The following is a 230,686-nucleotide window of genomic DNA, read 5'->3' as shown; positions in this document are numbered from 1 at the left end:
ATGTGGCCGGGCCGGCGTGCGGCGATGTCGCGGAACAGATGCGTGATCACGCCCTGCGGCAGGTTATAGGCCTCGATCTGGTTCGCGATCGCGAGCTGCTGCAATTTCGGCGCAAGGCCCCAATGTCCGCCGATCACGCGCCGGACCAGGCCTTCATGTGCGAAATGATTGAGGCCGCGCTGCTTGCCGTCGCCTTGTCCGGCCGCATAGACCAGCGTCAGATTGCGCGGCTTGCCCTGCGTGTAGGGCGCATCGCCTTCATTGGAGAGATAGAGCTCCTCCACCGCGACCGCGATTTCCTCGGCAAAGCCGATGCCGACGAAGCCGCCGGTTGCCACCGTATCGCCGTCGCGGATCAGCATGACCGCCTCACTCGCCGAGACGATCTTGCCCTTCTCCGAATTGCGCAAATAAGGCAGGGCTGGATGGTGGCTCACGGCGTTCCTCCCGCTCCCTGGACCGTATGCCTTGTTGTGCTTGATCTTATCGCGAAGAGCTGCCCCGGAATAGGTTGCTCCTCGCGATGAAAGACGGCAAAGCGGAGAGCAAGGTCCGCGCCAAATCCCGCAACTTCGCGCAAAACGGCTAAAATCTGTGGCAATCTCCGCAATCACACCGGGAAGAGCAGTCAGGCGTGGTGTCCGGAATCCGAGACTCCGGACAGTCCCGTGTCTCGAAACTCAGACGGGCGCTGATCCCGAGGCGAGGCCGAACTTGGCGAGCTTCTTGTAGAAGGTCGCGCGCGAGATCCGCAGCATCCTGGCGGCCTCGGTGATCTGGCCGTTGCTGGCGGCGAGGGCCTGTTCGAGCGTGTGCTTCTCGAACTCGGCCTCGGCTTCGGCATAGGGCACCACCATGCCGGCGGGGCGCTCGGGCGGTGCAAGCCTGACCTCGGTGCCGATGGGGAGGATGCGGGCGACATCCTCGCCGGTCAGCCGCCCGGAATCGCTGAGGATCAGCGCGCGCTCGAGGATGTTGCGGAGCTCGCGGACATTGCCCGGCCAATCATAGCGGGCGAGCGCGGCGAGCGCGCTCGGCGTGATCTTCGCCTTGACGTAGTCGCCCGACGCGCTGATGTCGTCGAGCAGCCGGGCGCAGATGTCAGGGAGATCGTCAAGGCATTGACGCAGCGGCGGCAGGTCGACCGAGAGCACGTTGAGACGGTAGTAGAGATCGGCGCGAAACGCGCCGTCGCTGACGCGCTTGCGCAGGTCCACATTGGTCGCGGCGATGACGCGGACATCGACCCTGGTGATCTTGTCCGAGCCGAGTGGCTCGATCTCGCGCTCCTGGAGCACGCGCAGGAGTTTCGCCTGGAGCTGCAGCGGCATCTCGCCGATCTCGTCGAGGAACAGCGTGCCGCCGTTGGCAATGCGGAATTTGCCTTCCCGTCCCCTGCGGTCGGCGCCGGTATAGGCGCCCGGCGCGGTGCCGAAGAACTCCGATTCGATCAGCGTGTCCGGGATCGCTGCGACGTTGACGCTGACGAACGGCTTCTCCGCGCGCGAAGAGGCGTTGTGGATGGCCTGCGCCAGCATCTCCTTGCCCGTTCCGGTCTCGCCAGTGAGTAGCACCGTGACGCTCTGCCGCGCGGCACGGCTTGCGAGCTCCTTGGCCCGCGCGATTCCCGGCGTCGTGCCGACGAAATCGGCGAAGGTGAAACGCGCCGCGCGGGCGTTGGACAATTGCCGCCGCGCCAGCCGCAGATCGCTCTCGAGCTGGGCAACGCGGGCGAGCAGGGGCTTCAGGCTTTCGAGATGATCATAGAGCACGAGATCCGATCGCACCGATCACCGTCCCGTTCTCGTCCTCGATCGGCATGCGGGTGACGACGAGCTGCTCGCCGCCGAGCTCCATGATGTCGAGCAGGATCGGCTCGCCGGTCTCGGCCACCTTCCGCATCAGGCTGTTCGGGATGACCTCCTCGATCGACCGGCCGATCGCCTCGGTCGCATGGTTGAGACCGAGCGCGGCAAGATATTTCTCGTTGACGTAGACCACGCGCCCGCCACGGTCGATCGCGATCGCGCCCTCGCAGAGCTTTTCCAGCCGCTCGAACAGCGTCTCCATCGCGCGCGCACGGAGATAGGCGGGATCGCTGATGGCGGGCATGGCGTACCTCGCGGGAAGTCTGGCTGTTTATTAGCAAAAGGCCAGCAATTTCAAAGGGGGATTTGATTGGAGGACTCAGGCCGTCCCCGTCACTGTCATGCCCCAGCTTGACCGGGGCATCCAGTACGGCGCGGCCAATCGACTCAACCACAATCGTCTCGGCGTACTGGGTTGCCCGGTCAAGCCGGGCGACGGCAGCGAAATTTGTTGCGCGGCCCTCGGCCTACCTTCGATATCCGCTCGCCCGCGAATAGCTCTGACGATTCTGTTGCATCGGCCGGCTGGCGACGCTGATCCGCGCTTCGCTGGAGACGGGCGTTGCCAGCTTCAGCTCCTCCAGGAAGATCGGTCGCGAGAAGTAATAGCCCTGCGCGTAGCGGATCTTGGTTGCGGCCTGCAGATAAGCCAGCTCCTCGTAGGATTCGAGGCCTTCGGCGATCACCGTCATGCCGAGCGCTTCGCTCAAGGATTCGATCGCGCGCAGGATGCCCTGGCTGCGCGGGCGCTTATGGATGTCGGTGATGAAGGAGCGGTCGATCTTGATCTCGTCGGCGGTGATGTCGGCCAGCGCCGAGAGCGAGGAATAGCCGGTGCCGAAATCGTCGATGGAGATGCCGACACCGAGCTTGCGGAACATCGGCAGGATCTCGGCCTGGAAGTGATTCTTGGCGACGAAGGCGTCTTCCGTCACCTCGATCATGAAGCGATGGGGAAAGCCGGTGTCGTCCAGCGCCTGCGCAAAGCTGCGCATGAACTCGGGATTGCCGGCCTGCTTGGCGGCGACGTTGATGCTGATGGTCGCTTCCGCGCCGAACGTGTCGTTGATCAGGTCGATCGATTTGACGATCTCGGCGAGCACGAGATGGGTCAGCTCGTCGATCAGGCCGAGCTCGCCGGCGAGGTTGATGAACGAACCCGGCGCCTGGATCACGCCTTCGTCGTCGCGCAGGCGTACCAATGCCTCGATGCCCTTCACGGCCTGTGTGCGGATGTCGACCTTGGACTGGAAGGCGCAGCAGAAGCGCTTTTCCAGGATGGCGAGCCGCAGCGACTGCTCGACCTTCATCCGCGCCTGCGCCTCGCGCTCCATGCTGGCGTCGAAGAAGGCGGCCAGTCCCTTACCGTTGTTCTTGATGCGGTACATCGCGATATCGGCGTTCTGCCGCAGCGTCTCGAAGCTGCGTCCATGGTCGGGATAGAGGCTGATGCCGACCGAGGTCGAGGCGAAGACTTCGGAATGGTCGATGAAGAACGGCGCGGTCAGCCGCTCCAGCGTCGATTGCATGAATTCGGCGACTTCCTCCTGGCTCTGGATCGGGGAGAGCAGCAGCAGGAATTCGTCGCCGGAGATGCGCGACAGCATGTCGGAATCGCGCAGGTCGCGCCCGAGCCGCTTCGACAGCTCGACCAGCAGCGCGTCGCCCACGGCGTGGCCGTAATAGTCATTGATGTGCTTGAAATTGTCGACGTCGAGAAAGGCCAGCGCAAAGCGTTCACTGCTGCGATCGCGCGCAAGCAGGCTGTTGGCGCGATGCTCGATCACGCGCCGCGAGGGCAGGCCGGTCAGTTCGTCGAAATAGGCCGAGCGGAACAGCTGGTCCTCGAAATTCTTTTGCTCGGTGATGTCGGAGGACGCCGAGATCAGGAGCTCGCGTCCGGCGAGGCGAACGGGACGATGGGTCGTGAGCAGCACCTGGCGCGCCGCGCCGTCGTGCAGCGCTTCCTCGGTAACGACCGGCTGGCCGGCGCTCAGCGCCTTCCGGCAGGCTTCGCGGCGCGGGGCCAGATCGGGTGAGGGACGGCTGCCGTCCATGCCGAGCTGGGCGGCGGCGGCATCGTTAACCAGCAGAAGCTCGCCATGCGCGTCCTGCACGGTGAGGCCGGCCGGCAGCATTCTAACGATTTCCTTGAGAAAACCGAGCTCGGCTTCAGTCGCGCCGGAATATCTATTGTCGTTCATAGAAGTCATGAATCTTGTTGTTTCAGCGCGCCTTTGCAATGGGCGCGATCTAGCGCGGTTGCCTCTTAAGTTTGGTTAAGGGGTCGGGAGAAATACGGGGGTGTTTTGCGACGATGCGACGCGCGCTGACGATCGTCATTAACAGAGGGTCAACGCGTAAAGTGAAACTGCGGGCGGAGTGCGCGATTCTCTTTCGCTTGGTTGCGCGGTCGGCTTTGTTTGAATCGATCCGAACCCCGAGGGCACCTCCTCCCCGTCGGGGAGAGGTGATCCGGTCGACCGCGTCTTGCTGTCTGCTAGCCGCTCTTGGGAATGCGGCATTGCATGATGCAATGCAGCCCGGACTTGAGATAGGAGATCTCGGTCCTGCCATCGAAGGCCGACAGTGCCGATTTCAGCAGCTTGGTGCCGAAGCCGGGCTCGGACACCTTCTCCACGCTCGGCCCCTCGGTTTCGTCCCAGGTAATGGTCAGGCGGTCGTCGTTGATGGTCCAGGACACCTGCAAGAGACCGCGCGGTGCGGAGAATGCGCCGTACTTGCCTGCATTGGTGGCGAGCTCGTGAAACATCAATGACAGCGTGACCGCAAGCTTCGGCGGCAGGAACAATCGATCGCCATTGAGGGTGAAGCGAACGTGGCCGTAGGGCCCGAGCTCCGAGATCAGGAGGTCGCGGATATCGCAGCCGGCCTTGTCGATCCGCGAGATCAAATCGTCGGTTGCAGCCAGCGACCGCAGCCGGGGATCGACCCGGGCCCAGACCTGCGGCTGGTCGTGCAGCACCTGGTGCAGCACGGCATGCACTGTGGACAGCTTGTTCTTCAGCCGGTGCTGCAGCTCATCGACCAGCAGCTTGCGATAATCTTCTTCCTCGATCAGGCGTCTGGAGATCCGGCGCTGCTCCGCCAGCATGGTGCGATAGTGCTCGACACCCCAGATGGTTACCGCGCAGACGGCCCAGTAAAGCGCCAGCAGCGCAAATCGCGCGCGATCGGCAATAGCATCGCCGAAATTCAGGACGACGCCGAGCACGCCGCCGACCAGCGCCGTCACAATGCCGATCCGGAATCCGCCCAGGGCAGCCGCAAAGAACACGGCCGGGAAGTACGGCGTGAAGTAGATGTCGGGGCGAATCTGAGCGAGACCCCAGCGGACGAGGGTCGCGCCCAACAGGCAGATCACCGCAAACGAGATGCTCAGACCCAGCGAGGGCGGCGCCGCGCCCTGCCAGCCCTTGCGGAACTCGTCAATCAGCTTCCACATGCGCAGCCCAGTGGCGATAGGCGTTCGAAACTCGAGCGGCCCGTGAGGATGTTACGCATGCCGCCCGCACAAGCATAGCTTGCCTTGTCGGAAGCGGGCAGGAATAGTGACCGCTGCGGCGATGGCAGCGGCCGACATTCGCCATTTGGCATCAAATCGCTCGAAAAAAGGAACATTCCATGGGCAGGCTGGACGGCAAGGTTGCGGTGATTACGGGTGCGACGAGCGGGATCGGATTGCGCACTGCGGAAGTCTTCGTTGCCGAAGGTGCCAAAATTGTGATCGCGGGTCGGCGCGTACCGGAAGGCGAGGCGCTGGCGAAGCAGCTCGGGGCCGATTGCATCTTCCGCCAGACCGACGTCACGGTCGAAGCGCAGATGCAGGCGCTGATCGCGCTCGCGGTCGACAAATTCGGCAGGATCGATTGCCTGTTCAACAATGCCGGCGGGCCGGCGCAGACCGGTGGCATCGAGGGCCTCGAGGTCGAGCGGTTCGATGCGGCCATGGCGACGCTGGTGCGCAGCGTCATGCTCGGCATGAAGCACGCCGCGCCCTACATGAAGAAGCAGGGGACAGGCAGCATCATCAACAATGGCAGCATTGCCGGTCGCCTCGCCGGCTTCTCGTCGTCGATGGTCTATAGCGCGGCCAAGGCGGCGGTGATCCATCTCACCAAATGCGTGGCGATGGAGCTCGGCGAATCCAACGTCCGCGTCAATTCAATCTCGCCCGGCGCGATCGCAACCGGCATCTTCGGCAAGGCGCTGGGGCTCGCGACCGATGCAGCGGAGAAGACGCCGGCAGTGATGCGCGAAGTCTACAAGACCGCGCAGCCGATCCCGCGCGCCGGCCTTCCCGATGACATCGCCCATGCCGCGGTGTTCCTGGCCAGCGACGAATCCAGCTTCGTCAACGGCCACGACCTCGTTGTCGACGGCGCCATGACCGGCGGCCGCAACTGGAGCCAGCAGCAACAGGGCTATGTGGCGCTGCGCAAGGCGTTCGATCAGGGGACATAGCGGCTCCGGGGACGGATTCGTAGGGTGGGCAAAGCGAAGCGTGCCCACCATTCTTTGGTTGCGACAAAGTGGTGGGCACGGCGCTTGGCGCCTTTGCCCACCCTACGATAGCTCGATAGTTCTCGCGCCCCGGACGCAGCGCAGCGCTCCTTTAGCGGTGCGCTGCAGAGCCGGCGCCGATCTCCCCATCGACTCGATCGCGGCATTCTGGGTCCCGGCTCGCGCTTCGCGCGTCCGGGACACGAGAGGCTAAATCGCCCTCACCCGCACCCGCAAGCCGTCCTGCGGCTTCGGGATCGGCCACATCTGCCAGTCCGGCTTGTAGCCTGGCTCCAGCGACACCTCGATGTTCTCCAGGAAGTGCCGCGCGAAACATTTCGCCTGCATATAAGCGAAGTGCAGGCCGAGGCACATATGCGCGCCGCCGCCGAACGGCACGAAGGCGAAGCGGTGGCGGTTGCGCTGGGCTTCCTCGGTGAAGCGCAGCGGATCGAAGCGATCCGGCTCCGGCCAGATCTCCTTCATGTGATGGGTGTAGAGCGGATTGACGCCGACGGCGGTGCCGGCGGGAATCGCGAAGCCCTTGAAAGTGAAATCGCGCATCGCGCGGCGCGGCATTGAGGGCACCGGCGGCTTGATCCGCAGCGCCTCCTTGAAGGCCATCTCGGTCAGCGGCATCTTTTCGAGATCGTCGAAGCTGCTCGGTGTCCCCGGGGCAAGCCCGAGCGCAAGCACCTCCGCGCGCAGCCTGTCCTGCCAGTCCGGATTGGCGGCGAGTTCGCCGATGAAGGACGTCAGCGACGAGGTCAGCGTGTCGTGCGCCGCCATCATCAGGAAGCTCATATGGTCGATGATGTCCTGCTCGGACAGCAGCGCGCCGTCCTCATGGGTGGCGCGGCAGAGCTGCGAGAACAGATCGTCGCCGTCGTGATTGCCGCGGCGTAGCGGGATCTGCTCGCGGAAATAGGCGACGATGCGCTTGCGTCCCTTCACTCCTCGCGCCATCTGGGTGCCGGGCAGGGGGCGGCGGACCGGCGAGACGGAGGCGGCGACCATGTCGACGAAGGCGCGATTGATCTCGTCGACCTCAGGTCCGATATCGACGCCGAGGAAGGACGCGGCCGCAAGATCGAGCGTGAGCTGCTTCATCGCCGGATAAAGCTGCATCTCGCCCGGCTTTGCCTTCCATTGCGCGACGCGGGCGGAAATGCCGCGGTCGAGGTCACTGAGATAGGACTTCATCGGTCCGGACTTGAACGCGACCGACAGCGCCTTGCGATGCAGCCGGTGCTCGTCGAAATCGAGCAGCATCAGCCCACGCGGAAACAGCAGGCCCAGAACCTTGTTCCAGCCATGCGTCGAGGAGAACAGCTTTTGCTGATCGAACAGCACGAGCTCGTTGGCCTCGGGCCCGAGCAGCACGACATTGGTCTCGCCGAAAAAGTGGGTGCGGTAGACCAGGCCGTATCTGGCGCCGTTCGCCTCGATATGGCCCTTGGGATCGGCCAGTACTTGAAAGGTCTTGCCAAGGATCGGCCAGCCTTCGTCGCCGGGGATGTGGGTCAGCTCATTGCGCCTGGGCGGAGTGAACGGAAGCGCAGGGGCGGCCCCATTCTGCATCGACATGACGGATTGCTCAGGTTGGCTGACTCCGCGAACATAGCACGATCCGGCCGCGATGAGCTGCGGTCGTCTTGAGCACAAAATCGTCACACATCCATCGTTGTCCCGGCCGAGGCCGAGACAACGACGGTTTCGCGGCCTACCGCTTCGCCGCTTCCCTCTGCAGATCCGGCGCATTGACGGCGGGGATGGCGACGCGGCCGGGGCCGGTCAACTTCAGCGCCTCGGCGGCCTTCTCGTTCTCCATGATCTTGGCCATCACGGCCTGTCCTGCGCGCTCGAAGATCGCGCGGTTCTCGATCACGAATTTTTGCGACTTGCGAAGACCGTCGATATAGCCGTTGATTTCAGGCACGACATAGCGCGCCACCATGTCCCAGCTGCGGCGCGTGGCTTCCGGATTGGCCCAGTCGTGCACGAAGCCGATGATGGCGCCGACGCCGCCGGAGACCTGCATCACGTTCTTGATGGTTTTGACGAGATCGTCGGGCGTGCCGATCGTGGACGCGGCACCCTCGACGAAGGCGGTCTTGTCAACGGCCTCGTCGGGCGAGGAGAACGCGGTGAGGCCCGGCCGCTGTAGGGTGCCGACATTATATTCGTTGTGCCAGCGCATCAGGCCGGCGCCGGCCTCGCGGCGGGCTTGTTCACGCGTTTCGGCGATGTGCCAGGTCAGGAGCACGCGCCAGTCGGCGCGGCTCACCGTGGTGCCATGCTTCTTGGCGGCATCTTCGGCGAACTGCCATTGCTGCTGCAGCGACATCAGACCCTGCGTCGTCATCGATCCCAGCGAGATGATGCCGATGCCGTATTTGCCCGCGAGCGTCATGCCGGAGGGCGAGATCTGCGAGGCCACCACGAACGGCATCTCCTCCTGCAAGGGCAGGAGCTGCAGCGCGGCGTCGTTCATCGTGAACCAGTCGGTCTTGGCGGTGACGCGCTCGCCGCTGAAGAGGCGGCGGATGATGCCGATCGCCTCGTCCTGGCGGTCGCGCTGGGTCATCGGATCGATGCCGAGCGTGTGCGCATCGGAGGCCAGCGCGCCCGGACCGGAGCCGAAGATAGCGCGGCCGCCGGTCATGTGGTCGAGCTGCACCATGCGCTGGGCGACGTTGAAGGGATGGTGATAGGGCAGCGACACCACGCCGGTGCCGAGCTTGATCCGCTTGGTGCGCTCGCCGGCGGCGGCCAGGAACATCTCGGGCGATGCGATCATCTCCCAGCCGGACGAATGATGCTCGCCGCACCAGAACTCGTCATAGCCGAGCGCATCCAGCTGCTCGACCAGATCGAGGTCGCGCCGGAACTGCAGCATCGGATGCTCGCCGATCGGGTGATGCGGGGCAAGGAAGGCTCCGAATTTCAGGCGCGCCATGGCGTTCTCTCCGGCTTTCATTTTCTGTTTGTTGAGGCGGCGAGGCTACGTGCTCGCGGAAGCGAACGCAATCGCACGGTGTCCCGCATGGCGGAATGCAGGCATGCGTCGAGTCTTCTCCTTCTCCCCGCAAGCGGGAAGAGGCGGAGAGAAACGCGCGAAGCCTAGCTGCGAGGTAATCGCGGTGCCACTCGCGATCTGAAATCATCGGGCAACGATAGTCCAAAGTCGTGCCCCAATGCATCAGATCGTCACAAAACAAATCGATTCCTCACGCCGCTGGTGGGTGCTGGCCATCGTCGTGGCCGCCCAGTTCATGTTCGGCGTCGACACCTTCGTGGTCAATGTCGCGATTCCCACCATCGCTGTTGAGCTGAAAGCCTCGCCGGCGCAGATCGAATCCAACATCGCGATCTACCTGATCGCCTATGCGACGCTGGTCGTTCGCCGCTCGCACTTGCACTTACGATGATCGTGTTCGGCTACGGTCAGGGATTGGTGATGGCGCCGCTCTCCGGCGCGGTGCTCTCGACGGTGAAGCCCGCCGCCGCAGGCTCCGCATCCGGCATATACGGTAAGTCGGCGCAGATCGGAAATGCGGCCGGAGTGGCCGCAATCGGCGCGGTGTTCTTCGCGATCGAATCATTGCAATCACCGCGCGCAGGAATCCTCGCCTCGCTCGTGCTGTTTGTGACAGTCATCATGATCTGCGCCGCATTTCAGGCATGGATGCGCCGTGTATCGGCACGAAGTTGAGGCGCAGCGGTTAATACGTGCGGATTCCAGCGGATTTCCCGCGATTTTCGCCGGGATTGACAGCGCACGGTCTTTTTATTTTGCAACGCAGCAACTATCTGGTTGAGCTGGACGTTGAATGTCGCCCACCAGGAAGTTGCCGTGTCGTTAGCCCGAAATGTCGATCTGCTGAGACGTCTGCCCAGGCTGGACGGTCTGCGCTTTGCCGAGCTCGGCCGCAGCGCGGATTCATCCAGCCCGCTGCAAGAGGTCACGGGCTTCGGTGACAATCCGGGAGCCTTGCGCATGTTCGCCTTCGTGCCGGCGCAGCTCCAGAAGCCGCGCGCGCTCGTCGTCGTGTTGCATGGCTGCGGCCAGACCGCGGCCGGTTACGATCTCGGCGCGGGATGGTCGACCCTGGCGCGGCATTACGGCTTTGCGCTGTTGATGCCCGAGCAGCAGCGCATCAACAACGCCAACACCTGCTTCAACTGGTTCAATCCGGAGGACACGGTGCGCGGCAGCGGCGAAGCGCATTCGATCCGCGAGATGATCGCGCATATGGCGGACGCGCACCGTATCGATTCCAGGCGTATCTTCATCACCGGCCTGTCGGCCGGCGGCGGCATGACATCGGTGATGCTCGCGACCTATCCGGAGGTCTTCGCGGCCGGCGCGATCATCGCCGGATTGCCCTATGGCATCGCCTCGAATCTGCGCGAGGCGCTCGACGGCATGTTTCATTCTCCAGCGCGTCCTGCGCGCGAGCTCGGCGATCTCGTACGCAGCGCCTCCGATCATCGCGGGCCCTGGCCGAAAATCTCGGTGTGGCACGGCAGCGCCGACCGCACCGTCAATCCCGGCAATGCCAACGAGATTGTCAAGCAGTGGCTCGATTTGCACGATCTGCCCGAAGTGCCGATGGCGGAGACCAATGTCGATGGCTATCCGCGTCAGGCCTGGTGGAACAAGGACGGCGAGACGCTGGTCGAGTCCTACGCCATCACCGACATGGCGCATGGCACGCCGCTTGGGCTGGCCGACAACGACCAGCGCTACGGCATCGAAGGCGCATTCCTGATCGAGGCCGGCATCTCCTCGTCCTATCACATCGCAAAGTTCTTCGGCCTGACCGGCTGGATCGCAGAGGCGAAGAAGAAGGCGGAGGCAAAGCCGGCTCTGACGCCCGCGCCACATCTCGCCCGCTCGATCCGCTCTGCGGTCGCGGAGCAACCGGCCGAGCCGAAGCGTGAAAAGTCTCACGGCTTCGATCTCGGTCAAATGATCACGCGCGCGCTGACCGCCGCGGGGCTGATGAAATAGCTCGCCGCTGTCGTCCCGGACAAGCGCGCCCGAAGCGCGCGCCGATCCGGGACCCATACTCCCAGAACTGAGTGAGGCGCGAAGGCGCAACTCCGAGTTCTCGTAACCACGCCTCCCTGTGGCTCTGGGTCCCGAATCTGCGCTTACGCTTGTCCGGGACGGCAGTCGAGTTTGGGGCGACGCCGTCGCTTCATCACGACGCCGTCTGATCGATCACCTCGATCGGCGTCACCGTCACTTCGCCACCCGCGACCTTCCGCGTCATCTCCTGATAAGCCCTGAAGAAGTCGCGCGATTGCAGAGCTTTCTGCGCGGCATCGTCGCTGGCGCTGGCGAGGTGGAAATAGCTGCCGTCGTCGCGCGCCTTCAGGACGCGATAGCCGATCCGTCCTTTCAGCTCCGGATCGCCGTCGATCGCCTTGATGAAGCGGGCGATCTCCCGGTGCCATTCCTCCGTCGTGCCGTTCTTGAAGTGGTATCTGATCATGAAGTGCTTCATGTGACGCTCCTTCCTTCGTCTTGTGCGTCATCATCTGCGCCTTGCGCGCGATCCCGCAAGTATGGACAAAATTGATAGTATGGACTTTTTCGCCGCGGCTCCTATTCTTCCGCGCGCTGGCTGCGCATGGAGGAGACGACATGGCGAAGGCAAGAGCGATCCCAGCGCGCGCCTGTCCGGTTGCGGCGTTTCAGAAGATGATCAGCGGCAAGTACAAGCTGCGCATCATCTGGGATCTCAAGGACGGCCCGCGCCGCTATGGCGAGATCAGAAGCGGTCTGCTGCGCGGCATTGAGGGCAGCGCCGAGATCACCCCGCGCGTGCTCAGCCGCGAATTGAAGGCGCTGACGATGAGCGGCCTGATTGACCGCAAGGATTTCGGCGAGGTGCCGCCGAAGGTCGAGTATCGCCTCACGCGCAAGGGCAAGAGTTTCGTGCCCGTCGTCGCCGCCATTCGCGAATGGGGCGAACGTCACCTCGGCGAGCCCGTGCTCACCGAGGCCGCGGAGTAGTCCTACATCTCGCCGGTGATGAACGGATTGGTCATCCGCTCCTGGCCGATGCTCGAGCCGGCGCCGTGGCCGCAGATGAAGCCGACATCGTCGCCGAGCGGCAGGAGCTTGGTCTTGATCGAATTGATCAGCGTGGCGTGACTGCCGCCGGGCAGGTCGGTGCGGCCAACTGAGCCCGCGAACAAGACGTCGCCGACATGGGCGAAACGCAAGTCCTTGTTGAAGAACACCACGCTGCCGGGCGAATGGCCGGGACAGTGCAGGATGTCGAACTGCAGGCTGCCAATCGACACGCTGTCGCCCTCGTCGAGCCAGCGGTCAGGCGTGAAATCGCGTCCTCCGGTCATGCCGAAGCGCGCGCCGCTTGCGACGACATTGTCGAGCAGGAACTTGTCCGCGACATGCGGACCCTCGATCGGCACCTTCAGCGCATCGCGCAGCTCGGCCGCCCCGCCGACATGATCGATATGGCCGTGGGTCAGCCAGATCTTCTCCACTGTGACGCCGGTCTGCTTGATCGCGTCCAGGATCTTCGGCACGTCGCCGCCGGGATCGATCACCACGGCCTTCTTGGAAGGCTCGTCCCAGATGATGGTGCAGTTCTGCTCGAACAGCGTCACGGGAACGATGATCGCGCCCGCCTTGGCTTTGGTGTCGTTTTGCTCGCTCATAACCTCACAATGCCGATTTTTGCGGGGCCGCCAAGCAAAAGATTCTGACCGCGTCTCGGGAACACCCGTCACACGGCCGTCCCAATTGGCCTGCCAATTTGAACCGGGGCGTTGCTGTCGCGTTCTCCCGCGCAAGGCGCAGATTTGGGTGGTCTTCCGGCATGGCTCACGGCAACGAGAATTGGTGGCGCGACGGCATCTTTTATCAGATCTATCCGCGCTCGTTTCAGGACTCCGACGGCGACGGCGACGGCGATCTCGCCGGCATCCTGCGGCGGCTGCCTTATGTGAAATCGCTCGGTGTCGACGCAATCTGGCTGTCGCCCATCTTTCCCTCGCCGATGGCGGATTTCGGCTACGACATCTCCGATTATGTCGGCATCGAGCCGCTGTTCGGCACGATGACGGATTTCGATGCGCTGCTCGCGGCCGCCCACGACAATGGCCTGAAGCTGATCCTCGACCTCGTGCCGAACCACACCTCGGACCAGCATCCCTGGTTCATCGAGAGCCGCGCCTCGCGCGACAATCCCAGGCGCGACTGGTACATCTGGCGCGATCCGGCATCCGGCGGCGGCGTGCCGAACAACTGGCTCTCCGAGTTCGGCGGCAGCGCGTGGCAGTTCGACGAGACGACGGGCCAATATTACTACCACGCCTTCCTCGCCCAGCAGCCGGATCTCAACTGGCGCAATCCGGACGTCCGCGCCGCGATCTATGACGTGATGCGATTCTGGCTGGACAAGGGCGTCGACGGCTTTCGCGTCGACGTGATCTGGCACCTGATCAAGGACGCCGAATTCCGCGACAACCCGCCCAATCCGCATTATGTCGAGGGCCGGCCGCCGAACGAAACGATCCTGACGCAATACTCGACCGACCAGCCGGAGGTGCATGACGTGATCGCCGAGATGCGGCGCGTCACCGATTCCTATAGCGCGCGCGTCTTGATCGGCGAGATCTATCTGCCGCTGCACCGCCTGATGGCCTATTACGGCAACGATCTCACCGGCGCGCAGATGCCGTTCAATTTCGCGCTGCTCTCGACCTTCTGGAGCGCGCGCTCGATCGAGAAGATCATCGAGGATTACGAGAAGTCGCTGCCGCGCGGTGCCTGGCCGAACTGGGTGCTCGGCAATCATGATCGCCCGCGCGTGGCGAGCCGGGTCGGGCGAGAGCAGGCCCGCGTCGCGGCCATGCTGCTGCTGACGCTGCGCGGCACGCCGACTCTTTATTACGGCGACGAAATCGGCATGCACCAGCTCGCGATCGCGCCGGAGGACGTGCGCGATCCCTTCGAGAAGAACGTGCCCGGCATCGGTGTCGGCCGCGACGGCTGCCGCACGCCGATGCAATGGGATTCGTCGAACTTCGCCGGCTTCTCGGAGGTGCGGCCGTGGCTGCCGCTACCGGAGGACCATATCCACGAGAATGTCGTAAATCTCGAAACCGATTCGCGCTCGATCCTCAGCCTTTACAAGCGCCTGATCGCGTTGCGAAGGGATTGCCCGCCGCTGGTCGCCGGCGACTATCATCCGATTGCGGCGCAAGGCGACTTGCTGATCTATCGCCGCGCGGCCGGAGACAGGTCGGTGATAACAGTGCTCAATCTCGGCCCCGACCCGATCGCGGTGACCACCAGCGCGATCCGCTTGGGCAGCGAGGTTTTGCTGTCAACGTTCCTGGATCGCGAGGGGGAGCGGCTGGAGGGCGTGCTGGATCTGCGCGGAAATGAGGGGGTGGTGGTGGCGCCACCCGCCTAACCCCTGCGCTCGCAACGACGATCGTTGAAACGGCGGAGCAAACTACGGCATCTCGACGTCACCCCGGATGCTTCTTCCCCCGCACCGTAGCGTCGTCGATATCGCTCCGCTTCAACAGATAATCCAGCCCGCCGACGCGGTACCAGCGATACCCGTACGGCTCGAGCACGACGCGATGCTGGCCGCGCTTGTCGGCGTGGCTGTGGTCCTCGGCCAGCAAATTGATCAGGTGGGCGCCGGTCCCACCGGGCAGTCTGGCTGAAAACGCGATCTCGCGCGGCTTTTCGTCGAGATTGTGCACGAACAGCACCGAATTGTTGCGCCAATCATAGCGCATGATGAACACCGCGGGATCGCGCACAGGAATGACCGCAAAATCGCCCCAGCCGACTTCGGGCACCTCCTTGCGCATGCGGACGATGCGTTCGGTCCAGTTCAGCATGGAATTCGGATCGCGCCGCTGTTTCGCGACGTTGACGTGCGGGTAGCCGTACGGCCCCTTGTCGATCACGGGGTAGGCGGGCCTGTCGCTCTTGGTGAAGCCGCCATGCGGCTCGGTCGACCATTGCATCGGCGTGCGCGCGCAATTGCGTTCGGGCAGCGAGAGGTCGTCGCCCATCGCGATCTCGTCGCCATAGCGGATCACCGGAGTCCCCGGCAGCGTGCACATCAGGCTGTAGGCGAGCTCGAGCCGCCTGCGGTCGCCGCCCAGCATCGGCGCGAGGCGCCGGCGGATGCCGCGGTCGTAGAGCTGCATGTCCTTGTCGGGTCCGAAGCATTTGAACACGACCTCGCGCTGCGCCTTGGTCAATCGTCCGAGATCGAGCTCGTCGTGATTGCGCAGGAACAGGCCCCATTGCGCCGTCCCCGGCCGCGGTTTTGTTGCTTTCAGCGCCTTGGTCAGAGGGCGTGAGTCGGCTGAGGCCAGCGCGTAGAACAGATGCTGGTTGACCTGGAAGTTGAACATCATGTGCATGCGGTCGGCATCGCGGCCGAAATATTCCATGTCGGTTTTCGGCAGCACATTGGCCTCCGCAAGGATGATGGCGTCGCCCTGTCGCCATTGCAGGAATTCGCGGAACGCGCGCAGCATGTCGTACTGCTCGACCGGCTTCCTCACCTTCGCGCCCTTGGTCGCGATCACGAAGGGCACCGCATCCATGCGGAAGCCGGAAACGCCGAGCTGGATCCAGAAGCCCATGATCTTGAGGATCTCCGCCTGCACGTGCGGGTTCGACGTGTTGAGGTCCGGCTGGAAATCGTAGAAACGGTGGAAGTACCATGCACCGGCCTCCTTATCGCGCGTCCAGGTCGATTTCTGCACGCCCGGAAACACCATGCCCTCGTTGGCATTGGCCGGCTTCTTGTCGGACCACACATACCAGTCACGATAGGGCGAGTTCTTGTCGCGCCGCGCCTCCTTGAACCAATGGTGCTGGTCCGATGTGTGATTGACGACGAGGTCGATGATGACGCGGATGCCGCGCTGCTTGCAGCCATGGGCGAACTCGACGAAGTCGCCCAGTGTGCCGTAACGGGCATCAACGCTGTAATAATCGGCGATGTCGTAGCCGTCGTCGCGGCCCGGCGAGGTCTGGAACGGCATCAGCCAGATCGTGGTGATGCCGAGGCCGTGCAGATAATCGAGCCGGCGCAGCAGGCCCTTGAAGTCGCCGACGCCATCGCCATTGGCATCCATGTAGGAGCCGACGGAGAGGCAGTAGATCACGCCGTTCTTGTACCAGAGATCGTCGATCATGCGCGAGCGGCCTCGGTGGCCCCGCCGAGGTGCGGCGGCTGCGTGATAAGTGCGTGGGGGAGGGGAGGTTCCGCGCTCTCGCCTCACACTTGCTGTCGTCCCGGATCGGCGCTGACGCTTGTCCGGGACGACACCGAATGTGCGGCGGCATCTCGGCTCCATCGGCCCAGTGTCCGCCCCAAAAGGAATCGGCTATCCTCCCGCAATGGACAACACAGCTCGCAACATCGCCCTCGTGCCGCCGCCGGATCGCCGTCAGTCGGAGCCCGCGCTCGCCATCGCGCGCGGCACGGCGCGGCTCTTACGCTCGCTCGGCTTTTCCTGCATCAGCGAATTGCCGCTGCCGTCGGGCCGGCGCGCCGATCTCGTGGCGCTGAACGAGCGGGGCGAAATCTGGATCGTCGAGATCAAATCGTCGGTGGAGGATCTGCGCGCCGACCAGAAATGGCACGAATACCGCGCTCATTGCGACCGGCTGTTCTTCGCCTTCACGCAGGATCTGCCGTGCGAGATCTTTCCTGATGACACCGGCCTGATCATCGCCGACGCCTATGGCGCGCACCTGCATTGCGACGCGCCCGAGCACAAGCTGGCTGCCGCCACGCGCAAGCAGATGACGGTGCGTTTCGCAATGGCGGCGGCCTTGAGGATCAACCGCCTGGTCGATCCGCAAGGTCACGCGGATTTTTGGGAGTAGGGTGGTCTCGTGTCCCGGACGCGCTGCAGCGTGAAACGCTGCTGCGCAGAGCCGGGACCCAGAAGGCCGTTGGTTCAAGCCGAGGCATGGGCCCCGGCTCTGCAGCGCATCACTGCGTGCTGCGCCGCGTCCGGGGCACGTGCTGCCGTAGTTGGGCAAAGCGAAAAGCGTGCCCACCATTAAAGGCGAACAAGGTCGAAGCAGAAACGGTGGGCACGGCGCTGCGCGCCTTTGCCCACCCTACGAGATCATTACCGCGGCGCGCGCTTCGCCAAGATCCGCTGCAGCGTGCGCCGGTGCATGTTCAGCCGGCGCGCCGTTTCCGAGACGTTGCGGTTGCACATCTCGTAGATGCGCTGGATGTGCTCCCAGCGGACGCGGTCGGCCGACATCGGGTTGGTCGGCAGCTCGGATTTCTCCGCGCTGGTCGAGAGCAGTGCCGCGACGACATCGTCGGCGTCCGCGGGCTTGGAGAGATAATCGATCGCGCCCATCTTCACCGCGGTGACGGCGGTGGCGATGTTGCCATAGCCGGTCAGCACGATCGCGCGGGCATCCGGGCGCTTCTTCTTCAGCGCCGAGACCACGTCGAGACCGTTGCCGTCACCGAGTCGCAAGTCCACGACCGCGAAGGCCGGCGCCGACTTGCCGATCTGCGCAAGTCCGTCCGAGACGGTGTCGCATGATGTCACGGCAAAGCCCCGTGTCTCCATGGCGCGCGACAGCCGCTCCAGAAACGGCTTGTCGTCCTCCACGATGAGCAGCGAGCGGTCGGTCTGTTCGTTCAGTTCGGCAATGGCGTTCAAGGTTGTGTCCTCTCTCCAGCACATCGACATATGGCGTCGCAATCGCGCGGTGCCAAGGCGGCAAATCGTCGGTTCGCCCGATTGTGCGACGCAAGGTCGCGGCTATCCTATTGTTTCTTCGAGCGTCTCGATAGCCTCAAAACGCTGTCTCGGCCATGTGATTTGAACCACGGCGCCGTGTTCCGGAAAGATCCGGTTGGTAAACGAGGCCTTGGCGCCGGTGCGCTCCAGCAAGGTGCGCGCGATGAACACGCCGAGGCCGAGGCCACGCCGTTCGCCGCCGCCGTCGTCCTGGGTGCGCCGCCGCGATAGATAGGGCTCGCCGATCCGGTTGAGGATATCGGGCGGAATGCCGGGACCATCGTCGGAGATCACGAGTTCGATGTGGTCCTTGTTCCACCAGGCGTTCACTTCGACGGTGGTTCGGGCGAAATCGACCGCGTTCTCGACGATGTTGCCGATGCCGTAGAGGATCGCCGGATTGCGCGAGCCGACCGGCTCGGCCGCCGCGGCCACCGCGATCCGCACCTTGATCTCGACGCCGAAATCGCGGTGCGGGGCCACCACCTCCTCGATCAGCTCCGACAGCTTCATGCGGTCGAACGGCGCGCCGGTGGAGGAGAGCTGGGTGATCTTGCTCAAGATGTCGCGGCAGCGCTGGGTCTGCTCGCGCAGCGTCTTCAGGTCCGCGGCAAAGCTCGGGTCCTTCACTGTCTTTTCCAGCTCGCGCGAGATCAGGAAGATGGTTGCGAGCGGCGTGCCGAGCTCGTGCGCGGCCGCAGCAGCAAGGCCATCGAGCTGGGTCAGATGCTGCTCGCGCGTCAGCACCAGCTCGGTCGCGGCCAGCGCGTCGGCAAGCTTGCGCGCTTCCTCAGTCACCTGGAAGGAATAGAGGCTGGTGACGCCGATCGCGAGCGCGATCGAGAGCCAGACGCCGACGAGATAGATCGGCGGCAGCACCAAGGGATCGTCGGAATCCCACGGTAGTGGAAAATGGAAGAAGAACAGCACCGACGCGCAGGCAACCGCGAGCACGCCGAGGCCGAAGGTGAAACGGGCCGGCAGCGCCGTCGCCGAGATCAACACGGGTGCGAGGAACAGGAACGAGAACGGGTTCTGCAGTCCGCCGGTGAAGAACAACAGACCTGCCAGCTCGACGATGTTCAGCGCGAGGAGGCCGGCCGCCTGCAGCGGCTCCAGCCGCTGCATCGGATTGGCCGCGGTCTGGAGCACCAGATTGAGCGCCGCCGAGAGGGCGATGATGCTGACACAGGGGACGATCTCGACGTTGAACTCCAGCCCCTGGGCCACGATGAAGATCGCGGCGAGCTGTCCCAGCACCGCGAGCCAACGCAGCCGCAGGATCGTGTCCAGCCTTATATGCCGCTGCGCGTGGCGGAAGTCGGAATCGGCAATTTCGATCATATCGGCCAATGTGGCGGTGCCTTCCAAGGTCACAAACGCGCGGCTCACGGAACCTGCCAGGAATTACAAGCCTTGCGCTCTTCGCTGCAATAGCAGAAGAACGGCCAGCATGACCGAGAATGACAAGGCTTCAAGTCGGCCGACTGTCGCGGATCGCAATTCGTCCGCAGCAATCGCGGTCGATCACCTCGTCAAGGTCTATAAGCAGACCCGCGCCGTCGACGACATCTCCTTTTCGCTGCCGCGCGGCAGCATCACCGGGCTCCTCGGCGGCAACGGCGCCGGCAAGACCACGACCATCGCGATGATCATGGGTCTGGTGCTGCCGACCTCCGGGCGCATCCAGGTGCTCGGTCACAGGATGCCCGAGGACAGCGCGTCCGTGCTGGGGCGGATGAATTTCGAGAGCCCTTACGTCGACATGCCGATGCGACTCACGGTGCGGCAGAATCTCACCGTGTTCGGCAAGCTCTATGCAGTGAAGAATCTCGCTGACCGTATCGCTGAGCTCGCCGAGGATCTCGACCTCGGCGATTTCATCGACCGCGCCAACGGCAAGCTCTCCGCCGGGCAGAAGACCCGCGTTGCTTTGGCGAAAGCGCTGATCAACCAGCCCGAGCTGCTGCTCCTGGACGAGCCGACCGCCTCGCTCGATCCTGATACCGCCGACTGGGTGCGTGCGCATCTGGAGCGGTATCGCCGGGACAACAGTGCCACCATCCTCCTGGCCTCGCACAACATGCTCGAGGTCGAGCGGCTCTGCGACCGCGTCATCATCATGAAACGCGGCCGCATCGAGGACGACGACGCGCCGGAGGCGATCATGGCCCGCTACAACCGCACCACGCTGGAGGAGGTGTTTCTGGACGTCGCGCGCGGCCGGGCGAACGGCGCAAAGGAGGCGGCGCGGTGAATGGGCTTGTGTGTGTCGCCTGTAGCCCGGATGGAGCGAAGCGTAATCCGGGATTCTCGCATCTGGCTCGACTGGCCCCCGATTACGCTGCGCTCCATCCGGGCCACCGACTGCGCCCGGGCTACGGGAGGGCGCCGTGACTGAGCTCTCCTTCCACGGCGGCATCTCCGTCCACCGCATCGGCGCGATGATCCTGCGCTATTGGTACCTGCTCATGTCGTCCTGGCCGCGGCTGCTCGAGCTGTTGTACTGGCCGGCGCTGCAGGTCATCACCTGGGGCTTCCTCCAGCTCTACATCGCCGAAAATGCCAATTTCTTCGCGCGCGCTGGCGGCACGCTGATCGGCGCCGTCATCCTCTGGGACATCCTGTTCCGCGGTCAGCTCGGCTTCTCCATCTCGTTCCTGGAGGAGATGTGGGCGCGCAACATCGGCAATCTCATGATGAGTCCGCTGAAGCCGATCGAGTTTCTGCTGTCGCTGATGATCATGAGCCTGATCCGGCTTGCGATCGGCATCATCCCGATGACCCTGCTCGCGCTGGTCCTGTTTCACTTCAACGTCTATGCCCTCGGCCTGCCGCTGATCGCCTTCTTCTGCAATCTGATCTTCACGAGCTGGTCGGTCGGCATCTTCGTCTCGGGCCTGGTGCTGCGCAACGGCCTCGGCGCCGAGAGCATCGTCTGGACCTTGATGTTCGCGATCCTGCCGCTGGCCTGCGTCTATTATCCCGTCAGTGTGCTGCCTACCTGGCTGCAATACGTTGCTTGGGCGTTGCCGCCGACCTACGCCTTCGAGGGAATGCGCGCGCTCCTGATCGAGCACGCCTTTAGGACCGATCTGATGCTGGAGGCGTTGGCCATCAACGTGGTGCTGCTGGTTGCATCTTTTGGGGCATTCCTTGCCCTATTGCGCAGCGCCAGGAAGCACGGCTCGCTGCTCTCGAGCGGCGAATAACGTCACTTTCCCGTGGATTCAGGCTGATTTACCCGTTTCGGCTGCATAGATGTACGGAACCATGCATTGACGCAATATTACGCATCCGGCAGTATGTTGCGATGCGAAGAGGAATATAGCGATGCCTATTGGTGAGTTCGGCGGCGCGCCGCCCCTGGCTGCAGAAGGCAGTCCGGTCCTGACGACGCCGATGTACTGGATGTACGAGATGGCTCACGCCTCTCTCAATCCGGCACGAGCGGTCACCGACGCAGCCAAGCTGCTGTTTCAGAATCCCCTCAATCCCTGGGCTCGCACCGAGGTCGGCAAGTCGGTCGCCGCGGCCTGCGAATTGTTCGAGCGCACCACGCGCCGCTACGGCAAGCCGGAATGGGGTATCAACGACACCGAGGTCAACGGCATCCGCGTCCCCGTCGAAATCCGCTCGGTCTGGGAAAAGCCGTTCTGCAAGCTGCTCTACTTCGATCGCAAGTTCACCCGCCCGCTGCGCAGCCCTCAGCCGCGCGTGCTGATCGTGGCCCCGATGTCGGGCCACTATGCGACGCTCCTGCGCGGCACGGTCGAGGCCTTCCTGCCGGCGCATGAGGTCTACATCACCGACTGGGCCGATGCCCGCATGGTCCCCTTGAGCGAAGGCCGCTTCGATCTCGATGACTACATCGACTATGTCATCGAGATGCTGCACGTTCTCGGCGGCAACACCCATGTGATGGCGGTGTGCCAGCCCTCCGTGCCCGTCGTCGCGGCCGTCTCGATCATGGAAGCACGGCGCGATCCGTTCGTGCCGACCTCGATGACGCTGATGGGCGGCCCGATTGATACCCGCCGCAATCCGACTGCGGTGAACAACCTCGCCCAGGAGCGCGGTATCGACTGGTTCCGCAATCACGTCATCACCAAGGTGCCGTTCCCGCATCCGGGCATGATGCGCGACGTCTATCCGGGATTCCTGCAGCTCAACGGCTTCATCAGCATGAATCTCGACCGCCACATGAATGCCCATAAGCAGCTGTTCGCCAATCTGGTGAAGGGGGACGGCGACCTCGTCGACAAGCATCGCGACTTCTATGACGAATATCTCGCGGTGATGGATCTCCCGGCCGAGTATTACCTGCAGACCGTCGACACCGTGTTCGTGAAGCACTCGCTGCCGAAGGGCGAGATGACCCATCGCGGAACCCTCGTCGATCCCTCCAAGGTCAAGCGCGTCGCGTTGATGACGGTCGAAGGCGAGAACGACGACATCTCCGGTCTCGGTCAGACCGAAGCTACGCACACATTGTGCAGCGCGATTCCCGATCATCGCCGCGTTCATTACGTCCAGAAGGGCGTCGGACATTACGGCGTGTTCAACGGATCGCGTTTCAAGTCGGAGATCGTGCCGCGGATTCACGATTTCATGGTTTCGGCTGCGAATCCGAGCTCGTTACAGGCTCTTGCGGCCGAATAACCCGCGATTTCGGCTTTCCCGTCGAAATCTCAGCCGCTGCCGGAGCCTCCAACGGGGGCAAGTTCCCTCCAGATTCGCGGTATTTAGGTAGCCTTATAGGAGTGAGTCGGTACTCACCCCTTGGGGGTGTCGCATGCGTTCAGCGGGGGCGAAAATTGATGGTTCCAACCCCAGTCTGTAGGGTCTCCCGGACGCCTGACCGCTGTATATTGGGCAAATGATTTGTTTTTGCGCCGAGCGCTTTCCCTGGCGGCGGTTATGGCAGAATCCGGGCGCTCTCCTGCCCCCCGGACTGACAGACATGGCCACACGCGCACTCCTCTATCGTCGGCCCCACGAACCGAAGACCCTCGTCATCACCCACGGATCGCAATTTTTTGCCATCCGATTGCGCCGGCACCGCCGCGCGCGCCGCTACACGCTCAGAATCCATCCGAGCGATCGCGAAGCCATCCTCACCATGCCGCCGCGCGGCACGCTCGCCGAAGCCAAGGATTTCGCGCAGCGTCACGGTGCGTGGATCGCCGCGCGCCTCGGGCGCTTGCCGAAGGCCGCGCCTTTCCAGCCGGGCACGGTCATACCGCTGCGGGGCACGCCCCATCGCATCGTTCATCGCGCCGGCCAGCGCGGCACGGTGTGGACCGAGATGCGCGACAGCGGTGAGCGCATTCTCTGCGTCGCCGGCGGCCTCGAATATGTCGACCGTCGTGTCAGCGACTTCCTCAAGCGCGAGGCGCGCCGCGACTTGCAGTGCTCCGCGGAAGCCTATGCCGCCGAGCTCGGTGTCAGGGTCAAGCGGCTCTCGATCCGCGACCAGTCCAGCCGCTGGGGCTCCTGCACCTCCGCCGGCTCGCTGTCGTTCTCCTGGCGCCTGATCCTCGCGCCACCCTTCGTGCTCGACTATCTCGCCGCCCACGAGGTCGCCCATCTCGTCGAGATGAACCACTCCGCCCGCTTCTGGCGGGTTTGCGGCAAGGTCTGTCCCTCGATGGAGCGCGCCAAGAAGTGGCTCGACACCTACGGCAATGATCTGCACCGGTACGGGGTCGAGGATTGATCCTCGTTGCGGCTTAGCCTTCCCAGTACTCGCTGTTGTCGCCCGGTCTGACCGGGCGACCCAGTATTCCAGAGACGGTTGTTATTGAGCCGAGAAGCCGCCGCGTACTGGATTGCCCGCCTCCGCGGGGAATGACAGGGGAGGGTGGGGAGACATCATCGCGCCTCGCTCGATTCTCGCCACACTTCGCGACGATTGCGCCGCGTGCCTGATTTACCCCGCCGCATCAAACGCTTCGAGCGGTCCACCGTGCATTGCGCCGGCAATCACCTTCTACTGTGCATGGGGTTGTTTTCGCAGTTTTTGTTTTGACGCCCCGTGGCTCCCAGGCCGAAGCTATCGATTCCCGCCGAACAGCCGATCCATCAGCCAGCCATCGAGCCCGGCCGCCGCCTCGGGGCGCACATTGGCGCGCGTGGGAGGCGGCGGGCGATAGCCGCCAGCGTTCGCGGGTGGCGGTGCCGCCGGCGTGGGCGGCGACACCTGCGAGGCCGCCTGCGCGAGGTTCGACAGGCCCCAGCCGCCTGGTGAGCTCGGCAGGCTCGCGACCGGCACGCCCTCGTGCGCCGTCTTCATGAAGCGCGTCCAGACTTCGACGGGCAGGCCGCCGCCGGTCGCCTTCTTGGTCGGCGAGTTGTCGTCATTGCCGAGCCAGACGCCGGTGACGAGGTTGGCGGTGTAGCCGATGAACCAGGCGTCGCGGTAATCCTGGCTGGTGCCGGTCTTGCCGGCCGCCGGCCAGCCGGGGATCTCGGCCTTCTTGGCGGTGCCTGATATCAGCGTCTCCCGCATCATCGTGTTCATCATGCCGACATAGCGGGGGTCGATGACCTGGTTGCGCTCGTCCGCCTGGCGCATGTAGAGCAGCTTGCCGCTGAGCGTCCTGATCCGGGTCACGACATGCGGCGTCACCGCGAAACCGCCATTGGCGAACGGCGCGTAGGCGCCGACCAGCTCGACGACTGAAACTTCGGAAGTGCCCAGCGCGATCGAGGCATTGGGCTCGAGCTTGGAGGAGATGCCGAGCCGGTGCGCGGTGCGCACCACGTTCTTCGGACCGACCTCGAGGCCGAGGCGGATGGCGACCGTGTTGAGCGACATCGCCAGCGCCTGCGTCAGCGTCACCGCGCCAAAATATTCATGGGTGTAGTTCTCTGGCCGCCAGCCCTTGACCTCGATCGGGGCGTCCTGGCGGACGGTATCAGGCGTCAGCCCTTGCTCGAGCGCGGTGAGGTACACGAACGGCTTGAACGAGGAGCCTGGCTGGCGCTTCGCGGTGACCGCGCGGTTGTACTGGCTCTCGGAATAGTTCCGCCCGCCGACCATGGCGCGCACCGCGCCGTCAGGCGTCATCGCCACCAGTGCGCCCTGGCTGACATTGAACTTCACGCTCTTGGCGGCGAGCTCGTCGATGATGGCGGCTTCCGCCACACTCTGCAGCTTCGGATCGATCGTGGTCTCGACCTTGATGCTCTCGTCGATCTGGCCGACCAGGTCGTCCAGCACCTCGCCGATCCAGTCGGCGACGTAATTGATCGTGCCGGCGCCGACCGGCTTCACATTGTAGGAGGGATGGCCGATCGAGGCCTGCGCCTGCGCCTCGGTGATGAACTTCGCATCCGCCATCGCCGCGAGCACGACTTGCGCGCGCGCTTCGGCGCCTTCGGGGTTGCGGTTTGGCGCAAGGCGGGAAGGCGACTTGACGAGGCCGGCGAGCATCGCGGCCTCGGCGATGGTGACGTTCCTGGCCGACTTGCCGAAATATTTTTGCGCGGCGGCTTCGACGCCGTAGGCGCCGGAGCCGAAATAGACGCGGTTGAGATAGAGTTCCAGAATTTCGTCCTTGGAATGCTTGCGCTCCAGCCAGATCGCGAGCTCCGCCTCCTGCAGCTTGCGCTGCATGGTGCGCTCCTGGGTCAGGAACAGGTTTTTCGCAAGCTGCTGCGTCAGCGTCGAGCCGCCCTGCGAGACGCCGCGATGGAGCACGTTTGTGATCAGGGCACGCAGGATGCCGACGGGGTCGATGCCGAAATGCGAATAGAAGCGACGGTCCTCGATGGCGATGAACGCCTTCGGCAGATACGGCGGCAAGTCCTTCAGCGCGACATTGGCGCCGGCCATCTCGCCGCGTTGCGCCAGCATGCTGCCGTCCATCCCGACGATCTGGATCGTCGGCGGGCGCTTGGGAATTTCCAGCGACTGGATCGGCGGCAGATGCGCGCCGACATAGATCACGACGCCGATTATGGCGATGACGGCCCATAGGCTCAGCACTGCGCCCCAATAGACCAGGCGGCCTAGGCTGAAGCCTCCGCGTGACTTTGCGCGCCGCTTGGCGCCGCTACGGCTGGCTGGCGCCTTGCGCTCGCGGGGCGGCTCGTCGCCGGCATCCTCGCTCTTGCGCTTGGCTGATGATTTCGCAGATTTCTTCGGCTTGTCGTCGCCGCCGGGAATACGGTCCGCCGGGGTGAGGCGCAGATCGGCGAGCGCCGCGGGCAAGCCGAACAGCGGCTCTTTCCGCGCACCCTTCTTCTTTCCCCACGCCATACGCAATACGCCCGGTCAGCTCGCCCCGCCGCACGCTAGCGGTCGCTGTTTAAGGCCGGGTTACCCCGGCGTTAACGCGCAATTAGGAGGTGCGGCATTCGCTCGCCGCGGTTCCCGTTCCGGGGCCGCAGGGCTAGGATCGCGGGCGTCAAGAAAGAGGGAAACTCGCATGGGCCACATCGATCCGACCAAGGAGATCTTCGCGCAATTCCGGGAGAACGATCGCCCGGGCCCGATCCACATGCTCAATCTGGTGCGCTTGCGGAAGGAGGCGGCCTATCCTGACGGGCGCAAGGCCAGCGGCGCGGAAGCCTACGCGGCCTATGGCCGCGAGAGCGGTCCGGTGTTCGAACGTCTCGGCGGCCGCATCGTCTGGCAGGGCAAGTTCGAGCTGATGCTGATCGGCCCGCAGGAGGAGCGCTGGGACCATTGCTTCATCGCCGAATATCCAAGCGTTGCCGCCTTCGTCGAGATGATCCGCGATCCCGTCTATCGCGAGGCGGTGAAGCATCGCCAGGCGGCCGTGGAGGATTCGCGGTTGATCCGGCACGCGGTGTTGCCGGTGGGGAAGAATTTTGGGGAGATACCGACGTAGACGCCAGTTCGTAGGGTGGGCAAAGCGCCGGGATGGGCGAACGCGCATCCCGGGGCGTGCCCACCATTTCTACCGTGATCGCAGAGAAAACGGTGGGCACGGCGCTTGCGCGCCTTTGCCCGCCCTACGAAGCGGTCCTCACTTCTAACCCGCCGGGCCCGCATCCTCCAGGATCGGGCCGAACAGCTCCCAGCGCTCGCCGTTGAACCTCATCATCTGAAGCTGCTTGTTGACGCGGTAGTCGGTCGGCGAGGTGTTGGCCTTGATGCCGGGCAGGGCGGTATCGCCGGCCACGTCCTTCAGCGAGGCGGCCTGCTTCATGACGTTCTCGCGCGTCAGGTTGTCACCGCACTGCTGCAGCACATGGGCGAGCAGCTGGGCGGTGCCGTAACCATAGACGTTGAAGTTCGAATCCTTGTCTCCGTCCGGATAGTACTTCGCCATGAAGTCGAAATATTTCTTCATGCCGGGATCATTCTTCCAGGTCGGATCGAGCGGGTCCTTGCCGTAGTTGACGCTGATCACGCCCTTGGCGGCATCGAGCCCCGCCGGCTTCATCACCGCACCGACCGAGGTGGCGTTGATGTCGACGATCTGCACCGGATGCCAGCCGAGCTCGGCGATCTTCTTGATCGCCTGCGCCGCTTGCTTCGGCGTGGTCGCGCTGAAGAACAGGTCGGCGCCGGCATCCTTGATCTTGAGGATCTGCGAATCGACGGTCGGATCGGAAACTTCGTAGGACGCTTCGGTCACGACCATCTTGGCGGCCTTGTCGCCGAGGCCGGCCTTAAGGCCGTTCAGATAGTCCTTGCCGAGGTCGTCATTCTGATAGAGCACGCCGATCTTGGCGTTTGGGTGCTCTTTCAGAATGTACTGGCCGTAGATGCGGCCCTCGACGAAATAGTTCGGGTTGTAACCCATGGTCCACGGGAAGTTCTTCGGGTCGGTGAACTTCGACGCGCCGGTGGCCGCGAACAGCTGCGGGACCTTCTTGGCGTTGAGATATTTCTGCACGGCGGCGTTTGAGGGCGTGCCGATGATCTGGAAGGTCAAGAGCACCTCGTCGCTCTCGACCAGCTTGCGGACCTGCTCCACCGCTTTCGGCGGCGAATAGGCGTCGTCATATTGGATCAGGTTGATCTTGCGGCCGTTGATGCCGCCCTGGTCGTTGATCATCTTGAAATAGGCGGCCTGCGTCTTGCCGATCGTCGCATAGGCCGATGCCGGTCCCGAGAACGGCACGGTCTGGCCGACCTTGATCTCGGTGTCGCTGGCGCCCGGATCATATTTTTTCTGGGCATTGGCCGCGGAGACCGACAGCGCCAGGGTCAGCGCCGTTACCGTGGCCAGATGCAGCATGGCATTCCTCATTCGCAATTTCCTCGGTTTGTTATTGCAGATGGTCTGGCGGGCGCACTGCGCGTCCGATGCCATCGCTGAGCGCGAGTGTGGCGGAGGCGTTGCTGCGACGCAAGGTCGGCGTTCGCAGGCTCGATCGATTGGCCTTGTAGGGTGGGCAAAGCGTCTGCCGTAGCTCGAAGAGCGAAGGCGGAGGCGTGCCCACCATCATTTCATGGCAACCGAGACGTGGTGGGCACGGCGCTGGTGCGCCTTTGCCACCCTACGAGAGCGGGCCTAACCCGACGGGCCCGTGTCCTCGATGATCGGCCCGAACAGCTCCCAGCGTTCGCCGTTGAACCTCATCATCTGCATCTGCTTGTTGACGCGGAAGTCGTTCGGCCCGGTGTTGATCTTGATGCCGGGCAGCGCAAAGCTCGGCGTGAAGTCCTTGATGTTGGCGACCTGCCTCATGACGTTCTCACGCGTCAGGTTGTCGCCGCATTGCTTGAGCACCTGCACCAGCAGCTCCGCCACCGAATAGGCGTAGGTATTGACCGTGTTGAGCTTGTCGCCCTCAGGGAAATACTTGTCCATGAAGGCGAAGAAGGCCTTCACGCCGGGATCGTCCTTCCACTGGGGATCGCTGGGCTCCTTGCCATATTGGGTCGAGATGATGCCCTTGGAGATGTCGAGCCCGGCCGGCTTCAGCGTGGCCGAGATCGGGCTCGCATTGATGTCGAGTATGTGCACCGGCGTCCAGCCGAGGTCGGCGAGCTTCTTGATCGCCTGTGCCGCAAACTTCGGCGTCGAGGCATCGAAGAACACGTCGACGCCCATCGATTTCAGCTTCACGACCTGCGAATCCACCGTCGGATCGGTGACCTCGTAGGAGACTTCGCCGACGATCATGCTGGCAGCCTTGTCGCCAAGACCGCTCTTGAGGCCCGCGAGATAGTCGCGGCCCATGTCATCGTTCTGGTAGAGCACGCCGATCTTGGCGTTGGGATGCTCCTTGAGAATGTATTTGGCGTAGATACGCCCCTCGGACACGTAGTTCGGATTATAAGCGATGGTCCAGGGATAGTTCTGCGGATCGTTGAAGCGCGCCGCGCCGGTGGAAGCCAGAAGCTGCGGCACCTTTTTGCCGTTGAGATATTTCTGCACGGCCGCGTTCGCCGCAGTGCCGATCAGCTGGAACGTGAACAGCACCTCATCGCCTTCGACCAGCTTGCGCACCTGCTCCACCGTCTTCGGCGGCGAATAGGCGTCGTCATACTGGATGAGGTTGATCTTGCGGCCGTTGATGCCGCCCTGATCATTGATCATCTTGAAGTAAGCGGCCTGGGTCTTGCCGATATTGGCATAGACGGAATAGGGCCCGGAGAACGGCACGGTCTGGCCGATCTTGATCTCGGTGTCGCTTGCGCCGGTGTCGTATTTCTTCTGGGCAAGGGCTTGGCTGGCGGAGAATGCGAAGGCGAGCGCTGCCGTGGCACCAATGAAGGCTCTGCGATTGGTCATCTTGGGTTGTTCCTCCTGACGGAATTTTCGACCGATGGTCTTTTTCCGTTGTTGCAACGGTCGCCATCGCTGCCTCAGATTGTGGAGGAAGGGCAGTCGCCGCGCAAGGATCGCGGCGCTGCGCCGTAGCGTCTCAGGCCAGCGTCCTAGGTCAGGAACAATGCCGCCACCGCGAGCGCCGCCGGCAGCGCCTGCACGATCAGAATCCGCGTGCTGACGGTCGCCGCGCCATAGGCGCCGGCCACGATCACGCAGAGCAGGAAGAACACCTTGATCTGGAACGCGAAGGCCGGGTTACCATGGAGCAGACCCCAGACCAGGCCGGCAGCGAGGAAGCCGTTATAGAGGCCCTGGTTGGCAGCCAGCACCTTCGTGATCGCGGCCTTGTCAGGCGTGTTGCGAAACACTTTCAGTCCCAGCGGCTTGTCCCAGAGGAACATCTCCAGGACCAGGAAGAAGACGTGCAGCGCCGCGACCAGCGCCACCAGGGCATTGGCGATCAGGATCAAGGTGAGCTCCCCCAAAGCATCAGCTTTCGGGTGGACGTTAGCACGGCCGCCATGGCAAGTGCGATGGAAGTGTTTCGATGCATGGTGTCGCAATGGCCGGTCGATCAACCAAACCATCTGCAAGCTTCGGTCTCGACCGCTTGACGACGCCAATCGGGATCGCGCTGCTCGTCACCGATTCTGATGGTGTCTTGCGCGCGCTCGACTGGGAGGATTACGAGCACCGCATGCGCGGGCTGTTGCGCCTGCATTACGGCGCGGTGGATCTGAGTGAACACGCTGCGCCCGCGGGTATGCGGACGGCGTTGTCTGGATATTTCGAAGGCGAACTCGGTCAGCTCTCGAACATCGCGTGGCGCACCGCCGGCACGCCGTTCCAGCAAAAGGTCTGGACCGCGCTCGCGCAAATCCCCGCTGGTGCAACGCTGAGCTACGGTGCACTCGCCGCAAAGATCGGCACGCCCAAAGCGATTCGTGCCGTCGGCCATGCCAACGGCTCCAACCCGATCAGCGTGGTGCTGCCCTGCCATCGCCTGATCGGTGCAGATGGCTCGCTGGTGAAGTACGGCGGCGGGCTGGAGCGCAAGCGCTGGCTGCTGCGGCATGAGGGTGTGGAGGTGTAGGTCTCTCCGCTCACGCCGCCGGCTGCACCGCCTTGTCGCCGGCCATCACATGGGTCAGCGCGCTCTTGATCGCGGCCTGCCGCGTCGGCGCGTTGATCTGCGCGCCGAGCAGGTCCGTGACGTAGAACACGTCGCGGGCGCGCTCGCCGAAGGTCGCGACATGCGCTGAGGCGATGTTGAGATTGAGCTTGGAGATCGCGGTGGTCAGCTCGTAGAGCAGGCCGGGCCGGTCGAGGCCGGAGACCTCGATCACGGTGTAGCGGTCGGACCATTGGTTGTTGATGGTCACTTCCGGCTCGATCACGAAGGGCTTCGCCTTGCTGCGCACGGTGCGCCGCGCCACGGCTTCGGGCAGGCGCAGCTTGCCTTCGAGCACGTCCTCGATCATCTCGCCGATACGCGTGGCGCGCCGTCCCTCGTCCTCGTCGCGGTCGTATTCCCTGGAAATCGAGATCGTGTCGAGCGCGCGGCCGTCGGTCGTGGTGTAGATCTGGGCGTCCACGATGTTGGCGCCGGCCGAAGCGCAGGCGCCCGCGATGATCGACAGCAGCCAGGGATGGTCGGCCGCGAAGATCGTGAGCTCGGTGACGCCGCGCACCTCGTCGAAGCCGACATTGATCGCCAGTTTGTGGCCGGCCTGCTCGCTGGAGCGGACGAAGCGGGCGTGGCGGATCTTGCGCGGCAGCTCGACCTTGAGCCAGTAGGCCGGATAGTGCCGGCCGATATAGGCATCGAGCTCGTCGGCCGGCCATTCGGCGAAGGCCATGCGGAATTCGGCGTAGGCGGCGGCGAGGCGCTTTCCGCGATCGACCTCCGAGAAGCCGCCGGTGAGCACCGGCTCGGTTTCATAATAGAGCGAGCGCAGCAGCTGCGCCTTCCAGCCGTTCCACACCCCGGGACCGACGCCGCGGATGTCGGCGGTGGTCAGGATGGTCAGCAGCTTCATCTGCTCGACCGACTGCACCACGGCGGCGAAATTCTCGATCGTCTTGCGGTCGGAGAGGTCGCGCGACTGCGCGACCGTGGACATCGTCAGATGCTCTTCGATCAGCCATGCCACGAGCTCAGTATCGGCTTGGCTGAAGCCGAGCCGCGGGCAGAGCCGCCGCGCAACCTTGGCGCCTGCGATGGAGTGATCCTCCGGCCGGCCTTTGGCGACGTCGTGCAGCAGCGTTGCGATGTAGATCACGGGCCGATGCTCGGGCCGGGTCTTGCGCATGAGGTCGCTGGCGAGCGCGAACTCCTCGATGCCGCCGCGCTCGATGTCTTGCAGGAAGCCGATGCAGCGGATCAGGTGCTCGTCGACGGTATAGTGATGATACATGTTGAACTGCATCATCGAGACGATCTTGCCGAAGGCGCGGATGAAATGACCGAGCACGCCGGTCTCGTTCATCCGCCGCAGCACGATCTCCGCATTGTCGGAGGTCAGGATCTCCATGAATAGCCGGTTGGCCTCGGAATTTTCGCGCAAGCCCGCGTTGATCAGGCCGAGCGAGCGCGTCACGTCGCGCATCGCATCCGGGTGGAAGGCGAGGTTATTCTTCTGCGCGAGGCGGAAGATGCGGATCAGATTGACCGGGTCGTGCTTGAAGACGTCGGGCGCGGCGACGTTGATGCGGTTGTTGTCGACGATGAAATCGTCGCTGTCAGGGACACGCCGCTTCACCGCAGTCGGCCGCAACCGCGCCATCATCCGGCTCAGCACCGGCGCGGGCTTGGCCTGCTGGTCCTCGAGCTTGGCGCACAGGATGGCGGTGAGATTGCCGACTTCCTTGGCGACCAGGAAGTAGTGCTTCATGAAGCGTTCGACGTCCTGCATGCCGGGATGCGAGGTGTAGCCGAGCCGCACCGCGATCTCGCGCTGGAGGTCGAAGGAGAGGCGCTCTTCGGCGCGGTTGCAATAGAAATGCAGATTGCAGCGTACCGACCAGAGGAAATCGGCGCAGCGGCGGAAGCTGCGATATTCCTGCGCGTCGAACACGCCGCGCCCGACCAGCTCGTGGGTATCGCGCACGCGATAGACGTATTTGGCGATCCAGAACAGCGTGTGCAGGTCGCGCAAGGCCCCCTTGCCGTCCTTGACGTTGGGCTCGACCAGATAGCGCGACTGGCCGCCGCGGCGGTGCCGCTCCTCGCGCTCGGCGAGCTTTGCGGTGACGAATTCCGATGCGGTGCCCTGCACCACTTCCTTGTCGAAGCGCTCGACTAGCTCACCGTAGAGCGGCTTGTCGCCGGTGAGAAAGCGCGTCTCCAGGATCGCAGTGCGGATCGTCATGTCGCCGCGCGCCTGCCGGATCGATTCGTCGACCGAGCGGGTGGCGTGACCGACCTTCAGCCCCATGTCCCAGAGGCAGTAGAGAATGGCTTCGGCGACCTGCTCGCCCCAGGCGGTCTGCTTGTAGGGCAGGATGAACAGGAGATCGATGTCCGATTCCGGCGCCATCAGGCCGCGGCCATAGCCGCCGGTCGCCACCACCGCCATGCGCTCGGCGCCGCTCGGGATCGGCGAGCGGTAGAGATGGCGCGTCGCGGCCGAATACAGGATGCGGATGATCTCGTCCTGCACGTGGCACAGCCGTTCGGCGCAGCGGCGACCGTGACGGTCCTTCAGGAGGATCGCCTGGGCCGCGGCGCGCGCCGCGATCAGCTCGGCCTTGAGCAATTGCGCCATCGCCGTGCGGAACGCGTCCTCGCGGCCCTCATGCTTTTCGGCGAGCGCATCGACCGCGGCGGTGATCCGCGCGGTGTCGAAGCGGTCATCCGTCTCTGGCTTCTTTTCAATCGCGACGCTGTCCATGTCTCACCGGATATAAGAGGCGAGGGGCGCTGTCATCCGCCATTCTCTGGCAATAGGCGTTCCATGCTGGAAAGCGGCGGGTTTGCGCAAATCTGTTCTCGGGCCGCGCGCTTGCAAGGGGCGGATTTTCTCGTTGACCTCTAGGTATAACTCATTGAAAAACAATGGAGTTTTTCAGGAGGCTGAGCATGGCTGGGATTGCACGACGTATTCTTCTGGCGGGAGCTGTGGCGCTCGCATTGACCCCCGCGGCCAAGGCGGCGGACCCGCTCAAGGAAATCCGCATCGATTGGGCGACCTACAATCCGGTGTCGCTGGTCCTGAAGCAGAAGGGCCTCCTGGAGAAAGAGTTCGCCAAGGACGGTATCACGGTCACCTGGGTGCAGTCGGCCGGCTCCAACAAGGCGCTCGAATTCCTCAACGCCAGCTCGATCGACTTCGGCTCGACCGCGGGCTCGGCGGCGCTGGTCGCCCGCATCAACGGCAACCCGATTAAGTCGATCTATGTCTATTCGCGCCCTGAATGGACCGCGCTGGTGACGGGCAAGGACTCCAAGATCGCTGGTGTGGCTGACCTGAAGGGCAAGCGCGTCGCGGTGACGCGCGGCACCGATCCGCACATCTTCCTGGTGCGCGCGCTGCTTGGTGCCGGCCTGACCGAAAAAGACATCACCCCGGTGCTGCTCCAGCATGCCGACGGCAAGACCGCGCTGATCCGTGGCGACGTTGACGCCTGGGCCGGGCTCGATCCCATGATGGCGCAAGCCGAGGTCGAGGAAGGCGCAAAACTGTTCTATCGCAAGGCCGACGCGAACACCTGGGGCATCCTCAATGTGCGCGAGCAGTTCTTGAAGGACTATCCCGACATTGCTCGCCGCGTCCTCGCGGTTTACGAGGAGGCGCGCAAATACTCGCTGGCGAATTACGACGAGCTGAAGAAGACCTTCATCGCGGTCACGAAACTGCCCGAGGCTGTCGTCGACAAGCAGCTCAAGGAGCGCACCGAGCTCACCCACAGCCGCATTGGCGCGCCGCAACGCGAATCGATTCTAGCCGCCGGCCTTGCCCTGCAACAGGCCGGTGTCGTCGATGCCAAGATCGACGTGAAGGCGACGCTGGACGCCCTGATTGACGACCAGGTCCCGCTGCCGACGAATTGATCTTCTTACCCTCCAGGGGAGGGTACGAGGCGCCCTTGCAATCGCGCACCAGACGCGCTTCCTACCGGCCATGATCTCCGACGCGCCAGTCCTGCAACAAACTTCGGAACTAGCCGAGAGCACCGCCGCGCCCTCGCGACTGTCGCGCTATGCGCGGCCGGTGCTGGGACTGCTGCTGCCGCTGACGCTCGCGCTGGGTTGGGAGCTCGTGGTGTGGCTCGGCTGGTCCAACGGGCGCCTGGTGCCGCCGCCGTCGCGCATCTTCACCACGATCACTGACCTTGCCCATTCCGGCGAGCTGATCCGCCACATCACAGCGACGCTGGGGCGCGTCTCGCTCGGCTTCGCCTTCGGCGTGGTTGCGGGCACGCTGTTGGGAGCAATCTCCGGCTATTGGTCGCTGGCGCGCCGGCTGCTCGATCCGACCGTGCAGGCCTTGCGCGCGATCCCCTCGCTCGCCTGGGTGCCGCTGTTCATCCTCTGGCTCGGCATCTTCGAGACCTCGAAGGTCGCGCTGATCGCAGTCGGTGTGTTCTTCCCGGTCTATCTCGGCGTGATGGGCGCGATCCTCTCGGTCGATCGCAAGATCGTCGAGGTCGGACGCGTCTTTCGCCTCTCCGGGTTCGCCATGATCCGCCGCATCCTGTTGCCCGCGGTGCTGCCGGCCTATGTCGTGTCGCTGCGCGTCGGTCTTGGCTTGGGCTGGATGTTCGTGGTCGCAGCCGAATTGATCGGCGCCTCCGAAGGCCTCGGCTATCTCCTGCTCGACGGCCAGCAGCTCGGCAAGCCAGCGCAGATCCTGGCCGCCATCGTGATCTTCGCCATCCTCGGCAAGCTCACGGATTGGCTGATCGAGATTGCGGCCGCACCGTTCCTGCGCTGGCAGGACGCCTTCGGTCGCGCGAAGGGAGCTTGAGGCCATGCTGGCGCTCGACCGGGTCAGCAAGACCTATCCCAACGGCGTCGAGGCACTGGCGCGCTTCTCGGCCCAGATCAGGCAGGGCGAGATCATCGCCGTCATCGGCGGCTCCGGCTGCGGCAAATCAACATTGCTGCGCGCCATCGCCGGCCTCGATCATGCCAGCTCGGGCACGGTGACGCTCGACGCTGAGGCGATCAGCTCGCCGCATGCCAAGATCGGCATCATCTTCCAGGAGCCGCGGCTGCTGCCCTGGCTCAGCGTCGCCGACAATATCGGCTTTGGCCTCGCCGACCTGCCCGCGACCGAGCGGCGCGAGAAGGTGGCGCGCGCGCTCGCGCGCGTCGGGCTGGCTGACAAGGCGCAGGCCTGGCCGCGCGAGCTCTCCGGCGGCCAGGCGCAGCGGGTTGCGATCGCACGCGCGCTGGTGCCGCAGCCGGAGGTGCTGCTGCTCGACGAGCCGTTCTCCGCACTCGATGCTTTCACCCGCAGGGATCTCCAGGATCATTTGCTCGACCTCTGGGCCGACACGCGGCCGACGCTCATCCTCGTCACCCATGACGTCGACGAGGCCGTGGTGCTGGCTGACCGTGTGCTGGTGATGCGGCCGCGGCCGGGACGGCTGTTCGATCAGATCGAGATCAATCTCGGCCGGCCGCGCGACCGCAATTCGCCCCTGTTCGGGAATTTCAAGCGCAGTGTGCTGACGTCACTCGACCGTTCGCTCGACCGCACGGTGCCCGACCGTGACGCAACCCAGGGTCCCGGCCAGGCCATGTGGTGGTGACAATCTCGCCCCGAGCCGGTACATCGGCAGGCATGATGTCCCGGGAGAGAACAAAATGGACGCTGCCCAACTGCGCCAGATGCAAGCCCCGATCAAGGAGCGCTACAAGACCGATCCCAAGGCCGCGCTGATCACGCTGAAGGCCAAGGGCTCCACCGATAGCGAAGGCATCGCCTGCAAGGTCGAGACCGGCCGCGCCATCGCCATGGCTGGCCTGCACCCCGCCACCGGCGGCTCCGGCCTAGAACTCTGCTCGGGCGACATGCTGCTGGAGGCGCTGGTCGCCTGCGCCGGCGTCACGCTGAAGTCGGTCGCGACCGCGATCGAGGTGCCCTTGAAGACCGGTAACGTCTATGCCGAGGGCGACCTCGATTTCCGCGGCACGCTCGGCGTCGACAAGGAGACGCCGGTCGGCTTTGCCGAGATCCGCCTGCGCTTCGAGGTCGATACCGACGCGCCGCAGGACAAGCTCGATTTGCTGCTGAAACTCGCCGAGCGCTATTGCGTGGTCTATCAGACCATCAAGAACGGCCCGAAGGTCTTGGTGTCAATGCAGCGGATTTAGCTGCCCACCTCTCCCACAGGTGGCGCCGAAGGCGCGGGTGAGGGGCTGCATTCTCTCGTGGGACCTGAAGCCCTCACCCGATTTGCTGCGCAAATCGACCTCTCCCTCCGGGAGAGGTGAACGACCCCGCGGATAATTCGCTTCAACAAAAATCATCCCGCGCGAGATGTCCCTCGACCTGCACCTCATCGTCTTTCTTCTCCTGCGCATGGCAATCGCCGCGGCGTTCGTCGTGACGGCGTCGATCATCACGGAGCGCTCGGGGCCGGTGATCGGCGCGCTGATCGCGACCCTGCCGGTCTCGGCCGGTCCGTCCTACGTCTTCCTTGCACTCGACCATGACGCCGCCTTCATCGCGCAGGGTGCGCTGTCTAGCCTGCCGGTCAACGCAGCGACGATCTTCATGGGGCTCACCTATGTCGTGCTGGCGCAGCGGAACAGCTTTGCCGTGAGTGTTGGAAGCGCGGTCGCTGTATGGATCGTGCTGGCCTCGATCATTCGCCTGTTCGACTGGCCGCTCACTGCGGGGCTCGCCGCCAATCTGATCGCGTTCGGCATCTGCATTCCGCTGCTCGCGCGCTATCGCCACGTGAAGATGCCACTGGTGACGCGCCGCTGGTACGATGTGCCGATGCGCGCTGCGCTGGTCGCGACCCTCGTCGCCATCGTCGTCTCGACCTCGGGCTGGGTCGGCCCCCGCATCAGCGGCATCATTGCGCTGTATCCGGTGGTGTTCTCCAGCATCATGCTGATCCTGCATCCGCGGATCGGCGGTCCACCGACCGCCGCCGTGCTCGCCAACTCCGCCTGGGGCCTGCTCGGCTTCGGCATGGCGGTTGCGGTGCTGCATGTCGGCGCAGCCAGGTTCGGCTCCGCGATCGGCCTCAGCATGGGGCTTGCCACCTGCATCGTGTGGAATCTGACGCTGTGGTGGAATGGGCGAAGGAAGCGGCTGGCTACAGTTTCGTAGGGTAGGCAAAGGCGCGCGCTTCGCGCGCCGTGCCCACCATCTATCCGCGAATTTGTCGTTGCACGGTGGGCACGCTTCCGCCTTCGCTCTTCGAGCTACGGCGGACAAGTCGCTTTGTCCACCCTACGGCACCGTCACTGCTTCGGCAGCTTGGCCTTCAGCGCATAGAGCGCATCGAGTGCCTCGCGCGGCGACATCTCGTCCGGGTGCAGCGCCTTCACGGCTTCCATCAGCAGTTCGGCCTCACTCGGCGGCGCGGCCTCGGTGGCGGCGCGCGAGGGGACGGCGAACAGCGGCAGATCGTCCACCAAGGCTCGCGCGGTCTGGCCGCGGTCCTGCGCCTCCAGCTTGGAGAGCACGGACTTCGCGCGCGCGATCACCGCCGGCGGCAGGCCGGCGAGCTTCGCCACCTGGATGCCGTAAGAGCGGTCGGCCGAGCCCGGCAGCACCTCGTGCAGGAACACCACATTGCCCTGCCACTCCTTCACGCGCACCGTCGCATTGAACATGCGCGGCAGCTTGGCTGAGAGCGCGGTCAGCTCGTGGTAATGCGTCGCGAACAGCGTGCGGCAGCGGTTGCTCTCGTGCAGATGCTCGATCGCGGCCCAGGCGATCGAGAGGCCGTCGAAGGTCGCGGTGCCGCGCCCGATCTCGTCGAGGATGACGAGCGAGCGTTCGCCGGCCTGGTTCAGGATCGCCGCGGTCTCGACCATCTCCACCATAAACGTGGAGCGGCCGCGGGCGAGATCGTCGGCGGCGCCGACGCGCGAGAACAGGCGGTCGACGATACCGATCCGCGCGCGCGTCGCCGGCACGAAGCTGCCGATCTGCGCCATCAAGGCGATCAGAGCGTTCTGGCGCAGGAAGGTCGATTTACCCGCCATGTTGGGACCGGTGAGCAGCCAGAGCTGGCCGGATTTTTGTGCGGGCGCCGGCGACAGGTCGCAGGCATTGGCGATGAACGGCTCGCCATTGCGCTTGAGCGCCTGCTCGACCACGGGATGGCGGCCGGCCTCGATCGCGAAGGCAAGCGACGAGTCCACCTCAGGTCGCACATAATTCTCGTCGACGGCGAGCTTGGCCAGCGACGTTGCGACGTCCAGCAGTGCGAAACCCTGCGCCGCCGCGCGCAGATCGTCGCTGATCTCGAGCGCCCTGGCGGAGAGCTTCTCGAAGATTTCGAGCTCGAGGTTGAGCGCACGGTCGCCGGCATTGGCGATCTTGGCTTCGATCTCGCCGAGTTCTGAGGTGGTGAAGCGCACCTGCCCCGCCAGCGTCTGGCGATGAATGAAGGTGGCGTTCAGCGGCGCCGACATCAGCTTGTCGCCGTGCTGGGCGGTGACCTCGACGAAATAGCCGAGCACGTTGTTGTGGCGGATCTTGAGACCCTTCACGCCGGTGTCGTCGGCGTAGCGCGCCTGCATCGAGGCGACCACGAGGCGCGAGGCATCGCGCAGGTTTCGCGCTTCGTCGAGCGCGGGCTCGTAACTCTGGCGGACGAAGCCGCCGTCGCGTTTGATCAGCGGCAGCTGCTCGTCGAGCGCGCGGGCGAGTTCGGCTGCGAGTGCGCGCGATGGTCGTCGCAGCGCCGCCATCACCGCCGCGACCTCCTGCGGCGGCTGATCCAGTTCGGCGAGCCGTGTCAGCACTTGGTCGGCGGCCAAGATGCCGTCGCGGATGCCGGCGAGATCGCGCGGCCCGCCCCGGCCGACCGAGAGCCGGGCCAAAGCGCGCGACATGTCGGGCGCGCCACGCAAAATGCTGCGGATGTCTTCGCGCGCCGCGGAATCGGCAACGAAGGCGCTGACCGCGTCGAGCCGGCGCGCGATTGCCGGCGCATCGGTCAGAGGTGCCGCCAGGCGCTGCGCGAGCAGGCGCGAGCCCGCCGAGGTTACCGTGCAGTCGATTGCGTCGAGCAGCGAGCCGCGGCGTTCGCCGGCCAGCGTCCGCGTCAGTTCGAGATTGGCGCGCGTCGCTGGATCGATCGCCATGGTCGCGCCCGAGGCCTCGCGCGCGGGCGGCGACAGCGGCGGATGCTTGCCGACCTGGGTGCGGTCGACATAGGTGACGGCGGCGGCTGCGGCGGTGGCCTCCAAGCGCGTGAGCTGGGAGAGCCCGTCCATGGTCGCGACCGCAAAATAGTCGCACAGCCGCTTTTCGGCGGTGGCGCCGTCGAAAACGTCGCGGGTCAGCGGCGTCACCGCCGGCAGCTCGCGCAGGGTCGGCCCGAGCTCGTTGTCGTTGTAAAGCGCGTCAGTGACGATCGCCTCGTTCGGATTGATGCGCGCCAGCGTCGCGGCGAGCTCTCCGCCTGAAATCTCGGTCACCATGAATTCGGCGGTCGAGATGTCGATCCAGGCGAGGCCGAAGCGGTCGCCGCCGGCTGAGGAGCGGGCCCGTGCGATCGCCAGCAGGTAATTATTGGCGCGCGCATCCAGCAGCGTGTCCTCGGTCAGCGTGCCCGGCGTGACCAGCCGCACCACGCCGCGGCGCACCACGCTCTTGTTGCCGCGCGCTTTCGCTGCGGCGGGATCCTCGGTCTGCTCGCACACCGCGACGCGGTGGCCGGCGCTGATGAGACGATGCAGATAATCCTCGGAGCGCTCCACCGGGACGCCACACATTGGGATGTCAGCGCCCTGGTGCTTGCCGCGCTTGGTCAGGACGATGCCAAGCGTCCTGGAGGCGATCTCGGCGTCGTCGAAGAACAGCTCGTAAAAGTCGCCCATCCGGTAGAACAGCAGCAGGCCCTGATGCGCCGCCTTGATCTCGAGATATTGTTCCATCATCGGCGTCACGCGCGCGGCGGCTTCCGCCTGGGGTGCTGGCGTGGGCTCGGGTTCTGGGGCGGAGATGGGCTGTTGCATCGTCATGGGCGGCGCAACCTACAAAATTTCGCCTCACGCTCCTATTGCTTTGGCCGGGCAGGGGAGGTTTTCCACGTTGTCCGCACCGCGGCATGCGTTGCAGACCGCAGGCCCCTGCAAATCGCACGCGAAACCGTCAATTGACCTGCCGCGGGCGCCCTCCTAAAACTCCGCCGACATTGAAGAATTTGGCCGGACCGCGGCAGTCAGGGAGAACAACGATGCGTGATGTCTTTATCTGCGATGCCGTCCGAACCCCGATCGGCCGCTTCGGCGGCTCGCTCGCCAAGGTGCGCGCCGACGATCTCGCCGCAGCCCCGATCAAGGCGCTGATGGCCAAGCATCCCAATCTCGATTGGGCGCAGGTGGATGAAGTCTTCTTCGGCTGCGCCAATCAGGCCGGCGAGGACAACCGCAACGTCGCGCGCATGGCGCTGCTGCTCGCAGGCCTGCCGGACTCGGTTCCCGGCCAGACGCTCAATCGCCTGTGCGCTTCCGGCCTCGACGCGGTCGGCGCCGCCGGCCGCGCCATCCGCTCCGGCGAGATCGAGCTTGCGATTGTCGGCGGCGTCGAATCCATGACCCGCGCGCCCTTCGTGATGGGCAAGGCGCAGGAAGCCTTCTCCCGCTCCGCCGAGATCTTCGACACCACCATCGGCTGGCGCTTCATCAATCCGCTCTTGAAGGCGCAGTATGGCGTCGATGCGATGCCGGAGACCGGCGAGAACGTCGCCGAGGAATTCCAGGTCTCGCGCGCCGACCAGGACGCCTTCGCCATCCGCTCGCAGCAGCGCGCCGGCGCGGCGATCGCCGCGGGTTATTTCGCGGAAGAAATCACCCCAATCACCATTCCGGGTGGCAAGGCGGGCCCGATCACCGTCGACAAGGACGAACATCCGCGTCCCGAGACCACGCTGGAAGGTCTCGCCAAGCTGAAGCCGATCGTTCGCAATCCTGGAACGGTCACCGCCGGCAACGCCTCCGGCGTCAATGACGGCGCCGCCGCCATGATCCTGGCTTCGGAGCTTGCTGTGAAGAAGCATGGCCTGACGCCGCGGGCGCGCATCCTCGGCCTGGCCTCAGCCGGCGTGCCGCCGCGCATCATGGGCATCGGTCCGGTGCCCGCGACCCGCAAGCTGATGGAGCGCCTCGGCAAGAAGATCAGCGATTTCGATCTGATCGAGCTCAACGAAGCCTTCGCCTCGCAGGGCATCGCCTGCCTGCGCCAGCTCGGCGTCAAGGACGACGCCGATTTCGTCAATCCGCATGGCGGCGCCATTGCGCTCGGCCATCCCCTTGGCATGAGCGGCGCGCGCCTCGCGCTCACCGCCGTGCACGGCATGGAGAAGCGCGGCGGCAAGCTCGCGCTCGCCACCATGTGCGTCGGTGTCGGACAGGGTGTCGCCGTTGCGATCGAGAAGCTGAATTGACGGAACGCTGCGCGTCCCGTCATCCCGAGGCCGCTCGTTAGAGCGGCATCCGGGATCTCGAGATTCCGGGTTCAGCCCTCTCGGGCTGCGCCGGAATGACGGGCGATCGGGAGGCAAGCATGATCATCGAGCGCGAGCAGGACGTCACGGCCGCAGCCTTGGCGGTGATGGAGCGGACATCCGATCCGCGGCTGCGCCAGATCATGGTCTCCCTGGTGAAGCATCTGCATGCCTTCGTGCGCGACGTTCGCCTGACTGAGAAGGAATTCCGCGACGCCACCGCGATCGTGGCCGAGCTTGGCAAGCTGACCACCGACACGCACAACGAAGTCGTGCTGATGGCGGGCTCGCTCGGCGTCTCCCCGCTGGTGTGCCTGCTCAACAATGGCGATCAGGGCAACACCGAAACCGATCAGTCGCTGCTCGGACCGTTCTGGCGGCTGAACTCGCCCCGGGTCGCGAATGGCGGCTCGATCGTTCGCTCGGAGACGCCGGGTGCGCCGCTGTTCGTCAATGGCCGCGTCGTCGACAGGGACGGCCGTCCCGTCGCCGGAGCCGAGGTCGATGTCTGGCACGCCTCGCCGGTCGGCCTCTACGAGAACCAGGACCCCGATCAGGCCGACATGAACCTGCGCGGCAAGTTCACGACCGACCAGGATGGACGCTTCGCCTTCCGCTCGGTGATGATGGTCGGCTATCCCATTCCGACTGATGGCGTGGTCGGCCGCCTGCTCGAAGCGCAGGGCCGGCACCCTTATCGACCCGCGCATCTGCACGCCCTGATCTTCAAGCCTGGCTTCAAGGTACTGATCTCGCAGGTCTACGACCCCGCCGATCCCCATATCGACAGCGACGTGCAATTCGGGGTGACGCAGGCGCTGATCGGCAAGTTCCAGCGCCACGACACGCCGCATCCGACCGCGCGTGACGTCGCGACGCCCTGGTACTCGCTCGACCACACCTACCGGCTTGAGACCGGCGAGGCTGTGCTGCCACGTCCGCCGATCAAATAGCGTGCCTGGCGGGCGCAGGAAGGCTGCCGAACCCGCTTCCCCAAATTAGTTATATCCTATAATGATTGGCGGAAGTGTTGACCGGCTGGACCTAAAATGGCCGGGGAGGAGTTCGCCCATGACATTCGTCTATCCCACGGACAGCAACAAGGCGCATCCGCTGCCGCTGTCGCCCGACTACAAGAGCTCGATCAAGCGCGCGCCGAACAAGCCCTTGATCCCGATGCGCCATACCTTGTCGGAGCTGACCGGCCCGGTCTACGGCCACGAGACCGTGCGCGAGGGCGACGACGATCTTACCACCCAACACAGTGGCGAGCCGATCGGCGAGCGCATCATCGTGCATGGCCACGTGCGAGATGAGGACGGCCGCGGCGTGCCGAACTCGTTGATCGAGATCTGGCAGGCCAATTCCTGCGGCCGTTATGTTCATGTCCGCGACCAGCATCCGGCGCCGCTCGATCCGAATTTCACCGGTGCGGGCCGCACCGTGAGCGATGCCGCCGGCTATTACCGCTTCGTCACCATCAAGCCCGGCGCCTATCCCTGGGGCAATCACCACAATGCGTGGCGGCCCGCGCATATCCATCTCTCGGTGTTCGGCTATTCCTTCGTCACGCGCCTCGTGACGCAGATGTATTTCCCGAACGATCCCTTGTTCCCGTTCGACCCGATCTTCAATTCGGTTCCGGACGAGAAGGCGCGGGCGCGGATGGTCTCGTCTTTCGATCTTGAGAACACAAAACCCGAATGGGCGCTGTGCTACCGCTTTGACATCGTGCTGCGCGGCAAGAACGCCACCCCCATGGAGAACCACTAAGTGCAACAGTCTGTGAAACCCAACGGGATCACCCCATCGCAGACGGTCGGTCCGTTCTTCAAATACGGCCTGACGCCGAACGGCGAGTACGCCTGGAACGACGCGTTCACCAACTCGACTCTGACCCCCGACGTCACAGGCGACCGCATCCGCATCGAGGGCCGCGTGTTCGACGGCGACGGCGTTGCCGTGCCGGATTGCATGCTGGAGATCTGGCAGGCGGATGCGCAAGGCCGCTTCTCCGACCCGCAGGACAAGCGTGCGCTGCCGAATGCGAGCTTCCGCGGCTTTGCCCGCTGCGGCACCGACAAGGACGGCAACTACGCCTTCGAGACCATCAAGCCGGGCTCCGTGCCGGATCCCGACGGCAAGCCGCAGGCGCCGCACATCCTGCTTGCGGTGTTCGGCCGCGGCATGCTGCGGCATCTCTACACCCGCATCTATTTCAGCGATGAGGCCGGCAACGCCGCCGATTCCGTGCTGGCGCTGGTTCCGGCCGACCGCCGCGCGACGCTGACCGCGGTGCGTGAGGCCGGCAAGCCGGTCTACCGGCTCGACCTGCGGCTCCAGGGTGAGGACGAGACGGTGTTCTTCGAGATGTAAAGAATGCGTGCCGGCTATATCCGCACCCGGCACGCTCTCCTCGTCCGGCGCAATTGAGCTGCTTACTGCGTTTGCGTCAGGCCGAAACGGCCTTCTTTGCGCTGCGTGTCAGTCTCACTGACTCAAATCCGTCGTCTCGCCATACCCGTAGTTCTCCGGATTTTGTGGGCGCGCAATTTCCGCGCGCAGCAATCCGGTGTTTACCGCAGTCGTTTAGGGTCTGTTGTATTCGACCTGCGTCACCGGATTGTTTCCATGAAAATTCGTCTTTCGCTTTCTTCGGCGATCATTGCATTCGGCATCGTCCTGGCCCTCGGTTTCACGGCCGTGGTCTCCACCAGCCTTTACGCCCTAAAGGAGCTCAAGGTTGGCGGCCCGCTCTATTCCGACATCAAACTCGGCAACGACCTCATCGCCGACATCCTGCCGCCGCCGGAATATGTCATTGAGGCCTACCTCGAGGCGACGCTGGCCATGCGCGAGCCGGACCAACTGGCGGCCCATGGTGAACGCCTGGTCCAGCTCCGCAAGGATTACGACGAGCGCAAGGCGTTCTGGGTCTCCTCCAGCCTCTCGGCCGACCTTAAGACTGCGCTGGTGTCGAAGTCCGATGCAGAGGTGCAGAAATTCTGGAAGGCGTCCGAACAGCTCCTGCCGGCCCTCAAGGCCAAGGACGCGGCTGCGTCCGAGCGCGCCTACGCGCAGCTCAAGGACGCTTACACTGCGCATCGCTCCGTCATCGATAGCATCGTCGAGAGCGCCAACAAGCAGAATGCCGCGATGGAGAAGCTGGCCGCGGACCGCGACAGCTCCATCCTCTATATTCTCCTCGGCGTCTCCGCCGCCGTCCTGGCTTTCATTGCCGCCGGCCTGCTCGGTGTTGCCCTCGGCGTCGTGCGGCCGATCGTGCGCATGACCGACACGATGCAGAAGCTCGCGACCGGCGATCTCGCTGCCGACATTCCCTTCGCGCACCGTCAGGACGAGGTCGGCTCGATGGCGGGTGCGCTTCTGGTGTTCAAGCAGGCGGCGGTCGAGAATTCCCGTCTGCGCGAGGAACAGTTGCGGCAGGAGCAGGAGGCAGCGTTTGCCAAGCGCTCCGCCCTGCACCAGATGGCCGAGACGGTCGAGCGCGAGACCGGCCGCTCGGTCGATACCGCGACCGCGGCGACGCAAGGCGTTGAGCAAGCCGCCTCCGGCCTGTCGGAGATCGCGAAGTCGCTCTCTGCGCAGTCGCAGGCGGTCGCGGCGGCCTCGACGCAGGCCCTCGGCAGCTCGCAGGCCGTCTCGGCCGCGGCCGAAGAATTGAGCGCCTCGATCCGCGAGATCGCAAGCCAGGTCGCGCGGACCAGCACCGTCACCAAATCGGCGGTCGCCGGCCGCGAGCAGGCGCGCTCGACCATTCAGGCGCTGGCCGGATCGGTGAAGAAGATCGCGGAGGTCTCCGACCTCATCGGCGGCATCGCGGGCCAGACCAACCTCCTCGCGCTCAACGCGACGATTGAGGCGGCGCGCGCCGGTGATGCCGGCCGCGGCTTCGCGGTGGTTGCTGCCGAAGTGAAATCTCTGTCCGATCAGACCGCTAAATCCACCGAGGAGATCGGGCGGCTCATTGCCGAGATCCAGACCTCGACGCAGGCCGCCGTCGATGCCGTCGAGACGATGGGAGGCCACATCGTCGAGATCGACGGCGTGGCGACCTCGGTCGCCGCCGCGATGGAAGAGCAGGATGCCGCGACGCGGGAGATCACGCGGTCGATTTCCGAATCGGCCTCTGCGGCGAAGGAGGTCTCGGCCAAGATCGGCGATGTCAGCCGCGATGCCGCCTCCGTCAACGAGCGCGCCGCGGACGTCAGGCAGGCGATCGCCGGGATGACGGCCAATCTCGAACAGTTGCGGTCGGTTGTCGTGCGGACCGTGCGCGACTCGACCGCGGCAGCCTGAGCCCGGCGGCAAATCAGCCGCTGGTGCCCGGGAGTGTGGTCGTGCAGTATGGCGCGGGACAGGGGCATCGTGGTTCATGACAACTCCACAATTGCCGGCGGTCGTTGAGCCCGCCCGACTGACGGCCGCGCTGCGCAGGGGCGGCGTGCTGGACGCCGGCGCGGTCCGCGAAGTGAAGGTGCTGCATCAGCTCCCGGCCATGGTGTCGCAGATCATCCGCCTTGGGCTGCGCTATGTGGGGGAATCCGCCGGGGCACCTCAGTCCGTCATCCTCAAGATGCCGCATCCGACCTACGCCAAGTCTTTGGCCAATTCCGGCCGGCACGAGGTGGCTTTCTACACCCGCCTTGCGCCGTGTATGCCGCCGCAGATCGTGCCGCGCTGCTTCGACGGACATTTCGACGAGGAGAGCCGTGGCTGGCATCTCCTGCTCGAGGACCTCACCGACAGCCATGAAGTCGCGGCCGATTGGCCGCTACCGCCCTCGCGCGATCAGGCGATGGCCATTGTCACGGCGCTGGCGCGGTGGCACGCCTCCTGGTGGGAACATCCGGAGCTCGGCGAAGCAATCGGCAGCTGGATGAGCACCGATGACACGTCCGGGCAGGTGGAGGCGTTCGCCGGTCACTATGACCGCTTCGCCGATCTGCTCGGCGACCGCCTCAGCGAGGAGCGGCGTATCCTCTACCGGCGCTTCATTGACAAGGCGGGGCAGCTGCTCCAGCGTTACCATTCGCACCGCCATGTGACGATTGCGCATGGTGATGCCCATACCTGGAATTTCCTGCTGCCGCGCGCCGGCGTTACTGACGCCGTGCGCATCTTCGATTTCGACCAGTGGCGCATCAACGTGCCCACCCACGATCTCGCCTATATGATGGCCACGCAATGGTATTCGGAGCGCCGGCAGGCGCTCGAGCGGGCGCTGCTCAACCACTACCACGAGATCCTGATCGCGCACGGTGTTCGCGGCTACACCCGCGGCGCGCTCGACCAGGATTATCGCTGGTCCGTGCTCTGGCACATCACCAAGCCGGTCTGGCAGTGGAGCATCAACCTGCCGACGGTGATCTGGTGGAACAATCTGGAGCGGGTGTTTGCGGCCGTGGATGACTTGGGCTGTGAGGAGTTGTTGGGATGATCTCTCGTGCCCCGGACGCAGCGCAGCACGTAGTGATGCGCTGCTGAGCCGGGGCCCAGACCGCCGACAGAATGGGTCCCGGTTCTGCGGCGCATCGCTTCGCGCTGCACCGCGCCCGGGATATGAGATCGCGCGAAGCCGCGACTACTCCATCACCGCATGCTCCGGCCCCGCCGCCTGCTTGCGCAGCGTGGCCTTGGTGGAGCCGATCAGCAAAGCGAGCGGGATGGTGCAGAGGATGAAAACCATCACCAGCTGGTAGTCGTGCGCGAAGGCGATGATCTGCGCCTGCACGCTGACCATCCGGTCCGCCAGGGCGCGGCCGGCGTCGGTGGACAGATTGATCAGGCCGCTGACGCTGGGCATCTGCAGCGCGTGGTTGAACGGGTTGACGTGCTCGGAGAGGATCGCATAGGTCCGCCGCGTGCCCTGCGTCAGCTCGGCGATGACGACGGAAATGCCGACCGAGCTTGCGACGTTGCGCATCAGGGTCAGCATAGCGGTGCCGTCGGTGCGCAGCTCGTTCGACAAGGTCAGGAACGCCACGGTCGAGAGCGGCACGAAGACGAGGCCGAAGCCAAAACCCTGGATGACGCTGACCGTGACGATCTCCGGCACCTGGGTCAGGTCGGTCCAGCCGGTCATCTGGTACAGCGAGCCTGCGGTCAGCGTCAGGCCGGTGATGATCAATGTGCGCGCCTCGAAATAGCGCATCATGCGGCCGACCAGCATCATGGCGAAGAAGGTGCCGAAACCGCGGCTCGCCAGCAGCAGGCCGGCGGTGATGATGGGATAGCCGATCACGTTCTGCATGTAGGGCGAGGCCAGCGCCATGGTCGAGAACAGCACGAGCCCCATCACGATCATGAACACGCAGCCGGTGACGAAGTTGCGATCCCGGAACAGCGCGAAGCGGATGAACGGCGTTGAGGTCGTGAAGGAGTGCGCGAGGAAGAAATAGAAGGCGACGGCCGAGACGATGAATTCCGCGACGATCTCGTTCGATTCGAGCCACCCCAATTGCTCGCCGCGGTCCAGCGCGAGCTGCAGCGCGCCGATCGCGATCGCCAGTGCGGCGAAGCCGAACCAGTCGAATTTGAGGCTAAGGTTCTTCTCGGTTTCGTCCATGAAGACGATCAGCCCGAGCACGGTGACGAGGCCGAACGGCAGGTTGACGAAGAACACCCAGTGCCAGGAATAGGTCTCGGTGAGCCAGGCCCCAAGAGATGGCCCCATGATCGGGCCCATCATCACGCCCATGCCCCAGATCGACATCGCCTTGGCGCGCTCCTGGAGCGTGTAATAGTCGAGCATGACCGACTGCGACAGCGGCACCAGGGCGGCGCCGAACACGCCTTGCAGCAGGCGGAACAGCACCATCTGGTTGATGTCCTGCGCCAGACCGCACAGCACCGATGCCATGGTGAAGCCGGCCGAGCAGATGATGAAGATGCGCTTGCGGCCGAAGCGGTTGGCGATCCAGCCCACCGGCGCCGTCATGATCGCCGCAGCGACGATGTAGGAGGTCAGCACCCAATTGATCTGGTCCTGCGAGGCCGACAGCGTGCCCTGCATGTAGGGCAGCGCGACGTTGGCGATGGTGGTGTCCAGCGCCTGCATGATGGTCGCGGTCATGGCGCAGATCGTCACCATGTTCCGGCGCAGGCCGGGGACCATCAGGTTGGCGTTGGGGCCGGACATCGTGGCAGATCCTTAGTCCTTGTCCTGGCCCGCTGTCGCCGACAGGCCGAACAGGCCGGCGAGCGAGCGCCGATGGCCGGTGTCGATGGTGGCATAGACGCTCATGCCGGCCTTCAGCTTCCGCACATATTTGTCGGTCTCGTCGAAATAGATGCGGATCGGCACGCGCTGCACCACCTTGACGAAATTGCCGGTGGCATTTTGCGGCGGCAGGATCGCGAATTGCGCGCCGGTGCCGGGCGAGAGCGAGCCGATCTTGCCCTTGAAGACGTGGTTCGGGAACGCGTCGACCTCGAGCGTGACGGGCTGGCCTTCGGTGACATAGGTGAGGTCACTCTCCTTCGGATTGGCGTCGACCCAGGGATGGGCGATGTCGATGATGGAGAACACCGGCGTGCCGGCAGCGACGAAACGGCCGAGCTGGATCTGCTCCACCTGCGTCGCCACGCCATCCATCGGCGCGCGGAGCACGGTGTGGTCGAGATTGCGCTGGGCATCTTCGAGCTTGGCTTTGGCCTGGACGTAAGGCGGGAATTGCTCCAGGGGCAGCTTGGGATCACCGAGCAATTGCGTCTTGGCGTTGGAGAGCTGCTGCTTGATGAACTGCGCCTGTGCGCCCGCGGTAACCAGCGCGTTGGATGCGTTGTCGAGGTCGAGCTGCGAGCCGTAATTGTTCTTCACCAGCGCCTGCTTGCGCTCGACGTCGCGCTGCTTCAGGTCGACGCCCTGCTGGGCGAGGTCGAGCATGTCGCCGAAGATCTTGATGTTGGCGACCAGGTTGTCATAGGTCGTGCGGGCCTGGGCGAGCTGCGCCTTGGCCTCGTCCACTGCGAGGCGGAACGGCACGGGATCGATCTCGAACAGCTCGTCGCCCTGCTTGACGGACTGACCTTCTTTTACGACGACCTTCAGGATCTTGCCGGAAATATCGGGCGTCACCAGCACCTTCTGCGCGCCGACATAGGCATCGTCAGTCCCGACATAGCGGCCGCCATGCAGATAGAAAGTAAGGCCGCCGATGGCGGCGATGAGAGGCAGCACGACCAGGAGCAGGAAACGGCGATAGCGGCGCAGGCCCGCCACCAAGCGGCGGCGCGGATCCGTGCCGGCCTTCTTGGTCGGCTTGCCGCTGTCAGCCTTCTGCTCGGGCTGGAATTTGAGGACCTGATCAGCCATAGCGCTGCTCCTTACGCGCTTGTTCCGCTCCAGAGGCCTGGATCGCGTTTCGCACGTTTTCCTTCATTGTTTCGAGTTGGACGAGAAGGCGGTGGGCGTCTGCCGGGTTGATGCCGTCGAGCGCGTTCGCGGTCAGCTCCGATTTCAGGCCGCTCATCCTGCCGAGCAGCTGCCGCCCGGCCTTCTTCAGGTAGAGACGTTTGACGCGGCGGTCCGAGGCGTCACTGCGGCGCTCGATCCAGTCGCTGTCGCAAAGCTTGTCGATCAGCCGCGTCAGCGTGATCGGCTGCATCTCGAGCAGCTCGGCGAGTTCCGATTGTTTCATCCCCTCGCTTCGCTCGACCTTCGCCAGCACCGCCCATTGCGCGCGGGTAATGCCGAAGCGCGAGGCTTCCTTGTCGGCATAGACGCGCAGCAGGCGGTAGAGTTCGTCAAGCGTGAACAGGAAATTCTGGTCGACCGACCCGCGGGTCATAAGCTTTATCTCCAATAAGCTTGAATATAATAAGCAAGCTTATGATTATTTCATGGCGGGTTAGCGAGACGCTGTCCCGCGGGATTAGCATGGCTGACAGCCGCCGGATCGGTCGCGCTTTGGGTTCCACCGCCGAAATGCTAGAAGGTAGGCCAGATGACCCTCGCGAAGCCGGCCTTTCCCGCGCCCGATCACGATCACGGCCGCTGCACTGCGGACGCGCTGGCGCATGCCGAGGAGATTTGCGAGCAGCGTGCGCAGAAATTCACGCCAATCCGCCGCCAGGTGCTGAGGGCGCTGCTCTCCAGCCACCGTCCGCTGGGCGCCTATGAGGTGATCGACGAACTCGCCAAGTCGATGCCGCGGCCGGCGCCGATCACAGTCTATCGTGCTCTCGATTTCCTGATGGCCAACGGCCTCGTGCACCGCATCGAGAGCCGCAACGCCTACCTGGCCTGTGCCGCCCATGACCATGACGCGACCTCGGCAGTGGCGTTCCTGATCTGCGAGCACTGTGGCCTCGTCGGCGAGATTCCGTCGGCATCCTTTGCGAAGGACCTCAACGCCGCAGCGCGCAATTCAGGCTTCGCACCAAAGCTGTCCGTGGTGGAGATCACGGGAATCTGCGTCCATTGTCAGAAAACGTCTTGAAGCAACAACGGCGCAAAGCCGGATATCAGGAAGAAATGTCCGCACCTCAAGCCATACCGTCCGCTGCACGCCCCCTCAGCGCCGGCGCCATCGCCCTGATGCTGATGCTGTGCCTGACCTGGGGGTTCAACCAGATCGCGGTGAAGCTGGTGCTGCCGGACATTCCGCCGATGCTCCAGGCCACCATCCGCTCGATGGGCGCGCTGCCGGTGCTGTTCATCATCGGCACCCTGCGTGGCGTCAATTTCTTCGAACGTGACGGCACGTGGAAGGCCGGCCTGATCGCCGGGCTGATGTTCGGCATCGAATTCGTGCTGATTTTCCAGGGGCTGCGTCTCACCTCTGCTTCGCGTGCGGTGGTGTTCCTCTATACGGCGCCGTTCTTCGTCGCGCTCGGCTCCTACCAGGTGCTTGGCGAGCGTCTTGGCGGCTCGCAATGGCTGGGCTTGGCCATCAGCTTTGCCGGCGTCGCCCTCGCCATCGGCGTGCCGCAGCCCAATGTCGATTCGCATGTTCTGCTCGGCGATCTCATGATCGTCGGCGGCGCCGCGCTGTGGGCGGCAACCACGCTGGTCGCCAAAGGCACACGGCTGCGCTTCGCTGCGCCCGAGAAGGCGCTGGGTTATCAGGTCGCCACCTCGATCCCGATTCTGGGGATGGCGGCCTGGCTGTTCGGCGAATCCATCACGCACATGCCGGCGCCGCTGTCGCTGGGCCTGATGGCGTTCCAGGCAATCTGGGTGGTGGGAACCACGTTCACGCTTTGGTTCGCGCTGGTGAAGGCCTATTCGGCCAGCAAATTGTCCGCTTTTACCTTCATCACCCCTTTGTTTGGCGTGGTGGGTAGCTATTTCATCATGCACGACACCCTGAGCCTGACATTCGGGGCCGCCGCGGTCCTTGTAATTGCTGGGCTTTTTCTGGTTAACCGTCCCAGCTCATCGGCTGCGGCGCCGCGCGATGCATTGCTGAACGTCACCAAAACCTGATATTTGGACCTCATGAACAAGCTCGAAAACCCTCTCGATTCCGACATCGCGGGCCCCGCGCCCCGGCACAAGACCACCCAGGTGAAGGTGGGCAACGTCGCCGTGGGCGGCGGCGCGCCGATCGTCGTGCAGTCGATGACCAACACCGACACCGCCGATGTCGACAGCACCATCGCCCAGGTCGCAGCGCTCGCGCGCGCCGGCTCCGAAATGGTCCGCATCACCGTGGACCGCGAGGAAGCCGCGGCCGCGGTTCCGCACATCCGTGACGGGCTCGCCAAGCGCGGCATCACGACGCCGCTGATCGGCGACTTCCATTATATCGGCCACAAGCTGCTCGCGGCCTATCCGGCCTGCGCCGAGGCGCTGGCCAAATACCGCATCAATCCCGGCAATGTCGGTTTCAAGGACAAGCGCGACACTCAGTTCGCCGACATCATCGAGATCGCGAACAAGAACAACAAGCCGGTGCGCATCGGCGCCAATTGGGGCTCGCTCGACCAGGAGCTTTTGACCAAGCTGATGGACGAGAACGCAGCATCACCCAATCCGCGCGACGTGCGCGCGGTGACGCGCGAGGCCATGGTGCAATCTGCGCTGCTCTCGGCCGCACGCGCCGAAGAGCTCGGCATGCCCAAGGACCGCATCATCCTCTCCGCCAAGGTCTCGGCGGTGCAGGATCTCATCGCGGTCTATCAGGATCTCGCCAGGCGTTCCGACTATGCCATCCATCTCGGCCTCACCGAGGCCGGCATGGGCTCGAAGGGCATCGTGGCGTCCTCGGCCGCACTCGGCATCCTGCTGCAGCAGGGCATCGGCGACACCATCCGCATCTCGCTGACGCCGGAGCCCGGCGGCGACCGTACCCGTGAGGTGCAGGTCGGCCAGGAGCTGCTGCAGACCATGGGCTTCCGCACTTTCGTGCCGCTGGTTGCGGCGTGCCCCGGCTGCGGCCGCACCACCTCGACCACGTTCCAGGAGCTGGCGCGCTCGATCCAGGATTTCATCCGTGACGAGATGCCGACCTGGAAGACCAAATATCCCGGCGTCGAGGAGCTCAACGTCGCGGTGATGGGCTGCATCGTCAACGGCCCCGGCGAATCCAAGCACGCCAATATCGGCATCTCGCTGCCCGGCACCGGCGAAGCGCCGGCCGCGCCTGTCTTCGTGGACGGCAAGAAGTTCCGCACGCTGCGCGGCCCGACCATCTCCGCCGATTTCAAGGCGCTGGTGATCGACTATATCGACCAGCGCTACGGCCAGGGCGCCAAGGTGCCGGCGCCCGCGGCGGAGTAGTTTTACTCCGCTCGCGCCCCATACTCCGCGTCGTCCCGGCGAAGGCCGGGACCCACAACCACACGACTTTGTGGTTGCGACGGGCTGTCACTCCGAGTCTTCGTCAAACCCAATCCTGCGGTTATGGATCCCGGATCTGCGCTTACGCTTGTCCGGGACGACAGCAGTTTGCGGTGCAGATTGCACATCCATCATCGCGCGCTACGATGTCTTCAATCAACAACGATCGGGAGACACGCCATGAGCTCACTCGCCGGCAAGCAGGGTCCACGCTATCGCCACACGGCGGAAGACGGCGCTCCTTACGAGACCATCGCGGTCGAGAAGCTCACCCCCATCATCGGCGCGGAAATCTCCGGCGTCGATATCGGCAGGCTCGTCGACGGTGACACCCGTTCCAACCGACAGATGGACGAGATCCACCGTGCCCTCGCCGAAAACCTGGTCATCTTCTTCCGCGACCAGCACATCACGCCCCAGCAGCACCTCGCCTTCGGCCGCAAGTTCGGCGAACTGCACTTCCATCCGGCCGCGCCGCACGAGGACGAAGATCCGGCGCTCATGAAGATCTACGCCGACAAGAACTCGCCGCGCGCCAATGGCGAGGGCTGGCACTCCGACGTGTCCTGCGATCTCGAGCCGCCGATGGGCTCGATCCTCTACATCAAGCAATGCCCGCCGCGCGGCGGCGACACGCTGTTCGCCAACATGTATGCGGCCTATGAGGCACTGTCGGACCGCATGAAAGCCTATCTCGACGGGCTCACCGCGCTGCACGATGGCGAGCCGATCTATCGCGGGCTCTACGCGAATTATGGCGTCGCCGACCGTCCCTCCTATCCGCATGCCGAGCATCCCGTGGTGCGCACGCATCCCGTCACCGGCAGGAAAGCGCTCTATGTCAACCGCGGCTTCACCCGCCACATCAACGGCATCCCACGCGACGAGAGCGATGCGATGCTCGCCTATCTCTATCAGCACGCCGAAAACCCACTGTTCCAGTGCCGCTTCCGCTGGACCGAGAATGCCATCGCCTTCTGGGACAACCGCTGTACCCAGCACCGCGCGATGTGGGACTACTGGCCGCATACGCGCTCGGGCACACGCGTGACGGTGAAGGGGGAGCGGCCGGTCTAGAGCGGAATGGCTTTAGGTTGAATCGATTGCGCGGGCTCGCTCACCTCTCCCGCAAGCGGGAGAGGGAGCCCACCTTCGTCTGCTGCTATCGAGCCTCATCTTATCACGCTGTAGGCGTCAGCTCCGCAGGTTATGCCACGTCAGTGGTCACAAGCAGAGCCTTGTCGCGCTGAGGATCGCTGGCACGGCGCTCGCGCAATCCGAGAAAACTTGCCGTTCTGTGAACCAGCTTACATTGCCTCGGCAGGCTAACGCCTAGGCTCACGCTCGGAAATGGAGAATTGCTCATCAGATCACAATCTTAGGTATTCGGGAGCGTCATATGGCCAAGGCGGGCAAGCAAAAGTCGACAACAGTTGGCAAACGCAAGTCGGCGAATTCCGGTCGAACCCGGCGGGCAAAGGCCGCCCGGCCCGAACAGATCTCAGTCTTCATCAGCTATGTCAGTGAAGACCGGGAGCTGGCCGCTAGCTTCGAGGCGGAGCTGCTGCAATTGTTTGCCGTCGCTGCGTCCCTTCCTCCGGTCAAGGTATTCCGCGACGTCGGGAGCATCGGGAAGGGGTCGGACTATCGCACCGTGATCACCAACGCATTGGACGAGGCTGACATTCTCCTCGTGATTCTGACGGACCGGCTCAAACCAAGCTTCGCGTTTCCAGGCTTCGAGGTCGGGTATTTTGCGAGGTCGCTTGAGGAGCGGCCCAAGATCTACGGCAACATCCCCCGAAGAATTCTTCCGATTTCAATCGGTGCGGCCAACCAGACCACGCTCGACTATCTGCAGGCGATCAAGATCGACGAGGATCACATATTCAAGGTGCCGGGCATGTCTGCCTATGCGCCCGGCGCGAGCACGGCCGAGTCATCGGCGAATCCCGTTTTCGCCTTGCTGGCGGATATTTCGGCGACGGCGGATGCCGTGCTCGGCAGGCACGGTGGCGCGAGTGGCGGAGTCAGCAAGCAGGATGAACTCTGGCGGCAGAAGCTCGTCTCGTCTGCTGCCAGACTCCACAGCTGCATCCAGATGTATCTGGAATCGCGCGTCTCCTCGGAAACCTATCCAGAGCGCAAGATCATCCTCCACAGTGATGCGCCTCCGGTGATCGGGCCGGATGGAGTCGAGCTGTCGAAATTCAAGATCGAGATGGTCGGAAATTCCTTTCAGGTCTTTGGTTTTCCGGAGGAAAAGAACCGCTTTTTCGGCTGGAATGCCTTCATCAACAGAATGCCGGTCGAGATGAGCGGGACATGGGCCGAAGGCATCAGGACGCTCGCGACCAATGCGCTCCAGGGCGGCGACGAGAACTATCTTGTCGTCGCGACGTCCAAGGGTGACCATGCGTACCGGCTCTTCGTGTCCCGGGTCGTGACCTATGTGAGCAAGAAGACCGAGATCCACATCTACATCGTCAAGATGATCGTCCGGCATTATGGCGATCCTCTCACGTCCCGCCTTCTGAGTGCCATCAACATCGGCCTCGAGTTCCGATTCCTCTTCCTGGAGAGGAGCAGCCAATACAGGCCGGCCAGGTTCGATTTCCCACTAGCGCCTGACACGTCCAAGGAGATGGATGCCTGGAAGTCAGCCGTGACCCAGTTGCTCAGCCACCTGAACATGATCCTGCGCGAAGCTCAGGATCAACACCTCATGGACGCGGATCTTCTCGACAAGATCTGGGGTGTTGGCGGCGGCCCACGTGTGCGTCAGATGATGACCGCATGGGAGAGCGCGCGAACCAAGCTTCTCTCAGCAGCCCAGAAATTGCTGGCGTCCAATGCATCGGACTTCCCAGACACGCAGGAGCCGTTCAGGATCGCACTGCGTGAACTCCACGCGACCACGGAGTCCATGAACCGGGAGTACACGTTGCGCGCTCTCCAGGCCATTGCGGAAGAAGTCGAAGAGCTTCCTCCGCAGACGCAATCTCCGCCGCGTGCCGCTTAAGGACGGGCGGGGCCGCGTGCGTTAGCTCGCTTTGCGACGAGGCGGCGCCACAGCGTTGACGCGTGGTCAGGACTGCGCCAATCTTCCCGAAAACAAAATCGGGAGGATCCACCATGCTCCGCGCCGACGACAACAAATTCCTCACCGAGTCCGGCCCCGGAACGGCAATGGGCGAACTGTTGCGCCGCTTCTGGATTCCCGTGCTGCTGTCTGAGGAGCTCCCCGAGCCTGACGGCGAGCCGAAGAAAATCATCGTGCTCGGCGAGGAACTGCTCGCCTTCCGTGACTCCCGCGGCGTCGGTCGCCCCGGTATCGCAGCAGCGGAGTAGCGCTTGGGGCGGTTGTGGAGCGTCATCGTCGGGCTGGTCGCATCGATCTTGCTGTCGCCGCTTGCGACTGTTGGCAGCAGCGAGGCCGCTGCCGCGCAAAAAACTGCGAGACCCAAGTCCAAGCAGCTGTCACTGGCCAAATGTGAGATGCGTAAATTTCGGATCGTCGTGGATGTCGGGCACACCCCGGACTCCTACGGCGCATTGAGCGCGCGTAATGATCCGGAGTTCGGCTTCAACTACCGCCTCGCCAGACTGATCACAGCGAAGCTCAAGTCTGAAGGCTTTGCCGAAACCCGCCTGCTTGTCACGGATGGCAAGGCTCGGCCGAGCCTGTTCAAGCGCGTCAGTTTCGCGAACGGAGGTCGCGCCGATCTGTTCCTGTCTGTTCATCATGATTCGGTGCCGGACAAGCTGCTCGAAACCTGGGAGTTCGACGGCGCAAAGAGCTATTTCAGCGACCGCTTTTCGGGTCACTCACTGTTCGTGTCGCAGCAGAATCCGCACTTCGCCACCAGCCTGATGCTGGCCCGGATGATCGGCAAGCAGCTGAAGGAGCAGGGCCTGCACTATGCCAGCCAATACACCCTGCCAGTGATGGGCCGCTATCGACACCAGCTGCTCGACAAGGATGTCGGCGTCTATCGCTATGACGGGCTCGTCGTGCTGTCGCGGACGAGGAGCGCCGCCGTGCTGCTCGAGGCCGGCTCGATCATCAATCGCGACGAGGAAATGGAGATGAACTCGCCGGAGCGGCAGGAGGTTGTCGCGGGAGCGGTGGCGGCCGCCATGAGGGAGTTCTGCGAGAGGCGGTAGGTTGCTCCGCCGGTTCAACAGCGTCATTGCGAGCGCAGCGAAGCAATCTAGAGTCTTTCCGCGGAGGCAGTCTGGATTGCTTCGCCGCGCAATGACAAAAGGCTACAGCGGCCCGCCCCGATACTCCCGGTTCGCCAGACTCGCCTCCTCCAGATCCAAATCGCGCTCGATCCGCCGCCGCGTCTCGTCGGTGATCTGGCCATCGCGCAGGAGGTTGTGGATGAATTTTCTTTCGGCGGCGATCAGGTCGCGGGTCAGCGCGGTGCCGGCGGCTGAAACGTCGTGGTGGTTGGGATCGAGCGAGTCCGGGAGCTGGCTGACGCGGATATCGTGTCGTGCGCGCAGCAGCCGCATCACTTCTTCGGACACTTCCTTTTGCGCGGTCAGCGCGTCGAGAGATTCCAGAGCGGCCTCGAGCGCCTGGCGCCGGGCGGCGATCTCGGCTTCGTGCGCGGCGGCATGCTCGTGGCGGCCGGCTTCGGCGACGCCGAGCCAGCGCACGACCGGCGGCAGCGTCAGGCCGACGCCGATCAGCGTGACGAAGATGACACCGAAGGCGACGAACAGGATCAGGTCGCGAGATGGAAAGGCCTCGCCATCAGGCAGCGTGAATGGCAGAGCCAGCGCGGCCGCCAGCGACACGGCGCCACGCACGCCGGTGAAGGCGAGCACGAACGGCCATTGCCATGGCGGCGACGGGTCGCGCGTCCGCAGCGATTTGGAGAGCATCCGCGGCAGATAGGTCGCGGGATAGAGCCAGGCGAAGCGCGCGATCACGACGATGACCAGGACCACCGCAGTCGCGATGAGAATGTCATCGAGCGGGAAGGCTTTTGACTTCTCGTAGAGCGCGCGCATCTGGAAGCCGGTGAGCAGGAACAGCATGCCCTCGATCAGGTAGATCACGAGATCCCAGAAGAAGATGCCTTGCAGGCGCGTCGCCGACGAGATCAGCAGCGGCCCATTCCAGCTCACATAGAGGCCGCAGGCGACGGTCGCGATCACGCCGGACCCGCCGACGTGCTCGGGCAGCCAGTAGGAGACGTAGGGTGTGATCAGCGACAGCGTCAGCTCGACCTGCGGATCCCCGGACCATTTGCGGAATCGTAAGGAGAGCCAGCCGACGCCGATACCGAAGGCGATCTCGCTGGCGACGATGAGGAGGAACTCGCCGGCCGCGAGCGGCAGCGAGAAATTCCCGACCATGATCGCCGCGAGCGCGAAGCGGTAGAGGATCAGTGCGGTGGCGTCATTGGCCAGTCCCTCGCCCTCAAGGATGACCAGGAGTCGGCGTGGCATGTTGAGCCGGCGCGCGATCGCGAGCGGCGCCACCACGTCGGGTGGCGCAACGATAGCTCCGAGCAGGAACCCGATGGCCCAGGGCAGGCCGATCATATAATGCGTGGCGGCCGCCACCATCGCCGTGGTGAATATCACCGCGCCGACCGCGAGCAGCACGATCGGACGCAGGTTGTTCTTGAACTCGCGCCAGCTCATGGCGACGCTCGCCGAGTAGATCAGCGGCGGCAGCACCATCAGGAGCACCAGCTCTGGTGGCAATTCCACCGCGGGCATGCCCGGCACGAAGGCGAGGCCGACGCCGGAGAGCATCAGCAGAATGGCAGGCGCGATGTTGAAGCGGCGCGCGGCAAGTGCGGTGCCTGCCAGCACGGCGAGCAAGATGAGAAAAGTCTGAAATTTCGCTTCCATGATGCTCTGACTTGACCTGGAAGCGGCCGCACCGTCAATGCGCGCGGCTTACGCCAGCCGGTCGGCCACCATCCTGCCGATTTGCGCAAACACGGCGGCGATCTTCGCCGGGTTCGGCGTGCCGCCTTGGACGTAGGCCGTGATCAGGACCGGCGTGTCGGGCTTCGGCCAGGCCACTGCGATGTCGCCAGCTGCGTCCTTGCCATTGTAGCCGGTCTTGTCGCCGATCTTCCAGCCTGCGGGTAGGCCGCCGCGCAGCCGGTTCGCGCCGGTCTTGCAGTTCACCATCCATTCGGTGAGCTGAACGCGGGATTGCGCCGACAAGGCTTCGCCCAGCACCAGCCGGCGCAGATTATTCGCCATCGCCGTTGGCGTCGTGGTGTCCTGGGGATTGCCGGGCGGAGAGCGGTTGAGCTCGGGCTCGTTGTGGTCGAGCCGCGAGGTGGTGTCGCCGAGCGAACGCCAGAATGCAGTCAACTCGGCGGGGCCGCCGATCCGCGCCAGCAGCAGATTGGCACAGGTGTTGTCGCTGAGCTCGACGATGGCCTTGCACATCTCGCCGACCGACATTTTGCCGGCCGGGAGGTTTTCCCTCGCCACCGGTGCATATTCCAGCAGATCCGCTTGGCTATAAGGGATCATGGCCGCGAGTTGCTCCTCGCCGCGGTCGACCCGCCCCAACACGCAGGCCACCAGCGAAGCCTTGAATGTCGAGCACATGACGAACCGCTCGTCGGCGCGCCAGGCGAGCTTTTTGCCGTTCGCCAGATTTTCCGCATAGAGCCCAACCCGCCCGCCGCTTTCACGTTCATAGGTTTCGAGCTCTGGCGGCGCCTCCGCGGCAAGCGCGGGAGAAGCGGCCATCCAGCAGAGTGAGGCGAGCAGGGAACGGCGGTCGAGAGGCATGGCGGACTTTCAGGTGAGTGAGTCGGTAAATGCAGCGGATGCTTCATCCGCACCGTCATTGCGAGCGCAGCGAAGCAATCCAGACTGTCTCCGCGGAGGGATTCTGGATTGCTTCGCTGCGCTCGCAATGACGAAGACTGGGCAGCGACTGCGCCCGATTTCGGGCAGCGGAAGGGTTGTTCCACTCACTCTCTCAGGTCGTACCGGTACGATTTCGACACGATCTGCCAGCCGTCGGCGAGCTTCATCGCCACCAGATAGTCTGTGAAGTAGCGCGGCGGCAGCTGGCAGCGCACCTTGACGAAGGCGGTGTTGTCGTCCGAACGGTCGATGGTGACGATGAAATCCTCGCGCGGCTTGCCTTCGGCCTTGGCCGAGGCGCGCTTGCGCACGCGGTCGAGCCAATCGGGGACCGTCAGAACCTGGAGCTCGCCCTTCTCGACCCAGCGCAGATCGGCGGAGGGATGGAAGATGGCGCCGAGCTTTTCGGCGTCGCCCTCATAGAGTCCGTCAAAGTAGGATTGCACGACGGCTTCGACACTTGAACGATTTGGGCTCATGGGTCATCCCTTTGAATGGTGGTTGGGCAAACTTAGTCGGACACATCAAAATACGCTATCGGTGTGTCAGCCATTTGCACGAAGGCGTCACCATGACTGCATCAGAAAATTCGAACGTCCGTATCTTGATCGGCGAATGCTATTGCCGCGCTGTGCGCTTTGAAGTGGCGGATGCGTTCTCCTATGCGATGAACTGCCATTGCTCGAACTGCCGTCGCACCACCGGCGCCGCGTTCAAGCCGTTCGCCGGCATTCCGCAGGACAAGCTCCGCGTTGTCCGGGGTGGGGACGATCGGATGATTTTCGGCGACGATACCACCCATGATGCCCATTGTGCCCGCTGCGGCTCACTGCTCTATTCCCGGGTACGGGAAGGACAATGGGTCCATGTCGCCATGGGAACCCTGGTCGATGCCCCCTCGATCCGGCCGAGTGCCCATATTTTTGTGGGCTCGAAGGCGCCCTGGCACGAGATTACGGACGATCTGCCGCAATATCGGGAGCACATCGGGGTTGCCTGACGGAACCCAGTCCGCGCGGCCATTCGGCGGCGAACCGCGACAGCGCTGGCGCGACAAACAGAAGGGGACGTTTGGTCTGTCGTCGCCGTCACCTTCGTGACCTCGATCACAAGCGCCGGCGGTGGATGTTGCTAAAGCGGTCCCAAAGGGCCGAACGGCCCGGAACCATCGGAAGTCGTGTCATGCGCAGTTTGCTCAGACTTTGTCCGCTTTTTGTTGCGCTCGGCCTGCTGTTCGGCGCCGGGCCCGCCTTTGCCGGAAAGCGCGTCGCGCTGGTGCTCGCCAATTCGGCCTATCAGCACGCGCCGTCGCTCGCCAATCCCGTCAATGACGGGGCGGTGATGGCGAAGACGCTGAAGGAGGCCGGCTTCGATGTCGTCGAGTCCCGGCGCGATCTGTCGGCACTGGACACGCGGCGCGTGCTGCGCGACTTCGCCGACGCGACCCGCGACGCCGATATCGCCGTGGTCTACTACGCCGGCCACGGCATCGAGGTCGAGGGCTCGAACTATCTGATCCCAGTGGATGCCAAGCTCGAGCGCGACACCGATGTCTACGACGAGGCGCTTTCGCTCGACCGCGTCCTGGTCGCGGTCGAACCTGCAAAGCAGCTTCGTCTGGTGATCCTGGATGCCTGCCGCGACAATCCGTTTGGCAAGACCATGAAACGCACGGTTGCCTCGCGCGGGATCGGCCGCGGTCTCGCCCAGGTCGAGCCGACCAGCCCCAACACGCTGATTGCCTATTCGGCCAAAGCCGGTTTCACCGCGCAGGACGGCGACGGTGCCAACAGCCCGTTCACGGTGGCACTGTCGAAGCATCTGACGACGCCGGGCCTCGACGTCCGCCGCGCCTTCGGCTTCGTGCGTGACGACGTGCTCAGGTCGACCGGCAACAAGCAGGAGCCGTTCGTCTACGGTTCGCTCGGCGGCGAGGACGTGCCGCTGGTGCCGGTCAAGGTGGCGGCTGCAGCCCCCGCGGCGCCTGTGACGAACCCGCAGGCCGACATGCGCCGCGACTATGAGCTCGCGCTCCAGGTCGGCAACAGGGCGGCCTGGGAAGCCTTCCTCGCCCAGCACCCTGACGGCTTCTATGCGAACCTCGCCAAGCTCCAGATCGACAAGATCCAGGCCGAGCAAGCCCATGCGGCGGCGATCGAGAAGGCAAAGCAGGCCGAGGCCGAACGTGATCGTCTTGCCGCGCTCGGCGCGCAGAAGGATGCGCAAGCCAAGGCCGCGGCCGATGCGAAGGCCGCCGAGCAGGCTCAGCTCGCCGCGCAGAAGGCCAAGGAGCAGGCGCAACAGCAGGCTGCCGCCGCGGAGCAGCAGCGCGTCAATCTCGCCGCCACGGCGCAGAGTGCTGCGCCGGCCAGCACGGCGGGCTCGCCCGGCACCAATGTCGCCTCGCTCACCCCCGCAACCGCGCCGGCCGATCTCAACCGCTCGGTGCAGACAGAGCTTGGCCGCGTCGGGTGTTTCTCCGGGCAGGCCGACGGCAATTGGAATACGTCCTCGCAGCGATCGCTGTCGCAGTTCAACCGCTATGCCGGCACCAAGCTCGACGTGAAGGTGGCGAGCACCGACGCACTCGATGCGGTCAAGTCAAAACCGTCGCGCGTCTGTCCGCTGGTCTGCGAGCACGGCTTCAAGGCCGATGGCGACAAATGCACGAAGATCGTCTGTCGCGAGGGCTATGTGGTCAACGACGACAATGAGTGCGAGAAGCAGCGTGCAGCCAAGCCGGCCAAACCTGCGACGGCCAAGCGCGACGACAGTGATGAGCGTCCCGCTCGGCAGCGTCGTCAGTCCGCAGGTGCGGCTGCCGGAGCTGCCGGCGGTTATGGTGCCGCTGCCGGCATCGCTGGTGCAGGCCGCGCCGCCGGTGGTGGGCAGGTCTTCTGCAATAGCGCGGGCTGCCGCCCGGTCAGCCGCGGTTGCCACCTGGAATATCGCGGCGGCGGCGGCCCCGGCAACGATGCGAATGCAGAAGTGTGCCGTTGAAGGCCGTGCATGATCGAGATCGTCCCGGACCGCCGGGACGACATCAGCTCGCAATCGCGCTCGCCGCGATGTTCACCGTCAGCGCCAACAGCGCCGTGTTGTAAATGAAGGACACGATGCCGTGCGCCGTGGCCGTGCGCCGGATCGTCTTGTCAGTGATGCCGACGTCGGAGACCTGCGCCGTCATGCCGATCACGAACGAGAAATAGACGAAATCCCAGTAGTCGGCGTGGTCTTCCTTGTCGCCGCTCGGAAACTGAAGGCCACCTGCCGTGCCGTGCCGATAATAATCATGCGCGTAATGCAGCGCGAAGATCGTGTGCACGGCCGCCCACGACAGCGCGATGGTGGTGATCGCGATCGTCAGCTCGAGGACGCCGCGATGCGGCGTGCCGAGCTCGGAGACGATCGCCGCGATGCTGGCGAAGGCGCCGGTCGCCGTCACCAGCAGGATCACGAAGCGGCCGTCGTCCTGCATCGCGGCGGCGCGTCGGATGTGCTGATGGTCATTGCACAGCATCATCGCATAGACCAGCACGAGATAGACAGTGATCAGTGCATCCCAGCCGAGCAGAAGCCGTGTCACCAGCCGGTATGACCCCGGCAGCAGCAAGCAGACCAGAATGCCGACCGCGAGCGCGGTGAAGGTCCGCGGCCGCGCATAGATGAGCCGCATCGGCCGCGACAACTTGCGGAAGCGGACGAGGACGGGATCTTCTTTTTGCATGCAGATCGTCCAGTGAGCGCGCTGAGCGGCATCGCAGGTGCGCTCCCTCCCCCGCTTGCGGGGGCGAGTTGGGAAGAGGGTGTCTCCACAACCGAGAACCCCGAGAGGAGAGAGCCCTCACCCGCGCTTTCGGTGCGACCTCTCCCGCAAGCGGGAGAGGTGAAAACCCGACGTCAGTTCTTCCGCTCGGCGACGAAGCGCGCGGCGGCTTGCAGCACGGCGGCGCGATCGCCGAAGATCGATACGGCGCTGTCGGCGCGCGCCAGCAGGTCGCGCACGCGCTGCTTGGCGCCTTCGATGCCGAGCTGGGTGACGAAGGTGGTCTTGCCGAGCGCGGCATCCTGGCCTGAGGGCTTGCCGAGCGCGGCCGCATCGCCTTCCACGTCGAGCAGATCGTCGGCGATCTGGAAGGCTTCGCCGAGCGCGCGGCCGTAATCGTCGAGCGCCTGATATTCTTTCTGCGAGGCTTGGCCGAGGATCGCACCGGCGATGCAGCCGTAGCGCAAGAGCGCGCCGGTCTTCATCTGCTGAATGCGGGCCACATCGATCGGCTCGTTGCCGCCAAAGCGGCCTTCGCCGGCGAGATCGAGGATCTGGCCGCCGACCATGCCGCCGATGCCGGCGCAGCGCGCCAGCGCGCGCGTCAGCAGCAGCCGCACATTGGCATCGCGATGGACCTCGTCGCGCGTGATGATGTCGAAGGCGAGCGTCAGAAGGCCGTCGCCGGCGAGGATCGCGGTGGCGTCATCGGTCTTCTTGTGCAGGGTGGGGCGGCCGCGACGGAGGTCCGAATTGTCCATCGCCGGCAGATCGTCATGGATCAGCGAATAGCAGTGGATGCATTCGAGTGCCGCGCCGGCGAGCAGGGCCGCCTCGCGCGGCACGCCGAACACGGCCGCGCTCTCGACCACCAGGAACGGCCGCAGGCGCTTGCCGCCATTGAGGCTCGAATAGCGCATTGCGTCCATCAGTCGCTTGGGCCGGGCGATCTCGTCGTGCAGGATGTCGTCCGACAGCAGGCGCCCGAGCAGGGCCTCGGTGTCATCAGCGGTCTTGTCCAGACGCTTGGCGAAATCGGACGGGGACGTGCCGGTCATCAAGAAGGGCTCCAGAACTAAAATTCGGCCGGACAATCCTTTATGCGCCCGCCCCAGTCAATCGTTTGGAAGGCCTAAAAAGTGCTGGAAAAGGCCCGGATTATCACAGACTTAATGGCGGGATCCGTGGCCGCTTCTCGTTTCGTGCCGGAAAGGTCCATTTGCGCATCGTCAAAATCCTGCTGGTAGCGATCGCGGTCGTGGTTCTCGCGCCCTATGTCATTGCGCCGTTTTACCGTACCGGCCACCCTGTTTCGACGCTGATGGCTTGGCGCAGCTTGCGGGGCGCGCCGATGCAGCGGGAGTGGATCGCTCTGGCTGATATGTCGCCGTATCTGCCGCGCGCGGTGGTGGCGGCCGAGGACGCCCATTTCTGCAAGCATCACGGCATCGATTGGGGTGCGCTGCGCGAGGCGATCGACGATGCGAGGGAGGACGGCACCGCCTTCCGGGGTGCCTCCACCATCACCCAGCAGGTGGCGAAAAACCTGTTCCTGTGGCAGGGACGCGATTTCATCCGCAAGGGGCTCGAATTCCCGCTGGCCCTGTGGATCGACCTCGTCCTACCCAAGCCGCGGATTCTCGAAATTTACCTCAACATCGCCGAGCTCGGCCCGCAGGGGCAGTTTGGGGTGGAGGCGGCCAGCGCTTATGCCTTCGGCAAATCGGCCGAAAACCTCTCCCCCCGGGAGGCCGCACTTCTGGCGTCGATCCTGCCGAATCCGGTCAAACGCAGCGCCCGGATTCCCGGCCCAGGCGTGAGGCGGCTGGCGGCTACCTATATGACGCGAGGGCAGGCGAGCTCGCTGGCGACCTGTTGGCGCGAAAATCGCTGATTTTGGGCCCGTTCCGGGCGTATTTTCCAGCCCAAGAGCCTAGCTTTACGGCCAGCCTTCCTCTATAAGCGCGGCCTTGATCGGCATTCAGCTCGCCTCGTATTGCGGGTGCTGAGCCGTCCCTTCGCGGACGATGCCCTGATGTCACCAATCCCTAGAGGATATTGAAATGGCCGTTCCGAGAAGAAAAACCTCGCCGTCGCGCCGTGGCATGCGCCGCTCGGCAGACGCCATCAAGAAGCCGACCTATGTGGAAGACAAGGACTCCGGTGAGCTCCGTCGTCCGCACCATCTCGACCTCAAGACCGGCATGTACAAGGGCCGCCAGGTCCTAAAGAAGAAAGAGTCCTGAAGCCAGGACCTTTCCTCAGGCGGGAGATTGGACCCGCCTGGTTTCGGCCAACCCATGAGATAGACGGTGACGGCGGCGGAGCAAATGCTTCGCCGCTGCATTGTTCTGTCCGGATATCTTGATCGAGAGGGCATCTCGCCGATGGTCGGTTTCCCGCTGCTCCTGATTCCGCTCGCGGTCTACAACATCATCGCCTTCCTGATGCCCAGCGTGTCCTTCTCGGACGTGCTGTTCAAGGTGCCGATGATCACGGGCGAGAGCTGGCCGGTCACGCTCGCCGATCTCCTGCTCGCGCTTGGCGTGGTGCTACTGCTGTTAGAGGTGGTCAAGGGCGCGCGACCGGGCTCGAAATTCCTGATGGATCATTTGCTGTCGCTGATCATCTTCGGCGCGGCCGCTGCCGAATTCGTGATGTGGCCCAAATTCGGCAACTCCACCTTTTTCCTGCTGGTGCTGCTGGCGATGGCCGACTTCCTCGGCGGCATTGCCCAGCGCACGCGCCGCCGCGTCACCTATGTCGCCGAGACCACGGTGCCGGCGCCACGCAAGGCCAAGCGCAAGCCCGAAGCACCGGATGATGCGGAGGTCGCCTCCAAGTTCGAGCCGGTGATTGCGCCGCAGCCGGCGCCGCCCGCCCCCTCGGCGCAATCCGTCGCCGAATCCGTGCTGATGGATCATCCTGCGCCAAAGCCGGTGCAGGGCGCCGCCTCGCCGGAAATTCCCTCGCCGCATCTTCAGCCGGGCAACGGCACGCCGTCCTCGCCGGATACACCGCCGCGTTGATCAAGCCACCTGCCGCGTCCGCGCGGCGACGCTTCCCAGTGGCTGCTTGCTGCCATAGGCCGTCCGCGCATCTTCGGAAGAGGCGCGGCGGAGCCGGCTGGTCTGGGGCAGATATTCGGCATTGGCGATGAGCTGAGTAACGAAGCTCGGATCGGGACGCGGCAGCGGCGCCTTGTGAACCCACTGCAACGTCGGCATCAGCGGCACCAGGGCCGTGCCTGTGCCGTCGTCCGCCGTGTCCAATCGATCGGTACTCAACATCGCAATCACCGTTGACCCGGCAAGCTTGTCGCGTTTCGGGACGCGGGTGCCGGTGCGAGTCCTGTACTCGCAAGGCCTATGCCGGCCGGGCCGGTTTGGTTCCCCGCGCCGAGGAAACGTGGTTTCCAAATTGTTTATCAACTTTGCCTAGGGTCGGGGGCGAATCTGGCTCTATTCTGGGCCGGCCCAGGACTTCTCCACTGTGCCAAAACGAGGCGATCTTGACCCCTGCATTGCCGCAAGCCTCCGACATCCTGGCCGCGCTCGGTCAGGCCGTGTTCGCCTGGGACATCGCCAGCGATGCCATCGTCTGGGGTGAGCAGGTCGCCAGCATCTTTCCCGGTATCCCCGCCGAGCGGCTCGCGACCGGCGCCGAATTCGCCAAGCTGATCGAGCCCGCGCAAACACTGCGGACCGCGGCGCTGGCGCAAACCTCCGCCGTGCATGGGGCCGATGGCACGCCCTATCGCGTCGAGTATGGCGTGCGCATGAGCGCCGGCGATCCCGTCATCTGGATCGAGGAGACCGGCCGCTGGTTCGCTGGTCCCGACGGCCGCCCCGTGCGCGCGATCGGCTCCGTCCGCATTAACAATGAACGTCACGCCCGCGACGAGGAGCTGACGAGGCTGGCCCGTCTCGACCCACTGACCGGCGAGCTCAACCGCTCGCATCTGATCGCGGCGCTCGCCGAGACGATTGAGGAGACCACTCGCTTCCGCTCGACCGCGGCCTTCATGCTGGTCGGCATCGATCATCTCGCCCGCGTCAACGATGCCTTTGGCTTCGACGTTGCCGATGCCGTGATCCTCGACATCGCCAAGCGCATTCGCTCGCGTTTGCGCGGCGGCGACGTGCTCGGGCGCTTCTCCGGCAACAAGTTCGGCCTGATCCTGAAGAACTGCACCGTCGACGACATGAATGTCGCCGCGGAGCGCTTCCTCGCCGGCATCCGCGACGAGGTGGTGCCGACGAAATCAGGCCCAGTCTCGGTCACCGCGTCGATCGGCGCGGTCAGCCTGCCGCGCTATGCCCGCAACACCGACGAGGCCGTCAACCGCGCCCATGAAACGCTGGATGCCGCCAAGCGCCGCCGCGTCGGTTCGTTCGCGGTGTGGCGTCCCGATGCCGCGCGCGACGCGCAGCGTCGCGTCAACATTCGCGTCACTGACGAGATCGTCACCGCGCTCAACGAACGCCGCATCAAGCTCGCCTATGAGCCCGTGGTCTCGGCTGCTTCGCGCGAACGCGCATTCCACGAATGTCTGGTGCGGATGGACCAGGGCGATGGCCAGGTGCTGCTCGCGCCCGACATCGTGCCGGTCGCCGAGCGGCTCGGCCTGATCCGCCTCGTCGATCACCGTGTGCTCGAGCTCGTGGTCGCCGAGCTTGCGGCTGCGCCCGACGTTTGTCTCAGCCTCAACATCTCGCCGGATACCACCATGGATCCGGATTGGTGGGCGGGGATCGAATCGCTGATGCAGGCGCATCCCGGTGTTGCCGAGCGGCTGATCGTCGAGATCACCGAGACGGTCGCGATCCAGGACATCGACGACGTTCGCGCTTTCGTCAGCCGCCTCAAGCATTTTGGCAGCCGCATTGCCATCGACGATTTCGGCGCCGGCTACACCTCGTTCCGCAACCTGCGCAAGCTCGGCGTGGATATCGTGAAGATCGACGGCGCCTTCGTGCAGAACATCACCCATTCCGCCGACGACCGCGCCTTCGTGCAGACCCTGATCGACCTCGCCCGGCGCCTCGACATCAAGACCGTCGCCGAATGGGTGCAGGACGAAGAGGCCGCAAGCATGCTGCGCGACTGGGGCTGCGACTACATCCAGGGCCGTTTGATCGGGCTCGCCTCGGCCGAGCGGCCGTGGGCGGCTTCAACGGATAGTGCGCTGCCCGCCGCAAGCTGAAGCCGTAGGGGACCAAAGCGAAGCGTGCCCACCATCGTGCTGTGTCGTTGGAAAGATGGTGGGCACGGCGCAAGCGCGCCTTTGCCCACCCTACGAGATCTCCTCACGCCCCCTCATCGAGCGCGACCAGCTCGCGCTTCTTGCGCAGTGACGGCAGCAGCGGAGCGATCAGCAGCACCAGGGCAAGCACAAGGCACGCGCCCGAGATCGGCCGCTGCACGAAAGTCCACAGATCGCCCTGCGACAGGATCAGCGATTTGCGCAGGTTGTTCTCCATCATCGGCCCCAGCACGAAGGCCAGCACCAGCGGTGCCGGCTCGTAGCCGAGCTTGCGCATGAAATAGCCGATGATCCCGAACGCGATCATTACGTAGACGTCGAAGACGTTGTTGCTCGAGCAGTAGACGCCCAGGATCGTGAACAGGATGATCAGGGGGAACAGGATGTTGTAGGGCAGCTTGAGCAGCTGCACCCACATGCCGATCATCGGCAGGTTCAGGATCAGCAGCATGACGTTGCCGATATACATGCTGGCGACGATGCCCCAGAACAGGCCGGGGTTTTGCGTGATCAGCAGCGGCCCCGGCTGCAGGCCGTGAATGACGAAGGCCCCCAGCAGCAGCGCCATCACCACGTTCGGCGGGATGCCGAGCGTCATCAGCGGGATGAAGGCGCCGCCCGCCGCGGCGTTGTTCGCCGACTCCGGCCCCGCGACGCCTTCGATTGCGCCGTGGCCGAAACGCTCGGGCGTCTTCGACAGCCGCTTCTCCAGCGCGTAGGATGCAAATGACGCCACCACTGCGCCGCCACCCGGCAGGATGCCGAGAAAAAAGCCGAGGATCGTGCCGCGGCCGACCGGGCCTGCGCTCACCTTCCAATCCTCTTTGTTGGGCAGGAGATGGGTGATCCTGGTGTTGATGATGTCTCGCTTGATGGCCTGCTCGGTGTTGAGAAGAACTTCGGCGACGCCGAACAGGCCCATCACGACGGGCACGAGGCCAATGCCGTCGATCAGCTCCATGCGGCCGAAGGTCAGCCGCGGCTGCGCGGTGATGCTGTCGAGGCCGATCAGTCCGAGCACGACGCCGATGCACGCCATCAGCAGCGCCTTCGGCATCGATCCCTGGGTCAGGAAGGTGAGCACCACGAGGCCGAGCACCATCAGGCTGAAATACTCGGCCGGGCCGAAGGCGATGGCGAGGCTGGCAAGCTTCGGGGCCACCAGCATCAAGGCGACCAGCGCAAAGGTGCCGGCGACGAACGAGCCGAAAGCGGAGATGCCGAGTGCCGGACCCGCGCGGCCCTGCTTCGCCATCTGGTGGCCGTCGATGCAGGTGACGACGGAAGCGGCCTCGCCGGGGATGTTGACCAGGATCGAGGTGGTCGAGCCGCCATACATCGAGCCGTAATAGATGCCGGCCATCATGATGATGCCGGATTCCGGCGTTCCCGACAGCGTCACGGGCAGCAGCAGCGACATCGCCGAAATCGGGCCGATGCCAGGCAGCACGCCGACCAGCGTGCCGATGAAGACGCCGATGAAGCAGTAGAGCAGGTTGATCGGCAGCAGTGCGACGCCGAATCCATGTGCCACATTGACAAGCGTATCCATGCGATCAACCGATCCCGAACAGGCCCGAGGGCAACTGGATCAACAGCAGCCGCTTGAGTACCCACCACATGCCTGATGGCACCAGCACGGCGATCGGAAGCGCCAGAGCCCAGCGCACCGGATCGATCAAGCGCAACAGCAGCAGCAGCAGCGGAATCGACGACAGCAGAAATCCCAGCGGCTCCAGCGCGAAGGAGAATGCGGTGAGGCAGGCGATGAGGAGAAGCGGCTTGCTCCAGCGCACATTCTCCCAGCGCGAGGCCAGCGTCGGCCCGCCCTCGGTGACTGCCGAGACGATGATGGCGCCTGCGAACACGCACATCAGGATGCCCGTGTAGAACAGCACGTAGCCGGAGCCGGGATCGTTGATGGTGCCGAGCTTGAGCCTCAAGCCCGACCAGATCACGAAGCCGCCGAGTGCGAGCCCGATCAGCCCGCCCCAGAGTTCGGAGTTGCTGAGGCGGAGCTTGACCTTGGTTGGATCGTTCATCGATTTTCTCTCGTGCCCCGGACGCGGCGCGGCACCATAAGTGCGTTCACGCACGTCTTCGACGTGCTATGGTGATGCGCTGCAGAGCCGGGGCCCATGAATGCAGAGGAAAAGGTGGGTCCCGGCTCTGCGCTGCATCGCTGAAGAAGCGCTGCACCGCGTCCGGGACACACTTGTGGCTTAGCGCTACTTCTTCGCAAGTCCGAGCGTCTCGATCACCTTGCGCTCGGACTCCGTGACTTCGACGACGAACTTCTTGTAGTCCTCGGTGTTCTTATAGTTCGGCACCATGTCGTATTTGGCGAGCGTTGCCACCACCGCGGGGTCCTCGACCGCCTTCTTGAAAGCATCGTGCAGCTTGGCGACGATCTTTGGATCCATGCCTTTCGGACCGGCGAGGCCGAACGGAGAGTCATAGACCATGGGATAGCCGAGCTCCTTCAGTGTCGGCACGTCGGGATAGTTCGGCGAGCGTGCGCCGGTCCAAACCATCAGGAGCCGCAGCTTGCCGGCGTCGACCAGCGGCCGCCATCCCGTGGAATCAGCCTGAAGCATGGTGTGCTGTCCCAGCACTGCGGCATTGGTCTCCGCGCCGCCCTTGAAAGGGACTTGCGTCAGCTTGATGCCGGACATCGCGGCGATCTGCTCCATGCCGATATGCAGCGAGGTGCCGGCGCCCGGCGTGGCGTAGGTCACCTTCCCCGGGTTCGCCTTTGCGAACTCCACCACGTCCTTCCAGCTCTTGAACTGCGACTCCGCGCTGGTCGTCACACCGAAGGTGTAGCCGGTGAGATGAACGATGTAGGTGAAATCCTTCGCCGGATCCCACGATACCTCCTGCATCAGCGGCAGGCGGAACACCGTGATCGGGATCTGCGAGATGGTATAGCCGTCCGGCTTCGCCGCCGCCGCCATCGTCGCGGGTCCGACCGTGCCGCCGCCGCCGGCTTTGTTGTCGATCACGATCGGCTGTCCCAGCACCTTCGAGGCGCTGTCGGCGATCGCGCGCATCGAGATATCGGTCGATCCGCCAGCCGGCCATGGCACGATCAACGTGATCGGTTTGGTTGGATAGTCCTGCGCACTGGCGGCAGTGGAGAGCAATGCGCCCATGACGGCGTGCACCGCGGCAAATGCAATCGTCTTCAGCCCGTAACCCGACATCGAAACGCCTCCCTCGCGGCGGCCTCTCTGGGACCGCCGTCGCTCGTTCTTGTGAGGCGATTGTTTCTGAAATTGAGGGAGAAGAAAAGCGCATTGCGCGGATCGCGCGCGGCGGTCGGTCGGGCAACGCCGGCAAAGCCGCTACATGCGACAATTCGTCATTTGGCCACGTGCCGAGGGACGGAATTTGACGCGCCTAAGCCGTCAGGCCACGCGCCGGACCATGTTCAGCGTCTCGATGGTGCGGCCCACCTCCGATGCGAGGCACGGCTTGCCGAAATAATAGCCTTGAACGGCGGTGCAGCCGCATTCGCGGACGAAATCGAGTTGCTCCTCGGTCTCCACCCCCTCGGCCGTGGTCTCGACGCCGAGCACGGAGCCGAGGCTTGCGATCGTTCTGACGATGGCAACGCTCTCCGGGCTTTCGCCGAGCGTGCCGACGAAGGAACGGTCGATCTTGATGCGATCGAACGGAAACTTGCGCAAGTAACTCAGCGACGAATAGCCGACCCCGAAATCGTCGAGGCTGACGCGCACCCCTAACGCGCGGAGCTGATGCAGGATGTTGATGGTCGCCTCGCTGTCGTCGAGCAGCGCAGTCTCCGTGACCTCGAGCTCGAGCCGCTGCGGCGTCAGGCCGGCTTCCGCAAGTGCGCTCGTGACCATCGCCACCAGCCCGCGGGAACGGAATTGCACCGGAGACAGGTTCACCGCGATGGTGACGCCGGGCCAGGCCGCGGCGGCCGCGCAGGCCGTGCGCAGCACCCATTCGCCGATCGGTACGATCAATCCGTTCTCCTCCGCAATCGGAATGAATTCGGCCGGAGAGACGAAGCCGCGCGAGGGATGCTTCCAGCGCAGCAATGCCTCGAAGCCGGTAAGCTCGGAGGAATCGAGCCGCATTTGCGGTTGGAACACCAGGTGGAATTCATGTCCTTCGAGCGCGCCGGCCAGATCCTGCTCCAGTGCGTGCCGGCTGCGCGCCTCTTCCTCCATCTCGGGCTCGAACAGCTGATAGGCTCCGCGCCCCTTGGCCTTGGCTTGGTACAGCGCGAGGTCGGCGCATTTCATCAGCTCGTCGGCATCGAGTCCGTGGTCGGGTGCGATCGCGATGCCGACGGAGACGCCGACATGGATCGACTGGCTTTCCAGCGGCGGGGGACGACCGATGATGTCGACCAGGCGGCGGGCGAGCTCCTCAGCCGATTGCGGCTGCGGCCCGCGCTGGAGCACGGCGAATTCGTCACCGCCGAGCCGCGCAACCGTGTCGTGCTCGCCGACATTCTCCTTCAGTCGGGCTGCGACCCAGCGCAGCAGGCGGTCGCCCGCGGCGTGGCCCAGACGATCGTTGACGGTCTTGAAATTGTCGAGGTCGAAGCAAAGCACGGCCATGGCGCCGCCGGCGATCGCAACCTGGTTCAATCCCTCGCCCATCTTCTCGCGGAACAGCGTGCGGTTGGGCAGGTCGGTGAGTGAATCGTGCCGCGCCATGTGCGCCACCCGGGCCTGGGCCTTGTGACGCTCGGTGACGTCCTCGTAGGTGACGACCCAGCCGCCATGCTCCATCCGCTTGTGATTGAGCTTGATGATGCGGCCGTCGCTCAAATGACGGTGCAGCGTGTGCTCGCCCTCGCGCAGCCTCTCGACATATTCGGCATAGAGCTTGGCGCCCGTCGTGCTCGGATGGTTGCCGAGCTCGCAGCTGTGCTCCATGATCTCCCGCATCGAGACGCCGGGCTTCACGATCTCCGGCGACAGTCCGTACATCTCGATATAACGGCGATTGCAGACGATGACGCGCAGGCTGGCATCGAGCATGCACAGACCCTGGCTCATGTTGTTCAGTGCGGCGTCGAAGCGGCGATACTGTTCGCTGAGCTGCTCGATCGCACGCTCGCGCTCGGTAATGTCCTCATAGGTGGCGACGAAGCCGCCCTCGGGGAGCGCGCAATAGCGTACCGAGATCACCGTGTCATTCGACATGCGCCGACGCATTGACGAGGAGTCGCGATTCGCGATCCTCGTGCTGGCGGCTTCGAGGAGTTGTTGCGGACTGTATTCGGAGGAGAACGCGCCGTTCGCCATCGAACGCTCGATCAGCTCGGCGAGATGGGTGCCGGGCCGGGTCTGCTCCGGCGACAGCTGGTAGATCTTGCGGTAGGTGGTGTTGCAGACGCGCAGGCGCATGTCGCTGTCGTAGAAGGCGAGCCCGTGCGCCATGTTCTCCAGCGCCGCATCGAGGATGACGTTCTGTTGCCTCAGCGTTTCCTCATACTGCAGCCGCTCCGTGACGTCCTCATGCACCGTCACCCAGCCGCCGTCGGGCAGGAAGCGGGAAACCGCCTGCACCATCCGCCCGTCATAACGCATCACCAGCAGGGTCTTCGCCTTCCTGCGGCGCACATCTTCCAGTCGGGTCTCGTGAAATTCGTCGCCCGACATGCCCGGCAGGTTGCCGCGCGACATCCAGTGCTCGATCACCGTGCCGTGCGGGACACCGGGCTTCACGATGTCAGGGTCGAGGTCGTAGAGCTTCAGGAACCGTTCGTTGCAGACGACGACACGGCCGTCGACGTCGTACATGATGAGGCCGTGCGACATGTTGGCGAGCGCGTGCTGGCTGCGCTCGGTCTGCACGCGCAATTCTGCCTCGAGCCGGGCGAGGCGGGTGACGTCGTCGCAGATCGTCATCCAACCGCCGCCTGGAAGCGGCTTCAACTCGAGCGACATGACGAGGCCGCTCGCCAGCCGCTGCTCGGTTTGGAACGGCTTTCCCCCCGCGATCTGCGCGATCCGCGCCGAATACAGCGCGTCGAGCTCGCTTTCCGGAAAGTTACCACGGCTTGCGCTGTGCGCGAGCACCTCACGGTAGCTCGTGCCGACCCGCACGATGTCGGCCGACATGCTGAAAAAGGAGAGGTAGCGCTGGTTGACCAGAACGATCCGGTTGTCGGCATCGTAGACGCAAACGCCTTGCTCCATGTGGTCGAGCGCAAGCTGGCTCAGCGCGACCAGGGCGTCCGGGCCCTGCTCGCTCCGTGCACCGGGCTCGTTGTTGCGGGTCGACATCATGGGGTCGGCGGGACCTCGGCAGGCAAAAGACTTAACGCAACCTATTTCAGCCGCCGAGGGTAGCGAAGAGCCCGGAAAATTCCCTTAAGCGCAGTAGTTTACGGAGGGTGACTGACGATAGAGAGCTGTGTGTAGTGAGGCCCAGTCCCAGGCACCGGCCTTTCACCGTGCCGGAGCGAGGCTCACCACGCTGCGCGCGGCGAGCACCTCGGGATGACGGTGCTGGACTGCTGGCTGCGGTTCTAATTACGGCCCATACAACACGAGTTCCGTGTCGGTGAGGTCGGCGAGCTGTGGCCGGTGCGGCCCCTTGAAATATTTGCGGCCGCGCCGCTCGGTGTACATGCCGACGAGGCCGGGAATCGGCTCATTGGAATCGACGGCCACCGAAATCTTGCCGAGCCGCAGCAGCAACTGGCCGATGCGGCCGGCGCATTCGGCATATTCGGCGGCACTCCGGCAATAGATCAGCTTCATGGCGGGCGGTGCGATGAAACCGCGGCGGATGCGCACCGGTTGCAGGATGAAGGGGAACGTTCCCTTCGGCGTGCGACAGACGAGGCTGAGGCAGTTGTAGCGCGCGTGCCGCGTCAGCAGCGCGGTCTCCTCATCGGAAAGCCCATCGATCGTCTTGGCGTGCTGCGGGATCACCTCGATCTTGCTCCAGCGCGGCGCGCGCGCCAGCGCAGGGACCGAGAAGAATATCCCGCGGCAATAGGCGCGAAAGCCCTGCGTCTCGATGATCGGCCAGGTCCATGGCGCCGGACTGATGTTGAAATAAGTGACGTCCCTGTGCCGCTGGGCGATCTTGGTCAGCAGCGGAGCGTAGTTGCGGTAGGCCGGCTCGACATACCAGCTCGACAAATTGCACCGGATAGCGGTCTCTTCGCCGACGTTCCGCGCGGTGTAGATCAAGAGCAGCACGCCGACCGGCGTGCCGTCGTCGTCGAGCATGTAGCCAAAGCGCGGATAACCGTCCGGCACGGGTCGGAAGGCCTGCCGGCGCAGGCCTTGAATCCAGTATTCGCGTGAACGGCCGACGAAGCCGCGCGTCAGCAAGTCCGCAATCTTGTCGACGTCGGACTCGGTGATTTCGCGGCATCGAACCTTGGTATGGATCACGCTCGTCTTGCCCGTGGAAATGGTCGGCCTCGTGAGTTGCGTTAGCGCCAGCCTTCGCCGTGGGCACCTGCCGCAACATGCGGCTGCAGGCCCAGGACGTCCCGTACCTTGGCAGGCCAGGCGGAAAGATCGGTGCCGTGGGTGTGGAACATGGCAACAGCCAGACGGTCCATGCCGAAGGCAACGCAGCCGGTATGGGCCGGCTCGCCATTGGCGTCCTGGATTCCCCAGGTCGTGCCGAAATGGTCGCGGTGATAGTTGAAGCTCATGCAGGCGGTCGGCTGTTCCTCCGAGCGCAGCGGAATGAGGAGCTCGAACTTGAGCTGCTGCTGCTTCTGACTCACCGCCTTCATCTGGCCGACCCTGCCGAAGAACGGATCGCTGGCATAGTCGACGCGGAAGGTCAGGCCGAGGTCGCGGGCGATCGCCCGCGCGCGCACCATCCAGCGCTCGCGGAAATCGGCGACGTCCTCGGGCGTGCCAATGCAGACATATTCGCGCATCCGGAACGATTGCAGCCGGTCAAGATGCTTCGACGGCTCGCGGCGGAAGCAGTCCGCAGCGACGTCGAAGCGCAGGCCGCCCTTGGGCAATTGGCCACGGCTCGCCGCGATCGGATAGACGGGATAGCAGGCGGCCGGAGACAGCACGAGGTCGGCAGGCGAGAGCGATGTGGTCCAGTCGCCGCCGGCATCGAACCGGCTCACCGCGGCGTTGATCTCGCGTTCGGTGCCGTGCAGGCCACAGACGCAGCCGAGCAGGTTCGGGAAGCTCTTGAGATAGCCGGATTTCTCCAGCTGGGCGCGGCTCATCACCGGCGGGAAGCGCATCACCTCGGTGCCGGTCTCGCGATGACTGGTGATCAGCGCAGCGAGCTTCTCGACGATGCCCTCGTAGAGCGCGGTGCGGGCGTAGACGCCGTCCGAGCCCATGCGGTGGAACAACTTGTCGGCGAGATGATCGAGCGGATCAACGATTTGCGGCGCGGTTTCCGGCGAATTGGGGAGGACGGCAATATTCATGGGTCGATGTCCTGCTATCTCGAAATTGTTCTTGTTGGTCTGGTCGGGAAGGCACGTCAGTCGTGAAGGCTCGACGGCACGCCGCTCATCAGCGTCGAGGTGGCGGCGTTGGCCAGAATGCGGTCGTTGTTGATCATGATCGGCGACGACAGCACATCGCGGAGGTGACGGCCCATGGTGAACTCGCCGTCGTTGCGGTAGCCGGAAAGGCCCGCGGTGCGCATCGCATGCATCACGGTCTCGACCGCGAACTCGGAAGCCTGCACCTTCAGCAGCGTGATCGAGGACTGGAAATCGAGCGAGCCGAGCGCCCGCTCGTCATGCTCGGCGCTGGCGAAGGCGTCGATGTTGGCGGCGATCAGCGCGCGCAGCTTGGCCAGCGACATCTTGGCGGCGGTGAAGTGCGCTGCGGCCGGGGGCATCTGGCCGCCGGAAGAGCGCGCCGCCTTGCGGATGAAGGCCTGCGCGCGGGTCACGGCCGCAGCGGCGATGCCGGCCCAGGCCGACGACCAGCACAGATGCGCGAACGGCGTCATGGTCTGGGCGTGGATCTTGTCGTAGGATTCCGGGAAAACGCGGTCGGCGGGGCAGTCGACCCTCAGCTCGAACCCGGTCGAGCAGGTGCCGCGCATGCCGAGCGTTTCCCAGCCGAGCGTCCGCTTCAGCGAATAGTCGTCCTTGGCGAGCGCCAGCAGCACCTGGTCGGAGGCGGCGGCATCGGTAGCGCGGCGGGCGATGGTGACGAGGCCGTCGGCTTCGGCACCATAGGAGATCACGGTGGCGTCGCGCACGAGCGAGACGGTGTCGCCGGCATGGTCGACCGCGGCGGCGCTGGCGCGGATGTTGCCGCCGTTCTGGCCCTCGGTGGTGGAGGAGGCGAGCAGCCACTGGTCGCGGGCGACCCGGCGCATCATGGTCTCCATCCAGGGAATGCCATGGCCGTGCCTGATGACGCAGGCGACCTTGGTCTGGTGCATCGCGTAGATCATCGCTGTGGAAGCGCAGGCGCGCCCGAGCGTGTAGCAGATGTCGGTGACGTCATAGATCGAGGCGCCGAAGCCGCCGAACTCGACCGGAACCATCACACCGAGCAGCTTTTGCTCGCGTGCGACGTCGAAAGCTTTGTGCGGGAAGCGGGCGTCGCGATCGACCCCGTCTGCGTCGGCTGCGGCCGCTGCGGCGGTCCGCGCGGCGCGCTCGATCAGGGAGGGACCCTGCTCGAGAAATCCGGTCTGCATTTCGTCGACAGTGAGGACTGCTTCACGCACGTTCATACTCGTCCGCCTCCGGTTTGCCGTTCGAGATCGCCGGCATCATTCGCGATGCCGCTTGCAGCGATCCTCCGGCCATCTTTGCTTGTGAGACGAGGCTACGGATTTAATTCAAATTCGTCGATGAAATAGAGGGTAAACAAAACCCAATTCCGAACGAACAGTTAAGGTCCGGTTGTTTGCATCACCCGATTTTCCAGCATCGCGTTAGGACTCTGGAAGAAGCCTGAATTTCGGACAATCTGAGTCATCGTTTACTAAGAAGCGCGAAGTATTGGTGTCGCCCATTGCAGGACCGGCAGGCCGTGCCCATCGTAGCCGGCAGTCCGATCCGCCCCCCGATAAACAGATGGAAATTTGCCGATGCAGGCCTTCGATACCGATTTGCGCAATCGCATCATCAAGCTGGTGAAGGGTATCCTCGAACAGAACTCGCTCACCGCAGACGTGACGCCACAGGCGAAGCTCGTCGATATCGGCCTGACCTCGATGGACATGGTCAATCTGATGCTCGGCGTCGAGGCCGAGTTCGACTTCACCATCCCGCAGGCCGAGATCACGCCGGAGAATTTCCAGTCGGTCGAGACGCTGGAGCGGATGGTCGCCACCCAGCTACAGCCGGCAACGGCGGCTTAAGTCGAGCGTACGGCGCCTTCCACGGTGTCGCCCGCGCTCCTCATACGACCGCCATCACCCCACCACCCCAGTTCCAAATCCGCCGCAAAACTGGCATAGCTTAACCATGTCACATTTGGCGGACAGGGTGGAGCAGGCATGACGCGGGCGGTATTGGGTATCATCGGGGGCTCGGGCATCTACGACCTGCCGGGTCTCGAGGGTGCTCGCGAAGAGGTGATCAAGAGCCCTTGGGGCGAGCCGTCCGCGCCCGTGCGGCGCGGCACAATGGCGGGCCTGCCGGTCGTGTTCCTGCCGCGGCACGATAAGGGCCACCGGCTGTCCCCCTCCGACATCAACTACCGTGCCAATATCGACGTGCTGAAGCGTGCCGGCGTCACCGACTTGATCTCGCTGTCGGCCTGCGGCTCCTTCAAAGAGGAACTTCCGCCGGGCACCTTCGTTCTCGTCGACCAGTTCGTCGACCGCACCCACAAGCGCGAGAGCTCGTTCTTCGGCCGCGGCTGCGTCGCGCATGTGTCGATGGCGCACCCGGTCTCGCCGCGGCTTCGCATCCATCTCGCGGCGGCGGCCGAGGCCGAGGGCATCGCGATCGCGCGCGGCGGCACCTATGTCTGCATGGAAGGGCCGCAATTCTCCACTTTCGCGGAAAGCATGACCTACAAGACGCTTGGCTATTCCGTGATCGGCATGACCAACATGCCCGAGGCGAAGCTCGCGCGTGAGGCGGAGATTTGTTACGCCACCGTCGCGATGGTGACGGATTTCGACTGCTGGCATCCCGATCATGACGCCGTCACCGTTCAGGATATCATCCGCGTGCTGAACTCGAACGCCGACAAGGCGAAGGCGCTGGTGGCGCGGCTGGCCAAGGATTTCCCGCGCGAGCACGAGCCGTGCCCGATCGGCTCGGACCGTGCGCTCGACTCTGCGCTGATCACGGCGCCCGAGGCGCGCGATCCGGAGCTTCTGAAGAAGCTCGATGCGGTGGCAGGACGCATCCTGCGCGGCTGAAGGGAAAGGCAGAATGCCATGAAGGTCGACGGCAAGCATTTCCGCAGCATCTGGCGCGAGCGTGACGGCTGGTCGGTCGGAGCGATCGATCAGCGCCGGCTGCCGCATGAATTCGTCATCGCGCGCCTGACCTCATGCGAAGACGCGGCCGTTGCGATCCGCGATATGCTGGTGCGCGGCGCGCCGCTGATCGGCGCGACCGCCGCCTATGGCATGGCGCTCGCGATGCGCGAGGACGCCTTCGACGCCGGCCTGAAGCGCGCCTACGAGACGCTCGTCGTGGCGCGGCCGACTGCGATCAATCTGAAATGGGCCCTGGACGAGATGCGTACGACGCTTGCGCCGATCGATCCCGTCGAACGGGCGGAAGCAGCCTATGCGCGCGCCGACGAGATCGTCGAGCAGGACGTCGAGATCAATCGCGGCATTGCCGGCAACGGTCTGAAGTTGATCGAGGCGATCGCGGCGAAGAAGCCGGGCGAAGTGGTCAACGTGCTGACCCATTGCAACGCCGGCTGGCTCGCCACCGTCGACTGGGGCACGGCGACCGCGCCGATCTACCTTGCACATGAGCGCGGCATCAAGGTCCATGTCTGGGTCGACGAGACCCGGCCGCGTAACCAGGGCGCCTCGCTCACAGCGTGGGAGCTCGGCCATCACGGCGTGCCGCACACGGTGATTGCCGACAATACCGGCGGACACCTGATGCAGCACGGCATGGTCGATCTGGCCATCGTCGGCACCGACCGCGTCGCCGCCAATGGCGACGTCTGCAACAAGATCGGTACGTACCTGAAGGCGCTCGCCGCGCATGACAACGGCGTGCCCTTCTACGTCGCGCTGCCGTCGCCGACGATCGATTTCGTCGTCCATGATGGAATCCGTGACATTCCGATCGAGCAGCGCAGTGGCGTTGAAGTCACCAACATGACCGGTCGTACGGCGGACGGGCGGCTCGAGACCGTGCGGATCGTGCCCGAGAACTCGCCGGTCGCGAACTACGCGTTCGACGTGACCCCGGCGCGGCTTGTCACGGGCCTGATTACCGAGCGCGGCGTGCTGAAGCCCGATCGAGAGTCGCTGGCGGCTGCGTTCCCGGAGCGAGTTGTTCGGCTGTAGCCTGGATGAAGCGAAGCGTAATCCGGGGCCGCTGATCCCGCATTGCGCTACGCTCCATGCGGGCTACGTGTTGCGTCCATCCGGCCTATCTCAGCTTCAGCCCCGTCGCCTTCTCGAGATCCGCGATCGCTTGCGCCCCACCCGTCACCTTGATCGTGGTCATGCCCATCTGACGCGCCGGCTTCAGATTGACGCCGAGATCGTCGAGATAGACGCAATTGTTCGGATCGACTTTCAGTGTCTCGACCATCATCCGGTAGATGCGAGGATCGGGCTTGCGCAAGCCGATTTTGGCGGACTCGATGACGTGATCGAACAACGCCATGACCTCGGCGACATAGAGCGTGCGCCCCGTGAGGCTGCCGATCGCATTGGCCGGAAGGTTGTTGGTGATGCAGCCGGTCTTGAACTGCGCCTTAATACGCTTCAGGGCCTCGACCATCTCCGGGCGCAAATCGCCCTGCAGCAGCGGCAGCACGTCACGGCCACGCACTTCCGCGCCAAGCGCAAGCGATTCCGCGGCGAACAATTCGTCGAAAGTGTCGATGTCCACCTCGGCCCGCTCGAACCTGGCCCAGGCGTTCTCCAGGTGATTGGCTGCGTTCGTGCGCCGGATGATGTCGGTGGGCAGGCCGCGTTCGGTCTCGAACCGCGTGAACGCCTCGAATGGTGAGCTCGTCAGCACGCCGCCAAAATCAAAGACCACAGCCTCGATCGCCAATGTCCTGCCCTCGTCAATTCCTTTCCAAGAGGGCTAGCATGCGTTATCGGCAAGAGCCAGTCCGAAGCTGTCCCCCCCACCGGTGCTGACGCCAATGCGTGTTCCCATGAAGAAGCTTGCCACGTTCATCGCAGCTGCGCTGCTGCTCGCCACACCCGCCCACGCCATCGTCGGCGGCGGCACGCCGCAAGCCGACGGCGTTGCGCGCGCCGTCGTCACCATCGTCGGCTCGCGCGGCAATTTCTGCACCGGCAGCTTGATCACGTCAAAAGTAGTGTTGACGGTGGCGCACTGCGTGCAGCCCGGAGCGGACTACAAGATCGTCGAGCGTGGCGCCGATGGTCAGCCGCAATTGCTGAACGTCCGTACCGTCGCGATCCATCCGAACTTCAACATTCAGGCAATACAGGCGCATCGCGCCACCGCCGACGTGGCACTGCTGCAACTGGAAATTCCACTGAAGGGAAAATCCACGGTGGCGGTCGGCATGCCCAATATTCCAATTCAGGTCGGCAGCCGCTTCGTCATCGCCGGTATCGGTGTCACCGTGCGCGGGGACGGCAAGAGCGGCGGCACGACGCGCGTTGCCGGCCTCGTTACGACCGGCCAGCCCGGCACGCTCCAGATTCGTCTGGTCGATCCCGTAACCAACGGTGTTCGCGATGGAATTGGCGCCTGCACCGGCGATTCCGGCGGCCCCGTGTTCGAGGACAAGCCGAGTGGTCCCGTGCTCGTCGGTCTCATCAGCTGGTCGACAGGGCCGAACGGCGCCGCCGGCTGCGGCGGATTGACCGGCGTCACGCCGCTGACGCTCTATCGCGACTGGATTTTGCAGACCGCGCGGAGCTGGGGTGCGGCGCTGTGATTTGACCGCGGCTTGATCTATGTCATTTTGAAGCGGGAGCGCGGCGGGTGATCATGCCCGTCGCGGAGGAAACGCGCCGTTCGGTCAAGAGCGGCCACAAAGACAAGCAAGGCATAGAAGCAACAATGAATGTCGCTGTTCGCAGTCACGCCACCACCAAGCAGGCCTCGGAACATTTCGATGTGCTGATCGTCGGCGCAGGCATCTCCGGCATCGGCAGCGCTTATCATATCGAAAAGCAGCTGCCGGGTACGAGCTACGTCATCCTCGAAACGCAGGCGACGTTCGGCGGCACCTGGAACACGCATCGCTATCCCGGCATCCGCTCGGACAGTGACCTCCACACCTTCGGCTACAGCTTCAAGCCCTGGGTCGGTCCGCCGATCGCGACCGCCGAGGAGATTCTCTCCTACATGAAAGAGGTGATCGACGACAACGATATCGCCCGCCACATCCGCTACAAGCACAAGATCAATTCCGCGAGCTGGTCGAGCGAGCAGAATCTCTGGACAATCGAGGCGACGACCACCGATACGGGCGAGGCAAAGACCTTTACCGCAAACTTCCTCTGGATGTGTCAGGGTTATTACCGCCATTCGGAGGGCTACACGCCGGAATGGAGGGGCATGGACCGCTTCAAGGGGCGCATCGTCCATCCGCAGACCTGGCCGGAGGATATCGATCTCGCGGGCAAGAAGGTGGTTGTGATCGGCTCGGGCGCGACGGCGGCGACGCTGGTGCCGAACATCGCGGACAGTTGCGCGCATGTCACCATGCTGCAGCGCTCACCGACCTATTTCCGCCTCGGCCGCAACGCCATCGAAATCGCGGAAGAGCTGCGCCGGCTTCAGGTTGACGAAACCTGGATCCATGAGATCGTGCGGCGGAAGATCCTGTTCGAACAGGATGCGTTCACAAAATTCTGTGTGTCCAAGCCCGAGCAGGTCAAGAAGGAGCTGATCGGCCAGATCAGCGCGGTCCTCGGTCCCGACTACGACGTCGAGACGCACTTCACGCCAAAGTACCGGCCGTGGCGGCAGCGCATCGCCTTCGTGCCGGATGCCGATCTGTTCAAGGGTATCGCCAGCGGCAAAGCCTCGGTCGTGACCGACGAGATCGAATGCTTCGTCGAGAACGGCATCCAGCTCAAATCCGGCAAGCTGCTGGAGGCCGATATTATCATCACCGCGACCGGCTTCAATCTTGCCGCGCTCGGCGACATCGCCTTCGAGGTCGACGGCAAGCCGCTCGCCTTCGGCGACACCGTCACCTATCGCGGCATGATGTTCACGGGCGTGCCGAACATGGTCTGGGTGTTCGGCTACTTCCGCGCCAGCTGGACGCTGCGCGTCGACCTCGTCGCCGATTTCGTCTGTCGGCTGCTCGGACACATGAAGGCCAAGGGCAAGAAGAAGGTCGAGGTGAGGCTGCGTCCCGAGGACCACAATATGCCGATCCTGCCCTGGATCGATCCGGAAAACTTCAACCCCGGCTACATGATGCGCAACATGAACCTCTTGCCCAAGCGCGGCGACAAGCCGGAATGGCAGCACAGCCAGGACTACTGGACCGAGAAGGACGAGATCCCGAAGACGGATCTGGATGACACCGCGTTTGTTTACGGGTGAGAGGCGCCATTTGTGGCGGTAGCGGGCGCCACATCCTCCCGGGGCGCGGAGCGAACGCGGGACCCATAACCACAGGGAGTGATATAGGGCTAGCAGGCAGCTCCGAGTCTTCGCAAAAGATCTTCCCGTGGCTATGGGTCCCGGATCTGCGCTCCGCTTCGCTGTGCTTGTCCGGGACGACACTATGGGATGGGGTAGCGGTCCGAGCTCTTGCCGTCGGCTACGAATTCCGTCTTGTCGCATTCGCCGCGATCGCTGCCGCTGCAGTGCGGTTCTCCACGCCGAGCTTGGAGTAGATCTGCTCCAGATGCTTGTCGACCGTGCGTGGACTCAATCCCAGAATCTGCGCGATGTCGCGGTTGGTCTTTCCCTTGCTGAGCCAGGCCAGAACCTCTCCCTCCCGCGTGGTGAGGCCGAGCTCGCTGGTGAATTCGGGGGGCAACGCGGTGCCGGATTCCCTGGAGAGCCGCAGCAGGAACTCGTTCGGCGCCGTCTCGCCCATGTAGAAGAGCCGAAGTTGCGGATTGTCAGGCAAGGAAGCTCCTTGAGACTTAGAGCTGCCTTTGGCTTTGGCCTGCTCCAGCCATTGCAGCAGCGATGGCGGCAGGATGAAATCGTCGGTCTGTGCGCCGTGATGATCGGTCAGCAGCTTCTGTGCCTGCGGTGTCGCCCAGAGCAAATTGCCCTGGCGATTGACGGCGAACAGGAAGCGGCCGGAGACGTCGAGTGCGGCACGCGCGCTCTGGGTCAGCCGGGCATTGCCGAGATGGACGCGGATGCGCGCCAGCATCTCCTCGATCACGATCGGCTTGGTCACGTAGTCAACGCCGCCGGCTTCCAGTCCACGCACGATGTGCTCGGTCTCGGCAAGACCCGTCATGAAGATCACGGGGACGTTGGCGAGACCCGCATCGCGCTTGAGCCGGCGGCAGGTCTCGAAACCGTCGATACCCGGCATGACGGCATCGAGCAGCACGATGTCGGGCGTGATCTGGTCGATGATGCGCATCGCCGCGGCGCCATCGAGCGCAACCATGACCGTCATGCCGGCGCCGTCGAGCGCATCGGTGAGCAGCCGCAGCGTCTCCGGGGAATCATCGACAACGAGCGCGACGTCGCGCTTCTTTGGTTCAATGCTCATAAGCATGCAACGTCTTCAATGTGGCCATGTACTGGTCGAGATCGAAGCGATCGACCAGCGATCGCATCTGCGCGACGAAGTCGGCATGTTCAGGATGCTCGCTGCCGATCTCATCCAGCTTCAACTGGATGCCCTTGACGTAGCCGATCTGGCCGAGCCCGATCAGCGCCTCGATATGCCGCAGCGGCGGCTTTGATCCGGTCTCGGGATGCCAGAACGGCACCGCGACCTCGTCCGAACCGTATTGCCATTCGATCTTGAGGAGCTGGCGGATCGTCTCCAGGAGCCGCGGGATGTCGATCGGCTTCATCAAGTAGCCGTCGTGGAAGGGTTGCGCCAGCGGCGCGCCGTGGGCCTCGATCGCGCTTGCCGACACCATCAGGATGCGCGCTTGATGATGTCCGTTCGCGCGCAGGGCCTCGGCGACAGCCCAGCCGTCCATGGCAGGCATCGAGATATCGAGCAGGAACAGATCGGGCCGGCAATGCTGCGCCAGCGCAAGGCAGCCTGCGCCGTCCGGCGCGCTGAGCAGGATGAAGCCGAGCGGCGTCAGCACCTCGCGCAGGAGGTCGCGATGCACGGGGTCATCGTCGGTGACGAGGATGGTCTTGCGCGCGCCGTGATAGCCGGAGACCGGCGCCTCCACCGGCGCGATGCGCTGGGGATTGGCGACTTCCGAGAGCAGGATCTTGACCTTGAACGTCGAGCCGGTGCCGACCGTGCTCGTGACCTTGATATCGCCGCCCATCACGCCGGCAAGGAGGCGGCTGATGGTCAAGCCGAGGCCGGTGCCGGTCTGCGGCTGGGCGACGCCGAGCGCGCCGCGCTCGAAGGGCGCGAAGATGCGTTCGAGATCGTCGCCCTGGATGCCCGGGCCGGTGTCGATCACCTCGAACTCGGCGACGGGGCTGCGATAGTGCACGACGAACTGCACGCTGCCGGTCTGGGTGAACTTGATGGCGTTGGAGAGCAAATTGATCAGCACCTGGCGCAGCCGCTTCTCGTCGGCATAAACGACGGCCGGCAGATGCGCCGGCCGCCTGAACACGAAGTCGATGCCCTTGGCGGCAGCCTGGAGGCGGAACATGCCGACGAGCTGGTCCAGGAATTCGCTTAAGCGCACCTCGTCGCGCGACAGATACAGCCGCCCCGCCTCGATCTTGGAGATGTCCAGGATGCCGTCGATCAGGCCGGACAGGTGATCGGCGCTGCGGCGGACGACGCGGACCTGGTCGCGCGGCTTGGCGCCAAGCGTCGTATCCTGCTCGAGCAGCTGGGCATAGCCGCTGATCGCATTGAGTGGCGAGCGCAGCTCGTGGCTCAGGCCCACCACGTAGCGGCTCTTGGCCAGATTGGCGGATTCGGCGACCTCCTTGGCGCGCTGGAGCTCGGCATCGGTGCGCTTGTGCGCGTCGATCTCCTGGATCAGCAGCGCGGTCTGCCGCCGCGTCTCGGCCTCGGCGGCGCGGCGGCTCTGCTGCGCCAACACGAACAGCCACGCGACCACGCCGATGATGATGCTGAGCGAGAAGAACACCTTCCAGAGTACGTTTGAGACCAGCATGTTCTCGCCATGCACGCTGGCCGAGGTCTGGAGATAGATCAGTCCGAGCACCAGCGCGACGAGGCCTGCGGAGACCACGAAGACGCCGATATAGTGGCCGAACTGCGAGTTGATCCGCGCATAGATCGGCTGCGGCAGAATTCTGCCGAGTGCGTGGGCGAACTGCACTTGCGCACGCCCGTGTGGCTTGCAGAGATCGTGGCAGCGGGCGTCGAGCGAGCAGCACAGCGAGCAGATCGGGCCGGCATAGGCGGGGCAGGAGGTGATGTCTTCTGGCTCGAAGCTGTGCTCGCAGATACAACACTGGATCGCCTCGATGTTGGCCCAGCTTCGCTTCGGCTTGCGCGCGATGTAGAATTTTCCGTCCGTCAGCCAGGCGATCACAGGCGCGGTGACGAAGGCGACCGTCAGCGCGACGAAGGCGGCGAGCGCTTTCATGGTCGGGCCAAATAGGCCGTAGAACGCCGCGATCGAGACGATGATCGCGAGCGTCATCGCGCCGACACCGACCGGATTGATATCGTAGAGATGCGCACGCTTGAACTCCATCTGCGGCGGACGCAGGCCTAGCGGCTTGTTGACCACGAGGTCGGACACCAGCGCGCCGACCCAGGCGATCGCGACGTTGGAGTAGAGCGCCAGCGTCTGCTCCAGCGCCTTGTAGACGCCGATCTCCATCAGAAGCAGCGCCACCATCACGTTGAACACCAGCCAGACCACGCGGCCGGGATGGCTATGGGTCAGGCGCGAGAAGAAATTCGACCAGGCGATCGAACCGGCATAGGCGTTGGTGACGTTGATCTTGATCTGTGACAGGACCACGAAGATACCGGTCAGGGCCAGCGCGAGGTCCGGCTCGGACAGCACGTAGCGAAAGGCCACGAGATACATATGCGCGGGCTCGGCGGCCTCCTCGGGCGGCACGCCATGGCTCAGCGCAAAGAACGCGAGGAACGAGCCGGCCAGGAGCTTCAGCGCGCCGAGCACGATCCAGCCCGGCCCCGCGCTCATCAGCGCAATCCACCACGATGCCTTGGAGGCGCGGCGGTCGCGCGGCAGAAACCTGAGGAAGTCGACCTGCTCGCCGATCTGCGCCACCAGCGAGAACACCACGGAGGATGCCACTCCGAACAGCAACAGGTCGAAATGCCCGTTGAGATCGCCGTGCTCACCGGAGAACTTGCGCCATTCCGTGAAGGAGTGCGGGTTGGCCCAGGCGATCGCGACGAAGGGCAGGATGTGCAGGATGACCCAGAGCGGCTGCGTCCAGAGCTGGAAGCGGCTGATCAGCGTGATGCCGTAAGTCACGAGCGGGATGATCGCCACCGCGCTGATGAGATAGCCGATCGGGCGCGGAATGCCCAAGCACATCTCCAGTGCGGTCGCCAGGATCACCGCCTCGACCGCGAAAAAGATGAAGGTGAAGGAGGCGTAGATCAGCGACGTCACGGTCGAGCCGATATAGCCGAAACCGGCGCCACGGGTGAGGAGGTCGATGTCGATGCCGCATTTGGCGGCATGATAGGCAATCGGCACGCCGCAGCAGAAGATGATGGCGGAGACGACGAGGATCGCGGCCGCGGCGTTGGTGACGCCGTAATTCAGCGTGATGGTGCCGCCGATCGCCTCGAGCACCAGGAAGGAGATCGCGCCGATTGCGGTGTTGGCGACGCGGGCGGCGGACCACCGCCGCGCGCTTTTGGCGGTGAAGCGCAGCGCATAGTCTTCCAGCGTCTGGTTGGCGACCCATTGGTTGTACTGGCGCCTGACGCGGTCTATTCGCTGCCGCCCTGCCACTTCACCCCACTCCCGATACGGACCCGGACGCCTCGCAAATTCCGTACCAAAAGCCTACGTCGGCATTTTGCGGTGCAGTATACGCGATCTTGCGTATGCTTGGGCTGCATAAATTCGAGCCATCCTCACGACACCAATCGCGTGTTCTCGAACAAAAGTGGGGTGCTCATGTCAGACGAAGCAAACAAGGGCCTGTTGTCGCCGCTGCGGCGCAAATTGTTGATGGGAATGGCGGCCGTGCCGGCCATCACGATGCTGCCGCGGGCGTCCTTTGCGCAGGCGCCGGCGACCTCGGCGGTCAACACCACGGGTCTTGCGGTCACCGACACCGAGGTGACGGTCGGCATCTTGCATTCGGCGACCGGCACCATGGCGATCTCCGAGACCGGCTCGATTCAGGCCGAAAAGCTCGCGATCGAACAGATCAACGCGGCAGGCGGCGTGCTCGGCCGCAAGATCAAGTTCATCCAGGAGGACGGCGCATCGGACTGGCCGACATTCGCCGAGAAGGCGAAGAAGCTCCTTGTCAACGATAAGGTTGCGGCGATCATGGGCTGCTGGACCTCGGCCTCCCGCAAGGCGGTGCTGCCGGTCGTCGAGCAGTATAATGGCATGCTCTACTACCCGACCTTCTACGAAGGCCTCGAGCAATCCAAGAACGTGATCTACACCGGCCAGGAAGCGACCCAGCAGATTTTGGCGGGCCTCAACTGGATCGCCAAGGAGAAGGGCGCCAAGTCCTTCTTCTTCATCGGCTCGGACTACATCTGGCCGCGCACCTCCAACAAGATCGCCCGCAAGCATGTCGAGAACGTGCTCAAAGGCAAGGTTGTCGGCGAGGAATACTATGCGCTCGGCTCGACCCAGTTCAACTCGGTCATCAACAAGATCAAGCTGACCAAGCCCGACGTGATCTTCACCGACGTCGTCGGCGGTTCCAACGTCGCCTTCTACAAGCAGCTCAAGGCAGCCGGTGTCGACCTCGCCAAGCAGCCGCTGCTCACGATCTCGGTGACCGAGGACGAGATCGATGGCATCGGCGGTGAGAACATCGCGGGCGCCTATGCCTGCATGAAGTACTTCCAGTCGCTCGACAATGCGAACAACAAGGCCTTCGTGTCGGCGTTCAAGAAGATGTGGGGCGAGAAGACGGTGATCGGAGACGTCACCCAGGCTGCCTATCTCGGCCCGTGGCTGTGGAAGCTGACCGTCGAGAAGGCCGGCTCCTTCGACGTCGACAAGATCGCTGCCGCGTCGCCGGGCGTCGAGTTCAAGGGAGCTCCTGAAGGCTACGTGCGCATCCACGAGAATCATCACCTCTGGTCGAAGACCCGGGTGGGGCGCGCCAAGCTCGATGGCCAGTTCGAGCTGATCTACGAGACCGCCGATCTCGTCGAGCCGGATCCGTTCCCCAAGGGCTATCAATAAGCGGCGACATCCGTCGCGCTTTTCCCAGACACCAAGCCGCTCCCTGGCGTGGATCGCAAGTCCATGCCTCAAGCCCCCGCGTCGCGAATCTGCTCGCGACGCGGGACCCTTTCCCGACGGAGGACATAGATGTTCGGCGACTATTCGATTGGCGACCTTGGCTCGATCTTCGTCATGCAGGGGTTTGCCGGACTGATCCTGTTCTCGGTCTATGTCCTGATGGCACTCGGGCTCGCGATCATCTTCGGCCAGATGGGCGTCATCAACATGGCCCACGGCGAGTTCATGATCCTCGGGGCCTACGTCACCTGGATGACGTCAAATCTCTTCCAGACCTACTTGCCGAGCCTGTTCAGCGGCTACTTCTTCCTCGCAATGATCCTCGCCTTCCTCGCCTCCGGTGCGTTGGGGATGGTGGTGGAATGGGTGCTGATACGGCATCTCTACAAGCGCCCGCTCGATACGCTGCTTGCGACCTGGGGCCTTAGCCTGATGCTGCAGCAGGCCTATCGCTCCGTGTTCGGCGCGCGCGAGGTCGGCGTCGAGCTGCCGCAATGGATGCTCGGCTCGCTCCGCGTCACCGACAGCATCGAGGTGCCGATCAACGGCGTCTTCGTGATGGGCCTCACTGTGCTGATCACCATCTCCGTCGCTTACGTTCTCTACATGTCGCGCTGGGGCCGCCAGGTGCGTGCGGTCGTGCAGAACCGCATCATGGCCGGCGCCGTCGGCATCAACACCGAGAAGGTCGATCGCTTCACCTTCGGGCTCGGCTGCGGCATCGCAGGTGTCGCCGGTAGCGCCTTCACCATGATCGGCTCGACCGGGCCGACATCAGGGCAGCTTTACATCGTGGACACCTTCCTCGTCGTCGTGTTCGGCGGCGCCGCCAGCCTGCTCGGCACCATCGCTTCCGCGTTCTCGATCTCGCAGACGCAATCGACGCTCGAATTCTTCATGTCGGGCTCGATGGCCAAGGTGCTCACGCTGCTCGCGGTCGTCGGCATCCTGATGCTGCGCCCGCAGGGTCTCTTCGCCCTCAAGGTCCGCAAATAGCGAGAAGCAGGCAAGTCATGATCATCAACTCACGCTTCTTCAATCGATCCGAGCTCATGGGCTGCATTGCCTTGGCCGCGGTGCTGTTCGTGATCCTGCCCCTGACGCTCGACGTGTTCCGCCTCAATCTGGTCGCGAAATACCTGACCTACGCCTTTGTCGCGATCGGCCTCGTGCTGTGCTGGGGATATGGCGGCATCCTAAGCCTGGGGCAGGGCGTGTTCTTCGGCCTCGGCGGCTATTGCATGGCGATGTTCCTCAAGCTCGAGGCATCGAGCGTCGAGAACACCAAGATCCAGTCGACGCCCGGCATTCCTGATTTCATGGACTGGAATCAAATCACGGCGCTGCCGTTCTTCTGGCAGCCGTTTCACAGCCTGACCTTCACCATCCTCGCCATCATCCTGGTCCCCGGCCTGTTCGCCCTGATCATCGGCACCGCGATGTTCAAGCGCCGCGTCGGCGGCACCTATTTCGCAATCATCACCCAGGCCGTCGCCGCGATCCTGACCATTCTGATCGTCGGGCAGCAGGGCTATACCGGTGGCATCAATGGCATGACCGATCTGCGCACGCTCAAGGGTTGGGACATCCGGCCCGACCACGCCAAGGTCATTTTGTACTTCGTCGAGGTGGTGCTGCTGTTCGCCTGCATCGGCATCGCGCAGTTCATCCGCCTGACCAAGCTCGGCCGCATCCTGGTTGCGATGCGCGAGCAGGAGGACCGCGTCCGCTTCTCCGGCTACAGCGTCGCCAACTTCAAGATCTTTGCCTTCTGCATGGCTGCGGTCTTCGCCGCAATCGGCGGCGCCATGTTCGCGCTCAATGTCGGTTTCATGTCGCCGTCCTTCGTCGGCATCGTGCCGTCGATCGAGATGGTGATCTACACCGCCGTCGGGGGGCGCATGTCGATCTTCGGCGCGATCTGGGGGGCAATCCTGGTGAATTTCGCCAAGACCAGCCTGTCGGAATCCTTCCCGCAGCTCTGGCTGTTCGGCCTCGGCGCGCTGTTCATCGCAGTCGTGCTCGCCTTCCCGAATGGTCTGTCCGGGCTCTGGGCCGATTACGTGCAGCCGCGCATCGATCGGCTGTTCGCCTCGGGCAAGGTGAAGGCGATCTGGAGCGAGAACTCGGTCGCCGACGGCGCGCCGGCAGAGTGAGGAGACCATTATGCTCATCGGTCATCACGATGCCGATGCCACGCCGGCAGTGAGGAGATAGATCATGCTCATCGGTCATCAACCCAAGGAATTCCTGCTTGCGGTCTCCGGACTGACCGTCTCATTCGACGGCTTCAAGGCAGTCAACGATCTCTCCTTTTATGTCGAGGAGAACGAGATTCGCGTCATCATCGGTCCGAACGGCGCGGGCAAGACCACGGTGCTTGACCTGATCTGCGGCAAGACCAAGGCGACGTCGGGTTCGATCCAGTTTCGTGGCAAGGAGCTCACGAAAATGAGGGAGAACGAGATCGTGCAGACCGGCGTCGGGCGCAAATTCCAGACGCCGTCGGTGTTCGAGGACCTCACCGTGTTCGAGAATCTCGAGATCTCGTTTCCGCGCGGTCGCACCGTGTTCGGCTCGCTGACCTTTCAGCGCGACCAGCTGGTGAAGGACCGGGTCGAGGAGGTCGCGGAGATGATCTTCCTGAAGGATAAGCTCAACACCTATGCCGACGAGCTCAGCCATGGCCAGAAGCAGTGGCTCGAGATCGGCATGCTGCTGATCCAGGACCCGGACCTGTTGATGCTGGACGAGCCCGTCGCCGGCATGAGCGTGTCCGAGCGCGCCAAGACCGCCGAGCTGCTCAACCGCATCATCAAGAACCGCTCGGTGCTGGTGATCGAGCACGACATGAAATTCGTCGAGGACATCGCGCACAAGGTCACCGTGCTTCACCAGGGGCAGATCCTCTCGGAGGGGACGATGGAGAAGGTGAAGAACGACCCCAAGGTCGTCGAAGTCTATCTGGGGCATTGATGAGATGGCTAAAGCTGTCGCCGCGGCGGAGGTCCACCTCTCTCACAGGGAGAGGTCGAATTGCGAAGCAATTCGGGTGAGGGGCTTCGCTCCTTCGTGGGATCTGATCTCCCTCACCCGGCGCTACGCGCCAACCTCTCCCCGTCGGGGAGAGGTGAAGAAGCACCGAGTCTAGGGAGCCAACGATGCTGGCAATTTCCGATCTCCACGTCGCTTACGGCCAGAGCGAGGTGCTGCACGGGCTCAACGTCAAGGTCGCGCCGAACGAGATCGTCGCGATCATGGGCCGCAACGGCATGGGCAAGACCACGCTGATGAAATCGCTGATGGGAATCCTGCCCGCGAAAAGCGGCTCGGTAACCATGGACGGCGCCGAGCTCGGCAGCCTCAAGAGCTACGAGCGCGTGGCCAAGGGCCTCGCCTATGTGCCGCAGGGCCGCATGATCTTCTCCACCATGACGGTGGAGGAGAACATCGAGACCGGCCTCGTCGTCTGCGGCGGCTCCCAGGTGCCAAGCGATATCTATGAATTGTTTCCAGTGCTGCTGGAGATGAAGGGCCGCCGCGGCGGCAATCTCTCGGGCGGCCAGCAGCAGCAGCTCGCGATCGCGCGCGCGCTTGCGACCAAGCCGAAGGTGCTGCTGCTGGACGAGCCGACCGAAGGCATCCAGCCGTCGATCATCAAGGAGATGGCGCGCACCCTGAAGCGCATCCGTGACGAGAAGGGCCTGTCCATCGTCGTGTCCGAGCAGGTCCTGAGCTTCGCGCTCGACATCGCCGACCGCGTGCTGGTGATCGAGAACGGCGAGATCGTGCGCGACGATCCGCGCGATGCCGTCGATGCCGCGCAGGTCTCGAAATATCTGTCCGTCTAACCAACCGTAGTAAAAGGGGAGCATCTCGATGCCAGAGACACTGATCAAGGTCGATCTCACCAAATCGGCCTATGAAAACGACATGGTGCACAATCGCTGGCACCCCGATATCCCGATCGTGGCCTGGGTCAATCCCGGCGACGACTTCATCATCGAGACGTATGACTGGACCGGCGGCTTCATCAAGAACAACGATTCCGCCGATGACGTGCGCGACATCGATCTGTCGATCGTGCACTTCCTCTCCGGCCCGATCGGCGTCAAGGGCGCCGAGCCCGGTGACCTCCTCGTCGTCGACCTGCTCGACGTCGGCCCGCTCAAGGAGAGCCTCTGGGGCTTCAACGGCTTCTTCTCCAAGCAGAATGGCGGCGGCTTCCTCACCGACCATTTCCCGCTGGCGCAGAAGTCGATCTGGGACATCAAGGGCCTCTACACCTCGTCGCGCCACGTGCCCGGCGTGAACTTCGCCGGCCTGATCCATCCCGGCCTGATCGGCTGTCTGCCCGATCCCAAGATGCTGGAGACCTGGAACAAGCGCGAGGCCGAGCTGATCTCGACCAACCCGACCCGCGTGCCCGGCCTGGCCAATCCGCCATTCGCGCCGACCGCTCATGGCGGCCGGGCCAAGGGCGACGTGAAAGCCAAGATCGGCGCGGAGGGCGCGCGCACCGTGCCGCCGCGCGAGCATGGCGGCAATTGCGACATCAAGGATCTCTCCCGCGGCTCGAAGATCTATTTCCCGGTCTATGTGCCGGGCGGCGGTCTCTCGATGGGCGATCTGCACTTCAGCCAGGGCGACGGCGAGATCACCTTCTGCGGCGCGATCGAGATGGCCGGCTGGCTGCATCTCAAGGTCGAAATCATCAAGGACGGCGTTGCGAAGTACGGCATCAAGAATCCGATCTTCAAGCCGTCGCCGATCACGCCGAACTACAAGGACTATCTGATCTTCGAAGGCATCTCGGTGGATGAAGCCGGCAAGCAGCATTATCTCGACGTCCACATCGCCTACCGCCAGGCCTGCCTCAACGCCATCGAATATCTGAAGAAGTTCGGCTATTCCGGCGCCCAGGCCTATTCGATTCTCGGCACCGCGCCGTGCCAGGGCCACATCTCCGGCGTGGTCGACGTGCCCAACGCCTGCGCCACGCTGTGGCTGCCGACGGAGATCTTCGACTTCGACGTGATGCCGTCGGCAGCGGGCCCCATCAAGCACATCACCGGCGATATCCAGATGCCGGTCTCGCCGGACAAGTAGCCAGTGCGCTCCCTCTCCCCGTTCTTACGGGGAGAGGGCTGGGGTGAGGGGTTGCCTCCGCACGAATGGTGCTAGCGGATTGTGTTGAACAGGCAAAAGCGTGGGGATGATGCGATGCCGGTCTATGAATATCTCTGTGAAGACTGCGGTCCCTTCAAGGACTTGCGCCCGATGGCGGAGTGCGATGATCCGCAAAGCTGTCCGCATTGCGAGACCATGGCGCCGCGGGTGATCCTGACCGCGCCGAATTTTTTCTGCATGCCGGCGGAGAAGCGTAAGGCGCATGCCGTCAACGAGCGCAGCACGCATGCGCCGCAGACGCTGGCGCAATACAAGGCCTCGCACGGCCCTGGCTGCGGCTGCTGCGCGTCGGGCAAGACCGTGAAAGACAAAGGGCCGGCGGACAGGAAGAAGCCGGCGCGGCTGATGACCAAGACCAGGAGCGGCGCCAAGGGCTTTCCGACGGCGCGGCCGTGGATGATCAGCCACTAACGCACGCGATGACCTCGAACGAAAAAGACAGGAGCGCTCAACATGCTTCACGGTGATATTTCCAGCAGCAACGACACGGTCGGCGTCGCGGTGGTCAATTACAAGATGCCCCGCCTGCACACCAAGGCCGAGGTGCTCGATAACGCCCGCAAGATCGCCGACATGATCGTCGGCATGAAGGCCGGCCTGCCCGGCATGGATCTCGTGATCTTCCCGGAATATTCCACGCAAGGCATCATGTACGATTCCAAGGAGATGTACGAGACCGCGTCCGTGGTGCCGGGCGAGGAAACCGCAATTTTCGCCGAGGCCTGCCGCAAGGCGAAAGTGTGGGGCGTGTTCTCGCTCACCGGCGAGCGCCACGAGGAGCATCCGCACAAGGCGCCCTACAACACCTTGATCCTGATGAACGACAAGGGCGAGATCGTGCAGAAGTACCGCAAGATCATGCCCTGGGTGCCGATCGAAGGCTGGTATCCCGGCAATTGCACCTATGTCTCCGAGGGTCCGAAAGGCCTCAAGGTCAGCCTGATCATCTGCGACGATGGCAATTATCCGGAGATCTGGCGCGACTGCGCCATGAAGGGCGCCGAGCTGATCGTGCGTTGCCAGGGCTATATGTACCCGGCCAAAGAACAGCAGGTCATGATCTCCAAGGCGATGGCGTGGGCCAACAATGTCTATGTCGCGGTCGCCAATGCCGCCGGCTTCGACGGCGTCTATTCCTATTTCGGCCACTCCGCGATCATCGGCTTCGACGGCCGTACGCTCGGCGAGTGCGGCGAGGAGGATTACGGCATTCAGTACGCGCAGCTGTCGAAACATCTGATCCGCGACGCGCGCCGCAACGGCCAGTCGCAAAACCATCTCTACAAGCTGGTCCACCGCGGCTACACCGGCATGATCAATTCCGGCGACAGCCCGCGCGGTATCGCCGCGTGCCCGTATGACTTCTACAAGAACTGGATCAGGGATCCCGAAGGCACGCGGGACATGGTCGAGGCGATGACCCGCTCGACGCCGGGGACCGACGAGTGCCCGATCGAAGGCATCCCGAACGAGGCCGCGGCCAGCAATTACTAGGCCGTCGCGGATGCCGCGGGGGGCGACACCGGCGCGGACCCGGTCATGCGCAGAATGAGAATACTGGCCCCGCAAACCGTGTCGCGGTTGCAACATAAGGCTCGGATTCTGCTTCGGTTGCACGCCAAACGGACGCATTCCGGCAGCCCCGTAGTTTTGCGGAGCTCCGTCATGGCCTAAGTTCTCGGCGAAATTGCTGCGAATGGGGGTGTGGCGTGAGCGAGGGGCTGTGGAGGCGGCAGGGTCGACTGCGCCGATCCGTCGCCGCATCGCTCGCCGGCGTATCGGCGGTCGTCGTCAGCCTCAGCCTTTGCACGACGCCGGCCAACGCGCTCTGCGCCCCCGATCCGGCCACCAGCGGCCAGACGGTTACCTGCAGCGGCACGGATGCGGATGGCTTTCAGGCCGGGGCCGGCGTCGACAGCCTCAATGTCAACGTGCTTTCCGGCGCGACCGTGAACGACAACGGGGCGGTCTCGATCGGCGTCAATAATTCCAGCACGGTCACCAACAACGGCGGTCTGTCGGCAGGCTCGGGCCTGACCGGTGTCGGCGCCGGAAATTTCAATACGGTGACCAATAACGGCACCATCACGGTGATCGACAACGGCTTCGGCATCCAGGCGGTCGATCGCAACGTCATCACCAATGCCGGCACGATCACCACCGGCGACAACGGCGCCGCAATCTCGATCGGCGATAGCAACAGCGTCACCAACAGCGGCGCGCTGTCGATCGGTGCGTCGGGCGCGGGCGTCTTCTCCGGCCAGAACAACACGATCACCAACACTGCGACGGGCACGATCACCGGGGTCGACGATTCGATCGGAATTTTCGTCTTTTCCGGCGCCACTGTGACCAACGCAGGTACGATCACGGTCGGGGATTCCTCGGGCTTCTCCGGCGGTATTTTGGCGATCAGCAACAACAACACGATCACCAATACAGCCACCGGCAGAATTACAGTCGGACAGAACGCCGCCGGCATCTTCATGCAAGGCAACGTTCAAACCGCCAGCAATTTCGGCTCCATCACGGCCGGCGACTCTGGCGTCGGCATTGCCGTGCTGGGCGACGATTCCAAGGTGACCAACGGTGGTACGATCACCGCGGGTGACAGCGGGGCCGCCGGCATCTCGGTCCAGGGCGACCGTGCCACGATCAGCCAGAGCGGCACGATCAATATCGGCGTGGGTGGCGCAGGCATCGCCTATTCGGGTTCGTCCGGCACGATCACCAACAGCGGGCGGATCACGGGCGCTGATTTCGCCGAAGGCATCGTGGCGTTCGGCGATTCCAACATCGTCACCAACAACGGCACGATTACCGTCGGCGCCGCCGGCCGCGGCATCGACGTGAGCTCGTTCAGCACGACCAATCAGGTCGTCAATACCGGTACCATCACCGTCGGGGCTGGCGGTGTTGGCATCACCATGAACGGCGGCGGAAGCGTTTTCAATTCTGGCACGATCAACGCCGCGACTGGCCTCGCCGCGATCGAGTTCTGCAGCTGCGGCCCGAACACGCTGACGCTCGGACCGGGCAGCATCATCAACGGCCAGGTGCTCGGCTCCGGCACCGACTCGTTCCAGCTCGGCGGCAGCGGCAAGGATACGTTCGACCTTGGCCTGATCGGCAGCGGCCTCCAGTATGACGGCTTTTCGACCTTCAGCAAGGTCGACAGCTCGACCTGGACCGTGACCGGCACCGGCAATCAGGACTGGAACGTGCTCGGCGGCACGCTCCTGCTCGCTGGCACCATCAACGGCATCGTGACCGTCGCGAGCGGCGGCACCTTCGGCGGCATCGGCACGGTCGGCATGACCACCGTCAACGGCGGTACGCTGGCGCCGGGCAATCCGACCGGCACGCTCACCGTGTCCGGCGACCTCACGTTCACGTCGGCGTCGCGCTACATGGTGCAGGTCTCGGGAGGCAGCAACGGCTTTGCGGTCGTGACGGGAGCGGCGACGCTCGGCGGCGCCACGGTCGTCGTGGTCCCGACCGGCTCGATCGCGAAGCACTACACGATCCTGACGGCCACAACGCTCCCCGACACGTTCAATCCAGTCGTCGCCGGGCTCTCGTCGAACCTGAAGCCGGTGCTGAGCTACGATCCGAACAACGTCTTCCTCGATCTTTCGCTGAGCTACGGCTCGGGCCTCAGCGTCAACCAGCAAAACGTCGCCAATGTCCTGACGCGCTATTTCGATCGCACCGGCAGTCTTCCCGTGGCGCTCGCCAACCTCTCGTCGGCCGGCCTCACGCAGGCCTCCGGTGAATCCGGCACGGGATCGCAACAGACGACCTTCAACGCGATGAACCTGTTCCTCGACCTGCTGACCGACGTGTTCGGTTCGGGACGCAGTGGTGTCCCCGGTGCGACACCGTTTGGCGATGAGGCAAGCGCGAATGCCTATGCTGCGGCCGGCAAGAGTGCGCGTGACAGAAGCGCGAGCGACGCCTTCGCCTCGATCTACCGCAAGGCGCCGGCTGAGACCTTCGAGCAGCGCTGGGATGTGTGGGCCGCCGGCTATGGTGGCTCGCAGACCACCGACGGCAACGCCGCCCTCGGCTCCAACACCACCAGCAGCAGCGTCTATGGCACGGCCGTCGGCTTCGACTATCGCTTCTCGCCGTCGACGATCGCCGGCTTTGCGCTTGCCGGCGGCGGCACCGGCTTCAACGTCAACGGGCTCGGCTGGGGCCGCTCCGACCTGTTCCAGGCCGGCGCCTTCGTGCGGCACACGGCGGGATCGGCCTATATCACCGCCGCGCTTGCCTATGGCTGGCAGGACGTCACGACAAACCGCATCGTCACCGCCGCAGGTGTCGATCAATTGCGGGCGCAGTTCAACGCCAACGCCGTCTCGGGCCGCATCGAAGGCGGCTATCGCCAGGCTATGCAGTGGATCAGCCTCACGCCTTATGCCGCGCTCCAGGCCACCATGTTCAGCCTGCCGAACTATTCTGAGTTCGCGCTGGTCGGCAACAACACCTTTGCGCTCAATTATGCCGCCAAAGACGTCACCCGCACCCGAACCGAGCTCGGCCTGCGTGCCGACAAGTCATTTGCGGCGGCCGGCGGCTGATGACCCTGCGCGGCCGCCTCGCCTGGGCACATGACTTCAATCCGGACCGCACTGTCGGCGCGGTGTTCCAGACGCTGCCGGGTTCGGCCTTTGTCGTGAACGGCGCCGCTCAGGCGCGCGATGCCGCGCTGACCACGGCGTCGCTGCAGATGAACTGGATGAACGGCTGGTCCGCATCTGCAACCTACGAAGGCGAGTTCTCGAACGTCACGCGTTCCTACGCCGGCAAGGGTATCGTGCGCTACGCGTGGTGAGGCGCTACCGCTTCTTCTGCTCGGGCTGGCGCGGCGGCCGCGATGGCAGGGGCGTGCCACTCATCTTGTTGGCGGCCTCGCTGACGTCGAGCAGCGAACGGCGGATGTCTTCGAGGTATGTCGCCGACTTCTTCTTCATGGTGTCGGCAAGCTCGTGCAGCCCCTTGATTCTCTCGAACAGCTCGTCGGCCTTGCCGTCGACGAAGTCTGGCACCACGCCTTCGATCTTCGCGACCGCCTTGTCGAATCCCGCAAAGGCGCTGTCGACCTTGGCCATCACCGAATCGATCTCCGCACCCTTGCTCCTGAGATCGGCGGTGGTGGTCTCGAACGTACGCAGGCCCTCCTTGATCGCGGGGGCGTTGTTCACAATGGTGCGGTCGACGCTGTGCAGGGTTTCGACGATGGATTCGGCGTCGCTGAGATCGGCGGTCAGTACGGGGATGCCGTCCGCATCCAGCGGCACCGGCGGCGCGGAGGGCGCGCCGCCGATCAGCGAGATCGCGGCAACGCCGGTGAGCCCCTGGAACTCGATGCCTGCCACGGTGTCCTTGCGGATCGGCGCGGTGTTGTCGAGCGCGACGAGCGCCACGATCCTGCGAGGATTATCCAGCTTGATCGACAGGATCTGGCCGGCGGGCACGCCGTCGAAATTGACCGGCCCACCGCGGCGCAGTCCGCTGGCGGAGCCGCCTTCGAACACCACGCGCAATTGGCTGCGGCTCTGGATCGTGCGCCATTTCTGCACGCCGAGCAGACCGCCGAACGCCACGGCGATCGCCGCCAGCGTCGCCGTTCCGATCACAAGATTGCTCGCGCGTGCCATGCAGGGGCGATTCTAGGGCCAAACCAGGGAAGTTGGAAGGAGCCCGCGATGGTACATCGGGCGGGTTAACGACTTGTCCGCCGAAGCGCGAAGAGCGAAGGCGGAAGCGTGATCCGCTAACGCCGCGCGCCTGGATGGACCGAATTGGCGGATCACGCTGCCGCTAACCCGCCCGGACCTCCTTCAATGTCCGGCCGCGCGTCTTGCCGCGGCGTTGTTGAGCACGATCAGCGCATCGACGGCCACGCCCGTCCTGGCGTTGATCAGGAACGGATTGATGTCGATCGAGGCGATCCGGTTGCCGGCATCCGCGATCAAATTGGACAGCCCGACCAGCGCCTTCACCGCCGACGCCTCGTGCAAAGCCGGCCTGCCGCGATAGCCGCGCATCTTGATCCCAGCCTTGGTGCGGCCGATCAGCAACCGCGCCTCGGCCTCATCCAGCGGCGCGCCGGCGAGCGCGACGTCCTTCATCAGCTCGATGTCGATGCCGCCGGTGCCGAACAGCACCACCGGGCCCATCTCGGCATCGAGCGAAGCGCCGACCACGAGCTCGAGCTCGGCCTTGACCTGCTGTGCGATCAGGATGCCATCGAGCTTCGGCTTGCCCTTCAGCTTCTTGACCCGCGCGGTGATGTCGGCGAACGCCTTCTTCACCTCGGCCGCGTTGTTGAGATTCAGCACCACACCGCCGATGTCGGACTTGTGCAGGATCTCTGCGCTGACGACCTTTGCCACGACTGGAAATCCGATCTGCGTGGCAATCTTCGCGGCTTCCGCCGCGGTCTGTGCGATCGCCTCCTTCGAGATTGGGATGCTATAAGCCTTGAGGAGCTTCTTCGAGGCGACTTCGTCGAGCGCGGCGCCGTTCGCTGATCTCAACGTCCTCTCCAGCACGGCGCGCGCGGCGGGTTTCGAGCTCGAGATGATATCGGGCACCTCCTTGCGCAGTTTCGCGTAATCGAGCAGCGACTTGATCGCGGTCACCGCGCGCTCCATGCCCTGCATGACAGCAAGATGCGGCAGCGATTTGCGTAGGCCCTTGGTGAATTCGGTGAAGCCGATCGACATCGCACTGATATAGATCACGGGCTTGCCGGCCCGGCTCGCCATCTCGTTGACGATGCGCAAGTTCCGCTCGCGCAGCTCGTGCGGCGCTTCCGGCAGCTCGGCATCGATGATGACGATGTCGATATCGGGATCGTCGATCATCAGCTTGATCGATTTCATGTAGACGGAGGGATCGACGACGGCGGCAAAGCCGGCGTCGAGCGGATTGCCGACGATCGAGCCGGGGCCGAGCATCTTCGCCAGCTCCGAACTGACATGCGAACTCAGCGGCGCGAAGTTCAAGCCTTCCTTGTAGAAAGCGTCGATCAGCATGCCGCGCTTGCCGCCGGAGAGCGTGACGGCGGCGAGCCGGTCGCCCCTGGGCACGGCAGAATGAACGAAACATTCGGTGGTCTCGATCAGCTCGTCAAGGCCGCTGACCCGGATGACGCCTTCGCGTGTGGCGATGGCGTCGAACGTCTCGATCGAGCCTGCGAGCGCGCCGGTGTGCGCCATTGCCGCGGCGCGGCCGCTTTCGGATGCGCCGAGCTTGAGTGCGATCACCGGCTTGCTGGCAGCGCGCGCCGCCTTGCAGGCATCGCGGAAGGCCTTGGTATTGCGCACGCCTTCGAGGTAGACGACGATCAACTTGATGCTCGGGTCCTCGGCGAAATAGCGCATGAGGTCGGGCGTCTCGAGCCCGGCCTCATTGCCTGTCGTCACCATGTAGCCGACTCCGACGCCGCGATCCTCCAGCGCCTGGCGGATCGCCATGACGATGGCGCCGGATTGCCCGGCGATCGCCACCGCGCCTTGTTCCATGGTGACGACGCGATCGTCGATATTGGTGAAGAGCTTTTCGCCGGCGCTCAAATTGCCGAGGCAGTTCGGGCCGGTGACGGCGAGGCGGGTCTCGCGGATCGCCGCCTGCAATTCGGCGGCGAGCTTCTGGCTTTCGTCATCCTGCAACTCGCTGAAGCCCGACGTGACGATGGTGGCCGAGCGCGCGCCGGCCGCGGCCGCGTCGCGGATCACCTGCACCGCGAAGCGCGCCGGCACCAGCACCAGAACGTGATCGGGCTTTTCCGGGAGGCTCGCGAAATCCTTGTAGCATGTAACGCCCCAGATGCTCTCGCGCTTGGCGTTGACTGGATAGAGCCCACCCTCGAAGCCGTATTTGACCAGATTGTTCCAGATGCGCTCGGCATAATTGCCGGGCTTGTCGGTCGCGCCCACCAGCACGATGTTGTGCGGGTGCAGCATGGCGTGGATGCCCTTGATGATGTCGCTGGCATCTGGCGGCGGAGACCAGACACGGGACGCGGACGCAGCAGACACACGGGCTTCCATGGCGTGACCTCACCTGTTGTTGTTCTTGGCGTGCGTCACTCTGTTCTATGGCGAGTCCTTCGGAGTGGCAACCATGCGGCTGGGTATGCCGTGTGGTGGAATGAAGTGCGCATCGGTGCGTGTCGCCAGTCGCGTAGGCGATCTAATTGTCGGCTCCGATCAATGTGGCATGCAGGATGTAGCGCTCGGGGCCGGAGGTGACGGCGTCGAATGGCCAGCAGGTCGCGAGAATGAGCTCGAACCCCCCTGCCATGGGATCGATGCCGGATGCATCAAAGCGAACCACGGCCGACGAATCCGCGCGATAACGAAAATGTCGACCGTCGCTGCGTGTGATATCGATGACGTCACCCATGGCAACATTCCGCAGGAAGCGGAAATGAGTGTCGCGATGTGCGGCATAGACAGCAGTCCCGCGTTCGCCCGCATCAGCCGTGTGCTGCACATGGCCGGGTCCGAAAGCAAGCGCCTGTCCGCTTGCGCCTTCCAGCACGATGGCGCTGGCGCCGATCCGCTTGACCTCGATCCGCGCCACCGGCCAGGTGTCGGCCCACGACCACGGCTTCACCGGCTGGCCTGTCGCAATGCTCCTGTCGAATGCCCGCTCCAGCAACACCTGCGACAGCCATGCCTTGGCGTGGATGTAAGCGCCGTCGCCGAACAGGATGAGGCCGATCAGTGCCAATGCCAGGGGAGAGATGAGGCGGCGCATTGTTTATGCTCGTCCAAAAAAAGGCGCGCGCGGCCGTTGTACGGGACGGGCAGCCGCGCGCGCTAACAGAGGAGTTCGGGGATGCTCCTCTCTCAAGCGGCGTCAGTGAGCAAGGGCCGACGCCGGTTGAACACGAACAGGGTCAGGGCGAGGACGATCAGGATGAAGCCCGCTATCATCTTCAGCTCGGCCAAGGTTGCAGTCTTGGGTAGGCGGATCGCATCGGGTGCGGCGGGCGTGGGCCGTCGTGCCGCCGGCTGATCGCGCGCATCGGCATGACGTTCGCGCAGCTGCGTCGGCGTCAGATGCGGCCGTTCGCCGAACACTTTCTCGAAATCCCAGCCGGCCGGAAGATTGATCGGCAGCTCGCTGAGCTTGAGCGGCGCGCCCTCGGGCCGGCTCGGCGTCTTGTCGACCGCAATGAGGCTGGTCAGTCGCGTGACGATCTGATGGTCGAGCGCCAACGCCAGGATCGCCTTGTCGGCTTCCTCTGGCGTCATCTCGCGCAGGGTGCGCGCCACCTCCGCATCGCCGATCTTGCGCCTAGCCCAGAGTTTTGACAGGCCCTTGCCTTCGGCGGCATTTTGCAGCGGCAGCGTCACTGACCACGGACGGTCGCCGACGTGGCCCTTGATCTCGAGCGAGCCTGCGAGCTTGTCGAGCTTGGCCGCCAGCACCAAGGGTTCGTCGCGATAGATGTCGGGGATGATCGCCGGGGCGACGTCGGCTTTGTTGTCGGAGAATTTTGCGCTGAGACCGGTCACGGCCGGATTTTCCAGCTTGGCGAACAGGCCGCGCATGCGCTCCTCCACCTGCTCGACGGAGCCGATATGAGTGAAGGCACCGCGGCCGAGCTCGGCGGCACGCGTCATCAGATAGGTGTTGGGCGCCGACCCGATGCCGACCATGAACACGCGAGAGCGGCCGCGCATCGTCGTGATCGCATCGAACAATTGCTGCTCGTTGCCGATCGCGCCATCGGTCAGGAATACGACCTGGCGAACCATATTGGTATCGCCGAGCCTGTCGGTCAGCGCTGCGCGCATCGCCGGCACCATCTCGGTGCCGCCGCGCGCTTGCAATGCGCCGACGAACGCGTTCGCTTCCCCGATATGCGCGGCATCCGCCGGCACGGAGGCGGGAAACAGCACGTCCATGGTGTCGTCGAAACGGATCACGTTGAAGCGGTCATTCGGCTGCAGGCGGCCGAGGGCATAGAGCAGGCTCGCCTTGGCCTGAACAATGGAGGTGCCGCCCATCGAGCCGGAATTGTCGATCACGAACACGACCTCGCGCGGCAGCGGCTTCTGCGTCCCCTGCTCGGCGCTGGGTGGGGTAACGAAGGCGAGCAGGTAATCGGCATCGCCGACATGCTCGCGGAACAGGCCGACCGACGGCGCCTTGTCAGCGGCCGGCTTCCAGGTCAGCTCGAAATCGCGGTCGGCAGGAACAGCGCCATCAGCAAGCGTGACGATACGTGTCGTGTTGTCCGGGCTCTCGATCTTGACGTTATGATAGTGGCTCTTGACCTCGCCGAGCGCAAAGCCGGCCTTCAGGCGCACGGTGATGCTGGTTGGATTGACCGGCGCATTCTTGGCGGGATCCAGCACAGGAGGCGAGATGCGGTCGCGATCCGGTACCGGGTCCGACGTCGCTGCGCCCCAGCCCGAGCCGTCCTTGCGGAAGTCCACGCTCTGCACGATCGGCGCCGGATTGTAGCGCGGGGCGACCACCAGCGGCAGGCGCAACGAGTACTCATTTCCGGATTGATGTACCGGCTCCTGATATTCGATCTGCACCAGCACGGTCTCGCCGGGGCCGATATTGGCGACCGAGTTGGTGAAGATGTTGGGCCGTTCCTGCTCGGTCAGCGCGGCCTTCTGGCCGGCGCGGCGCGCCTCCTCGTAGATCACGCGCGCCTGCTGCCGCTCCTTGATGTCGCCGACGATGACGCGGTCGCCGACCACCATCGTCAGCGTGTCGACGGCACCATTGGTCGCGAGCGGATAGACATAAGTGGCTTCGACCCAGTCCTTGGTTGGGTTGCGAAACACCTGGGTGACGCGCGCGCGCAGCGTCGGGCCCGATACCGTGATGTCGATGTCCGTGCCGAGGCGGATCGCCTCGGTGGTGGCGCCGTCCTCCTTCAGCAGTAGGCTGCCTGACCGTGCCTCGCCGGGCTGGAGCAGGCTGGCCCGTTCGGTTGTTGCCGACCAGCTCGTCCCGATGCTCACCAGCAGGGCCAGGAAGGCGACCAGCATCACTGCGATGCTTTGCGCGAGAAGGAACAGTCCGACCTTGATGAGCCGGCTCAACAGAGGGTGTTCGTCGCAGTCGACGGTGTCGTAGGTGTCCATTTGGATTGCTCCCGAAGCATGTTTGCTGGCCCTCAGCATCCGCCGGCGGGGCGACATTTCGCGAGCAGAATGATCGGCAATGTTCCGCCGCGGCCGGTCCCGACTTGCTTCCGCCGGGGCGGCCATGTGCGGTTTTGTGCTGGTTTGTCCGCCCTGCTAGGATGGCCGTGTTGGAGCAGGGCTAAGAATGCAGACGCAGGATAAACTCACCGACAAGCAGCTTTCGGACGAGCAGAGCCGTGAGATTGCCGAGACCATTCGCGAGGAGCTCGCCAGACGCCGGATCTCCCGGCAGGCTTTGGCCGAGCAGGCCAAGCTCAGCCTGTCGACGCTGGAGAAGGTGCTCGGCGGCCGGCGGCCGTTTACGCTGGCGACGACAGTCCGGCTCGAGCAGGCGCTCGGCGTCTCCTTGCGTAAAAGTGCCGTCGTGGTGACGCCTCCGGCGGCAAACGATGTCGCGCCCGACAGCCTCGGCTCCTATGCGCATCGCGCCGTCACCTGGCTCGAGGACGTCTACATCACCCTGCGGCCGTCGTTCGGCGACAAGGACGCGATCTTCGCCTATCGCACCGAGATCGTCTGGGAGCCGAAGGTCTCGTCGCTGGTCTTCCGCGAGGGCGATCGGACCGATACCGCCTATGAGCATACCGGCGAGGTCGCGGTACCCCATCAGTCCGGCTTCATCTACCTCGTCATCATCAAGCACGGCCAGCATCGCGTGATCACGGTGTCGCGCCCGACGGTTTCCGGCGAAATGTACGGCATCATCTCGACGCTCCGCGCCGGCCCCGGCTCGCAGCTGACGCCGATCGCTGCGCCGATTGCCTATGTACCGATCAGGAACATTGCGAAGCCATCTTTGGGACGGGTCGCGTCCAGCGACGCCAACTATGAGCTGTACCGAAAACACCTGCGCCGCACGGTGGAAGAGCCGTTCGCGCTGTTCCTGCCGGCATAATCTCGCTCGACCTCGTTCCCTCAAAAGATAGCGGCCTTTTCGGCCGCTATCTGCCGGGGGGCGTATTCAACCGGTCCGGACTAGCCTCCGATTTCGGCGCTGATGATGTCGCCGAATAGCTCCCATTGACCAGCCTTGAACCGGATCATCTTGAGCTGCTCGATCGGCGCGAAGTCGTTGGCGCTGGTATTGATCTTGATGCCCGGGATGAGCGTATCAGGCGTAAAGTCCTTCAGGCTGGCCGCCTGCTTCATCACGTTCTCCCGCGTCAGGTTGTCCCCGCACTGCTTCAAGGTCTGAACCAGGGTTTGCGCGGCGGCATAGCCGTAGACGAGGTTGGTGTCGGAGATGTTGGCGCCCGGCATGTACTTGTCGATGAAGGCAATGAATTTCTTCATGCCTTCATCATCCTTCCATTGCGGGTCTGATGCGTCCTTCAGATAGGTCGCCGACAGCACGCCTTCCGATGCGTCGAGCCCCGCGGGTTTCATCACCGCGCCGATCGAGATCGACACGTCGGTCATTACATGCATCGGCTTCCATTCGAGCTCGGCGATCTTCTTGATCGCCTGGGCCGCGAATTTCGGCGTCGAGATGTTGACGAACACGTTGGCGCCGGTGCCCTTGAGCTTGACGATGTGGGAATCGATCGACGGCTCGGTGGTCTCATAGCTCTCCTCCGCGACGATCAGCGAAGATGCCTTCTCGCCAAAAATCTCCTTGATGCCGGCGACGTAATCCTTACCGAAATCATCATTGGCATAGAAGATCGCGACCTTGGCGTCCGGCTTCGCCTGCAGGATGTATTTCGCGAAGATCCGCGCCTCGACCCGATAGCTCGGCTGAAAGCCCATGGTCCACGGAAAGTTCTTCGGGTCATTCCACTTGCTGGCGCCGGTGGCGAGGAAGAGCTGCGGCACCTTCTTGGCGTTGTGATATTTCTGCACGGCGGTCTGGGTCGGCGTGCCCAGCGCGTTGAACACCAGGAACACCTCGTCGCTCTCGATCAGCTTGCGGACCTGCTCCACGGTCTTCGGCGGCGAATAGCCGTCGTCATAGGAGATCCAGTTGATCTTGCGGCCGTTGATGCCGCCCTGGTCGTTGATCATCTTGAAATAGGCCTCCTCGGTCTTGCCGATGATGCCGTAGGCGGAAGCAGGGCCGGAATAAGCCTCGACATTGCCGATCTTGATCTCGGTGTCGCTGGCACCCGTGTCGTATTTCTTCTGCGCGGAGGCGCTCTGAACCGAGAGCAAGGTCAGGGCCGTTGCCGCGGCGAGTAGGGCGATTTTCTTGTTCTTCATGGAAATTCCTTGGCGTTTCTTTGTGGGGTGGGGCAGGCACTTCAAAAAAGAAAAGCGCCCGTGAGGGGCGCTTCGATCAGGCGTTGGCGACTTTCTTGTCGACTTCGGAAGCTACCGAGAACTTCTTGCGCAAGGTCGGCTTGTGGATCTTGCCGGTGGCGTTGCGCGGCAGCGCTTCGACGAAGCGGATCTGGCGCGGGCATTTGAAGCGCGCCAGATTGGCCGCGCAATGTGCGAGGACATCCGCCTCGGTCAGCCGCTGGCCCTGCTTGACCGCGACGATGGCAAGGCCGACCTCGCCCCATTGCGGATCGGGAATACCGATCACGGCGGCTTCCGCGATCGCGGTGAGCTGGTGCAGGACGTTCTCGACCTCGGCCGGATAGACGTTCTCGCCGCCGGAGATGTACATGTCCTTCCAGCGGTCGACGATGTAATAGAAGCCCTCCTCATCGATGCGGGTCGCATCGCCGGTGTGCAGCCAGCCGTCGGTGAAGGAGGTCTTGTTCGCTTCCGGCCTGTTCCAGTAGCCCGGGGTGATGTTGGGGCCCCGAACCCAGAGCTCACCGAGTTCGCCGACATCGGCATCGCTGCCGTCGGGCCGTACGATCCGCACCTCGGTGTGCAGCACCGGCTTGCCGGCGGAGCCGGCTTTCCGTGCCGCATCTTCGCGATCGAGCACCAGCACGGCCGGCGAGGTCTCGGTCATGCCGTAGCCCTGCTGCAGCGCGACGCCGCGCGCCTCCCAGACTTTCAGCAGCGGCACCGGCATCGGTGCGCCGCCGACACCGCCGACGATCAGCCGGCTGAGATCGGTGGTCGCGAAGGCCGGATGCTGCGCCATGAACTGGTAGATCGCAGGCACGCCGAAGAACACATTGATGCCCTGCGCGGGATCGTTGATCAGGCTGAGCGCGATGCCGGGATCGAACGCGCGCATGATCATCACGGTGCCGCCGGCGTGCAGCACGGGATTGGTGTAGCAGTTGAGCCCACCGGTGTGGAACAGCGGCAGCACGGTGAGCAGCACCGAGGCCGGCCCAATGCAGGCGGGGCCGCCGAGATTGACGCAATTCCAGAAGGTCATGCCATGGGTGATGGTCGCGCCCTTCGGATGTCCCGTCGTGCCCGAGGTGTACATGATGGTCGAGACGTCATCGAGCGTGACCTCTTCGGCGCGGTCGAGTGGTTTTGCTGCGGCAATCCCGGCTTCATAGGATCCGCCGGCGCCGAGCAGCAGGCTCGTCGCGATCCCGCAAAGCTTCGCCACGCTCAGTGCGGTCTCGGCCAGGTCGGCGTCGTGGATCATCACCTTCGGCGCGCAGTCGGCGGTGATGAATTGAAGCTCGGGAACGGTGAGGCGGGTGTTCAGCGGCACGAAGATGGCACCTAACCGGCCACAGGCGAACTGCACCTCCAGCGTATCGGTCGTGTTCAGCGCCAGCACTGCGACGCGATCGCCGCGCGAGACGCCGAGCGTGTGGCGCAGAAACGAGGCGAGGCGCGAGACGCGGGCATCCAGCTGCGAATAGGTGAAGCGGCGCTCGCTCGCGAGGTCGATGAGCGCGACCTTGTTTGGCGCGCGGCGTCCATGATGGGCGATCCAGTCGTAGTAACGAACGGCCAAAAATTCCTCCCTCGGGCGGTCTTGTGCGCTGTTGCCCGTGCACCATGCCCGGCGTGGCCCTGGGGCCAGCCGGAGTCTGTGCAGCAACGTTTTTTTGAGCCAGAGTTGGCCTGCGAGCGGCGAAAATCGTCTTGCGTTGAGTTGCTAGGTTGCTGCCTTGCCCGGCGCATCGGCTCCACTCAGCCACTGCGCGCAAGTGAGCCGCCAAGGTTCCGGCCATGGTTGGCGGGACGATTCCTTCCACTAGGCACCTGTGCGATGAAGAGCCCGTTCTATACCGCCGAGCATGATGCCTTCCGCGAAATGATGCGGCGCTTCGTCGAGAAGGAGATCACGCCGTTCGCCCATGAATGGGACGAGGCCGGCGAATTCCCGCGCGAGCTCTATCGCAAGGCGGCAGCAATCGGCCTGCTGGGGCTCGGATTTCCCGAGGAATTTGGCGGGATCACCGCCGACCAGTTCATGAAGATCGTAGCCAGCCAAGAGCTGGCGCAAGCCGGCGCCGGCGGTATCAGCGCCAGCTTGATGAGCCATACGATTGGCTCGCCGCCGATCGCGCGCGCGGCGCGGCCCGAGGTGAAGGCACGTGTGCTGCCGCAGGTGCTGTCAGGCGAGAAGATCTCCGCGCTTGCGATCACCGAGCCGGGCGGCGGCTCGGACGTTGCAAACCTCCGCACGCGGGCGCGCCGCGACGGCGATCACTACGTCGTGAGCGGCGAAAAGACGTTCATCACCTCCGGGATGCGCGCCGATTATCTGACCGTTGCCGTGCGTACAGGCGGCGAAGGCGCCGGCGGCGTCAGCCTGCTCCTGATCGAAGGCGACACGCCCGGCCTGTCGCGAACTAAGCTGAAGAAGATGGGCTGGTGGGCCTCCGATACCGCGACCTTGCATTTCGACGAATGCCGCGTACCGGCCGAGAACCTGATCGGCGAGGAGGGCCACGGCTTCAAGATCATCATGCGGAACTTCAACAGCGAGCGTATGGGCATGGCGGCGAGCTGCACCGCCTTCGCGCGCGTCTGCGTCGATGAGGCGATTGCCTATGCCAAGGAGCGCAACACGTTCGGCAAGCCGCTCGCGCAGCACCAGATCATCAGGCACAAGATCGTCGACATGGCGCAGAAGGTCGCGGCCTCGCAAGCGATGCTGGAGATGCTGGCCTGGCGGCTCGAGCAGGGCGAAAGCCCCGTCCCCGAAATCTGCATGATGAAGAACCAGGCGACGCAGACCATGGCATTCTGCGCCTCGGAAGCCGTGCAGATCTTTGGCGGCGCCGGCTTCATGCGCGGCATCAAGGCCGAACGCATCTACCGCGAAGTCAAGGTCAACGCCATCGGCGGCGGCACCGAGGAGATCATGAAGGATTTGGCGTCGCGGCAGATGGGGTTGTGATTAAGGCGTCGTTCCGGGGCGACGCGCGGTGTCGAACTAGGGTGCGCACTTGCGCACCTGAGAACCTCGATATTGTAGGACCTAATCTCTGGATTCCGGGTTCACGCTTCGCGCGCCCCGGAATGACAAAGGGGAAAGAATGCTATTCACTGCCGACCACGACGACATCCGCCGCTCCCTGCAGAAATTCATCGCCAACGAGATCAACCCCCATGTCGATGAATGGGAGAAGGCGGACATCTTCCCGGCGCATGAGCTGTTCAAGAAGATGGGCAGCCTCGGCTTCCTCGGTCTGAACAAGCCGGTCGAATTCGGCGGTTCCGGCCTCGATTACTCCTATGCCCTGATGATGGCGGAGGAACTCGGCGCCATCACCTGCGGCGGCGTGCCGATGGCGATCGGGGTGCAGACCGACATGGCGACGCCGGCGCTGGCGCGGTTCGGCTCGGACGAGGTACGGCGCGAGTTTCTGGCGCCGTCCATTGCGGGCGACTATGTCGCCTGCATCGGCGTCTCCGAGCCCGGCGCCGGCTCGGACGTGGCCTCGATCAAAACCAATGCGCGCTCCGACGGCGACGATTACGTCGTCAACGGCGGCAAGATGTGGATCACCAACGGCACCCAGGCCGACTGGATCTGCCTGCTCGCCAACACCAGCGACGGGCCGGTTCATCGCAACAAGTCGCTGATCTGCGTGCCCATGAAGAGCAAGGGCGTCACTGTCGCGCGAAAGCTCGACAAGATGGGCATGCGCTCGTCCGACACCGCGCAGATTTTCTTCGATAATGTCCGCGTGCCCAAGCGCAATCGGATCGGTGAGGAAGGCAAAGGCTTCACCTATCAGATGATCCAGTTCCAGGAGGAGCGGCTCTGGGGGGCGGCGGCCTGCCTGAAGGCGCACGAATACATCATCGACCAGACCATCGAGTACACGCGCAACCGCAAGGCATTCGGCAAGTCGATCCTCGACAATCAGGTCGTCCATTTCAAGCTTGCGGAGATGCAGACCGAGGTCGAGCTGCTGCGCGCGCTGATTTATCGCGCTGGCGAACAACTGGTCGCGGGCGAGGATGTGACCAGGCTCGCGACCATGGCCAAGCTGAAGGCCGGCCGGCTCGGCCGCGAGCTCACCGACGCCTGCTTGCAATATTGGGGCGGAATGGGCTTTACCAACGAGACGCCGGTCAGCCGCGCCTATCGCGACAGCCGCCTGACCTCGATCGGCGGTGGTGCCGACGAGGTCATGCTGATGGTCCTGTGCAAGATGATGGGCACGCTGCCCGGCAGCAAAGGAAGTGCTTGATGATCACACTCTACCACTGCGATGCCGCGCGCTCGTTCCGCCCGCTCTGGATGCTGGAGGAGATGGGGCTGCCCTATGAATTGAAGATGCTGCCGTTCCCGCCGCGGGTGTTCGCCAAGGATTATCTTGCGCTCAATCCGCTCGGGACCATCCCCTTCCTGATCGACGGCGAGACGCGGATGACCGAATCCTCCGGCATCTGCCATTATCTCGGCATCAAATACGGTCCGACGCCGCTGATGGTGGGACCGGAAGATCCCGCCTACGGCGCGTTCCTGAACTGGATGTATTTCAGCGACGCCACGTTAACCTTCCCGCAAACGCTGGTGCTGCGGTACACCCAACTCGAACCGGAGGAGCGCCGCAACCCGCAGGTCGCCACCGATTACGCAAAATGGTTCCTAGGAAGACTGCGCGCGGTCGAGGCAGCGACGGCCAATGCTGAAACCTTGTGCGCTGGCCGCTTCACTGCCGCTGACATTGTCATCGGTTACGCGCTCCGCCTCGCGAGCAACATTGGGCTCGCCAAGGATTTTGGGCCAAATGTCGCAGCTTATTGGGCCCGCCTGCAGCAGCGCGACGGTTTCAAACGGGCGGTTGCGGCGGAGCAAAAGGCTGGCAACGAGCAGAATGTTGCGCCAAGGGTGAGGGCGTAATTGAGGGTTGTCATTCCGGGAGCGATGCGAAGCATCGAGCTACCGGTGCGCCGTTGCGCACCTGAGAATCTCGAGGTTCCGGGTTCGGTCCTGCGGACCGCCCCGGAACGACGGCGCATGTTTTCATGACAGCGCTATCCTATCGTGACAGCGCCCAAATTTCCGCTAAGGTGACCTTCATCCGCAGCGGCCAGAGAGCCGCGCGAGGAGGACCCCGATGGAAGATAAAGGTCGCGAATCCGACCATCTGATGCTGATCACGCCGGAGCGGGTATTCTATGCCGGCCTGCTGGGCCGCCCCCGCAAGAGGACGCCTGGCTGCTGCCACGTTTATGTGGCGGTGAAGGGCAATCTGCACCTGACGATCGACGACGTCCTTGCCACCGGCGAGCTGTTCGTCACCCTGCCGAACCAGCGGCATTCCATTGCCAGCGATTACCGCACCGTGATCAGCGTGACGCTCGAGCCGGAAAGCATGCCGGATGGCGTGATAGAGGCCCTGGCCACGCGGCTGACTGGACCCGATCGGGCCGCCTATGCCCGCAAGATCCTCGCCGCCTACGCGTTGCTGCGCCAGCGCCGCTACGGCGACATCACCACCGCCGAATTCGACGAGATGTGCTTTGGCGAAGCACTGCCGCGCCGCGTGCTCGATCCGCGTGTGACGCGCGCGGTCGCCCGCATTGAGCGCTTCTCCGGCGAGCCGGTGACGGCCGACACCTGCGCAGCCGAAGCGGGCCTCTCCGCCTCGCGCTTCCTGCATCTGTTCAAGGAAGAGACCGGCATCTCGTTCCGCTCCTTCCGCGCCTGGAAGCGCGCGCGGCATCTGCTGCACTTCGCCAACCAGGACCTCAACCTCGCCCATCTCGCGCAGGACATCGGCTATCCCGATTCCACGCATTTCAGCCACTCGATCCGCCGCTTCTACGGCCTGAAGCCGCGCGCCATCTTCGTCGGCTCGCGCGACCTCGCGATCTACCGCAGCACGGAGACGGTGCGGATGGCGGAGGCGGGTTAGCTCCGCTCTCGTAAGGTGGGCAAAGCGAAAGCGTGCCCACCATAGTTCATGATCGCCGAAACAAGGTAGGCACGGCGCAAGAGCGCCTTTGCCCAGCCTACGAAGTCATTGCCATTTCCCAGCTTCTCCGCGCAAGAAGCCGGATCTCGCGCATCACATGATCGCAACCGTTGAATTATCAACGTGCGAGACATTTTTGGCATGAGCGACAAGGCCGTCATCACCTGCGCGCTGAACGGCGTGCTGACCGATCCCAGGCAGCACAACGTGCCTGTGACGCCCGAGCAGATGGCGCGCGAGGCCAAGGCTGCCTTCGATGCCGGCGCGTCCATCATGCACATCCATCTGCGCCAGCAGGCGCCGGGCAAGGGGCATCTGCCGTCCTGGGAGGTCGCGGTCAGCAAGGAGATCCAGCAGGCGATCCGCGAGGCCTGTCCCGGCATCATCATCAATCACACCTCGGGCGTATCGGGGCCGAACTATAGCGGCGCGCTGGACTGCATCCGCGAGACGAAGCCGGAGATCGCCGCCTGCAACGCCGGCTCGCTGAATTACCTGAAGGTCAAGGCCGACAATACCTGGGCGTGGCCGCCGATGATGTTCGACAATGCGGTTGAGAAGGTGAAGGACTATCTCGACGTCATGAACGCGGTCGGCACAATCCCCGAGTTCGAATGTTTCGACGTCGGCATTGTCCGCTGCGTCGGCATGTACACCCAGGTCGGCATGTACAAGGGCCCGCTCGAGTATAATTTCGTGATGGGCGTCGCCTCCGGCATGCCGGCTGATCCCGAGCTGCTGCCGATCCTGTTGAAGCTGAAACGCCCCGAGGCGCATTGGCAGGTCACCGCGATCGGCCGCGAAGAGATCTGGCCGCTGCATCAGCGCTGCGCCGAACTCGGTGGCCATTTGCGCACCGGTCTCGAAGACACCTTTTATCTCGCCGACGGCACGAAGGTGACCTCGAACGGCCAGCTGATCGAAGCCGTCGCCGCCTGCGCAAGGCGCGCCGGCCGCGAGATCGCAAGCCCGGCCGAGGCGCGGAAGATCTTTGGGACGAACAGGTAAGGTATCGCCTCACCCGTCATTGCGAGCGAAGCGAAGCAATCCAGAGTCTTTCCTTTGAGGCGATCTGGATTGCTTCGTCGCTTCGCTCCTCGCAATGACGAGCAGGATCAAGTCATGTCTGTCATCGAAAACACCATTTTCCCCGGCAGCGCCGCCTACCAGGCCAACCGCGACGGCATGCTTGCGCTGATCGACCGCATGCGCGCACTCGAAGAGCGCACACGGGCGGCATCTGCCGCGGCGAAAGACCGCTTCCACAAGCGCGGCCAGCTGCTGCCGCGCGAGCGCGTCGCGCTGGTGCTCGATCCCGGTGCGCCCTTCATCGAGCTGTCGACGCTCGCCGGCTACATGTTCGACGTGCCGGATCCGGACAAGAGCGTGCCCGGCGGCGGCGTCATCGCCGGCATCGGCTTCGTCTCGGGCATCCGCTGCATGGTCAGCGCCAGTGATTCCGGCATCGATGCCGGTGCGCTGCAGCCTTACGGCCTCGACAAGACGCTGCGGGTGCAGGAGCTCGCGCTGGAGAACAAGCTGCCTTATGTCCAGCTCGTCGAAAGCGCCGGCGCCAATTTGCTGCGCTACCGCGTCGAGGACTTTGTTCGCGGCGGCAACATCTTTCGCAATCTGGCGCGGCTGTCGGCGGCGGGACTGCCGGTCGTTACTGTCACGCACGGCTCCTCCACCGCGGGCGGCGCCTATCAGACCGGCCTGTCCGACTACATCGTCATGGTCCGCGGCCGCACCCGCGCCTTCCTCGCCGGGCCGCCGCTGCTGAAGGCTGCGACCGGCGAGATCGCGACCGAGGAGGAGCTCGGCGGCGCCGAGATGCATACGCAAATCTCCGGCCTCGGTGATTATCTCGCCGAGGACGACCGAGATGCCTTGCGCATCGCGCGGGAGATCATGGCGGCGATGCAATGGGAGCGGCCGGGCCGAGCGGCCCCAGAGTTCAAGCCGCCGCGCTACGATCAGGACGAGCTGCTCGGCATCATGCCGATGGACCACAAGCGTCCCGTCGACATGAAGCAGGTGATCGCCCGCATCGTCGACGATTCCGATTTCACCGAGATGGCGCCGAATTACGGCCCGGCCACCGTCTGCGGCCATGCTCGCATCGAGGGCCAGGCCATCGGCATCATCACCAACAACGGTCCGCTCGATCCCGCCGGCGCCAACAAGGCGACGCATTTCATTCAGGCCTGCTGCCAGACCCGCACGCCGATCCTCTATCTCAACAACACCACCGGCTACATGGTCGGAAAATCCTATGAAGAAGCCGGCATGATCAAGCATGGCTCTAAGATGATCCAGGCCGTGACCTCGGCGACGGTGCCACAGATCACCGTCTATTGCGGTGCCTCGTTCGGCGCCGGCAATTACGGCATGTGCGGCCGCGGCTTCCATCCGCGCTTCTGCTTCTCCTGGCCGAACGCGAAGACCGCCGTGATGGGCGGCGAGCAGGCGGCCGAGACCATGGCGATCGTGACCGAGGCCGCCGCAGCGCGGCGCGGTAGGCCGATCGAGAAGGACAAGTTACAGGCCATGAAGGCGCAAATCATCGGCGTGTTCGACGGCCAGATGGATGTGTTCTCAACCAGTGCCCGCGTGCTCGACGATGGCGTGATCGATCCGCGCGACACCCGCGCGGTCCTCTCCGAAGTGCTCGCGATCTGCCGCGAGGGCGATGCGCGCACACCGCAGCGCATGCAGTTTTCGGTGGCCCGCCCATGAGGAACGGATCAGTGCAGCATCGGCCGTTCTTCAAGGTTTTGGTCGCCAATCGCGGCGAGATCGCATTGCGCGTGATGCGAAGCGCGCGGCAGCTCGGCCTTGGCGTCGTCGCGGTCTATTCGGATGCCGATGGCGATGCGCTCCATGTGCGCCAAGCCGATCAGGCTGTGCGCATCGGCGAAGCCTTGCCGGCGCAATCCTATCTCAACATCTCCGCGATCATTGCCGCGGCGAAAGCAAGCGGCGCGGGCGCGGTTCATCCGGGCTACGGCTTCCTCGCCGAGAACGAAGATTTTGCACAGGCCTGCAAGGAAGCCGGCCTCGTCTTCATTGGCCCGTCGCCGCAAGCAATCGAGGCGATGGGCAACAAGGCCGGCGCCAAGGAGATCATGAAGAAGGCCGGCGTACCTATCGTCCCCGGCTATCAGGGCACTGAGCAGGGCGACGAAGTCATGCTCGCGGAAGCCAGAAAGATCGGCTTCCCTGTCATGATCAAGGCCGTCGCGGGCGGCGGCGGCCGCGGCATGCGGCTTGTCACTGATGCGGCCTCGTTTCCTGATGCGCTGCGCAGTGCGCGTTCCGAGGCGAAGGCGGCGTTCGGCGATCCCACCGTGATCCTCGAACGCGCCATCCAGAATCCCCGCCACATCGAGATCCAGGTGTTCGGCGACAGCCACGGCAATGCGATCCATCTCGGCGAGCGCGACTGCTCGGTGCAGCGGCGCCACCAGAAGCTGATCGAGGAGGCGCCGTCTCCCGCCGTCACGCCCGAGCTGCGCGCGAAGATGGGCGAGGTCGCAGTCGCCGCGGTGAAGGCGTTGCGCTACGAGGGCGCCGGCACGCTGGAATTCCTGCTTGATCAAAGCGGCGAATTCTACTTCATGGAGATGAATACGCGCCTGCAGGTCGAGCATCCCGTCACCGAGGCGATCACCGGGCTCGATCTCGTCGAGCTGCAGCTGCGCGTCGCGCGCGGCGAACCGTTGCCGCTGAAGCAGCAGGACATCAAGTTCTCCGGCCACGCCATCGAGGTGCGGCTTTGCTCGGAAGATGCCGCGCAGGGCTTCATGCCGCAATCGGGCCGCATGACGCGCTGGCAGGTGCCGGAAAGCATCCGCGTCGAGCACGCGTTGCAATCGGGCTCGGAGATCCCGCCGTTCTACGATTCCATGATCGCCAAGGTGATCAGCCGCGGCGCTACCCGCGAGGAGGCGAGGGGACGGCTGATCGTCGGCCTGGAGCAGCTCACCGCGTTTGGCGTGACCACCAACCAGGCGTTCCTGATGTCCTGCCTGCGTCATCCCAGCTTCGCCAAAGGCGAGGCGACGACGGCCTTCATCGGTGCGCATCGCGACGAGCTGCTGGCACCGCGCGCGAACGCGGCATTCGACGTGGCGCTGGCGGGCCTGCTGCTCTACGTCACCAACCCGCGCGCGCCGTCCTGGCGGGGCGGCCGGAGCCTCGCCGCCACCTTTCCGCTGCCGGCAAAAATCGAGATCGCCGGCCGGACATACGAACTCGAAGTCACGCGCGAGCGCGATGGCAGCTACAATGTCGTCGTCGACGATCGCGAGGACAGGTTCGAGATCGACCAGCTCGATGCCGACGCGATCCGCTTCCACCACGATGGCGTGATGGACGGCGCAAGATTCCTACGCGATGGCGATCGCCTGTACGTCCAGCATCGCGGCATCCCGTTCGCAGTCGCCGATCTCACCCTTGCCGCACCAAAGGCGGCCGCAAGCAATGGCGGCGACGGCAAGGTCCGCGCCGCCATGAACGGCCGCGTCGTCGCCGTGCTGGTCAAGCCCGGCGACCGCGTCACCGCCGGCCAGCCGGTGCTGACGCTGGAGGCGATGAAGATGGAGCACGTCCACAAGGCCGGCATCGACGGCGTGGTCAGCGCGATCGATGTCGCCGAAGGCGATCAGGTGACTATGGGCCGGATCGTGGCGGAGATCGGGCCGTAGTCGCGTGTGTCCCGGACGCGCGAAGCGCGAGCCGGGACCCATGCTTCGGCGCGTGAGGATGCTTTCCTAAATCCCCCGCTTTCGCGGGGACACAAGATCTACGCCGGCCGCCCGGTCCCGTCATTGAGCAAACACGCCACCTGATGCCCGTCACCTGCCTCCAGCAGTGCCGGCCGCTCCGTCTTGCATCGCTCCATCGCAAAGCGGCAGCGGGTGTGAAACGCGCAGCCTGAGGGCGGGTTGACCGGGCTCGGCACGTCGCCGTCGACCAGCGGCGCCAGCTTCTTCGCGAGCGGGTTTGCGATCGGCACCGAGGCAAGCAAGGCCTGCGTGTAAGGATGCCTGGGATTGCGGAATAGCTCGTCCTTGTCGGCGATCTCGACGATGCGGCCGAGATACATCACGGCCACGCGGTGGCTGATATGGGCGACCACGGCGAGATCGTGGGCGATGAACAGGTAGGAAAAGCCATGCTGGCGTTGCAGGTCGATCAACAGGTTGATCACCTGCGCCTGGATCGAGACGTCGAGCGCGGACACCGGCTCGTCGCAGACGATCAGGCGTGGCTCCAGCGCCAGCGCGCGTGCGATGCAGATGCGCTGGCGCTGGCCGCCGGAGAACTGATGCGGGAAATTGTGCATCTGGTCGGGCCGCAACCCCACCTGCTCGAACAGTCTTGCGACCCGTGCCTCGAGCGCCTTGCCCGTGGCGAGCCCGTGCACGGCGAGCGGCTCGCCGACGATATCGCCCGCGGTCATGCGCGGGTTGAGCGAGGCAAATGGGTCCTGGAATACGATCTGCATCGAACGACGGTGCGGCCGCAGTGCCGTCTTGGACAGATGGGTGATGTCCTCACCATCGAGCCGGATCTGGCCCGAGGTCGGCTCCACCAGCCGCAGCACGCTGCGCGCCACCGTGGACTTGCCGCAGCCGGATTCGCCGACGAGGCCCAGCGTCTCGCCGGTTCCAAGCGCGAACGAGACGCCGTCGACGGCATGCACGGTGCCGACTTGCCGGCGCAACACGCCGGCGCGCACGGGATAGTGCTTCTTGAGATCGGTTACTTCGAGCAGCGTCGCGGTCATGCCACCTCCGCGACTTCTTCTGCGCGCCAGCAGGCGGCAAGATGGCCGCCACCCAAGTCCGCCAGTGGCGGATATTCGGCCTCGCAACGTTTGATGGCGAGCTTGCAGCGCGGCGCGAAGGCGCAGCCCTTCGGCAGCCGCACCAGCGATGGCACCGTGCCGGGAATTTCGTTCAGCCGCGCCTGCGCAGGGACACCGGATGCGGGAACGGCCGGGATCGAGGCCATCAGCCCGCGCGTATAGGGATGCTTTGGCGAGGCAAACAGCGCTTCGACGCTGGCCTCCTCAACCTTTCGCCCCGCATACATCACGATCACGCGCTGCGCGGTCTGCGCAACGACGCCGAGATCGTGCGTGATCAGCACGAGCCCGGTGCCGAGCTCCTTCTGGAGGTCGAGGATCAGCGCCAGGATCTGCGCCTGGATGGTAACGTCGAGCGCGGTGGTCGGCTCGTCCGCGATCAGCAGCGCCGGACGGCACGCCAGCGCCATCGCGATCATCGCGCGTTGGCGCATGCCGCCGGAGAGCTGATGCGGATATTCCCGCGCGCGCCGCGCCGGCTCGGGAATGCGCACCAGCCGCAGCATCTCGACCGCGATGTTATGGGCCTCTTTCGCCGAGATGTTCCGGTGCAGCCGCACGGCCTCGACGATTTGGTCGCCGATCCGCATCACCGGATTGAGCGAGGTCATCGGCTCCTGGAAGATCATGGAGATGCGGTTGCCCCTGACCGTGCGCATCTGCGTTTCATCCAGCGCCAGCAGGTCGGTGCCTTCGAGCGAGACAGAGCCGCCGACGATGCGGCCGGGCGGATCGGGCACGAGCCGCATCAGCGAGAGCGCGGTCACGCTCTTGCCGCAGCCGGATTCGCCGACGATCGCCAGCGTCTCGCCGCGCTTCACGCTGAACGAGAGGTCGTCGACAGCCTTGAAGAGGCCGGAATTGGTGAAGAACACCGTCTTCAGGTTCTTCACATCGAGCACGAGATCGGATTTGTCCGCCATCAGCCGCGCTGCCTCGGATCCAGGATGTCGCGCAGGGCGTCACCGAACAGATTGGCGCCGAATACGGCGAGGCTGATCGCGATGCCCGGGAAGATCACGAGCCACGGCGCGGTGCGGACATATTCGGCGGCGGATTCGGAGAGCATGCGCCCCCATGACGGATAGGGTTCGGGAATGCCGAGGCCGAGGAAGGACAGCGAGGCTTCGGTGAGGATGGTCGAGCCGAGCTGGGCGGTCGCGAGCACGATCAGCGGCGCCAGCGTGTTCGGCAGCACGTGGCGCAGCGCGATCCGCATCTCGCTCATCCCGATCGACTTTGCGGCTTCGACGAACGGCTGCTCGCGCAGCGCCAGCGTATTGGCGCGGATGACGCGCGCGACCGTCGGGATCAGCGGAATGGCGATGGCGATGATCACATTCGGCAGCGAGGGGCCGAGCGCGGCCGTCATCACCAGCGCCAGCACCAGGAGTGGCAGCGCCTGGAGAACGTCGGAGACGCGCTGGAATACGAGATCGACCCAGCCCGAGAGATAGCCGGAGGTGAGGCCGACGATCACGCCGATGGTGCCGCCGAGCGCGGTCGAACCGAGCCCGACCGCGAGCGAGATCCGCGCACCGTGGATGATGCGGCTGAACACGTCGCGGCCGAAGGAATCGGTCCCCATCCAGTGCACCAGGCTCGGGCGGGCCAGCGCGCGGGCGGAATCGACCGTCAGAGGATCGTAGCGCGCGATGAAGTCGGCGAAGATCGCCGTCAGCACGAACAATGTCATGATAACGAGCCCGGCCGCGCCCAGCACATGCCGCTGCGCCGTGAACAGCACGCGCCGCCAGCCGCCGGTCGCGTAAGCCCCGGCCCGCCTCAGTTCGAGATCATAGTCGATCGTGGCCATGTGCCTCTCCGCGGGGAGAAACACCTCTCCCCATCGGGGAGAGGTCGGCGCGTAGCGCCGGGTGAGGGGGCCCAGGTCTCAGGATGGAGTGTAACCCATCACCCGGATTGCATCTTCCGATGCAATCCGACCTCTCCCTACGGGAGAGGTGAGTCACCATCGTCGCTCGGCTTGGTTTCATTGAATCATTCCGTGTACCTGATCCGCGGATCGAATACCGCGTAGAGCATGTCGACGGTGAAGTTCGCGAACACCACCACGACGGCGATGAACATCACGAGGTTCTGCACGATCGGATAGTCCCGCCAGCGGATCGCCTCCACCAGGAATCGCGCGACGCCGGGGATATTGAACACGGTCTCGGTGACGATCAGGCCGCCGATCAGGAACGCCGCCTCGATGCCGATCACGGTGATCACTGGCAGGATCGCGTTCTTCAGCGCGTGATGATAGTTCACGGCCGCATCGGAGGCACCCTTGGCGCGCGCAGTGCGGATATAGTCCTGCCGCAGCACCTCCAGCATCGAGGAGCGGGTGATGCGCATGGTGAGCGCCGCACTGCGGAAGCCGACGGCGGCGGCCGGCACGGCGTAGGTCGCGAACGCCTCGAGCCACGTCTTCGGGTTCGGGTTGAAGATCGGCATCTGGCCGAACATGGCCACCGACGCGGTGAGGATGAGAAGCCCGAGCCAGAACGAGGGCAGCGACAAGCCGCTGAGGCTGACGACGCGCAGCGCATAGTCGAGCCTTGTTCCTTGCTTAACCGCGCTGATGACGCCGAGCGGAATGCCGATGGATGCCGAGAACAGCAGCGCCAGCCCGGCAAGCCGCGCCGTGATCGGAATCCGCGGCAGGATCTCTTGGAGTGCCGGCTTTTCGGAGACATAGGAGTAGCCGAAATCGCCGCGCAGCAAGCCGCCGATCCAGTGTAGATATTGCGCAACCAATGGCTGGTCGATGCCGAGCTGTTTCTCGAGCTCGGCCTTGTCGGCCGGATCGACGTAGCCGGCGGCGGCGAATAGGATATCGACGATGTTACCGGGCACGATGCGCAGCAGGAAGAAGATGACGACCGAGATCCCGAACAGGGTCACGAGCATCAGGAACAGGCGCCGCACCAGATAGGCAAACATCACGTGCCTCCCGTCGAGCCGCTAGTCTTTAGCCTGACGCTACTTGTCGAGCCACACATCCTCGTAGCGGAAGCCGTTGTAGGAGCTGTTCGACATGATCGTGACGCCCTTGACGTAGGGCTGCCAGCAGGTGCCGGCCCGTGCATGGAAGATGATCGGGCGGGCGACATCCTCCTGCAGCTTCTTGTCGATATCCCACACCAGTGGCTTACGCTTGCTGGCGTCGGTCTCCTGCGACTGCACGTCGAACAGCTTCTCGATCTCCTTGTTGCAGTAATTGGTGTAGTTCCGTTCCGAACCGCAGGAATAGTTCTCGTAGAACGACTGGTCGGGATCGTCGACGGAATTGCCGGTCAGGTTGAGGCCGAGCATGTAGTCCTTGCGCGCGACCTTCGGGAACCAGTTTGCGGTTTCCACGACGTCGAGCTCGCCGTCGATATAGATGGTCTTGAGCTGGTCGATCAGGATCACCGCGGGGTCGCGATATTCCGCGAGATTACGGGTCGAGACCTTCACCGCGAGATGCTTGTCCGGGCCGTAGCCTGCCTTCTGCATCAGCTTCTTGGCTTCCTCCCGGTTCGCGTTGACGTCCGGGCCGTAGCCCGGAATGGTCGCCAGCTTGTCCTTGGGCATGCCCCAGATGCCTTGCGGCGGCGGCAGCATGGTGCCACCGATATCGGCCTGGCCCTCGAACAGGATGTCGACGAAGGCCTTGCGGTCGAGTGCCATCGCCATCGCCCGACGGATATCGATGTTGTCGAACGGCGGCGATGTCGAATTGACGATGATGTTGGTGGAAACGTTGGTCGGCTCGACGACGCAGGTCGCGTTCGGCGCCTGCGACTTGATGTCCTTCAGGAGCGGGATCGTGATGTGCGTCGGAAAGGTCATGTCGAACTTGCCGGCGACGAAAGCGAGAATCGCGGTCGAGCGGTTGGTGATGATCGTGTACTCGATGCCGTCGAGATAGGGCAGGCCCTTCTTCCAATAGTCCGGATTTCGCGTCAGCTTGATCGATTCATTGGCCCTGAACTCGACGAATTTGAACGGCCCGGTTCCGATCGGATGGGTGCGCATCTCCGCAGGCGAGACGTGACAGGGGTAGATCGGCGTGTAACCGGACGCGAGCATCGCCAGTAGCGAGGGCTGCGGCCGCTTCAGGTCGAAGGAAACCTCGAACTCGCCGCTCGTGGTGACCTCGTTGACCTCGTTGTACCAGGCCTTGCGCGGATTCTGCCGCAGCTTCTGCTGCGATTTGCCCATCAGGAGATCGAAGGTGCATTTGACGTCGGCTGACGTGAACGGCTTGCCGTCGTGCCATTTCACGCCCTGGCGCAGTTTGAACGTCAGCTTCTTGTTGTCGCGGCTCCAGGACCAGCTTTCAGCAAGCTCTGGCCGGAGCGTGTCCGGACTGTTCTGCGCGATGTGCTGGTCATAGATGACGAGATTGTTGAACACGCCCATGAACGGCACGTTGACCGAATAGGTCGCGCCCTCGAGGATGGACGCGTTGGCCGGACTGTCGCGGTGATACATCCGCAGGATACCGCCCTGCTTGGGCTCGCCAGCGAGCGTGGCGGTTGAGGCCGTCAGCACAGATAGCGCCGCCATTGCGGCGAGCGCGCACACGCTCCGCATGCTCATCCTCCCTGGACCTCGGCCTTTTGCGGCCTGTTTGCCAGACGATAGCGAGGCGCGTGCAGCGAGGCAACGGGCTAACGCTCTTTACGGCCTTGGCAATTTGGATGACGTAACGCCGCAGGAGTTTCGCACTTTCACGATGTGAGAGTGCAGGTGCGAACAGGCGGCGTGTAATGGCGTTGCTGAAGCCGCGGCGAAGGTGGGCTCCCTCGCCCCGCTTGCGGGGAGAGGCGAAGATGCCGCCGCGCTGCCCCAACTCACACGATCCGCGACGCCTTGTTCCCCCAGTACCGGTCCCGCAGCAGCCGCTTGTACAGCTTGCCCGTCGGCAGCCGTGGCAGTTCCTTCTCGAAATCGACCGAGCGCGGCACCTTCTGCCGCGACAGCGATTTTGCGCAGAACGCGATCAGCTCTTCGGCGAGGGCCGGCCCCGGCACCACGCCGGGCATCGGCTGCACCACCGCCTTCACCTCCTCGCCGAGATCGGCATTGGGCACGCCGAACACCGCGGCATCGGCGACCTTCGGGTGGGTGATCAGCAGATTCTCGCATTCCTGCGGATAGATGTTTACCCCACCGGAGATGATCATGAAGGTCGCGCGATCGGTGAGGTAAAGGAAGCGGTCCTTGTCGACATAGCCGACGTCGCCAACCGTGCTCATGCTGCCGTCGGCCGAGCGCGCCTCCCTGGTCTTCTCGGGATCGTTGAAATATTCGAACGGCGAGGCCGTCTTGAACCAGACCTGGCCCGGCGTGCCGGTCGGGCACTCCCGCATGTTTTCGTCGAGAATGTGGAGGTCGCCCAGCAGCACCTTGCCGACGGTGCCGCGATGGCTAAGCCATTCCTCGCTGTTGCAGGCGGTGAAGCCGAGACCTTCAGTCGCGCCGTAATATTCGTGGATGATCGGTCCCCACCATCTGATCATGTCGTCTTTGACCTGGGCCGGGCAGGGCGCCGCGGCGTGGATCGCGATCTCCAGCGAGGAAAGGTCGTAGCGGCCACGCACCTCGTCCGGCAACTTCAGCATGCGCGAGAACATCGTCGGCACCAACTGCGTGTGGGTGATGCCCCATTGCTCGACGAGCTGGAGGTAACGTTCGGGATCGAAACTCTCCATGATGATCACGGTCCCGCCCATGCGGATCGTGAGGTTCACGGCGGCCTGCGGCGCGGAGTGATAGAGCGGTGCCGGCGAGAGATAGACCATGCCCTCGCGGTAGTGCCAAAGCTTGGTCAGAAAATCGAACAGCGGCAGATTGTGCTTCGGCGGCTCTTCCGGAAGGGGCCGCAAAATGCCCTTCGGCCGTCCGGTCGTGCCGGACGAATAGAGCATGGCGGTACCGAGCCATTCATCCGCGATCGGTGTGCTCGGCATGTCCGCGGTCACGTCCGCAAGTCCGACGATACGTTCGCTCTCGCCCGGACCATCGGCGACGATGCAGAGCTTGACGTCGGGGCAGGCCTGGATCGCCTCGCGCGCGATGGCGAGCTTGGCCACCGACGTAATCAAAATCTTCGACCGGCTGTTGACGAGGAGATAAGCGAGCTCGCCCGGCGTCAGGAAGGAGTTGATGCAGGTGTAGTAAAGCCCGGAGCGCTCACCCGCGCCGCAGGCCTCCAGATAGCGCGAATTGTTCTCCATGAAGATCGAGTAGTGATCGAGCCGCTTCAAGCCGTGCTTACGGAACAGATGTGCCAGACGATTGCTGCGTGCCTCGAGCTCGCGATAGGTGACGGCTTCGCCTGTCGCCGCCATGATGAACGCGGGCTGCAGCGGACGCAGGCAGACATGGCGACCAGTATACATCTATCCTCCGGCTTGCATCATGCGGCGAGAAGCAGGATCTCTTTGATATCGGCGGGCCCGGCGATCTTGCGTGGGTTGCGCGGGATCCAATTTGTTCGCATGGCCTGTTCGGCGATGGAATCGAAATGCTCCGGCAAGACACGCATCTCGGCGAGGCTGCGCGGCATGCCAAGCGAGCGGATGAAGGCATCGAGCACGTCGGCGGCATCGCGGCCGGGGTAACCCATCGCGGTGGCGACGATCACCTGGCGCTCGGCATTGTCGCGCGCGTTCCAGCGCATCACCGCCGGCAGCATGATGCAGGAGGTGTAGCCGTGCGGCACGCCGAAGGCGGCGCCCAGCACGTAGCCGATACCGTGGCTCGCACCCATCGGCACGCCCGCTGCGAGCGCGCCCATCGACAGCCAGGTGCCGATCTGCGCATCCATGCGGGCGTCGAGGTCGGCAGGGTCCGCCTTCACCCGCGGCAGTGCATCGGCGAGCATGGCAAGGCCTTTGACGGATTGCGCGTCGGCATAAGGGTGCGTCTCGCGCGAGCAGATCGCCTCGACGCAATGGTCGACGGCGCGGATGCCGGTCGACAGGAACAGCCATTCCGGCGTGTGCACCGTGATGGCGGGGTCGAGGATGGTTGCGCGCGGCACCGTGAGCGGATGCCGCAGCATCTGCTTCACGTTGCTGCTGCGGTCGGTGACCCCGGCGATCGAGCTGAACTCGCCGCCGGCGATCGTGGTCGGCACGCTGACCTGGCGCACTGTCGGTGCGTTCATCTCGGGCGCGACACCCTTGTGCACACGGATTCGCTCGATGCCGCCGATGTCGTCAATGCCGTTGGCAAGACAGAGCTGCACCGCCTTGGCGCCGTCGGTGATCGAGCCGCCGCCGACGGTGACGATCAGGTCGGCGCCCGCCTCACGCGCCGCATTGGTTGCCGCGATCACCGCCTCGCGCGGCGTGTGCGCTGGCATGGCGTCGAACAGGCCGCCGCAGCGGGAACCCAAGGCTTGCTTGATCTTCTCGATCTCGTCGGTTTGCCGGTTCAGCGTGCCTGACACCAGCAGGAAGGCGCGGCGGGTTCCCAGCCGGTCCATCTGCGCCACGATCGCGCCGGCCGCCGGATGGCCGAACACGACCTCCTCGATCGCGCCGTAAACGACACGTCCCTGGTGCACGCCTGTCCTCCCGGACAATTCGTCTTGTTTTGTAAGGAGAAGTCTAGCCGAGCAGCCGCCGCCCGTCATGCGCGAAGACGCTGGCTACTCCCTTACCTCCCCTGGAGTGGGAGGGTCGATCGCGCGAAGCGCGAGCGAATAGTGCCCGTGTGAAGAGATCACCCGACCCGCATCGCATTCCGCTGCGCTCCATGCGCTGCGCCCCTCCCCCTCCAGGGGCCTGGAGGGGAGGTGCCCTTTCCATTCATTAGCCCCGCGAATAAGTCCATTCGCGTCTCGCCCACTAATCGGTCCGCGCGAGGCCGGCTAATTCCTCTGTCAACCCGCCATCCGGCCAGGGCGCTCGTGTGAGCATTGCACGCGCATTGGTCTTGAAGAGTTCATCATTGCCGCCCATCCTGTAGGGCCCGCGTGATGGCGAATACCCCGCTTTTTCCGTAGTTTTTGATGCGAGGACCTGGGATGACTGGACCGGACGGAAGCGAGCCATTTGTCAAAAAGCACGATTTCGTTCAACCGCGGCATTACGCAATAGCGAGCCTGCTCACTGCAGCATTCGTGCTCGCCGGCTGCGGACAACCGGCCTCGCAGGCCGCCGCTCCTCCGCCTCCGCCGGTGACCGTTGCCCAGCCGGTCAAGCGCACCGTCACCGATTGGGACGAGTTCACCGGCCGCTTCGAGGCAGTCGAGGAGGTGCAGGTGCGCCCGCGCGTCGGCGGCTTCGTCAACTCGGTGGAATTCCAGGACGGCGCCATCGTGCGTCAGGGCGATCTGCTCTACGTGATCGACCCGCGTCCGTTCGAGGCGGTGGCCGAGCAGGCGGACGGCCAGCTCTCCGACGCGCGTGCCAAAGTGGAGCTTGCCAAACGCGAGCTCGATCGCGGCCTCAACCTGGTGCAGACCAGCGCCGTCTCCGAGCAGGTCGTCGACCAGCGCCGCCAGGCCTTGCAGGCCGCCCACGCCGCCGCGACGCAGGCCGAAGGCGCGTTGAAGGCCGCCAAGCTCAATATCGAGTTCACGCACGTGACAGCGCCGCTGACGGGGCGCGTCAGCCGCCATCTCGTCAGCCCCGGCAATCTCGTACAGGGCAGCGATAGCGGCACGTCGACACTGCTGACGTCGATCGTCACGCTGGATCCAATCTACATCTATTTCGACATGGATGAGGCGACCTTCATCAAATACAGCAAGCTGTGGTTCGAAGGCCGGCGCCCGAGCTCGCGCGATACCGCGAACCCGGTGCAGGTGTCTCTCGCCGGCGAGACCAAGCCCTCGCATGAGGGCACCATCAACTTCCTCGACAACCGCCTCGATGTCTCGACCGGCACGCTGCGTAGCCGCGCCGTCATCAAGAACACCGATCTGTCGATCCTGCCGGGCCAGTTCGGCCGCGTCCGCCTGATCGGCAGCGCGCCCTACGAGGCGCTGCTGATCCCCGATGTCGCTGTTGCGACCGACCAGTCCCGCAAGATCGTGTTCGTGGTCAAGCCGGATGACACGGTGGAAGCGCGCCCCGTCGTGCTCGGACCGCTCGACGACGGCCTGCGCGTGATCCGCGAAGGGCTGAAGGCTGACGACCGCGTCATTGTCAATGGCATCCAGCGCGCCCGCGTCGGCGCCAAGGTCGCCCCCCAGACCGCGCAAGCTCCGGCCGGTGGCAAGTCATGAACCTCGGCCGTCTCTCCATCAACCAGCCCATTTTGGCGATGGTGCTGTCGATCGTGCTCTTGATCGTCGGCGCGCTCGCCTACACGACGCTGCCGGTCTCCGAATATCCGCAAGTGGTGCCGCCGACCGTCGTCGTCACCACGCAATATCCCGGCGCCTCCGCGCAGACCGTGTCCGACACGGTCGCGGCTCCTATCGAGCAGGAGATCAACGGTGTCGAGGACATGCTGTATCTCTACAGCCAGGCGACCTCGAACGGCCAGCTTACCATCACCGTCACCTTCAAGCTCGGCACCGACCTCGACAAGGCGCAGGTGCTGGTGCAGAACCGCGTCGCGATCGCACAGCCGCGCCTGCCCGAGGAGGTCCAGCGCAACGGCGTCACCACGCGCAAGAACTCGCCCGACATCCTGATGGTCGTGTTCATGCTGTCGCCCGACGACACGTTCGACCAGCTCTATATCTCCAATTATGCGCTGCTCCAGGTTCGCGACCAGCTTTTGCGCATCGACGGCGTCGGCGACATCCAGATCTTCGGCGCGCGCGATTATTCGATGCGGCTGTGGCTCGATCCTGATCGAATCGCCAATCTCGGCCTGACCTCGACCGAGGTGCTGGCGGCCATCCGTGCCCAGAACGTGCAGATTGCGGGCGGACAGATCGCCGAGCCGCCGATCGCTGATCGCGCCTTCCAGCCGAACCTCGTTTTCACGGGACGGCTGAAGGACCAGAAGCAGTTCGAGGACATCCTGATCAAGGCCGGTTCCGACGGCCGCACGGTGCGGCTGCGCGACGTCGCACGTATCGAGCTCGGCGCGCTGGCCTATTCCACCAACAGCTTCCTGCTGCGCAAATCGGCGGTCGCCATGCTGATGACGCAGCGGCCCGGATCGAATGCGCTCGCGACGGCGAAACACATCTCCGACACCATGACGAAGCTGAAGGAGAGCTTCCCGAAGGGCCTCGACTACAATATCGGCTACAATCCGACCGAGTTCATCGCACAGTCGGTCCATGAGCTGATCAAGACGATCTACGAGGCGATGCTGCTCGTGGTCGTCGTGGTGCTGGTGTTCCTGCAGGGATGGCGGCCCGCGATCATCCCGATCATCGCGATCCCGGTCTCGCTGGTTGGCACTTTCGCGGTGATGGCGGCGCTTGGATTTTCCATCAACAATCTGACCCTGTTCGGCCTCGTGCTCGCGGTCGGCATCGTGGTCGACGACGCCATTGTCGTGGTCGAGAATGTCGAGCGCCATCTCGAGCACGGCCTCAGTCGTCGTGATGCCGCGCTCAAGACCATGGAGGAGGTCGGCGGCGCGCTGGTCTCAATCGCCCTGGTGCTGTGCGCGGTGTTCGTGCCGACCGCATTCCTCGGCGGCATTTCAGGGCAGTTCTTCCAGCAGTTCGCCGTCACCATTGCCGTTGCGACCGCGATCTCCTGCTTCTGCTCGCTGACTCTGTCGCCAGCGCTGGCCTCGCAGATCCTCACCCCGCATGAAGAAAAGCGGCCGCCGGCTGCCTGGAATGTCATCGCGCGCGGCTGGAACGCCTTCACCGGCGTGTTCAACCGCGTGTTCGACCGGCTCTCGCATGGCTATGCCGGCCTCGCCAATTTCGTGATCCGGCATTCGGTGGTGATGCTCCTGATCTATGTCGCGCTGATCGGCAGCGCCGGCTGGCTGATCGTGACCACGCCGCAGGGCTTCATCCCGGCGCAGGACCGCGGCTACGTCATCGTATCGGTGCAATTGCCGGGCGCGGCCTCGCTGGCGCGCACCACGGAGATCGTGCGCGAGATCGAGCGCATCTCGCTGGATACGCCGGGCATCGTCCGCGTCGCCGCCTTCGCCGGCTTCTCCGGCGCGACGCGAACGCAGGCCGGCAATGCGGCGGCTCTGTTCCCGGTGTTCGATGAGCCGGAGGTGCGGCTGAAGAAGGGGCTGTCCGCGAACGCCATCACGGCCGAACTGCGCAAGCGTCTGTCCGCGATCCAAGGTGCGTTCATCATCGTGATTCCGCCGCCGGCCGTGCCCGGCATCGGCACCGGCGGCGGCTTCACCATCCGCGTCCAGGACCGCCAGGGTCGCGGGCCGGAAATGCTCGCAGCCGCGACCGACGAACTGGTTGCTGCCGCGCGCAAGGCGCCGACTCTGACCTCGGTGTTCTCGCCGTTCACGGCGAACACGCCGCAGCTCTTCGTCGACATCGACCGCACCAAGGCGCAGAAGCTGGGCGTGCCGATCGCCAACATCAACGACACGATCCAGACCTATTTCGGATCGACCTATGTCAACGACTTCAACCTGTTCGGCCGCACCTACCACGTCACCGCGCAGGCGGACTTCCCCTACCGCAAGGAGCCGAGCGACCTTGCGCGCCTGCGCACGCGCAACGCCTCCGGCGACATGGTGATGCTCGGCAGCGTGGTCGAGTTCAAGGACGTCTCGGGTCCCGACCGCGTCGCGCGCTACAATCTCTATGCGGCCTCCGAGCTCCAGGGAGAGCCGGCGCCGGGCGTAAGCTCGACCACCGCGCTCAACACCATCAAGAAGCTCGCCGACGATACCCTGCCGAGCGGCTTCACCTTCGAATGGACGGACCTGTCCTATCAGCAGATCACTGGCGGCAATGCCGGTCTCTACGTCTTTCCGATCTGCGTGCTGTTCGTCTATCTCGTGCTCGCCGCACAATATGGCAGCTGGACGCTGCCGTTCGCTGTGATCCTGATCGTGCCGATGTGCCTGCTCGCCGCCACCATCGGCGTGCGTATCATGGGGCAGGACGTCAACATCCTCACCCAGATCGGCTTCGTCGTGCTGGTGGGATTGGCGGCAAAGAACGCGATCCTGATCGTCGAGTTTGCGCGCGACATCGAGCTCGAGGGCAAGCCGCGGCTGGAGGCCGTGATCGAGGCCTGCCACCTGCGCCTGCGCCCGATCCTGATGACCTCCTTCGCCTTCATCCTCGGCGTGCTGCCGCTGGTGATCTCGACCGGCTCCGGCTCGGAGATGCGGCAGGCCGTGGGCGTTGCCGTGTTCTTCGGCATGCTCGGCGTCACCCTGTTCGGGCTTCTGTTCACGCCGATCTTCTATGTCGTGGTGCGGAACCTGGCAGAAGGACGGCGCGACAAGAAGCCGGAGGTGGTGGCCTGACGAGAGTCGGTGGGTGACTGCCGTATCCCGGATCACCACTGTCGTCCCGGATCGGCGCGCGCTTGTCCGGGACGACAGCGGAGATATAAGGCGCAGCCTCCATACTAACGATCAACATGAAATCGATGGGCACGCGCGGGGTTCTTCACTAGTATCCGCGCGATTTCACAACAGAAGACTGCTGGGAGTTAACATATGAAATCAGCCCTTTTGGCCGCTGTCGCAACCTCTGCCGTATTGTTCGCCGCGCCGGCTTCCGCGCAAGGCGTCAAGATCGGCATCCTCAACGATCAGTCCGGCGTCTATGCCGATTACGGCGGCAAATGGTCGGTCGAAGCGGCCAAGATGGCGATCGAGGACTTCGGCGGCGAGGTGCTCGGCCAGAAGATCGAACTCGTCACCGCCGACCACCAGAACAAGCCGGATCTGGCAGCCTCGATCGCGCGGCGCTGGTACGATGTCGAGAACGTCGACATGATCACGGAGCTGACGACCTCATCGGTCGCGCTCGCGATCCACGAGCTCTCCAAGGAAAAGAAGAAGATCGACATCGTCGTCGGCGCCGCGACCTCGCGCCTCACCGGCGATGCCTGCCAGCCCTACGGCTTCCACTGGGCCTACGACACCCGCGCGCTCGCGGTCGGCACTGGTGGTGCGCTGACGAAAGCCGGCGGCGACACCTGGTTCTTCCTCACCGCCGACTACGCCTTCGGTTATGCGCTGGAGAAGGACACCAGCGAGATCGTCACCGCAAACGGCGGCAAGGTGCTCGGCTCGGTGCGCGTGCCGCTCAACTCCTCCGATTTCTCCTCGTTTCTGCTGCAGGCGCAGAGCTCGAAGGCGAAGATCGTGGGCCTTGCCAATGCCGGCCTCGACACCACTAACTCGATCAAGCAGGCGTCCGAGTTCGGCATCGTCTCCGGCGGCCAGAAGCTCGCGGGCCTCTTGATGACGCTCGCCGAAGTCAACGGCCTCGGCCTTCAGGCCGCGCAAGGCCTAGTGCTGACCGAAGGCTATTACTGGGATCTCAACGACAAGACGCGGAATCTCGGTGAACGCTTCTTCAAGCGCACCGGGCGGATGCCGAGCATGATCCACGCCGGCACCTATTCGGCGACACTGAGCTACCTGAAGGCTGTCAAGGCTGCCGGCACCAAGGATCCGGATGCGGTCGCCAAGAAGCTGAAGGAGCTGCCGGTCAACGACGACTTCGCGCAGGGCGGCAAGGTGCTCGAGAACGGCCGCATGGTCCACGACATGTATCTGTTCGAGGTCAAGAAGCCCTCGGAATCGAAGAAGCCGTGGGACTATTACAAGCTGCTCGCCACCGTCCCCGGTGACAAGGCCTTCTTCACCGCGAAGGAAAGCGGTTGCCCGCTGACGAAGTGACGCTCTCGTGTCCCGGACGCGCAGCAGCGTGAAACGCTGCTGCGCAGAGCCCGGACCCACGCCTCTCCGGGTGCGGAGGCCTGACTGGGTCCCGGTTCAGCGGCGCAGCGTTGCACGCTGCACCGCGCCCGGGACGCGAGCACGCGCGATGCCGTGCTTCACTTCACCAACCGCAACACCACCGCCCCCAGCGCCCCAACCCACAACGCAATCGCGGCCAGCGCCTGGATCGCAAAGCCCGTGCCGCGCTTGGCCGCCGCCTTCGAATAGCCGACCAAATAGACGATACGGCCGATGATCCAGACCACGCCGATACCCGCCGCGATGGCGTCGCTGATATAGATCGCGAACAGCCACAGCGCTGGCAGGAAGATCGGCATCCATTCCAGCGTGTTCATCTGGATGCGGAAGGCCCGTTCGAAATCCGGATGGCCCGACATCGCCGGCACCTTGACGCCGGTCTTGTCGCGCGAGCGCGAGACGTTGATGGCGGTGAAGAAATAAAAGGCGATCGCCAGCAGCGTGACGAGGGCGGTGAGATGATACATCGTTACGTCCTTCGAAGAGACCCGCGCTTCAATACCCGGTCAGCTCGAGATAGCCAACGCCGTCATGCGTCCCGGCAAAGCTGATCGGTCCTTCCCAATATGAAAATCCGGTCCCCATCCAGGCCTTGGGATTGAGCGGCTTGCAGAGGATCGAGAATGATCGCGAGGGAATTGCGATCTGCCATTCCACCGGCAACTTGCGTCCCGCGACGTCCGCGGTGGCCTTCGGCATCATCTGAATGTCGCTGCCCGCGATCATCTGCGTGCTGCCGCTGGCGCTGATCCAGTTGCCGAACGGATAATCCTTTCCGTCCTTCTGCCGCAGCCGGTACAGCATCAGCTTGTCGCCGGATGAAAGATGCAGCGACAGCCAGTCCCAGCCGGTCTGGTCGGCATCGAGCGGCTGGCTGCTCCATTCCCTGTCCATCCAGGCCTGGCCCGAGACATCGACCGCCTTGTCGTCGATGGTGAGGCTGCCGCGCGCGCGATAGAACGGCTGGCTGTAGTAGTAGGACGCCTGCCCGCGCTCGGACTTACGGCTGTAGCCGCCATCGCCCTGCAACACCACCGGCCGGTCGGCCTCCAGCGTCAGCGCGTAGCTGAAATCGGTGCCGGAGGCCTTCAGCGTCAGCGGCGCCAAAGTGCGATCGTCGGTGCGCTCAAGACCTTTCATCTCCCAATCGTCGATCCAGGCATCGAACGGCTTGGCGGTGACGCCGGCCTGCCCCACACCACCGCGGGAAAACGTCTCGCCAAAGCGGTGGGTGTCGGCGCGCGTCACCGCCGCATGTCCCATCCACACCTGTTGATTGGCCCAGCCTTCGCGATGCGGGCCCGGCTGCGCCGCCTGGCGGAACAGCGTCCATTGCAGGCCGCAGGCGGCGCCGCTGCTGTCTGTGAGGTTCGCCGTGAGATACCACCACTCGATGCGAAACTCCGGATGCGGCCCGTGGTCGACGGGAAAAGTGAAGACCTTCCCCGGCATCACCTGCGCAAAGCCGTCGGCGCTCTCGCCGAGTCCGGCATAGCCCTGGGCGCCTGCGCGGCGCGCGAGAGCGAGTGCGGCGATGCCGCCGGTGAACGCGCGCCGCGAGATTCTGTCAGCGCTCATTGGCAAACACCTTGACGAGGTTCGCCGGCTGCATCCGCGCCAGCCGCAGCATCGGCAGCAGCGCGGCAAACAGCGAGGCCAGCAGCGCGACCGCGACCAGCTCGATCAGCTGCAGTGGAAACACATGGAACGGCAGCCGCCAGCCGAATGCCTTCACGTTGACGATCGCAATCAGGCACCAGGCCACCAGGAGGCCGAGCGGCACGGCCAGCAACGCCGTGAACAGCGCCACCGAGAGCGTCTTGGTCAATTCGACCGCGGCAAGGCGCGGCCGCGTCAGGCCGATCGCCCAGAGCGGCGCAAGCTGCGGCAGGCGGGAATTGGCCAGCGTCAAAAGGCTGGTGAGCAGCGCAATGCCGGCGACGCCGAGCGTGAAGGCGTTCAGCGCCGATGTCACCGCAAAGGTGCGGTTGAAGATGCGGATCGATTCCGCCTTCACCGTCGCCTGGTCGGCGACGCTGCGATCGTCGAGCCCGAACTGCTTCTGCAAGGCCGCGATCAGGCCGGGGATATTCTCCTTCGCGACGATCAGGCCGATCCGCGTCTGCGGCGTCTGCGGAAACTGCCGGATCAGTGCGGCGACATTCACCGTGAGCTGCCCCTTGGGGTTGCCGTAATCGGCATAGATGCCGACGATGTCGAGCTCCCAGGTCCCGCCCGGCACCGGCACCTCGACGACGTCGCCGATGCGCAGATTCAGCCTGCGGCTCAATTGCTCGCTGATGAAGGCGGCATTGCCGGGCACCAGCTGCGTCCAGGCGCGCGGCGCGGTTTCCAGCAGGGGCCAGCGCTCGCGATACAGCGCTTGATCGGGCAGGCCAAGCAACTCCACCGATTGCCCCTGGATTTGCGACTCGGCGCGTCCGCCCGAGAGGATCGCCTGAACATCGCTGCGATCCTTCAGCCAGTTGCGGATCGCGACGCCTTGCGCATTGTCCGACGCGCTGATGTAGACGTCGGCGGCGAGCCGCCCGTTGAGCCAGCCGATGAAGGTGCGGCTGAACGTCTCCACCATGGTGGAGACCCCAACATTGACCGCGAGCGCGAGCAGCAGCGCCATCAGCGCGAGCGACAATCCGGAAAGCTGTTGTCGGCTGTCCGCCCAGAACCACAGCGCAAGCGGGCCTCGCGCGACGCGTTGGCCGGCGAGCAGGATGATGTCGAGGAAGGCCGGCAGGATCAGCGCCGCACCTAACATCAGCGCCGCGAGCACGCCGAACCCTGCGATCAGCGATTGTCCGTAGTGGAGCAGCAGCAGTGCAACCGCGAACACGGCGCCGGCGGCGAGGCTCTGCAGGATCAGCCAGCGGCGTTGCCGCTGTTGCCAGGCGCGTGGGTGCGCCGTCGCCAGCACCGGCATCCTGATCGCCTTGATCAGGCTGGTTGCGGCCGCAACAAGTGCGCCGGCAACGCTGATGCCGATGCCGGCGAGCCACCATTCGCCTCGCAGGCTGAGCTGCCCCGGAATCTGCGCGCCGTAGAGCCCGCGCAGCGAGGCCGCGACGTCGGGCAACAATGCGGCTGCGATGAAATAGCCGCAAGCGAGTCCGATCAGGCCTGCGACCAGCGCCAGCGCCACCAGCTCGACCACCAGCACCGTGTTGACCAGCCGCGCCGAGGCACCGCAGGCCCGCAAGGTCCGCAGCATCGGCAGCCGCTGCTCGAAGGCCAGTCCGACGGCCGAATTGACGATGAACAGACCGACGAAGAACGACAACAGGCCAAACGCCGTGAGGTTGAGATGAAAGCTGTCGGTCAGACGCTCCAGCTCCGTCTCCGCCGTCGGTTCGACCCGCTGCAACTGCTCGCCGACGACGCTCGCGAGCGGCGCCGGCCTGCCCTTCGGTTTGCCGATCAGCAGCCGCGACACCTGATCCGGCTTGTTCAGCAATCGCTGTGCCACGCCGATATCGACCACCAGCACGCCGGGCGCGAGCTGCGGCTGTACCCGCAGCGGCGGCAGCTTTGCGCCGCTGCTGATCGGCGGTGACGAGCCTTCCGTTTCCTGCAAGTCGCTCAACGTCTCCCGTGCCACCAATGTCTGGCCGGGCGGTGCCACAAAGCTGCTCAGATCCGAGGCGCCAAGGCGCGGCGCGTTGCCGACATCGACTGGCAGCGTCACCGGCTCGATGCCGAGCAGCCGCACCGAGCGTCCGTTGATCTGGACCCGGCCCTCCAGCGCCGGTGACACCGACCAGCCCGCACGGCGGAGTTGGACGAACAGCTCTTGCGGAAAAGTCGCCGCATTGGGCGCGACCAGCATCGCAGTGCGCACGCCGCCGAACGTCGCCGCCGCGCGGTCATAGGCGCTGCGGGCCTGCTGGTTGATGGCCTGCACGCCGCTCCACAACGCGGTCGCTGCGATCAGTCCGACGAGCAGCGTCGCAAACTGCATCTTGTGGCGCCGCCAATGGCTGAGCAGCACGGCGAGGATCCAGAGCGCGCGCCTCATGCAATGCGTCCCGCATGCAAAGTGAGATGACGGTCGAGCGTCGCGGCCAGATGCAGGCTGTGCGTCACCATCAGGAAGCCGCAGCCGGTGCGCGCGACGAGGTCACGCGTCAGCGCCAGCACGTCCTCGGCGGTGGCTTCGTCGAGATTGCCGGTCGGCTCGTCCGCCAGCAGCAGCGAGGGCTTGGTCGCCAGCGCCCGGCCGATCGCGACCCGCTGTTGCTGGCCGCCGGATATTTGCTCTGGATAACGCTTGAGCAGGCTGCCGAGTCCGAGCCGCTCGACAAGCTCCTTGGTCCAGGCCGCATCGTGCCGGCCGGCGATCCGCGCCTGGAAGGCGAGATTGTCCGCGACGGAGAGGCTCGGGATCAGGTTGTACTGCTGAAAAACCAGACCGATGCGGTCGCGCCGCAAGCTGGCGCGTTCGGCATCCGACAGCTTGGTGACCTCGATCTCCTCCAGCCGGATTGTGCCGCCGTCGGCGGCATCGAGCCCAGCGATCAGGTGCAGCAAGGTGCTCTTGCCGCTGCCAGACTCGCCGCTCAGTGCGACGCGCTCGCCAGCCTTGAGGTCGAGATCGACGCCGCGCAGCACATGGACCGGCTCGCCGGCCGAGGAGAAGGTCTTGGAGAGATTTCGGATGCTCAGCACGATGAATGGCGCCGGACGGAATTAACGGAATTGCTGCGTAGCACACCTGCCGGGGAAATGCTGGGTTGCGTTGGTCTCGAAGCCGTTGTTAGCTTCCAAGACGGCCAAATCAAAAAAGTGCCAAAAAAGACATACGGGGAGATTCATGAGCGCGCAGGGAACGCCGGCGGTGGCCGGCAAGACAAGAACGCCAAAGGGCGCCTGGACCATCACCTTTCTCCTGTTCCTCTTCATGCTCGTGAACTTCGCTGACAAGATCGTCGTGGGTCTTGCCGGTGTGCCGATCATGACTGATCTGAAGCTCACCCCGGAGCAATTCGGCCTGCTCGGCTCTTCCTTCTTCTTCCTGTTCTCGATCGCGGCCATCGTGGTCGGCTTCATCGTCAACAAGGTGCCGACGCGCTGGGTGCTGTTGACGCTGGCGGTGATCTGGGCGCTGGCGCAATTTCCGATGGTCGGCACCGTCTCCTTCACCACGCTCCTGATCTGCCGCATCGTGCTGGGCGCCGGCGAAGGCCCGGCGGCATCCGTGGCGATGCATGCCCTCTACAAATGGTTTCCCGACGAGAAGCGCACGCTGCCGACCGCCGTCCTGTCGCAGGGGTCCGCCTTCGGCGTCATCCTCGCGGTGCCGGCGCTGAACTGGATCATCGTCAACCATTCCTGGCACTACGCCTTCGGCGCGCTCGGCGTCGTCGGCCTGATCTGGGTTGCGGCCTGGCTTGCGCTCGGCAAGGAAGGGCCGCTGGGGGACACGCAAATCTCGGCCGCGACCGAACCGAAGATCCCCTATTTGCAGCTTCTCACCTCGCGCACCTTCATCGGCTGCGTCGCCGCAACCTTCGGCGCTTATTGGGCGCTGTCGCTCGGCCTGACCTGGTTCACGCCGTTCATCGTCAAGGGGCTCGGCTTCTCGCAGAGCCAGGCCGGCTTCATCTCGATCCTGCCCTGGGTGTTCGGCGCCACCATCGTCATTCTCACCGGCTGGATCTCGCAGGTGATGATGGCGCGCGGCTACAACACCCGTGCGGCTCGCGGCGTTCTCGGCTCGGTGCCGCTGGTGATCGGCGGGCTGATCCTGGCAATGATGCCGCATGTCCAGGGCGCGGGCCTCCAGATCGCGTTCCTCGTGGTCGGCTCGGGCCTGTGCGGGGCGATCTATGTCGTCTGCCCGCCCATGCTCGGCGAGTTCACCCCGACGTCGCAGCGCGGCGCGATTCTCGCGATCTACGGTGCGCTCTACACGCTTGCCGGCATCATCGCCCCGGCCGTGATGGGGACGGTGATCCAGCGTGCCGGCAGCACGATCGACGGCTACATGACCGGCTTCACCATCAACGCTGTGATCATGGTCTGCTCCGGCCTGCTCGGCCTTCTGCTGCTCTGGCCGAACACCGAGCGCGCTAGGCTGACGCGCGCCGCCGCTTCGCAGGCCAGCGCGCTGAAGGGCGCGGTGTCGCCGACGTAAGGGTAGGTGCTCTTTTCTACCCTCCCCTTCCAGGGGAGGGTAAGCGGCAGCGCCGCTAATTCACCCGCTGCGCGCCACGAATCAGCTTGCCCGGCCGGCGCCCCGTGGTCTCGCCATGCCGTCGCGTCACCACGCCCGACACGATGGTCGCCTCATAGCCGTCGACATCCTGCAACAGCCGCCGCCCACCGACCGGCAGATCGTAATGCACTTTCGGCGGATGCAGGTGCAGGCGGTCATAGTCGATCACGTTGACGTCGGCTTTATAACCCGGAGCAATAAGCCCGCGATCGGTGAGGCCGACCGAGAGCGCAGTCTTGCGCGACTGCGCCGCGACCACGAACGGGATCGTGAGCTTCTCGCCGCGCTTGCGGTCGCGCGTCCAGTGCGTCAGCAGATAGGTCGGGAAGCTCGCATCGCAGATGATGCCGCAATGCGCGCCGCCGTCGGACAGGCCCGGCACTGATTGCGGATCGAGCAGCATCTCGCGCGTCGCATCGAGATTGCCGTCTGAATAGTTGAGGAAGGGTACGTAGAGCATGCCGCGGCCCTCGTCCGACAGCATCGCGTCATAGGCGAGCTCCTCCGGCTGACGCCCCTGTTTGCGCGCCTGCGGTCCCAGCGCGTTCTCCGGCGGCTGCTCGTAATCGGGGGGATCGCCGAGCAGGAACATCTTGTCGTAGTTGGGCCGGAAGAACAGCGGATCGTCGGTCGCGGTCGCCGTCTCGCTCAGGATCGCCTTGCGCACATCCGGCTGGCGCAGCCGCGCCAAACGCTCCTGCAGCGGCAGATGGGCGATCGCCTTGTAGCTCGGATGGGTCTGGAACGGATTGCGCGAGAGCTCGAGCCCGAGCAGCAGGCCAACCGGGCGTGCCGCGATCTGCGCGGTGATGGAGAGGCCGCGCTTGGCCGCCGCATTGATCTCGTCCAGCGTCTGGCGCCAGCGCTGCGGCGCCTTGTCGTTCTGCGTGATCGAGAACGAGATCGGGCACTTTGTGCTGTCCGCCACCCGCAGCATCATCGGCAGGTCTTCGTGGATGGTGGAGAGGTCGAGCACGAATTGCAGCACGCTGCGCCCCTGCCGATGCATCGCGCCGGCAATGGCGGTGAGCTCGTCCTCGCCGGCCTTCAGCGTCGGCGTGAAATCTCCGGTCGAGGTGCGATGATTGAGCGTGCGCGAGGTCGAGAAGCCGAGCGCGCCGGAGCGTACCGCTTCGCCCGCGAGCCTGGCCATCGCCGCATTGTCCTCCGCGGTCGAGGGATCTCGGCGCGCGCCGCGCTCGCCCATGACATAGACACGCAGTGCGGCATGCGGCAGCTGCGCGCCGACATCGATGTCGAAGTCGCGCTTGGCGAGCCAGTCCATGTAATCCGGAAAGCTCTCCCAGGCCCAGGGAATGCCGGCGCTCAGCACCGGCTCGGGAATATCCTCGACGCCCTCCATGAGCTGGATCAGCCGGGTGTGGTCATCAGGCTTGCACGGCGCAAAGCCGACGCCGCAATTGCCCATGATCGCCGTGGTGACGCCGTTCTGCGAGGACGGCGTGATGTCCTGGCTCCAGGTAACCTGGCCGTCGTAATGGGTGTGCACGTCGACGAAGCCCGGCGTCACCAGCTTGCCGCGCGCGTCGATCTCCTCGCGGCCCTTGGCGGAGACCCTTCCGATTTCACTGATCTTGCCGCCGGCGATGGCGACATCAGCCTCGAACAACTCGCCGCCGTGGCCATCCGCGACAGTACCGCCGCGGATCACGAGATCAGGATTGCTCATTGTGTTTCTTCCCGGTTTGCATTTGTTATTTTGCTCGTCGTCCCGGACAAGCGCGCCCCAAGCGCGCGCCGATCCGGGACCCATATTCACGGGGAGTCGTCTTGCGACTCGGAGGGACCAGCTTCGCGCCGCAATCTCTCCCCGTGGTTTGTGGCTCAAGCCTTGGCCGGCTTCCGTTCCGTGAACGGCGACAGCACCACCGTCGCCACCATGAAGATCACCGACGCGCCGAACACCCAATGCGGCGCGCTCTGGTCCATGATCCAGCCGAACAGCAGCGGTGAGACGATGCCGCCGAGATTGAATCCGGTCGAGACGATGCCGAAGGCGCGCCCCGCAGCACCCGCGGGTGCCGCATTGCGCACCAGCATGTCGCGCGACGGCGCGATCACGCCGGAGAGGAAGCCTGCGGTTGCCATCGTGGCAGTCAGGGCCCAGCCCGGCAGCGTCATCAGCGCGATCAGCAGCACGATGGCCGCATTCGCGGCAAAGCAGGCCGCCGCGACATAGCCGTGACGCTCGGTGTGGTCGGCGAGGAAGCCGCCCGCGAGCACACCGGCGGCGCTGGCGCCAAGGAATGCAGTCAGCGCGACGTTGGCGATCGAATAGGAGGTGCCGTAGCCGCTCATCAGCGCCACCACGCCGAAATTGTTGATGCCGGCAACCGACAGGCTGAGCAGCATGAACAGCGCGGTCAGCGTGATCAGCGCCGGCGTGATGACCGCCTGCTTCGGCGCCTTCGCGTTCTCAGGCTTTGTCTTGTGCGCGCCGGCATCGGGAATGCTCATGACGACCAGCAAGAGCGCCACAGCAACACCGATCGCGCCCGATGCGATCAGCGCGCCGGCGCCGCCGGATAGTGTGACCAGCGCAGCCACGATCGCGGGCGCCACCGCGCCGCCAAGAAAGCCGGCAAAGGTGTGGATCGAGAAGGCGCGGCCCATCCGCGCCTCGTCCATGTGCTCGGCCAGGATCGCGTAATCGGCGGGATGATAGACGCTGTTGGCAAGGCCCAACAGCACGGCGCAGGCGATCAGCGAGGCGTAGCTGAGGTGCAGGCCGAGCAGGATCAGCGCGAAACCGCCGAGCGCGAGTCCGGCCAGCAGAATTCGCCGCGCACCAAAATGGTCGACGAGATAGCCGATCGGTGCCTGCGTCAATCCCGACACCACCGCGAACACGGTAAGTGCGAAGCCGAGCTCGATATAGCCGACGCCGAGCTGGCTTTTGAGGAACGGGAACAGCATCGGCAGGACCAGCAGATGGAAATGGCTGACCCAATGCGCGATCGAAATCCCCGTCAGCGTGCGGAGCGCGCTGTCCGCCTTGCCTTGCTGCGCTGCGGCGAGAACGTCGACCATTGTTCCGTTTCACTCCCGATGGACGCGCAAACTATCGGGGAGGGCGGTTATTTGTCCATGAACGCAGGCGCATGGCAGGTAGTGCGGGTGGTGTGAGGATGCCTCCATATCTCCGCAGCGTCGCCCCGGCGAAGGCCGAGATCCATTCCCCACATCGCCTCAAAACGGCTCATCATCCGGACCGTAGCGGTCGCGCTTCGGCGTTGCGATGTCGCCGTCTTCATACTCGTCGTGCTCGATCTCGCGCGGCGGCAGGGGCTTCTTCGCCTTGTCTTGCGCTTGCTTGTTGTCCGCGATCTTGGGCGGCTCGCTTGGTTTGCCGGTCTTGGCCATGGCTGATCCCGGATGCTGATGCTGCACCCGATCCTATCCTGAAAATACGTGCGGGACCTGACCTATCGCAAGTCGGGCCGGCCGCTCAGCGCACCACCGGCCCGCCCGCCTTCTTCCAGGCATCGATGCCGCCGGCGATATGGGCGGTGTTGAGAAGCCCCGCTCCCTTCGCAGCCGCCACCGCCATCGCCGAGCGTTCGCCGAAGGCGCAGAAGAACACCACGCGGCGTCCCGTCGCGGCGGCGACCTCGCGCAGCATGCCGCCGGGCTTCAGGCTCTCCTCGACCGACGGATAGGGCGTGTGCAGCGCGCCTTCGAGCATGCCGTGCTTCAGCCGCTCGTTGGTCTCGCGCAAGTCCACCAGCAGGATGTCGGGCCGGCCGAGGCTGCGGATCGCCTCGATTGCGCTGAGCGCGCGCCCCTCCTTCTCCAGCTCCTCCTGATGCAGGCCGACATGCATGTTGGCGGGGACCGCCACGTCCATCATCTTCGGATTGGGCAGCTTCAGGTTCGCCATCAGCTCGATATATTCGTCGACCGAACGCACCTGGAGCCGCGGATTGTAGCGCTTCTCCTCGCCGATGGTGGAGACGGTGTCGCCCTTGTAATCATGCGCGGGGAATACCATCGTCTCGTCCGGCAGCTTGAGCAGGCGGTTGAAGATCGAATCGTATTGGGCGCGCGACGAGCCGTTCTGGAAATCGGTGCGGCCGGTGCCGCGGATCAGAAGCGTATCGCCGGTGAAGACGCGATCGCCCATCAGATAGGAATAGGAATCGTCGGTGTGGCCCGGCGTGTACATCACGTCGAGCGACAGGCCCTCGATCGTCACCTTGTCGCCATCGGCCACTCGCATCGCCACCACGTCGGCCTTGGTCTGGTCGCCCATCACGGTCATGCAATGCGTGCGATCGCGCAGCTCACCGAGGCCGGTGACGTGGTCCGCATGCAAATGGGTGTCGACCGCCTTGACCAGCTTGAGGTCGAGCTCGCGCAGCAATTGGCAGTAGCGGTCGACCTTCTCCAGCACAGGATCGAGAATGAGCGCCTCGCCGCCGGGGCGGCTGGCGAGCAGATAGCTATAGGTGCCCGAAACGCTGTCGAAGAGCTGGCGGAAGATCATGGCAAAGACCCCGGCGTGAAACTCACTTCCAGGATTCTACTACGCCTGGGGTCAGGAAGAGAAGCAATTCACTGTGCGGACAGGAAAATTTAGAAGATCTTTATTGCGGAATTAGGGGTCACCCTGTCGTCCCATCCACCGTTTGTCATCGCCCGCGCAGGCGGGCGATCCAGTATTCCTGAGACAGCAAGGGGTAGGCGTACTGGATTCCCCGCCTGCGCGGGGAATGACGCTGGGTGTGTGGCGACGCTGCGCCTCAAAGCGCTCAGGGCCGCACCACCGTATACCCGTTCTCCGCCAGGAACAGGATCTGCCCGACACCCACCTGCACCGGCGTCGCGCCTGGGATGAACGCCGGCCGCTTGCCCGTCTCCCGCGCGATCGTATCCACCGTGTTGAGGCAGATGTCGAAGCGCACGCCCTGCGCGATCAGGCTCTCGACCTGCTTGCGCCGCTCGCTGCCGGCAAGAAGCAGGTCGATGCCGGGACCGAACGCCACCACCTCGATCGCGATCTTGTCGGGATCGTAGGCCTTCAGCAGATTGTTGGCGACGCTCAGCACCAGCGCCTGCTTCTTCGCATCGCCGTCGGAGAGTTGCAGCACGACCTTGTGCTCGGCGAACGGCTTGTCCTGGAGCGGCACCTGTTGCGCAAGAGCGGGCGGGGCCGCCCAGACGAGCAGTGCCAGCATCATCGCGGATAAGAGCTGCGACCGCATCACCCCTGTCCCGCAATGCCTGGATTGCCTTCGACGCCTTTCAGCGTCACGCCGGAGCCGAGTCGCTCCGGTAACATCCGGCCCGAGCGCAGATATTTGGCGACGACGTCCCACACCGGCGCGCCTTGCTGGCCATTGACCGAGGCCCAGCCCGCGACCTTGTAGCGGTGGCCGGCGCTGAGCGCCTTGCCGTTGCCAAGCTTCAGCTCCGAGATGCGGCTACCGATCGCAGCGTCCGGCGTGCAGGTGTAGCTGAGCCCGCCGGCGCGCACCATGTCGCCGCCCTGCTGGTAATAGGGATCGGCATTGAAGAGGTTGTCGCAGACGTCTTCCAGCACGTCCTTGATCTGGGCTCCCGTCATGTCCTGCACATAGGTCTCGGGATAGGTGATCGCGGTCTCCGCCAGCACATCCTCCATGGTCAGCGCCTGGCCGGATAGCGCGGTGACGCCCCAGCGGAAGCCCGGCGACAGCGCGATCTCGGCATTGAGCTCGGTGCGCAGCGCGGTGCAGATCAGTTCGTCCATGGGTCCGGAGAAATTGCCGCGGCGGTAGAGCAGGCGATCGGGCGTTGCGATCTTCTCCGACCAGTCGCTCACATGCGGCGCCCGCAGCCGGCCGATCAGCTCGGCCATTCCAGGATCGGGCTTCAGCAACTCGGAATAGACAGGCAGCAGATGATAGTGGATGTCGCTGACCTTGCCCTTGTCGAGCGCAAGATCGAGCACGGCCAAAAATTTCCCGTTGGAGCCGGCATTGGTGACGAGCGTGGTGCCGGCCGCATTCTTCACCGCAATCGGCTGCGGCACGGCATCATGGGTGTGGCCGCCGAGGATGACGTCGATGCCGGTGACGCGGCCCGCCAGCTTGAGGTCGACATCCATGCCGTTGTGCGACAGCAGAATGACGGCGTCGACCTTGTCGGTGCCGCGCAAGGCATCGACATGCTTCTGCAACTCCTCCTCGCGGATGCCGAAGCTCCAGTCCGGTGTGAATCTCTTGGGATGCGCGATCGGAACGTAAGGGAAGGCTTGGCCGACGATCGCGACGCGATGCCCGCCGAGCTCCTTGATCATCGAAGGCTTGAACACGCGTCCCGTGGCCTTGTCGAAGGCGAGGGCGTCGTTGAACGCGGCTTCCTCGGTCAGGAAGACGTTCTGCGCCAGGAATTCACCCTTGAAGCGCTCGAGATTGTCGCGCAGCGCCTGCTCGCCATAGGTGAATTCCCAATGCCCGGTCATCGCCTCGATGCCGAGCAGATTGGCGACCTCGACCATGTCGCGGCCCTGCGTCAGGTTGGCGAGCCCTGTGCCCTGCCAGAGATCGCCGCCGTCGATGAGCAGCGAACGTTTCTCGCCGACATCGGCGCGCAAGCGATCAACCAGCGTCTTCAGATGGGCGAAGCCGCCGAGCTTGCCGAAGCGGACTGCGGACTTCTCGAACTCGAAGCAGGTGAAGGCATAGGCATCCGCGCTGTCGGGCCGGATGCCGAACCGCTCCAGGAAGGCACGGCCGACCAGATGCGGCGGCCGTCCCGCCATCTCGCCGAGGCCGATATTGACGCTGGGCTCGCGGAAATAGACTGGATTGAGCTGCGCATGCGTGTCGGTGATGTGCAGGATCCGCGCATTGCCGAACCGCTCGAGGTCGTAGATGCTGGCGGCCTCAGTGCCACGGGCCAGCCGCGGCAGGCCGAGCGTTGCGGCGGCAAGGCCTGCACTTTTAAGGAAGTCGCGGCGGCGGATCGCCATTCAGAAATTCTCCGCGCCTCTCGTGATCGCTTGACTGTTCCACTTGGGAGCAGTTTAGCGGATTTCCATCGCCTTCCAGGCTTCTTTTTCGGACGTGGCCTGGAAGATCGAGGCCTTCGCCAGCGCCTCGGCCTCCTTGGCTGCGGCAACAGCACGGTCGAAATCGCCGCCGTCGGCTGCCTTCTTCGCCGCCGCCAGCGCAGATACGGTCACGGTCCACTGATTGCGCATGCCAGCCGCCTCCTTGGAGGCGGCTTCGGCGGCAGCATAGGCCGCCTTGTAATCCGCCTCATTTGCCGCGCGCGCGGATGGCGCAAGGCTCAACGCGAGCAGCATGGCGAGAGCAAGTGACCGCTTCATGGCCGTGCTCCCGGTCCCGAGATCGGCAATCCGTTGGCGACATAGGACAGGAAATATTCGACGTCGCGATATTCGTCCGATTGCGGCTCCAGCGGAACCGCGCGGGTTTGGCTGTTGCAGGTGACGAAGCGGCGACTGGTGGTGCCCATGCCGCTCCATTCCGAGCGGTAGATCGGCATTGCGTTGAGGATGCCGAGCGCCGGTGCCAGGGTCTCGGCGCGGATGCGTTCGCCCGGGCTCTGCACATGGCAGCTCGCGCACGAGAAATTCATCTGGCCGCGCCGCGTGTAGAAATAGCGCTTGCCGTTCTCGAACGCCGCCAGCGCACGGGGATCATCGGGAATTTTGATGTCCATCGGTTTGCCGCGCGAAGTGTACGCCATGTAGGCGGTCAGCGAGGCCATCTCGTCCTTGACGTAGGAATAGGGCGTCTCGCCATTGGCCTCGCGGCAGCGGTTGAGTGCGAGCTCCAGCGTGACGACCTTGCCTTCCTTGGTGTCGAAGTACGGATAGTTCTGGCGGATGCCGATGCCGCCGTTCGGGAAGCAGTCGGCATAGGTCTTGCCGTTCTTGAACGGGGTCGAGAACATCTCCTTGCCGGCGTCGAGCGCGAACTCGTAAGGCGGGAATTCTTCCTTCTCCTGCCACTGCCGCTTCATGTCCTCGTTCATCGAATAAGGACCGTTGACGAAATCCTCGTGCTTCACGTTCGGAAACTTCTGGAAGAAGAAGTTCTGGAACGCCTTGGCGTCGGCGACGGGATCGACCTTGTCGGCCGCGACGACGCGTGTCGCGGCGAAAGCAAGCGCTGCGAGCGCGACGAATGCCGAGCCGAGCAGAATCGTGGCGCGCTTTTTCATCACGCGATCTTCGCGGTGGTCGTGTCCGAGCCACCCTTGTTGTCGGTCCAGGAAATCTTGAGCTCGTCGCCCTTCTTGGCGCCCTTGAAGCTGAACTTGACGTAGGGATCCTTGGAAACCGCAGTGCCCCAATTGGCGACGAAGACGTCCTTGCCGTTACATTCGAACTTCAGCTCCTGGATGAAATGCGCGGGGATCAGCTCGCCCTTGGAATCCTTGACCAGGCCCGTGTCCATGGGATGCTGGATCAGCGCCTGCACCTCGGTGATGTCGCCATTGGATGTTGCGCGTACGCGAATGCTTGATGCCATGTCGAACTGCCTCGCTTAACCGCCACAACCGCCGACGGTGACCTTGACCTCTTTGGTCGCGCTGTAGAGCTTCCCGTCGGCTTCCACGATCGCGGTCAGTTTGGTGGTCCTGGCCATCTTCAGCCGGTTGGCGACAGCAGGGATCGTGCCATCGGGAATCTTGTAACTTGCCGCGAGCGCGAACGGGTTCTCGGCCACGAAGAACGAGATCGAGATGACCTTGTCGAGCGTCGTCGTCACCGAGATCGGCACGACGCCGCCGTTCTCGGCGATCTCGGGCGCGTCCAGCTTGATCTTGTCCGACGGCTCGGCGGCCTTGCCGTAGAGCGCCTTGATCGCGTCCACCTCGCTCTTCTGCTTGAAGGCCTCTTCCGGATATTTGTCGTTCGCCGCCGCGCGCGCAGGCACGGCGCCGAACGGCAGATTGCCGAGGCCGAGCAGCGCGACGGAGGCTGCGCCCTGAAGGATCAGGCGCCGCGTCGGATGAGGGCCGGTGGTCGTGGTCATCTCAAATCTCCTGGGCCGCCGGCCGTTACAGGGTCTGCAGGAAATCAACGATCGCGTTGATTTCCTGCTCGGTCAAAATCCGGTTCCGGCCGAACGGCGGCATCATGGTCTGCGGATTGCGCTTGGTCTCGTCGAAGATGATGGCAACCAGCTCGTTGCGATCGGGGTATTTGGCCTTGATGTCCTTCAGCTCCGGCCCGATCGTTCCGGGCAGGTCGCCGCCCTTGATGACGTGGCAGGTCAGGCAATTGCCCTTGCCGCGGTCGAAAGCGAGTTTCTGGCCCTCAGTCACGGTGGACTGCGCCCCCGCCGGGGCCACAGCTGCGCCGGCGAGGAGGGCCAGCGCAACAAGCAGGGCGGGCTTGCAAGGAAAGGCGGTCAAGGCTTCGTCCCGAGCGTTATGTCGATGATCTCATTTGCGGAATTGTTCAAAAGCACAAAGGGCACCGCCTGACAATCAAGACTATGCAGGCGGCAAAATGGGGTTAATATCCGCCGCATTGCAACCGATGAGATAGTTCATTCATCAGATCGTCTGGGATTAGCAAATTATTCTCGGGCGTTTGCCCCCTTAGGGCCGTGTTCTGTTTCACATTTTTTGGGGACGTCACTTGGCTGAATATGTCGTCGAATTTGGCAGGGACGGCGGACGGGTCGAGCCGGATGGCCGGCTCGATGCGCCGGCTTTCCATCGCAATCACGAACCGATCTGGGCGGCGCTGGAAAAGCATCTTGCCGGCACTACCGGCGACGTTGTGGAACTCGGCAGTGGAACCGGCCAGCACGTAGTTCATTTCGCCCGCCACACACCCGGCCTGATCTGGTGGCCGAGCGATCTCAATCAGCGCCACCTCAAGAGCATCGAAGCCTGGCGCGTGCATGCAGGCCTGCCGAACATCCGCTCACCCCTGCGGATCGACCTCACCGATCCCGACTGGTGCCCGGAGATGAAAAGCGGGCAGGGGCCGACAGTCCTTGCGGCCGTGTTCTGTGCCAATGTCATTCACATCGCGCCCTGGGCCGTGGCCGAAGGCCTGTTCGCCGGCGCCGGTCGCTATCTGCGCCCCGACGGCAAGCTGTTCCTCTACGGCCCCTTCAAGCGCGACGGCAAGCACACCGCGCTCAGCAACGCGGTGTTCGACACCTCCTTGCGCGAAGGCAATCCCGAATGGGGCGTGCGCGACATCAGCGACGTCGAGAAGCTGGCGAAAGGTGCAGGCCTTCGCCTGGTCGATGTCATCGAAATGCCCGCGAACAATCTCACGCTGGTGTTCGCGCGCTAAGCCGCGTCGGCGGTGCGCTCCGGGGTGAGGCGTCTGAGCGCGCGGTCAGGGCAGGGTCCCCGCCGACCAGCCTGCGCCTGCACATCGCGCGACGAACTCCGAAATAAGAGCTGTCGTTTCCGCCGGGCGCTCCAGGCTTGGAAGATGCGCCACGCCCGACATTTCTCGCCCTTCCGCACCCGGCACGACCGCAGCGACATGGCGGCAGCGTTCCTGAACATAGGGGAAGTCGAGATCGCCCCAGAGCACGAGGGTTGGCACCGCGATGTCGCTGAGCCGGTCGAAGAAGGGCTGAATGTCGACATCCGTTCCGAACGGCGGCGAGCGAAGCGCGATACCGTTCATGTCGAGGAGCAGATCGCGCGCAGGACCCGCGACGCGACCTTCGTCCGCCAGCGGTCCATCTAGCCAGAGGCGCGCCTTCATTGCGTTCAGCCGATCGAGATCGCCGGACGTCTCGGCCTGTTTCGACTGCGCCATCAGTCTGGCGATATCGGGCGTATAGGTCGGATCGGGCGCGCCGGCCACATTAGGGGCGATCAGCACGAGGGCGCGAACGCGCGACGGATGACGGATGGCGGCATCGAGCGCGATGCGGCCGCCGAGCGAGCAGCCGATCAGAATCGCGGGCTTGCCGTCTGCGGTTGCCTCCAGCACCGCCATCAGGTCCGACAGGGCGGAAAAGTTTTCCGGTTCGGCGCGTGTTTCGCCGAACCCGCGCCGGTCGTAAGCAACCGCCTTGTGGGTGGCGCCGATTGCATCCAGTTGGGCGCGCCACATACGCCGGTCGCACACATTGGCATGAAGAAAGACAACGGCGGTGCCGTCGCCCACGATCTCGGTCGCGAGCCTGGCGCGACCGGACGCAATGAATTGCATGAACTGCATGTCCAGAATTGACGAGGTTGTCGACGAGGGTAAAGGGGATCGCGGAAATCAAAAACCCTCATTGCCTGCATGGGCGGAATGCAAATGTCACTCCGCGAAGTCGTGCCATCGCAAAGCGACGCATTGAACGTGCCACCTCGCGCCCCTCAGCCTTCGCCGTCCCGCCACCCGATCTTCTCCTTCAAGAACCGGAAGCCGAGCACCTCGAAGCTCGCGCGCTCCTTGTTGTCCTTGCCGTAGCCATGGCCGCCTGCGGCCGGCTCGTAGAACCAGGCCTCATAGCCCATCGCCTGGAGCTTGGCCGCCATCTTGCGGGCATGGCCGGGATGGACGCGATCGTCCCGTCGCGTGGTGGCGATCAGGATCGGCGGGTAGGCCTGGCCGGCCTTCACGTTGTGATAGGCCGAGTAGGTCTTCAGCCATTCCCACTCCTCCACCTTGTCGGGGTCGCCATACTCCGCGATCCAGCTCGCGCCCGCGAGCAGCTTTGTGTAGCGGCGCATGTCGATCAGCGGGATGGTGCAGAACAGTGCGCCGAAGCGCTCGGGATAGCGCACCAGCATGTTGGTGATGAGGATGCCGCCGTTCGATCCGCCCTGCGCGGCGATGCGCTTCGCACTTGTCACGCCGCGGCGCACGAGATCGGCAGCGACCGCGGCGAAATCGTCGTGCGAGAGCTTCTTGCCGGCAAGCCGTCCGGCATCGTGCCAGCGTGTGCCGAACTCGCCGCCGCCTCGCAAATTCGCCTGCACGGTCGTGCCGCCGCGCTCCAGCCACAGCTTGCCGAGCGAAGCGTTGTGGTACGGCTTCACTGAAGCGCCGAAGCCGCCATAGGCGCTCATATAGACCGGCGCATCGCCGGTCTCAGCCGCGGGACCGGTCTGCACATAGGGAATGCGCTCGCCGTCAACAGAGATCGCTTCGTGCTGGGTCACCACGAGCCCATCTGCGGTGAACGTCCTCGGCGCCTGCTTCAGCACGGCCGGACTGGCGACACCACGCTCGATCAGCAGCAGCGAGGGCGGCGTGAGCGGATCCTGCACATTGGCGAGCAGGTCGCCGTTGCTTTGGGACTCATGATGATCCAGGCGCCAGACGTCGACCACGCCGATGGCGGGAAGTCCCCGCAGCGTGGTGCGGGCCCAGCCGGTGGGCGAGGGCGTGCAGACTTCATGCACCGGTCGCAGCTCGTCGAGGATCGGTAGCACCAGCTTCCCCGCCGTCCAGAATAGGCCCTGCAGCGCGCGCCGCGGGCCGGGCTCGAACAGCACGGTGAAATCGCGATGGCCTGCGAGAAAGGCCGAGAGCGAGATGCCGAGCACGCTGTCCGCCGCGAATGTCCGTCCCGCAACGGTCCATGGCTGGCGCAGCTTCACCGCAAACCAGTCGCCATGCGCCTGCATCCAGATGCCGGTCGGCAGATCGAGCTTCGTGAGCGCGCCGACCGAGTCGCGGAGCCAGATCGCGAAATTGAAGAAATCGACCTGGTCGACGATCCACGCCCGCGGCGCCGAACCGGTGTCGTCGACGCCGCAATAGACCCGCATCCGGTCGGCCGTCGTCTCGAAGATCACCTGCGCCTGCTCGACCGGCTGGCCACGCCGCCACAGCCGGATCGTTCTGGCATAGCCTGATGTCGTCGCCATGTCCGCGCCATAGGCGCTGGAAAGCATCAGCGTATCAGCGTCGAGCCAGTCGACGCTGCCCTTGGCCTCCGACAGCACGAAGCCATCGGCGACGAAGCTCTTCGTGCCGATGTCGAACTCGCGCAAGGTGACGGCATCGCTCCCGCCCCGCGACAGACTCAGGATGACGCGTTGATGCGCGGGGCTCGAGCTGATCCAGTTCAGCAGCCAGTCCTCGCCCTCGCTCGCGGCAAGCTGGTCGATGTCGAGCACGGTTTCCCAGGCAGGCGCGGTTTTGCGAAATTCGTCTAGCGTGGTTCGCCGCCATAGCCCGCGCGGATTGCTGGCATCCTTCCAGAGATTGTAGAGGTGATCGCCGCGCCGGCCGACATAGGGGATGTTATCGGGTCGGTCATAGATCGCCGCGAGAATGTCGCGGTCGCGCGCGAAGGCCGCTCCGCCGAACGCCTGGAGCGTCAGGCTGTTCTGCCGCTCGATGAAATCGAGCGCCTGTCTGCCCTCGATCTCTTCCAGCCACAGCCAGGGATCGTCGTCGGGAGCGCTGAGCGTGGGCCTGTCGTCGACGGTCATGAACGAAACTCCAACAAGTCGCTGCGGATAGGATTTGATCGAACTCAAGCCGTCAAGGGCGCGGCCCGTTATCATCCGTCCGATTGCGTCAGAGGCATGGCCTGCGCCCGTTTGCGCCGGTTGTCCGCCCTCCCACGGCCCTTCATAGTGCCGGGAATCACCACAGCCCCTTGCGAGCCCCTCGGGCGGAAATGCCGATGATCGATGTGACGTCTACCGCCGAAATCGCCGACGACGCCCGCGTGCGTGCCAATGTGGTGCGCCTTGCCGCCGCGCAGGCGCTGACCGGCGCCAACTCGGCTGTCATTTTCGCCACCGGCGCGATCGTCGGCGCCACGCTCGCGCCCGACATGTCGTTCGCGACCGTGCCGATCTCGATGTATGTGGTGGGGCTTGCCGCCGGCACGCTGCCGACCGGCGCGATCTCGCGCCGCTTCGGCCGCCGCGTGGCCTTCGTCATCGGCACGGGCCTCGGCACGCTCACTGGCCTGCTCGGCTCGTTCGCGATCCTGCACGGCTCGTTCGTGTTGTTCTGTATCGCGACCTTCCTCGGCGGCCTCTATGGCGCCGTGGCGCAGTCCTATCGCTTCGCCGCCGCCGACGGCGCCAGCGCGGCCTACCGCCCCAAGGCAGTGTCCTGGGTGATGGCGGGCGGCGTGTTCGCCGGCGTGCTCGGTCCGCAGCTCGTGCAATGGACCATGGATGTCTGGCAGCCCTATCTGTTCGCCTTCAGCTTCCTGGTGCAGGCCGCGGTGGCGCTGGTCGCCATGGGCATCGTCGCGGGCGTCGACATGCCCAGGCCCGGGCCGGCCGATCTGCATGGTGGACGGCCGCTGCTGACCATCGTGACTCAGCCGCGCTTCATCGCGGCGGCGCTGTGCGGCGTGATCTCCTATCCCATGATGAATCTGGTGATGACCTCGGCGCCGCTCGCCATGAAGATGTGCGGCCTGTCCGTGTCCGATTCCAATTTCGGCATTCAATGGCACATCGTCGCGATGTACGGGCCGAGCTTCTTCACCGGCGCGCTGATCGCGCGCTTCGGTGCCGCGAAGGTTGTCGCGGCCGGCCTGCTGCTGGAAGCCGGCGCCGCCGGCATCGGCCTCTCCGGCCTCACTGCGATGCATTTCTGGGCGACGCTGATCGTGCTCGGCGTCGGCTGGAATTTCTCCTTCATCGGCGCCTCTGCGCTGGTGCTGGAAACGCACCGCCCGCAGGAGCGCAACAAGGTGCAGGCCTTCAACGATTTCCTGGTGTTCGGCATGATGGCGATCGGCTCGTTCTCCTCGGGGCAATTGCTCGCCAATTACGGCTGGTCGGCGGTGAACCTGGTGGTGTTCCCGCCGGTGGTGCTGGGACTTGCCGTGCTCTCGCTGGTCTCCTGGGCCCGCCGCCGCAAGGCGCAGTTGGATGCGGCGATGGGTGAGTTTCCGGACGCGGTCTGATGGCAGGAGGCTGTCAGCAGCGTTGATACTTCGATCCGAGTCGAAGTGATTTTCCCGGTGCGAGATATTAGTTGATGCGTCATGGCCGGGCTTGTCCCTGCCATCCACGTCTTGGGCGCGGATCGAAGAACGTGGGTGCCCGGGACAAGCCCGGGCATGACGGAGTAAGCGGCGATGCTCGATAATCTTCAACAGCCCACGCTCGACGAATCCTCCGTCCGCTACGGCGGCTGGCGCATCGTCGCGGTCTGCTTCCTGCTCGCGACCTTCGGTTGGGGTCTCGGCTTCTACGGCCAGAGCGTCTATGTCGCCGAGCTCCAGCGCGCGCGGGGCTGGCCCACCACGCTGATCTCCGCAGGCACCACGTTCTTCTACCTGTTCGGCGCACTGCTGGTCGTTTTCGTCGGCGAAGCCGTGCGGAAATACGGCCCGCGCCTCTGCCTGATTGCGGGCACGCTGGCGATGGCGGCGGCCGCGGTCGCGATCGGCGCGGTGCGCGAGCCCTGGCAGCTTTATCTCGCCGATGCCGTGCTCGCCTTCGGTTGGGCCGGCACCAGTCTCGCCATGATCACCAACACGATCAGCCTGTGGTTCGACCAAAAGCGCGGCATGGCGATCAGCCTTGCGCTGAACGGCGCGAGCTTCGGCGGCATCGTCGGCGTGCCGCTGCTGGTGGCGTTGATCGGCCATATCGGCTTCGCCAGCGCGATGTATGCCACTGCCGCTGCCATGCTGGTGCTGCTGCTGCCGGTCATCCTCCTTCTCGTCGGCCGCCCGCCCGACCGCCATGGCTGGCACGCGGCAGCAAAGGCAAAGCCGCAATCCTCGACGCAGATCCGCGCATGGGCGCTGCGTGATGTCGGCTTCCTCACGGTGACGATCGCCTTCGCCCTGGTGCTGTTCGCCCAGGTCGGCTTCATCGTGCACCTGATCTCGTTCCTCGATCCCGTGATCGGGCGCGAGCGGGCGGCGGTCGCCGTCGGGGTGCTGACGGCGATGGCCGTGGTCGGCCGCGTGCTGTTCTCGCTGGTGATCGACCGCCTCGACCAGCGCCTCGCCTCCGCACTGTCGTTCCTCAGCCAGGCGGCGGCGCTTCTCGTCGTCGTCAATCTGCACAACGATTATGTGCTGATCGCGGTCTGCGCGGTGTTCGGCTTCTCGGTCGGCAATCTCATCACGCTGCCCTCGCTGATCGTGCAGCAGGAGTTCGACAGCGCTTCGTTCGGTGTGCTGATCAGCCTCAACACCGCGATCAATCAGGTGACCTACGCCTTCGGCCCCGGCGTCGTCGGCTTGTTGCGCGATCTCTCGGGTGGCTATGCCCTGCCGTTCTATGTCTGCATCGCGCTGGAAGTGGCGGCCGCGGCGCTGATCATGGTGCGGGCGAGGCCGCGGGCGAAGCTATCATAGAGGGGCGACGGCCCCTCAACAAACTCGGTCATTGCGAGCGCCGCGAAGCAATCCAAACTGTCTCCGCGGAAAGATTCTCAATTGCTTCGCCGCTCGCAATGACGAGGAGAGAGCGGAGGTCAGCCCTCCCGCTGCCGCAATAACGCTTCCACGTCGAGCCGTTTCGTGAACATCGCGAGCTTGCCATCCGGCCCGAACGGCCATTGCTCCCGCGGCTTGTCCCAATACAGCTCGACGCCGTTCTGGTCCGGGTCGCGCAGATACAGCGCCTCGCTGACGCCGTGGTCGCTGGCGCCGTCGAGCGCAATGCCGGCCGTCAGCACCCGGTGCAGCGCATCCGCCAGCGCAGGCCGCGTCGGATAGAGGATCGCGGTGTGATAGAGCCCCGTGGTGCCCGGCGGCGGTGGTGAGCCGCCCTTGCTTTCCCAGGTGTTGAGCCCGATGTGGTGATGATAGCCGCCGGCCGAGATGAAGGCGGCGCCCGAGCCCATGCGCTGCATCAGCTCGAATCCGAGCACGCCGCAATAGAAACCGAGCGCGCGATCGAGATCGGCGACCTTGAGGTGAACGTGGCCGATCCGGGTGCCGGCATGGACGGCTGGGCTTTGCGACATGGGAATGCTCCGTTGCTGAGCTCTACATAGGGCGGGCCTCGGGACCGCGCTACGGGCCGAACCCGAAACCCATCGTTTCCGAATGGGCAACCAATTGGGGCTGAATTGGTGATGTCGGTATCAAGCCCAGGCAGAGTTCACCTTTCCCCGCTGGGGAGAGGTGAACACCGACTGCACTCGATTTCACCTGTTCTAGCTAAGCTCCGATACCTCACCCTCGGGCAGGCCGAACTCGAACGTGTTCAGCGTCATCGACACCAGCGTGTAATAGCCGCACAGCCCGATCACCTCGACCACGCCGCGCTCGCCGAGCAGCTTCACGGCATCATCGTAGAGTCCCTTCTCGACGCCGTGCCCCTCGTGCAGCGACTTCGCGAGATCGTAGATCACCTTGCCCCTGGGATCGTCGAAGTCAGGCGTGCGGCGATCGCGGATCGCGTCGATGATCTCCGGCTTCATGCCGCCGGCGAGCGCGAGCCGCTTATGCGCATACCATTCGTAATGCGCGGTCCAGTGCCGCGCCGTCACCAGGATCGCGATCTCCGAAAGCTTTGCCGGGAAGATCGTGTCGAAGCGCAGCACCTCGCCCAGCCGCGTGGCGTGACGGGCCATTTCCGGACTGTTGAGCCAGGCCATCATCGGCGCCGGCGGCTTGCCGCGCTTGCCGGCAATCGACTCGTCATAGGTCTGGCGCTGGCTCTCGTTCATTTCGCCAGGCGAAAGAAGCTTCAGGCGCATTGTCGTTTCCTCTTTGTTTTCAAGCCGCCATGCCGTCGACTATAGCGGAATGCACGCCTGCGGAAGTGGTTGAATTCCGCGGGGGCTTGGCCCAGAGTCGCGCTCAACAAGTCGATTTTTGAGTGATGGAAACGACCATGAGCGAAACTGAATCCGCCGAACTCGAACAATTCCGCAAGGAGGCGCGCGCCTGGCTGGAGGCCAACTGCCCGCCGGAGATGCGCAAGCCCGCAACGTCGGATGCCGACGTGTTCTGGGGCGGTCGCAACGCAAAGTTCTCGTCCGAGCCGCAGCGCATCTGGTTCGAGCGCATGCGCGACAAGGGTTGGACGGTTCCGGACTGGCCGAAGGAGTATGGCGGTGGTGGCTTGAGCCCAGCCGAGCACAAGGTGCTTCGCGTCGAGATGGCGCGGATCGGCGCCCGGCCGCCGCTGTCGAGCTTCGGCATCTGGATGCTCGGGCCGGCGCTCCTGAAATACGGCAACGACGCCCAGAAGAAGGAGCACCTGCCGAAGATCGCCGCGGGCGAGATCCGCTGGTGCCAGGGTTATTCCGAGCCGAATGCCGGCTCTGATCTCGCCTCGCTCCAGACCCGGGCCGAGAGCGACGGCGACGACTTCATCATCAACGGCCAGAAGATCTGGACGTCCTACGCCAATTACGCCGACTGGATCTTCTGCCTGGTCCGCACCGATCCCACGGCCAAGAAGCACGACGGCATCAGCTTCATCCTGTTCGACATGACCTCGAAGGGCGTCTCGACCAAGCCGATCCTGCTGATTTCGGGCTACTCGCCGTTCTGCGAGACCTTCTTCGACAATGTTCGCGTGCCGAAGTCGCATGTGGTCGGCACCATCAACCGCGGCTGGGACGTCGCGAAATATCTGCTCCAGCACGAGCGCGCGATGATTTCAGGCATGGGCGAGCGCGGCGTCGGCCGCCCGCTCGGCCAGATCGCGGCTGACTCGGTCGGCACCGATGGGCAAGGCAGGCTCGACGACGCCATGCTGCGCGGCCAGATCGCGCGCTTCGATGTCGATGAGGCCGCGCTCGCGGCCTGCGCCGAGCGCGCCGTCGATCTCGCCAAGGCCGGGCAGGCGCATCCGGCGTTCTCCTCGGCGATGAAATATTACGGCACCGAGCTCAACAAACGCCGCTACGAGATCCTGATGTCGGCCGGCGGCGTCGATGCGCTGGAATGGGAGAGCGAGCGGTCCAAGCAGGGCGCGCGCCCGCGCGCCTGGCTGCGCACCAAGGCCAACTCGATCGAAGGCGGCACGAGCGAGGTGATGCTCGGCATCGTCGCCAAGCGCATCCTGGATCTGCCGGGGGCGTAAATCGGTCGTTCCGGGGCGGCGCGAAGCGACGAACCCGGAACCTCGAGATTCTCCGGAGCGCAATTGCGCTCCGTAGTTCGCGTCTTCGACGCGCCCCGGAATGACGGCAACAGATATACATTCCGCCAAACGTTTAGAGATTTGCACATGGCCCTCGTCCTCACCGAAGAACAATCAATGCTCCGTGACAGCGCGCGCGGACTGATCAGCGACAAGGCACCGGTGTCGCATCTGCGCCACTTGCGCGACAGCAAGGACCCCATCGGCTTCTCCAAGGAGTTTTGGCACTCCTTCGCCGAGATGGGTTTTGCCGGCCTGCTGGTGCCGGAAGAATTCGGCGGCAGCGGCCTCGGCTATGTCGAAGCCGGAATCGTCATGGAGGAGATCGGCCGCACCCTGATGCCCTCGCCGTTCCTCGCCACCAGCGTGGTCGCGGCCTCGGCGCTGAACCGCGGCGGCAACGCCGCGCAGAAGTCGGAGTTTTTGCCGAAAATCGCGAGCGGCTCGCTGCTTGCGACGCTCGCGATCGACGAGGGCGCCAAGCATCGCCCGCTGCAGACCAGCCTGCAGGCCGTGCGCGCCGGCAATGGCTTCAAGCTCTCCGGCGCCAAGGCACTGGTGGTCGATGGCCATGTCGCCGATCTCCTGATCGTCGCCGCGCGCACCGCGGGCGCCGCCGGCGAGCGCGAAGGCTTGACGCTGTTCCTGGTCGATCCCAAAGCCAAGGGCGTCGCGATCGAGCGCACTATCATGGTCGATGCGCACAACGCGGCGCGGATCGAATTCGCCAATGTCGAGGTCACCGCCGACAGCGTGCTCGGCGAGATCGATCAGGGCTCGGGCCTGCTTGATGGCGTGCTCGATATCGGCCGCGGCGCGGTCGCCTCCGAGATGGTCGGCCTCAGCGATGAAGTGTTTGGCCGCACTGTCGAATACCTCAAGAGCAGAAAACAGTTCGGTAAGCTGATCGGCGAATTCCAGGCGCTGCAGCACCGTGCCGCGGAGCTCTATATCGACATCGAGATCACCCGCGCCGCGGTGATGAAGGCACTGCAGGCATTGGACGCCGACGTTGCCAAGGCCGCATCAAGTGTCGCCGTGGCAAAAGCCCGCGCCGGCACCACCGCCACGCGCGCGGTGCAGGAAGGCGTGCAGATGCACGGCGGCATGGGCATGACCGACCAGTTCGACATCGGCTTCTTCATGAAGCGGGCTAGAGTGTGCGAGGAATTGTTCGGCGACGCGAACTACCACACCGAGCAGCTGGCGCGGACGCGAGGGTATTGATCTCGTGGCCGGATGGAGCGCGGCGTAATCCGGGGCGTCTCCGCGCAATGACACCGCCCCGGATTGCGCTGCGCTCCATCCGGTCTACGGACCTCACATGAGGCGCGAGCTACGCATCCCATCCTCAGTGTCGTCGTCCGGCTTGACCGGGCGACCCAGTACGCCGCGGCTTCTCCGCATACGACTGACGTCTCTGGAATACTGGATCGCCCGCTTTCGCGGGCGATGACAGTTGAGAGTGTGGAAAGTACCTGCCCCAAGCTCGTCATTGCGAGGAGCGCTTGCGACGGAGCAATCCAGTCTGTCACCGGGGAAAGACTCTGGATTGCTTCGCTTCGCCCGCAATGACGGCCGACAGACCGTCCCTTACCTCATCGGCGGTGCGTACTGCACCCCGCCCGCATTCCAGAGCTGGTTCATGCCGCGCGGGATCTTCAGCTTGGACTTCTCGCCGATATTGCGCTCGTACATCTCGCCGTAATTGCCGACGTGGCGGATGATGCGGGCGGCCCAGTCCTTGGTGAGGCCGAGCTGCTCGCCGTAATTGCCCTCGGTGCCGACCAGGCGCATCACGTCCGGCTTCTTCGACTTCAGGGCCTCGTCGATGTTCTCCGAGGTCACCCCTAGCTCCTCGGCGTTGATCATCGCATACAGCGTCCACTTCACGATCATCATCCAGTCGTCGTCACGCTGGCGCACGACGGGGGCGAGCGGCTCCTTGGAGATCATGTCCGGCAGGATCATGTGGTCGCCGGGCTTGGAGAGGTTCAGCCTGAGCGCGTAGAGCTGGGAGACGTCGGCGCTGAACGTATCGCACTTTCCGGTGTCGTAGGCCTTCACCACGTCGGCGAGGTTTTCGAACTTCACCTCTTCATATTTCATGTTGTTGGCGCGGAAGTAGTCGGCAACGTTGAGCGCCGTCGTCGTGCCGGCCTGCACGCAGACCTTGCTGCCGGTCAGGTCCAGCGAGGTCTCCTTGTTGCGCGAACGCGGCAGCATGAAGCCTGCGCCGTCGTAATAGGCGACGGCGGGGAAATAGAGGTCGTAGTCGAGCTCGCGCGCCATGCTCCAGGTCGAGTTGCGCGAGAGGATATCGACCTTCCGGCTCTGCAATTCCTTGAAGCGCTCGCTGGCGTCGAGCGGAATGAACTTCGCCTTGCCCGGGTCGTTGAAGATCGCCGCGGCGACCGCGCGGCAGAAATCGACATCGAAGCCGGTCCAGTTCTTGTTGTCCTCGGAATATGAGAAGCCCGGCAGGCCCTTGTTGACGCCGCACAGCACTTCGCCGCGTCGAACGGTGCGCTTCAGGGTGCGGGTGTCGTAGAATTCATAGATGATGGCGAGGACGCCGACCAGCACGGCGACCGCGAGCCCGATCAGCAGGCCGCCACGAAAAGTACGCATGATGTGTCTCTCTCGAAAGTATCGGGAAAAGGAATTGGGGGGAGGGGTGCGAGCATGATCGGTCCGATCATGCTCGAAGCATAGCCCTTAGAGTTCGGGCTTCTGCCGGATGACGACCTTGGTCCCAACAGGGACGCGATCGTAGAGATCGGCGACGTCGTTGTTGACGAGACGGAAGCAGCCCGAGGACACCTTGGTGCCAATCGTGTCAGGACGGTTGGTGCCGTGGATGCGGTAGACCGTGGTGCCCAGATACATGGCGCGGGCGCCCAGCGGATTGCCGGGGCCACCGGCCATGAAGCGCGGCAGATAAGGCTGGCGCTGGATCATCTCGGGCGGCGGCGTCCAGTCCGGCCACTCCTTCTTGTTGGTGATGGTCACCAGCCCTTGCCATTGGAAACCGTCGCGGCCGACGCCGATGCCATAGCGGATCGCGCGCCCGCCGGGCTGCACCAGATAGAGGTGGCGTTCGGCGGTCGCGACGATGATGGTGCCCGGCGGTTCCGTGGTGCGGAAGTAGACGACCTGCTTCTGCCATTCCGGATCAAGCTGGTAGGAATCGTCCGCAATCAGACCCGGCTCGTCGCCGCGGTCCGGCTGCTGGGCGAAGGCGTGCGGCGCGCAGAGGATTAGTCCCATCGCAGCCACGAAAATCCCGGTCAGGCGACGAAAATCCGTCATTTCAAGCTCTCCCCGCTGCCACAGCGCAAATCATTCGGAACCATCAAACCTGAGGGGCAAGTTCATGGCAAGTTGATGGCGCGCCGCCCTGGCATGTCACGAGAATGCTTTGGTTTTTTGACGGGCCGGAGCAATGCCACAAACAGGGGATGGCGCGAAAAGCATAGAATGTCGCGGCGAGGGCGGTGCGCTCCCTTTCCCGCTTGCGGGAGAGGGCAGGGGAGAGGGTGTCTCCGCAACGGGACACTCCCCCAGAGGATAAAGCCCTCACCCGGTGTTACGCGCCGACCTCTCCCGCAGGCGGGAGAGGTTCGAACTGAGCTCGCGGTGAGATCGACCTCGACGATTGGCAATCGAAGACAGTCAGATCCGGTTGCTCTCCGCCGCAATCCCGAGCCGCCGCACGATCTCGGCGCCCACGGCGCGGGCCTCGACTCGCGACCCGATACGAGGGCTGCGAAACCGCCGCCCCGAATACAGCCGGATCGCGACGATGCAGTGCTCGTCCTCGGACCGGCCGCGGCGCTCGACGGTGATCGTCTTCACGTCGCGCCCTTCGATATGGTCGGCGCGCAGGCTGCCGTCGCCCCACAGGCGCTCGACCTGAATGTCGTGCTGCCGGATGATCCAGAACGCACCCGTCACTAGATTGGCGTATCTGTGCACCGCGAAGGCGGCGATCGCGCCGATCGGCAGCAGCACGATGTCCACCGGCCCGGGCGGCAGGCCGCGCCAGAGCTTGTAGGCGTAGGGGACGGCGCACAGCACGAGGGCGATGAACGCAACGATCTTGATGTCCCTTGCGGGAAACGGCTCGAGCGGATCGCCGAGACGCATCTCGGGATTGCTGGCATCGAGCGGGTTGCTCGGCGCCTCGACATTGGGAACGTCGAACTGTTCGGCGATCCGAGCCACGGTGTCATGAACATGCGTGACGTCGGCGATGGGTGGCGACGTCAGCCGCTCGCCCGAGGCCAGCGTGAACGCCAGCTGGAAGCGGGCTTTTATTCTCTTGCTGCCGGGAACCTGCAGTCCCGCGATGTCGTGTTTCGCGATGATCCGCGTGCGCAGCTTTCCGAACGGCCGCTGCTGCCCGATCAGGATTTCGTCGGGCGTGATGATCCACACCACGGCCGGCGCCATCATGATGCCGACGACGAACCCGGTTCCCACCAGCAGCGCGACCACCGATATGATGATTTCCAGGATGTCATGCGTAAACAGTCCCGGCGTGAAGCACAGGGCGACGGCGACCGCAAAGCCGGACATGACCAGCCGCTGCGCGATCGAAGAGCCTTCACGAAGGCGGATGTCGCTATAGCTGGGCGTGTCGTCCATTGCGGCGGCTGATTGCGTGGTTTGCGAAACTCCACGGACGGGTCCGTGGAGTCAAGCAACAAGGGCGACAACTAAACCCGCCGCGCGATGGCCGCGCGGCGTCAGCCGTCGATGTTCAGCAGCCTCGCCACGGTGCGGTCGATCTGGTCGTAGCTGCCTTCGCCGGCGTGCTGGAACACGATTCTGCCGGTCTGGTCGATGATGTATTGTGCCGGCCAGTATTGGTTGCGATAGGCGTTCCAGGTTCTGGAATCATTGTCCTGCGCCACCGGATAGGTGATGCCGTGACGCTTCAGCGCGGCCTGCACGTTGGCGGCCGAGCGCTCGAACGGGAATTCCGGCGTGTGCACGCCGACCACGACGAGACCCCGGTCCTTGTACTTGGCATAGAGGTCGGTGACGTGCGGCAGCGTGTTGACGCAGTTGACGCAGCCGTAGGTCCAGAAGTCGACCAGCACGACCTTGCCGCGGAGATCGGCCATGCTCAGCGGTTTCGAGTTGAACCAGTTGCTGATGCCGCTGAAGTCGGGCGCGGTCTGTTGGCCTGCGGCAGCGGTGACGATGGGTGTGGCACGCACAGCCTCGTCGCAGATGCCGGGGATGACGGCGCCGGTGACGGTGATGCCGATCAGTGCGGCGCCTACAGCAAGCAGTTTGAGAGTCATGGACGAGTCCTCCGGTGAAAATGAGGGTGATCACAAGCCGATCTGGCCGGTGGGATAGAAGCCGGTGAGCCACGCCACGATCAGCGTGTCGTATTGGAAATAGGCGGCAACGGCGAAGCCGATCACGACGATTCCAAAGCCCTGTTGCAGCCGTGGCGAGACTCGCGCGAGGCTACGCACGCGCGTCGTCGCGGCCTGTCCGCCATAGGCGATCGCCAGCATCGGGATCGCCGCGCCGATGGCGTAGGCGACCAGCAGCGTGCCGGCCCAGGCAACGTCCTTCGACGTCGCCACCAGCGTCAGGATCGAGCCGAGCACCGGCCCGGCGCAGGGTGTCCAGACCAGGCCCAGCGTGGTGCCGAGCACGAGCCCGCCGAGCGCGCCCTCGCGCTGCGCGCTGCTCGAGCTACCGAGACCGAGCCAGCCATTGAGCCGGATCGACAGCCATTCGAACGGCGCCGGCCACAGCATCAACAGGCCGAAGCCAAGCAGCAGGATGGATGCGGCTTCGCGCAGCACGTTTGGATCGAAATCGAACAGGTGCGTGATCGCGCCGAGCAGCAGTGCGACTGCGGAGAAGGAAACGACGAAGCCGAGCGCGATCATCGCCGGGCGCAGATGCCCAGCGCGCCCGATCGAGGCGCCGAGCAGGATCGGCAACATCGGCAACGTGCAGGGCGCGGCGATGGTGAGAATGCCGGCGAGGAGAGCGAAGAGCAGTTCGAGCATGAGGCACTCGTGAGGGAGGTCACGAGGGCAGTTCGGGCTGGATGCGTCAGGCGTTACGCGGCGTCACGCCTTCGTGACGGGGCGATCCTGCCGGCCAGGATGAACCTGCACTCCCCCGCTTGCGGGGGAGGCTGTGGAGAGGGTGTCTCCGCAATGGGACACTCCCCCAGAGGAAAGAACCCTCGCCCGCCGCAAGCGGGAGAGGCGGGAGCCCGCGGCGGCCAGTTCAGGCCCAAAGACAAAACGACCCGGACGGGGCATCGTCCGGGTCGTTGGAGGTCTTGGGAGGTTTAACGAAACCGTATGCGAGCTTTTTAGGGGGGAAGTTTTTCCGCCTGATGTTGTCGTTTGTTTCAATTGTTTCGTCGGCGGTAACGCTTCCGTGTCCGGGGATAGGGCCAGAACTGAGGTCCCATCCCTTTGAAATCATTACCCTTACGCCGCGAAGCGATCGACGCCGGCGCCCTTAAGCAAATCGGCCAGTTGCTTGCGGGCGTAGAACATCCGGGTCTTCACCGTGCTCTGGGGGATGCCGATGATCCGGCCGACCTCCTCCACCGACTTCTCGTGGTAGTAGACGAGATTGATGATCTCCCGATGCGCCGGCGACAGCTTCTGCACGCAGGCGCGCAGGATGGCGCTGGTGTCGCTGCGGTCGAGCGAGGTCTCCGGCGTATCGTTAGCGTCGGGAATCTGGCGCACGTCTTCCTGGTCGATGTCCTCGAAGCGGCGCTGGCGCATCGCGGTCAGCGCCTTGAAGCGAGCGATCGAGAGCAGCCAGGTCGAGACCTGCGAGCGGCCCTGGAATTGGCCGGCGGTCCGCCACACGTCCAAAAACACCTGGCTGACCAGGTCTTCCGCCGTGGTGGCGTCGCGCACGATGCGCAGGATGAAGCGGTACACCCGCACATTATGCCGGCAATAAAGGATGTGCATGGCCGTCCGGTTGCCGTCGGCAATGCTTTCGAGGAGCATGTCGTCCGAAGTCGCCTGAGCGGCAATGATGCTCTGGCTGGCCTGGGCGTTGATGGCGATGACGTTCCGCATGGACTTGGCTCCCCGTAGCGCCGCAACCGAGCGGCGTTTCCTTGGACCAAAGTGTTAATGAGCCAACGTTTCGGGACGTCTGCACGAAAAGCGGAAAATGGTTTCATCCGCCGCCCAATTGTTTCGTCGAAAGGGGTGCGACGAAACATTCGGGGCAAAAAGCCGTGGAATTTCAATGTGCGGGAAATACGGGGGTGGCTGTGAGGGCGGATGGGGCGCCGGGAACGTATTTCGGGCTATTGCGTTCGGTGCCGGCGCTCCACCTCGGTCGTCCTGGGATCGGCGCTCCCTTTGGGACAATCGGTGGGTGGGCAAGTCGCGAAGCTGCTGCTTGCAATGCCTGCAGGATAAGGCCGACGTCACTTGCTCCGTCATTGCGAGCGCAGCGAAGCAATCCAGAATCCCTCCGCGGAAAGACCCTGGATTTGCTTCGCTGCGCTCGCAATGACGATGGAGGCGGCGGTGTCCCGCCTACGCCTTCTCGCCTGCCGGCGAGAACAGGTAGCCGCCGCCGCGGATGGTGCGAATCACGGCCGGTTTTGCCGGATCGGGCTCGATCTTGCGGCGGATGCGCATGATGCGCAGATCGACGGCGCGGTCGAAGGCCTCGGCATCGCGCGCATTGGCCAGTTCCAGCAGACGCTCGCGCGACAGCACGCGCTTCGGATTGGCCGCGAACACCTTGAGCAATCCGAACTCGGACGCCGTCAGCGGATGCTCGTTGCCCTCATCGTCGCGCAAGGCCTGTGCTTCGAGATCGAGCCACTTGGTGCCGAAGCGCACCAGCTGGTCCTTGTCCGATTTCGCCGCCGACGCGTCGGACGCTGCTGCCTTGGCCGGCCCGCTCCGCCGCAGCACCGAGCGGATGCGCGCCATCAGCTCGCGCAGCTCGCACGGCTTTGCCACGTAATCGTCGGCGCCGAGCTCGAGTCCGACGACGCGGTCGATCGGGCTCGCGGTGGCCGTCAGCATGATGACAGGCACGTTGATGCGGCTCTTGAGGTCGCGGATGATCGAGAGCCCGTCTTCCTCGGGCATGTTGAGGTCGAGCACGACGAGGTCAGGCATGCTGCCCTGGATCGCAGCGCGCAAGCTCTTGCCGCCGTCGCACAGCGTCACGGTGAAGCCGTGCATCTTGAGATAATCGCCGACCATCTCCCGGGCCGGGGCCTCGTCGTCGACGATCATGATGTGCTGGCTTTGGGTCATGTCACTAAAATCTTGGCGCTCAAATCATGGCATTTCTGTCGCGGGCAGCGTGATGGTGAATGTCGAGCCCTGGCCGGGCCCGTCGCTGTCTGCGGTTACCTCGCCGCCATGCATGTCGATAATACGCTTTACAATCGACAACCCAAGCCCTGTCGAGCTCTCGCCGCCGGTCGGTTTTGCGGAGAGCCGCTGGAACCGGCCGAACAGGCGGCCAAGATCTTCCGGCGACAGGCCGGCACCGTCGTCGCTGACGCGGACGATGGTGTCGCCACCCTCATGGGTGACGACGACGCCGATCTTGCCACCGATCGGCGAGTATTTGATGGCGTTGCTGATGAGATTGTCGATGGCCTCGCGGATGCGGTCGGTGTCGCACATGGTGACGATGTTGGGCGGCGCGGTGACGCTGATCGCCTGCTGCTTGTTGACCGCGAGCGGCTGGTTGGCCTCGGCAACCTCCTTGACCAGGGCCGCGACGTCGACCGGCTCGCGGCGGATGGTGATGTCGAAGGCATCGGCCATCGCATCCGAGATCAGGTGATCGACCATCGTGGTCAGCCGCTTGGTGGCATCGCGGATGTGGTCGACCTGGGCGACCACGCCGCCCATCGATGCGCCGGTCGAGATCAGCTCCTTCAGCATCTCGGTGCGGCCGAGGATGACGCCGAGCGGATTCTTCAGGTCGTGCGCGACGGTGCCCAGAATTTCGTTCTTGAAGCCGTTGGCGCGCTGCAGCCGCAGCCATTGCGCCGAGAGGCGGCGGTTCGCCTGCATCAGCGCGCGGGTGCGCTGGGCGACGCGGTCTTCGAGCTGGGTGTTGGCGTCCTGCAGCTGCTGGTAGAGGATCACGTTGTCGAAGGCGATCGAGAGCCGGCTGGAGAAAATCTCGACCAGCGAGCGGTCGGTCTCCGACAATTCGCGCTCGGCCTGTAGCAGCACCACGACCTCGCGGCCGGATCCGGTGCGCAAATAGATCACGCTGCGGTGGTCGGCGAACTCGTTCTTGCGGCGCTGGAACGCGGCCTCGACCATCTCGCGCAGCTCGGGATCGAGCGCCTTCGACGAGGTGGTGCCGATGAAGCGGCTGTAGCAGCCGCTGCCGGCGAGCACCGAGAGCTCGGGATCGATGCCGCCATTGTCGCGCAGCACCAGGATGCCGGCGCAATCGACGTTGAGCAGCGAAGCGAGCTGGGTCAAGACGCCCTCGGCGAGCCGCTGCATCGACTTGAAGTCGTACAGCGTGGAAGCGGCGTCGATGATGATCTCCAGCCCGCGCCGCGTCTGCACCATGCGCTCGAGCTGCTGATAGGAGCGCAGCGCCGCGGTCAGCGAGGTGAACAGCTTATCGGCGGTGAGCTCGGTCTTGGCCTTGTAGTCGTTGATATCGTACTGCACGATGACGCGCCGCTCCGGCGCCTGGCCGGGCTGGCCGGTGCGCAGGATGATGCGCACGGTCTCGTTCCTGATCTCGTTGCGGATGAACTCGACGAGCTCGAGGCCGGCCACGTCGGTCTCCATGATGACGTCGAGCAGCACGGCGGCGATGTCGCTGTGCTCGGCCATCAGCTTGCGGCCTTCCGCCGCGGAATAGGCCGACAGGATCTCCAGGCTCTGGCCGTTGAGACTATAGTCCGACAGCGCGAAACGGGTGCCGTCATGCACGGCCGGATCGTCGTCGATGACGGCGATCTTCCATTTTCGGGCGTTGCTATCCTCCGACGCGGTACCGGTATCGTCGATCAGGTGGAGGACATCGTCCTGTTCGGCCATTGAGAAGATCCGTCACTTTCTGTGCTTTGCGCGCCGCCCTTGGCGATGCGGGGCATGATAATGCGAAAAGTCGTGCCTTGTCCCAGCTTGGATTCCAGCATCATCCGGCCCCCGAGCTGCTGCGTCACGAGGTTATAGACGATATGCAGGCCAAGTCCCGTGCCGCCTTCATTGCGCCGGGTGGTAAAGAAAGGGTCAAAGGCCTGGCGCTGCACGTCGGGGGTCATGCCCGCGCCGTCATCGCTAAAGATGATCTCGATGTCCTCAGTCCCGCGCGGCCGCGCCGAGATCGTGATGGTGCCGGCGCGCCCGTCGGCGAAGGCGTGGTTGGCGGCGTTGAGGAACAAATTGGTCAGGATTTGGCCGTAGGAGCCGGGATAGCCGTCAAGCAGCAGCCCCTCGGGCACGTCGACCTCCAGCGTGATCGGCGAGCGCTTCAGCACCGGGCGCAGGCTGGCGATGATCTGATCGGTGGCCTCGCTCAAGCTGAATTGCCGCCGTTCGGCGTGTGAGCGGTCGACCGCGACCTGCTTGAAGGACTGGATCAGCTCGCCGGCGCGCTGCAGGTTGGCGACGAGCTGCTGCGAGGCATCGCGCGAGGACTGCACGAATTCTTCCAGCTGCGAGCGGCGCAAACCGCCCTCGCCCTTGAGCTGGGCCTCGAAGATCTCGGTGCGGCGGGCAAAGCTCGAGGCCACGGTGAGGCTGATGCCGATCGGGTTGTTGACCTCGTGGGCGACGCCGGCGACCAGGCCGCCGAGCGCAGCGAGCCGCTCGGCATCGATCAAATTCTGCTGTGCGGTATTGAGCTCGAGCAGCGCGCTCTCGGCCTTTTCCTTCGATGCGCGCAGCTCGTCCTCGGTCTGGCGCTTGGCGATCGCGTTCTCGCGGAACACCTCCACCGCGCGCGCCATGGCGCCGACCTCGTCGCGGGCCTTGGTGCCCTGCACCTCGCGGTCGAGGTCGCCGAGCGTGATCGCGCGCATCGCCGCCATGATCTGCTGCAGCGGCAGACGGATCGATAGCGCGATCAAGACGCCGGCGGTGAGGATGATGCCGAGGAAGATGATCGCGATCGACAGCACGCGGCGGGAAATGTCGGCCAACGTGCGGTCGAAGGTCTCCTGCGCCTTCTGCTCGCGCTGGCGCATCTTGGTGGAGAGATCGTCGATGGCGCCAATCGCCTCGGCCTGGCTGGCGTCGATGGTATTGCGCAAGAGCTCGGTGCGGCTCGCCAGCTGCTCGGAGAGCTTTGCAAAGCCTTCGCGCAGGGACGCGGTGCGGGCGGCGAGCTTTTGCAGCGCCATGCGCTGGAGGTCGTTGTCGGCGAGATCGATCATGACAGGGATCGTCTTCTCGATCGTCTCGGTGTTGCGGCGCGCGTCGTCGGCCGCGCCCGATGACTGCGACAGATAATAGGAATTGGCCGCCACCAGCATCGCGGTGAAGGCCTCGCGGGACTTGCCGAGCGAGGGCCAGATCAGCGCGTCGCGATGGCCGGTGGCGCCTTCGATGATGGAGTAGAGGCCGGCCATGTCCCTGGCCGGGCCCTGCACCTGCTCCTCATAGGTCTTGGCGATGGTCGCCTGCACGCTGCGCAGCTCGCCGAAGCCGTTGAGGAAGCGGTCGGTGGTGCGCTCCAGCTCCTCGACCGAGCCCGACAGCATCGGGTCCTTGGCGGCGCGGCTCGTCAGCGTGCCCAGCACCGCCTCGCGCAACAGCAGGATCTCCGCGAACAGGTCCGGGCTCGGCTGGTTGATGTAGCGGTGGATCAGATTCTGCAGCCGCCCGGTCTCGCTTTCGAGCAGCGCCAGGATCCGGTCGGACTCGCGCACCCGGCGCACATCGTCCCAGGCCGAGCCGAGCACCTGCGCGCCGTTCCAGATCATCGCGACCAGCACCACCACCACGGCGGAGTTCAGCGCCGCGATCGACAGGATGCGCCAGCGGATCGGTACCGCCCGCAGCACACCGACGAGTCGCGCGCGCAGCTGCCCGATTGGGCCGGGCGGCCTGTCCGCGTGTTCGTGATGTCCAAGCGCAGCCAACAGGCCTCACTCCACCTTGCGAATGCGTTCGATCAGCGCGGCCGCCGCCGGATCGCGCGCGGCCTTGGCATAGATCGGAACCATCGCCTCCTCGAACGGCTTGCGGTCGATATCCCTGATGATGGTCACGCCGGCGTCCTGTGCCTTGCGCTGCGACTGCTCCTCGAGGTCGCGCCACTTCTCGCGCATGAATCGGCTGGAGCGCTGCGCGGCCTCCTTGAAGATGGTCTGCTCCTCCTCCGAAAGGCTCTTCCAGGCCTTCAGCGAGATCACCAGCACTTCGGGGCTCATCGTATGCTCGGTGAGCGTGTAGTAGCCGGCATGCCTGTAATGATCCGTCGTCACGAAGGATGGCCAGTTGTTCTCGGCGCCGTCGATCAGATGGTTGGCAAGCCCGGTGAGCACCTGCCCATAAGGCAGCTCGACCGGTTCGGCGCCGAGCGAGCGGATCATCTGCCTCATCAACTCCGACTGTTGGACCCGGATCCGCAGGTCCCGGAGGTCTTTGATGCTCCGGACCGGGCGGACGCCGTTGTAGATCGACCGCGCACCCGAATCGTAGAACGCGAGCCCGACGAAGCCGTAGGGCTCGAAGCTGCCGAGGATCTCGTTGCCGATCGGCCCGTCCAGCACCTTCTGCATGTGCTCGATGGACCGGAACAGGAACGGCATCGCGAGCACGTTCATCGCCGGGACGAAATTGCCGATCAGCGCCACGTTGGTCCGGTTGAGGTCGATTGCGCCGGCCCGGGTCTGCTCGATGGTCTCCTTTTCCTCGCCGAGCTGACGGGAGTGGAACACCTTGATCTCGTGCCGGCCCTTGGTGCGCTCGGCGATCAGGGCGCCCATGTAGCGCAGCGCCTGGACCGTCGGGTAGTCCTCGGTCTGGGTGTCGGCGGCGCGAAATTCGCGCGCAACGGCGTCCGTCGCCCAGACGACGAGCAGAAGCGCGACGAAGATCACCCCGGTCCGCGAGAGTTCGGCACGGCTCAACACTGGCACACTCAACCCCTCAGAGATGGAGTCTATGGCGGAAGGAAAAGGTTCAATGCAATCTAGCAGATGGTTAAGGGAAGGCCATCCCGCGCCCGGCCTCCGGACTGATTGTGCGGCGCGGCCGCCTCTCATTCCCGGTTGAAACCGCAGAGGCCGCGCCTTAAGCAGGGCAGCCGCCTTTCGTCGTGCGACACGGGAAGAGCCATTGTGACGTCAGCATCGCGCCTTTTGCAGGTCCTCGCCGCCGTCGCGGCTCTCTCGCTGGCCGCCCCGGTGCGCGCCGCCACCGACATCGCGTTGTGGCACGCCATGTCCGGCGAGCTCGGCCGGCAGCTGGATAAGCTCGCCGTCGACTTCAACGCCTCGCAGTCCGATTACCGGATCGTGCCTGCCTACAAGGGCAACTACACCGAGACCGTGACGGCCGCGATCTTCGCCTTCCGCTCGCGCAGCCAGCCCGCCATCGTCCAGGTCAACGAGGTCGCCACCGCCACCATGACCGCGGCCAAGGGCGCGATCTATCCGGTGTTCAGCCTGATGCGGGACCAGGGCGAGCCGTTCTCGCTGGGCGATTACCTGCCCGCGGTCTCCGGCTACTACACCGATGCGGCCGGCAATCTGCTGTCCTTCCCGTTCAATTCCTCGACGCCGATCCTCTATTACAACAAGACCATGTTCCGCGACGCCGGCCTCGATCCGGAAGCGCCGCCGAAGACCTGGCCGGAATTGGGAGCGGCCGCGAAGCGCCTGCGCGACCGTGGCGCTATCTGCGGCTTCACCACGTCGTGGCCGTCCTGGATCCATGTCGAGAACTTCTCTGCCTTCCACAATCTGCCGGTGGCGACCCGGGCGAACGGCTTTGCCGGGCTGGACGCGGAATTGACCATCAACAATCCGAGGCTGGTGCATCACGTCGCGGCGCTCAGCGAATGGCAGAAGACCAAACTGTTCGACTATAGCGGCCGCGGACAAGCGGCGGAGCCACGATTCCAGAAGGGCGAATGCGGCATCTTCATCGGCTCATCGGCGACGCGCGCCGACATCAAGGCGAACTCCAAGTTCGAAATCGGCTACGGCATGATGCCGTACTGGCCGGACATGAAGGGCGCGCCGCAGAACTCGATCATCGGCGGCGCAACGCTGTGGGTGCTGCGCGACCGTCCGCGCGAGGAATACAAGGGCGTGGCGCGATTCTTCGCCTATTTATCCCAGCCCGGCGTGCAGGCCGCCTGGCACCAGAACACCGGCTATCTCCCTGTGACCCGCGCTGCCTTCGAGCTGACTCGCTCGCAAGGATTCTACGAGCGCAATCCGGGCTCGGCGATCTCGTTCGAGCAGATCACGCTCAATCCGCCGACGGAGAATTCCAAGGGCATCCGGCTCGGCTCCTTCATCCTGATCCGCGGCGCGATCGAGGACGAGCTCGAGCAGGCCTTCGCGGGTCACAAGAGCGCCCAAGCCGCGCTGGATTCCGCTGTCGAGCGCGGCAATAAGCTGCTGCGCCAGTTCGAGCGCGCGAGTCCGGAACGGTAGCGACATTTGCGATTAGGTCTCGCTGCGACCACGAACGAGGTGCGCTTTCTCCCCCGCTTGCGGGGGAGGGCTGGGGAGAGGCGGTCTCCGCATCGGGACAATCCCCTAGAGGAGAAAGCCCTCACCCGACGCTTCGCGTCGACCTCTCCCGCAAGCGGGAGAGGTGCACCTGGGCGTGCACCGGATCAACTCAAGCCTGTTCTGGGTGAGCGAGTACGAATGACCAATGTTATGGCGCAACTGCCTGACCTCACCGACGCAGAAAGCTTTCGCGCCTTTCGCTCCGCTTCCGCGCAATGGCTGCCAATCGCGCTCGACATCGCGCGCGGCCATGGCCTCGATGCCAGCTCGCCGCATGTGTTTGCGACCGGGACCAATCTCGTCGTCGGCCTCGACGACAAGCTGATCCTGAAGATCTTCCCGCCGCTGCTCCGCGCGCAATTCGTCTCCGAGCGCGCCTCGCTGACGCAGCTCGCCGGCCGTCTCGACTTGCCGATCCCCGAGATCGTCGCGCAAGGCGAGCGCGACGGCTGGCCCTATCTCATCATCACCCGCCTTGCCGGCACGCTGGGCTCGGAGGTGTGGCCTTCGCTGCCGGAAGATCAGAAGGAACGCCTGCTGCGCCAGATCGGCGAGACCATCGCGGCCGTGCAGCGTGCCCCTCTCGGGGAGCTCGCGCATATCGAGCCGCGCTGGGACGCGTTCATGCGCACCCAGATGCAAGGTTGCCACGCGCGGCACGCCCGTCTCGGCCTCGCACCAAAATTCCTCGCCGGCCTCGACGACCTCCTGCGCGATGCCGCAAAGCTCATTCCGATGGATGCACCGCCGGTGATCCTGATCGGCGAATACATCCCAGAGAATTTCCTGCTCGCCTGCAATGACGGTCAATGGTCGCTCAAAGGCCTGTTCGATTTCGGCGACGTGCTCGCAGGATGGCGCGATTACGACCTGCTCGGCCCCAGCGCCTTCATGGCGGCGGGCCGTCCGGGCCGGGTCCGCAGCCTGCTCGAAGGCTTCGGCTATTCAAAGCCCGATTTCGCACTCAAGCGTCGACTGATGGCCCTGATGCTGCTGCACCGCGCCAGCGACCTCAACGCGCACATCTGTATCGATGGCTGGCAGGACAAAGCCAGCGACCTGGTCGAGCTTCAGGAGCTGATCTGGCGAGGGTGAGTGGTCCCCCGCAAACAACGTTGTCCCGGATCGGCGCTCCGCTCCAGACAATGCTGCGCCATTGTCAGGAGCTGCGCTTGTCCGGCGACGACAGCGGATGGTGTGCTCGATTTGTGTCCCTCTACTCCTGGCAGCCTATTTTCTGAGCAAATCCTTCTTGTTGTATGCAAAGGGGCGCTGCCCCGCTGACTGCGACCGCAGTCAATTTTTCCTGCTTTTCGTTTGAAATCAATGCATTGAAGCGATTTTTAGCTTTTCATTCACCCTTGGCACGAACCTTGCGAATCCGGTTCCAACCAAAAACGTTGTGTTGGAGCGATTTCATGAAGCGCCGCGATTTCCTCAAGTCCGTTTCCGGATTGGCCGCTGGCGCGGCGCTTCCGGCCGCGCCGTCCGTGATCTCCTCCGCCTATGCCGATGCCCGCTCGGAGACGCTGCTGATCGTCTCCGAAGGTGGCCCCAACAATCTCGACATTCACGGCGTCGGCACCAACGTGCCGGGCTATGAGGTGTCCTGGAATTGCTACGACCGCCTGATCAGCCACGAGATGAAGAGCGGCCCCGGCGGGGTGCCCTATTACGACCGCGACAAGTTCAAGGGCGAGCTCGCCGAGGACTTCAAGATTGACGACATGTCGGTCACGTTCAAGCTGCGCAAGAACGCCAAATTCCACGACGGCACGCCCGTCACCGCCAAGGACGTGAAGTGGTCGCTCGACCGCGCCGTCAGTGTCGGCGGTTTCCCGACCTTCCAGATGAGCGCGGGCTCGCTCACGAAGCCGGAGCAGTTCGTCGTGCTCGACGACTACACCGTGCGCGTCGACTTCCTGAAGAAGGACAAGCTGACGATTCCCGATCTCGCCGTCATCGTGCCCTGTATCGTCAACTCCGAGCTGGTGAAGAAGAACGCCAGCGAGAAGGATCCCTGGGGTCTGGAATTCACCAAGCAGCAGACCGCGGGCTCCGGCGCTTACAAGGTCACGAAGTGGACCGCCGGCACCGAAGTGATCATGGAGCGCAACGACGACTGGGTCTGCGGTCCGCTGCCGAAGATCAAGCGCGTGATCTGGCGCATGGTGCCGCAGGCCGGCAACCGCCGCGCGCTCTTGGAGCGCGGCGACGCCGACATCTCCTACGAGCTGCCGAACAAGGATTTTCAGGAGATGAAGGCGAACGGCAAGCTCAATGTCGTCTCGCTGCCGTTCTCCAACGGCATCCAGTATATCGGCATGAACGTCACCAAGCCGCCGTTCGACAATCCCAAGGTCCGCCAGGCGGTCGCCTATGCGCTGCCTTATCAGAAGATCATGGACGCGGTGATGTTTGGCCTCGCCAACCCGATGTTCGGTGCGGCCAAGGACAAGTCCACCGAGGTCGCCTGGCCGCAGCCGCACAAGTACAACACCGACATGGAGAAAGCGAAGGCGCTGCTGGCCGAGGCCGGCTACGCCAACGGCTTCGAAACCACGATCTCGTTCGACCTGAATTTTGCCGGCGTCAACGAGCCGCTGTGCGTGCTGGTGCAGGAGAGCCTCGCCCAGATCGGCATCAAGACCACCATCAACAAGGTGCCTGGCGCCAACTGGCGCACCGAATTGAACAAGAAGGAGATGCCGCTCTTCACCAACGTGTTCTCGGGCTGGCTCGATTACCCCGAATACTTCTTCTACTGGTGCTATCACGGCAACAATTCCGTCTTCAACACCATGAGCTACAAGTCGGCGGAGATGGACAAGCTGATCGACGGCGCGCGCACCGCCGCGGCGACCGGCGACAAGGCGGCCTATGATGCCGACGTGAAGGGCTTCGTCGATCTCGCCTTCGCCGACATTCCGCGCATCCCGCTGTATCAGCCCTTCGTCAACGTCGCGATGCAGAAGAACGTCAGCGGCTACCAATACTGGTTCCACCGGAGGCTCGATTATCGCGCCATGGCGAAGGGATGAGCCATGCCGATCGCGCGCGACCAGGCCGCGACGACGGACGTCTTGCCGAGTGAGGTGAGCACGAATCTCTCATTCCCTCTCCCCTTGTGGGAGAGGGTGGCTCGCCGCGTAGCGGCGAGACGGGTGAGGGGTAGCCACGAACTCCGATCTCGCTTGGGGCTACCCCTCACCCCAACTCTCTCCCACAAGGGGAGAGGGGGCGCAGCAGAGTGCGCAGCACTAACCTCGTTTCTACATTAGGAGCACCCCATGCTGACCATGATCGGCAAGCGCCTGATGTTTGCGATTCCCTCGCTGATCGGCGTCGTCATCGTCACCTTCCTGCTGACGCGTGCGCTGCCCGGTGATCCCGCCGCCTACTTCGCCGGTCCCGCCGCGACCAAGGAAGCGGTCGAGCAGATCCGCAAGAAGCTCGGCCTCGACAAGCCGCTGATCGAGCAGTTCTTCCGTTATACCAACGACCTTGCCCATGGCGACTTCGGCAACTCGCTCACGACAGGCCAGCCGGTCGCGGCCGAAATCAGGAGCCGCCTGCCGGCCTCCGCCGAATTGACGCTGCTCGGCCTCATCGTCTCCATCGTCATCGCCATTCCGCTCGGCGTGCTGGCGGCGACACGACCGGGATCATGGAGTGACCATCTCTGTCGTGTCACCACGACGGCCGGCGTGTCGCTGCCCGTGTTCTTCACCGGCCTCGTGCTGGTCTATGTCTTCTATTTCCGGCTCGGCTGGTCGCCCGCGCCGCTCGGCCGGCTCGATGTGTTCTACAGCGCGCCGCCGACGGTGACGGGCTTCTATCTGATCGACACTTTGCTCGCCCGCGATGTCGAGGCGTTCCGCTCGGCGCTGAGCCAGCTCATCCTGCCGGCGACGACGCTCGCGATCTTCTCGCTGGCGCCGATCGCGCGCATGACCCGCGCCTCGATGCTCGCGGTGCTCGCATCCGAATTCGTCCGCACCGCGCGCGCCAGCGGCCTGTCGCCGGCGACCGTCATCGTCACCTACGCGTTCCGCAATGCCATGCTCCCGGTGATCACCACGCTCAGCATGGTGTTCTCGTTCCTCTTGGGCGCCAACGTGCTGGTCGAGAAAGTGTTCGCCTGGCCCGGCATCGGCTCCTACGCGGTGGAAGCACTGATCTCGTCGGACTTCGCGCCGGTGCAGGGTTTCGTGCTGACCATGGCGGTCATGTACGTGCTGCTCAATCTGGTGATCGACATCTTGTACGGCGTGATCGATCCACGCGTGCGGCTGGAGGGCTGAATCATGAGCTCTGTTGCGCCTGCTCTCGAACCCGTCGCTCCCGCCCGCACGTCCGGCCTCGTCGCGGTGCTCGAACAGACTCGCTACGTGCTCAGCGAGAACAAGGTCACGGGCTTCGCCTTCGCATTGCTGATCCTGATACTCACTGCTGCGATTTTCGGCCCCTATGTCGTGCCGTACGATCCGCTCGCCTCGGACACTGCTGCGGCGCTGAAGCCGCCTTCGGCCGCGCACTGGTTCGGCACGGATCAATTGGGTCGCGATATCTTCAGCCGCGTCATCGTGGCGACACGGCTCGATACGTTCATCGCGGTCGCCTCGGTCGCGCTGGTGTTCCTGATGGGCGGCCTCGCCGGCATCGCGGCCGGATATTTCGGCGGCTGGACCGACCGTATCGTCGGCCGCATCGCCGACACCATCATGGCCTTTCCGCTATTCGTGCTCGCCATGGGCATCGTCGCCGCGCTCGGCAACACCGTGCAGAACATCATCCTGGCGACCGCCATCGTCAACTTCCCGCTCTATGCCCGCGTCGCGCGCGCCGAAGCCAATGTCCGCCGCAACGCCGGCTTCGTGCAGGCCGCGCGCCTCTCCGGCAACGGCGAGTTCAGAATTCTGCTGGTGCATATCCTCCCCAATATCATGCCGATCATGATCGTGCAGATGTCACTGACCATGGGCTACGCCATTCTCAATGCCGCGGGGCTCTCCTTCATCGGACTTGGCGTCCGCCCGCCGACCGCCGAATGGGGCATCATGGTCGCGGAGGGCGCGGGCTTCATGGTCTCGGGGGAATGGTGGATCGCGCTATTCCCGGGCCTCGCCCTAATGATCGCGGTGTTCTGCTTCAACCTCCTCGGCGACGGCCTGCGCGACATCGTCGACCCCCAGCGGAGGACGTAATGGCGAATTTTCGGCCAGAATTCTCCAATGATTTCAATGCGGTTCTACTGTGCATGGGGTTGTTTTCGACCTTTTTGATCGGGAGGCCCGCATGACCGCCCAGCCGCTGCTCGACGTCCAGGACCTCACGGTCGAGTTCACCACCCGCCGCGGCATCGTCAAAGCCGTGCAGCACGTCAACATCTCCGTCGCCAAGGGCGAGACGCTGGCCATCGTCGGCGAGTCCGGCTCCGGCAAGTCGGTGACGTCCTACGCGGTGATGCGCATTCTCGATCGCGCCGGCAAGATCGCCGAGGGCTCGGTGATGTTCTCCGGCATCGACGTCAAGGCCGCGACCGAAGACCAGATGCGCGACCTGCGCGGCCGCGAAGTCTCGATGATCTTCCAGAACCCGCGCGCTGCGCTGAACCCGATCCGCAAAGTCGGCGACCAGATCGAGGACGTCTTGCGCACCCATGTGCAGCAGGCCCAGGTCACAGATGGCGGCGAGAAGGCGATCGAGGCGCTGGAGCAGGTCAAGATCGCCCGCCCGCGCGAGCGCTATCATGCCTATCCGTTCGAGCTTTCAGGCGGCATGTGCCAGCGCGTCGTCATCGCGCTCGCGCTCGCCTGCAATCCACAGCTGCTGATCGCGGACGAGCCGACCACCGGCCTCGACGTCACCACCCAGAAGGCGGTGATGGACCTGATCGTCGAGCTGACCAAGCGCCGCGCGATGTCGACCATCCTGATCACGCACGATCTCGGCCTCGCCGCCGCCTATTGCGACCGCGTCGTCGTGATGGAGAAGGGCCGCGTCGTCGAGACCGCCAACGCCGCCGACATCTTTGCCAACCCGCAGCACCCCTACACCAAGAAGCTGATGCGCGCGACGCCACGGCTTGGCGTGTCGCTGCGCGATCTGTTGCCGGAAGAGGAGGGCGCTTCCTTTGCCTCTCCCCGCCTGCGGGGAGAGGCCGACACGCGCAGCGTGGCGGGTGAGGGGGGCTCTCCACGAGTCGCGCTCTCGGAAGCAGCCCCTCTCCCCGACCCTCTCAGCGCGAGCGAAGCTTGTCGCGACCCCGCAAGCGGGGAGAGGGAGAAGACGCCCCTCCTCCTCGTCGACAAGCTCGTCAAGGAGTATCCCCGCCAGGGCGCCACCGCCGTGCTCGGAAAGCTGTTCGGCCGCAAGCCGTCGGTGGAGCCGGACGTATTCCGCGCCGTCGATGGCATCAGCTTCGCGATCGGGCATGGCGAGAGCGTCGGCCTCGTCGGCGAATCCGGCTGCGGCAAATCGACCACGTCGATGATGGTGATGCGCCTCCTCGACCAGACCTCCGGCCTGATCCAGTTCGACGGCGAGGACATCTCTGGCATCGCGCCATCAGCCTTCGCCCGGCTGCCGCAGCGTAGCCGCATCCAGATGGTGTTCCAGGATCCGACCGACAGCCTCAACCCGCGTTTCACCGCCGCGCGCGCCATCGCCGATCCGCTTCTGCAGTTGGGCGACCTCAAGGGCCGCGATGCGCTGCGCGCCCGCTGCGAGGAGCTGGCCACCATGGTTGGCCTGCCGCACAATCTGCTCGACCGCTTTCCGCACCAATTGTCCGGCGGCCAGAAGGCCCGCGTCGGCATCGCCCGCGCCATCGCGCTGCATCCAAAGCTCGTTATCCTGGACGAGCCGACGGCGGCGCTGGACGTCTCGGTACAGGCCGTGGTGCTCAATCTGCTGCAGGACCTCAAGGCGCGGCTAGGTATGAGCTATCTGTTCGTCTCGCATGATTTGAATGTAGTGCGCTTGTTGTGCGATCGTGTCATTGTCATGCGGACGGGGCGGATCGTCGAAGAGGGCTCTTCCGAGCAGGTCTTGAGCAATCCGCAGGACGACTACACCAAGGAGCTGCTGACGGCGATCCCACATCCGCCGTTGCCGGTGCACTGAGAGACTGTTTGGGAGCGTGATGGCCGAGCCGCTGGACGACTATATCGACGCCGTATCGAAAGCGCTGGCGCTGCCGGTCGAGGAGGCCTGGAGGCCCGCAGTGCGCGCCAACCTCGAAGTCTCGCTGCGGCTTGCCCGCCTCGTCGACGAATTCGCGCTGCCGGACGAGACCGAACCGGCGCCGATCTTCACCGCCTGATGTTGCCATGACCGCCAAGCCAGAGATGAATGCTGCCGACATCGCGAAAGCGGTGGCCGGCGGCCAATTGTCCGCGCTCGCTGCCACCGAAGCGGCGCTCGCGCGCATCAAGCAGCACGACGGTATCCTCAACTCCTTCACCGACGTCACCGCCGAACGCGCCCGTGCGAAAGCGCGCGCGATCGACGCGGACGTCGCCTCGGGCAAGAAAGTCGGCCCGCTCGCCGGCGTGCCCTTCGCGGTGAAGAACCTGTTCGACGTCGCTGGTCTTCCAACGCGCGCCGGCTCGAAGATCAACCGCGACCTCGCGCCGGCCAAGCGCGACGCCACGCTGATCGAACGAATGGAGGCGGCCGGTGCCGTCCTCGTCGGCGCGCTCAACATGGGCGAATACGCCTACGACTTCACCGGCGAGAACATCCACGATGGCCCCTCGCACAATCCGCATGACACCACGCGGATGAGCGGCGGCTCGTCGGGCGGCTCGGGCAGCGCCGTCGGCGGCGCGCTGGTGCCGATCGCGCTCGGCTCGGACACCAACGGCTCGATCCGCGTGCCCTCATCGTTCTGCGGCATCTTTGGCCTGAAGCCGACCTATGGCCGGCTGTCACGCGCGCGCTCGTTTCCGTTCGTCGCGAGCCTCGATCATCTCGGCCCGTTCGCGCGCTGCGTCGCCGACCTCGCGCTCGCCTACGACGTGATGCAGGGGCCGGACGCAGACGACGGCGCCTGCACCACGCGCGGTGTCGAGCCTGTCACGCCGCTGCTCGATGAGTCCATTTCAGGTTTGCGCGTTGTGATCGCGGGCGGGCATTTCCAGAAGAACGTGTTTCCGGAAGCGATCGAAGCGGTCGGCCGGGTTGCCAAGGCGCTAGGCGCAACGCAAGTGGTCGATATTCCCGAAGCGTCGCGCGCCCGCGCCGCGGCCTATGTCATCACCACCACCGAAGGCGCGTCGTTGCATCTCGATCGGCTGCGCAAGCGTCCGAACGATTTCGATCCGGCCGTGCGCGATCGGCTGATCGCAGGCGCGATGGTGCCGGCAGCGCTGGTCGATCGCGCGCAAAAATTCCGCCGCTGGTATCGCGCGCAGCTCGCCGAGGTCTTCAAGTCGGTCGACGTGCTGATTGCGCCCGCAACGCCCTGCACCGCGCCGAAACTCGGCCAGTTGAATTTCAATCTCGACGGCGTCGAGCTTCCGGTGCGCGCCAATATCGGCATCCACACCCAGCCGATCTCCTTCATCGGCCTGCCCGTGGTGGCCGTGCCGGTGCCGCTCGAGCCGCTGCCGATCGGCGTGCAGATCATTTGCGCGCCCTGGCGCGAGGACATCGCGCTGCGCGTCGCGCACGCATTGGAGAAGATGGGCGTCGTCGCTGCGCCGGCGCCAAGGGGACTTTGAGAGGATTCTGAGATGGAGATCGATCTCCCCGAGGTGATCGCGGAAGTCAAAGCCGCGTTCGAGCGCTATGAGCAGGCCCTCGTCAGCAACGACGTCGCCGTGCTCGGCGAGCTGTTCCGCAACGACCCGCGCACCTTGCGCTACGGCATCGGCGAGAACCTCTATGGCTATGAGGCGATCTCCGGCTTCCGCGCCGCGCGCTCGCCGATCGGGCTGAACCGCCGCACCGCCAAGACGGTCATCAGCAGCTACGGCCGCGACACGGCCGTGGCGTCCACCTTGTTCTATCGCGACACGGCGCCCGGCAAGGTCGGCCGGCAGATGCAGACGTGGATTCGCTTCCCGGAGGGCTGGCGCGTCGTCGCGGCTCATGTCAGCATCATCGACGAGCCGAAAGAGACCGTATGACGCTTGACGACTTTCCGCAGGGGACACTGCCGGCCGAGCCGGTGGTGCCCCGCGTCGACCGTCCCTCGCCGTCGGTGCAGAAGGTCACGCGCGCCGAGGAGCTGCGTCTTCAGCTTGCCGACGAGATCGTGCGCGGAACCCTGGCACCCGGTGCGCCGCTGGACGAGACCGACATCGCGCGGCGTTTCAACGTTTCGCGCACCCCGGTGCGCGAGGCGCTGCGTCAGCTGGTGGCGAGCGGGCTCGTCGAGGCGCGGCCACATCGCGGCGCGGTGGTGGCGCAGCCTTCGATCGAGCGGTTGAAGAGCATGTTCGAGGCGATGGCCGAGCTCGAGGCGCTGTGCGCCGGCCTCGCCGCCGAGCGCATGTCGGCCGCCGAGCGCCATGCGCTCGAGGCCATCCACGAAGAGCTGCGGGTGCTGAGCTACACCGGCAATCCAGATCGCTTCCACGAGGTCAATGAGCGCTTCCACAACACAATCTATGCGGGCTCGCAGAACGGCTACATCGCCGAGATCACGCTGGCGACGCGCGTGCGCGTGCAGCCGTTCCGCCGCGCCCAGTTCCGCAATCTCGGCCGCCTCGCCAAATCGCAGGCCGAGCACGACCGCGTCGTCGTCGCCATCATGCGCGGTGACAAGCAGGGCGCCGCCGCCGCGATGCGCGCGCATATCGAGCTGGTGCGCGGGGAGTATGAGATCTACGCGGTGTCGGTGTAGGGCGGAGTCGTGTCCCGGACGCGGTACAGCGCGTAGCCCTGCCCCGCAGAGCCGGGACCCATCTATCCAGTTCGCAAGCCGCTCCATGGGTCCCGGTTTAGGCGAAGATGCCGTAGGACCTCCTATCCCTTGACCAGGGGGTAATAGGTCCTACGGCACCTACGCCGTCGCCGCTTCCGCCATATACTTCCGCCAGCCGCCATACGCCGTGATATCGCGCGCCTCGCCCAGCGCTTCGGGCTCGACGAGAAAGCCCTTCACGCTGCGGCCATCGGCAAGCCGGATCGTGCCGATCGCCATCGGCGCGGGAATCGCATTGACGAACTTGCCGAAGGCGGCCGCAGACAGTGACCAGATCTCCAGCTCGATCGACGCACCCTTGCCAACTGCGACGCGCAGGAGGCCCGGCTTCGGTGGCGTAGTGTTGAGCGCATGGAGTCTGTAGTCGGCCGCAGTCTTTGTCGCCTCGACGAACTTTGCGCTCAACGCCTTCAACTCGCCATTCAGCGCCATGCCGGAGAGATGCGCGCCAACGACTGCGATTGGAATCTCGTCGGCGCCGCTGGCAGGCAGCGGCGCGAGCGCAGGCTGCGCGACGCCCTTTGCACCAACCGTCAGTTTCGTATCCGCATGGAACACGCGCCCGATGCTCGCGAGCAGCGCATCGCGTCCGGCGGGCGCCAGCAGCGTGATGCCGAACGGAATGCCGTCGGCGCGCATCGAGGCCGGCACGGCGAGGCCGCAGAGATCGAGCAGGTTGACGAAATTGGTGTAGGTGCCGAGCCGGCTGTTGAGCTCGATCGGATTGGCCAGCACCTGCGCCGTCGTATAGGCCGTCGGTGCGGTCGGCAGCACCAGCGAGTCGATATTCGCAAAAGTACGCTCGGCGATCTTGCGCAGCCCTTGCAGGCGATAGAGCGCCGCGAAGGTCTCTGCCGCAGTCAGCCGCGCGCCGGCCGCGGTGATCTCGCGGGTGACGGGGTGGATCGCATCGGGTGCGGAAGCGAGCAGGTCTTTAATCACGAGATAGCGCTCGGCGACCCACGGCCCCTCATAAAGCAGCCGCGCCGTCTCGTAGAGCGGCTCGAGGTCGAACTCGACCAGCGTAGCGCCAAGCGCGGTCCAGCGTTTCAGCGCGTCGCCGTAAGCGGCTTCCGCCTTCTTGTCGCCGAAGAAGATCAGCTGCCCGTTGCGCGGTACGCCGAGGCGCAAATTGGCGGGGAATTGCGTGAGCGGGCCCAGCGGCCGGTCGCGCGAGAACGGATCGGCGTGGTCTGGTCCCGCCATCACGGAGAGCGCCAGCGCGGCATCGTCCACCGTCAGTGCGAACACCGAGATGCAGTCGAGCGTGCGGCAGGCCGGCACGAGGCCCGCGGTCGAGATCATGCCGAGGCTCGGCTTCAGCCCGACGATGTTGTTGAGCATCGCCGGCACGCGGCCGCTACCGGCGGTGTCCGTGCCCAACGACAGTGGTACCAGCCCGGCGCCGACCGCGGTGGCCGATCCCGAACTCGACCCGCCGGGAACGAGATCCTCGCGAATCGCGTTGCGGGGGATGCCGTAGGGCGAGCGCACGCCGACGAGGCCAGTTGCGAACTGGTCGAGATTGGTCTTGCCGATGATGATGGCGCCGGCGGCGCGCAGGCGCTCCACCGCGGTCGAGTCGTGCGCCGGCGTGTAAGCGAAAGCCGGGCAGGCCGCAGTCGTGGGGAAGCCCAGCGCGTCGATATTGTCCTTCACCGCGACCGGCACGCCGTAGAGCGGCAGGCTGGCCGGCTCCTTCGTGGCGAGCTTTTCGGCCTCCGCGATCGCATCCTTCTCGTCGCGCAGGCTGATGAACACGGCGGGATCGCTGTGGTCGCGGATGCGCTGATAGGTCCGCGCGATCGTCTGTGCCGGCGTCAGCGTCCCCGCGCGATGCGCGGCCACAATCGCGGCGATCGTTTCAGGCTGCTCAGCCCCCATGGCATCCAACTCCGGCAATTCGTCTTCACTCGGAGTGAAGCAAGCGATGTGCCATTGTGTACATTATCCGGGCAGGACGTTTGCTCCGGATATTATCGTGCGATCAGTGGCTTGGGGGATATTTCGGCGAGCGCATGCGCGGTCGCATCGGCGACCTCTGGTGTGCATCTGCCCAAATCGTGGGCAGGCGCGATCAGGTGAAGCCGGCGAGGATCCGGAGCAGGTGCGCCCGGTTCTCCTTGCCGATCTTCGCCTCGACGTGCCGCTCGTGCTCGGCCGCGAGCCGCTTGAAATTCCTCAGCGCCGTGTCGCCCTGCGCGGTGAGGTGCAAGGCATGGGAGCGCCGGTCCTCCTTCGACTTGACCCGCTTCACCAGCTTGCGATGTTCGAGGCTGTCGAGCAGGTGGACCAGACGGGCGCGCTCGATGCCGAGACGTTTTGCCACCGCCATCTGCGACAAGCCTGGATTGGCGCCGATCACCGTCAGCACCGAATATTGCGTCGGCCTGATGTCGACCTCGCCGAGCGTCTTGATGAAATCCTGAAAGATCCAGATCTGGAAGCGCCGCACCGCATAGCCGGCGTGGCCGACCAGGGCGTCGAGGCCGATGTCGTCCGGGACGTCGCGAGGCGCCGCGCCGTTGCCGGCGCGCTTGCGTGGGGAGGGGCGGGCGTCGGCCCGGGCTGCATTGGCTGTCACGTCCGTGTCTCCTGTCGCGCAATCCTAAAGCCTCGAGGCTCCGAGAGGAAGATTGTTGTTGACGACAACAATTGCCGTGCCCAACATTATGGCCAAAGCGGCCCGGAACGAGGCTGCGGCCCGGCGCGGAGGAAACACATGACAGTTGCCCCAGATGGTGACGTTGCAGGCCTGTTCGCAACGCCAAGGACCGTCGCAGAGCATCGCGCCGACGGCAGCATCGTGCTGCGATCGCCAGATCCGTTGCGCGATGCCGCGCGTTGCGTCGGCGACTGGCTGGAACAATGGGCGCGGCAAACGCCGGATGTGATCTTCCTGGCCGAGCGCGGCAATGTCGAAGCGCCCTGGACCACCGTCACCTATGCGCAGGCGCTGCGGAAGGTGCGCGCCGCCGCGTCATGGATCCTGGCGCAGGGCCTCAGCGTGGAACGCCCGCTCGCGATCCTCTCCGACAACAGCATCGATCATGCGCTGCTCGCGCTCGCGGCCCAGCATGTGGGCGTACCCTCGGCCGCGATCTCGCCGGCCTATTCGCTGATGTCGAAAGATTTTGACAAGCTCAAGAGCATGATCGCGCTGCTCGAGCCGGGCGCGATCTATGTCTCGGCGACCAAACCATTCGCGGCAGCGCTGGCAGCTATCAAGCCGCTGCACCAAGCGCAGATCATCAGCGGCAATGCTGATGACGCCGACGCGCTGGCCTTCCGCACCGTCGCGGTGACGCCCGAGACACCTGACGTCGCAAAAGCTTTCGCCGCGGTGACGCCTGATACGATCGCAAAATTCCTGTTCACCTCAGGCTCGACCGGCACGCCCAAGGCGGTCATCAACACCCAGCGCATGCTGACCTCCAGCCAGCAAGCCAAGGCGCAGACCTGGACCTTCCTCGAAGAGAGCCGCGGTAATCTCGTAATCCTCGACTGGCTGCCCTGGAGCCACACCTTCGGTGCCAACCACAATTTCAATCTCGTGCTGCGCAATGGCGGCTCGCTTTATATCGACGGCGGCAAGCCTGCGCCCGGTCTGTTCGCGACGTCACTTGCGAACCTCAGAAGCGTGATGCCGACGGTCTATTTCAACGTGCCGCGCGGATTCGACATGCTGATCGCGGCGCTGCGCAGCGACGAGGAATTGCGCCGCCGCTTCTTCGGCGAGGTGAAATTCGCCTTCTATGCCGGCGCGGCGCTGCCGCAGAATCTGTGGGATGCCCTGGCAGAGTTGTCGACCAAAACCGTGGGCCGCACGCTGCCGATGGTCTCGGCCTGGGGCTCGACGGAGACCTCGCCGCTCGCCACCGATTGCCATTTCCTCGCCGAGCGCTCCGGCAATATCGGCGTGCCCATTCCTGGCACCGAACTGAAGCTCGTTAGGTCAGGCGACAAGCTGGAGGTGCGTGTGCGCGGCCCCAACGTCACGCCGGGCTATTGGAAGGCGCCGGAACTGACCAGGCAGGCCTTCGACGAAGAGGGCTTCTATCTGATCGGCGATGCGGTGAAGCTTGCGGATAGCGCGCGGCCGGAGCGCGGCCTGTTCTTCGACGGTCGCGTTGCCGAAGATTTCAAGCTCAGTTCCGGCACCTGGGTCAGCGTCGGCACGCTACGGGTCGCCGGGATCGCGGCGCTCTCGCCGCTTGCGCAGGACATCGTCGTGTCGGGTCACGGCGGCGATGAGGTGCGCTTCCTGGTGTTCCCGAACGTCGCGGCCTGCCGTGCGCATGCCGGGCTGCCCGAGACGGCTGATGTCAACGACGTGCTGGCGCACGATAAGGTCAGGGGTGCGATCGCGCTGGGCCTGGCGAAACTGAAACAGCAGAGCGGCAACTCCTCCGGCCACGCCACGCGCGCGCTGCTGCTCGCCGAGCCGCCATCGGTCGATGGCGGCGAGATCACCGACAAGGGCTATATCAACCAGCGCGCCGTGCTGACGCGGCGTGCGGACGCGGTCGCGCGGCTCAACGACGATGCGTCGGCTGAGTGGATTGGGCTGTAACGTTAGCATCTCTCGTGCCCGGGACGCAGCGCAGCACGCAGCGATGCACTGCAGAGCCGGGCCCATCTCTCGTCGTGCACGCGGCTCCTGGATCCCGGCTCTGCGTCGCGTCATTTCATGCCGCGCGGCGTCCTGGACACGAGAGCGGGCGGCGCCAAATACGCCAGCCATCCTGTCGCAATATCCTGCCGAATCTTTTGTTGCCTAAGCAACTAATTTATGCGAACCGTTTCAGATAGGGGACGACAGCGGGCGAACCGCTGCGTCCAATCTCGGAGGAAATAATGCTCGGCAGGAATGGTGCCGCGGGCAAACGTGGGCGCATGCCTGAAAGTGCCGGCACGACGCAGCCTTGGCGCGGCGCGTCAGGTGTAGCTGCTGTCCGTCACCGCGCCGAGATTTTCGTGCAGCCGGCGCAGCAGGTCGATCAGCACCTCGCGCTCCTCCTTGCTGAGGCAGGACAGCAGCCGCCGCTCGCGCTCGAGCGCGGCGGCGATCACCTTGTCATGGATGGCGCGGCCTTTCGCCGTCAGCGCGATCGAATGGGTGCGGCCGTCGTTCGGATCGGTGCGGATCGAGACCAGTCCGCGTTTCTCCAGTCCGGCCAGTGTCCGGCTCACCGGCCCCTTGTCGAAGCCGATCACGTGGCAGATGCGCGAGGCGGGAATGCCGGGCTCGATCGCCAGCAGCGACATGATCCGCCATTCCGTGACGTTGACGCCGAACTGCTTCTGATAGAACGCGGTCGCGCTGTTCGAGAGCTTGTTGGCGATGAAGGTGATGAACGCCGGGACGTAACGGTCGAGGTCGAGCGTCGGCCCCGCATCATTGGGTGCGGGCTTTTGGCGAACTCTGGTCGAAGACGGCGGCATATCGGCTTTCTGACTCGCGGCGGGCCCGAAGACCTAAGGGCATGCGCCGGCCTTTCACAAGGTCAAAATGAGGGAGGTCTCCCATGACCGCATCCGGCTCCGTTGGATCAGGTGTCCCGCATCTCGACGTCGACCCCTTCGACATGAAGTTTTTTGCCGACCCCTATCCTGCGCATGAGCAGCTGCGGGAAGCGGGCCCCGTGGTCTATCTCGACAAATGGAAGGTCTACGGCGTTGCGCGCTATGCCGAAGTCCACGCCGTCCTGAACGATCCCGCCACCTTCTGCTCCAGCCGCGGCGTCGGGCTGTCCGATTTCAAGAAGGAGACGCCATGGCGGCCGCCGAGCCTGATTCTCGAGGCCGATCCCCCCGCCCACACCCGCACTCGCGCGGTGCTGTCGAAGGTGCTGTCACCGACAGTGATGAAGCAGGTGCGCGACCGGTTTGCCGCGGCGGCGGAGGAGCGGGTGGATGCGCTGATCCAAAAGCGCAGCTTTGATGCGATCGCCGATCTCGCCGAGGCGTACCCGCTGTCGATCTTTCCGGATGCACTTGGCTTGAAGCCCGAAGGTCGCGAGCATCTCATTCCCTACGCGAGCGTCGTGTTCAACGCGTTCGGCCCACCGAACCGGCTGCGCCAGGAGGCGATCGAACGCTCGACGCCGCATCAGGCTTATGTCGCCGAGCAGTGCCAGCGCGAGAACCTCGCGCCCGGCGGCTTCGGCGCCTGCATCCATGCGCAGGTCGACGAGGGCGCCATCACGGCAACCGAGGCACCGCTATTGGTGCGCTCCCTGCTCTCGGCCGGCCTCGATACCACCGTCAACGGCATCGGCGCCGCGGTCTATTGCCTCGCGCGCTTCCCGGATCAATGGCTGCGCTTGCGCAATGATCTCTCGTTGGCGCGCGGCGCTTTCGAGGAGGCCGTGCGCTTCGAGAGCCCGGTGCAGACCTTCTTCCGCACCACCACACGCGAGGTCGAGCTGTCAGGCGCGAGCATCGGTGAAGGCGAGAAGGTGCTGATGTTCCTTGCCGCCGCCAATCGTGATCCCAGGCGCTGGGACAGGCCCGACAGCTACGACATCACGCGCCGCACCTCCGGCCATGTCGGCTTCGGCTCCGGCATCCACATGTGCGTCGGCCAGCTCGTGGCACGCCTTGAAGGCGAGGTGATGCTGACGGCGTTGGCGCGCCGCATCGCGAAGATCGAGATCACGGGCGAGCCGAAGCGCCGCTTCAACAACACGCTGCGCGGGCTCGACAGCCTGCCTGTCAGCATCACCCCGGCCTGACGAGGAGTCTTGATGCCCGCCATCACCTTTATCTGTCCCGACGGTAAGTCCATCCGCATAGAGTCTTCAGGTGGCGAAAGCGCCATGCAGGCCGCGACGCGTCACGGTCTCGATGGCATCCTGGCCGAATGCGGTGGCAACGCCATGTGTGCGACCTGCCACGTCTATGTCGACGAGGACTGGCTCGCGCGCCTGCCCGCGATGGCCGACGACGAGGACGCGCTCCTCGACGGCACCGCCGCCGAGCGGCTGCCGAACAGCCGGCTGTCCTGCCAGATCGACATCACGCCCGAACTCGACGGGCTGGTGCTGAGGATGCCGGAGCGGCAGGTCTGAATCTTGGATCGCGCCGGCAACGACCGGCGCGACAATACATCAAACATGTGGAGGGAATAATGAAGCATCTGAAGTGGACGCTCGCGCTGGCTGCGAGCCTGGTGACCGGCGCGGCGAATGCCGAGATATCCGACAATGTCGTGCGCATCGGCGTGCTCAACGACATCTCGGGCATCTTCCAGGACACCAATGGCATGGGCTCGGTGGAAGCCGCGCGCATGGCGGCGGAGGATTTCAACGGCGGCGGCAAAGGCATCAAGGTGGAGATCGTCTATGCCGATCATCAGAACAAGGCCGATGTCGGCAATGCCATTGCGCGCAAATGGCTCGACGTCGAGGGCGTCGATGCCATCGTCGATGTGCCGAACTCGGCGGTGGGCCTTTCCATCAACTCACTGCTGCGCGACAGCCGCATGACGTTCCTGGCGTCCTCGACGGCGAGCTCGGATCTCACCGGCAAGGCCTGCTCGCCCAACACCATCCAATGGGTCAACGACGCCTGGGCGACCGGCAACACCACGGCGGCCGCGATGATGTCGCGGGGCGGCAAGGATTGGTACTTCCTCACGGTCGACTACGCGCTCGGCAAGGGCATCGAGGCGGAGGCGCAGAAATACATCGAAGGACACGGCGGCAAGGTGCTGGGCTCGTCCAAGCATCCGCTCGGTACCTCCGATTTCGCGTCCTTCCTGTTGCAGGCACAGAGCTCGAAGGCGCAGGTGATCGGGTTGGCCAATGCGGGTGGCGACACCATTAATGCGGTGAAGCAGGCCGCCGAGTTCGGACTCCAGCAGAGCGGGCAGAAGCTCGTGGCGTTCCTGCTCTTCATCAACGACGTCCACGGCATGGGCATCAAGGTCGCGCAGGGCCTTCAACTCATGGAGGCCTTCTACTGGGACATGAACGATGACACCCGCGCGTTCGCAAAACGCTTCGCAGCCCGCCCCGGCATGAACGGCAAGATGCCGAGCGGCAATCAGGCCGGCGTCTACGCGTCCACGCTCGCCTATCTCAACGCCGTCGCCGCCACCGGCAGCGACAACGCCAAGAATGTCGTGCCCGAGATGAAGAAGTTCAAAGGCAAGGACAAGCTGTTCGGCGACACCACGATCCGCCAGGACGGCCGCGTCGTGCATCCGATGTACCTGTTCGAGGTGAAGAAGCCGGAGGAGTCGAAACATCCGTACGATTACTACAAGCTGGTTTCGACCATCCCGGCGGACCAGGCGTTCCGTCCGCTGGCGGAGGGCGGGTGCGAGCTGGTGAAGTAGGGGAAGCGTGCGCGGTCTCCGCCACCCTCCCCTGGAGGGGGAGGGTCGATCGCGCGCAGCGCGAGCGGGGTGGGGTGATCTCTCCACTCGGGCACCGCTTCTGCGGAAAGACTCTCACCCCACCCCGCTACGCATTTCGCTTCGCTGCATGCGTAGCGACCCTCCCCCTCCAGGCCCCCTCCAGGGGAGGGTAAGAGAAACGTCCCCTACGCCACCTTGCTTGACCCCTGCGTGATCAACCGCGCCGCGCGCTGATCACGCGCGTAGATCCAGAGCCAGCTGAGCGCGACGCTGAGGCGGTGGCGCAGGCCGATCAGGAAGTAGATGTGGGCGATGCCCCAGATCCACCATGCGATGGTGCCGCGCAGCTTGACCCTGCCGAAATCGATCACCGCGAGCCGCTTGCCGATCTGCGCGAGGCTGCCGGCGTGCTTGTAGCGGAACGCGCCCTTCGTCTCTCCGCGCAGCCGAGCTTTGATGGTCTCGGCGACATGGCGGCCCTGCTGCTTGGCGGCCGGCGCGATGCCCGGCACCGGCTTGCCGTCCCAGGCGTTGATGCTGACGGTGTCGCCGATCGCGAAGATCTCGGGATGGCCTGGGATCGTCAGGTCAGCTTCGACCTGCACGCGGCCGGCGCGATCGCAGGGTGCGCCCAGCCACTCGGCGGCCGGCGAGGCGCGCACGCCGGCGGCCCAGATCCTGGTCTTTGCCTCGAGCAGCTTGCCGCCGAATACGACGCCCTCACGATTGATCTCGGTGACGGCCTGCCCCAGCACGACCTCGACGCCGATCTTCTCCAACGAGGCCTGCGCATAGGCCGAGAGCTCGTCGGCAAAGCCCGCGAGCACGCGCGGCCCCGCTTCGATCAGGACCACGCGCGCCTTCGTTGTGTCGATGTTGCGAAAGTCGGCGGGCAGGGTGTGATGCGCCATCTCGGCGATGGTGCCGGCGAGCTCGACGCCGGTCGGGCCGGCACCGACGATGACGAAGGTCAGCCGCGCGGCGCGCCTCTTCGCATCAGTCTCGCGCTCGGCGCGCTCGAACGCCACCAGGATGTGCCGGCGCAAGGTGGTCGCATCCTCCAGCGTCTTCAGGCCCGGCGCCCATGCTTCCCATTCGTCGTGACCGAAATAGGCGTGCCGCGCACCGGTGGCGAGCACCAGCGTGTCGTAGGGCACCTCGCTGCCATCGTCGATCAATACGCAACGACGTGCCGTGTCGACACCGCTCACCGTCGCGAACAGCGTCGCCACCTCGCGTCGGTCGCGCATGAGATGGCGGATCGGCCAGGCGATCTCGCTGGTCGCGAGCGATGCGGTCGCGACCTGGTAGAGCAGCGGCTGGAACAGATGATGATTACGGCGGTCGATCAGCGTGATCTCGACCGGCGCGCCCGCAAGCCGGTAGGTGGTCTCCAGCCCGCCGAAGCCGGCGCCGACGATGACAACGCGGTGGGGATTGGCGGCCATGATGCACCTCGAATCTCGCTGCTGCTCACCTTCATTTAAGTGCGGATCGGGTGTCGTGGTCCAATAGTCGTCATCAATCGTCGCATAGGCCTGATGTATCGATCCGGCCGCGAAAAAGCGCCGCAGCCTCCGGACCGGCCCTGGGCCGGCCTTGGCCGAAGTGAGTAGAATTATATTTCTTGCCATCGCCGATTCGGGCGAAATATGGTGCAGGAGCCGCCGCTGAGCCATTGGCGGCTCGATGGATTTTGCGTTGAATAGAGACAGGCCCGGGGCGGCGATCACCCCGTTTCCGGGACCGATAATAAGGAGGGGAGTGGTTATGAGAACGGCATTTTGGCTGGCGGGCGCAGCGGCGCTGGTGCTGGCAAATCCGGCATTCGCCGGCGACACCATCAAGATCGGTTTCGTCTCGACCTTCAGCGGCCCGACGGCCGTGATCGGCAACGACATGCGCAATTCCTTCGAACTCGCGCTCGACCATCTCGGCCGCAAGATGGGCGGCAAGCCGGTCGAGGTGATCTACGAAGACGACGGGCAGAAGCCTGACGTGGGCAAGCAGAAGACCGAGAAGCTGGTGCAGTCCGACAAGGTCGATTTCATCGTCGGCTATATCTGGTCGAACGTGCTGCTGGCCTCGCTGAAGACCGCTGTCGACTCGAAGACCTTCCTGATCTCGGCCAATGCCGGTCCGTCGCAGCTCGCGGGCGAGCTATGTTCGCCTTACGTGTTCTCGACCTCCTGGCAGAACGACCAGACCCCGCAGGCGGTCGGCACCTATATGAACCAGAAGGGCGTCAAGTCGGTGTTCCTGATCGGCCCGAATTACGCCGCCGGCAAGGACATGCTGGCCGGCGTCAAGAGCACATTCAAGGGTCAGGTCGTGGGTGAGGAATACACGGTGTGGCCGAGCCAGCTCGACTTCTCTGCCGAGCTCTCCAAGGCGCGCGCCTCCGGCGCCGCGTCGATCTTCGTGTTCTATCCCGGTGCCGCCGGCGTGCAATTCCTCAATCAATATGCGCAGGCGGGGCTGAAGAGCACGATGCCGCTCTACACCGCCTTCACCATCGACGAGCTCTCGCTGCCGCTGCAGAAGGACAACGCGCTCGGCGTTCCCGGCGCGCAGCAATGGGTCAACGACCTCCCCAACGAGCAGAACAAGCGCTTCGTCGCCGACTACCGCAAGAAGTATCCCGGCCTGCGCCCGACCTTCTACGGTGCGCAGTCCTATGACGCCGCAAACCTGATCAACAGCGCCGTCGTTGCCGTGAAGGGCGACACCTCGAAGAAGGACGAGATGAGGGCCGAGATGGAGAAGGTGAACTTCAAATCGGTGCGCGGCCCGTTCAAGTACGGCAACAACCACATCCCGATCCAGAATTTCTACCTGCAGGACGTGGTCAAGGATTCCGAAGGCCAGCTCGCGCTGAAGACCATCGCCACCATTGTCGAGAACGACCAGGATCGCTTCCACGACAAGTGCAAGATGAAGTGAGCTCGCGCTTCTCCCTCTCCCCGCTTGCGGGGAGAGGGTTGGAGTGAGGGGGAGTCTCCGCGAGGACGGCTTCGGTCGAAGTCCTCGACAGTTCAACATCGTCATTGCGAGCGCGGCGAAGCAATCCAGAGTCTTTCCATGGAGGGATTCTGGATTGCTTCGCCGCGCTCGCAATAACGTGTTGAGAGATCGTCGTTCCAGCGGATATGTGACTCGCGGAGACCCCCCCACCCGGAATTTTTGCTGCCGCAAATTCCGGCCTCTCCCCGCAGGCGGGGAGAGGCGAAGAAAAGAGCGCCTACACCCTTGGCATGCTCGCCGGACGGACCTCGCGGGCCTGCGCTGCCAGCCTGATGCCGGCATTGGCTGCGCCAAAACCCTGATAGTTCCTGCGCTCGACGATCTCGAAGAAGAAGCGCTCGTCGAAGATGTGGGTGTAGACCTGGAAGAACTCGCTGTCGCCGTCGCGGTCATAGAGGATGTGGTTGGCGCGCAGCTGTGTCATCAGGTCCGGAGCAAGGTCGTATTTGGCTTCGATATCGTCGTAGTAATTGTCGGGGATATCCAGAAAATCCGCGCCGCGTTTGCGCATCGCGGCGACGGTGGCAAAAATATCCCGGCACGCGAAGGCGACATGCTGCACGCCTGAGCCGAAGAACTCCGAGATGAACCGCGCCGGCAGCGTGCGGTTGGCGGAGGAGCCGTTGAGCACGAAGCGCAGGCACTGGTCGGCGTTGATGATGGCCTGGCTCTGCACGAGACCTCTGGGATCGGCGATCTCCATCTGCGGCAGGCGCTTCAGGTCGAGGATGCCGGTGTAGAACAAGAGCCAAGACAGCATCTCGTCATAGGGCATCGACTGCGCGATGTGATCGACCGTCAGCAGCGCATCACCACTGGCGTCGCTCGTCACGGATTCGAAATCGGTGTCCCAGTTCTTGCCGGCCTGATCGAGGAAGTAGAGCAGGCTGCCGCCGACGCCGTGGATGGCGGGGATCTCCAGCTCGCCTGGCCCGACCGGCTGGTAGAAGGTGCGCGCCTTCAGCGCTTCGGCGCGCTGCATCGCGCGGCCGGCATTGTCGACGTCGAGCGCGATGGCGCAGACACCGGGGCCGTGGGTGACGTAATGCGAATGCGCAAAACCGTCGGTCTCGCAATTGATGACGAGCTCGACCTTGCCCTGCGACCAGCGCTCCACCGCCTTGCTGCGATGCTGGCCGGTCTTGCGGAAGCCGAGCTGCGAAAACAGCCGGGCAAGCTCGCCGGCCTTGGTCTCATTGACGGCGAACTCGACGAAGCCGGTGCCGCGGCTCTTCGCCTTCGGTGCCAGCGGCTCGCGGGCAAGCTTCGGCCAATCCGGTGCGAGCTGGCCCTCCAGCAGGATCAGCGAGCGCAGACCGTCGAGCGCGGTCTGTGCCGCCGACCCGGCGCGGAACTGGTCGTTGAAGATTTCCAGCGACAGTGGCCCGGCATAGCCGGTCGCAGCGATCGCGGCCATGAACTCGCCGACCGGCAGATCACCTTGGCCGGGGAAGGAGCGGAAGTGCCGGCTCCAGGAGAGGATGTCGAGCTCGAGCTTCGGTGCATCGGCAAGCTGCACCAGAAAGATCTTGTCCCCGGGAATCGAGGCCATCGCACGGGTCGGAAAGCCTGGGGCCAGCGCATGAAAGCTGTCGAGGATGATGCCGATCGCGGGGTGATCGGCGCGCCGCACGATCTCCCAGGCATCGCGATAGTCGTTGACGTGGCGCCCCCATGCCAGCGCTTCGTAGCCGACGCGCAGGCCACGTTTTGCGGCTAGCTCGCCAAGCTCGCGAAAATCGTCCGCGGCGCGGTCGATGCCGCCAAGCGAGGCGGGCGACACGTTGGAGCAGATCAGCAATAGGTCGGTGCCGAGCTCCTGCATCAAATCGAACTTGCGCATCGCCCGCGAGAGATTGCGCGCGCGCTGCGGCTCCGGCATGCCTTCGAAGTCGCGAAATGGCTGGAACGCGCAGATCTCGAGATTGAGGTCGCGGCAGAGCTTTGCGATGTCGCGCGGACCCGCGCCGAAGGACAGCAGATCGTTCTCGAAAATCTCGACCGTGTCGAAGCCTGCGGCCGCAATGGCGCGGAGCTTTTCGTCGAGGCTGCCTGAGAGGGAGACGGTGGCGATCGAGCGTTTGTTCATGCTGCGCTTTCCTCCATGGCGCCCCCGAGGAAGAGCTGGCCGATCCGCGGGTCGTTCAGGATGCGTTTGGCATCGTCGACCATGCGGGTCTGGCCGAGCTCGAGCACGATGCCGATGTCGGAGATCTCCAGCGCTGAACGCGCGTTCTGCTCGATCATCAGGATGGTGACGCCGCGGTCGCGCAAGTCCTTGAGGATGTCAAAAGTCTGCTGCACCATCAGCGGCGACAGGCCGATCGAAGGCTCGTCGATCAGCACGAGCTTTGGCTCGAGCAGCAGCGAGCGCGCGATCTCGAGCTGCTTCTGCTCGCCGCCTGAGAGCGTGGAGGCCTGCTGTGCCGACTTTCGGCGCAGCGCGGGAAACAGGTCGAGCGCCTTCTCGATCCGCTGGGGCAGATCGAGGCCCTTCTCGGCAGCGACGCCGCCGAGCTCGATATTGTGGCGCACCGACAGCTCGGGGAAGATGTTGCGGCCCTGCGGCACGTAGCAGATGCCGGCATTGAGCAGCGCGCGCTGGCTCAAATTGGTGACGTCGCGGCCGGCAAAGCTGATCTTGCCTTCGCGCAGCTTCAGGAGGCCGAAGATAGCTTTGAACACGGTCGATTTGCCGGCGCCGTTCGGGCCGATGATCGTCGTGATCGTGGCTGGAGGAACGGCGAAGGTGGTGCCGTTCAAGATCGTCATCTTGCCGTAGCCGCCGACGAGATTGTGGACCGAGAGGATCGGATCGCTCATCACTCGCTCCTAATGTCCGAGATAGGCTTCGATCACGGCGGGGTTCTTGCGGACCTCGTCGGGCCGGCCCATCGCCAGTACCTTGCCTTCCGCCATCACCATCACGCGCGAGCACAGCGACATCACGAACTCCATGTTGTGCTCGATCACGACGAAGGTGGCATTCTTCTCGCGGTTGATCGCGATCAGGCGCTCCTTCAGGTCAGCCAGCATCGACGGGTTGACGCCGCCGGCGGGCTCGTCGAGCAGCACCAGGCGAGGCCCGCCCATGAAGGCCATGGCGGCGTCGAGCAGCTTCTGCTGGCCATAGGAGAGACCGCCGGCGGGCTCGCTGGCGAGATGGTCGAGCTTGAAGAAGCCGATCATCTGGTTGGCGGCCTCCGTCAGCCCGGCATCGGAGCGGCCGATGAGGCGCGAGGCCATGTTGCCCTGGTGCTCCTGCCCCGCAAGGATCAGGTTCTCGCGCACCGAGAGCTTTGGGAACACCTGCAACAGCTGGAAGGTGCGGCTGACTCCGAGCTTGTTGAGCTCGGAGGGACGCAATCCCGTGACCAGCTTGCCATCGAGCTTCACCTCGCCGCCCGACGGCGTGAGCTGGCCGAGGATGCAGTTGAACAGCGTGGACTTGCCGCAGCCGTTCGGGCCGATCAGACCGAGGATCTCGCCCTCGCGGACATCGAACGAGACGCCGTTGACTGCATGGATGCCGCCAAAGCTCTTCTTGATGTCGGTGACTTCGAGGACCGCGCTCATTGCACCGTCTCCAGGCGGGACTTTGCGACCGCGCGCAGCGCGGACGCCGCCTTGGTACGCCGCGCCGCCATGTAGCGATCAAGGATTCCCAGAATGCCGGTCGGCGACCAGATCAAGAGCAGCATCACCGCGACCGCATAGAGCATCAGGTAATAGCCTTCGGTGAAGCGCAGCCATTCCGGCAGCAGCACCGCGATCATCGCCCCCAGGAACGGACCGAAATAGAAGCCGGCGCCGCCGACGATCACCATCATCAAAAGGTCCAGCGAGAGCGACAGGTTGAAGGGAACAGGATCGATATATTGCGTCAGCGGCGCGTAGAGTGCGCCGGCGACGCCGCCGAGCGCCGAGCCGATCGCGAAGGCCATCAGCGTGTAGCGGCGGGTGTCGACGCCGAGCGATTGCGCGCGCAACGGATTCTCGCGCAGCGCCATGAAGGCGCGGCCCCAGGGCGAGCGGATCAGCCACCACACCGCCAGCGACACGATCGCCAGCGAACCGAGGCAGACATAATAGAACGGCAGCGGCTTGTTGGTGGCGAGCCCGAAGATGTGCGGACGCGGAATGTTGGAGATGCCGTAGATGCCGCCGGTCAGCCAGCTCTCGTTGCGGAACACCAGGAAGGCGAGGGTGGAGAAGGCCAGCGTGACGAAGGCGAGGTAGTGGTGCTGCACGCGCAGCGCGGGATAGCCGAGCACCCAGCCGATCGCGAAGCTTAGGGCAATCGCGACCAGAATCGCGGCCGGCAGCGGCCAGCCATGCGTCGTCATGATCGCGGCGGTATAGGCGCCGATGCCGACGAAGGCACCCTGCGCCAGCGAGACCTGGCCGGCATAGCCGAGCGTGAGGTTGAGGCCCATCGCGGCGATGCTCATCACCGCCCACTGGCTGAGGATGAACAGGCCGTAGCGGTTGAAGTTCATGGGGACGATGATCAGCGCGGCGATGACGGCAAGGCCGAGCGCGATCTTCAGGGGTTTGGCGAAGCCGCTCATACGGTGCGCTCCTCGGCGCGGCCGAGCAAGCCCTGCGGCCGGAACAGAATGACGGCGATTAGGAACATCATCGGCACGGCGGCGCGGTACTGCGTCGAGACATAGGTCGCCGCGAGATTGTCGAGCACCCCGATCAGGAGGCCGCCGGCGATCGCGCCGCGCACCTGGTTGAAGCCGCCGACGATCGCGGCGATGAAGGCCGCCTGGCCCAGCACCTCGCCGGACGAGAACTTTGCAAGGTATATCGGTGTGATCAGCAGCGAAGCCAGCGCCACCAGGAAGGCATTGATCAGGAAGGTCAGCAGGATCATGCGCTCGACGGGGACGCCGATGATGCGCGCCACCGTCGGGTTCTGCGCCGCCGCTTGCATCTGATGTCCGAGCGAGGTGCGGTTCAGCAGCGTGGTCAGGCCAAGAACGGCGAGAATGGCGACGACGAGCACGCCGAGGCTCTGCAGCGAGACGGCGTGACCGAGGATGGAGATGTCGCCGGTCGGCACGATCGAGGGAAAGGGCGAAGCCTCGGCGCTGAAGAACTGCTTCACCGCTTCCTTGATCCCGATCGCGAGCGCCATGGTCGCAATCGCCAGCGGCAGCACGCCGTGGCGCATCATCGGATCCACCAGCAGCAGCTTGAAGGCGAGGCCGAGCAGGATCATCGACAGGAGGATGCCGAGGATGATCGCGAGCCAGAACGGCGCGCCCACATGCATCGCGGCCAGCATCAGGAACGCCGGCAGCATCACGAACTCGCCTTGCGCGAAATTGATGGTCTGCGAGGTCTGCCACAGCAGCGTGAACCCGACCGCGACCAGCGCATAGATGGCGCCGGTGGCTAACCCTGCGACCAGTAGATCGAATAGGTTGGACATTTTCCCCTCTCTCCTCTCCCTCGCCCCGCTTTTCTTCTCCCTCTTCCCGTTCTTACGGGGAGAGGGCAGGGGTGAGGGGCCTCTCTCCGCGAATTCAATTGTCACCCGTGACTGCGGAAGCATCCCTCACCCCACCCTCTCCCCGCGACAAGCGGGGAGAGGAAGAGGAGAGATCTCTCCCCGCATCCGCCTTCGCTGAAGCTTCGGCGAGACAGGTCCGGGGAGAGTCGAAGATTCCCTCACTTCAACTTCGGCAGCACCTGCTTCACGACCTGCTTGCCTTCGACCACCTCCACCAGAAAGCTCTGGCGATCGAGGTCGCCGTTCTGGTCGAAGGTGACGTCCATCAGGATGCCCGGTTCATCCGCGGCCTTGATGGTCAGGCCGTGCAGCGTGTCGGCAAACTTCTTCGGGTCGACCTTGCCCATCTTCTCGGTGGTGGCCTTCACCATGTAGACTGCGAGATAGCCCTTCAGGCCGTTATGATCGGGCACGTAATTGTACTTCTTGGAGAACCTCTCGCGGAACGCCTTGATCAGATCGACCGGCGCGTCGGTGGTGAGGCCGACATGGCCGCGCGCGCCGTTGGCGGCATCGCCGGCGAGCTCGATCACCTTCTGGCCGATCAGCGTGGTCTCGCCCATCAGCGGCGCGGTGACGCCCTGGCGCTTCAGCTCCTTGAGGATGCGCGCGCTCTCCTCTTCGTTGAGATAAACGAAAACGGCGTCGGGGTTCGCAGCCTTGATCTTGCCGACGTCGGCGGCGAAATCGGCCTGGCCAGCTTCGGTCGAGAGGTCGGCGACGACCTTTGAGCCGAGCCGATCGAGCTCCTTGACCACGACGTCGCGCCCGCCGCGGCCGAAATCGTTGTTGACCCAGACCACCGCGACCGTCTTCGCCTTCATCTCGTCGTGGATGTACTTTGCGACCTTCGGCATCGAGGATTGCTGGCCGAACGAGGTGCGGAACAGGAACTTGTTGCCGGCTTGCGTCAGCTCGGCGGCTTCACCGCCCATGATCTGCGCGATGCCAGCCTCGGCGGCGAGCGGCGCGGTCACTTTTACGGAGCCGGAATAGCCGGGCCCGAGCAGCACATAGGGCTCGGCGTCGAGGGCCTTCTGCACCTGGGCACGGGCGACGCCCGGGTTGGACTGCGAGTCGGCGTGGGTCACCTCCAGCTTGCGGCCGAGCACGCCGCCCTTGGCGTTGATCTCCTCGATCGCGAGGTCGATGCCGTTCTTCCAATTGGTCCCGACAGTGGCGCCGCCGCCGGAGAGCTCGGCGACGTCGGCGAGCTTGATCGCCTGAGCAAGGGCGCTCGTTGCCGTCATGGCGATGAGCAGCGCGCCCACCAATAGCGTTGATTTCATCGTCCTCTCCTCCCGTTTCAAATCTTGCGAGCAGCCTTGTGCCGGCCGCTTCGCCTCAAGCTGCCTGATAGGCCGCGCTGCGCGCAGCCATCACGGCGTCAAAAGCTTCTCCCATGACATCGGTCGATGGGACAAGGCCGGTGAACAGTTCGAATGCGTCGGCGGCTTGGTAGATCGCAAGCTCGCGCCCAGTCATGATTCGGGCGCCTTTCTCTCGCGCCGCTGCCAGCAGCGGCGTGATCAGCGGCGAATAGACGGCGTCGGCGACCCACAGGTCCGGCCTGAGCAGTGCCGCCGGCACTGGCATATCACGGCTCGGCAACATGCCGACCGGCGTGCCGTTGACGAGACCGGTTGCGCCATCGAGCGCATCCTCGACGGTTCCAGCCACCCTCGCGCCGCTCTGTCTGGCGAGCAGCGAGGCGAGTTTCTCGGCGCGTACCGGCTCGCTGTCGAAGATGCGGATGTCGGCCACATTCAGGCTCGCCAACGCGAATGCGATGGCCTTGCCGACGCCGCCGGCGCCAATCACGGCGACGGCGTTGCCGGACGGCGCCAGCAATGGCGCCACCGCCCGTGCAAAACCTGTGGTGTCGGTGTTGTGGCCGGTCAGCCGGCCATCCCTGACGACGACGGTGTTGACCGCGCCCATGCTGGCTGCGCCCGGCGCCAGCGCGTCGAGCAGCGGGACCACCGCTTCCTTGTAAGGGTAAGTGACGTTGACGCCGGCAAAGCCGAGCCGCCGCACGCCTTCGAGCATCATGCGCAGCTCGGTCGCATCGGCGCCAGCGACTTCGATGAGCTGGTAATGGCCGCGCAGGCCAAGCGCCTCGGCGGCGCGCTCATGCATGGCGGGGGACGCGGAATGCGCGATCGGGGCGCCGATCAGGCCGGTGAGAAGCTTCTTGCTGGCGGCGTATCCGCGCTTCGACATGGTTCGCTATCGTCTCGTTGGGAGCGTCCGGTCCCGGCCATTAGCGGGGAAACCCGCGCAATTCCAGCCGCGACGATAGTCTTTCCCCCGCCTAACACAATTACCCTTTTATCCGACAAACCTAACATCATGTTATTTCTTTCGCCCGCGTGCCAGGGTGCCCCTGCCATTGCCACGGGACGGCTCGACCGCGCGCATCTCGGTGCGCAGGGATTCGATGAAGTACTCCGCATGCAGCGACAGCGGCGTGCCGCGCTTGACGGCGATGTAGGTGTCGAACCGCGTCGGCTCGGTGATCTTCAGAAGCTCGATCCCGGGATAGCCGCCATGGGCGACTGTGAACTGGTCGATGATGGCGATGCCGAGCCCCGCCTTCACCAGCGCGCAGACCGTGGTGCCGAAGCGGGCACGGATGGTGATGTTGTAGTCGAGCCGGTGGCGCAAGAAGATCTCGGCCATGATCCGGCCATAGGGGTCGTTGGGATCGATGCCGATCAGGGGATAGCGGGTGATCTCGGCGGCGGAGACCTGCTTGCGGCCGGCGAGCTCGTGGCCCGGCGGGACGATGCAATAGAGCTCGCCCGACGCGAGCGGCATGAAGTCGAGCCCGGAATGCTCCAGCCGGTAGCTCATCGCGACGCACTCGCCGCGGCCGAGCAGGAGATAGTCGATGGCCTCCTCGAGCTTTAGGATGTTGATGTCGATGCCGAGATCGGGATAGCGGCGGCGGACGCGCTCGATCGCGCGCGGCACCATCACCTGCGAGATGCTCGGCACCGAGCCGATTCGCAGCTCCGACAGGCCGCCGCGGCCAATTTTGGAGATGATCTCGGAGAGGTCGTCGACCTTCTTGTAGACGCCGTTGATCTGCTCGAAGATGTTTTCGGCTTCCGGGGTCGGGAAATAGCGCCCGTTCTGGCGCTGAAAGAAGCGGATACCGAGCGAGCGCTCGGTGTATTTGACGAGACGGCTTATCCCGGGCGCCGAGACGTTGAGCAGCTTTGCCGCACCGCCGATGGTGCCTGTCACCATCACGGCACGGATCACTTCAACCTGACGCAGCGTCATCATAGCCCGAGCACCCGAAAGACGATCGCGGCGGCGATCTTCTCACGAGAGTGGCGATGTCATCCAGCGGCAAGTGGGCTGATGAGGACGGAGGCAAGTCCCGTGTCCCGGACGCGCTGCGTTGCGGCGCAGAGCCGGGGCCCAGAAAGCCAGAGAGGAAGTTGCGGATGGATGGGCCCCGGCTCTGCAGCGCATCGTCGAACAGACGCTGCGCTGCGTCTGGCACGCGAGCGCGGCCGCGTCATCAACTCTCCCCACAGGAGGAGAAGGAGCCAAAATTCGCTTTCAGAGTGTTCGACTAAAATCGCACGCGTTCAGATGGAATGGCATCGTCGCGCGATCTGTGGCTTCGGCGTCGTTCTTGCCGTAGCTGCGTTCTAGCTCGCCGGGCCCTCGGGCGACACGCGGTCATCCAGCTCCGCGCGCTCGCTTTGCAGCACCTCGCGCGCAAACTCGATGATCTTCTGCTTGTTGGCCGTTTCGCGGACGGCAAAAAACACGCGGTTCAATTCCAGGCCGAGCACGCTGTTGAGGGCGATGTCCTCGTCTTCCATCATTGATTTCCCGCTTCGTACGCTTCAGGTGTATCGCGACGTCAATTCTGCCACAAGTAGCTTAAATCTTCAGAGCAGATGAGCACCGGGAAACTACGGCCACAGCGAATTGAGGCACTCCACAAATACGTGCTATACGGAAGCGGCGAGGGGTCAGGAAATGCACCGATGTCCGCCGTAGACTATGGCCGGGAGGCGCTCGACTTCATTGAAGGCCTCCAGACCTACCGCAAGGTACCAGAGGCCATGAATGCGCTCGAAACGGCCTTTGGCCGCTTCGGCTTCGAAACCATTATCGTGACGGGATTGCCGAACCCCGACCAGCGGTTTGCGCAGATGGTGCTCGCCAAGCGCTGGCCTGCGGGATGGTTCAGCCTCTACACCGAGAACAATTACGATCGCTTCGATCCCGTGGTGCGGCTCTGCCGGCAATCGGTCAATCCGTTCGAGTGGTCGGAAGCACCCTACGATGCGGAACTCGAGCCCAACGCGGCCGAGGTGATGAACCGCGCCAGCGAGTTTCGGATGTCGCGCGGCTTCATCGTACCGATCCACGGGCTCACCGGCTATGAGGCCGCGGTCTCGCTCGGCGGCGTTCATCTCGACCTCAATGCCCGCAGCAAGCCGGCGCTGCACCTGATGGCGATGTATGGCTTCGACCACATTCGCCGTCTGCTAGAGCCGGTGTCGCATCCCTCGACGCGCCTCACCCCGCGCGAGCGCGAGGTGATCGCCTGGGCCTCGCAGGGCAAGTCGGCTTGGGAAATCGGCGAGATCCTGCACATCACGCAGCGCACCGCCGAAGAGCATCTTGCAACTGCTGCGCGCAAGCTCGGCGCCGTCAACCGTACGCATGCGGTGGCGCTGGCGATCCGGAACAAGATCATCACTCCCTAATCTAAGCGCCGTACTGGGAAATTTCCCAATACCGAATCTGCGCCTTTTCGCAGAATCTGCCTCCATTGAGGATGAATGGGGGTTTTCATGATTCACGCAATTTCCTCCGTAAATCGCCACCTTTATGAGGACGTAATCGAGCAGCATTTCCGGCTGCGTCATGACATCTTCGTCGAGGAGCGGCGCTGGGAGACGCTGCGCAGGCCGGATGGCCGCGAGATCGATTCCTATGACGACGAGGACACCGTCTACCTGCTGGCGCTGGAGGGGCGCCGCGTGGTCGGCGGTCATCGGCTCTACCCGACCACCAAGCCGTCGATGATGAGCGAGGTGTTCCCGCACCTGGCGGCGGTGCGCGGATGCCCCGCCGATCCGCTGATCTGGGAGTGGTCGCGCTATTTCGTCGTACGTGATCGCCGCGACGGCGCGCTCAACCTGCAACTGATGGCGGCTGTGCAGGAGTTCTGCCTCGATCAGGGAATCGCGCGAGTCAGCGCGATCATGGAGACCTGGTGGTTGCCGCGCTTCCACGAGTCCGGCTTCGTCGTCACTCCGCTCGGCCTGCCCGCTCTGGTGGAGAACGCGTGGACGATGGCGGCGACCATCGACATTCGTCGCGAGACTCTCGATGCCCTGCATGATCGTATTGGCATGGCTTCGGTCGTGCGTCAGGACGGCCCGCATCTGGATGCCGTCGCCCGTGCCAACCTCTGCGGTCTTGCTGCCGCGCAACGAAAGAGCGCCTGAGATGTCGAACATGATGCGGGACAGCCAGATCATGGCGCAAACGAAGGACGAGAATCTCTGCTACATGTCTGACATGGCGCTCGAGCTGGCGCAGATGGCGGACGATTCTGGATTGGCGACGCTCGCCTATCTGTTCCGGATGGCAGCGCTGGAGGCCTCGACGGCCAACAGCGTGCTCGCCGAGCCGGACGACCTTCCCCGGCAGATCACGTCGCACTAGACTTTCCTGTCTTCAGACGAATCTTGCACCCTCTCTTCGGCCCGCCGGCGAGAGGGTGTTCGTTTGGGTGCGGCAGGTTGCCCCAGCCTGCACGGCAGCTTTCTTGCAAGATCGATTTCGATCGCATGCATCGGCATGCAACAAAGTGCATGTTTGGTGTCGAATCGCTCTTGCCTCGGAACGATACTGCCATTACCCATTTTTCGGCCTTGAAGAGGCAGGGGGAGCTCTTTCACTGATGGCGACTGTGTTCGAACATCGGCGCGACGCTGCGTGCGCCTGAAAGAGTCTTGATGCTGCTTGTCGTCGAACAGTTCTTGAACGGATTGCAGTTCGGCCTGCTGCTGTTCCTGCTCGCCGCGGGCCTGACGCTGGTGTTCGGGATCATGGATCTCGTCAACCTCGCGCACGGCTCGCTCTACATGATGGGCGCCTATTTTGCCGCGACCTTTGCGGCCTGGACCGGCAGCTTCCTGCTCGGCGCGCTGATGGCGTTAGGGGCCACGCTGGTGCTCGGGATCGTGCTGGAGGTGACGGCGCTGCGGCACCTCTATGGCCGCGATCATCTCGACCATGTGCTCGCGACCTTCGGCCTGATCCTGTTCTTCAACGAGGCCGTGCGGCTGATCTGGGGCCCGGCGGGCCTGGCGCTGCCTTTGCCGGCCTGGCTCACGGTGCCGGCGCCGATCCTGCCCGGCATTCACTATCCCGCCTATCGCCTCGCCATCATCGTGGTTGCGCTGCTGGTCGCGCTGCTGCTCTATCTCGGCGTGATGCGAACCCGCATCGGCATGCTGATCCGTGCCGGCGCCTCTAACCGCGAGATGATCGGCGCGCTCGGCATCAACATCAAGCTGCTCTACACCCTGGTGTTCGGCTTGGGAGCCGCGCTCGCGGGCCTCGCCGGTCTGATGCAGGCGCCGATCCTCACCGTGCAGATCGGCATGGGCGAGAACATCCTGATCCTCGCCTTCGTCATCATCGTGATCGGCGGCATCGGCTCGATCCGCGGCGCGTTCCTCGCCGCGATCTTCGTCGGCATGATCGACACGCTCGGCCGTGCCTTCCTGCCGAACTTGTTGCGCCAGGTGCTGAGCGGCGCCGCCGCCTCCACCGCCGCCCCGGCGCTGTCCTCCATGCTGATCTATCTCTTGATGGCGATCGTGCTGGTGGTGCGGCCGGAGGGGCTGTTTCCGGCCCACCGTCGATGAAGGGTCTGAGCGTGAGCAAGGCCGTCACGGCCCTGATGCTGGCGGGCCTCGTGCTGCTGCCGCTCTATTCGCAGCTGACCGGCAACATCTTCATCCTGACGCTGTTCACCCGCATCGTCATCCTGGCGCTGGCGGCGGCGAGCCTCAACCTCATCATGGGTTTTGGCGGCATGATGAGCTTTGGTCATGCCGCCTATCTCGGCATCGGCGGCTACGCCGTCGGCATGCTCGCGCAGGAAGGCGTAGGATCCGGTTTCATCCAGTTTCCGGTCGCGCTCGCGGCCTCCGCGATCTATGCGCTCGTGATCGGCGCGCTCTCTTTGCGCACCCGCGGCGTCTATTTCATCATGATCACGCTCGCCTTCGCGCAGATGGCCTATTACGTCGCCTCGGGCCTCGCGCGCTACGGCGGTGATGACGGCCTGACCATCTACAAGCGCAGCGACTTCTCAGGGCTGATCGACCTGTCGAACCGCACGCAGTTCTATTATCTCTGCCTCGCCTGCCTGTTCGGCGTCATCTTCCTGATCTGGCGCATCGTCAATTCGCGCTTCGGCCTCGTCGTGCAGGGCCTGCGCTCCAACGAGCAGCGCATGCAGGCGATCGGCTTTCCGGCCAAGCGCTATCAGTTGGTCTGCTTCGTCATATCAGGCACGATGTGCGGCCTTGCCGGCGCGCTGCTCGCCAACAACACCGATTTCGTCAGCCCGGCCGTGATGTACTGGACGCGTTCCGGCGACCTCATGGTGATGGTGATCCTGGGCGGCATGGGCACGCTGTTCGGCCCGGTCATGGGCGCGGTGGTGTTCCTGCTGCTGGAAGAATTCCTGTCGCAGATCACAGAATACTGGGCGCTGATCATGGGTCCGCTGCTGCTGCTCATCGTCCTGTTCGGCCGCGGCGGCATCGTGGGCGTGCTCGGGAGGGCTGGCCGTGGCTGAACCCCTGCTCCGCGTCGAAAACCTGGTGCGCCGCTTCGGCGGCATCATGGCGACCGACAACGTCTCGCTCGACGTCGCCAGCGGCGAGCTGCACGCCATCATCGGTCCGAACGGCGCCGGTAAAACCACGCTGATCAGCCAGCTCACCGGACATCTCGCGCCGCATGCCGGCAGCGTCTCGCTGGCCGGGCGCGACATCACCTATCTGCCGGCCTATCGCCGCTGCGCGCTCGGCCTTGCGCGCTCGTTCCAGATCACCTCGCTGCTGCTCGACTTCACCGCCGCGGATAATGTCGCGCTGGCGGCGCAGGCGCATGCCGGCACCTCGTTCCGCTTCTTCGCCAATGCGCGCAAGGAGAAGGGCCTGCGCGATGCCGCCCATGCCGCGCTCGACCGCGTCGGTCTCGGCCATCGCGCCGATGTCGTGGTGAACAGGCTCAGCCATGGCGAGCGGCGCGAGCTCGAGCTTGCGGTCGCGCTCGCGAGCAAGCCGAAGCTGCTGCTGCTGGACGAGCCGATGGCCGGTCTCGGCGTCACCGAATCCCAGCGCATGGTGAAACTGCTCCAGGAGCTGCGCAAAGAAGTCTCGATCGTGCTGGTCGAGCACGACATGCCGGCGGTGTTCGCGCTTGCCGACCGCATCTCGGTGCTGGTCTATGGCCGCGTCATCGCCTCCGGCGATCCGGCCGCGATCCGCGCCAATGAAGAGGTCAGACGCGCCTATCTCGGCGACCAGCATGTGGTGACGCACCATGGCTGACACGCTGCTCGACGTCGACGGCATCGAGACCTGTTACGGCCTCTCCCAGGTTCTGTTCGGCCTGTCGCTGTCGATCAAGCCGGGCGAGATGGTCTCGCTGATGGGCCGCAACGGCATGGGTAAGACCACGACCATCCGCTCCATCATGGGCCTGACGCCGGCACGCGCAGGCAGCATCCGCTTCGCTGGCGCCGAGGTGCGACAGCTTCCGTCCTACAGAATTGCAAAGCTCGGCGTCGGCCTCGTTCCCGAGGGACGCCAGATCTTCCCGAACCTCACCGTGCGCGAAAACCTCGTCGCCGCCGCTGCTGATCGCTTCGGCAGTAGCAATCCCTGGACGCTTGCCGCAATCTACGTGCTGTTCCCGCGCCTGGCCGAACGCGCCGCCAACATGGGCAACCAGCTCTCCGGCGGCGAGCAGCAGATGCTCGCGATCGGCCGCGCGCTGATGACCAACCCCAAGCTTCTGATTCTGGATGAAGCGACCGAGGGCCTCGCGCCCCTGATCCGCGAGGAGATCTGGAATTGCCTGTCGCTGCTCAAGAACCGGGGACAGTCGATCCTGGTCGTCGACAAGAACGTCGACCATCTCGCCCGCATCTGCGATCGCCACTACATCATCGAGCGCGGCAGAACCGTATGGAGCGGCACATCGAACCAGCTGATGGCCGCGCCGGATTTGCAGCACAAATATCTAGGGATTTGAGCCCCACCCTCTCCCGGTCGTTGCGAGCAGCCCAGCGACGAAGCAAATCCAGACCGTCCCCACGGAGAACGTCTGGATTGCTTCGCTTAGCTCGTAATGACGGAGGAGAGAGCTGGGGGCTCTTACCAATAAATCCCGTGCCGATGCAGCTCGCGAATGACGCGGGCTTCGACGGATGGCTGGCGGCGCCTTGGCTTTGTCGTTTCGGTCGCCCTGACCGTCGGCGCGGCGATTGATTGGGGGGCTGTTGCTGCGGGCGGAACAGTTGTGGCTGGCGTCGGCGCGGCCGTCGGCGTGTTGGTCGCTGTCTGGTCATTTGCCCGTGGCGTTGCTGGCGGAGCCTGTGTTGCAACCGCTGTGACCGGCTGCTCGATTGCCTGCTGGCTTGCATCTGTGGCGGCCAAGCTCAAGCTTCGCGATCCGCCGGCATGAACTTGCGTCGCCAGCAGCGACATCGCGGCAATCAGGATCAGCTTGCGCATGGAAATCCCCTCGTCTGGTCAGTCGGTCTTACTCAATCGCGCCAGCCGTTGGCTAACGCGCAAGATGGTGGGTGCCGATTTCGATCAGTGTGGACCGGCAGGAGAGGCGATAAATCAGACTGAACAACTGACTCAACATAATCGAACTCCATTGTTCATCTGGGGCGGCATTTTGCGCGCGCTTTCTTTCCACCGATTTTCGCCGCTATCGGAAAATGGCTTCGCGGGGCGGATTTTACGGTGTCGTCGGAACCCGGGGACGAAACGGCCTCACAGGACTGTGAGCGTCATCTGTCGTCATTCCGGGCCGGTCCGCAGGGCCGAACGCGGGATCTCGCTGCTCCGAGTCTGCTGCTTCGCACTATCCCGGAACGGTGGCGCCACCGCTCACAACACCTCGAAATATTCGCGATGCTCCCAGTCGGTCACCTCAGACAGGAAGCGATCGATCTCGGCGTTCTTGATGTGGGTGTAGTAGTCGACGAATTCGGCCCCGAGCTTCTCGCGGAAGAACGGGTCGTCCTTCAGCGCGGCGACCGCATCGCGCAAGCTTTTCGGCAGTAGCGGCGCTTTGGTCTCGTAGGGCGTGTCGGCCGAGGCGCCGGGATCGAGCTTGCGGTCGACGCCGTCGAGGCCTGAGAGAATCTGCGAGGCCATGTAGAGATAGGGATTGGCGGCGGGCTCGCCGATGCGGTTCTCCAGGCGCGTGGCGGCATCATTGGCGCCTCCGAGCACGCGGATCATCACGCCGCGATTGTCGCGGCCCCAGATCGCGCGGTCCGGGGCCAGCGAATAGGAACGATAGCGCTTGTAGCCGTTGATCGTCGGGGTCGTGAACACGGTCGACGCGCGAGCGTGGTCGAGCAGGCCGGCGAGATAGGCACGGCCGAACGCGCTGAGCGGCTCGCCTTCTGCATTCGCCATGAATTGGTTCTCGCCGCTCGTGCGCGAGACGATCGACTGATGCAGATGCCAACCGCTCGCGAACACGTTCGGCAGTTTTGGGCGGCACATGAAGGTGGCGTGATAGCCATGGCGGCGCGCGATCTGCTTCACGGCAGAGCGGAACAGCACCATGTTGTCGGCGGGCTCCAGCCCTTTCCTCGGCTGGAACGTGAATTCGCATTGGCTGGGTCCGAACTCGACCTCGACCGAGCGCAAGGGCAGCCCAAGCGCGACGATGTCACGCCGCAAAATCTCCAGCACCGGCTCCATCTGATCGAAGCGCTGCTCGGTGAGGTACTGATAGCCGTGGCTGAGCAGGCTCACCGACGGCGGCGTGCCCGGCTGCCCAGCGTCTTCCGCGCGCATGTGCGGGTCGTCGAGCCTGAAGATGTGGAATTCGACTTCGAGCCCCGCGACGAAATCGTAGCCGCGCGCGCCCAGCTCATCGAGCACGCTCTTGTAGAGCCCGCGCGTTGCGAACGGCACCGGGCGGCCGTCGTTGAAATAGAGGTCGCACAGCACCCAGCCCGTCGTTGGCGCCCAGGGCAGCACGCGAAACGTGGTGGGATCGGCGACCATCAGCACATCGGCCGCGCCCTCCATCTCCTTCATGCCGAACCCGCCGCCGGAGGTGAACACCGGGAATACCGTGCGATGTGAGGTGTCCTTGGCGAGCATGGTGGTGGTGATGGAGCAGCCACTCTCCAGCGACGCGAGAGCTTCGCTGGCGATGATGGTCTTGCCGCGCAAGATGCCGTGCTGGTCGGGGAAGGCGAGGCGGATGACCTCCAGGTTCCTTTCCTCGACGATGCGGCGCATGCGCGTCGCCGCATCCTTCTGCTCATCCGACCACAGCGCATGGCGCACGACGAAAGTCACTTTGGCATTCCTCCAGTCGTGAGGCGCGAAACTTGCACCACATTCTCCGTCATTGCGAGGAGCGCTTGCGACGAAGCAATCCAGAGTCCCTCCAGAGAGGCAACCTGGATTGCTTCGCTACGCTCGCAATGACGAGGATAGGCCGGCACCCTTATTCCGCCGCTGTCAGCCGATGCACCTTGCCTTCAATCTCCTCCGGCACCGGCGCGGTCCAGGGCGCGCCGCGGCGGCGCTTGACGTCGACTTCCATCCAGTAGGTCTCCCAGCCCCGCGTCGGCCCGATGCCGTCCATGGTCGCCGGACCCTGGATGCTGCGCGCGTTGGCCTCGTCCAGGAACAGCATCGGCTTCTCGCCGCCCGCAACCTTCTCGATCTCCTGCCGCAGCAGGCGGCGATACTGCACGATCGCCTTGTCGGATTGTCCGAGATGCTCCTTGGTGCGGTCCTGGATCGCGCCCATCGACTCCACCGCCCATTGGTCGTGGACGTTGATGTCGTGGCCCATGCCGGTATAGGTCGCGGTCTGCTGCTCGTGCGGATCGAAACCGTAATCGTTGCTGCGGTTCTTGCGCGATTTGTAGTCGGGCAGCTCATAGAGTTCGAGCCGCTGCTCGCGCATCTTCTGCTTGTCGACTGGGTTCGAATAGCTGGTGAAGATCGCGTACCAGTAGCAGTTCTCGTCATCGATAGGCACATGCCATTGCGTGATCGTCATCTCCGTGCTCATCGGGATGACGAAGCCGTGCGGGAACAGCTGGTTGGTGACGCGCACATGCGTCCGCTCCTCGTCGATCTCGCGCAGCGCGATCAGCCTGAGGCCATATTCGGTGTGCTCTACATTGATGATCGGGCGGTCGTATTCGCGCAGGATCTTCGTCATTGGCAGGTCGGATCCCGCGGACGCCCCGCGAAATTGCTTGCCGTAGGCGGTGGAGGTGTCCTCGTCCTCGAAGAAGCGGTGCAGAAAGGAGGCGTGGGCGGGATCGATGCCAACTTCGAGCGCCTGCAGCCAGTTGCAGGCCATGTGGCCTTTGAATGCAAAGGTGTGCGTGCCGGGTGCGACGAAGCAGTCGATCTCCGGGAATGCGGGCGGTTCACCCTCGCCAAGATAAGCCCATAGGATGCCGCTCTTCTCCACCACTGGATAGGAGCGCTGGCGGATGTTCTGGCAGAGCTTTGAATCCTTCGGCTCGGCCGGCGTCTCGATGCATTGGCCGGTGGCGTCGAACAGCCAGCCATGGAAGGCGCAGCGCAGGCCGCCATGCTCTAATCGGCCGAAAGCGAGGTCGGCGCCGCGATGCGCACAATGGCGGTCGATCAGGCCGTAGCGCCCCTGTTCGTCGCGAAACAGCACCAGGTTCTCGCCCAGCAGTCTGACGGGACGGATCGGCCGCGCGCCCTCCAGCTCATCCACCAGCGCCGCCGGCTGCCAATAGCTCCGCATCAGCTTGCCGCAGGGGTCCTTCGGCCCGGTGCGGGTGATCAGGTCGTTCTGCTCCTGGCTCATCATGGCGCGTGCATCCTTGTGGAGTGGCGATTGTTCGCCTATTGAACGAATGGGCGAATTATGACATGCCTTGCACCAGCAGCAAGCACTATTTTGCAGGATTGTCCCGAAGCCATGCCCAAGCTGAAGCGCAGCGAGAGCGACGAGCGCGCGACGGACTTCGTCGAAAGCCTCGATCGCGGCCTGCGGCTGCTGCAGTGCTTCGGCACCGCCGCCGGCCCGATGACGCTGAGCGACCTCGCCCGCGCCGCCGATCTGCCACGCGCCACCGCGCGGCGCATGCTGTTCACGCTCCAGCGCGGCGGTTACGTCTCCGGCGATGGCAAGCTGTTCTCGCTGACGCCGCATGTGCTGACGTTGGCCGCATCATATTTGCGCTCAAACCAGATCATTGCCCTGCTTCAACCCGTGCTCGACCGCATCGCGACCGCGGCGCAGGAAATCTCTTCGCTGGCGGTGCTCGACGGTGACGATGTCGTGTTCATCGCCCGCGGCGGCCCGACGCGGGTGTTCTCGAGCGGATTGGAGATCGGCTACCGCCTGCCGGCCTTCTGCACCTCGGTCGGCCGCGCCATGTTGGGGCAGTTCGGCGATACCGATCTCGCGGCGCGCCTGAATGCGATGAATCGCGAGGCGCTGACGCCGCAGACGGTGACCGATCCGAAGGTGCTGCTCGCGCGCATCACAGCCGACCGCGCGCAGGGTTATTCCCTGGTCGACCGCGAGGCCGAGCCGCATTTCCGCTCGATCTCGGTCCCCGTCCGCCGCTACGACGGCGTGATCGTCGCCGCCATCAACATGGGCGCGCATGTCGATCGCGTGCCGGCGCAGGAACTGATCGACCGCTTCCTACCACTGTTGCGAGAAGGCGCCGAGGCGGTGCATTCGCAGCTTTTGTAGCTGTTCCCGCCGCCGCGAAGCCGGTGCTATAATCGTCGCCAGCACAAGAGAACAGGGAGGCCACCATGAACCACACCATGGTTCCCAGTGATCGCGTGGAGCACGTCGCCGTCTACGGACGCGACGGCACGAAGCTCGGCACGATCGAGCGACTGATGCTCGACAAGATGAGCGGAACGGTCGCCTATGCCGTGATCAAGACCGGCGGGCTGCTCGGGACACGTCACCATTATCCGCTCCAGTGGAGCGCGCTGAAATACGATCCAGGACGGCAGGCGTTCCAGATCGAGTCGACGCTGGAGGAGCTCAGCAGCGGCCCGTGCGAGTTCGACGGCGACGCGTTCGACTGGGGCGATCGCTCGCGGCCGTACCCGCATCCGCATTACTGGTCGATCTAGCGGCGTCGGACGTATTGCAGCCCCGGTGAGCGAAGCGATACCCGGGAAGCCAAGACCCCGGATGTCGCTTCGCTCATCCGGGCCACGCCCCGGTAAGCAGCGTCACGGCCGGTTGCGCATCCAATCGGCAAGACCGGACAGCGCCTTGTCGAGAGCCTGACGCGCGGTGCTATCCGTCACCGTCTCTTCCAGCGCGCCGCGCATGCAGAGCATCCACGCGTCGCGCTCGGCGTCGCCGATGGCGAAGCCGAAATGGCGTTGGCGCAGCCGCGGATGGCCCTTCTCAACGGAGTAAAGCCGCGGGCCGCCGGTCCATTCGGTGAGATAGCGTTTCAGCACGTCCCTGATCAGGCCGAGATCGGCCGCATGCATGGTGCGGATCACCTTCGTCTCCGGCAGCGTATCCATGCGGTCGTAGAACCGGTCGACGAGACGATCGATCGTGGCGCTGCCGCCGATCCGCTCGAACATGGAGGTTGCGGTGGTGCTGTCGGTCATCTCTACAGCGCCACACTCCGCAGCCCGAAGCTGCGTGCTTCGTTCTGCAGCACAGGCCGCACCGCGTCGATCAGCCGCGCAGCAGCGGCATCGATCGACAGTCCCGCGGTATCCACCACCGCCGTCGCCCGCGAATACAGCGGCTCGCGGCTCAAGAGGATGTTGCGCAGTTCCGCCATTGCGGAGCGATCATCCGCCATCGGGCGCAGGTCGCCCTGGCGGCGCACGCGCGCCATGTGCTCCTCGGGCTCGGCCTTCAGCCAAATCGTGTAAAACGAGGTCAGGACCTGATCGAAGGTCAGCAGCTCGGAGACGATGCCGCCACCGGTTGCCAGCACCATCAGCTCGTTGCGTGCGAGCAGCTGCTGCAGCGCCGCCTGCTCCATGCGGCGAAAGCCTTCCTGGCCGTAGAGCGCGATGATCTCGGCGACCGAGAGCCCGTTCTGCTGCTCGACCTCCTTGTTGAGCTCGACGAAGCTCCAGCCGATCTTCTTTGCCAGCATCCGCCCAAGCGTGGACTTGCCGGCGCCGCGCAGGCCGATCAGCGCGATGCCGCAGAATGGAGCGCGTCGCGGCGCGGAGGCGCTGCCGCCGGCGAGCAGATCCTTTGCTTGCGCGATCTGGCTAGGGGTCGCCTTGCGCAGGAGGTCGCGGAACATCTGCCAGTCCGGCGTCGGATCGCCGCTAGGCAGCAGGTCCTCGAGGTGTGCGCCCATCGCGTCGGAGACGCGGCGCAGCAGCACGATGGAGACGTTGCCCTTGCCGCTTTCGAGCTGCGCGATGTAGCGCTCCGAAATCCCTGATACCTTGGCGAGCACTTTGCGCGACATGCCGCGCAGTGCGCGCATGGTGCGCACACGCTGGCCGAGCTGTTCGAGGAAGCGGGATTCGGCGTCGGGACTTTCGGTCATGAGCCTTCTTTAGCGGATGTCCTGCGGCGCGTTTTAATGAAACATAGTGCCTGCTGGCATTGACAGCAAGCCGCCGTGGTGTCTTTCTATGAATTATAATTCTAAATTCCGGGAGACGACCGTGAGCGAGGGATCCTATAACGCGGTGACCTGGCTGCTCGACCGTAACGTCGAGGAGGGCCGCGGCAGCAAGCTTGCCTTCGACGACACCGTCTCGCGACTCACCTATGGCGAGCTCCAGCAACAGACCCGGCGCGCCGCCAACATGTTGCGCCGGCTCGGCGTCCGCCGCGAGGAGCGCGTGGCGATGATCATGCTTGATACGGTCGACTTCCCGATCGTGTTCCTGGGCGCGATCCGCGCCGGCATCGTGCCGGTGCCGCTCAACACGCTGCTGACTGCGGACCAATACGCCTACATCCTCGCCGATTGCCGGGCGCGGGTGCTGTTCGTTTCCGAAGCGCTCTATCCCGTCATCAAGGACGTGGTCGGCCGCATGCCCGATCTCGAGCATGTCGTTGTCTCCGGCGCCAAGCAGAACGGCCACAAGCAGCTCGCCGAGGAGCTCTCAGGCGAGAGCGATCAGTTCACCACCGCCGCGACGCATCCCGACGAGCCGGCCTTCTGGCTGTACTCGTCCGGCTCGACCGGCATGCCCAAGGGCGTGCGCCATCTGCATTCGAATCTGCAGGCAACGGCGGACACCTACGCCAAACAGGTGCTCGGCATTCGCGAGAGCGATGTCTGCCTGTCGGCGGCAAAGCTGTTCTTCGCCTATGGTCTCGGCAACGCACTGACCTTCCCGATGTCGGTCGGCGCCAGCGTGATTCTGAACAGCGAGCGTCCGACGCCGGCGCGCATGTTCGACCTGATGAACCGCTACAATCCCTCGATCTTCTACGGCGTGCCGACGCTGTTCGCGGCCATGCTCAACGACGAGACCATGAAGGCCGAGCGCGGCGGCAAGGCCCTGCGCATCTGCACTTCGGCCGGCGAGGCGCTGCCGAAGTCCGTAGGCCTTGCCTGGAAGGCGCGCTTTGGCGTCGACATCCTTGACGGCGTCGGCTCGACCGAGCTGCTGCACATCTTTCTCTCGAACGCGCCCGGCGACATCAAGTACGGCACGTCAGGCAAGCCGGTGCCGGGCTATGCGGTGCGGCTGGTCAACGAGGCCGGCCAGGATGTGGCCGACGGCGAGGTCGGCGAATTGCTGGTCGATGCGCCTTCCGCTGGCGAGGGTTATTGGAATCAGCGCCACAAGAGTCGCCGCACATTTGAAGGGCTGTGGACCCGCACCGGTGACAAATACATCCGCGACTCGGACGGTCGCTACACCTTCTGCGGCCGCGCCGACGACATGTTCAAGGTCTCCGGCATCTGGGTCTCGCCTTTCGAGGTCGAGAGCGCGCTGATCACGCATCCGGCCGTGCTGGAGGCCGCCGTCGTGCCCGAAGCCGATCCGGAAGGCCTGCTCAAGCCAAAGGCCTTCGTCGTGCTGCGTCCCGGCGCGACGACGACGGACTTGCAGGAGATGCTGAAGGAGCACGTCAAGCAGAAGATCGGCCCGTGGAAATATCCGCGCTGGATCGATGTGGTGGACTCGCTGCCGAAGACCGCGACGGGCAAGATTCAGCGGTTCAAGCTGCGCGAAGGCGCGAATTGAGCGTGCGGACTGCACTTGCTCCCCCTCCCCTGGAGGGGGAAGGTCGATCGCGCGCAGCGCGAGCGGGGTGGGGTGATCTCTCCATTCGGGCACCGCATCCTTGGAGAGACTGTCACCCCACCCCGGCTCACATCTCGCTGCGCTCGATGTGAGCCGACCCTCCCCCTCCAGTGGAGGGTGCAGACGGAGCGAACAGGAATACGGAGCGAACAGGAATAAGGCCATGACCAACCTCGCCCCCACGGGCTTCCTCACGATCGGCAACACCAGCCTCGAATACAAATGGCTTGCGCCGCAGGCCGCCGACGCCCCCACCATCGTCATGCTCCACGAAGGCCTCGGCTCGGCCGGCCTCTGGGGCGATTTTCCGGAAAAGCTGCAGCAGGCGACCGGCGCCGGCATCTTCGTCTACTCGCGCGCAGGCTACGGTCAGTCGAGCCCGGTCGCGCTGCCACGACCGCTCGATTACATGCATCGTGAGGCACTCGACGTGTTGCCGAAGCTGCTCGATGCGATCGGCTTCAAGCGTGGCCTCCTGCTCGGCCATTCCGACGGTGCTTCGATTGCCACGATCTATGCCGGTTCACATCAGGATCATCGCCTGACCGGTCTGGTGCTGATCGCGCCGCATTTCATCGTTGAGGACATCTCGGTGAAATCCATCGCCGCGATCAAGACGACGTTCGAGATCACGGATCTCAAGACAAAACTGGCGCGCTGGCACAAGGACGTCGACAACGCCTTCTACGGCTGGAATGGCGCCTGGCTCGATCCAAAATTCCGCGATTGGGATATCTCCGAATATCTCGCCTATATCCGCGTGCCCGTCATGGTCGTGCAGGGCGTCGACGACCAATACGGGACACTGCGCCAGGCCGAGATCGCGCAGGAGGAATGTTATTGCCCGGTCGACCTGACGATCATCGCAGGCGCAGCGCATTCCCCGCATCGCGAGGCGCCGGTGCCGACGCTCGACGCGATCGTGCAGTTCGCAAAGGCCGCCTTTCGGGATGATCCGGGACTTCAGGCGGCATGAGGCGCATCTCGGGTGGGTGCCGCCTCAGATGAAGCAAAGTGCATATATGGCCTAGATTTGGTCTAGACTTGTCTAAGAAGATGCACTATTGTGCATCTAACGCTCAAGCCTAAACGCATAATCAAGCTCAGGGATGACCCATGGCCGGGGAAGATCGGCGCCTCGCAGGCGGCGCGACATTCATCGATTTCCAGACCGAACCGTCCCGCTACAGGCATTGGAAGCTCGCGGTCGATGGCGACGTCGCGACGCTGACCATGGACGTCGACGAGAACGGCGGCCTGTTCGAGGGCTACCTGCTCAAGCTCAACTCTTACGACCTCGGCGTCGACATCGAGCTTGCCGACGCGATCCAGCGCCTGCGCTTCGAGCATCCCGAGGTGAAGGTCGTGGTTATGCGCTCGGCCAAGAACCGCGTGTTCTGCGCCGGCGCCAACATCCGCATGCTCGCGGGCTCGACGCACGCTCACAAGGTCAACTTCTGCAAGTTCACCAACGAGACCCGCAATGGCATGGAAGACTCCTCGGAGAATTCCGGCCAGCGCTTCATCACCGTGGTGAACGGCTCGGCGGCCGGCGGCGGCTATGAGCTGGCACTCGCGACCGACCACATCATCCTCGCCGATGATGGCGCCTCTGCCGTCGCCCTGCCGGAAGTGCCATTGCTCGCGGTGCTGCCGGGCACCGGCGGCCTCACCCGGGTCGTCGACAAGCGCAAGGTTCGCCGCGACCACGCCGATTTCTTCTGCACCATTGAGGAAGGCGTGAAAGGCAAGCGCGCCGTGCAATGGCGCCTCGTCGACGAGATCGCGCCGAACTCGAAGCTGGAAGCCAAGATTGCCGAGCGCGCCAGGGAATTCGCGGCCGCTTCGAAGCGCAAGGGCAGCGGCAAGGGCATCGCGCTGACGCCGCTCAGGCGCTTGATCGACGAGACCAGCATTCGTTACGGTTTCGTCACCGTCGACATCGACCGTGCGGCTCGCATCGCCACCATCTCGATCAAGGCGCCGGAAGCGGCGCCGCCGGCCGACATCGACGGCATGATGGCGCTAGGAGCGTCGTTCTGGCCGCTCCAGGTCGCGCGCGAGCTCGACGACGCCATCCTTCACTTGCGCATCAACGAGCTCGAGATCGCGATGTTGGTGTTCAAGAGCCATGGCGATCGTGCCCATGTGCTTGCCAGCGACGCCTTCCTCGAAGCCAACAAGGCGCACTGGCTGGTCAACGAGATCAGGCATTACTGGAAGCGCGTGCTCAAGCGCATCGACGTCACCTCGCGCACGCTGGTGACGCTGGTCGAGCCCGGCTCCTGCTTTGCCGGCACGCTCGCCGAGCTCGTCTTCGCCGCCGACCGCTCCTACATGCTGATCGGCACGCGTCAGGGCGACAACCGCCCGCCGCCGTCGATAGAGCTGTCCGCGATGAATTTCGGCCCGTATCCGATGAGCCACGGACTGACGCGGCTTCAGTCACGTTTCCAGGCCGATCCGTCGGACGTGGAGCGCGCGGAAGCCACGCTCGGCACCGCGCTCGACGCCGAGCAGGCGGAAGAGCTCGGCCTCGTCACCTTCGCGCTCGACGACATCGACTGGGACGACGAGGTCCGCGTGTTCCTCGAGGAGCGCGCCAGCTTCTCGCCCGACAGTCTCACCGGCATGGAAGCGAGCCTCCGCTTCGTCGGTCCCGAGACGATGGAATCGAAAATCTTCGCGCGCCTCACCGCCTGGCAGAACTGGATCTTCCAGCGTCCGAATGCGGTCGGCGAGGAAGGCGCGCTGCGCCGCTACGGCAGCGGCCAGAAGCCGAAATTCGATATGACGCGGGTGTAACGACTTTCGTGTCCCGGGCGCGGCGCAGCACGAAGTGATGCGACGCTGAGCCGGGACCCAGACGGATCAGATATAGGTCCCGGCTCAGCAGTGCAGCACTTCGCGCCGCACCGCGTCCGGGACACGAGACCGATCAAGGAGCACGGCCATGAATATGAACATCATGAACGTCGACTACTCGACCAAGATTCCCAACAACGTGAATCTCGCCGAAGACCGCCAGGTGCTGAAAGCGCTGGAAGGCTGGCATCCCGGCTACATGGACTGGTGGAGCGACATGGGGCCGGAGGGCTTCCAGGAATCACTGGTCTATTTGCGCACCGCCTATTCGGTCGATCCGCGCGGCTGGGCCAAATTCGACTATGTCCGCATGCCCGAATATCGCTGGGGCATCCTCCTTGCTCCCCAGGAGGAGAACCGCGTCGTTCCGTTCGGCGAGCATTATGGCGAGCCGGCCTGGCAGGAAGTCCCGGGTGAGCATCGCGCCATGCTGCGCCGCCTGATCGTGATCCAGGGCGACACCGAGCCGGCCTCGGTCGAGCAGCAGCGCCATCTCGGCAAGACCGCGCCCTCGCTCTACGACATGCGCAATTTGTTCCAGGTCAATGTCGAGGAAGGCCGCCACCTCTGGGCGATGGTCTATCTGCTGCAGAAATATTTCGGCCGCGACGGCCGTGAAGAAGCCGACGATTTGTTGCGCCGCCGCTCCGGCGATGCCGACGCGCCGCGCATGCTGGGCGCCTTCAACGAGGCGACGCCGGACTGGCTGTCCTTCTTCATGTTCACCTACTTCACCGACCGCGACGGCAAGATGCAGCTGCACAGCCTCGCGCAGTCCGGCTTCGATCCCTTGTCGCGCACCTGCCGCTTCATGCTCACGGAAGAAGCGCACCACATGTTCGTCGGCGAGACCGGCATCACCCGCGTCGTGCAGCGCACCTGCGATGCAATGAAGCAAGCCTGCATCACCGATCCCACCGACATCGCCAAGGTGCGCGCACTCGGGGTGATCGATCTTCCGACCATCCAGAAAAAGCTGAACCTGCACTATACGCTGTCGCTCGATCTGTTCGGCTCGGAGGTCTCGACCAATGCGGCCAACGCCTTCAACGCCGGCATCAAGGGCCGCTATCACGAGACCCAGATCGAGGACGATCATCAGCTCAAGAACTCGACCTATCCGGTGCTCAAGCTGATCAACGGCGAAGCCAAGCTGGTCGACGAGCCGGCGCTGACCGCGCTCAACATGCGCCTGCGCGACGACTACAGCCAGGATTGCATCAAGGGCATGCTGCGCTGGAACAAGGTGATCTCGACCGCGGGCTACGACTTCAAGCTGACGCTGCCCAATGTCGCCTTCCACCGCCACATTGGCGAGTTCAAGGACGTGCACGCTACGCCCGACGGCATCCTGATCGACGAGGCCACTTGGGCCAAGCGCAAGGACGAATGGCTGCCCTCGGCCAGCGACGGCGATTTCATCACCTCATTGATGCAGCCTGTCACCGAGGTCGGCCAGTTCGCCTCCTGGATCTCGCCGCCCAAGGTCGGCATCGACAACAAGCCGGGCGATTTCGAGTACGTGAAGATCGAGTCGTAACTCTGTTACCTCTCCCAGCTTGCGGGGAGAGGTCGACGCGCAAAGCGCGGCGGGTGAGGGGGTACAGGTGCGGCAACAATCTCCCGTGCGGAGAGAGGCCCCTCACCCCAACCCTCTCCCCGTAAGAACGGGGCGAGGGGGCGCACCGCCCGTGCCGCGGACAGCCAGACCTCTCGGCGCCGCTACCCCGCAATCTCCAGCCCCGCGTTCGCATACACCACGCCGCCGTCGACCGCGATGGTGTTGCCGACCACATAATCGCCGGCGCGCGAGGCGAGATAGATCGCCACCCCCGCCATGTCCTCGTCGCTGCCGATCCGCCGGGCCGGGATGCGCTTTGCGACCTCGTCGGCGTGGTCGCGCGCGGCGCGGTTCATGTCGGACTTGAACGCGCCCGGCGCGATCGCGGTGACGTTGATGTTGTCCTTGATCAGCTTCGTCGCCATGCGCCGCGTCAGATGGATCACGGCGGCTTTGCTGGCGGCATAGGAATAGGTCTCGCTCGGATTGACGAAGATGCCGTCGACCGAGGCGATGTTGATGACCTTCGCCGGCCGCTCCGCGCTCGCGGCCGCGCGCAATGGTTTGGCCAGCGCCTTGGTCAGGAAGAACAGCGACTTGACGTTGAGGTCCATCACCTTGTCCCAGCCGCTTTCGGGGAATTCGTCGAACTCCGCGCCCCAGGCTGCGCCGGCATTGTTGACGAGGATGTCGAGCTTCGGCTCCAGCCTGACGATTTCGCCGGCGAGCTTGTTGCAGCCTTCGACGGTGGAGATGTCGATCGGCAGCGCGATGCATTCGCCGTCATATTGCGCGGTGAGCTCTTGCGCGGTCGCCTCGCACGGGCCGGCCTTGCGCGCGGTGATGTAGACCTTTGCGGCGCCGGCGCTGAGGAATCCCGCCGCGATCATCTTGCCGATGCCGCGCGAGCCGCCGGTCACCAGCGCGACACGGCCTTTGAGCGAGAACAGATCGTTGAACATGGTACCTCCCTTGGTTGACGCTGGTTGTGAGCGGGGCCGGGAGGGGAGTCAAGGAAGCGCTGCCAGCTCCGCCCTCAGGATGAGGTCTGAGCGTGCGGATGGATCACGCCGCCGCGATCCGGCGAAAACCGTTCCACATCGCGGTCGCGGCGCCCGAAGTCAGCACCGGCAGGATCCGCGTGTCCTGGTAGTTGCCATTGAGCGAGACGCGGGGCAGCGCGGTCATGTGGCCGGCATTCTCCGCGAACAGCATGCCGGGCCGCGTCGTCACCGCAGTCTTGAAGCCAGCGGATGCGGCAAGGGCGAATTCGCGCGCCCCCGCGGCGTCGCGGTCACCATAGGGATAAGCGAGATGCAACACGGGGCGCTCCAGCGCCTGCTCGATCCGCGCGCGGCTCACGGCCATCTCCCGCGCGGCGATGTCTTCCGCCTGCTTGGCGAGGTTGCAATGGCTGACGCTATGCGCGCCGATCGTGACCAGTGGATCGGCGGCAAATGTCTTCACCTCGGCCCAGGACAGGCACAGGCCGCGGCACAGCGCTTCCATGTCGACGTCGTACGTCGTGCACAGCGCCCCGATCTCGCGCGCCAAATCGTGCTCGCCCGGCAGCGCACGCAGCCAGTCGTGCAGGCGGTCGAACGCCGCCTGCTTCGCCGCAATCGTCGTCGCATCGAGCCGCAGCGCGGAATTGCCGATTCTGACGTCGATCTGTTCGGCTTTGGCGATCACGGCCTCCAGTGCCGTCCACCACAATCGTCCGGTGCCCTCGGCAAAATCGCTCGCGATATAGACCGCCAGCGGCGCGTCAAATTCGCGCAGCACCGGCAGTGCGTAGTCCAGATTGTCGCGATAGCCGTCATCGAGGGTAAAGGCGGCGAAGCGGCGGTCGAACCGGCCCTGCACCAGCCGCTCATGCAGCTCGTCCATGCTGATGATGTCGATGTCGCGCGAGCGCAAATGGCGCAGCGTCGCACGCAGGAATTCGGGGGTGACTTCGAGATGCCGGTTCGGCTGGAACGCGGCCTCACGGGCCGGCCGCACATGGTGCAGCATGAAAATGGCGCCGACGCCCGACAAAAGTGGGCGCAACAGGTGGTGTGCCCCGCTGAAATAGAGTGCTCCCAGCCCGGCGCGGATGACGTTGTTACGCAGCTGTTTCATGACCGGCTGGGGGGCTCTGGCATTCCGCTTTCAACTTACGGAAGAACCCTTGAAGAAAAAGTTATTCCGATTGTCGGACCCGGGCCATTCGGAATGGCACCATTTCCGGTTTGACAGCCTGCCAAGGGTTTGTTTTGTCTCCGTTTCCAGAGTTCGGGTCGTCGAATGCAGAAGCTTTTCAGGTGGGCCAGCAAATGGTGGCCGGGGCTGATTCCCCTGGCCGTCATGTGGGGATTTGCGGCCTGGAATAATACCTTACCGGTCGAGGCCGATCTTTCGGCCCGCAGCTCGGCTGCGCTGAAGGATACCGTTCTGGACAAGACCCGGATCGCGGTCGATGGCCGCGATGTCAGCCTGGCCGCGGACGCCTTCTCCGAGGAGGGGCGCCATGATGCCGTGATGGCGGTCGAAACCGTCCCGGGCGTGCGGCTGGTCGACGACCGGACGCGCCTTGTTCCTGAGGCCAAGCCCTTCGTCTGGAACGCCGAGCGCGACGTGGTGCGGGTGACGCTGTCAGGCTCCGCGCCCCTGCCGTCGATGAAGGCACGGCTGACCGAGGCTGCCCGAAAGGAAGTCGGCGGCGTCGAGGTGGCCGACCAGATGGGGCTGGCCCGCGGCGCGCCGCCTCGGTTCGAGGCCGCCGCGATGCTGTTGCTGGATCAGATCGGCAAGCTGAAGGACGGCAAGATCACGATAACGGACACCAAGGTCAATCTGTCGGGCATGGCGCGCGAGCTCGGCGGCCGTGAGGCGATTGCGGCCGCGCTGAAGAACCTGCCGGAGGGTTTTTCGATTGCCGCCAACGAGATCAAGGCGCCGCCCTATATCTTCCAGGCCTACAAGGATCCGGTGGCCGCGACGGTGACGCTGACCGGCTACGTTCCCGACAACAGCGTCCACGCGGCGATCGCCACCAGCGCGTCGCGAAAGTTCTTCACCGAGAAGGTCGTCGACAATCTCAAGGCCAGCATCGGCGCACCCGGCTCCTTCAGCACGGCGGTCGTCGCAGCGCTCGGCGCACTGTCGCGGCTGTCGACCGGCACGCTCGTCGTCTCCGACCGCGAGGTGAAGCTGTCGGGCGATGCGCTCTACGAAGGAGCCGCCAACGACATCCGCGCAGGCCTTGGCAAGGACTTCCCGAAAAACTGGCAGTACCAGCCGGAAATCACCGTGAAGCCGGCGGCAGGCCCGGTCGACGGCACCGTGTGCCAGCAATTGTTCTCGGAGCTCCTGACCAAGGGCAAGATCCGCTTCGCCACCAAGCGCGCGGAGATCGATCCTGATTCAGCCGGCATCCTCGATCGTCTCATCGAGACGGCGCTGCGCTGCCCCACCACCAATATCGAGGTCGTCGGACATACCGACGCCGACGGCGAGGACTCCTTCAATCAGGCGCTCTCGGAAAAGCGCGCGCAGGCGGTGATCGACTATCTGGTCAAGGCCGGCCTGCCCGCCAGCCGCTTCACCGCGGTCGGCCATGGCAGCACGCAGCCCGTCGCCGGCAATGACACTGATGAAGGCAAGGCGCAGAACCGCCGCATCGAATTTCTGGTGAGGTGACGATGCCCTATCTCGTCTCGTTCCATCTGGGCTGGCTGATCGGCTCGCTGGTGCTGGGCTTTTGCATGGGCTGGATCTCGGTGGTCCAGCGCGGCAACGGCACCTCGAAGGTGACGGCGCGCTGGCTCGCCGCGCTTGCCGCGGGTCTCGTTGCAGCTTCGCTCACCCATGTGGTCCCCGGCCGCTTCGGCTACTGGCTCGACCTCGGCCTGATCATGTTCGCGTGCTATCTCGTCGGCTGCACCATCGGTGCCTGGCTGCGCGACCGGGTGGTCTCGCGCACCGCGCCGCCAGCCGCTCTGTGATGTTGCCGTGCACCCTCACTCAAGGGACCGATGCGGTCCGCCGCGGCCTTTCGGCGCATCAGAGACCCATGACCGGCCGCTTCGATCCCCTCTTCAACAGGCGGGCGTGCCCCATAGATTGACGTCGGCTTAAGCCGTGATGGAACATTGCGCGGCCGAAATCATCAAAACTTCATAGCGGCCTGCGCAGGATTGCCCCGGAGATTCGCGTTCAGCCTTGCCGCCGAAAGCGCCAAGCCGTGCCTCAGGAGCCGTAACCCTGCTTAAAATATTGAAGGCACGTGTATTTGTTCGAATTGGCGAATTCCACTTCGCCCGAAAACGCGCTAGTGGAGGGGCAGGGGGCATGCGCGACACCGGAGCCGGCGGCGAGGGTTCGTTGAATGCCTGTGCGTCGTCCGCCTGTCTGCCGGCCGTCCTGGCCGCTGAAGCGTTGTTCGAGGTCTAGATGCTGGAAGCCATACGCAGGGCGATGACGTTTCTGCGCCAGAAGCAAATCCTGCATAAGCTTGGAGTTGTGATCAGCATCGCGGTCATCGGCATCGCTTGCTATGTGCTCTACCACATGCTGCGCGGCATCGATTTCAACGAGGTCCTCGAAGCGATCAAGAGCACCGAGCCGAGCCAGATTGCGATGGCGGCGCTGTTCGTGGCCGCAGGCTACTTCACGCTGACCTTCTACGACCTGTTCGCCACGCGCGCGATCGGCCATAGTCATGTTCCTTACCGCATCAACGCGCTCGCGGCCTTCACCAGCTATTCGATCGGCCACAATGTCGGCGCATCCGTCTTCACCGGCGGCGCGGTGCGCTACCGCATCTATTCGGCCTATGGGCTGAACGCGATCGACGTCGCAAAAATCTGCTTCCTCGCCGGCCTGACCTTCTGGCTCGGCAATGCCGCCGTGCTCGGCCTCGGCATTTCCTACCATCCGGAGGCCGCCGCCTCGATCGACCAGCTGCCGGCCTGGCTGAACCGGACGCTGGCGCTGATGATCATCGTGGCGCTGGTCGGCTACGTGGTCTGGGTCTGGACCCAGCCGCGGGTGGTCGGCCGCGGCCCCTGGACCGTGGTGCTGCCGGGCGGGCCGCTGACGCTGCTCCAGATCGTGATCGGCATCGTCGATCTCGGTTTCTGCGCGCTGGCGATGTACGTGCTGGTCCCGGACGAACCGAATCTCGGTTTCGTTGTGGTCGCGGTGATCTTCGTCTCGGCGACCCTGCTCGGCTTCGCCAGCCATTCGCCCGGGGGCCTCGGCGTGTTCGACGCCGCCATGCTGGTCGGCCTCTGGCAGATGGACCGGGAGGAGCTGCTCGGCGGTATGCTGTTGTTCCGCGTCCTCTATTACATCTCTCCCTTCGTCCTATCTGTAATCTTGCTGACGTTTCGTGAAGTTATAATCGGCGCGCGATCGAAGCGCCTGCAACAGGCGGCGCTCAAGCTGGACCCCGGCCCGGCGCCCGAAGCCGCCTATGTGAGAGAGCGCAGCGACAGCGGCGCCTGAACGGTGCCAAGTCCTTAGGA

199 protein-coding genes (1 of these 199 running past the window's edge) are annotated in these 230,686 nt (G+C 64.4%); 100 read left to right on the top strand and 99 right to left on the bottom strand.

All coding sequences use genetic code 11. The annotated features are described in order from the left end of the window. The 5 genes from P6U29_RS40740 to P6U29_RS40720 all read right to left on the bottom strand — a co-directional run. On the bottom strand, positions 1-437 hold the start of the coding sequence (locus P6U29_RS40740) for an acyl CoA:acetate/3-ketoacid CoA transferase (protein WP_407115715.1). It extends 1,591 nt beyond the left edge of the window; the window shows 437 of its 2,028 coding nt (coding positions 1-437); it begins with the start codon at positions 435-437; the stop codon falls past the left edge of the window. Between the two features lie 243 nt (positions 438-680). Further along, positions 681-1,787, bottom strand: coding sequence for a sigma-54 interaction domain-containing protein (locus tag P6U29_RS40735; RefSeq protein ID WP_407115714.1), 1,107 nt, complete (start codon positions 1,785-1,787; stop codon positions 681-683). After that, positions 1,762-2,112, bottom strand: a complete 351-nt coding sequence (locus P6U29_RS40730; protein ID WP_407115713.1) for a PAS domain-containing protein — start codon at positions 2,110-2,112, stop codon at positions 1,762-1,764. The genes P6U29_RS40735 and P6U29_RS40730 overlap by 26 nt, the downstream gene beginning before the upstream one ends. A 223-nt stretch (positions 2,113-2,335) precedes the next feature. Next, entirely contained in the window at positions 2,336-4,072 is a 1,737-nt protein-coding gene (locus tag P6U29_RS40725) for a putative bifunctional diguanylate cyclase/phosphodiesterase (RefSeq protein ID WP_407115712.1), read from the bottom strand. 296 nt (positions 4,073-4,368) lie between these two features. Beyond that, positions 4,369-5,334, bottom strand: a complete 966-nt coding sequence (locus P6U29_RS40720) for a sensor histidine kinase (RefSeq protein ID WP_407115711.1) — start codon at positions 5,332-5,334, stop codon at positions 4,369-4,371. Positions 5,335-5,513: 179 nt separating this feature from the next. Here P6U29_RS40720 and P6U29_RS40715 point away from each other — a divergent pair, with 179 nt between their 5' ends. After that, positions 5,514-6,353, top strand: coding sequence for an SDR family NAD(P)-dependent oxidoreductase (locus tag P6U29_RS40715; protein ID WP_407115710.1), 840 nt, complete (start codon positions 5,514-5,516; stop codon positions 6,351-6,353). Positions 6,354-6,602: 249 nt separating this feature from the next. On the opposite strand, the gene P6U29_RS40710 is transcribed toward P6U29_RS40715, so the two are convergent. Together P6U29_RS40710 and P6U29_RS40705 are read right to left on the bottom strand one after the other, a co-directional pair. Then, on the bottom strand, positions 6,603-7,979 hold the full coding sequence (locus P6U29_RS40710) for a cytochrome P450 (RefSeq protein WP_407115709.1): 1,377 nt from the start codon (positions 7,977-7,979) through the stop codon (positions 6,603-6,605). Positions 7,980-8,115: 136 nt separating this feature from the next. Continuing rightward, complete coding sequence (locus P6U29_RS40705) at positions 8,116-9,351, bottom strand: LLM class flavin-dependent oxidoreductase (RefSeq protein ID WP_407115708.1); 1,236 nt, start codon at positions 9,349-9,351, stop codon at positions 8,116-8,118. Between the two features lie 238 nt (positions 9,352-9,589). Between P6U29_RS40705 and P6U29_RS40700 the strand changes: the two genes are divergently transcribed. The 3 genes from P6U29_RS40700 to P6U29_RS40690 all read left to right on the top strand — a co-directional run bounded on the left by P6U29_RS40700 (position 9,590) and on the right by P6U29_RS40690 (position 11,409). Beyond that, positions 9,590-9,823 (top strand): hypothetical protein, encoded by a 234-nt coding sequence (locus P6U29_RS40700; RefSeq protein WP_407115707.1) that lies wholly within the window; start codon positions 9,590-9,592, stop codon positions 9,821-9,823. After that, entirely contained in the window at positions 9,820-10,107 is a 288-nt protein-coding gene (locus tag P6U29_RS40695; RefSeq protein ID WP_407115706.1) for a hypothetical protein, read from the top strand. Before P6U29_RS40700 ends, P6U29_RS40695 begins: the two co-directional genes overlap by 4 nt. A 141-nt stretch (positions 10,108-10,248) precedes the next feature. After that, positions 10,249-11,409, top strand: a complete 1,161-nt coding sequence (locus P6U29_RS40690) for a PHB depolymerase family esterase (protein ID WP_407115705.1) — start codon at positions 10,249-10,251, stop codon at positions 11,407-11,409. 193 nt (positions 11,410-11,602) lie between these two features. On the opposite strand, the gene P6U29_RS40685 is transcribed toward P6U29_RS40690, so the two are convergent. After that, a complete protein-coding gene (locus P6U29_RS40685; protein ID WP_407115704.1) occupies positions 11,603-11,908 on the bottom strand; it encodes a hypothetical protein in 306 nt (101 codons plus the stop codon). Between the two features lie 140 nt (positions 11,909-12,048). On the opposite strand from P6U29_RS40685, the gene P6U29_RS40680 reads away from it, so the two are divergent. Next, complete coding sequence (locus tag P6U29_RS40680; RefSeq protein WP_407115703.1) at positions 12,049-12,420, top strand: winged helix-turn-helix transcriptional regulator; 372 nt, start codon at positions 12,049-12,051, stop codon at positions 12,418-12,420. 2 nt (positions 12,421-12,422) lie between these two features. Here P6U29_RS40680 and P6U29_RS40675 read toward each other — a convergent pair whose 3' ends face one another. Next, entirely contained in the window at positions 12,423-13,091 is a 669-nt protein-coding gene (locus P6U29_RS40675; RefSeq protein ID WP_407115702.1) for an MBL fold metallo-hydrolase, read from the bottom strand. Positions 13,092-13,252: 161 nt separating this feature from the next. Between P6U29_RS40675 and P6U29_RS40670 the strand changes: the two genes are divergently transcribed. Beyond that, the gene (locus P6U29_RS40670; RefSeq protein WP_407115701.1) at positions 13,253-14,854 is read left to right on the top strand and encodes an alpha-amylase family glycosyl hydrolase; all 1,602 of its coding nucleotides are present in this window, start codon (positions 13,253-13,255) and stop codon (positions 14,852-14,854) included. Positions 14,855-14,912: 58 nt separating this feature from the next. Here the strand turns inward: P6U29_RS40670 and P6U29_RS40665 are convergent, their stop codons facing one another. After that, the gene (locus tag P6U29_RS40665; protein WP_407115700.1) at positions 14,913-16,613 is read right to left on the bottom strand and encodes an alpha-amylase family protein; all 1,701 of its coding nucleotides are present in this window, start codon (positions 16,611-16,613) and stop codon (positions 14,913-14,915) included. 205 nt (positions 16,614-16,818) lie between these two features. Between P6U29_RS40665 and P6U29_RS40660 the strand changes: the two genes are divergently transcribed. Further along, positions 16,819-17,310 carry an MmcB family DNA repair protein gene (locus tag P6U29_RS40660; RefSeq protein ID WP_407115699.1) on the top strand — a complete coding sequence of 164 codons (492 nt, stop codon included), beginning with the start codon at positions 16,819-16,821 and terminating at the stop codon, positions 17,308-17,310. Positions 17,311-17,561: 251 nt separating this feature from the next. On the opposite strand, the gene P6U29_RS40655 is transcribed toward P6U29_RS40660, so the two are convergent. Then, positions 17,562-18,116, bottom strand: a complete 555-nt coding sequence (locus tag P6U29_RS40655) for an ActR/PrrA/RegA family redox response regulator transcription factor (RefSeq protein WP_164934823.1) — start codon at positions 18,114-18,116, stop codon at positions 17,562-17,564. Between the two features lie 102 nt (positions 18,117-18,218). Beyond that, entirely contained in the window at positions 18,219-19,541 is a 1,323-nt protein-coding gene (locus P6U29_RS40650) for an ActS/PrrB/RegB family redox-sensitive histidine kinase (RefSeq protein WP_407119565.1), read from the bottom strand. Positions 19,542-19,650: 109 nt separating this feature from the next. Between P6U29_RS40650 and P6U29_RS40645 the strand changes: the two genes are divergently transcribed. The 4 genes from P6U29_RS40645 to P6U29_RS40630 all read left to right on the top strand — a co-directional run bounded on the left by P6U29_RS40645 (position 19,651) and on the right by P6U29_RS40630 (position 23,916). After that, a complete protein-coding gene (locus P6U29_RS40645) occupies positions 19,651-20,454 on the top strand; it encodes an ABC transporter ATP-binding protein (protein WP_407115698.1) in 804 nt (267 codons plus the stop codon). Between the two features lie 136 nt (positions 20,455-20,590). After that, positions 20,591-21,409, top strand: coding sequence for an ABC transporter permease (locus tag P6U29_RS40640; RefSeq protein ID WP_407115697.1), 819 nt, complete (start codon positions 20,591-20,593; stop codon positions 21,407-21,409). Positions 21,410-21,530: 121 nt separating this feature from the next. Further along, the gene (locus P6U29_RS40635) at positions 21,531-22,859 is read left to right on the top strand and encodes a polyhydroxyalkanoate depolymerase (protein WP_407115696.1); all 1,329 of its coding nucleotides are present in this window, start codon (positions 21,531-21,533) and stop codon (positions 22,857-22,859) included. A 217-nt stretch (positions 22,860-23,076) separates the two neighbouring features. Further along, entirely contained in the window at positions 23,077-23,916 is an 840-nt protein-coding gene (locus P6U29_RS40630) for a M48 family metallopeptidase (protein ID WP_407115695.1), read from the top strand. Between the two features lie 336 nt (positions 23,917-24,252). On the opposite strand, the gene P6U29_RS40625 is transcribed toward P6U29_RS40630, so the two are convergent. Beyond that, entirely contained in the window at positions 24,253-26,463 is a 2,211-nt protein-coding gene (locus tag P6U29_RS40625; RefSeq protein ID WP_407115694.1) for a transglycosylase domain-containing protein, read from the bottom strand. A gap of 169 nt (positions 26,464-26,632) precedes the next feature. Between P6U29_RS40625 and P6U29_RS40620 the strand changes: the two genes are divergently transcribed. Continuing rightward, entirely contained in the window at positions 26,633-27,058 is a 426-nt protein-coding gene (locus tag P6U29_RS40620) for a DUF1330 domain-containing protein (RefSeq protein ID WP_025033272.1), read from the top strand. 144 nt (positions 27,059-27,202) lie between these two features. On the opposite strand, the gene P6U29_RS40615 is transcribed toward P6U29_RS40620, so the two are convergent. The 3 genes from P6U29_RS40615 to P6U29_RS40605 form a co-directional block, all read right to left on the bottom strand. Continuing rightward, positions 27,203-28,429 carry an ABC transporter substrate-binding protein gene (locus tag P6U29_RS40615; RefSeq protein ID WP_407115693.1) on the bottom strand — a complete coding sequence of 409 codons (1,227 nt, stop codon included), beginning with the start codon at positions 28,427-28,429 and terminating at the stop codon, positions 27,203-27,205. 264 nt (positions 28,430-28,693) lie between these two features. After that, positions 28,694-29,920 carry an ABC transporter substrate-binding protein gene (locus P6U29_RS40610; protein ID WP_407115692.1) on the bottom strand — a complete coding sequence of 409 codons (1,227 nt, stop codon included), beginning with the start codon at positions 29,918-29,920 and terminating at the stop codon, positions 28,694-28,696. A 146-nt stretch (positions 29,921-30,066) separates the two neighbouring features. Continuing rightward, complete coding sequence (locus tag P6U29_RS40605; RefSeq protein ID WP_407119564.1) at positions 30,067-30,423, bottom strand: DUF1304 domain-containing protein; 357 nt, start codon at positions 30,421-30,423, stop codon at positions 30,067-30,069. 98 nt (positions 30,424-30,521) lie between these two features. Here P6U29_RS40605 and P6U29_RS40600 point away from each other — a divergent pair, with 98 nt between their 5' ends. Next, positions 30,522-31,052, top strand: a complete 531-nt coding sequence (locus P6U29_RS40600; RefSeq protein ID WP_407115691.1) for a methylated-DNA--[protein]-cysteine S-methyltransferase — start codon at positions 30,522-30,524, stop codon at positions 31,050-31,052. Positions 31,053-31,062: 10 nt separating this feature from the next. On the opposite strand, the gene P6U29_RS40595 is transcribed toward P6U29_RS40600, so the two are convergent. Further along, on the bottom strand, positions 31,063-33,852 hold the full coding sequence (locus P6U29_RS40595) for a [protein-PII] uridylyltransferase (RefSeq protein ID WP_407115690.1): 2,790 nt from the start codon (positions 33,850-33,852) through the stop codon (positions 31,063-31,065). A gap of 188 nt (positions 33,853-34,040) precedes the next feature. Here P6U29_RS40595 and P6U29_RS40590 point away from each other — a divergent pair, with 188 nt between their 5' ends. The 5 genes from P6U29_RS40590 (at position 34,041) to P6U29_RS40570 (ending at position 38,253) form a co-directional block, all read left to right on the top strand. Then, positions 34,041-35,012: an aliphatic sulfonate ABC transporter substrate-binding protein gene (locus P6U29_RS40590; RefSeq protein WP_407115689.1), complete on the top strand. Its 972-nt coding sequence runs from the start codon at positions 34,041-34,043 to the stop codon at positions 35,010-35,012. A gap of 70 nt (positions 35,013-35,082) precedes the next feature. Continuing rightward, a complete protein-coding gene (locus P6U29_RS40585; protein ID WP_407115688.1) occupies positions 35,083-35,928 on the top strand; it encodes an ABC transporter permease in 846 nt (281 codons plus the stop codon). Positions 35,929-35,932: 4 nt separating this feature from the next. After that, the gene (locus tag P6U29_RS40580) at positions 35,933-36,718 is read left to right on the top strand and encodes an ABC transporter ATP-binding protein (protein ID WP_407115687.1); all 786 of its coding nucleotides are present in this window, start codon (positions 35,933-35,935) and stop codon (positions 36,716-36,718) included. 55 nt (positions 36,719-36,773) lie between these two features. After that, positions 36,774-37,283: an OsmC family protein gene (locus P6U29_RS40575; RefSeq protein WP_407115686.1), complete on the top strand. Its 510-nt coding sequence runs from the start codon at positions 36,774-36,776 to the stop codon at positions 37,281-37,283. Positions 37,284-37,449: 166 nt separating this feature from the next. Further along, positions 37,450-38,253, top strand: coding sequence for a hypothetical protein (locus P6U29_RS40570; protein WP_407115685.1), 804 nt, complete (start codon positions 37,450-37,452; stop codon positions 38,251-38,253). A 134-nt stretch (positions 38,254-38,387) separates the two neighbouring features. Here P6U29_RS40570 and mutS read toward each other — a convergent pair whose 3' ends face one another. Further along, complete coding sequence (mutS, locus tag P6U29_RS40565) at positions 38,388-41,126, bottom strand: DNA mismatch repair protein MutS (RefSeq protein WP_407115684.1); 2,739 nt, start codon at positions 41,124-41,126, stop codon at positions 38,388-38,390. A 215-nt stretch (positions 41,127-41,341) separates the two neighbouring features. On the opposite strand from mutS, the gene pcaF reads away from it, so the two are divergent. The 6 genes from pcaF to P6U29_RS40535 all read left to right on the top strand — a co-directional run bounded on the left by pcaF (position 41,342) and on the right by P6U29_RS40535 (position 48,071). Then, on the top strand, positions 41,342-42,550 hold the full coding sequence (gene pcaF, locus P6U29_RS40560) for a 3-oxoadipyl-CoA thiolase (protein ID WP_407115683.1): 1,209 nt from the start codon (positions 41,342-41,344) through the stop codon (positions 42,548-42,550). A gap of 119 nt (positions 42,551-42,669) precedes the next feature. After that, on the top strand, positions 42,670-43,563 hold the full coding sequence (locus P6U29_RS40555; protein ID WP_407115682.1) for a dioxygenase: 894 nt from the start codon (positions 42,670-42,672) through the stop codon (positions 43,561-43,563). Positions 43,564-43,681: 118 nt separating this feature from the next. Beyond that, entirely contained in the window at positions 43,682-44,383 is a 702-nt protein-coding gene (gene pcaH, locus P6U29_RS40550) for a protocatechuate 3,4-dioxygenase subunit beta (RefSeq protein ID WP_407115681.1), read from the top strand. Next, complete coding sequence (gene pcaG, locus P6U29_RS40545) at positions 44,384-44,986, top strand: protocatechuate 3,4-dioxygenase subunit alpha (protein WP_407115680.1); 603 nt, start codon at positions 44,384-44,386, stop codon at positions 44,984-44,986. Between the two features lie 255 nt (positions 44,987-45,241). Continuing rightward, the gene (locus tag P6U29_RS40540; protein WP_407115679.1) at positions 45,242-46,930 is read left to right on the top strand and encodes a methyl-accepting chemotaxis protein; all 1,689 of its coding nucleotides are present in this window, start codon (positions 45,242-45,244) and stop codon (positions 46,928-46,930) included. A gap of 76 nt (positions 46,931-47,006) precedes the next feature. Continuing rightward, the gene (locus P6U29_RS40535; RefSeq protein ID WP_407115678.1) at positions 47,007-48,071 is read left to right on the top strand and encodes a phosphotransferase; all 1,065 of its coding nucleotides are present in this window, start codon (positions 47,007-47,009) and stop codon (positions 48,069-48,071) included. Positions 48,072-48,215: 144 nt separating this feature from the next. Here P6U29_RS40535 and P6U29_RS40530 read toward each other — a convergent pair whose 3' ends face one another. From P6U29_RS40530 to P6U29_RS40520, 3 genes are read right to left on the bottom strand one after another with little or no spacing between them, the layout of a single operon-like run. After that, positions 48,216-49,772: an MDR family MFS transporter gene (locus P6U29_RS40530; protein ID WP_407115677.1), complete on the bottom strand. Its 1,557-nt coding sequence runs from the start codon at positions 49,770-49,772 to the stop codon at positions 48,216-48,218. A gap of 12 nt (positions 49,773-49,784) precedes the next feature. Then, positions 49,785-50,948, bottom strand: a complete 1,164-nt coding sequence (locus P6U29_RS40525) for an HlyD family secretion protein (protein ID WP_407115676.1) — start codon at positions 50,946-50,948, stop codon at positions 49,785-49,787. Next, positions 50,941-51,423, bottom strand: a complete 483-nt coding sequence (locus P6U29_RS40520; protein WP_407115675.1) for a MarR family winged helix-turn-helix transcriptional regulator — start codon at positions 51,421-51,423, stop codon at positions 50,941-50,943. Before P6U29_RS40520 ends, P6U29_RS40525 begins: the two co-directional genes overlap by 8 nt. Positions 51,424-51,579: 156 nt before the next feature. Between P6U29_RS40520 and P6U29_RS40515 the strand changes: the two genes are divergently transcribed. From P6U29_RS40515 to P6U29_RS40485, 7 genes are all read left to right on the top strand, one after another. Further along, positions 51,580-52,074 (top strand): Fur family transcriptional regulator, encoded by a 495-nt coding sequence (locus P6U29_RS40515; RefSeq protein WP_407115674.1) that lies wholly within the window; start codon positions 51,580-51,582, stop codon positions 52,072-52,074. Between the two features lie 35 nt (positions 52,075-52,109). Next, entirely contained in the window at positions 52,110-53,063 is a 954-nt protein-coding gene (locus P6U29_RS40510; RefSeq protein ID WP_407119563.1) for a DMT family transporter, read from the top strand. A 12-nt stretch (positions 53,064-53,075) separates the two neighbouring features. Then, positions 53,076-54,359 (top strand): flavodoxin-dependent (E)-4-hydroxy-3-methylbut-2-enyl-diphosphate synthase, encoded by a 1,284-nt coding sequence (gene ispG / locus P6U29_RS40505; RefSeq protein WP_407115673.1) that lies wholly within the window; start codon positions 53,076-53,078, stop codon positions 54,357-54,359. A gap of 240 nt (positions 54,360-54,599) precedes the next feature. Beyond that, positions 54,600-55,496: a TauD/TfdA dioxygenase family protein gene (locus P6U29_RS40500; RefSeq protein ID WP_407115672.1), complete on the top strand. Its 897-nt coding sequence runs from the start codon at positions 54,600-54,602 to the stop codon at positions 55,494-55,496. Between the two features lie 322 nt (positions 55,497-55,818). Beyond that, a complete protein-coding gene (locus P6U29_RS40495; protein WP_407115671.1) occupies positions 55,819-57,441 on the top strand; it encodes a toll/interleukin-1 receptor domain-containing protein in 1,623 nt (540 codons plus the stop codon). A gap of 113 nt (positions 57,442-57,554) precedes the next feature. Next, the gene (locus P6U29_RS40490; RefSeq protein WP_407115670.1) at positions 57,555-57,770 is read left to right on the top strand and encodes a hypothetical protein; all 216 of its coding nucleotides are present in this window, start codon (positions 57,555-57,557) and stop codon (positions 57,768-57,770) included. 147 nt (positions 57,771-57,917) lie between these two features. After that, entirely contained in the window at positions 57,918-58,586 is a 669-nt protein-coding gene (locus tag P6U29_RS40485; RefSeq protein ID WP_407115669.1) for an N-acetylmuramoyl-L-alanine amidase, read from the top strand. Between the two features lie 102 nt (positions 58,587-58,688). On the opposite strand, the gene P6U29_RS40480 is transcribed toward P6U29_RS40485, so the two are convergent. The 3 genes from P6U29_RS40480 to P6U29_RS40470 form a co-directional block, all read right to left on the bottom strand. Next, positions 58,689-60,296 carry a Na+/H+ antiporter gene (locus tag P6U29_RS40480; RefSeq protein WP_407115668.1) on the bottom strand — a complete coding sequence of 536 codons (1,608 nt, stop codon included), beginning with the start codon at positions 60,294-60,296 and terminating at the stop codon, positions 58,689-58,691. A gap of 48 nt (positions 60,297-60,344) precedes the next feature. Beyond that, entirely contained in the window at positions 60,345-61,202 is an 858-nt protein-coding gene (gene bla, locus P6U29_RS40475) for a class A beta-lactamase (protein WP_407115667.1), read from the bottom strand. 185 nt (positions 61,203-61,387) lie between these two features. After that, positions 61,388-61,762: a nuclear transport factor 2 family protein gene (locus P6U29_RS40470; protein WP_407115666.1), complete on the bottom strand. Its 375-nt coding sequence runs from the start codon at positions 61,760-61,762 to the stop codon at positions 61,388-61,390. A 92-nt stretch (positions 61,763-61,854) separates the two neighbouring features. Between P6U29_RS40470 and P6U29_RS40465 the strand changes: the two genes are divergently transcribed. Both P6U29_RS40465 and P6U29_RS40460 read left to right on the top strand, forming a co-directional pair. Further along, a complete protein-coding gene (locus P6U29_RS40465) occupies positions 61,855-62,283 on the top strand; it encodes a GFA family protein (protein ID WP_407119562.1) in 429 nt (142 codons plus the stop codon). A 182-nt stretch (positions 62,284-62,465) separates the two neighbouring features. Next, entirely contained in the window at positions 62,466-64,283 is a 1,818-nt protein-coding gene (locus P6U29_RS40460; RefSeq protein WP_407115665.1) for a caspase domain-containing protein, read from the top strand. A gap of 43 nt (positions 64,284-64,326) precedes the next feature. Here P6U29_RS40460 and P6U29_RS40455 read toward each other — a convergent pair whose 3' ends face one another. Beyond that, positions 64,327-65,010, bottom strand: a complete 684-nt coding sequence (locus P6U29_RS40455) for a DUF1345 domain-containing protein (protein ID WP_407115664.1) — start codon at positions 65,008-65,010, stop codon at positions 64,327-64,329. A 173-nt stretch (positions 65,011-65,183) separates the two neighbouring features. After that, the gene (locus tag P6U29_RS40450; protein WP_407115663.1) at positions 65,184-66,107 is read right to left on the bottom strand and encodes a polyprenyl synthetase family protein; all 924 of its coding nucleotides are present in this window, start codon (positions 66,105-66,107) and stop codon (positions 65,184-65,186) included. A gap of 161 nt (positions 66,108-66,268) precedes the next feature. Between P6U29_RS40450 and mtgA the strand changes: the two genes are divergently transcribed. The 3 genes from mtgA (at position 66,269) to P6U29_RS40435 (ending at position 68,078) form a co-directional block, all read left to right on the top strand. Beyond that, complete coding sequence (mtgA, locus tag P6U29_RS40445) at positions 66,269-66,943, top strand: monofunctional biosynthetic peptidoglycan transglycosylase (protein ID WP_407115662.1); 675 nt, start codon at positions 66,269-66,271, stop codon at positions 66,941-66,943. 169 nt (positions 66,944-67,112) lie between these two features. After that, entirely contained in the window at positions 67,113-67,295 is a 183-nt protein-coding gene (gene rpmF, locus P6U29_RS40440) for a 50S ribosomal protein L32 (RefSeq protein ID WP_007598106.1), read from the top strand. Positions 67,296-67,436: 141 nt separating this feature from the next. Further along, entirely contained in the window at positions 67,437-68,078 is a 642-nt protein-coding gene (locus tag P6U29_RS40435; protein WP_407119561.1) for a hypothetical protein, read from the top strand. Here P6U29_RS40435 and P6U29_RS40430 read toward each other — a convergent pair whose 3' ends face one another. Continuing rightward, the gene (locus P6U29_RS40430; protein ID WP_407115661.1) at positions 68,079-68,339 is read right to left on the bottom strand and encodes a hypothetical protein; all 261 of its coding nucleotides are present in this window, start codon (positions 68,337-68,339) and stop codon (positions 68,079-68,081) included. 221 nt (positions 68,340-68,560) lie between these two features. Here P6U29_RS40430 and P6U29_RS40425 point away from each other — a divergent pair, with 221 nt between their 5' ends. Continuing rightward, positions 68,561-70,255 (top strand): EAL domain-containing protein, encoded by a 1,695-nt coding sequence (locus P6U29_RS40425; protein ID WP_407115660.1) that lies wholly within the window; start codon positions 68,561-68,563, stop codon positions 70,253-70,255. Positions 70,256-70,358: 103 nt separating this feature from the next. On the opposite strand, the gene P6U29_RS40420 is transcribed toward P6U29_RS40425, so the two are convergent. The 7 genes from P6U29_RS40420 to P6U29_RS40390 all read right to left on the bottom strand — a co-directional run bounded on the left by P6U29_RS40420 (position 70,359) and on the right by P6U29_RS40390 (position 80,011). Continuing rightward, a complete protein-coding gene (locus tag P6U29_RS40420; protein ID WP_407115659.1) occupies positions 70,359-71,867 on the bottom strand; it encodes a tripartite tricarboxylate transporter permease in 1,509 nt (502 codons plus the stop codon). Positions 71,868-71,871: 4 nt separating this feature from the next. Beyond that, positions 71,872-72,357, bottom strand: coding sequence for a tripartite tricarboxylate transporter TctB family protein (locus tag P6U29_RS40415; protein ID WP_407115658.1), 486 nt, complete (start codon positions 72,355-72,357; stop codon positions 71,872-71,874). 186 nt (positions 72,358-72,543) lie between these two features. Beyond that, complete coding sequence (locus tag P6U29_RS40410; protein ID WP_407115657.1) at positions 72,544-73,521, bottom strand: tripartite tricarboxylate transporter substrate binding protein; 978 nt, start codon at positions 73,519-73,521, stop codon at positions 72,544-72,546. A gap of 204 nt (positions 73,522-73,725) precedes the next feature. Then, positions 73,726-76,590 (bottom strand): PAS-domain containing protein, encoded by a 2,865-nt coding sequence (locus P6U29_RS40405; protein ID WP_407115656.1) that lies wholly within the window; start codon positions 76,588-76,590, stop codon positions 73,726-73,728. A 249-nt stretch (positions 76,591-76,839) separates the two neighbouring features. Next, entirely contained in the window at positions 76,840-77,715 is an 876-nt protein-coding gene (locus P6U29_RS40400) for an acyl-CoA acyltransferase (RefSeq protein WP_407115655.1), read from the bottom strand. A gap of 41 nt (positions 77,716-77,756) precedes the next feature. After that, complete coding sequence (locus P6U29_RS40395) at positions 77,757-78,737, bottom strand: amino acid--[acyl-carrier-protein] ligase (protein ID WP_407115654.1); 981 nt, start codon at positions 78,735-78,737, stop codon at positions 77,757-77,759. Between the two features lie 56 nt (positions 78,738-78,793). Further along, positions 78,794-80,011, bottom strand: a complete 1,218-nt coding sequence (locus tag P6U29_RS40390; protein ID WP_407115653.1) for an acyl-CoA dehydrogenase family protein — start codon at positions 80,009-80,011, stop codon at positions 78,794-78,796. A 360-nt stretch (positions 80,012-80,371) separates the two neighbouring features. Between P6U29_RS40390 and P6U29_RS40385 the strand changes: the two genes are divergently transcribed. From P6U29_RS40385 to mtnA, 3 genes are all read left to right on the top strand, one after another. After that, positions 80,372-80,644 (top strand): phosphopantetheine-binding protein, encoded by a 273-nt coding sequence (locus tag P6U29_RS40385; RefSeq protein ID WP_407115652.1) that lies wholly within the window; start codon positions 80,372-80,374, stop codon positions 80,642-80,644. 138 nt (positions 80,645-80,782) lie between these two features. After that, positions 80,783-81,658, top strand: a complete 876-nt coding sequence (locus P6U29_RS40380; protein ID WP_407115651.1) for an S-methyl-5'-thioadenosine phosphorylase — start codon at positions 80,783-80,785, stop codon at positions 81,656-81,658. 18 nt (positions 81,659-81,676) lie between these two features. Next, positions 81,677-82,777: an S-methyl-5-thioribose-1-phosphate isomerase gene (mtnA, locus tag P6U29_RS40375; protein WP_407115650.1), complete on the top strand. Its 1,101-nt coding sequence runs from the start codon at positions 81,677-81,679 to the stop codon at positions 82,775-82,777. A gap of 85 nt (positions 82,778-82,862) precedes the next feature. On the opposite strand, the gene P6U29_RS40370 is transcribed toward mtnA, so the two are convergent. Continuing rightward, positions 82,863-83,498 (bottom strand): HAD-IA family hydrolase, encoded by a 636-nt coding sequence (locus P6U29_RS40370; protein WP_407115649.1) that lies wholly within the window; start codon positions 83,496-83,498, stop codon positions 82,863-82,865. 106 nt (positions 83,499-83,604) lie between these two features. Between P6U29_RS40370 and P6U29_RS40365 the strand changes: the two genes are divergently transcribed. Then, positions 83,605-84,363, top strand: a complete 759-nt coding sequence (locus tag P6U29_RS40365) for a S1 family peptidase (RefSeq protein WP_407115648.1) — start codon at positions 83,605-83,607, stop codon at positions 84,361-84,363. A gap of 125 nt (positions 84,364-84,488) precedes the next feature. After that, a complete protein-coding gene (locus P6U29_RS40360; RefSeq protein WP_407115647.1) occupies positions 84,489-85,991 on the top strand; it encodes a flavin-containing monooxygenase in 1,503 nt (500 codons plus the stop codon). Between the two features lie 220 nt (positions 85,992-86,211). Here the strand turns inward: P6U29_RS40360 and P6U29_RS40355 are convergent, their stop codons facing one another. Both P6U29_RS40355 and P6U29_RS40350 read right to left on the bottom strand, forming a co-directional pair. After that, complete coding sequence (locus P6U29_RS40355) at positions 86,212-87,138, bottom strand: response regulator (RefSeq protein ID WP_407115646.1); 927 nt, start codon at positions 87,136-87,138, stop codon at positions 86,212-86,214. Further along, positions 87,122-90,493, bottom strand: coding sequence for an ATP-binding protein (locus tag P6U29_RS40350; protein WP_407115645.1), 3,372 nt, complete (start codon positions 90,491-90,493; stop codon positions 87,122-87,124). The genes P6U29_RS40355 and P6U29_RS40350 overlap by 17 nt, the downstream gene beginning before the upstream one ends. A gap of 168 nt (positions 90,494-90,661) precedes the next feature. Here P6U29_RS40350 and urtA point away from each other — a divergent pair, with 168 nt between their 5' ends. The 10 genes from urtA to P6U29_RS40300 all read left to right on the top strand — a co-directional run bounded on the left by urtA (position 90,662) and on the right by P6U29_RS40300 (position 102,011). Further along, positions 90,662-91,921 (top strand): urea ABC transporter substrate-binding protein, encoded by a 1,260-nt coding sequence (urtA, locus tag P6U29_RS40345; protein ID WP_025033323.1) that lies wholly within the window; start codon positions 90,662-90,664, stop codon positions 91,919-91,921. A 129-nt stretch (positions 91,922-92,050) separates the two neighbouring features. Further along, positions 92,051-92,977: an urea ABC transporter permease subunit UrtB gene (gene urtB / locus P6U29_RS40340; RefSeq protein WP_407115644.1), complete on the top strand. Its 927-nt coding sequence runs from the start codon at positions 92,051-92,053 to the stop codon at positions 92,975-92,977. A gap of 17 nt (positions 92,978-92,994) precedes the next feature. Continuing rightward, positions 92,995-94,137, top strand: a complete 1,143-nt coding sequence (gene urtC / locus P6U29_RS40335) for an urea ABC transporter permease subunit UrtC (RefSeq protein ID WP_407115643.1) — start codon at positions 92,995-92,997, stop codon at positions 94,135-94,137. 64 nt (positions 94,138-94,201) lie between these two features. After that, positions 94,202-94,957, top strand: a complete 756-nt coding sequence (gene urtD / locus P6U29_RS40330; protein WP_027575221.1) for an urea ABC transporter ATP-binding protein UrtD — start codon at positions 94,202-94,204, stop codon at positions 94,955-94,957. Positions 94,958-95,142: 185 nt separating this feature from the next. Further along, positions 95,143-95,832 carry an urea ABC transporter ATP-binding subunit UrtE gene (gene urtE, locus P6U29_RS40325; RefSeq protein ID WP_407115642.1) on the top strand — a complete coding sequence of 230 codons (690 nt, stop codon included), beginning with the start codon at positions 95,143-95,145 and terminating at the stop codon, positions 95,830-95,832. Between the two features lie 28 nt (positions 95,833-95,860). Then, complete coding sequence (fmdA, locus tag P6U29_RS40320) at positions 95,861-97,090, top strand: formamidase (protein ID WP_407115641.1); 1,230 nt, start codon at positions 95,861-95,863, stop codon at positions 97,088-97,090. A 114-nt stretch (positions 97,091-97,204) separates the two neighbouring features. Continuing rightward, complete coding sequence (locus P6U29_RS40315; RefSeq protein ID WP_407115640.1) at positions 97,205-97,582, top strand: FmdB family zinc ribbon protein; 378 nt, start codon at positions 97,205-97,207, stop codon at positions 97,580-97,582. Between the two features lie 42 nt (positions 97,583-97,624). Next, a complete protein-coding gene (locus P6U29_RS40310) occupies positions 97,625-98,665 on the top strand; it encodes an aliphatic amidase (RefSeq protein WP_407115639.1) in 1,041 nt (346 codons plus the stop codon). Between the two features lie 215 nt (positions 98,666-98,880). Then, complete coding sequence (locus P6U29_RS40305; RefSeq protein WP_407115638.1) at positions 98,881-101,757, top strand: autotransporter domain-containing protein; 2,877 nt, start codon at positions 98,881-98,883, stop codon at positions 101,755-101,757. Beyond that, positions 101,757-102,011, top strand: a complete 255-nt coding sequence (locus tag P6U29_RS40300) for an autotransporter domain-containing protein (protein ID WP_407115637.1) — start codon at positions 101,757-101,759, stop codon at positions 102,009-102,011. Before P6U29_RS40305 ends, P6U29_RS40300 begins: the two co-directional genes overlap by 1 nt. A 4-nt stretch (positions 102,012-102,015) precedes the next feature. Here the strand turns inward: P6U29_RS40300 and P6U29_RS40295 are convergent, their stop codons facing one another. The 4 genes from P6U29_RS40295 to P6U29_RS40280 form a co-directional block, all read right to left on the bottom strand. Further along, entirely contained in the window at positions 102,016-102,837 is an 822-nt protein-coding gene (locus P6U29_RS40295; RefSeq protein ID WP_407115636.1) for an MlaD family protein, read from the bottom strand. A gap of 183 nt (positions 102,838-103,020) precedes the next feature. Continuing rightward, positions 103,021-105,237: an acetate--CoA ligase family protein gene (locus P6U29_RS40290; protein WP_407115635.1), complete on the bottom strand. Its 2,217-nt coding sequence runs from the start codon at positions 105,235-105,237 to the stop codon at positions 103,021-103,023. A 142-nt stretch (positions 105,238-105,379) separates the two neighbouring features. Further along, positions 105,380-105,949, bottom strand: a complete 570-nt coding sequence (locus P6U29_RS40285; protein WP_407115634.1) for a class GN sortase — start codon at positions 105,947-105,949, stop codon at positions 105,380-105,382. 92 nt (positions 105,950-106,041) lie between these two features. Continuing rightward, on the bottom strand, positions 106,042-108,306 hold the full coding sequence (locus tag P6U29_RS40280; RefSeq protein WP_407115633.1) for a marine proteobacterial sortase target protein: 2,265 nt from the start codon (positions 108,304-108,306) through the stop codon (positions 106,042-106,044). 187 nt (positions 108,307-108,493) lie between these two features. On the opposite strand from P6U29_RS40280, the gene P6U29_RS40275 reads away from it, so the two are divergent. Beyond that, a complete protein-coding gene (locus P6U29_RS40275) occupies positions 108,494-109,264 on the top strand; it encodes a transcriptional regulator (RefSeq protein ID WP_407115632.1) in 771 nt (256 codons plus the stop codon). An 80-nt stretch (positions 109,265-109,344) separates the two neighbouring features. Here the strand turns inward: P6U29_RS40275 and P6U29_RS40270 are convergent, their stop codons facing one another. After that, on the bottom strand, positions 109,345-110,568 hold the full coding sequence (locus P6U29_RS40270; protein WP_407115631.1) for an ABC transporter substrate-binding protein: 1,224 nt from the start codon (positions 110,566-110,568) through the stop codon (positions 109,345-109,347). Positions 110,569-110,644: 76 nt separating this feature from the next. Next, a complete protein-coding gene (locus tag P6U29_RS40265) occupies positions 110,645-112,195 on the bottom strand; it encodes an acyl-CoA synthetase (protein WP_407115630.1) in 1,551 nt (516 codons plus the stop codon). Positions 112,196-112,453: 258 nt separating this feature from the next. Here P6U29_RS40265 and P6U29_RS40260 point away from each other — a divergent pair, with 258 nt between their 5' ends. The 7 genes from P6U29_RS40260 (at position 112,454) to P6U29_RS40230 (ending at position 121,336) form a co-directional block, all read left to right on the top strand. Continuing rightward, positions 112,454-113,590: an acyl-CoA dehydrogenase family protein gene (locus tag P6U29_RS40260; protein ID WP_407115629.1), complete on the top strand. Its 1,137-nt coding sequence runs from the start codon at positions 112,454-112,456 to the stop codon at positions 113,588-113,590. 139 nt (positions 113,591-113,729) lie between these two features. After that, positions 113,730-114,893 (top strand): acyl-CoA dehydrogenase family protein, encoded by a 1,164-nt coding sequence (locus P6U29_RS40255; RefSeq protein WP_407115628.1) that lies wholly within the window; start codon positions 113,730-113,732, stop codon positions 114,891-114,893. After that, entirely contained in the window at positions 114,893-115,549 is a 657-nt protein-coding gene (locus P6U29_RS40250) for a glutathione S-transferase family protein (protein WP_407115627.1), read from the top strand. Before P6U29_RS40255 ends, P6U29_RS40250 begins: the two co-directional genes overlap by 1 nt. Positions 115,550-115,766: 217 nt before the next feature. After that, positions 115,767-116,567: a helix-turn-helix domain-containing protein gene (locus tag P6U29_RS40245; RefSeq protein ID WP_407115626.1), complete on the top strand. Its 801-nt coding sequence runs from the start codon at positions 115,767-115,769 to the stop codon at positions 116,565-116,567. A 201-nt stretch (positions 116,568-116,768) separates the two neighbouring features. Beyond that, positions 116,769-117,635 carry a 3-keto-5-aminohexanoate cleavage protein gene (locus P6U29_RS40240; RefSeq protein WP_407115625.1) on the top strand — a complete coding sequence of 289 codons (867 nt, stop codon included), beginning with the start codon at positions 116,769-116,771 and terminating at the stop codon, positions 117,633-117,635. 114 nt (positions 117,636-117,749) lie between these two features. Then, the gene (locus tag P6U29_RS40235) at positions 117,750-119,366 is read left to right on the top strand and encodes an acyl-CoA carboxylase subunit beta (RefSeq protein ID WP_407115624.1); all 1,617 of its coding nucleotides are present in this window, start codon (positions 117,750-117,752) and stop codon (positions 119,364-119,366) included. Beyond that, positions 119,363-121,336, top strand: a complete 1,974-nt coding sequence (locus P6U29_RS40230) for an acetyl-CoA carboxylase biotin carboxylase subunit (protein WP_407115623.1) — start codon at positions 119,363-119,365, stop codon at positions 121,334-121,336. The genes P6U29_RS40235 and P6U29_RS40230 overlap by 4 nt, the downstream gene beginning before the upstream one ends. Positions 121,337-121,434: 98 nt before the next feature. Here P6U29_RS40230 and P6U29_RS40225 read toward each other — a convergent pair whose 3' ends face one another. The 7 genes from P6U29_RS40225 to P6U29_RS40195 form a co-directional block, all read right to left on the bottom strand. Next, entirely contained in the window at positions 121,435-122,421 is a 987-nt protein-coding gene (locus P6U29_RS40225) for an ABC transporter ATP-binding protein (protein ID WP_407115622.1), read from the bottom strand. Further along, on the bottom strand, positions 122,418-123,425 hold the full coding sequence (locus P6U29_RS40220) for an ABC transporter ATP-binding protein (protein WP_407115621.1): 1,008 nt from the start codon (positions 123,423-123,425) through the stop codon (positions 122,418-122,420). Before P6U29_RS40220 ends, P6U29_RS40225 begins: the two co-directional genes overlap by 4 nt. Beyond that, entirely contained in the window at positions 123,425-124,318 is an 894-nt protein-coding gene (locus tag P6U29_RS40215) for an ABC transporter permease (RefSeq protein WP_407115620.1), read from the bottom strand. The genes P6U29_RS40220 and P6U29_RS40215 overlap by 1 nt, the downstream gene beginning before the upstream one ends. A 185-nt stretch (positions 124,319-124,503) precedes the next feature. Next, entirely contained in the window at positions 124,504-125,451 is a 948-nt protein-coding gene (locus P6U29_RS40210) for an ABC transporter permease (protein WP_407115619.1), read from the bottom strand. Between the two features lie 39 nt (positions 125,452-125,490). Then, complete coding sequence (locus P6U29_RS40205) at positions 125,491-127,089, bottom strand: ABC transporter substrate-binding protein (RefSeq protein ID WP_407115618.1); 1,599 nt, start codon at positions 127,087-127,089, stop codon at positions 125,491-125,493. Positions 127,090-127,349: 260 nt separating this feature from the next. Beyond that, a complete protein-coding gene (locus P6U29_RS40200; protein ID WP_407115617.1) occupies positions 127,350-128,900 on the bottom strand; it encodes an AMP-binding protein in 1,551 nt (516 codons plus the stop codon). A gap of 17 nt (positions 128,901-128,917) precedes the next feature. Beyond that, on the bottom strand, positions 128,918-130,072 hold the full coding sequence (locus tag P6U29_RS40195) for an iron-containing alcohol dehydrogenase (protein WP_407115616.1): 1,155 nt from the start codon (positions 130,070-130,072) through the stop codon (positions 128,918-128,920). Between the two features lie 462 nt (positions 130,073-130,534). Between P6U29_RS40195 and P6U29_RS40190 the strand changes: the two genes are divergently transcribed. From P6U29_RS40190 to P6U29_RS40180, 3 genes are all read left to right on the top strand, one after another. Further along, a complete protein-coding gene (locus P6U29_RS40190) occupies positions 130,535-131,740 on the top strand; it encodes an efflux RND transporter periplasmic adaptor subunit (protein WP_407115615.1) in 1,206 nt (401 codons plus the stop codon). Beyond that, the gene (locus P6U29_RS40185; protein ID WP_407115614.1) at positions 131,737-134,895 is read left to right on the top strand and encodes an efflux RND transporter permease subunit; all 3,159 of its coding nucleotides are present in this window, start codon (positions 131,737-131,739) and stop codon (positions 134,893-134,895) included. Before P6U29_RS40190 ends, P6U29_RS40185 begins: the two co-directional genes overlap by 4 nt. Positions 134,896-135,090: 195 nt before the next feature. After that, entirely contained in the window at positions 135,091-136,284 is a 1,194-nt protein-coding gene (locus P6U29_RS40180) for an ABC transporter substrate-binding protein (protein WP_407115613.1), read from the top strand. Positions 136,285-136,442: 158 nt separating this feature from the next. Here the strand turns inward: P6U29_RS40180 and P6U29_RS40175 are convergent, their stop codons facing one another. The 4 genes from P6U29_RS40175 to P6U29_RS40160 are packed head-to-tail and all read right to left on the bottom strand — an operon-like array spanning position 136,443 to position 141,045. Then, positions 136,443-136,832, bottom strand: coding sequence for an MAPEG family protein (locus tag P6U29_RS40175; protein ID WP_407115612.1), 390 nt, complete (start codon positions 136,830-136,832; stop codon positions 136,443-136,445). A 28-nt stretch (positions 136,833-136,860) separates the two neighbouring features. Continuing rightward, the gene (locus tag P6U29_RS40170) at positions 136,861-137,943 is read right to left on the bottom strand and encodes a lipocalin-like domain-containing protein (protein WP_407115611.1); all 1,083 of its coding nucleotides are present in this window, start codon (positions 137,941-137,943) and stop codon (positions 136,861-136,863) included. Further along, on the bottom strand, positions 137,933-140,395 hold the full coding sequence (locus P6U29_RS40165) for an FtsX-like permease family protein (RefSeq protein WP_407115610.1): 2,463 nt from the start codon (positions 140,393-140,395) through the stop codon (positions 137,933-137,935). Before P6U29_RS40165 ends, P6U29_RS40170 begins: the two co-directional genes overlap by 11 nt. After that, on the bottom strand, positions 140,392-141,045 hold the full coding sequence (locus P6U29_RS40160) for an ABC transporter ATP-binding protein (protein WP_407115609.1): 654 nt from the start codon (positions 141,043-141,045) through the stop codon (positions 140,392-140,394). Before P6U29_RS40160 ends, P6U29_RS40165 begins: the two co-directional genes overlap by 4 nt. A gap of 145 nt (positions 141,046-141,190) precedes the next feature. Between P6U29_RS40160 and P6U29_RS40155 the strand changes: the two genes are divergently transcribed. Further along, a complete protein-coding gene (locus P6U29_RS40155; RefSeq protein ID WP_407115608.1) occupies positions 141,191-142,513 on the top strand; it encodes an MFS transporter in 1,323 nt (440 codons plus the stop codon). A gap of 55 nt (positions 142,514-142,568) precedes the next feature. On the opposite strand, the gene P6U29_RS40150 is transcribed toward P6U29_RS40155, so the two are convergent. From P6U29_RS40150 to soxX, 11 genes are all read right to left on the bottom strand, one after another. Beyond that, on the bottom strand, positions 142,569-144,284 hold the full coding sequence (locus P6U29_RS40150; protein WP_407115607.1) for an amidohydrolase family protein: 1,716 nt from the start codon (positions 144,282-144,284) through the stop codon (positions 142,569-142,571). Positions 144,285-144,439: 155 nt separating this feature from the next. Then, positions 144,440-145,645: an MFS transporter gene (locus P6U29_RS40145; protein WP_407115606.1), complete on the bottom strand. Its 1,206-nt coding sequence runs from the start codon at positions 145,643-145,645 to the stop codon at positions 144,440-144,442. Between the two features lie 159 nt (positions 145,646-145,804). After that, the gene (locus P6U29_RS40140; RefSeq protein WP_407115605.1) at positions 145,805-145,978 is read right to left on the bottom strand and encodes a hypothetical protein; all 174 of its coding nucleotides are present in this window, start codon (positions 145,976-145,978) and stop codon (positions 145,805-145,807) included. Positions 145,979-146,063: 85 nt separating this feature from the next. Then, a complete protein-coding gene (locus P6U29_RS40135) occupies positions 146,064-147,101 on the bottom strand; it encodes an MBL fold metallo-hydrolase (protein ID WP_407115604.1) in 1,038 nt (345 codons plus the stop codon). 265 nt (positions 147,102-147,366) lie between these two features. Beyond that, a complete protein-coding gene (locus P6U29_RS40130) occupies positions 147,367-147,822 on the bottom strand; it encodes a hypothetical protein (RefSeq protein WP_407115603.1) in 456 nt (151 codons plus the stop codon). Next, positions 147,819-149,570 (bottom strand): thiosulfohydrolase SoxB, encoded by a 1,752-nt coding sequence (gene soxB, locus P6U29_RS40125; RefSeq protein ID WP_407115602.1) that lies wholly within the window; start codon positions 149,568-149,570, stop codon positions 147,819-147,821. Before soxB ends, P6U29_RS40130 begins: the two co-directional genes overlap by 4 nt. A 54-nt stretch (positions 149,571-149,624) precedes the next feature. Beyond that, positions 149,625-149,930 (bottom strand): hypothetical protein, encoded by a 306-nt coding sequence (locus tag P6U29_RS40120; RefSeq protein WP_407115601.1) that lies wholly within the window; start codon positions 149,928-149,930, stop codon positions 149,625-149,627. Beyond that, a complete protein-coding gene (gene soxA, locus P6U29_RS40115; RefSeq protein ID WP_407115600.1) occupies positions 149,927-150,790 on the bottom strand; it encodes a sulfur oxidation c-type cytochrome SoxA in 864 nt (287 codons plus the stop codon). The genes P6U29_RS40120 and soxA overlap by 4 nt, the downstream gene beginning before the upstream one ends. Further along, positions 150,790-151,101: a thiosulfate oxidation carrier complex protein SoxZ gene (soxZ, locus tag P6U29_RS40110; protein WP_027577526.1), complete on the bottom strand. Its 312-nt coding sequence runs from the start codon at positions 151,099-151,101 to the stop codon at positions 150,790-150,792. Before soxZ ends, soxA begins: the two co-directional genes overlap by 1 nt. 15 nt (positions 151,102-151,116) lie before the next feature. Continuing rightward, entirely contained in the window at positions 151,117-151,608 is a 492-nt protein-coding gene (soxY, locus tag P6U29_RS40105) for a thiosulfate oxidation carrier protein SoxY (protein WP_407115599.1), read from the bottom strand. A 25-nt stretch (positions 151,609-151,633) separates the two neighbouring features. Next, complete coding sequence (soxX, locus tag P6U29_RS40100) at positions 151,634-151,990, bottom strand: sulfur oxidation c-type cytochrome SoxX (RefSeq protein ID WP_407115598.1); 357 nt, start codon at positions 151,988-151,990, stop codon at positions 151,634-151,636. Positions 151,991-152,219: 229 nt separating this feature from the next. Between soxX and P6U29_RS40095 the strand changes: the two genes are divergently transcribed. Beyond that, positions 152,220-152,891, top strand: coding sequence for a DUF938 domain-containing protein (locus tag P6U29_RS40095; protein ID WP_407115597.1), 672 nt, complete (start codon positions 152,220-152,222; stop codon positions 152,889-152,891). 45 nt (positions 152,892-152,936) lie between these two features. Here P6U29_RS40095 and P6U29_RS40090 read toward each other — a convergent pair whose 3' ends face one another. Both P6U29_RS40090 and P6U29_RS40085 read right to left on the bottom strand, forming a co-directional pair. Then, on the bottom strand, positions 152,937-153,725 hold the full coding sequence (locus tag P6U29_RS40090; RefSeq protein ID WP_407115596.1) for an alpha/beta fold hydrolase: 789 nt from the start codon (positions 153,723-153,725) through the stop codon (positions 152,937-152,939). Positions 153,726-153,925: 200 nt separating this feature from the next. Continuing rightward, complete coding sequence (locus P6U29_RS40085; protein ID WP_407115595.1) at positions 153,926-155,995, bottom strand: prolyl oligopeptidase family serine peptidase; 2,070 nt, start codon at positions 155,993-155,995, stop codon at positions 153,926-153,928. 197 nt (positions 155,996-156,192) lie between these two features. Between P6U29_RS40085 and P6U29_RS40080 the strand changes: the two genes are divergently transcribed. Both P6U29_RS40080 and P6U29_RS40075 read left to right on the top strand, forming a co-directional pair. Further along, positions 156,193-157,440 carry an MFS transporter gene (locus tag P6U29_RS40080; protein WP_407115594.1) on the top strand — a complete coding sequence of 416 codons (1,248 nt, stop codon included), beginning with the start codon at positions 156,193-156,195 and terminating at the stop codon, positions 157,438-157,440. Positions 157,441-157,614: 174 nt separating this feature from the next. Next, on the top strand, positions 157,615-158,850 hold the full coding sequence (locus P6U29_RS40075) for an MFS transporter (protein WP_407115592.1): 1,236 nt from the start codon (positions 157,615-157,617) through the stop codon (positions 158,848-158,850). Between the two features lie 119 nt (positions 158,851-158,969). Here the strand turns inward: P6U29_RS40075 and P6U29_RS40070 are convergent, their stop codons facing one another. Together P6U29_RS40070 and P6U29_RS40065 are read right to left on the bottom strand one after the other, a co-directional pair. Beyond that, on the bottom strand, positions 158,970-159,464 hold the full coding sequence (locus tag P6U29_RS40070; protein ID WP_407115591.1) for a VOC family protein: 495 nt from the start codon (positions 159,462-159,464) through the stop codon (positions 158,970-158,972). Between the two features lie 192 nt (positions 159,465-159,656). Beyond that, the gene (locus P6U29_RS40065) at positions 159,657-160,202 is read right to left on the bottom strand and encodes a carboxymuconolactone decarboxylase family protein (protein WP_407115589.1); all 546 of its coding nucleotides are present in this window, start codon (positions 160,200-160,202) and stop codon (positions 159,657-159,659) included. A 137-nt stretch (positions 160,203-160,339) separates the two neighbouring features. Between P6U29_RS40065 and P6U29_RS40060 the strand changes: the two genes are divergently transcribed. Then, complete coding sequence (locus P6U29_RS40060; RefSeq protein ID WP_407115587.1) at positions 160,340-161,539, top strand: acyl-CoA dehydrogenase family protein; 1,200 nt, start codon at positions 160,340-160,342, stop codon at positions 161,537-161,539. Positions 161,540-161,686: 147 nt separating this feature from the next. Beyond that, entirely contained in the window at positions 161,687-162,826 is a 1,140-nt protein-coding gene (locus P6U29_RS40055) for an acyl-CoA dehydrogenase family protein (RefSeq protein ID WP_407115585.1), read from the top strand. Between the two features lie 366 nt (positions 162,827-163,192). Here P6U29_RS40055 and P6U29_RS40050 read toward each other — a convergent pair whose 3' ends face one another. The 10 genes from P6U29_RS40050 to P6U29_RS40005 all read right to left on the bottom strand — a co-directional run bounded on the left by P6U29_RS40050 (position 163,193) and on the right by P6U29_RS40005 (position 174,719). Continuing rightward, positions 163,193-164,230 (bottom strand): amino acid ABC transporter substrate-binding protein, encoded by a 1,038-nt coding sequence (locus P6U29_RS40050; RefSeq protein WP_407115584.1) that lies wholly within the window; start codon positions 164,228-164,230, stop codon positions 163,193-163,195. A gap of 87 nt (positions 164,231-164,317) precedes the next feature. Then, a complete protein-coding gene (locus P6U29_RS40045) occupies positions 164,318-164,911 on the bottom strand; it encodes a L,D-transpeptidase (RefSeq protein WP_407115583.1) in 594 nt (197 codons plus the stop codon). A gap of 363 nt (positions 164,912-165,274) precedes the next feature. Then, on the bottom strand, positions 165,275-166,249 hold the full coding sequence (locus tag P6U29_RS40040; RefSeq protein ID WP_407115582.1) for a hypothetical protein: 975 nt from the start codon (positions 166,247-166,249) through the stop codon (positions 165,275-165,277). Positions 166,250-166,350: 101 nt separating this feature from the next. Further along, complete coding sequence (locus P6U29_RS40035; protein WP_407115581.1) at positions 166,351-166,914, bottom strand: redoxin domain-containing protein; 564 nt, start codon at positions 166,912-166,914, stop codon at positions 166,351-166,353. A 30-nt stretch (positions 166,915-166,944) separates the two neighbouring features. After that, complete coding sequence (locus tag P6U29_RS40030) at positions 166,945-167,643, bottom strand: cytochrome c biogenesis CcdA family protein (RefSeq protein ID WP_407115580.1); 699 nt, start codon at positions 167,641-167,643, stop codon at positions 166,945-166,947. Positions 167,644-168,078: 435 nt separating this feature from the next. Further along, a complete protein-coding gene (locus P6U29_RS40025; protein ID WP_407115579.1) occupies positions 168,079-168,690 on the bottom strand; it encodes a sigma-70 family RNA polymerase sigma factor in 612 nt (203 codons plus the stop codon). A gap of 471 nt (positions 168,691-169,161) precedes the next feature. Then, positions 169,162-169,899, bottom strand: a complete 738-nt coding sequence (locus tag P6U29_RS40020; protein WP_407115578.1) for a response regulator — start codon at positions 169,897-169,899, stop codon at positions 169,162-169,164. A 24-nt stretch (positions 169,900-169,923) separates the two neighbouring features. Beyond that, on the bottom strand, positions 169,924-171,669 hold the full coding sequence (locus P6U29_RS40015; RefSeq protein ID WP_407115577.1) for a DUF3369 domain-containing protein: 1,746 nt from the start codon (positions 171,667-171,669) through the stop codon (positions 169,924-169,926). Beyond that, positions 171,639-173,717, bottom strand: a complete 2,079-nt coding sequence (locus tag P6U29_RS40010; RefSeq protein WP_407115576.1) for an ATP-binding protein — start codon at positions 173,715-173,717, stop codon at positions 171,639-171,641. Before P6U29_RS40010 ends, P6U29_RS40015 begins: the two co-directional genes overlap by 31 nt. A gap of 6 nt (positions 173,718-173,723) precedes the next feature. Continuing rightward, positions 173,724-174,719 carry a TRAP transporter substrate-binding protein gene (locus P6U29_RS40005; protein WP_407115575.1) on the bottom strand — a complete coding sequence of 332 codons (996 nt, stop codon included), beginning with the start codon at positions 174,717-174,719 and terminating at the stop codon, positions 173,724-173,726. Between the two features lie 201 nt (positions 174,720-174,920). Here P6U29_RS40005 and ugpB point away from each other — a divergent pair, with 201 nt between their 5' ends. From ugpB to P6U29_RS39955, 10 genes are all read left to right on the top strand, one after another. Next, positions 174,921-176,246, top strand: coding sequence for a sn-glycerol-3-phosphate ABC transporter substrate-binding protein UgpB (gene ugpB / locus P6U29_RS40000; protein WP_407115574.1), 1,326 nt, complete (start codon positions 174,921-174,923; stop codon positions 176,244-176,246). 219 nt (positions 176,247-176,465) lie between these two features. Next, the gene (locus P6U29_RS39995; protein ID WP_407115573.1) at positions 176,466-177,422 is read left to right on the top strand and encodes an aminoglycoside phosphotransferase family protein; all 957 of its coding nucleotides are present in this window, start codon (positions 176,466-176,468) and stop codon (positions 177,420-177,422) included. Positions 177,423-177,745: 323 nt separating this feature from the next. Continuing rightward, positions 177,746-179,368 carry an ABC transporter substrate-binding protein gene (locus tag P6U29_RS39990; protein WP_407115572.1) on the top strand — a complete coding sequence of 541 codons (1,623 nt, stop codon included), beginning with the start codon at positions 177,746-177,748 and terminating at the stop codon, positions 179,366-179,368. 249 nt (positions 179,369-179,617) lie between these two features. Next, entirely contained in the window at positions 179,618-180,631 is a 1,014-nt protein-coding gene (locus tag P6U29_RS39985; protein ID WP_407115571.1) for an ABC transporter permease, read from the top strand. 3 nt (positions 180,632-180,634) lie between these two features. Next, positions 180,635-181,534, top strand: a complete 900-nt coding sequence (locus P6U29_RS39980) for an ABC transporter permease (protein WP_407115570.1) — start codon at positions 180,635-180,637, stop codon at positions 181,532-181,534. A gap of 91 nt (positions 181,535-181,625) precedes the next feature. Further along, the gene (locus P6U29_RS39975) at positions 181,626-183,455 is read left to right on the top strand and encodes a dipeptide ABC transporter ATP-binding protein (RefSeq protein WP_407115569.1); all 1,830 of its coding nucleotides are present in this window, start codon (positions 181,626-181,628) and stop codon (positions 183,453-183,455) included. Between the two features lie 19 nt (positions 183,456-183,474). Further along, positions 183,475-183,654 carry a DUF4089 domain-containing protein gene (locus tag P6U29_RS39970; RefSeq protein ID WP_018316853.1) on the top strand — a complete coding sequence of 60 codons (180 nt, stop codon included), beginning with the start codon at positions 183,475-183,477 and terminating at the stop codon, positions 183,652-183,654. A 7-nt stretch (positions 183,655-183,661) separates the two neighbouring features. Continuing rightward, positions 183,662-185,056, top strand: coding sequence for an AtzE family amidohydrolase (locus tag P6U29_RS39965; RefSeq protein ID WP_407115567.1), 1,395 nt, complete (start codon positions 183,662-183,664; stop codon positions 185,054-185,056). A 12-nt stretch (positions 185,057-185,068) separates the two neighbouring features. Then, the gene (gene hpxZ / locus P6U29_RS39960; protein ID WP_407115566.1) at positions 185,069-185,464 is read left to right on the top strand and encodes an oxalurate catabolism protein HpxZ; all 396 of its coding nucleotides are present in this window, start codon (positions 185,069-185,071) and stop codon (positions 185,462-185,464) included. Then, the gene (locus tag P6U29_RS39955) at positions 185,461-186,183 is read left to right on the top strand and encodes a GntR family transcriptional regulator (protein WP_407115565.1); all 723 of its coding nucleotides are present in this window, start codon (positions 185,461-185,463) and stop codon (positions 186,181-186,183) included. The genes hpxZ and P6U29_RS39955 overlap by 4 nt, the downstream gene beginning before the upstream one ends. A 159-nt stretch (positions 186,184-186,342) precedes the next feature. Here the strand turns inward: P6U29_RS39955 and atzF are convergent, their stop codons facing one another. Together atzF and P6U29_RS39945 are read right to left on the bottom strand one after the other, a co-directional pair. Further along, the gene (gene atzF, locus P6U29_RS39950; protein WP_407115563.1) at positions 186,343-188,148 is read right to left on the bottom strand and encodes an allophanate hydrolase; all 1,806 of its coding nucleotides are present in this window, start codon (positions 188,146-188,148) and stop codon (positions 186,343-186,345) included. Between the two features lie 193 nt (positions 188,149-188,341). Continuing rightward, the gene (locus P6U29_RS39945) at positions 188,342-188,848 is read right to left on the bottom strand and encodes a MarR family winged helix-turn-helix transcriptional regulator (protein ID WP_407115562.1); all 507 of its coding nucleotides are present in this window, start codon (positions 188,846-188,848) and stop codon (positions 188,342-188,344) included. A 138-nt stretch (positions 188,849-188,986) separates the two neighbouring features. On the opposite strand from P6U29_RS39945, the gene P6U29_RS39940 reads away from it, so the two are divergent. Then, the gene (locus P6U29_RS39940; RefSeq protein WP_407115561.1) at positions 188,987-190,837 is read left to right on the top strand and encodes a feruloyl-CoA synthase; all 1,851 of its coding nucleotides are present in this window, start codon (positions 188,987-188,989) and stop codon (positions 190,835-190,837) included. 365 nt (positions 190,838-191,202) lie between these two features. On the opposite strand, the gene P6U29_RS39935 is transcribed toward P6U29_RS39940, so the two are convergent. After that, positions 191,203-191,709 (bottom strand): MarR family winged helix-turn-helix transcriptional regulator, encoded by a 507-nt coding sequence (locus P6U29_RS39935; RefSeq protein ID WP_407115560.1) that lies wholly within the window; start codon positions 191,707-191,709, stop codon positions 191,203-191,205. An 83-nt stretch (positions 191,710-191,792) separates the two neighbouring features. Between P6U29_RS39935 and P6U29_RS39930 the strand changes: the two genes are divergently transcribed. Genes P6U29_RS39930 through P6U29_RS39920 form a run of 3 tightly spaced genes read left to right on the top strand, consistent with a single transcriptional unit; the run spans position 191,793 to position 194,608 of the window. Next, complete coding sequence (locus tag P6U29_RS39930) at positions 191,793-193,001, top strand: cytochrome P450 (protein WP_407115559.1); 1,209 nt, start codon at positions 191,793-191,795, stop codon at positions 192,999-193,001. Between the two features lie 12 nt (positions 193,002-193,013). Further along, positions 193,014-193,337 (top strand): 2Fe-2S iron-sulfur cluster-binding protein, encoded by a 324-nt coding sequence (locus P6U29_RS39925; RefSeq protein ID WP_407115558.1) that lies wholly within the window; start codon positions 193,014-193,016, stop codon positions 193,335-193,337. 59 nt (positions 193,338-193,396) lie between these two features. Then, entirely contained in the window at positions 193,397-194,608 is a 1,212-nt protein-coding gene (locus tag P6U29_RS39920) for an ABC transporter substrate-binding protein (protein WP_407115557.1), read from the top strand. Between the two features lie 206 nt (positions 194,609-194,814). Here the strand turns inward: P6U29_RS39920 and P6U29_RS39915 are convergent, their stop codons facing one another. Then, positions 194,815-196,077, bottom strand: coding sequence for an NAD(P)/FAD-dependent oxidoreductase (locus P6U29_RS39915; RefSeq protein ID WP_407115556.1), 1,263 nt, complete (start codon positions 196,075-196,077; stop codon positions 194,815-194,817). Between the two features lie 322 nt (positions 196,078-196,399). Between P6U29_RS39915 and P6U29_RS39910 the strand changes: the two genes are divergently transcribed. Further along, positions 196,400-197,572 (top strand): ABC transporter substrate-binding protein, encoded by a 1,173-nt coding sequence (locus tag P6U29_RS39910; protein ID WP_407115555.1) that lies wholly within the window; start codon positions 196,400-196,402, stop codon positions 197,570-197,572. Positions 197,573-197,870: 298 nt separating this feature from the next. Here P6U29_RS39910 and P6U29_RS39905 read toward each other — a convergent pair whose 3' ends face one another. The 9 genes from P6U29_RS39905 to P6U29_RS39865 all read right to left on the bottom strand — a co-directional run bounded on the left by P6U29_RS39905 (position 197,871) and on the right by P6U29_RS39865 (position 207,022). Further along, positions 197,871-199,742, bottom strand: a complete 1,872-nt coding sequence (locus tag P6U29_RS39905) for a bifunctional sugar phosphate isomerase/epimerase/4-hydroxyphenylpyruvate dioxygenase family protein (RefSeq protein ID WP_407115554.1) — start codon at positions 199,740-199,742, stop codon at positions 197,871-197,873. After that, positions 199,739-200,476, bottom strand: a complete 738-nt coding sequence (locus P6U29_RS39900) for an ABC transporter ATP-binding protein (protein ID WP_407115553.1) — start codon at positions 200,474-200,476, stop codon at positions 199,739-199,741. The genes P6U29_RS39905 and P6U29_RS39900 overlap by 4 nt, the downstream gene beginning before the upstream one ends. Before the next feature lie 9 nt (positions 200,477-200,485). Further along, complete coding sequence (locus P6U29_RS39895) at positions 200,486-201,229, bottom strand: ABC transporter ATP-binding protein (RefSeq protein WP_407115552.1); 744 nt, start codon at positions 201,227-201,229, stop codon at positions 200,486-200,488. Continuing rightward, positions 201,226-202,224, bottom strand: coding sequence for a branched-chain amino acid ABC transporter permease (locus P6U29_RS39890; protein WP_407115551.1), 999 nt, complete (start codon positions 202,222-202,224; stop codon positions 201,226-201,228). The genes P6U29_RS39895 and P6U29_RS39890 overlap by 4 nt, the downstream gene beginning before the upstream one ends. Further along, positions 202,221-203,096 carry a branched-chain amino acid ABC transporter permease gene (locus tag P6U29_RS39885; RefSeq protein WP_407115550.1) on the bottom strand — a complete coding sequence of 292 codons (876 nt, stop codon included), beginning with the start codon at positions 203,094-203,096 and terminating at the stop codon, positions 202,221-202,223. The genes P6U29_RS39890 and P6U29_RS39885 overlap by 4 nt, the downstream gene beginning before the upstream one ends. A 239-nt stretch (positions 203,097-203,335) precedes the next feature. Then, positions 203,336-204,466, bottom strand: coding sequence for an ABC transporter substrate-binding protein (locus tag P6U29_RS39880; protein WP_407115549.1), 1,131 nt, complete (start codon positions 204,464-204,466; stop codon positions 203,336-203,338). Between the two features lie 55 nt (positions 204,467-204,521). Then, positions 204,522-205,400 (bottom strand): shikimate dehydrogenase, encoded by an 879-nt coding sequence (locus P6U29_RS39875; RefSeq protein ID WP_407115548.1) that lies wholly within the window; start codon positions 205,398-205,400, stop codon positions 204,522-204,524. Positions 205,401-205,532: 132 nt separating this feature from the next. Beyond that, the gene (locus P6U29_RS39870; protein ID WP_407115547.1) at positions 205,533-206,471 is read right to left on the bottom strand and encodes a LysR family transcriptional regulator; all 939 of its coding nucleotides are present in this window, start codon (positions 206,469-206,471) and stop codon (positions 205,533-205,535) included. 374 nt (positions 206,472-206,845) lie between these two features. Continuing rightward, complete coding sequence (locus P6U29_RS39865; RefSeq protein ID WP_407115545.1) at positions 206,846-207,022, bottom strand: hypothetical protein; 177 nt, start codon at positions 207,020-207,022, stop codon at positions 206,846-206,848. A 168-nt stretch (positions 207,023-207,190) separates the two neighbouring features. Between P6U29_RS39865 and P6U29_RS39860 the strand changes: the two genes are divergently transcribed. The 7 genes from P6U29_RS39860 (at position 207,191) to P6U29_RS39830 (ending at position 212,504) form a co-directional block, all read left to right on the top strand. Further along, the gene (locus P6U29_RS39860; RefSeq protein ID WP_407115544.1) at positions 207,191-207,919 is read left to right on the top strand and encodes an autoinducer binding domain-containing protein; all 729 of its coding nucleotides are present in this window, start codon (positions 207,191-207,193) and stop codon (positions 207,917-207,919) included. A gap of 87 nt (positions 207,920-208,006) precedes the next feature. Further along, positions 208,007-208,666, top strand: a complete 660-nt coding sequence (locus P6U29_RS39855; protein ID WP_407115542.1) for an acyl-homoserine-lactone synthase — start codon at positions 208,007-208,009, stop codon at positions 208,664-208,666. A gap of 1 nt (position 208,667) precedes the next feature. Next, complete coding sequence (locus P6U29_RS39850; protein ID WP_407115541.1) at positions 208,668-208,886, top strand: hypothetical protein; 219 nt, start codon at positions 208,668-208,670, stop codon at positions 208,884-208,886. A gap of 293 nt (positions 208,887-209,179) precedes the next feature. Continuing rightward, the gene (locus tag P6U29_RS39845) at positions 209,180-210,097 is read left to right on the top strand and encodes a branched-chain amino acid ABC transporter permease (RefSeq protein ID WP_407115540.1); all 918 of its coding nucleotides are present in this window, start codon (positions 209,180-209,182) and stop codon (positions 210,095-210,097) included. Next, positions 210,094-211,038, top strand: a complete 945-nt coding sequence (locus P6U29_RS39840; protein ID WP_407115539.1) for a branched-chain amino acid ABC transporter permease — start codon at positions 210,094-210,096, stop codon at positions 211,036-211,038. The genes P6U29_RS39845 and P6U29_RS39840 overlap by 4 nt, the downstream gene beginning before the upstream one ends. Next, on the top strand, positions 211,031-211,798 hold the full coding sequence (locus tag P6U29_RS39835; protein ID WP_407115538.1) for an ABC transporter ATP-binding protein: 768 nt from the start codon (positions 211,031-211,033) through the stop codon (positions 211,796-211,798). The genes P6U29_RS39840 and P6U29_RS39835 overlap by 8 nt, the downstream gene beginning before the upstream one ends. Then, entirely contained in the window at positions 211,791-212,504 is a 714-nt protein-coding gene (locus tag P6U29_RS39830) for an ABC transporter ATP-binding protein (RefSeq protein ID WP_407115537.1), read from the top strand. Before P6U29_RS39835 ends, P6U29_RS39830 begins: the two co-directional genes overlap by 8 nt. A gap of 122 nt (positions 212,505-212,626) precedes the next feature. Here the strand turns inward: P6U29_RS39830 and P6U29_RS39825 are convergent, their stop codons facing one another. From P6U29_RS39825 to P6U29_RS39815, 3 genes are all read right to left on the bottom strand, one after another. Continuing rightward, positions 212,627-212,986: a hypothetical protein gene (locus P6U29_RS39825; RefSeq protein WP_407115536.1), complete on the bottom strand. Its 360-nt coding sequence runs from the start codon at positions 212,984-212,986 to the stop codon at positions 212,627-212,629. 387 nt (positions 212,987-213,373) lie between these two features. Beyond that, a complete protein-coding gene (locus P6U29_RS39820; protein ID WP_407115535.1) occupies positions 213,374-214,810 on the bottom strand; it encodes a glutamine synthetase family protein in 1,437 nt (478 codons plus the stop codon). 151 nt (positions 214,811-214,961) lie between these two features. Continuing rightward, positions 214,962-216,320 (bottom strand): Rieske 2Fe-2S domain-containing protein, encoded by a 1,359-nt coding sequence (locus tag P6U29_RS39815; RefSeq protein ID WP_407115534.1) that lies wholly within the window; start codon positions 216,318-216,320, stop codon positions 214,962-214,964. A gap of 111 nt (positions 216,321-216,431) precedes the next feature. On the opposite strand from P6U29_RS39815, the gene P6U29_RS39810 reads away from it, so the two are divergent. Continuing rightward, positions 216,432-217,217, top strand: coding sequence for an IclR family transcriptional regulator C-terminal domain-containing protein (locus tag P6U29_RS39810; protein WP_407115532.1), 786 nt, complete (start codon positions 216,432-216,434; stop codon positions 217,215-217,217). A 65-nt stretch (positions 217,218-217,282) separates the two neighbouring features. Further along, the gene (locus P6U29_RS39805) at positions 217,283-217,615 is read left to right on the top strand and encodes a PRC-barrel domain-containing protein (protein WP_407115531.1); all 333 of its coding nucleotides are present in this window, start codon (positions 217,283-217,285) and stop codon (positions 217,613-217,615) included. A 102-nt stretch (positions 217,616-217,717) separates the two neighbouring features. On the opposite strand, the gene P6U29_RS39800 is transcribed toward P6U29_RS39805, so the two are convergent. Both P6U29_RS39800 and P6U29_RS39795 read right to left on the bottom strand, forming a co-directional pair. After that, positions 217,718-218,113: a group II truncated hemoglobin gene (locus P6U29_RS39800; protein WP_407115530.1), complete on the bottom strand. Its 396-nt coding sequence runs from the start codon at positions 218,111-218,113 to the stop codon at positions 217,718-217,720. A gap of 2 nt (positions 218,114-218,115) precedes the next feature. After that, entirely contained in the window at positions 218,116-219,024 is a 909-nt protein-coding gene (locus P6U29_RS39795) for a helix-turn-helix transcriptional regulator (protein ID WP_407115529.1), read from the bottom strand. Positions 219,025-219,145: 121 nt separating this feature from the next. Here P6U29_RS39795 and P6U29_RS39790 point away from each other — a divergent pair, with 121 nt between their 5' ends. The 4 genes from P6U29_RS39790 (at position 219,146) to boxB (ending at position 225,152) form a co-directional block, all read left to right on the top strand. Continuing rightward, positions 219,146-220,687, top strand: coding sequence for a benzoate-CoA ligase family protein (locus P6U29_RS39790; protein ID WP_407115528.1), 1,542 nt, complete (start codon positions 219,146-219,148; stop codon positions 220,685-220,687). A gap of 223 nt (positions 220,688-220,910) precedes the next feature. Further along, positions 220,911-221,723: an alpha/beta fold hydrolase gene (locus P6U29_RS39785; protein WP_407115527.1), complete on the top strand. Its 813-nt coding sequence runs from the start codon at positions 220,911-220,913 to the stop codon at positions 221,721-221,723. 140 nt (positions 221,724-221,863) lie between these two features. After that, the gene (gene boxC, locus P6U29_RS39780) at positions 221,864-223,552 is read left to right on the top strand and encodes a 2,3-epoxybenzoyl-CoA dihydrolase (protein WP_407115526.1); all 1,689 of its coding nucleotides are present in this window, start codon (positions 221,864-221,866) and stop codon (positions 223,550-223,552) included. Positions 223,553-223,700: 148 nt separating this feature from the next. Further along, positions 223,701-225,152, top strand: a complete 1,452-nt coding sequence (gene boxB / locus P6U29_RS39775; protein ID WP_407115525.1) for a benzoyl-CoA 2,3-epoxidase subunit BoxB — start codon at positions 223,701-223,703, stop codon at positions 225,150-225,152. A 182-nt stretch (positions 225,153-225,334) separates the two neighbouring features. On the opposite strand, the gene P6U29_RS39770 is transcribed toward boxB, so the two are convergent. Beyond that, positions 225,335-226,135, bottom strand: coding sequence for an SDR family oxidoreductase (locus P6U29_RS39770; protein WP_407115524.1), 801 nt, complete (start codon positions 226,133-226,135; stop codon positions 225,335-225,337). 103 nt (positions 226,136-226,238) lie between these two features. Further along, positions 226,239-227,297 (bottom strand): polysaccharide deacetylase family protein, encoded by a 1,059-nt coding sequence (locus tag P6U29_RS39765; protein ID WP_407115523.1) that lies wholly within the window; start codon positions 227,295-227,297, stop codon positions 226,239-226,241. 165 nt (positions 227,298-227,462) lie between these two features. On the opposite strand from P6U29_RS39765, the gene P6U29_RS39760 reads away from it, so the two are divergent. The 3 genes from P6U29_RS39760 to P6U29_RS39750 all read left to right on the top strand — a co-directional run bounded on the left by P6U29_RS39760 (position 227,463) and on the right by P6U29_RS39750 (position 230,666). Then, positions 227,463-228,857 carry an OmpA family protein gene (locus P6U29_RS39760; RefSeq protein ID WP_407115522.1) on the top strand — a complete coding sequence of 465 codons (1,395 nt, stop codon included), beginning with the start codon at positions 227,463-227,465 and terminating at the stop codon, positions 228,855-228,857. A 2-nt stretch (positions 228,858-228,859) separates the two neighbouring features. After that, positions 228,860-229,162 carry a hypothetical protein gene (locus P6U29_RS39755; RefSeq protein ID WP_407115521.1) on the top strand — a complete coding sequence of 101 codons (303 nt, stop codon included), beginning with the start codon at positions 228,860-228,862 and terminating at the stop codon, positions 229,160-229,162. A 448-nt stretch (positions 229,163-229,610) separates the two neighbouring features. Then, on the top strand, positions 229,611-230,666 hold the full coding sequence (locus tag P6U29_RS39750) for a lysylphosphatidylglycerol synthase domain-containing protein (RefSeq protein WP_407115520.1): 1,056 nt from the start codon (positions 229,611-229,613) through the stop codon (positions 230,664-230,666). The last annotated feature ends 20 nt before the right edge of the window (positions 230,667-230,686 follow it).

Source organism: Bradyrhizobium sp. LMG 9283, from assembly GCF_045571415.1.
Classification (GTDB): domain Bacteria; phylum Pseudomonadota; class Alphaproteobacteria; order Rhizobiales; family Xanthobacteraceae; genus Bradyrhizobium.
Note: the sequence above shows the minus strand (reverse complement) of the source record. Positions and strands in the feature narration are given on the sequence as shown.

Bases quoted from the DNA above. Each gene is read 5' to 3' on its own strand.
- P6U29_RS40660 (WP_407115699.1), top strand. From the start codon at position 16,819: ATGGACAACACAGCTCGCAACATCGCCCTCGTGCCGCCGCCGGATCGC.
- P6U29_RS39825 (WP_407115536.1), bottom strand. From the start codon at position 212,986: ATGCGCAAGCTGATCCTGATTGCCGCGATGTCGCTGCTGGCGACGCAA.
- P6U29_RS40625 (WP_407115694.1), bottom strand. From the start codon at position 26,463: ATGGCGTGGGGAAAGAAGAAGGGTGCGCGGAAAGAGCCGCTGTTCGGC.
- P6U29_RS40155 (WP_407115608.1), top strand. From the start codon at position 141,191: ATGAGCGCGCAGGGAACGCCGGCGGTGGCCGGCAAGACAAGAACGCCA.
- P6U29_RS40570 (WP_407115685.1), top strand. From the start codon at position 37,450: ATGTCCCTCGACCTGCACCTCATCGTCTTTCTTCTCCTGCGCATGGCA.
- atzF (WP_407115563.1), bottom strand. From the start codon at position 188,148: ATGGGGGCTGAGCAGCCTGAAACGATCGCCGCGATTGTGGCCGCGCAT.
- P6U29_RS40645 (WP_407115698.1), top strand. From the start codon at position 19,651: ATGACCGAGAATGACAAGGCTTCAAGTCGGCCGACTGTCGCGGATCGC.
- mtnA (WP_407115650.1), top strand. From the start codon at position 81,677: ATGAAGGTCGACGGCAAGCATTTCCGCAGCATCTGGCGCGAGCGTGAC.
- P6U29_RS40355 (WP_407115646.1), bottom strand. From the start codon at position 87,138: ATGCTTATGAGCATTGAACCAAAGAAGCGCGACGTCGCGCTCGTTGTC.
- P6U29_RS40055 (WP_407115585.1), top strand. From the start codon at position 161,687: ATGGCCCTCGTCCTCACCGAAGAACAATCAATGCTCCGTGACAGCGCG.
- P6U29_RS40230 (WP_407115623.1), top strand. From the start codon at position 119,363: ATGAGGAACGGATCAGTGCAGCATCGGCCGTTCTTCAAGGTTTTGGTC.
- P6U29_RS40540 (WP_407115679.1), top strand. From the start codon at position 45,242: ATGAAAATTCGTCTTTCGCTTTCTTCGGCGATCATTGCATTCGGCATC.
- urtE (WP_407115642.1), top strand. From the start codon at position 95,143: ATGCTGGCAATTTCCGATCTCCACGTCGCTTACGGCCAGAGCGAGGTG.
- P6U29_RS40510 (WP_407119563.1), top strand. From the start codon at position 52,110: ATGTCCGCACCTCAAGCCATACCGTCCGCTGCACGCCCCCTCAGCGCC.
- P6U29_RS39930 (WP_407115559.1), top strand. From the start codon at position 191,793: ATGACCGCATCCGGCTCCGTTGGATCAGGTGTCCCGCATCTCGACGTC.
- P6U29_RS40700 (WP_407115707.1), top strand. From the start codon at position 9,590: ATGCATCAGATCGTCACAAAACAAATCGATTCCTCACGCCGCTGGTGG.
- P6U29_RS40710 (WP_407115709.1), bottom strand. From the start codon at position 7,979: ATGTCGATGCAGAATGGGGCCGCCCCTGCGCTTCCGTTCACTCCGCCC.
- P6U29_RS40665 (WP_407115700.1), bottom strand. From the start codon at position 16,613: ATGATCGACGATCTCTGGTACAAGAACGGCGTGATCTACTGCCTCTCC.
- P6U29_RS40725 (WP_407115712.1), bottom strand. From the start codon at position 4,072: ATGAACGACAATAGATATTCCGGCGCGACTGAAGCCGAGCTCGGTTTT.
- P6U29_RS39855 (WP_407115542.1), top strand. From the start codon at position 208,007: ATGATTCACGCAATTTCCTCCGTAAATCGCCACCTTTATGAGGACGTA.
- soxZ (WP_027577526.1), bottom strand. From the start codon at position 151,101: ATGGCATCAAGCATTCGCGTACGCGCAACATCCAATGGCGACATCACC.
- P6U29_RS39890 (WP_407115551.1), bottom strand. From the start codon at position 202,224: ATGAGCGGCTTCGCCAAACCCCTGAAGATCGCGCTCGGCCTTGCCGTC.
- P6U29_RS40235 (WP_407115624.1), top strand. From the start codon at position 117,750: ATGTCTGTCATCGAAAACACCATTTTCCCCGGCAGCGCCGCCTACCAG.
- P6U29_RS39940 (WP_407115561.1), top strand. From the start codon at position 188,987: ATGACAGTTGCCCCAGATGGTGACGTTGCAGGCCTGTTCGCAACGCCA.
- P6U29_RS40280 (WP_407115633.1), bottom strand. From the start codon at position 108,306: ATGGACACCTACGACACCGTCGACTGCGACGAACACCCTCTGTTGAGC.
- P6U29_RS39920 (WP_407115557.1), top strand. From the start codon at position 193,397: ATGAAGCATCTGAAGTGGACGCTCGCGCTGGCTGCGAGCCTGGTGACC.
- P6U29_RS40685 (WP_407115704.1), bottom strand. From the start codon at position 11,908: ATGAAGCACTTCATGATCAGATACCACTTCAAGAACGGCACGACGGAG.
- P6U29_RS40270 (WP_407115631.1), bottom strand. From the start codon at position 110,568: ATGAAGAACAAGAAAATCGCCCTACTCGCCGCGGCAACGGCCCTGACC.
- P6U29_RS40210 (WP_407115619.1), bottom strand. From the start codon at position 125,451: ATGTTTGCCTATCTGGTGCGGCGCCTGTTCCTGATGCTCGTGACCCTG.
- P6U29_RS40615 (WP_407115693.1), bottom strand. From the start codon at position 28,429: ATGAGGAATGCCATGCTGCATCTGGCCACGGTAACGGCGCTGACCCTG.
- P6U29_RS39870 (WP_407115547.1), bottom strand. From the start codon at position 206,471: ATGATGACGCTGCGTCAGGTTGAAGTGATCCGTGCCGTGATGGTGACA.
- P6U29_RS40695 (WP_407115706.1), top strand. From the start codon at position 9,820: ATGATCGTGTTCGGCTACGGTCAGGGATTGGTGATGGCGCCGCTCTCC.
- P6U29_RS40705 (WP_407115708.1), bottom strand. From the start codon at position 9,351: ATGGCGCGCCTGAAATTCGGAGCCTTCCTTGCCCCGCATCACCCGATC.
- pcaF (WP_407115683.1), top strand. From the start codon at position 41,342: ATGCGTGATGTCTTTATCTGCGATGCCGTCCGAACCCCGATCGGCCGC.
- P6U29_RS40015 (WP_407115577.1), bottom strand. From the start codon at position 171,669: ATGGCCGAACAGGACGATGTCCTCCACCTGATCGACGATACCGGTACC.
- P6U29_RS40185 (WP_407115614.1), top strand. From the start codon at position 131,737: ATGAACCTCGGCCGTCTCTCCATCAACCAGCCCATTTTGGCGATGGTG.
- P6U29_RS40485 (WP_407115669.1), top strand. From the start codon at position 57,918: ATGCGTAAATTTCGGATCGTCGTGGATGTCGGGCACACCCCGGACTCC.
- P6U29_RS40385 (WP_407115652.1), top strand. From the start codon at position 80,372: ATGCAGGCCTTCGATACCGATTTGCGCAATCGCATCATCAAGCTGGTG.
- hpxZ (WP_407115566.1), top strand. From the start codon at position 185,069: ATGGAGATCGATCTCCCCGAGGTGATCGCGGAAGTCAAAGCCGCGTTC.
- P6U29_RS39905 (WP_407115554.1), bottom strand. From the start codon at position 199,742: ATGAACAAACGCTCGATCGCCACCGTCTCCCTCTCAGGCAGCCTCGAC.
- P6U29_RS40390 (WP_407115653.1), bottom strand. From the start codon at position 80,011: ATGAACGTGCGTGAAGCAGTCCTCACTGTCGACGAAATGCAGACCGGA.
- P6U29_RS39925 (WP_407115558.1), top strand. From the start codon at position 193,014: ATGCCCGCCATCACCTTTATCTGTCCCGACGGTAAGTCCATCCGCATA.
- pcaH (WP_407115681.1), top strand. From the start codon at position 43,682: ATGACATTCGTCTATCCCACGGACAGCAACAAGGCGCATCCGCTGCCG.
- P6U29_RS40610 (WP_407115692.1), bottom strand. From the start codon at position 29,920: ATGACCAATCGCAGAGCCTTCATTGGTGCCACGGCAGCGCTCGCCTTC.
- P6U29_RS39965 (WP_407115567.1), top strand. From the start codon at position 183,662: ATGACCGCCAAGCCAGAGATGAATGCTGCCGACATCGCGAAAGCGGTG.
- P6U29_RS40135 (WP_407115604.1), bottom strand. From the start codon at position 147,101: ATGATCTTCCGCCAGCTCTTCGACAGCGTTTCGGGCACCTATAGCTAT.
- P6U29_RS39895 (WP_407115552.1), bottom strand. From the start codon at position 201,229: ATGAGCGCGGTCCTCGAAGTCACCGACATCAAGAAGAGCTTTGGCGGC.
- P6U29_RS40415 (WP_407115658.1), bottom strand. From the start codon at position 72,357: ATGAACGATCCAACCAAGGTCAAGCTCCGCCTCAGCAACTCCGAACTC.
- P6U29_RS39880 (WP_407115549.1), bottom strand. From the start codon at position 204,466: ATGAAATCAACGCTATTGGTGGGCGCGCTGCTCATCGCCATGACGGCA.
- P6U29_RS40435 (WP_407119561.1), top strand. From the start codon at position 67,437: ATGGTCGGTTTCCCGCTGCTCCTGATTCCGCTCGCGGTCTACAACATC.
- P6U29_RS40200 (WP_407115617.1), bottom strand. From the start codon at position 128,900: ATGTATACTGGTCGCCATGTCTGCCTGCGTCCGCTGCAGCCCGCGTTC.
- P6U29_RS39970 (WP_018316853.1), top strand. From the start codon at position 183,475: ATGGCCGAGCCGCTGGACGACTATATCGACGCCGTATCGAAAGCGCTG.
- P6U29_RS39875 (WP_407115548.1), bottom strand. From the start codon at position 205,400: ATGTCGAAGCGCGGATACGCCGCCAGCAAGAAGCTTCTCACCGGCCTG.
- P6U29_RS40060 (WP_407115587.1), top strand. From the start codon at position 160,340: ATGAGCGAAACTGAATCCGCCGAACTCGAACAATTCCGCAAGGAGGCG.
- P6U29_RS40170 (WP_407115611.1), bottom strand. From the start codon at position 137,943: ATGAGCGCTGACAGAATCTCGCGGCGCGCGTTCACCGGCGGCATCGCC.
- P6U29_RS40630 (WP_407115695.1), top strand. From the start codon at position 23,077: ATGATTTGTTTTTGCGCCGAGCGCTTTCCCTGGCGGCGGTTATGGCAG.
- P6U29_RS39900 (WP_407115553.1), bottom strand. From the start codon at position 200,476: ATGAGCGATCCGATCCTCTCGGTCCACAATCTCGTCGGCGGCTACGGC.
- P6U29_RS39795 (WP_407115529.1), bottom strand. From the start codon at position 219,024: ATGACCGAAAGTCCCGACGCCGAATCCCGCTTCCTCGAACAGCTCGGC.
- P6U29_RS39845 (WP_407115540.1), top strand. From the start codon at position 209,180: ATGCTGCTTGTCGTCGAACAGTTCTTGAACGGATTGCAGTTCGGCCTG.
- P6U29_RS39805 (WP_407115531.1), top strand. From the start codon at position 217,283: ATGAACCACACCATGGTTCCCAGTGATCGCGTGGAGCACGTCGCCGTC.
- P6U29_RS40030 (WP_407115580.1), bottom strand. From the start codon at position 167,643: ATGCTCGAACTGCTCTTCGCTCTCCTCGCCGGCATTCTCACCATCGCC.
- P6U29_RS40500 (WP_407115672.1), top strand. From the start codon at position 54,600: ATGAGCTCACTCGCCGGCAAGCAGGGTCCACGCTATCGCCACACGGCG.
- P6U29_RS40675 (WP_407115702.1), bottom strand. From the start codon at position 13,091: ATGAGCGAGCAAAACGACACCAAAGCCAAGGCGGGCGCGATCATCGTT.
- P6U29_RS39815 (WP_407115534.1), bottom strand. From the start codon at position 216,320: ATGATGAGCCAGGAGCAGAACGACCTGATCACCCGCACCGGGCCGAAG.
- P6U29_RS39785 (WP_407115527.1), top strand. From the start codon at position 220,911: ATGACCAACCTCGCCCCCACGGGCTTCCTCACGATCGGCAACACCAGC.
- fmdA (WP_407115641.1), top strand. From the start codon at position 95,861: ATGCCAGAGACACTGATCAAGGTCGATCTCACCAAATCGGCCTATGAA.
- P6U29_RS40205 (WP_407115618.1), bottom strand. From the start codon at position 127,089: ATGCGGAGCGTGTGCGCGCTCGCCGCAATGGCGGCGCTATCTGTGCTG.
- P6U29_RS40035 (WP_407115581.1), bottom strand. From the start codon at position 166,914: ATGACTCTCAAACTGCTTGCTGTAGGCGCCGCACTGATCGGCATCACC.
- P6U29_RS40600 (WP_407115691.1), top strand. From the start codon at position 30,522: ATGGCCGGTCGATCAACCAAACCATCTGCAAGCTTCGGTCTCGACCGC.
- P6U29_RS39995 (WP_407115573.1), top strand. From the start codon at position 176,466: ATGACCAATGTTATGGCGCAACTGCCTGACCTCACCGACGCAGAAAGC.
- P6U29_RS40215 (WP_407115620.1), bottom strand. From the start codon at position 124,318: ATGGCCACGATCGACTATGATCTCGAACTGAGGCGGGCCGGGGCTTAC.
- soxY (WP_407115599.1), bottom strand. From the start codon at position 151,608: ATGACCACGACCACCGGCCCTCATCCGACGCGGCGCCTGATCCTTCAG.
- P6U29_RS40040 (WP_407115582.1), bottom strand. From the start codon at position 166,249: ATGGACGACACGCCCAGCTATAGCGACATCCGCCTTCGTGAAGGCTCT.
- P6U29_RS40520 (WP_407115675.1), bottom strand. From the start codon at position 51,423: ATGACCCGCGGGTCGGTCGACCAGAATTTCCTGTTCACGCTTGACGAA.
- P6U29_RS40470 (WP_407115666.1), bottom strand. From the start codon at position 61,762: ATGAGCCCAAATCGTTCAAGTGTCGAAGCCGTCGTGCAATCCTACTTT.
- bla (WP_407115667.1), bottom strand. From the start codon at position 61,202: ATGCCTCTCGACCGCCGTTCCCTGCTCGCCTCACTCTGCTGGATGGCC.
- P6U29_RS39910 (WP_407115555.1), top strand. From the start codon at position 196,400: ATGAGAACGGCATTTTGGCTGGCGGGCGCAGCGGCGCTGGTGCTGGCA.
- P6U29_RS40480 (WP_407115668.1), bottom strand. From the start codon at position 60,296: ATGGAAGCGAAATTTCAGACTTTTCTCATCTTGCTCGCCGTGCTGGCA.
- P6U29_RS40275 (WP_407115632.1), top strand. From the start codon at position 108,494: ATGCAGACGCAGGATAAACTCACCGACAAGCAGCTTTCGGACGAGCAG.
- P6U29_RS39860 (WP_407115544.1), top strand. From the start codon at position 207,191: ATGTCCGCCGTAGACTATGGCCGGGAGGCGCTCGACTTCATTGAAGGC.
- ispG (WP_407115673.1), top strand. From the start codon at position 53,076: ATGAACAAGCTCGAAAACCCTCTCGATTCCGACATCGCGGGCCCCGCG.
- P6U29_RS40220 (WP_407115621.1), bottom strand. From the start codon at position 123,425: ATGGCGGACAAATCCGATCTCGTGCTCGATGTGAAGAACCTGAAGACG.
- P6U29_RS40190 (WP_407115615.1), top strand. From the start codon at position 130,535: ATGACTGGACCGGACGGAAGCGAGCCATTTGTCAAAAAGCACGATTTC.
- P6U29_RS40295 (WP_407115636.1), bottom strand. From the start codon at position 102,837: ATGGCACGCGCGAGCAATCTTGTGATCGGAACGGCGACGCTGGCGGCG.
- P6U29_RS39750 (WP_407115520.1), top strand. From the start codon at position 229,611: ATGCTGGAAGCCATACGCAGGGCGATGACGTTTCTGCGCCAGAAGCAA.
- P6U29_RS39830 (WP_407115537.1), top strand. From the start codon at position 211,791: ATGGCTGACACGCTGCTCGACGTCGACGGCATCGAGACCTGTTACGGC.
- P6U29_RS39840 (WP_407115539.1), top strand. From the start codon at position 210,094: ATGAAGGGTCTGAGCGTGAGCAAGGCCGTCACGGCCCTGATGCTGGCG.
- P6U29_RS40290 (WP_407115635.1), bottom strand. From the start codon at position 105,237: ATGGAAGCCCGTGTGTCTGCTGCGTCCGCGTCCCGTGTCTGGTCTCCG.
- P6U29_RS40225 (WP_407115622.1), bottom strand. From the start codon at position 122,421: ATGACCGCGACGCTGCTCGAAGTAACCGATCTCAAGAAGCACTATCCC.
- soxB (WP_407115602.1), bottom strand. From the start codon at position 149,570: ATGGCGATCCGCCGCCGCGACTTCCTTAAAAGTGCAGGCCTTGCCGCC.
- P6U29_RS39765 (WP_407115523.1), bottom strand. From the start codon at position 227,297: ATGAAACAGCTGCGTAACAACGTCATCCGCGCCGGGCTGGGAGCACTC.
- P6U29_RS40555 (WP_407115682.1), top strand. From the start codon at position 42,670: ATGATCATCGAGCGCGAGCAGGACGTCACGGCCGCAGCCTTGGCGGTG.
- urtD (WP_027575221.1), top strand. From the start codon at position 94,202: ATGCTCATCGGTCATCAACCCAAGGAATTCCTGCTTGCGGTCTCCGGA.
- P6U29_RS40595 (WP_407115690.1), bottom strand. From the start codon at position 33,852: ATGGACAGCGTCGCGATTGAAAAGAAGCCAGAGACGGATGACCGCTTC.
- P6U29_RS40315 (WP_407115640.1), top strand. From the start codon at position 97,205: ATGCCGGTCTATGAATATCTCTGTGAAGACTGCGGTCCCTTCAAGGAC.
- P6U29_RS39980 (WP_407115570.1), top strand. From the start codon at position 180,635: ATGAGCTCTGTTGCGCCTGCTCTCGAACCCGTCGCTCCCGCCCGCACG.
- P6U29_RS40430 (WP_407115661.1), bottom strand. From the start codon at position 68,339: ATGTTGAGTACCGATCGATTGGACACGGCGGACGACGGCACAGGCACG.
- P6U29_RS39975 (WP_407115569.1), top strand. From the start codon at position 181,626: ATGACCGCCCAGCCGCTGCTCGACGTCCAGGACCTCACGGTCGAGTTC.
- P6U29_RS39990 (WP_407115572.1), top strand. From the start codon at position 177,746: ATGAAGCGCCGCGATTTCCTCAAGTCCGTTTCCGGATTGGCCGCTGGC.
- P6U29_RS39915 (WP_407115556.1), bottom strand. From the start codon at position 196,077: ATGGCCGCCAATCCCCACCGCGTTGTCATCGTCGGCGCCGGCTTCGGC.
- P6U29_RS40075 (WP_407115592.1), top strand. From the start codon at position 157,615: ATGCTCGATAATCTTCAACAGCCCACGCTCGACGAATCCTCCGTCCGC.
- P6U29_RS40260 (WP_407115629.1), top strand. From the start codon at position 112,454: ATGAAGAGCCCGTTCTATACCGCCGAGCATGATGCCTTCCGCGAAATG.
- P6U29_RS40175 (WP_407115612.1), bottom strand. From the start codon at position 136,832: ATGTATCATCTCACCGCCCTCGTCACGCTGCTGGCGATCGCCTTTTAT.
- P6U29_RS40080 (WP_407115594.1), top strand. From the start codon at position 156,193: ATGATCGATGTGACGTCTACCGCCGAAATCGCCGACGACGCCCGCGTG.
- P6U29_RS39850 (WP_407115541.1), top strand. From the start codon at position 208,668: ATGTCGAACATGATGCGGGACAGCCAGATCATGGCGCAAACGAAGGAC.
- P6U29_RS40730 (WP_407115713.1), bottom strand. From the start codon at position 2,112: ATGCCCGCCATCAGCGATCCCGCCTATCTCCGTGCGCGCGCGATGGAG.
- P6U29_RS40310 (WP_407115639.1), top strand. From the start codon at position 97,625: ATGCTTCACGGTGATATTTCCAGCAGCAACGACACGGTCGGCGTCGCG.
- P6U29_RS40455 (WP_407115664.1), bottom strand. From the start codon at position 65,010: ATGCAAAAAGAAGATCCCGTCCTCGTCCGCTTCCGCAAGTTGTCGCGG.
- P6U29_RS40460 (WP_407115665.1), top strand. From the start codon at position 62,466: ATGCGCAGTTTGCTCAGACTTTGTCCGCTTTTTGTTGCGCTCGGCCTG.
- mutS (WP_407115684.1), bottom strand. From the start codon at position 41,126: ATGACGATGCAACAGCCCATCTCCGCCCCAGAACCCGAGCCCACGCCA.
- P6U29_RS40120 (WP_407115601.1), bottom strand. From the start codon at position 149,930: ATGAAGCGGTCACTTGCTCTCGCCATGCTGCTCGCGTTGAGCCTTGCG.
- P6U29_RS40285 (WP_407115634.1), bottom strand. From the start codon at position 105,949: ATGCGCCGCCTCATCTCTCCCCTGGCATTGGCACTGATCGGCCTCATC.
- P6U29_RS40050 (WP_407115584.1), bottom strand. From the start codon at position 164,230: ATGCGTACTTTTCGTGGCGGCCTGCTGATCGGGCTCGCGGTCGCCGTG.
- P6U29_RS40245 (WP_407115626.1), top strand. From the start codon at position 115,767: ATGGAAGATAAAGGTCGCGAATCCGACCATCTGATGCTGATCACGCCG.
- P6U29_RS40620 (WP_025033272.1), top strand. From the start codon at position 26,633: ATGGGCCACATCGATCCGACCAAGGAGATCTTCGCGCAATTCCGGGAG.
- P6U29_RS40420 (WP_407115659.1), bottom strand. From the start codon at position 71,867: ATGGATACGCTTGTCAATGTGGCACATGGATTCGGCGTCGCACTGCTG.
- P6U29_RS40145 (WP_407115606.1), bottom strand. From the start codon at position 145,645: ATGGTCGACGTTCTCGCCGCAGCGCAGCAAGGCAAGGCGGACAGCGCG.
- P6U29_RS40525 (WP_407115676.1), bottom strand. From the start codon at position 50,948: ATGGCTGATCAGGTCCTCAAATTCCAGCCCGAGCAGAAGGCTGACAGC.
- P6U29_RS40680 (WP_407115703.1), top strand. From the start codon at position 12,049: ATGGCGAAGGCAAGAGCGATCCCAGCGCGCGCCTGTCCGGTTGCGGCG.
- P6U29_RS40085 (WP_407115595.1), bottom strand. From the start codon at position 155,995: ATGACCGTCGACGACAGGCCCACGCTCAGCGCTCCCGACGACGATCCC.
- boxC (WP_407115526.1), top strand. From the start codon at position 221,864: ATGGCCGGGGAAGATCGGCGCCTCGCAGGCGGCGCGACATTCATCGAT.
- P6U29_RS40365 (WP_407115648.1), top strand. From the start codon at position 83,605: ATGAAGAAGCTTGCCACGTTCATCGCAGCTGCGCTGCTGCTCGCCACA.
- boxB (WP_407115525.1), top strand. From the start codon at position 223,701: ATGAATATGAACATCATGAACGTCGACTACTCGACCAAGATTCCCAAC.
- P6U29_RS39885 (WP_407115550.1), bottom strand. From the start codon at position 203,096: ATGTCCAACCTATTCGATCTACTGGTCGCAGGGTTAGCCACCGGCGCC.
- P6U29_RS40515 (WP_407115674.1), top strand. From the start codon at position 51,580: ATGACCCTCGCGAAGCCGGCCTTTCCCGCGCCCGATCACGATCACGGC.
- P6U29_RS40065 (WP_407115589.1), bottom strand. From the start codon at position 160,202: ATGCGCCTGAAGCTTCTTTCGCCTGGCGAAATGAACGAGAGCCAGCGC.
- P6U29_RS40250 (WP_407115627.1), top strand. From the start codon at position 114,893: ATGATCACACTCTACCACTGCGATGCCGCGCGCTCGTTCCGCCCGCTC.
- P6U29_RS39985 (WP_407115571.1), top strand. From the start codon at position 179,618: ATGCTGACCATGATCGGCAAGCGCCTGATGTTTGCGATTCCCTCGCTG.
- P6U29_RS40070 (WP_407115591.1), bottom strand. From the start codon at position 159,464: ATGTCGCAAAGCCCAGCCGTCCATGCCGGCACCCGGATCGGCCACGTT.
- rpmF (WP_007598106.1), top strand. From the start codon at position 67,113: ATGGCCGTTCCGAGAAGAAAAACCTCGCCGTCGCGCCGTGGCATGCGC.
- P6U29_RS40020 (WP_407115578.1), bottom strand. From the start codon at position 169,899: ATGACCCAAAGCCAGCACATCATGATCGTCGACGACGAGGCCCCGGCC.
- urtA (WP_025033323.1), top strand. From the start codon at position 90,662: ATGTCAGACGAAGCAAACAAGGGCCTGTTGTCGCCGCTGCGGCGCAAA.
- P6U29_RS40530 (WP_407115677.1), bottom strand. From the start codon at position 49,772: ATGTCCGGCCCCAACGCCAACCTGATGGTCCCCGGCCTGCGCCGGAAC.
- P6U29_RS39955 (WP_407115565.1), top strand. From the start codon at position 185,461: ATGACGCTTGACGACTTTCCGCAGGGGACACTGCCGGCCGAGCCGGTG.
- P6U29_RS40670 (WP_407115701.1), top strand. From the start codon at position 13,253: ATGGCTCACGGCAACGAGAATTGGTGGCGCGACGGCATCTTTTATCAG.
- P6U29_RS40025 (WP_407115579.1), bottom strand. From the start codon at position 168,690: ATGCGGAACGTCATCGCCATCAACGCCCAGGCCAGCCAGAGCATCATT.
- P6U29_RS40650 (WP_407119565.1), bottom strand. From the start codon at position 19,541: ATGATCGAAATTGCCGATTCCGACTTCCGCCACGCGCAGCGGCATATA.
- P6U29_RS40180 (WP_407115613.1), top strand. From the start codon at position 135,091: ATGAAATCAGCCCTTTTGGCCGCTGTCGCAACCTCTGCCGTATTGTTC.
- P6U29_RS39865 (WP_407115545.1), bottom strand. From the start codon at position 207,022: ATGGAAGACGAGGACATCGCCCTCAACAGCGTGCTCGGCCTGGAATTG.
- P6U29_RS40045 (WP_407115583.1), bottom strand. From the start codon at position 164,911: ATGACGGATTTTCGTCGCCTGACCGGGATTTTCGTGGCTGCGATGGGA.
- P6U29_RS40590 (WP_407115689.1), top strand. From the start codon at position 34,041: ATGGCTGGGATTGCACGACGTATTCTTCTGGCGGGAGCTGTGGCGCTC.
- P6U29_RS40495 (WP_407115671.1), top strand. From the start codon at position 55,819: ATGGCCAAGGCGGGCAAGCAAAAGTCGACAACAGTTGGCAAACGCAAG.
- P6U29_RS40465 (WP_407119562.1), top strand. From the start codon at position 61,855: ATGACTGCATCAGAAAATTCGAACGTCCGTATCTTGATCGGCGAATGC.
- P6U29_RS40575 (WP_407115686.1), top strand. From the start codon at position 36,774: ATGGACGCTGCCCAACTGCGCCAGATGCAAGCCCCGATCAAGGAGCGC.
- P6U29_RS39760 (WP_407115522.1), top strand. From the start codon at position 227,463: ATGCAGAAGCTTTTCAGGTGGGCCAGCAAATGGTGGCCGGGGCTGATT.
- P6U29_RS39800 (WP_407115530.1), bottom strand. From the start codon at position 218,113: ATGACCGACAGCACCACCGCAACCTCCATGTTCGAGCGGATCGGCGGC.
- P6U29_RS40140 (WP_407115605.1), bottom strand. From the start codon at position 145,978: ATGGCCAAGACCGGCAAACCAAGCGAGCCGCCCAAGATCGCGGACAAC.
- P6U29_RS40300 (WP_407115637.1), top strand. From the start codon at position 101,757: ATGACCCTGCGCGGCCGCCTCGCCTGGGCACATGACTTCAATCCGGAC.
- P6U29_RS40150 (WP_407115607.1), bottom strand. From the start codon at position 144,284: ATGAGCAATCCTGATCTCGTGATCCGCGGCGGTACTGTCGCGGATGGC.
- P6U29_RS40720 (WP_407115711.1), bottom strand. From the start codon at position 5,334: ATGTGGAAGCTGATTGACGAGTTCCGCAAGGGCTGGCAGGGCGCGGCG.
- P6U29_RS40635 (WP_407115696.1), top strand. From the start codon at position 21,531: ATGCCTATTGGTGAGTTCGGCGGCGCGCCGCCCCTGGCTGCAGAAGGC.
- P6U29_RS39935 (WP_407115560.1), bottom strand. From the start codon at position 191,709: ATGCCGCCGTCTTCGACCAGAGTTCGCCAAAAGCCCGCACCCAATGAT.
- P6U29_RS40255 (WP_407115628.1), top strand. From the start codon at position 113,730: ATGCTATTCACTGCCGACCACGACGACATCCGCCGCTCCCTGCAGAAA.
- urtC (WP_407115643.1), top strand. From the start codon at position 92,995: ATGATCATCAACTCACGCTTCTTCAATCGATCCGAGCTCATGGGCTGC.
- P6U29_RS40395 (WP_407115654.1), bottom strand. From the start codon at position 78,737: ATGAATATTGCCGTCCTCCCCAATTCGCCGGAAACCGCGCCGCAAATC.
- P6U29_RS39810 (WP_407115532.1), top strand. From the start codon at position 216,432: ATGCCCAAGCTGAAGCGCAGCGAGAGCGACGAGCGCGCGACGGACTTC.
- P6U29_RS40585 (WP_407115688.1), top strand. From the start codon at position 35,083: ATGATCTCCGACGCGCCAGTCCTGCAACAAACTTCGGAACTAGCCGAG.
- P6U29_RS40450 (WP_407115663.1), bottom strand. From the start codon at position 66,107: ATGACCGGCACGTCCCCGTCCGATTTCGCCAAGCGTCTGGACAAGACC.
- P6U29_RS40165 (WP_407115610.1), bottom strand. From the start codon at position 140,395: ATGAGGCGCGCGCTCTGGATCCTCGCCGTGCTGCTCAGCCATTGGCGG.
- P6U29_RS40535 (WP_407115678.1), top strand. From the start codon at position 47,007: ATGACAACTCCACAATTGCCGGCGGTCGTTGAGCCCGCCCGACTGACG.
- P6U29_RS40410 (WP_407115657.1), bottom strand. From the start codon at position 73,521: ATGTCGGGTTACGGGCTGAAGACGATTGCATTTGCCGCGGTGCACGCC.
- P6U29_RS40240 (WP_407115625.1), top strand. From the start codon at position 116,769: ATGAGCGACAAGGCCGTCATCACCTGCGCGCTGAACGGCGTGCTGACC.
- P6U29_RS40360 (WP_407115647.1), top strand. From the start codon at position 84,489: ATGAATGTCGCTGTTCGCAGTCACGCCACCACCAAGCAGGCCTCGGAA.
- P6U29_RS40715 (WP_407115710.1), top strand. From the start codon at position 5,514: ATGGGCAGGCTGGACGGCAAGGTTGCGGTGATTACGGGTGCGACGAGC.
- soxA (WP_407115600.1), bottom strand. From the start codon at position 150,790: ATGAAAAAGCGCGCCACGATTCTGCTCGGCTCGGCATTCGTCGCGCTC.
- P6U29_RS40405 (WP_407115656.1), bottom strand. From the start codon at position 76,590: ATGTCGACCCGCAACAACGAGCCCGGTGCACGGAGCGAGCAGGGCCCG.
- P6U29_RS40580 (WP_407115687.1), top strand. From the start codon at position 35,933: ATGCTGGCGCTCGACCGGGTCAGCAAGACCTATCCCAACGGCGTCGAG.
- P6U29_RS39770 (WP_407115524.1), bottom strand. From the start codon at position 226,135: ATGTTCAACGATCTGTTCTCGCTCAAAGGCCGTGTCGCGCTGGTGACC.
- P6U29_RS40380 (WP_407115651.1), top strand. From the start codon at position 80,783: ATGACGCGGGCGGTATTGGGTATCATCGGGGGCTCGGGCATCTACGAC.
- urtB (WP_407115644.1), top strand. From the start codon at position 92,051: ATGTTCGGCGACTATTCGATTGGCGACCTTGGCTCGATCTTCGTCATG.
- P6U29_RS39755 (WP_407115521.1), top strand. From the start codon at position 228,860: ATGCCCTATCTCGTCTCGTTCCATCTGGGCTGGCTGATCGGCTCGCTG.
- P6U29_RS40490 (WP_407115670.1), top strand. From the start codon at position 57,555: ATGCTCCGCGCCGACGACAACAAATTCCTCACCGAGTCCGGCCCCGGA.